Source organism: Rossellomorea sp. GQ25 (assembly GCF_059758515.1).
In genome coordinates this window covers 57,672-286,920 of the sequence record NZ_JCAXEQ010000001.1, presented here as the reverse complement: position 1 = coordinate 286,920, position 229,249 = coordinate 57,672, and the positions used below count along the sequence as shown (strand labels likewise).

At 39.6% G+C, this 229,249-nt stretch carries 247 protein-coding genes, 1 other RNA gene, 4 pseudogenes, 2 riboswitches and 3 other annotated features (2 of these 257 only partly in view); of the genes and pseudogenes, 76 read left to right on the top strand and 176 right to left on the bottom strand.

The features are described 5' to 3' along the window. Together msrA (AC6CIB_RS01570) and AC6CIB_RS01565 are read left to right on the top strand one after the other, a co-directional pair. Window positions 1-157: the 3' end of a peptide-methionine (S)-S-oxide reductase MsrA gene (gene msrA / locus AC6CIB_RS01570; protein ID WP_498277577.1), read on the top strand. It extends 383 nt beyond the left edge of the window; 157 of the gene's 540 nt are visible here — the last part of the coding sequence; its start codon lies off the left edge, out of view; the stop codon is at window positions 155-157. Window positions 158-237: 80 nt separating this feature from the next. Further along, window positions 238-390, top strand: a complete 153-nt coding sequence (locus AC6CIB_RS01565; RefSeq protein WP_498277576.1) for a hypothetical protein — start codon at window positions 238-240, stop codon at window positions 388-390. A gap of 58 nt (window positions 391-448) precedes the next feature. Here the strand turns inward: AC6CIB_RS01565 and AC6CIB_RS01560 are convergent. After that, window positions 449-724: pseudogene (locus AC6CIB_RS01560) on the bottom strand (phytoene desaturase family protein); the annotation flags it as partial. Window positions 725-1,031: 307 nt separating this feature from the next. Between AC6CIB_RS01560 and AC6CIB_RS01555 the strand changes: the two are divergent. Next, window positions 1,032-2,147: a glycosyltransferase family 2 protein gene (locus tag AC6CIB_RS01555; protein ID WP_498277575.1), complete on the top strand. Its 1,116-nt coding sequence runs from the start codon at window positions 1,032-1,034 to the stop codon at window positions 2,145-2,147. Between the two features lie 851 nt (window positions 2,148-2,998). Further along, a complete protein-coding gene (locus tag AC6CIB_RS01550; RefSeq protein ID WP_498277574.1) occupies window positions 2,999-4,219 on the top strand; it encodes an MFS transporter in 1,221 nt (406 codons plus the stop codon). 104 nt (window positions 4,220-4,323) lie between these two features. Here AC6CIB_RS01550 and AC6CIB_RS01545 read toward each other — a convergent pair whose 3' ends face one another. Continuing rightward, a complete protein-coding gene (locus tag AC6CIB_RS01545) occupies window positions 4,324-5,181 on the bottom strand; it encodes a CvfB family protein (RefSeq protein WP_148994017.1) in 858 nt (285 codons plus the stop codon). A gap of 215 nt (window positions 5,182-5,396) precedes the next feature. Beyond that, window positions 5,397-5,497: riboswitch (purine riboswitch) on the top strand. Window positions 5,498-5,571: 74 nt separating this feature from the next. On the opposite strand from AC6CIB_RS01545, the gene AC6CIB_RS01540 reads away from it, so the two are divergent. After that, on the top strand, window positions 5,572-6,864 hold the full coding sequence (locus AC6CIB_RS01540; RefSeq protein WP_498277573.1) for an NCS2 family permease: 1,293 nt from the start codon (window positions 5,572-5,574) through the stop codon (window positions 6,862-6,864). A 624-nt stretch (window positions 6,865-7,488) separates the two neighbouring features. Here the strand turns inward: AC6CIB_RS01540 and AC6CIB_RS01535 are convergent. Continuing rightward, window positions 7,489-8,709, bottom strand: a complete 1,221-nt coding sequence (locus AC6CIB_RS01535) for an MFS transporter (protein WP_498277572.1) — start codon at window positions 8,707-8,709, stop codon at window positions 7,489-7,491. 110 nt (window positions 8,710-8,819) lie between these two features. After that, window positions 8,820-9,353, bottom strand: coding sequence for a YhcN/YlaJ family sporulation lipoprotein (locus AC6CIB_RS01530; RefSeq protein ID WP_498277571.1), 534 nt, complete (start codon window positions 9,351-9,353; stop codon window positions 8,820-8,822). Between the two features lie 136 nt (window positions 9,354-9,489). Here AC6CIB_RS01530 and AC6CIB_RS01525 point away from each other — a divergent pair, with 136 nt between their 5' ends. After that, entirely contained in the window at window positions 9,490-10,218 is a 729-nt protein-coding gene (locus AC6CIB_RS01525) for a ZIP family metal transporter (protein WP_498277570.1), read from the top strand. Between the two features lie 70 nt (window positions 10,219-10,288). On the opposite strand, the gene AC6CIB_RS01520 is transcribed toward AC6CIB_RS01525, so the two are convergent. From AC6CIB_RS01520 to AC6CIB_RS01510, 3 genes are all read right to left on the bottom strand, one after another. Next, entirely contained in the window at window positions 10,289-12,223 is a 1,935-nt protein-coding gene (locus AC6CIB_RS01520; RefSeq protein WP_498277568.1) for an endonuclease MutS2, read from the bottom strand. 427 nt (window positions 12,224-12,650) lie between these two features. Next, window positions 12,651-13,076 carry a DUF4395 domain-containing protein gene (locus AC6CIB_RS01515; protein ID WP_498277567.1) on the bottom strand — a complete coding sequence of 142 codons (426 nt, stop codon included), beginning with the start codon at window positions 13,074-13,076 and terminating at the stop codon, window positions 12,651-12,653. A gap of 181 nt (window positions 13,077-13,257) precedes the next feature. Beyond that, complete coding sequence (locus tag AC6CIB_RS01510) at window positions 13,258-13,536, bottom strand: YkvA family protein (RefSeq protein WP_498277566.1); 279 nt, start codon at window positions 13,534-13,536, stop codon at window positions 13,258-13,260. A 436-nt stretch (window positions 13,537-13,972) separates the two neighbouring features. Here AC6CIB_RS01510 and AC6CIB_RS01505 point away from each other — a divergent pair, with 436 nt between their 5' ends. Then, complete coding sequence (locus tag AC6CIB_RS01505; RefSeq protein ID WP_498277565.1) at window positions 13,973-15,574, top strand: ABC-F family ATP-binding cassette domain-containing protein; 1,602 nt, start codon at window positions 13,973-13,975, stop codon at window positions 15,572-15,574. 63 nt (window positions 15,575-15,637) lie between these two features. Here AC6CIB_RS01505 and recQ read toward each other — a convergent pair whose 3' ends face one another. The 4 genes from recQ to AC6CIB_RS01485 all read right to left on the bottom strand — a co-directional run bounded on the left by recQ (window position 15,638) and on the right by AC6CIB_RS01485 (window position 18,780). Continuing rightward, a complete protein-coding gene (gene recQ, locus AC6CIB_RS01500; protein ID WP_498277564.1) occupies window positions 15,638-17,767 on the bottom strand; it encodes a DNA helicase RecQ in 2,130 nt (709 codons plus the stop codon). A gap of 139 nt (window positions 17,768-17,906) precedes the next feature. After that, a complete protein-coding gene (locus tag AC6CIB_RS01495) occupies window positions 17,907-18,038 on the bottom strand; it encodes a hypothetical protein (protein ID WP_498277563.1) in 132 nt (43 codons plus the stop codon). 156 nt (window positions 18,039-18,194) lie between these two features. Then, on the bottom strand, window positions 18,195-18,410 hold the full coding sequence (locus AC6CIB_RS01490) for a cold-inducible protein YdjO-related protein (protein WP_034758928.1): 216 nt from the start codon (window positions 18,408-18,410) through the stop codon (window positions 18,195-18,197). Window positions 18,411-18,648: 238 nt separating this feature from the next. After that, window positions 18,649-18,780, bottom strand: a complete 132-nt coding sequence (locus AC6CIB_RS01485; protein ID WP_374053978.1) for a YuzL family protein — start codon at window positions 18,778-18,780, stop codon at window positions 18,649-18,651. A gap of 743 nt (window positions 18,781-19,523) precedes the next feature. On the opposite strand from AC6CIB_RS01485, the gene AC6CIB_RS01480 reads away from it, so the two are divergent. From AC6CIB_RS01480 to AC6CIB_RS01470, 3 genes are read left to right on the top strand one after another with little or no spacing between them, the layout of a single operon-like run. Then, window positions 19,524-21,038 (top strand): spore germination protein, encoded by a 1,515-nt coding sequence (locus tag AC6CIB_RS01480; protein WP_498277562.1) that lies wholly within the window; start codon window positions 19,524-19,526, stop codon window positions 21,036-21,038. Between the two features lie 12 nt (window positions 21,039-21,050). Continuing rightward, window positions 21,051-22,163 carry a GerAB/ArcD/ProY family transporter gene (locus tag AC6CIB_RS01475; protein WP_498277561.1) on the top strand — a complete coding sequence of 371 codons (1,113 nt, stop codon included), beginning with the start codon at window positions 21,051-21,053 and terminating at the stop codon, window positions 22,161-22,163. Beyond that, window positions 22,160-23,296 carry a Ger(x)C family spore germination protein gene (locus AC6CIB_RS01470; RefSeq protein ID WP_498277560.1) on the top strand — a complete coding sequence of 379 codons (1,137 nt, stop codon included), beginning with the start codon at window positions 22,160-22,162 and terminating at the stop codon, window positions 23,294-23,296. The genes AC6CIB_RS01475 and AC6CIB_RS01470 overlap by 4 nt, the downstream gene beginning before the upstream one ends. Before the next feature lie 37 nt (window positions 23,297-23,333). Here the strand turns inward: AC6CIB_RS01470 and AC6CIB_RS01465 are convergent, their stop codons facing one another. Next, the gene (locus AC6CIB_RS01465) at window positions 23,334-23,684 is read right to left on the bottom strand and encodes a DUF1033 family protein (protein WP_498277558.1); all 351 of its coding nucleotides are present in this window, start codon (window positions 23,682-23,684) and stop codon (window positions 23,334-23,336) included. A 170-nt stretch (window positions 23,685-23,854) separates the two neighbouring features. On the opposite strand from AC6CIB_RS01465, the gene AC6CIB_RS01460 reads away from it, so the two are divergent. Further along, the gene (locus AC6CIB_RS01460; RefSeq protein WP_498277557.1) at window positions 23,855-24,310 is read left to right on the top strand and encodes a cupredoxin domain-containing protein; all 456 of its coding nucleotides are present in this window, start codon (window positions 23,855-23,857) and stop codon (window positions 24,308-24,310) included. 32 nt (window positions 24,311-24,342) lie between these two features. On the opposite strand, the gene AC6CIB_RS01455 is transcribed toward AC6CIB_RS01460, so the two are convergent. Continuing rightward, window positions 24,343-24,702, bottom strand: coding sequence for a fluoride efflux transporter FluC (locus AC6CIB_RS01455; RefSeq protein WP_498277556.1), 360 nt, complete (start codon window positions 24,700-24,702; stop codon window positions 24,343-24,345). Next, on the bottom strand, window positions 24,692-25,069 hold the full coding sequence (locus AC6CIB_RS01450; RefSeq protein ID WP_498277555.1) for a fluoride efflux transporter FluC: 378 nt from the start codon (window positions 25,067-25,069) through the stop codon (window positions 24,692-24,694). Before AC6CIB_RS01450 ends, AC6CIB_RS01455 begins: the two co-directional genes overlap by 11 nt. Window positions 25,070-25,574: 505 nt before the next feature. Between AC6CIB_RS01450 and yidC the strand changes: the two genes are divergently transcribed. Further along, on the top strand, window positions 25,575-26,315 hold the full coding sequence (gene yidC / locus AC6CIB_RS01445; protein ID WP_498278608.1) for a membrane protein insertase YidC: 741 nt from the start codon (window positions 25,575-25,577) through the stop codon (window positions 26,313-26,315). Window positions 26,316-26,367: 52 nt separating this feature from the next. On the opposite strand, the gene AC6CIB_RS01440 is transcribed toward yidC, so the two are convergent. Further along, window positions 26,368-27,546: a D-alanyl-D-alanine carboxypeptidase family protein gene (locus AC6CIB_RS01440; protein WP_498277554.1), complete on the bottom strand. Its 1,179-nt coding sequence runs from the start codon at window positions 27,544-27,546 to the stop codon at window positions 26,368-26,370. A gap of 257 nt (window positions 27,547-27,803) precedes the next feature. On the opposite strand from AC6CIB_RS01440, the gene AC6CIB_RS01435 reads away from it, so the two are divergent. Together AC6CIB_RS01435 and AC6CIB_RS01430 are read left to right on the top strand one after the other, a co-directional pair. Then, window positions 27,804-28,433 (top strand): 5-bromo-4-chloroindolyl phosphate hydrolysis family protein, encoded by a 630-nt coding sequence (locus AC6CIB_RS01435; protein WP_498277553.1) that lies wholly within the window; start codon window positions 27,804-27,806, stop codon window positions 28,431-28,433. Window positions 28,434-28,447: 14 nt separating this feature from the next. Further along, complete coding sequence (locus AC6CIB_RS01430) at window positions 28,448-29,584, top strand: toxic anion resistance protein (protein ID WP_498277552.1); 1,137 nt, start codon at window positions 28,448-28,450, stop codon at window positions 29,582-29,584. Between the two features lie 70 nt (window positions 29,585-29,654). Here AC6CIB_RS01430 and AC6CIB_RS01425 read toward each other — a convergent pair whose 3' ends face one another. The 5 genes from AC6CIB_RS01425 to AC6CIB_RS01405 form a co-directional block, all read right to left on the bottom strand. Continuing rightward, window positions 29,655-31,229: a cation:proton antiporter gene (locus AC6CIB_RS01425; RefSeq protein ID WP_498277551.1), complete on the bottom strand. Its 1,575-nt coding sequence runs from the start codon at window positions 31,227-31,229 to the stop codon at window positions 29,655-29,657. A gap of 199 nt (window positions 31,230-31,428) precedes the next feature. After that, entirely contained in the window at window positions 31,429-31,566 is a 138-nt protein-coding gene (locus AC6CIB_RS01420) for a hypothetical protein (RefSeq protein WP_498277550.1), read from the bottom strand. A gap of 167 nt (window positions 31,567-31,733) precedes the next feature. Continuing rightward, the gene (locus AC6CIB_RS01415) at window positions 31,734-33,653 is read right to left on the bottom strand and encodes a vWA domain-containing protein (protein WP_498277549.1); all 1,920 of its coding nucleotides are present in this window, start codon (window positions 33,651-33,653) and stop codon (window positions 31,734-31,736) included. Between the two features lie 10 nt (window positions 33,654-33,663). Next, entirely contained in the window at window positions 33,664-34,545 is an 882-nt protein-coding gene (locus AC6CIB_RS01410) for an ATP-binding protein (RefSeq protein ID WP_498277548.1), read from the bottom strand. A 392-nt stretch (window positions 34,546-34,937) separates the two neighbouring features. Continuing rightward, the gene (locus AC6CIB_RS01405; protein WP_498277546.1) at window positions 34,938-35,141 is read right to left on the bottom strand and encodes a DUF6501 family protein; all 204 of its coding nucleotides are present in this window, start codon (window positions 35,139-35,141) and stop codon (window positions 34,938-34,940) included. 306 nt (window positions 35,142-35,447) lie between these two features. Here AC6CIB_RS01405 and AC6CIB_RS01400 point away from each other — a divergent pair, with 306 nt between their 5' ends. Then, a complete protein-coding gene (locus AC6CIB_RS01400; protein WP_498277545.1) occupies window positions 35,448-35,780 on the top strand; it encodes a hypothetical protein in 333 nt (110 codons plus the stop codon). A gap of 37 nt (window positions 35,781-35,817) precedes the next feature. Here the strand turns inward: AC6CIB_RS01400 and AC6CIB_RS01395 are convergent, their stop codons facing one another. The 4 genes from AC6CIB_RS01395 to AC6CIB_RS01380 all read right to left on the bottom strand — a co-directional run bounded on the left by AC6CIB_RS01395 (window position 35,818) and on the right by AC6CIB_RS01380 (window position 40,039). Beyond that, entirely contained in the window at window positions 35,818-36,444 is a 627-nt protein-coding gene (locus AC6CIB_RS01395; RefSeq protein ID WP_498277544.1) for a DedA family protein, read from the bottom strand. A 29-nt stretch (window positions 36,445-36,473) separates the two neighbouring features. Then, window positions 36,474-37,304 (bottom strand): GNAT family N-acetyltransferase, encoded by an 831-nt coding sequence (locus AC6CIB_RS01390; protein WP_498277542.1) that lies wholly within the window; start codon window positions 37,302-37,304, stop codon window positions 36,474-36,476. Between the two features lie 30 nt (window positions 37,305-37,334). Then, window positions 37,335-38,213 (bottom strand): gamma-glutamylcyclotransferase family protein, encoded by an 879-nt coding sequence (locus AC6CIB_RS01385; protein WP_498277540.1) that lies wholly within the window; start codon window positions 38,211-38,213, stop codon window positions 37,335-37,337. Window positions 38,214-38,401: 188 nt separating this feature from the next. After that, entirely contained in the window at window positions 38,402-40,039 is a 1,638-nt protein-coding gene (locus AC6CIB_RS01380; RefSeq protein ID WP_498278606.1) for an AMP-binding protein, read from the bottom strand. 383 nt (window positions 40,040-40,422) lie between these two features. On the opposite strand from AC6CIB_RS01380, the gene sda reads away from it, so the two are divergent. Beyond that, a complete protein-coding gene (gene sda / locus AC6CIB_RS01375) occupies window positions 40,423-40,557 on the top strand; it encodes a sporulation histidine kinase inhibitor Sda (RefSeq protein ID WP_044336757.1) in 135 nt (44 codons plus the stop codon). A 961-nt stretch (window positions 40,558-41,518) separates the two neighbouring features. Here sda and AC6CIB_RS01370 read toward each other — a convergent pair. The 3 genes from AC6CIB_RS01370 to AC6CIB_RS01360 form a co-directional block, all read right to left on the bottom strand. After that, a complete protein-coding gene (locus AC6CIB_RS01370; RefSeq protein ID WP_498277539.1) occupies window positions 41,519-41,650 on the bottom strand; it encodes a hypothetical protein in 132 nt (43 codons plus the stop codon). 170 nt (window positions 41,651-41,820) lie between these two features. Continuing rightward, window positions 41,821-43,053 (bottom strand): 2-oxoglutarate dehydrogenase complex dihydrolipoyllysine-residue succinyltransferase, encoded by a 1,233-nt coding sequence (odhB, locus tag AC6CIB_RS01365; RefSeq protein WP_498277537.1) that lies wholly within the window; start codon window positions 43,051-43,053, stop codon window positions 41,821-41,823. A gap of 19 nt (window positions 43,054-43,072) precedes the next feature. Then, the gene (locus tag AC6CIB_RS01360) at window positions 43,073-45,919 is read right to left on the bottom strand and encodes a 2-oxoglutarate dehydrogenase E1 component (protein ID WP_498277536.1); all 2,847 of its coding nucleotides are present in this window, start codon (window positions 45,917-45,919) and stop codon (window positions 43,073-43,075) included. A 572-nt stretch (window positions 45,920-46,491) separates the two neighbouring features. Between AC6CIB_RS01360 and AC6CIB_RS01355 the strand changes: the two genes are divergently transcribed. Further along, window positions 46,492-47,004 (top strand): Hsp20/alpha crystallin family protein, encoded by a 513-nt coding sequence (locus tag AC6CIB_RS01355; RefSeq protein ID WP_498277535.1) that lies wholly within the window; start codon window positions 46,492-46,494, stop codon window positions 47,002-47,004. A 24-nt stretch (window positions 47,005-47,028) separates the two neighbouring features. Here AC6CIB_RS01355 and AC6CIB_RS01350 read toward each other — a convergent pair whose 3' ends face one another. Next, window positions 47,029-48,438 carry a HAMP domain-containing sensor histidine kinase gene (locus tag AC6CIB_RS01350; RefSeq protein ID WP_498277534.1) on the bottom strand — a complete coding sequence of 470 codons (1,410 nt, stop codon included), beginning with the start codon at window positions 48,436-48,438 and terminating at the stop codon, window positions 47,029-47,031. Next, window positions 48,435-49,115, bottom strand: coding sequence for a response regulator transcription factor (locus tag AC6CIB_RS01345; RefSeq protein ID WP_498277533.1), 681 nt, complete (start codon window positions 49,113-49,115; stop codon window positions 48,435-48,437). Before AC6CIB_RS01345 ends, AC6CIB_RS01350 begins: the two co-directional genes overlap by 4 nt. Before the next feature lie 285 nt (window positions 49,116-49,400). Here AC6CIB_RS01345 and AC6CIB_RS01340 point away from each other — a divergent pair, with 285 nt between their 5' ends. Together AC6CIB_RS01340 and AC6CIB_RS01335 are read left to right on the top strand one after the other, a co-directional pair. Further along, on the top strand, window positions 49,401-50,693 hold the full coding sequence (locus tag AC6CIB_RS01340; RefSeq protein WP_498278604.1) for an MFS transporter: 1,293 nt from the start codon (window positions 49,401-49,403) through the stop codon (window positions 50,691-50,693). A 180-nt stretch (window positions 50,694-50,873) separates the two neighbouring features. Continuing rightward, window positions 50,874-51,050 carry a hypothetical protein gene (locus tag AC6CIB_RS01335; RefSeq protein ID WP_498277532.1) on the top strand — a complete coding sequence of 59 codons (177 nt, stop codon included), beginning with the start codon at window positions 50,874-50,876 and terminating at the stop codon, window positions 51,048-51,050. A gap of 53 nt (window positions 51,051-51,103) precedes the next feature. Here the strand turns inward: AC6CIB_RS01335 and AC6CIB_RS01330 are convergent, their stop codons facing one another. Beyond that, window positions 51,104-51,568: an NUDIX hydrolase gene (locus tag AC6CIB_RS01330; protein ID WP_498277531.1), complete on the bottom strand. Its 465-nt coding sequence runs from the start codon at window positions 51,566-51,568 to the stop codon at window positions 51,104-51,106. 387 nt (window positions 51,569-51,955) lie between these two features. Between AC6CIB_RS01330 and AC6CIB_RS01325 the strand changes: the two genes are divergently transcribed. The 4 genes from AC6CIB_RS01325 (at window position 51,956) to AC6CIB_RS01310 (ending at window position 54,078) form a co-directional block, all read left to right on the top strand. Then, entirely contained in the window at window positions 51,956-52,681 is a 726-nt protein-coding gene (locus AC6CIB_RS01325; protein WP_498277529.1) for a LamB/YcsF family protein, read from the top strand. Between the two features lie 84 nt (window positions 52,682-52,765). Further along, window positions 52,766-53,059, top strand: a complete 294-nt coding sequence (locus AC6CIB_RS01320) for a hypothetical protein (protein WP_498277528.1) — start codon at window positions 52,766-52,768, stop codon at window positions 53,057-53,059. A 13-nt stretch (window positions 53,060-53,072) separates the two neighbouring features. Beyond that, window positions 53,073-53,615 carry a 2'-5' RNA ligase family protein gene (locus AC6CIB_RS01315; RefSeq protein WP_498277526.1) on the top strand — a complete coding sequence of 181 codons (543 nt, stop codon included), beginning with the start codon at window positions 53,073-53,075 and terminating at the stop codon, window positions 53,613-53,615. A 55-nt stretch (window positions 53,616-53,670) separates the two neighbouring features. Further along, the gene (locus AC6CIB_RS01310) at window positions 53,671-54,078 is read left to right on the top strand and encodes a secondary thiamine-phosphate synthase enzyme YjbQ (protein ID WP_498277525.1); all 408 of its coding nucleotides are present in this window, start codon (window positions 53,671-53,673) and stop codon (window positions 54,076-54,078) included. Window positions 54,079-54,115: 37 nt separating this feature from the next. Here AC6CIB_RS01310 and AC6CIB_RS01305 read toward each other — a convergent pair whose 3' ends face one another. Then, a complete protein-coding gene (locus AC6CIB_RS01305; protein WP_498277523.1) occupies window positions 54,116-54,505 on the bottom strand; it encodes a thiol-disulfide oxidoreductase DCC family protein in 390 nt (129 codons plus the stop codon). Window positions 54,506-54,590: 85 nt separating this feature from the next. Further along, a complete protein-coding gene (locus tag AC6CIB_RS01300) occupies window positions 54,591-55,175 on the bottom strand; it encodes a histidine phosphatase family protein (RefSeq protein ID WP_498277522.1) in 585 nt (194 codons plus the stop codon). A 167-nt stretch (window positions 55,176-55,342) separates the two neighbouring features. Between AC6CIB_RS01300 and AC6CIB_RS01295 the strand changes: the two genes are divergently transcribed. Next, window positions 55,343-56,185: an STAS domain-containing protein gene (locus AC6CIB_RS01295; RefSeq protein ID WP_498277521.1), complete on the top strand. Its 843-nt coding sequence runs from the start codon at window positions 55,343-55,345 to the stop codon at window positions 56,183-56,185. A gap of 227 nt (window positions 56,186-56,412) precedes the next feature. Here AC6CIB_RS01295 and AC6CIB_RS01290 read toward each other — a convergent pair whose 3' ends face one another. Both AC6CIB_RS01290 and AC6CIB_RS01285 read right to left on the bottom strand, forming a co-directional pair. Next, window positions 56,413-56,724, bottom strand: a complete 312-nt coding sequence (locus tag AC6CIB_RS01290) for a hypothetical protein (protein WP_498277520.1) — start codon at window positions 56,722-56,724, stop codon at window positions 56,413-56,415. A 90-nt stretch (window positions 56,725-56,814) separates the two neighbouring features. Next, window positions 56,815-57,126, bottom strand: a complete 312-nt coding sequence (locus AC6CIB_RS01285) for a hypothetical protein (RefSeq protein ID WP_498277518.1) — start codon at window positions 57,124-57,126, stop codon at window positions 56,815-56,817. 137 nt (window positions 57,127-57,263) lie between these two features. Between AC6CIB_RS01285 and AC6CIB_RS01280 the strand changes: the two genes are divergently transcribed. Next, window positions 57,264-57,461 carry a hypothetical protein gene (locus AC6CIB_RS01280; protein WP_498277517.1) on the top strand — a complete coding sequence of 66 codons (198 nt, stop codon included), beginning with the start codon at window positions 57,264-57,266 and terminating at the stop codon, window positions 57,459-57,461. Between the two features lie 614 nt (window positions 57,462-58,075). Beyond that, the gene (locus tag AC6CIB_RS01275; RefSeq protein ID WP_498277516.1) at window positions 58,076-58,267 is read left to right on the top strand and encodes a hypothetical protein; all 192 of its coding nucleotides are present in this window, start codon (window positions 58,076-58,078) and stop codon (window positions 58,265-58,267) included. A gap of 221 nt (window positions 58,268-58,488) precedes the next feature. On the opposite strand, the gene AC6CIB_RS01270 is transcribed toward AC6CIB_RS01275, so the two are convergent. The 4 genes from AC6CIB_RS01270 to AC6CIB_RS01255 form a co-directional block, all read right to left on the bottom strand. Further along, complete coding sequence (locus AC6CIB_RS01270; RefSeq protein WP_498277515.1) at window positions 58,489-58,968, bottom strand: NUDIX hydrolase; 480 nt, start codon at window positions 58,966-58,968, stop codon at window positions 58,489-58,491. A 49-nt stretch (window positions 58,969-59,017) separates the two neighbouring features. Further along, window positions 59,018-59,362 (bottom strand): VOC family protein, encoded by a 345-nt coding sequence (locus AC6CIB_RS01265; protein WP_498277513.1) that lies wholly within the window; start codon window positions 59,360-59,362, stop codon window positions 59,018-59,020. Window positions 59,363-59,384: 22 nt separating this feature from the next. Beyond that, a complete protein-coding gene (locus tag AC6CIB_RS01260) occupies window positions 59,385-59,750 on the bottom strand; it encodes an aminoacyl-tRNA hydrolase (RefSeq protein WP_498277512.1) in 366 nt (121 codons plus the stop codon). Between the two features lie 71 nt (window positions 59,751-59,821). Next, window positions 59,822-60,082 carry a hypothetical protein gene (locus AC6CIB_RS01255; protein WP_498277511.1) on the bottom strand — a complete coding sequence of 87 codons (261 nt, stop codon included), beginning with the start codon at window positions 60,080-60,082 and terminating at the stop codon, window positions 59,822-59,824. A 241-nt stretch (window positions 60,083-60,323) separates the two neighbouring features. Between AC6CIB_RS01255 and AC6CIB_RS01250 the strand changes: the two genes are divergently transcribed. The 3 genes from AC6CIB_RS01250 to AC6CIB_RS01240 are packed head-to-tail and all read left to right on the top strand — an operon-like array spanning window position 60,324 to window position 61,583. Next, a complete protein-coding gene (locus tag AC6CIB_RS01250) occupies window positions 60,324-60,920 on the top strand; it encodes a TetR/AcrR family transcriptional regulator (protein ID WP_498277510.1) in 597 nt (198 codons plus the stop codon). Window positions 60,921-60,924: 4 nt separating this feature from the next. Further along, on the top strand, window positions 60,925-61,269 hold the full coding sequence (locus tag AC6CIB_RS01245) for a DMT family transporter (RefSeq protein WP_498277509.1): 345 nt from the start codon (window positions 60,925-60,927) through the stop codon (window positions 61,267-61,269). Next, on the top strand, window positions 61,269-61,583 hold the full coding sequence (locus tag AC6CIB_RS01240) for a DMT family transporter (RefSeq protein ID WP_149156766.1): 315 nt from the start codon (window positions 61,269-61,271) through the stop codon (window positions 61,581-61,583). Before AC6CIB_RS01245 ends, AC6CIB_RS01240 begins: the two co-directional genes overlap by 1 nt. Before the next feature lie 117 nt (window positions 61,584-61,700). Here the strand turns inward: AC6CIB_RS01240 and AC6CIB_RS01235 are convergent, their stop codons facing one another. Then, entirely contained in the window at window positions 61,701-61,844 is a 144-nt protein-coding gene (locus AC6CIB_RS01235) for a spore germination protein (protein WP_498277507.1), read from the bottom strand. 48 nt (window positions 61,845-61,892) lie between these two features. Further along, window positions 61,893-62,681 carry a nucleotidyltransferase domain-containing protein gene (locus AC6CIB_RS01230; protein WP_498277506.1) on the bottom strand — a complete coding sequence of 263 codons (789 nt, stop codon included), beginning with the start codon at window positions 62,679-62,681 and terminating at the stop codon, window positions 61,893-61,895. A 98-nt stretch (window positions 62,682-62,779) separates the two neighbouring features. Here AC6CIB_RS01230 and AC6CIB_RS01225 point away from each other — a divergent pair, with 98 nt between their 5' ends. After that, window positions 62,780-63,871 carry an AI-2E family transporter gene (locus AC6CIB_RS01225; RefSeq protein WP_498277505.1) on the top strand — a complete coding sequence of 364 codons (1,092 nt, stop codon included), beginning with the start codon at window positions 62,780-62,782 and terminating at the stop codon, window positions 63,869-63,871. A gap of 123 nt (window positions 63,872-63,994) precedes the next feature. Here the strand turns inward: AC6CIB_RS01225 and AC6CIB_RS01220 are convergent, their stop codons facing one another. From AC6CIB_RS01220 to AC6CIB_RS01205, 4 genes are all read right to left on the bottom strand, one after another. Beyond that, a complete protein-coding gene (locus AC6CIB_RS01220) occupies window positions 63,995-64,432 on the bottom strand; it encodes a GNAT family N-acetyltransferase (protein WP_498277503.1) in 438 nt (145 codons plus the stop codon). Between the two features lie 112 nt (window positions 64,433-64,544). Further along, window positions 64,545-64,814 (bottom strand): hypothetical protein, encoded by a 270-nt coding sequence (locus AC6CIB_RS01215; RefSeq protein WP_498277502.1) that lies wholly within the window; start codon window positions 64,812-64,814, stop codon window positions 64,545-64,547. A gap of 72 nt (window positions 64,815-64,886) precedes the next feature. Further along, window positions 64,887-65,594 (bottom strand): Type 1 glutamine amidotransferase-like domain-containing protein, encoded by a 708-nt coding sequence (locus AC6CIB_RS01210; protein ID WP_498277501.1) that lies wholly within the window; start codon window positions 65,592-65,594, stop codon window positions 64,887-64,889. 175 nt (window positions 65,595-65,769) lie between these two features. Continuing rightward, a complete protein-coding gene (locus AC6CIB_RS01205; protein ID WP_498277500.1) occupies window positions 65,770-67,275 on the bottom strand; it encodes a glycine betaine uptake BCCT transporter in 1,506 nt (501 codons plus the stop codon). A gap of 256 nt (window positions 67,276-67,531) precedes the next feature. Between AC6CIB_RS01205 and AC6CIB_RS01200 the strand changes: the two genes are divergently transcribed. Next, on the top strand, window positions 67,532-67,669 hold the full coding sequence (locus tag AC6CIB_RS01200; protein ID WP_498277499.1) for a hypothetical protein: 138 nt from the start codon (window positions 67,532-67,534) through the stop codon (window positions 67,667-67,669). Window positions 67,670-68,370: 701 nt separating this feature from the next. Here AC6CIB_RS01200 and cspD (AC6CIB_RS01195) read toward each other — a convergent pair. The 3 genes from cspD (AC6CIB_RS01195) to mscL form a co-directional block, all read right to left on the bottom strand. After that, window positions 68,371-68,568, bottom strand: coding sequence for a cold-shock protein CspD (gene cspD / locus AC6CIB_RS01195; protein ID WP_032088076.1), 198 nt, complete (start codon window positions 68,566-68,568; stop codon window positions 68,371-68,373). 186 nt (window positions 68,569-68,754) lie between these two features. Then, entirely contained in the window at window positions 68,755-69,309 is a 555-nt protein-coding gene (locus tag AC6CIB_RS01190; RefSeq protein WP_498277498.1) for a DinB family protein, read from the bottom strand. 82 nt (window positions 69,310-69,391) lie between these two features. Continuing rightward, window positions 69,392-69,775: a large conductance mechanosensitive channel protein MscL gene (gene mscL / locus AC6CIB_RS01185; RefSeq protein ID WP_498277496.1), complete on the bottom strand. Its 384-nt coding sequence runs from the start codon at window positions 69,773-69,775 to the stop codon at window positions 69,392-69,394. Window positions 69,776-69,916: 141 nt separating this feature from the next. Here mscL and AC6CIB_RS01180 point away from each other — a divergent pair, with 141 nt between their 5' ends. Together AC6CIB_RS01180 and AC6CIB_RS01175 are read left to right on the top strand one after the other, a co-directional pair. Further along, window positions 69,917-70,381: an NUDIX domain-containing protein gene (locus AC6CIB_RS01180; RefSeq protein WP_498277495.1), complete on the top strand. Its 465-nt coding sequence runs from the start codon at window positions 69,917-69,919 to the stop codon at window positions 70,379-70,381. A gap of 156 nt (window positions 70,382-70,537) precedes the next feature. Further along, entirely contained in the window at window positions 70,538-70,786 is a 249-nt protein-coding gene (locus AC6CIB_RS01175) for a DUF2164 domain-containing protein (RefSeq protein ID WP_498277494.1), read from the top strand. A 33-nt stretch (window positions 70,787-70,819) separates the two neighbouring features. On the opposite strand, the gene AC6CIB_RS01170 is transcribed toward AC6CIB_RS01175, so the two are convergent. The 3 genes from AC6CIB_RS01170 to AC6CIB_RS01160 all read right to left on the bottom strand — a co-directional run bounded on the left by AC6CIB_RS01170 (window position 70,820) and on the right by AC6CIB_RS01160 (window position 74,411). After that, entirely contained in the window at window positions 70,820-71,269 is a 450-nt protein-coding gene (locus tag AC6CIB_RS01170) for a hypothetical protein (RefSeq protein ID WP_498277493.1), read from the bottom strand. 1,292 nt (window positions 71,270-72,561) lie between these two features. Continuing rightward, complete coding sequence (locus AC6CIB_RS01165) at window positions 72,562-73,179, bottom strand: NUDIX hydrolase (protein WP_498277492.1); 618 nt, start codon at window positions 73,177-73,179, stop codon at window positions 72,562-72,564. Window positions 73,180-73,430: 251 nt separating this feature from the next. Continuing rightward, complete coding sequence (locus AC6CIB_RS01160; protein WP_498277491.1) at window positions 73,431-74,411, bottom strand: cation diffusion facilitator family transporter; 981 nt, start codon at window positions 74,409-74,411, stop codon at window positions 73,431-73,433. Window positions 74,412-74,570: 159 nt separating this feature from the next. On the opposite strand from AC6CIB_RS01160, the gene AC6CIB_RS01155 reads away from it, so the two are divergent. Beyond that, entirely contained in the window at window positions 74,571-75,632 is a 1,062-nt protein-coding gene (locus AC6CIB_RS01155; protein ID WP_498277490.1) for a DUF3900 domain-containing protein, read from the top strand. A 617-nt stretch (window positions 75,633-76,249) separates the two neighbouring features. After that, window positions 76,250-77,074, top strand: a complete 825-nt coding sequence (locus tag AC6CIB_RS01150; protein WP_498277489.1) for a GNAT family N-acetyltransferase — start codon at window positions 76,250-76,252, stop codon at window positions 77,072-77,074. A gap of 51 nt (window positions 77,075-77,125) precedes the next feature. Here AC6CIB_RS01150 and AC6CIB_RS01145 read toward each other — a convergent pair whose 3' ends face one another. Beyond that, complete coding sequence (locus tag AC6CIB_RS01145; RefSeq protein ID WP_498277488.1) at window positions 77,126-77,614, bottom strand: metallophosphoesterase family protein; 489 nt, start codon at window positions 77,612-77,614, stop codon at window positions 77,126-77,128. Continuing rightward, window positions 77,611-79,290 carry a methionine--tRNA ligase gene (gene metG, locus AC6CIB_RS01140; protein WP_498278602.1) on the bottom strand — a complete coding sequence of 560 codons (1,680 nt, stop codon included), beginning with the start codon at window positions 79,288-79,290 and terminating at the stop codon, window positions 77,611-77,613. The genes AC6CIB_RS01145 and metG overlap by 4 nt, the downstream gene beginning before the upstream one ends. 41 nt (window positions 79,291-79,331) lie before the next feature. After that, window positions 79,332-79,596 (bottom strand) — a binding site (T-box leader). 136 nt (window positions 79,597-79,732) lie between these two features. On the opposite strand from metG, the gene AC6CIB_RS01135 reads away from it, so the two are divergent. Beyond that, on the top strand, window positions 79,733-80,329 hold the full coding sequence (locus AC6CIB_RS01135) for a class I SAM-dependent DNA methyltransferase (RefSeq protein ID WP_498277487.1): 597 nt from the start codon (window positions 79,733-79,735) through the stop codon (window positions 80,327-80,329). 861 nt (window positions 80,330-81,190) lie between these two features. Here AC6CIB_RS01135 and AC6CIB_RS01130 read toward each other — a convergent pair. The 13 genes from AC6CIB_RS01130 to AC6CIB_RS01070 all read right to left on the bottom strand — a co-directional run bounded on the left by AC6CIB_RS01130 (window position 81,191) and on the right by AC6CIB_RS01070 (window position 92,720). Next, complete coding sequence (locus AC6CIB_RS01130; RefSeq protein WP_498277486.1) at window positions 81,191-81,436, bottom strand: VOC family protein; 246 nt, start codon at window positions 81,434-81,436, stop codon at window positions 81,191-81,193. Window positions 81,437-81,448: 12 nt separating this feature from the next. Next, complete coding sequence (locus AC6CIB_RS01125; RefSeq protein ID WP_498277484.1) at window positions 81,449-82,453, bottom strand: S66 family peptidase; 1,005 nt, start codon at window positions 82,451-82,453, stop codon at window positions 81,449-81,451. A gap of 133 nt (window positions 82,454-82,586) precedes the next feature. Beyond that, entirely contained in the window at window positions 82,587-82,748 is a 162-nt protein-coding gene (locus AC6CIB_RS01120; RefSeq protein WP_498277482.1) for a hypothetical protein, read from the bottom strand. A gap of 150 nt (window positions 82,749-82,898) precedes the next feature. Beyond that, window positions 82,899-83,690, bottom strand: coding sequence for a tryptophan synthase subunit alpha (trpA, locus tag AC6CIB_RS01115; protein WP_498277481.1), 792 nt, complete (start codon window positions 83,688-83,690; stop codon window positions 82,899-82,901). Beyond that, window positions 83,683-84,885: a tryptophan synthase subunit beta gene (gene trpB / locus AC6CIB_RS01110; RefSeq protein ID WP_498277480.1), complete on the bottom strand. Its 1,203-nt coding sequence runs from the start codon at window positions 84,883-84,885 to the stop codon at window positions 83,683-83,685. Before trpB ends, trpA begins: the two co-directional genes overlap by 8 nt. 32 nt (window positions 84,886-84,917) lie before the next feature. Continuing rightward, window positions 84,918-85,523 carry a phosphoribosylanthranilate isomerase gene (locus AC6CIB_RS01105; RefSeq protein WP_498277479.1) on the bottom strand — a complete coding sequence of 202 codons (606 nt, stop codon included), beginning with the start codon at window positions 85,521-85,523 and terminating at the stop codon, window positions 84,918-84,920. Then, window positions 85,520-86,308, bottom strand: a complete 789-nt coding sequence (gene trpC / locus AC6CIB_RS01100) for an indole-3-glycerol phosphate synthase TrpC (RefSeq protein ID WP_498277478.1) — start codon at window positions 86,306-86,308, stop codon at window positions 85,520-85,522. Before trpC ends, AC6CIB_RS01105 begins: the two co-directional genes overlap by 4 nt. Next, window positions 86,309-87,334 carry an anthranilate phosphoribosyltransferase gene (gene trpD, locus AC6CIB_RS01095; RefSeq protein WP_498277477.1) on the bottom strand — a complete coding sequence of 342 codons (1,026 nt, stop codon included), beginning with the start codon at window positions 87,332-87,334 and terminating at the stop codon, window positions 86,309-86,311. Further along, window positions 87,306-87,917 (bottom strand): anthranilate synthase component II, encoded by a 612-nt coding sequence (locus tag AC6CIB_RS01090; RefSeq protein ID WP_498277476.1) that lies wholly within the window; start codon window positions 87,915-87,917, stop codon window positions 87,306-87,308. Before AC6CIB_RS01090 ends, trpD begins: the two co-directional genes overlap by 29 nt. Continuing rightward, a complete protein-coding gene (gene trpE / locus AC6CIB_RS01085) occupies window positions 87,914-89,311 on the bottom strand; it encodes an anthranilate synthase component I (RefSeq protein WP_498277475.1) in 1,398 nt (465 codons plus the stop codon). The genes AC6CIB_RS01090 and trpE overlap by 4 nt, the downstream gene beginning before the upstream one ends. 73 nt (window positions 89,312-89,384) lie before the next feature. Beyond that, window positions 89,385-89,636, bottom strand: a binding site (T-box leader). Window positions 89,637-89,682: 46 nt separating this feature from the next. Continuing rightward, window positions 89,683-89,928: a binding site (T-box leader), on the bottom strand. A 93-nt stretch (window positions 89,929-90,021) separates the two neighbouring features. Continuing rightward, window positions 90,022-90,879 carry a GNAT family N-acetyltransferase gene (locus AC6CIB_RS01080; RefSeq protein ID WP_498277473.1) on the bottom strand — a complete coding sequence of 286 codons (858 nt, stop codon included), beginning with the start codon at window positions 90,877-90,879 and terminating at the stop codon, window positions 90,022-90,024. A 130-nt stretch (window positions 90,880-91,009) separates the two neighbouring features. Beyond that, entirely contained in the window at window positions 91,010-92,452 is a 1,443-nt protein-coding gene (gene panF, locus AC6CIB_RS01075) for a sodium/pantothenate symporter (RefSeq protein ID WP_498277472.1), read from the bottom strand. Further along, window positions 92,445-92,720 carry a YhdT family protein gene (locus AC6CIB_RS01070; protein WP_498277471.1) on the bottom strand — a complete coding sequence of 92 codons (276 nt, stop codon included), beginning with the start codon at window positions 92,718-92,720 and terminating at the stop codon, window positions 92,445-92,447. Before AC6CIB_RS01070 ends, panF begins: the two co-directional genes overlap by 8 nt. Window positions 92,721-93,061: 341 nt before the next feature. On the opposite strand from AC6CIB_RS01070, the gene AC6CIB_RS01065 reads away from it, so the two are divergent. After that, complete coding sequence (locus AC6CIB_RS01065) at window positions 93,062-94,612, top strand: hypothetical protein (protein WP_498277469.1); 1,551 nt, start codon at window positions 93,062-93,064, stop codon at window positions 94,610-94,612. 52 nt (window positions 94,613-94,664) lie between these two features. Here the strand turns inward: AC6CIB_RS01065 and AC6CIB_RS01060 are convergent, their stop codons facing one another. Both AC6CIB_RS01060 and ku read right to left on the bottom strand, forming a co-directional pair. Further along, on the bottom strand, window positions 94,665-95,333 hold the full coding sequence (locus AC6CIB_RS01060; protein WP_498277467.1) for a phosphatase PAP2 family protein: 669 nt from the start codon (window positions 95,331-95,333) through the stop codon (window positions 94,665-94,667). A gap of 33 nt (window positions 95,334-95,366) precedes the next feature. Then, window positions 95,367-96,197 carry a non-homologous end joining protein Ku gene (gene ku, locus AC6CIB_RS01055; RefSeq protein ID WP_498277465.1) on the bottom strand — a complete coding sequence of 277 codons (831 nt, stop codon included), beginning with the start codon at window positions 96,195-96,197 and terminating at the stop codon, window positions 95,367-95,369. A gap of 137 nt (window positions 96,198-96,334) precedes the next feature. Between ku and AC6CIB_RS01050 the strand changes: the two genes are divergently transcribed. Next, the gene (locus tag AC6CIB_RS01050) at window positions 96,335-98,197 is read left to right on the top strand and encodes a DNA ligase D (RefSeq protein WP_498277463.1); all 1,863 of its coding nucleotides are present in this window, start codon (window positions 96,335-96,337) and stop codon (window positions 98,195-98,197) included. A 53-nt stretch (window positions 98,198-98,250) separates the two neighbouring features. On the opposite strand, the gene dapF is transcribed toward AC6CIB_RS01050, so the two are convergent. Continuing rightward, window positions 98,251-99,246 (bottom strand): diaminopimelate epimerase, encoded by a 996-nt coding sequence (dapF, locus tag AC6CIB_RS01045; RefSeq protein WP_498277461.1) that lies wholly within the window; start codon window positions 99,244-99,246, stop codon window positions 98,251-98,253. Between the two features lie 182 nt (window positions 99,247-99,428). Here dapF and AC6CIB_RS01040 point away from each other — a divergent pair, with 182 nt between their 5' ends. Continuing rightward, window positions 99,429-99,725: a hypothetical protein gene (locus AC6CIB_RS01040; RefSeq protein WP_498277460.1), complete on the top strand. Its 297-nt coding sequence runs from the start codon at window positions 99,429-99,431 to the stop codon at window positions 99,723-99,725. A gap of 57 nt (window positions 99,726-99,782) precedes the next feature. Here the strand turns inward: AC6CIB_RS01040 and AC6CIB_RS01035 are convergent, their stop codons facing one another. The 7 genes from AC6CIB_RS01035 to AC6CIB_RS01005 form a co-directional block, all read right to left on the bottom strand. Then, window positions 99,783-100,205 carry a hypothetical protein gene (locus AC6CIB_RS01035; RefSeq protein ID WP_498277458.1) on the bottom strand — a complete coding sequence of 141 codons (423 nt, stop codon included), beginning with the start codon at window positions 100,203-100,205 and terminating at the stop codon, window positions 99,783-99,785. A gap of 426 nt (window positions 100,206-100,631) precedes the next feature. Next, window positions 100,632-101,921 carry an NCS2 family permease gene (locus tag AC6CIB_RS01030; RefSeq protein ID WP_498277457.1) on the bottom strand — a complete coding sequence of 430 codons (1,290 nt, stop codon included), beginning with the start codon at window positions 101,919-101,921 and terminating at the stop codon, window positions 100,632-100,634. 375 nt (window positions 101,922-102,296) lie between these two features. Continuing rightward, window positions 102,297-102,767 carry a 6,7-dimethyl-8-ribityllumazine synthase gene (gene ribH, locus AC6CIB_RS01025; RefSeq protein WP_044336602.1) on the bottom strand — a complete coding sequence of 157 codons (471 nt, stop codon included), beginning with the start codon at window positions 102,765-102,767 and terminating at the stop codon, window positions 102,297-102,299. A 25-nt stretch (window positions 102,768-102,792) separates the two neighbouring features. Further along, window positions 102,793-103,986 (bottom strand): bifunctional 3,4-dihydroxy-2-butanone-4-phosphate synthase/GTP cyclohydrolase II, encoded by a 1,194-nt coding sequence (locus AC6CIB_RS01020; RefSeq protein WP_498277455.1) that lies wholly within the window; start codon window positions 103,984-103,986, stop codon window positions 102,793-102,795. Window positions 103,987-104,003: 17 nt separating this feature from the next. Next, window positions 104,004-104,660 carry a riboflavin synthase gene (gene ribE, locus AC6CIB_RS01015; protein WP_498277454.1) on the bottom strand — a complete coding sequence of 219 codons (657 nt, stop codon included), beginning with the start codon at window positions 104,658-104,660 and terminating at the stop codon, window positions 104,004-104,006. Window positions 104,661-104,684: 24 nt separating this feature from the next. Then, window positions 104,685-105,752, bottom strand: coding sequence for a bifunctional diaminohydroxyphosphoribosylaminopyrimidine deaminase/5-amino-6-(5-phosphoribosylamino)uracil reductase RibD (gene ribD / locus AC6CIB_RS01010; protein ID WP_498278600.1), 1,068 nt, complete (start codon window positions 105,750-105,752; stop codon window positions 104,685-104,687). A 192-nt stretch (window positions 105,753-105,944) separates the two neighbouring features. After that, window positions 105,945-106,088, bottom strand: a riboswitch (FMN riboswitch). Between the two features lie 523 nt (window positions 106,089-106,611). Beyond that, window positions 106,612-107,046 carry a terminase small subunit gene (locus AC6CIB_RS01005; protein ID WP_498277453.1) on the bottom strand — a complete coding sequence of 145 codons (435 nt, stop codon included), beginning with the start codon at window positions 107,044-107,046 and terminating at the stop codon, window positions 106,612-106,614. Window positions 107,047-107,415: 369 nt separating this feature from the next. On the opposite strand from AC6CIB_RS01005, the gene AC6CIB_RS01000 reads away from it, so the two are divergent. Then, a complete protein-coding gene (locus AC6CIB_RS01000) occupies window positions 107,416-107,850 on the top strand; it encodes a hypothetical protein (protein ID WP_498277452.1) in 435 nt (144 codons plus the stop codon). Window positions 107,851-107,894: 44 nt separating this feature from the next. Here the strand turns inward: AC6CIB_RS01000 and AC6CIB_RS00995 are convergent, their stop codons facing one another. After that, the gene (locus tag AC6CIB_RS00995; RefSeq protein WP_498277451.1) at window positions 107,895-108,383 is read right to left on the bottom strand and encodes a sigma factor-like helix-turn-helix DNA-binding protein; all 489 of its coding nucleotides are present in this window, start codon (window positions 108,381-108,383) and stop codon (window positions 107,895-107,897) included. Window positions 108,384-108,826: 443 nt separating this feature from the next. Between AC6CIB_RS00995 and AC6CIB_RS00990 the strand changes: the two genes are divergently transcribed. Further along, window positions 108,827-109,372, top strand: coding sequence for a CBO0543 family protein (locus AC6CIB_RS00990; RefSeq protein WP_498277450.1), 546 nt, complete (start codon window positions 108,827-108,829; stop codon window positions 109,370-109,372). Between the two features lie 98 nt (window positions 109,373-109,470). On the opposite strand, the gene AC6CIB_RS00985 is transcribed toward AC6CIB_RS00990, so the two are convergent. The 3 genes and pseudogenes from AC6CIB_RS00985 to AC6CIB_RS00975 form a co-directional block, all read right to left on the bottom strand. After that, entirely contained in the window at window positions 109,471-109,650 is a 180-nt protein-coding gene (locus AC6CIB_RS00985; RefSeq protein WP_498277449.1) for a DUF3954 domain-containing protein, read from the bottom strand. A 721-nt stretch (window positions 109,651-110,371) separates the two neighbouring features. Continuing rightward, complete coding sequence (locus tag AC6CIB_RS00980) at window positions 110,372-110,563, bottom strand: hypothetical protein (protein ID WP_498277448.1); 192 nt, start codon at window positions 110,561-110,563, stop codon at window positions 110,372-110,374. 176 nt (window positions 110,564-110,739) lie between these two features. Next, window positions 110,740-111,336 (bottom strand): annotated as a pseudogene (locus AC6CIB_RS00975) (hypothetical protein); the annotation flags it as partial. Window positions 111,337-111,405: 69 nt separating this feature from the next. On the opposite strand from AC6CIB_RS00975, the gene AC6CIB_RS00970 reads away from it, so the two are divergent. From AC6CIB_RS00970 to AC6CIB_RS00950, 5 genes are all read left to right on the top strand, one after another. Next, window positions 111,406-112,386, top strand: a complete 981-nt coding sequence (locus tag AC6CIB_RS00970) for a thermonuclease family protein (protein ID WP_498277446.1) — start codon at window positions 111,406-111,408, stop codon at window positions 112,384-112,386. Window positions 112,387-112,557: 171 nt separating this feature from the next. Continuing rightward, window positions 112,558-113,151 (top strand): ImmA/IrrE family metallo-endopeptidase, encoded by a 594-nt coding sequence (locus AC6CIB_RS00965; protein WP_498277444.1) that lies wholly within the window; start codon window positions 112,558-112,560, stop codon window positions 113,149-113,151. A gap of 2 nt (window positions 113,152-113,153) precedes the next feature. After that, entirely contained in the window at window positions 113,154-113,534 is a 381-nt protein-coding gene (locus AC6CIB_RS00960; RefSeq protein WP_498277443.1) for a hypothetical protein, read from the top strand. Between the two features lie 4 nt (window positions 113,535-113,538). Then, entirely contained in the window at window positions 113,539-114,168 is a 630-nt protein-coding gene (locus AC6CIB_RS00955) for a tyrosine-type recombinase/integrase (protein ID WP_498277442.1), read from the top strand. Window positions 114,169-114,177: 9 nt separating this feature from the next. Continuing rightward, window positions 114,178-114,756 carry a site-specific integrase gene (locus AC6CIB_RS00950; protein ID WP_498278598.1) on the top strand — a complete coding sequence of 193 codons (579 nt, stop codon included), beginning with the start codon at window positions 114,178-114,180 and terminating at the stop codon, window positions 114,754-114,756. A gap of 298 nt (window positions 114,757-115,054) precedes the next feature. Here AC6CIB_RS00950 and AC6CIB_RS00945 read toward each other — a convergent pair whose 3' ends face one another. From AC6CIB_RS00945 to AC6CIB_RS00905, 9 genes are all read right to left on the bottom strand, one after another. After that, on the bottom strand, window positions 115,055-115,375 hold the full coding sequence (locus tag AC6CIB_RS00945) for a four-helix bundle copper-binding protein (RefSeq protein WP_498277441.1): 321 nt from the start codon (window positions 115,373-115,375) through the stop codon (window positions 115,055-115,057). 53 nt (window positions 115,376-115,428) lie between these two features. Beyond that, window positions 115,429-116,127, bottom strand: coding sequence for a hypothetical protein (locus AC6CIB_RS00940; RefSeq protein WP_498277439.1), 699 nt, complete (start codon window positions 116,125-116,127; stop codon window positions 115,429-115,431). A 138-nt stretch (window positions 116,128-116,265) separates the two neighbouring features. Continuing rightward, entirely contained in the window at window positions 116,266-117,138 is an 873-nt protein-coding gene (locus AC6CIB_RS00935; protein ID WP_498278596.1) for a patatin-like phospholipase family protein, read from the bottom strand. A gap of 323 nt (window positions 117,139-117,461) precedes the next feature. After that, the gene (locus tag AC6CIB_RS00930) at window positions 117,462-117,944 is read right to left on the bottom strand and encodes a Clp protease N-terminal domain-containing protein (protein ID WP_498277437.1); all 483 of its coding nucleotides are present in this window, start codon (window positions 117,942-117,944) and stop codon (window positions 117,462-117,464) included. Window positions 117,945-118,042: 98 nt separating this feature from the next. Next, window positions 118,043-118,819, bottom strand: a complete 777-nt coding sequence (locus tag AC6CIB_RS00925; protein WP_498277435.1) for an ABC transporter permease — start codon at window positions 118,817-118,819, stop codon at window positions 118,043-118,045. Then, on the bottom strand, window positions 118,816-119,718 hold the full coding sequence (locus AC6CIB_RS00920; protein WP_498277433.1) for an ABC transporter ATP-binding protein: 903 nt from the start codon (window positions 119,716-119,718) through the stop codon (window positions 118,816-118,818). The genes AC6CIB_RS00925 and AC6CIB_RS00920 overlap by 4 nt, the downstream gene beginning before the upstream one ends. Beyond that, window positions 119,715-119,930 (bottom strand): PLD nuclease N-terminal domain-containing protein, encoded by a 216-nt coding sequence (locus AC6CIB_RS00915; RefSeq protein WP_498277432.1) that lies wholly within the window; start codon window positions 119,928-119,930, stop codon window positions 119,715-119,717. Before AC6CIB_RS00915 ends, AC6CIB_RS00920 begins: the two co-directional genes overlap by 4 nt. A 772-nt stretch (window positions 119,931-120,702) precedes the next feature. Then, window positions 120,703-121,695, bottom strand: a complete 993-nt coding sequence (locus AC6CIB_RS00910) for a helix-turn-helix transcriptional regulator (RefSeq protein WP_498277431.1) — start codon at window positions 121,693-121,695, stop codon at window positions 120,703-120,705. A 596-nt stretch (window positions 121,696-122,291) separates the two neighbouring features. Continuing rightward, a complete protein-coding gene (locus tag AC6CIB_RS00905; RefSeq protein ID WP_148969340.1) occupies window positions 122,292-122,615 on the bottom strand; it encodes a DUF4870 domain-containing protein in 324 nt (107 codons plus the stop codon). A 241-nt stretch (window positions 122,616-122,856) separates the two neighbouring features. On the opposite strand from AC6CIB_RS00905, the gene AC6CIB_RS00900 reads away from it, so the two are divergent. From AC6CIB_RS00900 to AC6CIB_RS00885, 4 genes are all read left to right on the top strand, one after another. Continuing rightward, window positions 122,857-123,636, top strand: a complete 780-nt coding sequence (locus AC6CIB_RS00900; RefSeq protein WP_498277430.1) for an undecaprenyl-diphosphate phosphatase — start codon at window positions 122,857-122,859, stop codon at window positions 123,634-123,636. 10 nt (window positions 123,637-123,646) lie between these two features. After that, window positions 123,647-124,246, top strand: a complete 600-nt coding sequence (gene uptA, locus AC6CIB_RS00895) for an undecaprenyl phosphate transporter UptA (RefSeq protein WP_498277429.1) — start codon at window positions 123,647-123,649, stop codon at window positions 124,244-124,246. Between the two features lie 63 nt (window positions 124,247-124,309). Beyond that, a complete protein-coding gene (locus tag AC6CIB_RS00890; protein ID WP_498277428.1) occupies window positions 124,310-125,440 on the top strand; it encodes an amidohydrolase in 1,131 nt (376 codons plus the stop codon). 285 nt (window positions 125,441-125,725) lie between these two features. Next, complete coding sequence (locus AC6CIB_RS00885; protein ID WP_498277427.1) at window positions 125,726-126,280, top strand: GNAT family N-acetyltransferase; 555 nt, start codon at window positions 125,726-125,728, stop codon at window positions 126,278-126,280. Between the two features lie 181 nt (window positions 126,281-126,461). Here the strand turns inward: AC6CIB_RS00885 and AC6CIB_RS00880 are convergent, their stop codons facing one another. From AC6CIB_RS00880 to AC6CIB_RS00870, 3 genes are all read right to left on the bottom strand, one after another. Next, window positions 126,462-126,611: a DUF2639 domain-containing protein gene (locus AC6CIB_RS00880; RefSeq protein WP_113970979.1), complete on the bottom strand. Its 150-nt coding sequence runs from the start codon at window positions 126,609-126,611 to the stop codon at window positions 126,462-126,464. Between the two features lie 60 nt (window positions 126,612-126,671). Next, window positions 126,672-127,742, bottom strand: coding sequence for an undecaprenyldiphospho-muramoylpentapeptide beta-N-acetylglucosaminyltransferase (gene murG, locus AC6CIB_RS00875; RefSeq protein WP_498277426.1), 1,071 nt, complete (start codon window positions 127,740-127,742; stop codon window positions 126,672-126,674). A 260-nt stretch (window positions 127,743-128,002) separates the two neighbouring features. Then, window positions 128,003-128,137, bottom strand: a complete 135-nt coding sequence (locus AC6CIB_RS00870; RefSeq protein WP_498277424.1) for a hypothetical protein — start codon at window positions 128,135-128,137, stop codon at window positions 128,003-128,005. Window positions 128,138-128,455: 318 nt separating this feature from the next. Between AC6CIB_RS00870 and AC6CIB_RS00865 the strand changes: the two genes are divergently transcribed. Beyond that, window positions 128,456-129,823 (top strand): MATE family efflux transporter, encoded by a 1,368-nt coding sequence (locus AC6CIB_RS00865; RefSeq protein WP_498277423.1) that lies wholly within the window; start codon window positions 128,456-128,458, stop codon window positions 129,821-129,823. Window positions 129,824-129,884: 61 nt separating this feature from the next. On the opposite strand, the gene AC6CIB_RS00860 is transcribed toward AC6CIB_RS00865, so the two are convergent. From AC6CIB_RS00860 to yoyC, 3 genes are all read right to left on the bottom strand, one after another. Then, window positions 129,885-130,658: an SDR family oxidoreductase gene (locus AC6CIB_RS00860; protein ID WP_498277421.1), complete on the bottom strand. Its 774-nt coding sequence runs from the start codon at window positions 130,656-130,658 to the stop codon at window positions 129,885-129,887. A gap of 262 nt (window positions 130,659-130,920) precedes the next feature. Beyond that, window positions 130,921-131,751, bottom strand: coding sequence for a CAP domain-containing protein (locus AC6CIB_RS00855; RefSeq protein ID WP_498277420.1), 831 nt, complete (start codon window positions 131,749-131,751; stop codon window positions 130,921-130,923). A 458-nt stretch (window positions 131,752-132,209) separates the two neighbouring features. Further along, a complete protein-coding gene (yoyC, locus tag AC6CIB_RS00850) occupies window positions 132,210-132,491 on the bottom strand; it encodes a protein YoyC (RefSeq protein ID WP_498277418.1) in 282 nt (93 codons plus the stop codon). A 71-nt stretch (window positions 132,492-132,562) separates the two neighbouring features. Here yoyC and AC6CIB_RS00845 point away from each other — a divergent pair, with 71 nt between their 5' ends. Continuing rightward, the gene (locus tag AC6CIB_RS00845; protein ID WP_498277417.1) at window positions 132,563-132,808 is read left to right on the top strand and encodes a DNA alkylation repair protein; all 246 of its coding nucleotides are present in this window, start codon (window positions 132,563-132,565) and stop codon (window positions 132,806-132,808) included. An 88-nt stretch (window positions 132,809-132,896) separates the two neighbouring features. On the opposite strand, the gene AC6CIB_RS00840 is transcribed toward AC6CIB_RS00845, so the two are convergent. The 4 genes from AC6CIB_RS00840 to AC6CIB_RS00825 all read right to left on the bottom strand — a co-directional run bounded on the left by AC6CIB_RS00840 (window position 132,897) and on the right by AC6CIB_RS00825 (window position 136,756). After that, window positions 132,897-134,516, bottom strand: a complete 1,620-nt coding sequence (locus tag AC6CIB_RS00840) for an MDR family MFS transporter (RefSeq protein ID WP_498277416.1) — start codon at window positions 134,514-134,516, stop codon at window positions 132,897-132,899. Window positions 134,517-134,629: 113 nt separating this feature from the next. After that, window positions 134,630-135,040, bottom strand: coding sequence for a MarR family winged helix-turn-helix transcriptional regulator (locus tag AC6CIB_RS00835; protein ID WP_498277415.1), 411 nt, complete (start codon window positions 135,038-135,040; stop codon window positions 134,630-134,632). A 104-nt stretch (window positions 135,041-135,144) separates the two neighbouring features. Then, complete coding sequence (locus AC6CIB_RS00830; protein WP_498278594.1) at window positions 135,145-135,480, bottom strand: DUF2085 domain-containing protein; 336 nt, start codon at window positions 135,478-135,480, stop codon at window positions 135,145-135,147. Between the two features lie 355 nt (window positions 135,481-135,835). Then, complete coding sequence (locus AC6CIB_RS00825; RefSeq protein ID WP_498277414.1) at window positions 135,836-136,756, bottom strand: CobW family GTP-binding protein; 921 nt, start codon at window positions 136,754-136,756, stop codon at window positions 135,836-135,838. A gap of 1,027 nt (window positions 136,757-137,783) precedes the next feature. Here AC6CIB_RS00825 and AC6CIB_RS00820 point away from each other — a divergent pair. Next, window positions 137,784-138,509 (top strand): AlbA family DNA-binding domain-containing protein, encoded by a 726-nt coding sequence (locus tag AC6CIB_RS00820; protein ID WP_498277412.1) that lies wholly within the window; start codon window positions 137,784-137,786, stop codon window positions 138,507-138,509. Between the two features lies 1 nt (window position 138,510). Here AC6CIB_RS00820 and AC6CIB_RS00815 read toward each other — a convergent pair whose 3' ends face one another. The 5 genes from AC6CIB_RS00815 to deoD all read right to left on the bottom strand — a co-directional run bounded on the left by AC6CIB_RS00815 (window position 138,511) and on the right by deoD (window position 143,607). Further along, window positions 138,511-139,446, bottom strand: a complete 936-nt coding sequence (locus AC6CIB_RS00815) for an LCP family protein (RefSeq protein WP_498277411.1) — start codon at window positions 139,444-139,446, stop codon at window positions 138,511-138,513. 111 nt (window positions 139,447-139,557) lie between these two features. Further along, window positions 139,558-141,018, bottom strand: a complete 1,461-nt coding sequence (locus AC6CIB_RS00810; protein ID WP_498277410.1) for a lmo1851 family serine protease — start codon at window positions 141,016-141,018, stop codon at window positions 139,558-139,560. A 118-nt stretch (window positions 141,019-141,136) separates the two neighbouring features. Further along, window positions 141,137-141,724 carry a YitT family protein gene (locus tag AC6CIB_RS00805; RefSeq protein ID WP_498277409.1) on the bottom strand — a complete coding sequence of 196 codons (588 nt, stop codon included), beginning with the start codon at window positions 141,722-141,724 and terminating at the stop codon, window positions 141,137-141,139. Window positions 141,725-141,896: 172 nt separating this feature from the next. Beyond that, on the bottom strand, window positions 141,897-142,754 hold the full coding sequence (locus AC6CIB_RS00800) for a M15 family metallopeptidase (protein ID WP_498277408.1): 858 nt from the start codon (window positions 142,752-142,754) through the stop codon (window positions 141,897-141,899). 148 nt (window positions 142,755-142,902) lie between these two features. Continuing rightward, window positions 142,903-143,607, bottom strand: coding sequence for a purine-nucleoside phosphorylase (gene deoD / locus AC6CIB_RS00795; RefSeq protein WP_498277407.1), 705 nt, complete (start codon window positions 143,605-143,607; stop codon window positions 142,903-142,905). A 130-nt stretch (window positions 143,608-143,737) separates the two neighbouring features. Between deoD and AC6CIB_RS00790 the strand changes: the two genes are divergently transcribed. Together AC6CIB_RS00790 and yoyE are read left to right on the top strand one after the other, a co-directional pair. Then, on the top strand, window positions 143,738-143,860 hold the full coding sequence (locus AC6CIB_RS00790; RefSeq protein WP_258549720.1) for a hypothetical protein: 123 nt from the start codon (window positions 143,738-143,740) through the stop codon (window positions 143,858-143,860). A 17-nt stretch (window positions 143,861-143,877) separates the two neighbouring features. Then, a complete protein-coding gene (yoyE, locus tag AC6CIB_RS00785) occupies window positions 143,878-144,021 on the top strand; it encodes a protein YoyE (RefSeq protein WP_498277405.1) in 144 nt (47 codons plus the stop codon). A 77-nt stretch (window positions 144,022-144,098) separates the two neighbouring features. Here yoyE and AC6CIB_RS00780 read toward each other — a convergent pair whose 3' ends face one another. The 3 genes from AC6CIB_RS00780 to AC6CIB_RS00770 form a co-directional block, all read right to left on the bottom strand. Beyond that, window positions 144,099-144,419, bottom strand: a complete 321-nt coding sequence (locus AC6CIB_RS00780; protein ID WP_482629358.1) for a hypothetical protein — start codon at window positions 144,417-144,419, stop codon at window positions 144,099-144,101. Between the two features lie 96 nt (window positions 144,420-144,515). Next, complete coding sequence (locus tag AC6CIB_RS00775; RefSeq protein WP_498277404.1) at window positions 144,516-145,286, bottom strand: sporulation protein; 771 nt, start codon at window positions 145,284-145,286, stop codon at window positions 144,516-144,518. A gap of 17 nt (window positions 145,287-145,303) precedes the next feature. Next, window positions 145,304-146,104: a serine/threonine protein kinase gene (locus tag AC6CIB_RS00770; RefSeq protein ID WP_498277403.1), complete on the bottom strand. Its 801-nt coding sequence runs from the start codon at window positions 146,102-146,104 to the stop codon at window positions 145,304-145,306. Between the two features lie 291 nt (window positions 146,105-146,395). On the opposite strand from AC6CIB_RS00770, the gene AC6CIB_RS00765 reads away from it, so the two are divergent. Then, window positions 146,396-147,487, top strand: a complete 1,092-nt coding sequence (locus tag AC6CIB_RS00765; RefSeq protein ID WP_498277402.1) for a DUF2515 family protein — start codon at window positions 146,396-146,398, stop codon at window positions 147,485-147,487. Window positions 147,488-147,613: 126 nt separating this feature from the next. Here the strand turns inward: AC6CIB_RS00765 and AC6CIB_RS00760 are convergent, their stop codons facing one another. Then, window positions 147,614-147,790 carry a YozD family protein gene (locus AC6CIB_RS00760; protein ID WP_148969368.1) on the bottom strand — a complete coding sequence of 59 codons (177 nt, stop codon included), beginning with the start codon at window positions 147,788-147,790 and terminating at the stop codon, window positions 147,614-147,616. Window positions 147,791-147,913: 123 nt separating this feature from the next. Here AC6CIB_RS00760 and AC6CIB_RS00755 point away from each other — a divergent pair, with 123 nt between their 5' ends. Beyond that, a complete protein-coding gene (locus tag AC6CIB_RS00755) occupies window positions 147,914-148,084 on the top strand; it encodes a hypothetical protein (RefSeq protein ID WP_498277400.1) in 171 nt (56 codons plus the stop codon). On the opposite strand, the gene yodN is transcribed toward AC6CIB_RS00755, so the two are convergent. The 9 genes from yodN to AC6CIB_RS00710 all read right to left on the bottom strand — a co-directional run bounded on the left by yodN (window position 148,068) and on the right by AC6CIB_RS00710 (window position 155,964). After that, window positions 148,068-148,727, bottom strand: a complete 660-nt coding sequence (gene yodN, locus AC6CIB_RS00750) for a germination protein YodN (protein ID WP_498277399.1) — start codon at window positions 148,725-148,727, stop codon at window positions 148,068-148,070. The two genes, AC6CIB_RS00755 and yodN, sit on opposite strands and share 17 nt — an antisense overlap. Before the next feature lie 137 nt (window positions 148,728-148,864). Beyond that, window positions 148,865-149,089 carry a YozE family protein gene (locus AC6CIB_RS00745; RefSeq protein ID WP_498277398.1) on the bottom strand — a complete coding sequence of 75 codons (225 nt, stop codon included), beginning with the start codon at window positions 149,087-149,089 and terminating at the stop codon, window positions 148,865-148,867. A gap of 105 nt (window positions 149,090-149,194) precedes the next feature. Continuing rightward, window positions 149,195-149,485 (bottom strand): YokU family protein, encoded by a 291-nt coding sequence (locus tag AC6CIB_RS00740; protein ID WP_498277397.1) that lies wholly within the window; start codon window positions 149,483-149,485, stop codon window positions 149,195-149,197. Then, window positions 149,478-150,905 carry a lysine 2,3-aminomutase gene (gene kamA, locus AC6CIB_RS00735; RefSeq protein ID WP_498277396.1) on the bottom strand — a complete coding sequence of 476 codons (1,428 nt, stop codon included), beginning with the start codon at window positions 150,903-150,905 and terminating at the stop codon, window positions 149,478-149,480. Before kamA ends, AC6CIB_RS00740 begins: the two co-directional genes overlap by 8 nt. Before the next feature lie 91 nt (window positions 150,906-150,996). After that, window positions 150,997-151,830, bottom strand: a complete 834-nt coding sequence (gene ablB, locus AC6CIB_RS00730; RefSeq protein ID WP_498277395.1) for a putative beta-lysine N-acetyltransferase — start codon at window positions 151,828-151,830, stop codon at window positions 150,997-150,999. A gap of 210 nt (window positions 151,831-152,040) precedes the next feature. Next, the gene (locus tag AC6CIB_RS00725) at window positions 152,041-153,303 is read right to left on the bottom strand and encodes a peptidase (protein ID WP_498277393.1); all 1,263 of its coding nucleotides are present in this window, start codon (window positions 153,301-153,303) and stop codon (window positions 152,041-152,043) included. An 11-nt stretch (window positions 153,304-153,314) separates the two neighbouring features. Continuing rightward, window positions 153,315-153,977, bottom strand: a complete 663-nt coding sequence (locus tag AC6CIB_RS00720) for a 3-oxoacid CoA-transferase subunit B (protein ID WP_498277392.1) — start codon at window positions 153,975-153,977, stop codon at window positions 153,315-153,317. Then, on the bottom strand, window positions 153,956-154,654 hold the full coding sequence (locus AC6CIB_RS00715; protein ID WP_498277391.1) for a 3-oxoacid CoA-transferase subunit A: 699 nt from the start codon (window positions 154,652-154,654) through the stop codon (window positions 153,956-153,958). The genes AC6CIB_RS00720 and AC6CIB_RS00715 overlap by 22 nt, the downstream gene beginning before the upstream one ends. Window positions 154,655-154,656: 2 nt before the next feature. After that, window positions 154,657-155,964: an aspartate aminotransferase family protein gene (locus tag AC6CIB_RS00710; RefSeq protein WP_498277389.1), complete on the bottom strand. Its 1,308-nt coding sequence runs from the start codon at window positions 155,962-155,964 to the stop codon at window positions 154,657-154,659. 626 nt (window positions 155,965-156,590) lie between these two features. On the opposite strand from AC6CIB_RS00710, the gene AC6CIB_RS00705 reads away from it, so the two are divergent. After that, window positions 156,591-156,749, top strand: coding sequence for a hypothetical protein (locus AC6CIB_RS00705; protein WP_498277387.1), 159 nt, complete (start codon window positions 156,591-156,593; stop codon window positions 156,747-156,749). A 212-nt stretch (window positions 156,750-156,961) separates the two neighbouring features. Continuing rightward, window positions 156,962-158,755 carry a methyl-accepting chemotaxis protein gene (locus AC6CIB_RS00700; RefSeq protein ID WP_498277386.1) on the top strand — a complete coding sequence of 598 codons (1,794 nt, stop codon included), beginning with the start codon at window positions 156,962-156,964 and terminating at the stop codon, window positions 158,753-158,755. 64 nt (window positions 158,756-158,819) lie between these two features. Here AC6CIB_RS00700 and AC6CIB_RS00695 read toward each other — a convergent pair whose 3' ends face one another. After that, window positions 158,820-158,960 (bottom strand): YjcZ family sporulation protein, encoded by a 141-nt coding sequence (locus AC6CIB_RS00695; protein ID WP_498277385.1) that lies wholly within the window; start codon window positions 158,958-158,960, stop codon window positions 158,820-158,822. Between the two features lie 164 nt (window positions 158,961-159,124). Between AC6CIB_RS00695 and AC6CIB_RS00690 the strand changes: the two genes are divergently transcribed. Beyond that, the gene (locus AC6CIB_RS00690) at window positions 159,125-159,706 is read left to right on the top strand and encodes a DUF502 domain-containing protein (protein WP_498277384.1); all 582 of its coding nucleotides are present in this window, start codon (window positions 159,125-159,127) and stop codon (window positions 159,704-159,706) included. A gap of 224 nt (window positions 159,707-159,930) precedes the next feature. On the opposite strand, the gene AC6CIB_RS00685 is transcribed toward AC6CIB_RS00690, so the two are convergent. The 4 genes from AC6CIB_RS00685 to rsgA form a co-directional block, all read right to left on the bottom strand. Further along, complete coding sequence (locus tag AC6CIB_RS00685; protein WP_498277383.1) at window positions 159,931-160,431, bottom strand: PTS sugar transporter subunit IIA; 501 nt, start codon at window positions 160,429-160,431, stop codon at window positions 159,931-159,933. Between the two features lie 108 nt (window positions 160,432-160,539). Next, entirely contained in the window at window positions 160,540-160,962 is a 423-nt protein-coding gene (gene msrB, locus AC6CIB_RS00680; RefSeq protein ID WP_498277382.1) for a peptide-methionine (R)-S-oxide reductase MsrB, read from the bottom strand. Then, on the bottom strand, window positions 160,959-161,501 hold the full coding sequence (gene msrA, locus AC6CIB_RS00675; protein WP_498277381.1) for a peptide-methionine (S)-S-oxide reductase MsrA: 543 nt from the start codon (window positions 161,499-161,501) through the stop codon (window positions 160,959-160,961). Before msrA (AC6CIB_RS00675) ends, msrB begins: the two co-directional genes overlap by 4 nt. A gap of 158 nt (window positions 161,502-161,659) precedes the next feature. Beyond that, window positions 161,660-162,685 carry a ribosome small subunit-dependent GTPase A gene (rsgA, locus tag AC6CIB_RS00670; protein ID WP_498277379.1) on the bottom strand — a complete coding sequence of 342 codons (1,026 nt, stop codon included), beginning with the start codon at window positions 162,683-162,685 and terminating at the stop codon, window positions 161,660-161,662. A gap of 328 nt (window positions 162,686-163,013) precedes the next feature. Here rsgA and AC6CIB_RS00665 point away from each other — a divergent pair, with 328 nt between their 5' ends. Then, window positions 163,014-163,754, top strand: a complete 741-nt coding sequence (locus AC6CIB_RS00665) for a DUF4397 domain-containing protein (protein WP_498277378.1) — start codon at window positions 163,014-163,016, stop codon at window positions 163,752-163,754. A 78-nt stretch (window positions 163,755-163,832) separates the two neighbouring features. Here AC6CIB_RS00665 and AC6CIB_RS00660 read toward each other — a convergent pair whose 3' ends face one another. The 3 genes from AC6CIB_RS00660 to AC6CIB_RS00650 form a co-directional block, all read right to left on the bottom strand. Further along, complete coding sequence (locus AC6CIB_RS00660) at window positions 163,833-164,417, bottom strand: YpmS family protein (protein WP_498277376.1); 585 nt, start codon at window positions 164,415-164,417, stop codon at window positions 163,833-163,835. Beyond that, entirely contained in the window at window positions 164,414-165,244 is an 831-nt protein-coding gene (locus tag AC6CIB_RS00655) for an SGNH/GDSL hydrolase family protein (RefSeq protein ID WP_498277374.1), read from the bottom strand. The genes AC6CIB_RS00660 and AC6CIB_RS00655 overlap by 4 nt, the downstream gene beginning before the upstream one ends. A gap of 120 nt (window positions 165,245-165,364) precedes the next feature. Then, window positions 165,365-166,342 (bottom strand): nucleoside hydrolase, encoded by a 978-nt coding sequence (locus AC6CIB_RS00650; protein ID WP_498277373.1) that lies wholly within the window; start codon window positions 166,340-166,342, stop codon window positions 165,365-165,367. A 222-nt stretch (window positions 166,343-166,564) separates the two neighbouring features. On the opposite strand from AC6CIB_RS00650, the gene AC6CIB_RS00645 reads away from it, so the two are divergent. Beyond that, the gene (locus AC6CIB_RS00645) at window positions 166,565-167,050 is read left to right on the top strand and encodes a PCYCGC motif-containing (lipo)protein (protein ID WP_498277371.1); all 486 of its coding nucleotides are present in this window, start codon (window positions 166,565-166,567) and stop codon (window positions 167,048-167,050) included. A 758-nt stretch (window positions 167,051-167,808) separates the two neighbouring features. Here AC6CIB_RS00645 and AC6CIB_RS00640 read toward each other — a convergent pair. The 3 genes from AC6CIB_RS00640 to AC6CIB_RS00630 all read right to left on the bottom strand — a co-directional run bounded on the left by AC6CIB_RS00640 (window position 167,809) and on the right by AC6CIB_RS00630 (window position 169,849). Next, window positions 167,809-168,651, bottom strand: coding sequence for a DegV family protein (locus AC6CIB_RS00640; RefSeq protein WP_498277369.1), 843 nt, complete (start codon window positions 168,649-168,651; stop codon window positions 167,809-167,811). A 187-nt stretch (window positions 168,652-168,838) separates the two neighbouring features. Next, a complete protein-coding gene (locus tag AC6CIB_RS00635; protein ID WP_498277368.1) occupies window positions 168,839-169,111 on the bottom strand; it encodes a DUF2535 family protein in 273 nt (90 codons plus the stop codon). An 84-nt stretch (window positions 169,112-169,195) separates the two neighbouring features. Continuing rightward, window positions 169,196-169,849 carry an SOS response-associated peptidase gene (locus AC6CIB_RS00630; RefSeq protein ID WP_498277367.1) on the bottom strand — a complete coding sequence of 218 codons (654 nt, stop codon included), beginning with the start codon at window positions 169,847-169,849 and terminating at the stop codon, window positions 169,196-169,198. A gap of 162 nt (window positions 169,850-170,011) precedes the next feature. Here AC6CIB_RS00630 and trhA point away from each other — a divergent pair, with 162 nt between their 5' ends. Then, the gene (trhA, locus tag AC6CIB_RS00625) at window positions 170,012-170,680 is read left to right on the top strand and encodes a PAQR family membrane homeostasis protein TrhA (protein ID WP_498277366.1); all 669 of its coding nucleotides are present in this window, start codon (window positions 170,012-170,014) and stop codon (window positions 170,678-170,680) included. Between the two features lie 72 nt (window positions 170,681-170,752). On the opposite strand, the gene AC6CIB_RS00620 is transcribed toward trhA, so the two are convergent. The 13 genes from AC6CIB_RS00620 to AC6CIB_RS00560 all read right to left on the bottom strand — a co-directional run bounded on the left by AC6CIB_RS00620 (window position 170,753) and on the right by AC6CIB_RS00560 (window position 183,066). Beyond that, window positions 170,753-171,238 carry a dihydrofolate reductase gene (locus AC6CIB_RS00620; RefSeq protein WP_498277364.1) on the bottom strand — a complete coding sequence of 162 codons (486 nt, stop codon included), beginning with the start codon at window positions 171,236-171,238 and terminating at the stop codon, window positions 170,753-170,755. After that, the gene (locus AC6CIB_RS00615) at window positions 171,235-172,029 is read right to left on the bottom strand and encodes a thymidylate synthase (protein ID WP_498277363.1); all 795 of its coding nucleotides are present in this window, start codon (window positions 172,027-172,029) and stop codon (window positions 171,235-171,237) included. The genes AC6CIB_RS00620 and AC6CIB_RS00615 overlap by 4 nt, the downstream gene beginning before the upstream one ends. A gap of 22 nt (window positions 172,030-172,051) precedes the next feature. Next, complete coding sequence (locus tag AC6CIB_RS00610) at window positions 172,052-172,741, bottom strand: anthrax toxin lethal factor-related metalloendopeptidase (RefSeq protein WP_498277362.1); 690 nt, start codon at window positions 172,739-172,741, stop codon at window positions 172,052-172,054. 180 nt (window positions 172,742-172,921) lie between these two features. Next, window positions 172,922-173,512 carry a YpjP family protein gene (locus AC6CIB_RS00605; RefSeq protein WP_498277361.1) on the bottom strand — a complete coding sequence of 197 codons (591 nt, stop codon included), beginning with the start codon at window positions 173,510-173,512 and terminating at the stop codon, window positions 172,922-172,924. 342 nt (window positions 173,513-173,854) lie between these two features. Then, complete coding sequence (locus AC6CIB_RS00600; RefSeq protein ID WP_498277360.1) at window positions 173,855-174,631, bottom strand: class I SAM-dependent methyltransferase; 777 nt, start codon at window positions 174,629-174,631, stop codon at window positions 173,855-173,857. 111 nt (window positions 174,632-174,742) lie between these two features. After that, entirely contained in the window at window positions 174,743-175,177 is a 435-nt protein-coding gene (locus AC6CIB_RS00595; protein WP_498277359.1) for a BrxA/BrxB family bacilliredoxin, read from the bottom strand. 23 nt (window positions 175,178-175,200) lie between these two features. Continuing rightward, window positions 175,201-176,328, bottom strand: a complete 1,128-nt coding sequence (locus tag AC6CIB_RS00590) for a conserved virulence factor C family protein (RefSeq protein ID WP_498277358.1) — start codon at window positions 176,326-176,328, stop codon at window positions 175,201-175,203. 78 nt (window positions 176,329-176,406) lie between these two features. After that, the gene (locus AC6CIB_RS00585) at window positions 176,407-178,293 is read right to left on the bottom strand and encodes an ABC-F family ATP-binding cassette domain-containing protein (protein WP_498277357.1); all 1,887 of its coding nucleotides are present in this window, start codon (window positions 178,291-178,293) and stop codon (window positions 176,407-176,409) included. Then, window positions 178,290-178,934 (bottom strand): HD domain-containing protein, encoded by a 645-nt coding sequence (locus AC6CIB_RS00580; RefSeq protein WP_498277356.1) that lies wholly within the window; start codon window positions 178,932-178,934, stop codon window positions 178,290-178,292. The genes AC6CIB_RS00585 and AC6CIB_RS00580 overlap by 4 nt, the downstream gene beginning before the upstream one ends. A gap of 91 nt (window positions 178,935-179,025) precedes the next feature. Beyond that, a complete protein-coding gene (locus AC6CIB_RS00575; RefSeq protein WP_498277355.1) occupies window positions 179,026-179,889 on the bottom strand; it encodes a DegV family protein in 864 nt (287 codons plus the stop codon). A gap of 44 nt (window positions 179,890-179,933) precedes the next feature. After that, the gene (locus AC6CIB_RS00570; protein ID WP_498277354.1) at window positions 179,934-180,431 is read right to left on the bottom strand and encodes a hypothetical protein; all 498 of its coding nucleotides are present in this window, start codon (window positions 180,429-180,431) and stop codon (window positions 179,934-179,936) included. Between the two features lie 27 nt (window positions 180,432-180,458). Beyond that, entirely contained in the window at window positions 180,459-182,150 is a 1,692-nt protein-coding gene (locus tag AC6CIB_RS00565) for a formate--tetrahydrofolate ligase (protein WP_498277352.1), read from the bottom strand. Between the two features lie 241 nt (window positions 182,151-182,391). Then, window positions 182,392-183,066 carry a class I SAM-dependent methyltransferase gene (locus AC6CIB_RS00560; RefSeq protein WP_498277350.1) on the bottom strand — a complete coding sequence of 225 codons (675 nt, stop codon included), beginning with the start codon at window positions 183,064-183,066 and terminating at the stop codon, window positions 182,392-182,394. Between the two features lie 215 nt (window positions 183,067-183,281). Between AC6CIB_RS00560 and AC6CIB_RS00555 the strand changes: the two genes are divergently transcribed. Further along, on the top strand, window positions 183,282-183,500 hold the full coding sequence (locus AC6CIB_RS00555; protein WP_148969402.1) for a DUF3892 domain-containing protein: 219 nt from the start codon (window positions 183,282-183,284) through the stop codon (window positions 183,498-183,500). Window positions 183,501-183,620: 120 nt separating this feature from the next. On the opposite strand, the gene mntR is transcribed toward AC6CIB_RS00555, so the two are convergent. The 5 genes from mntR to AC6CIB_RS00530 all read right to left on the bottom strand — a co-directional run bounded on the left by mntR (window position 183,621) and on the right by AC6CIB_RS00530 (window position 187,996). Continuing rightward, window positions 183,621-184,037: a transcriptional regulator MntR gene (gene mntR, locus AC6CIB_RS00550; RefSeq protein ID WP_498277348.1), complete on the bottom strand. Its 417-nt coding sequence runs from the start codon at window positions 184,035-184,037 to the stop codon at window positions 183,621-183,623. Window positions 184,038-184,116: 79 nt separating this feature from the next. Next, window positions 184,117-184,992 carry a metal ABC transporter permease gene (locus AC6CIB_RS00545; protein ID WP_498277346.1) on the bottom strand — a complete coding sequence of 292 codons (876 nt, stop codon included), beginning with the start codon at window positions 184,990-184,992 and terminating at the stop codon, window positions 184,117-184,119. After that, window positions 184,982-186,280 (bottom strand): metal ABC transporter permease, encoded by a 1,299-nt coding sequence (locus AC6CIB_RS00540; RefSeq protein WP_498277345.1) that lies wholly within the window; start codon window positions 186,278-186,280, stop codon window positions 184,982-184,984. Before AC6CIB_RS00540 ends, AC6CIB_RS00545 begins: the two co-directional genes overlap by 11 nt. Window positions 186,281-186,295: 15 nt before the next feature. After that, on the bottom strand, window positions 186,296-187,042 hold the full coding sequence (locus AC6CIB_RS00535; RefSeq protein ID WP_299737824.1) for a metal ABC transporter ATP-binding protein: 747 nt from the start codon (window positions 187,040-187,042) through the stop codon (window positions 186,296-186,298). A gap of 18 nt (window positions 187,043-187,060) precedes the next feature. Then, entirely contained in the window at window positions 187,061-187,996 is a 936-nt protein-coding gene (locus AC6CIB_RS00530; RefSeq protein ID WP_498277344.1) for a metal ABC transporter solute-binding protein, Zn/Mn family, read from the bottom strand. Window positions 187,997-188,360: 364 nt separating this feature from the next. Here AC6CIB_RS00530 and cspD (AC6CIB_RS00525) point away from each other — a divergent pair, with 364 nt between their 5' ends. Beyond that, the gene (cspD, locus tag AC6CIB_RS00525) at window positions 188,361-188,561 is read left to right on the top strand and encodes a cold-shock protein CspD (protein WP_324744262.1); all 201 of its coding nucleotides are present in this window, start codon (window positions 188,361-188,363) and stop codon (window positions 188,559-188,561) included. A gap of 72 nt (window positions 188,562-188,633) precedes the next feature. Here the strand turns inward: cspD (AC6CIB_RS00525) and AC6CIB_RS00520 are convergent, their stop codons facing one another. Next, window positions 188,634-188,810 carry a zinc-finger domain-containing protein gene (locus AC6CIB_RS00520; protein ID WP_113970772.1) on the bottom strand — a complete coding sequence of 59 codons (177 nt, stop codon included), beginning with the start codon at window positions 188,808-188,810 and terminating at the stop codon, window positions 188,634-188,636. 72 nt (window positions 188,811-188,882) lie between these two features. Further along, on the bottom strand, window positions 188,883-189,539 hold the full coding sequence (locus tag AC6CIB_RS00515) for a reverse transcriptase-like protein (RefSeq protein WP_498277342.1): 657 nt from the start codon (window positions 189,537-189,539) through the stop codon (window positions 188,883-188,885). Between the two features lie 100 nt (window positions 189,540-189,639). Here AC6CIB_RS00515 and AC6CIB_RS00510 point away from each other — a divergent pair, with 100 nt between their 5' ends. From AC6CIB_RS00510 to AC6CIB_RS00500, 3 genes are all read left to right on the top strand, one after another. Then, the gene (locus tag AC6CIB_RS00510; protein WP_498277341.1) at window positions 189,640-190,320 is read left to right on the top strand and encodes a queuosine precursor transporter; all 681 of its coding nucleotides are present in this window, start codon (window positions 189,640-189,642) and stop codon (window positions 190,318-190,320) included. Window positions 190,321-190,454: 134 nt separating this feature from the next. Continuing rightward, complete coding sequence (locus AC6CIB_RS00505; protein ID WP_498277340.1) at window positions 190,455-190,841, top strand: reverse transcriptase-like protein; 387 nt, start codon at window positions 190,455-190,457, stop codon at window positions 190,839-190,841. A gap of 12 nt (window positions 190,842-190,853) precedes the next feature. After that, window positions 190,854-191,765, top strand: a complete 912-nt coding sequence (locus AC6CIB_RS00500; RefSeq protein ID WP_498277339.1) for a DMT family transporter — start codon at window positions 190,854-190,856, stop codon at window positions 191,763-191,765. A 387-nt stretch (window positions 191,766-192,152) separates the two neighbouring features. Here the strand turns inward: AC6CIB_RS00500 and AC6CIB_RS00495 are convergent, their stop codons facing one another. Continuing rightward, window positions 192,153-192,419, bottom strand: a complete 267-nt coding sequence (locus AC6CIB_RS00495; RefSeq protein ID WP_324744267.1) for a DUF6123 family protein — start codon at window positions 192,417-192,419, stop codon at window positions 192,153-192,155. 53 nt (window positions 192,420-192,472) lie between these two features. Next, window positions 192,473-192,940, bottom strand: a complete 468-nt coding sequence (locus AC6CIB_RS00490) for a divergent PAP2 family protein (RefSeq protein WP_498277338.1) — start codon at window positions 192,938-192,940, stop codon at window positions 192,473-192,475. Between the two features lie 108 nt (window positions 192,941-193,048). On the opposite strand from AC6CIB_RS00490, the gene sspL reads away from it, so the two are divergent. After that, the gene (gene sspL, locus AC6CIB_RS00485; protein ID WP_324744270.1) at window positions 193,049-193,186 is read left to right on the top strand and encodes a small, acid-soluble spore protein L; all 138 of its coding nucleotides are present in this window, start codon (window positions 193,049-193,051) and stop codon (window positions 193,184-193,186) included. A 60-nt stretch (window positions 193,187-193,246) separates the two neighbouring features. On the opposite strand, the gene AC6CIB_RS00480 is transcribed toward sspL, so the two are convergent. From AC6CIB_RS00480 to AC6CIB_RS00455, 6 genes are all read right to left on the bottom strand, one after another. Next, a complete protein-coding gene (locus AC6CIB_RS00480; protein ID WP_498277336.1) occupies window positions 193,247-194,146 on the bottom strand; it encodes a 5'-3' exonuclease in 900 nt (299 codons plus the stop codon). 113 nt (window positions 194,147-194,259) lie between these two features. Further along, window positions 194,260-195,090, bottom strand: coding sequence for a sulfurtransferase (locus AC6CIB_RS00475; RefSeq protein WP_498277334.1), 831 nt, complete (start codon window positions 195,088-195,090; stop codon window positions 194,260-194,262). A gap of 199 nt (window positions 195,091-195,289) precedes the next feature. Continuing rightward, a complete protein-coding gene (locus AC6CIB_RS00470; RefSeq protein ID WP_498277332.1) occupies window positions 195,290-198,907 on the bottom strand; it encodes a dynamin family protein in 3,618 nt (1,205 codons plus the stop codon). A gap of 180 nt (window positions 198,908-199,087) precedes the next feature. Continuing rightward, the gene (locus AC6CIB_RS00465; RefSeq protein ID WP_498277331.1) at window positions 199,088-199,258 is read right to left on the bottom strand and encodes a hypothetical protein; all 171 of its coding nucleotides are present in this window, start codon (window positions 199,256-199,258) and stop codon (window positions 199,088-199,090) included. Window positions 199,259-199,352: 94 nt separating this feature from the next. Further along, a complete protein-coding gene (locus tag AC6CIB_RS00460; protein WP_498277329.1) occupies window positions 199,353-199,919 on the bottom strand; it encodes an isoprenylcysteine carboxyl methyltransferase family protein in 567 nt (188 codons plus the stop codon). Beyond that, complete coding sequence (locus tag AC6CIB_RS00455) at window positions 199,919-200,989, bottom strand: type III polyketide synthase (protein ID WP_498277328.1); 1,071 nt, start codon at window positions 200,987-200,989, stop codon at window positions 199,919-199,921. The genes AC6CIB_RS00460 and AC6CIB_RS00455 overlap by 1 nt, the downstream gene beginning before the upstream one ends. Window positions 200,990-201,191: 202 nt before the next feature. Between AC6CIB_RS00455 and AC6CIB_RS00450 the strand changes: the two genes are divergently transcribed. Beyond that, window positions 201,192-201,641: a chemotaxis protein CheX gene (locus tag AC6CIB_RS00450; protein WP_498277327.1), complete on the top strand. Its 450-nt coding sequence runs from the start codon at window positions 201,192-201,194 to the stop codon at window positions 201,639-201,641. A gap of 56 nt (window positions 201,642-201,697) precedes the next feature. On the opposite strand, the gene AC6CIB_RS00445 is transcribed toward AC6CIB_RS00450, so the two are convergent. Further along, window positions 201,698-202,468, bottom strand: a complete 771-nt coding sequence (locus tag AC6CIB_RS00445; RefSeq protein WP_498277325.1) for an SDR family NAD(P)-dependent oxidoreductase — start codon at window positions 202,466-202,468, stop codon at window positions 201,698-201,700. A 592-nt stretch (window positions 202,469-203,060) separates the two neighbouring features. Between AC6CIB_RS00445 and AC6CIB_RS00440 the strand changes: the two are divergent. After that, window positions 203,061-203,537, top strand: a pseudogene (locus AC6CIB_RS00440) (cupredoxin domain-containing protein). 1 nt (window position 203,538) lies between these two features. Then, window positions 203,539-205,185: pseudogene (locus AC6CIB_RS00435) on the top strand (b(o/a)3-type cytochrome-c oxidase subunit 1). Between the two features lie 87 nt (window positions 205,186-205,272). On the opposite strand, the gene AC6CIB_RS00430 reads toward AC6CIB_RS00435, so the two are convergent. The 11 genes from AC6CIB_RS00430 to AC6CIB_RS00380 form a co-directional block, all read right to left on the bottom strand. Beyond that, on the bottom strand, window positions 205,273-205,740 hold the full coding sequence (locus tag AC6CIB_RS00430) for a GyrI-like domain-containing protein (protein ID WP_498277324.1): 468 nt from the start codon (window positions 205,738-205,740) through the stop codon (window positions 205,273-205,275). Between the two features lie 22 nt (window positions 205,741-205,762). Beyond that, window positions 205,763-207,277, bottom strand: a complete 1,515-nt coding sequence (locus tag AC6CIB_RS00425; RefSeq protein ID WP_498277323.1) for a carboxypeptidase M32 — start codon at window positions 207,275-207,277, stop codon at window positions 205,763-205,765. 251 nt (window positions 207,278-207,528) lie between these two features. Then, complete coding sequence (locus tag AC6CIB_RS00420; RefSeq protein WP_498277322.1) at window positions 207,529-209,454, bottom strand: ATP-dependent DNA helicase; 1,926 nt, start codon at window positions 209,452-209,454, stop codon at window positions 207,529-207,531. 168 nt (window positions 209,455-209,622) lie between these two features. After that, the gene (locus AC6CIB_RS00415; protein WP_187443267.1) at window positions 209,623-209,796 is read right to left on the bottom strand and encodes a hypothetical protein; all 174 of its coding nucleotides are present in this window, start codon (window positions 209,794-209,796) and stop codon (window positions 209,623-209,625) included. A 96-nt stretch (window positions 209,797-209,892) separates the two neighbouring features. Next, window positions 209,893-211,032 (bottom strand): THUMP domain-containing class I SAM-dependent RNA methyltransferase, encoded by a 1,140-nt coding sequence (locus AC6CIB_RS00410; protein WP_498277320.1) that lies wholly within the window; start codon window positions 211,030-211,032, stop codon window positions 209,893-209,895. Between the two features lie 151 nt (window positions 211,033-211,183). Then, window positions 211,184-211,567, bottom strand: an RNA gene (gene rnpB, locus AC6CIB_RS00405) — RNase P RNA component class B. Window positions 211,568-211,627: 60 nt separating this feature from the next. Next, entirely contained in the window at window positions 211,628-211,936 is a 309-nt protein-coding gene (gene gpsB, locus AC6CIB_RS00400; protein WP_113970666.1) for a cell division regulator GpsB, read from the bottom strand. 117 nt (window positions 211,937-212,053) lie between these two features. Further along, the gene (locus tag AC6CIB_RS00395) at window positions 212,054-212,611 is read right to left on the bottom strand and encodes an SLOG family protein (RefSeq protein ID WP_498277319.1); all 558 of its coding nucleotides are present in this window, start codon (window positions 212,609-212,611) and stop codon (window positions 212,054-212,056) included. A 258-nt stretch (window positions 212,612-212,869) separates the two neighbouring features. Next, the gene (locus AC6CIB_RS00390; RefSeq protein ID WP_498277318.1) at window positions 212,870-213,193 is read right to left on the bottom strand and encodes a CotD family spore coat protein; all 324 of its coding nucleotides are present in this window, start codon (window positions 213,191-213,193) and stop codon (window positions 212,870-212,872) included. A gap of 335 nt (window positions 213,194-213,528) precedes the next feature. Then, on the bottom strand, window positions 213,529-214,812 hold the full coding sequence (locus AC6CIB_RS00385) for a ribonuclease H-like domain-containing protein (protein ID WP_498277316.1): 1,284 nt from the start codon (window positions 214,810-214,812) through the stop codon (window positions 213,529-213,531). A gap of 17 nt (window positions 214,813-214,829) precedes the next feature. Next, entirely contained in the window at window positions 214,830-217,067 is a 2,238-nt protein-coding gene (locus tag AC6CIB_RS00380; RefSeq protein ID WP_498278592.1) for a DEAD/DEAH box helicase, read from the bottom strand. 262 nt (window positions 217,068-217,329) lie between these two features. Here AC6CIB_RS00380 and AC6CIB_RS00375 point away from each other — a divergent pair, with 262 nt between their 5' ends. Then, window positions 217,330-217,773 carry an Hsp20/alpha crystallin family protein gene (locus tag AC6CIB_RS00375; RefSeq protein WP_498277315.1) on the top strand — a complete coding sequence of 148 codons (444 nt, stop codon included), beginning with the start codon at window positions 217,330-217,332 and terminating at the stop codon, window positions 217,771-217,773. 57 nt (window positions 217,774-217,830) lie between these two features. Here AC6CIB_RS00375 and AC6CIB_RS00370 read toward each other — a convergent pair whose 3' ends face one another. Further along, window positions 217,831-218,322: a YppG family protein gene (locus AC6CIB_RS00370; protein WP_498277314.1), complete on the bottom strand. Its 492-nt coding sequence runs from the start codon at window positions 218,320-218,322 to the stop codon at window positions 217,831-217,833. A gap of 200 nt (window positions 218,323-218,522) precedes the next feature. On the opposite strand from AC6CIB_RS00370, the gene yppF reads away from it, so the two are divergent. Beyond that, on the top strand, window positions 218,523-218,705 hold the full coding sequence (yppF, locus tag AC6CIB_RS00365; RefSeq protein ID WP_148969432.1) for a YppF family protein: 183 nt from the start codon (window positions 218,523-218,525) through the stop codon (window positions 218,703-218,705). Between the two features lie 28 nt (window positions 218,706-218,733). Here yppF and AC6CIB_RS00360 read toward each other — a convergent pair whose 3' ends face one another. The 3 genes from AC6CIB_RS00360 to AC6CIB_RS00350 form a co-directional block, all read right to left on the bottom strand. Then, on the bottom strand, window positions 218,734-219,090 hold the full coding sequence (locus tag AC6CIB_RS00360) for a YppE family protein (protein WP_498277313.1): 357 nt from the start codon (window positions 219,088-219,090) through the stop codon (window positions 218,734-218,736). Between the two features lie 69 nt (window positions 219,091-219,159). After that, window positions 219,160-219,414: a hypothetical protein gene (locus AC6CIB_RS00355; RefSeq protein WP_498277312.1), complete on the bottom strand. Its 255-nt coding sequence runs from the start codon at window positions 219,412-219,414 to the stop codon at window positions 219,160-219,162. A 741-nt stretch (window positions 219,415-220,155) separates the two neighbouring features. Then, window positions 220,156-221,193, bottom strand: a complete 1,038-nt coding sequence (locus tag AC6CIB_RS00350) for a DUF2515 family protein (RefSeq protein WP_498277311.1) — start codon at window positions 221,191-221,193, stop codon at window positions 220,156-220,158. Between the two features lie 115 nt (window positions 221,194-221,308). Here AC6CIB_RS00350 and recU point away from each other — a divergent pair, with 115 nt between their 5' ends. Together recU and AC6CIB_RS00340 are read left to right on the top strand one after the other, a co-directional pair. Continuing rightward, on the top strand, window positions 221,309-221,917 hold the full coding sequence (recU, locus tag AC6CIB_RS00345; protein ID WP_498277309.1) for a Holliday junction resolvase RecU: 609 nt from the start codon (window positions 221,309-221,311) through the stop codon (window positions 221,915-221,917). A 103-nt stretch (window positions 221,918-222,020) separates the two neighbouring features. Then, entirely contained in the window at window positions 222,021-224,744 is a 2,724-nt protein-coding gene (locus AC6CIB_RS00340) for a transglycosylase domain-containing protein (RefSeq protein WP_498277307.1), read from the top strand. A gap of 37 nt (window positions 224,745-224,781) precedes the next feature. Here AC6CIB_RS00340 and AC6CIB_RS00335 read toward each other — a convergent pair whose 3' ends face one another. The 5 genes from AC6CIB_RS00335 to AC6CIB_RS00315 form a co-directional block, all read right to left on the bottom strand. Continuing rightward, window positions 224,782-225,297: a YpoC family protein gene (locus AC6CIB_RS00335; RefSeq protein WP_498277306.1), complete on the bottom strand. Its 516-nt coding sequence runs from the start codon at window positions 225,295-225,297 to the stop codon at window positions 224,782-224,784. Continuing rightward, a complete protein-coding gene (gene nth, locus AC6CIB_RS00330; protein ID WP_498277305.1) occupies window positions 225,294-225,950 on the bottom strand; it encodes an endonuclease III in 657 nt (218 codons plus the stop codon). The genes AC6CIB_RS00335 and nth overlap by 4 nt, the downstream gene beginning before the upstream one ends. A gap of 101 nt (window positions 225,951-226,051) precedes the next feature. Beyond that, a complete protein-coding gene (locus tag AC6CIB_RS00325) occupies window positions 226,052-226,762 on the bottom strand; it encodes a DnaD domain-containing protein (RefSeq protein ID WP_498277304.1) in 711 nt (236 codons plus the stop codon). A gap of 839 nt (window positions 226,763-227,601) precedes the next feature. Then, window positions 227,602-228,894: an asparagine--tRNA ligase gene (gene asnS / locus AC6CIB_RS00320; protein ID WP_498277303.1), complete on the bottom strand. Its 1,293-nt coding sequence runs from the start codon at window positions 228,892-228,894 to the stop codon at window positions 227,602-227,604. Window positions 228,895-229,044: 150 nt separating this feature from the next. After that, window positions 229,045-229,249 carry the 3' portion of a pyridoxal phosphate-dependent aminotransferase gene (locus tag AC6CIB_RS00315; protein ID WP_498277302.1) on the bottom strand. It continues 983 nt past the right edge of the window, so the window shows 205 of its 1,188 coding nt (coding positions 984-1,188); the start codon falls outside the window, past its right edge — the gene reads right to left on this strand; it ends in the stop codon at window positions 229,045-229,047.

Below are 229,249 nucleotides of genomic sequence, written 5' to 3'. Positions count from 1 at the left end.
AATCGTCACACAGGTTCTCCCTGCCTCAACCTTCTACCCGGCAGAAGAATATCATCAAAAGTTCTACAAAAAGAATCCCGATGAATATAAACAAGACCGGGCGAAATCAGGTCGTGACGAATTTATTGAGAGTCATTGGGAAAACCCAAAAGCTTAAAGGCTTTAATAAAATTTATCCTACCGAGAGAATGAAAAAAACTCCTTTCGCCAAACTAATTGGCAGAAAGGAGTTTTTATATGAAGAAAAATGATCACGTTAAAGAACATAAAGTGCAAGTCGTTGGATATGAAGGTCCAGGGAAACTAGTGAACTTCTTTGATCCCTATCCAGCTGAAGACGAGGCGAAAGTGAATAATTCAGATACGGTAGATAATCATAGTTCAAAATGAAAGTGAAAATAAATAAGGTGATGGTTATCATGAATCAAAGCATTACCTTTCTTCTACTTTATCCAATAAAATGGTTTACCTTCATTTGTTCATCTAAGATCCATTCCGCCGTAAGTTGTCCAGAAAGCGTGACCGTTGGTACACCTCCACCTGGATGGGTTGAACCCCCCACAAAGTACATATTAGAGAGCACTCTGCTCTTATTCGGAATCTTGAACCCTCCGTTAAGCTTTCAGTCTGTGACAGTACCATAGATCGATCCACCATTTGCCCCATAAAGGGTTTGAAGGTCGTTTGGAGTGAAGGAATATTCGTATTCTATATGATCCCTTAAATTGGTTACGCCCTTTTTCGACAATCGTAAGTCATATCCTTCTGAGGCAAGACGGATCGCTGTTGACATACCTCCTAATCCTCCACCTCCTACTATTACTTTCTTATTCATTTCATTTCCTCCTCACGAGAAAGATCGTTTTCGACTGAACGCCTATTCAACTTTCCATTTGCCCATTTTGTATGACCCCAAAAAAATTTGACATGAATTAATACACACAAAACATCCAATCCTGATGAATAAGGGTATTACCTATAACGAAAATGGTTAAAATGTCGGTAAAATCAAAAGATTTGAGGGTGAAAAAATGTTTATTTGGTTATGGTCTGTTATTCTTACCGTTTTCCTTTTTACTAGAATCCCTACAGTCAAAAAGTCCATTCATGTAAGGAATAGTTTTCTCGTAAAAAAATGCTCCATCATCATTCCTGCCAGAAATGAAGAACTGACGATTGGAAATCTATTAACGAGTATTCAGAAGCAATTTATTCAGCCGTTTGAAGTGATCGTTGTAAATGATGGATCGAAGGATCGAACGAAGGCTATAGCTGAAGGGTTCGGAGCAACAGTCGTCGATACTCCTCCTCTTCCAAATGGATGGAACGGAAAATCTTGGGCTTGTTGGAATGGGGCGGAAGCATCAAAGGGTGAATTCTTACTGTTTGTTGACTCAGATACATGGTTCGAGCAAGCAGGACTTCTTAGAATATGCGAGACTTATCAACGACAACAATGTCAGGGAGTTCTGAGCATTCATCCCTATCATAAGATGAATAGTGGATATGAGACATTATCCATGATGTTTCATTTAATGGTATTCGCCGCAACAAGTGTCACCCATCTCCTTTCCGGATTGGTCAGACCTTCGGGTGGGTTTGGTCAGTGCTTCCTGTGTTCAAGAGATGTATATCAGCGAATCGGTGGGCACGAAGCAATCAAAGGAGATATGGTGGAGCATTTTGCATTAAGTCAACGTGCAAAAAAAGGTGGAGAATTAGTGGAAGCAGTCAGCGGAAGCAATGCCATATCCATGAGAATGTATGGGAACGGTTTGAGTGAGTTATTCCACGGGTGGTCGAAGAGTTTCGCTTCCGGGGCAAGATCGACAAACATCATCCTTTTGGGACTATCTTCTATGTGGATTATCTCTCTCACTTCTTTTGTCATACATTCGCCGGAAATGGTATGGACAGACCCATATATTTATATGATTCAGTACTTTTTTTTAAGTGTTTACTTGTATTTCATCCTTAGTAGGATTGGAAATTTCACCATTTTTGAGACGCTCTTATTTCCAGTCCATATTCTATTTTTCCTGATGACCTTTTCCCACTCGGTGTTTACAACATTTTTTACGAAAAACACAAAGTGGAAGGATCGATACGTCTATTTAGAGAAAGGGAAGGATGAAAAGATGAAATGATCATCCTTTTTAATATTTTTCGCATGGGTAAGTATTCATTTCGTTGTTTCCTTTTTGACATCCGGATTGACCCCCAAACAACTCCAAAGGTTGTCCCCCATCTTTCAGCCTCTTGAACTGAAAGCCGGGGGTGGCATGTTTCGGTTTTTGAAGATTAAAAAATGGAAGAAATAAATACCTGGTGCAGGGGGATGGTTTCGTGGTGGTGTCAATATGAATGAAATCGGTCTCTCTTCTCAACAGGGTCGGATCGCCTTCCTTCTCGAATTGAATTGTGCCGAATTATCCCACTGGTTGCAAATGATACCGACACCATTCTTTTTCATTCTAAATAATGGAGTCGAGTCCTGGGTAATGTTCCTATAAGGGAATTTTATTTAACCTACCCCTTATTCTCGTGCAGCCCTACAATCGAATAAGTATCGTAAAGATAATGGTTCAATATTCTCCGTCAAAATCTCGCCCATCAGGGAATCTAAGTCCCCACATTTCTAACCATTTTACAAATAGTGAATAAATTTTTAAAAATTAGACCATTTTAAATGATAAGAACCGAGGAAGTCCTCCACTTCAATAGCCATACATCACCCGATTTGCTCGGTTCCCTCTTCTAGTTCCCTCCTTCTTCCATATAACCCATATGTAGATAATTGTCGAACAAATAAGTCTCTTCTTTTTCTCATCATTATGCTAAACTAATTGCATCAATTATGAGGAGGAAATAACATGCAAAAAACGTTCAAAACACTTTCAACATTTCAAGGAGGAGTGAACGTTTAAGTTCCTTATACATGAAACGACGCTCCTTCTTCCGGGACAAATAGTACAACATTAGGAAGCAGGAGACATATATGGACAAACGAACGATTGCATCCTATAATATCCGGATGCTATTTTGGATTTCTTTTTTTGGTACGATCAGTTTTCTTCAACCAGTCTTGACTTTATTCTATTTTGAAAGAGGATTAACTTCTTCTCAAATTTTGATTCTACTCATGCTTTGGAGTGGAGCTGTTTTAATTGGAGAAGTTCCAACCGGAATGTTTGCTGATCGGTTTGGGGCAAAGTATTCCTTTTTATTTGGATCTGTGCTTAAAATCCTTAGTATTGTGTTTCTTTTATTTGCCTATGAGCCTTGGATGTTTTTCTTATACAGCTTTATAAATGGGTTTAGCGTGACTTTTTTTTCCGGGGCTGATGAGGCTCTTATCTATGACTCACTCAAAGAATCCAATGAAGAAAATCGCATGGAACATGCAATGGGCAAAATTCAATCTGCCACATTTATCAGTATGTTGATTGCGGTTATATTCGGTTCTTATTTAGCTAAAGATTTAGCTGACAGCCAATTTAATCTACTCATTATCTTAGGTTTAGCATTCCATTTAATAGAGGTATTCTTCGTCCTCAAGATTAAGCAGCCCTCTATGGACTCCTTCAATAGAGAGAATCCTTTTTCTCAAATTAAAAGTGGTTTGCGCGTGATTCGTCAAGCACCGGAGCTTTTGCTGATGTTTCTAAACGTAACATTGGTCTTCATTCCTGCAGGTGCTGTTTATCAATACTTTGATCAGCCCTTGATGAAGGAGGCAGGGTTGCCTGTTTATTTAATTGGTGTTTTTTATGCGATTTCGGCAGTCACGGGTTTTCTTGCTTCTAATTCCATTGGATGGATGACTGCAAAGGTTTCGAGGGTGAAGCTTATGAGTGTATCTGGTTTGTTAGCCGTAGCAGGTTTACTATTATCCGCTATGTTTGGTTCATCATTATGGATTGTTCTAGGATCTTTTTTCGTATTAAGACTCGTTCGAGCCATCCGTTATCCGATATACGCTCAATTAAGCAATGATTTGATTCCGTCCGGGATCAGGGCGACGACAATCTCCTTGCTATCCATTGTAGATTCTGGCCTGGACCTTGTCGTGTTCGGAGTGTTATCCACAATTGCAGTGACAGGATATTCCTCTGTATTGATCGGATGTGCTTTCATCGCATTACTCGGCACGCTCCTGCCTATTAAATCCGTAAGTATACAAGAAAGCCAACAAAATGTGAAACATATAGAAACATAATATATAAAAAGAGTGCTGACAGTTATGGTCAGCACTCTTTTATATATGTTCGAGAAAATCAGGGAGGGGCCACACTCTCTGGACAAGCCTCCCCGTTATTGTTTTTACTTTTTTAAGTAAGTCCAGCCTTCTTCTTGATAAACCCGGTCTTCCTTCATGAGTTTTCCAAGAGCTCGTTTGAAGGAAGCTTTGCTCATATTAAAGCGATCTTTGATGTCATCCGGCTGACTCTTATCCCAAAAAGGAATAGCTCCATTTCTTTCTGCAAGATACTCAAGAATGACCTCCGCATCATCCAGCATTTTGTCCTGCTTTAACGGTAAGAACGATACATTTAAGTTCCCGTCATCCTTAACGTCGATGACTCTCCCTTCAACCAGCTCTCCCAGTCTTGGCTCCGCTTTGCGTTCATTCTCGTGAACGAAGCAACGATATCCTTGTTCGGATAAGAAGAAGGTTCCTACCCTCAGTAGTCGATATACTCGTCCTTGCACTTTTGCGTTCATCATTTCTGTAGATGCTCTTCTAGACACCTGTTCAATGATATTTTCAGTGGCTAGTCGTCCGTATAAGCGGTCCTGCTTATCACGATTCAGTGTTAAAAACAACTGATCACCCGGGTTTGGCCAAAGTTCCAGGAATTTAGGAAGATCATCTGCTGAGACTAAAATATCCTTAGGAAGTCCAATGTTAACGAAAACGCCCAAATCCTCCCGTTTATCCACTACCTCAGCCCATCCGTAAGCACCGACTTGTACTTTAGGGATACGCATTGTGGCTGTAAGGCGAACATCCTTATCATGATAAAGAAACACCTTCACAGTATCTCCTTCTTGAATTTCTTCTGTTATTTCAGAATGGTGCAGTAACACACGATCTATTTCATTCGTTAGAAAGAATCCATAAGGTACTTCATGATCAACGAATAAATCCACTACCGTACCTGGTTTTAAAGAAGACATTATTCTATTTCCTCCTATTTCAATTAAGTATTAACTTAGTCATCTCTCTACTCAACGTTTATATTCACTAAATATAGCTTTTTTAACTGATTATGTATAGTACATGAGGCGATTTTTATAATAAACCATCAATTTAGAAAATAATGAATTCACGAACATTTAGTGGTTCCATTGACCCGATGAAAGTGACTTGATATGATGCTTCTAATTCAATTATAACAAAATCTCATACACCTTGTATAAGTTCAAGAATACGGCTTGAACGTTTCTACCAGCTACCTTAAATGGCTTGTCTACAAGATAAAGTAACACGATTATTTTATCCTATGGATATGACTCTGGTTGATTTGGGACCAGAGTTTTTTTATTTTTCTACTTGGAGGGTTATTTATGAAAACATTCTTTCAATTTGCTGAAAGAGGGACAACTTATAGAAAAGAAACGTTAGCAGGGGTAACGACCTTCCTTTCAATGGCCTATATTCTTGTCGTCAATCCAATCATTCTTAGTCAGGCGGGAATGGATAAAGGCGCATTATTTACGGCTACTGCCCTGTCGGCGATTGTAGGGTCCCTTCTAATTGGGATACTTGCAAACTTCCCGATAGGTATTGCTCCCAGCATGGGACTTAACTCTTTCTTCACCTTTTCTGTATGTATCGGAATGGGCGTTCCATGGGAAATTGCACTGACCGGAGTATTTGTGGCCGGCATCATATTTATGATTTTAAGTGTCATGAAAATACGCGAGAAAATCATCAATGTCATTCCACAGGATTTAAAATACGCGATTGCAGGTGGAATTGGTTTTTTCGTAGCGTTTATTGGATTTAAAAATGCAGGACTTGTGGTTGCCAATCCAGAAACCTTTGTCTCGATCGGAAATCTTTCTTCTCCTACTACACTCCTTGCAGTCTTCGGATTCGTTATTACATTGATGATGTTAGTTAGAGGCATTCGGGGCGGTATATTTTACGGAATGGTCGCAACCACCGTCCTGGGTATGATTACCGGGAAGATTGGGGTGCCTCACTCCATTATTGGTAAGGTTCCTAGCTTAGAGCCTACATTTGGAGTTGTTTTTACTCATTTAGGTGACATTTTCACCCTTGAAATTATGGCGGTGATCTTCACATTCCTATTTGTAGCATTCTTTGACACTGCAGGGGCATTGATTGCTGTTGCCAGTCAAGCGGGTATAATGAAAGATAATAAGATCCCGAATGCAGGTAGAGCTCTTTTAGCTGATTCCGCTTCCGGAGTTGCAGGAGCGATGTTTGGGACTTCAACGACAGCCTCCTTTGTAGAATCCTCTGCAGGAGTAGCCGTTGGAGGCAGAACGGGATTTAGTTCTATTGTGATTGCTTTCTGTTTCTCTATTGCTCTCTTCTTTTCTCCAATATTATCTGTTATTACTCCTGAGGTGACAGCACCCGCATTGATTATTGTCGGTGCTTTAATGGCTACCGAAGTAAGGCATATTAACTGGAGTCGCTTGGAAATCGTTATTCCAACATTTGTAACCATCATTATGATGCCCTTAACCTTCAGTGTTGCAACCGGGATTGCCTTAGGGTTTGTCCTTTATCCATTAGCGATGATCTCGTTGAAAAAATGGAAAGACGTTCATCCGATCATGTATATTCTTTGTGCATTATTCATGGTTTACTTTGCTTTTTCTTAAAACGAAGATAGTGAGTGCGATGGCATTCACTATCTTTTTCTTTGGCGTTTTCGCAAAGTTTGTCTGATAAGGGGAACCGCTCTGCTTGAAGCTAGCGTACGGCCGAGCCTCCTCAGTTAGCCGATCAGGTCTCGGCACGCCCGTTTTTCCGCAGGAGTCTACGCAGTTCCCCTCACCATCTATAAGAAATTTTTCGTGAAAGAGCTTAAAAGGGACAAAAAATAATCTAAAGACAAGATGAAATCGACCTCTGCTTTCTTTAAAAGAGGTTGTTTTCTAAAAGTAGATTTATAATAAAATCATGCTTAGAAAGTTGTTTCTCGCTGCAGGTGCTCGACTCCTGCGGGAGAAGCGGGACAGTTCTAAAAGTGGAGGGGCTTTGCCCAGGGGCGACAAGCATAAGACGAGTCTGCCAAAAAGGCGCTCTTTGCCTTTTTGGCAGAGTTGGCGGCTTATGACCTCGAGCCCCTAAGCACCGGAGCTAGACAGGTGAGACCCCGCAGGCGCACAGCGACGAGAAGGCTCACCGCCCGCCCCGCGGAAAGCGAGCATCCTGCAGCGGAAATCAACTACTACTTTCTTCTCTAAAATAGCAACATACTTTACGAAGAAAGCCATTTCTTTTTATAGATTTTTATGGAACCCCTGTACCGTTTCGTCGGTAGGAAGCAGGAATGTCATCATCCCTAGTAGTGGGAGAAAACTGCAAAGGATCATGACGAAACGAATGGTGAATAGATCGGCCAATCCCCCGAAGATGACTGCACCTACAGCTCCCATTCCAAAGGCAAGTCCAACCGTTAGTCCTGACACCATTCCAATTTTTTGCGGCAAAAGCTCTTGTGCATACACCACGATTACACTAAAGCTTGAAGACAAAATAAACCCGATGCAAAAGATAAATGGATAGACAATACTTAAAGATAAGTAAGGTAAAGCAAGGGTTAACGGGGCAGCACCTAACATTGAAAAGAAAATGATATTCCTTTTTCCAAAACGGTCTGAAAGCGGCCCTCCCAAAAAGGTTCCCAGTACTCCCGCAAACATAAATACAAAAATGTATGCTTGCGCTTCTTTAATTGAAAGACCGTAATCTTCAATTAAATAAAACTGGTAGTAATTGGATAAACCAGCTCCATACCACGAACGGGCAAACACTAAAAACACTACTAATACCATTGCCCATTTAATTCTTCTATGAATCGGTTTTTTCTTCACGTTTGTCTTGTTATGACGGATCATCTTTTCATTAGAACGTAATTGTTCAGAGTACCAATTGGATACATGAACTAAAACAATGACCCCTAAGATTGCTACTATGGAAAACCACAATGCCCCTTTTTGACCAAATGGAACAAATATAAATGCCGTAATCAATGGGGCAAGTGACTGCCCGGTATTCCCACCTACCTGATAAATCGATTGAGCCAGGCCCCTGCGGTTTCCGGCTGCCATATATGCTACCCTGGAACCTTCGGGATGAAAGATGGCAGAGCCGAATCCGATGAATAACACCGATAAAATTATCCATAAAAAATGACCGGATAATGCAAATCCCACCAAACCAATTAAGCTTGATAGCATTCCTAATGGAAGTAAATAAGGTTTTGAACGTATATCCGCATAATAACCGAATACAGGCTGCAACAATGAAGATGTCATATTGAGTGCAAATGCAATCCAACCAATTTGGGTATAATTCAGTTGCAAGGATTTCTCAATGATTGGAAACATAGCCGGAACAACTGCCTGTAACGTATCATTTATAAAATGACCAGAGCTAATGGCTAATAGAATACCGTAAATAGTAGGATTCTTAAGGGGTTTCACAGCTGCCTGGGCCAAATTTTGTCACTCCTTCCTTTTATTTCGTTACTCTAAATAGTATACTGAATTCCCTGTCCATTTCCTACAGGCAAATAAAAAAAGCCGAAGTAAAGTTCGGCTTTTTTATATTACCCTCTGTTCGGAAAAACGCGTCTCAGCATTTCTGCAATCTCTTCACCTAGTCCCTCAATAGGTTTTCCATTCTCTGCTTTGTCTGCATAATCTCTCATTTGATCAGTAAAATCAGGATTGGTTGAAATATAAACATTATTTATATTTCCGTTTTGACTTTTCACTTGGTCTGAAATCTTTTTCTCCAAGTCTTTTGAAACTTTTTCATTCATATTATCTTCAAGTACCACTGCTACATACGCGTTTTGGTCTGTTGTCATCACATTAGCGCTTTTAACCTCATCAAGACTAGCCACTTTATCTGCCTCTTTCTTGGCAAGTGAATAATCCTCTCTCATTGTTCCGTCATTTACATACTCACGATTATTTACATAATCACGATTAGCCTGATCGTTTTTGTAGTTCACTTTTTCCAAATTCCGGTTATTCATTTCTTGTCCTTCTTCATTCATGTCATTCCCCATACCGCAACCAGTTGCAATGCTCATGAACATTAATCCCAAAAGGGACATCAATAGATATTTTTTCAAATTGACTACCTCCTAAATATTATTCACCCTTACTATCTCCACAGTCCTTTAAAACTATTCAAAAACTGATTTAGCGTTTAATTCAACACACATTAAGGGAAAACTCCTTATGTAGAATGTTTTCGGAGGTGGAGAAATGTTCCAGGCTGCTTTATGGGGAGGGATTGCCAGTATATCCTTACTAATCGGAGCTGTTATGGGGATTTATTTGCACATATCAAAACGAATTGTCGCTTATATTATGGCATTAGGAACGGGGTTGATCATAGGGTCTGCCACCTTTGATTTACTAAGTGAGGCAGAAGGTAAAGCAAACCTGCTCCATCTCACATCTATGTTCTTACTAGGGGCGCTCTTATTCACTCTCTTCGAAATCTTCATTTCTAAAAAGGGGGGAAGTGAAAGAAAGAGGGCAAAGGAGAATCCCCATGGTCATTCAGGATTAGCTATATATGTAGGAACCATAATGGATGCAATACCCGAATCCATCATTATTGGAGTCAGCTTTATAGGAGACCAACCAATACAATGGGTGTTTATCATCGCCATTTTCATCAGTAACTTACCTGAATCATTATCAAGCAGTATCGGTTTCAAGCTTGATCATTATAGTACAAGTAAAATTCTTACCCTCTGGGGAAGCGTAGTCGTTCTCTCATCCCTTAGCTCCTTGCTCGGGTATACACTCTTACAGGATGCGTCGGAAAGCATATCTTACATAATCGGAGCGTTCGGGGCAGGCGGATTATTAGCCATGGTATCCTCTACGATGCTGCCAGAGGCGTTTGAAGAAGGAGGGCCCATTGTCGGATTTCTATCTTCATTAGGAATCATACTTTCTTATATACTGACAAACTTGTCGTAAACCATTTCCGTTTAATCCCTTTGGTAACGTAAAAACGTCCTTAAGCATTTGCTTAAGGACGTTTTTACGTTTATTCGTCATGGTCTATCGTTAAACCTTCAACAAATCGTTTTCCCATCAACTTATCTTTTTTCCTGTTTTCTTTACTGTTAAAGATAATATCAAAATCATAACCATCGGGGTATAGCTCTTTCACCGAAACATAAAGATCCAGACGTTTATGATTAATTATTCTTTTTTCACCTTTAATTTGTACCGTGTAATCTCCTTTATCATCTGGTCCTTCATATACAATCCCGAATTCTCCACTCAATGAAATCTTAACATTATCACCTTTCCTAAATAATTGACCTCCACTCTCCCCCTTTGATGAAGATTTACTACGGTTCCTTTTTTTATATTTGTTTACGATAACCTGTTTTTCCATTTCCTTTTTCGCATGATAATTGATTTCTCCCAGGTCATAGCATTTCTTTTCTCTATACGTAATTTCATGAGCTTTTTCAATGATTTCAGGGTGCATTCCCAGCTTTAGTGCAATGGCAAACGCTTGACTCTCGCCTCCCTTACCCACTATGAGCTTATAAGTTGGTTGTAATGTATCAATATTGAATTCCATACTCCCGTTCACGAAGCCTTCATGCTCTTCTGCGAAATGCTTTATTTCACTGTAATGGGTAGTTGCGAGTATCGTGGCTCCCTTTTCATATAATTGATCCAGGATGGCTGTGGCCAGCCCCATTCCTTCAAGGGGATCCGTACCGGAACCTAGCTCATCTAACAGAACCAAGGTTCGATCATTTGTATCCTTTAATATATCGATAATATTTTTTATATGGGAGCTGAATGTGCTTAAATTTTGCTGAAGGCTTTGACCATCCCCTATATCTAAAAGAATATCTTGATAAATACTGATTTCACTACCCTTTGCTGCCGGGATATGAAGGCCGCATTGGGTCATGAGGGTGAGAAGGCCCACCGTTTTAATGGCGACTGTCTTACCTCCAGTATTAGGCCCTGTTATGACTAACGCATTAAAATCCTCCCCCATCTGAATGGATAATGGTACTGCCTGTTTTCCAAGGAGGGGATGAACCGCATTTTTTAAATGTATTTGGTGATTTTCATTTACTATGGAGCTCACCCCATCAATGGAGCGGCTATATTTCGCCTTTGCAAATAGGACATCGTAATGCACCATCGTTTCAATCGCCAGTTTTAATTGTGGTTCGTACGTTTGAACCAACCCTGTTAGCATCCAAAGGATGTTCTCAACTTCACGGTCTTCTTCAAGTTTATAATATAATAGCTGATCTTGCTGAATGCTTAATTCCTCAGGCTCAATATAGAGAGTCGATCCTGAAGCAGATGAATCTAATACGGCTCCTTTCATTTTTCCTTTGTATTCTTTCTTGATGGGGAGAACATACCTGCCATTTCTCTGACTAACAATCGATTCTTGTAGGAATGATTTATATTTAGCTGACTTTACAATCGCTTGAATTTTATCCTTTAACCGATCCTCTTGAATCCCCATTTGTTTTCTAATCCTTAACAACTCTTTACTGGCGTGATCGTCCACTCTTCCATTACGGATGCATCGATTGATTTCTTCCCCAATCTCAGGGATATCTTCAATCGAATAAACATATGAAGATACCCTTGGAGCCACCCATTGTTTATCCTCCATGAATTTTTTTATTTTTTTACATGCATCTAGAAAATAGTAGAGGCTTGTAAATTGATCTGGTTTCAAAGGCACCCCTTTATTCAGGTTTGCTACAATGTTTTCAACGCCATCCAAAGCATGAATCGGTATACTTGCACTTTTTTCCAGGATACTTACGGCTTCCGTTACTTCACCTAAACGCATTTCAATTTGGCGTTTGTTGATTGATGGCATTATGTTCACTAATTCCTTTTTCCCCTCTACTGTAAGGGCATGCCGTGTCAAGTCTTCCTTCACTTTGTTAAATTCTAGTGTTTGAAACGTCTTTTCATTCATGTTTTCTCCTCCATATAAAAAAATAGACCACAACGAACAATGTCCATTGTGGTCTTACTCACTCGTATACTGACTTGCCAATAATAATCGCATGTGTCTACGTAAATCGTGAATCGTTTATAACTAGAAGTTAGAAACGACTACACAGATTTCCTGATTCATGTACACAAAAAGAGCTGTGCACAAAGACACAGCTCTCCTATTAAAGGGTTGAGTATGCTATGACCATTGTTCTTAACTACACTTTGAAGGCAAGGTTAAATAAGCTTATTCAATAACCTGTTTTTAAGGCTATTGCCTACAAAATGTCCGTATTCATTTCACGGTTAGTTAAGAACGACACCTAACATAGAACATACTCCCTTTGTATACAATATTTTAATTCATAAATAGTTTACGATGTCTGGGATTCATTGTCAATAGGCTACTATACAGACCTTTTATATTGGAACCTTTTCCATTGAAAACGGATAAAACAACCGACACAGAATCCCCCAAGTGCGATGGACGCTGCGAGGAATACCATTCCTGAGAAAATGTAGAATCCTGTGCTCCATCCAGCCAGAGCACTCATAATCGCTGTTCCTAAGCAAATCACGGCAATCATGTTGTTAAATTGCTGCTGATCAGCGTCTTCAGGAGGATACGATGAAAGCTCTTTCTTTAAGAAATTCCTCCCTGCCTTTATGACGGGATTGAACTTAAATATCATAGCTGATGACCCCACCATAAATGGAAGCAATAAGAAGAATTCTATTTGAAACATCCATGAAATGGCTACAGTTGTAACGATGAACCACTGGTTTAATTGAACTAAAGGTTTCGGTATTGAATTTAGTGAAGGTGATGCCATTTTAATTCATACCTTTCTGATTGGAATTAAAGTAATTATATTGTAGTGGATTCCTCAGAAAAAATCAAAAGAAAAAACCGAAATCAGCCGCCTATTTTTTGGCTGATTCCGGTTCTCATTATGATTGCTAGTTTGGCTGTATCATTTTGGGAAAGCTCTGCAGTTGTGTAACGTAATTCGATCATTTCTTGTATTCATAACGATTCTTTAATTCCTCAGGAGCCATCTTCACGATAAGCTGAAGCACAAATGTAAATACAGCGATATCATCTACAATTCCAAATAAAACAAAAACATCGGGAATCAAATCAAAAGGCAGCCAGAAATAAACAGCAACAATCCCTATTGACAATACCTTCTTAAAAACCGAAACCTCTTTCGATCGAAAGAAATCAACCAAAAACGGAACCGATTTCCGAATATTAAAAAGAAACCTCACCCGCTTCATAAACCTCATCATTCGTCTCTCATCACCAATCTTTCTTTATAACGTTAGCATAGCAAACTAAATTAGGGAAGATTTCGTATCTATTAGCATCTGCTAATAGATAGCATCGATTTTGGCTCATTCGAGGGAAACGGATGTTTCCCTCGCCTTTCAGCAAAGCTGAAAGGTCGACCAGTGGTAAAGACCCCCCGGCCCATATGTATTTGGGCCGGGGGTCTTTACCACTGGTCGGAAATGAGCCAAAAATCATCTCATACAGAATAATCTATTGCTTCTCCCTATAACCAGTGCTACCACCCCAACCTCAACACCCTTCTCTCCATTCCAAATCCTTCATCCGCTTATGAAATAGCCGGTAAATTTCTCACTGTTCCGGCTAACACTCTATCTTTTTAGCATACTCGCGTGTTATAATCTTTTAGATTGAGTATTAGGAGGTATATCACACATGATTCAAGTATCAGATGTAAGCTTACGTTTTGGTGATAGAAAGCTATTCGAAGACGTGAATATAAAGTTTAATCCAGGGAATTGCTACGGACTTATCGGAGCAAACGGTGCTGGTAAATCAACATTTTTAAAGATTCTTTCAGGAGAAATCGAAGCGCAGACTGGCCACGTATCAATGGGTTCAGGAGAGCGGCTTGCTGTATTAAAGCAGGATCACTTCGAATATGAAGAATATGAAGTGCTGAAAGTTGTCATTATGGGGCATACCCGTTTATATGAAGTTATGCAGGAAAAAGATGCCATCTACATGAAAGAAGATTTCTCTGATGAAGATGGCATGAGAGCTGCAGAATTAGAAGGTGAATTCGCCGAGCTTAACGGTTGGGAAGCTGAATCAGAAGCTGCAATCCTACTAAAAGGCTTAGGAATCAACGAAGATCTTCACACGAAACAGATGTCCGAACTTACAGGTGGAGAAAAAGTAAAAGTATTATTAGCACAAGCACTATTCGGCAAGCCGGATGTTCTTTTACTGGATGAGCCTACCAACCACTTGGACATTCAAGCGATTCAGTGGTTAGAAGACTTTTTAATTCATTTTGAGAACACAGTCATCGTCGTATCACATGACCGTCACTTCTTAAACAAAGTATGTACTCATATTGCTGACCTTGACTTTGGAAAGATCCAAGTTTATGTCGGGAACTATGATTTCTGGTATGAGTCCAGTCAATTAGCACTTAAAATGGCTCAAGACCAGAATAAGAAGAAGGAAGAAAAAATCAAAGAGCTTCAGGCATTCGTTGCCCGATTTAGTGCAAATGCATCTAAATCGAAACAAGCTACTTCACGTAAAAAATCATTGGAAAAAATCTCATTGGACGATATCAAGCCAAGCTCACGTCGTTATCCTTATGTACAATTCAAGCCTGAGCGTGAAATCGGAAACGATGTTCTACGTGTAGAAGGTCTTACAAAAACGATCGATGGAGTAAAGGTCTTAAACAATGTTACCTTTATCCTGAATAAAGAAGACAAGATCGCACTTGTGGGAGCAAACGAAATTGCCAAAACGACTCTTTTCAAAATCCTTGCAGGTGAAATGGAACCGGACAGCGGCACATTCAAGTGGGGAGTGACGACATCTCAAGCTTACTTCCCGAATGAAAACTCCAAGTACTTTGAAGGAAATGAACCTTCCCTTGTGGACTGGTTACGTCAATACTCACCGGAAGATGAGAGTGAAACATTCCTTCGCGGATTCTTGGGTCGCATGCTTTTCTCAGGGGAAGAAGTATTGAAGAAGCCAAGTGTCCTTTCAGGGGGAGAAAAAGTTCGCTGTATGTTATCCAAGATGATGTTAAGTGGATCAAATGTTCTGTTATTAGATGAACCAACAAACCATTTAGATTTAGAATCTATTACTGCATTGAATAATGGATTGATTAACTTCAAAGGTGCGATGATCTTCGCTTCTCATGACCACCAGTTCATTCAAACCATTGCGAATCGCATCATTGAAATCACCGAAGATGGTGTCATTGATAAAGAAACGACTTATGACGAATTTCTTGAGATGAAAGCTTCTATGAAAGCTTAATGTGAACCAGAAAAAGCAGGTAGCCTGATGGCACCTGCTTTTTTTCATTCTCTCGCTACACGGTCATTCATATTGACCATGTTTAACCAAGTATCCTTTAATCTGAAAATAGCCTATTTTTTTCGGTAATTCTTCTTTAATGGGCTTTAAGAGGTGCGTCCCTACTTTCTGGACAGCGTCTTCAATAAGTGTTTCTTCTTCTTCTGTAAAGAGGATGGTCCAGTCATTCGTGATGCCTTCCTGATAGGCACGGATAATGTGATTTTCAATCGTTGCTGTACTCATTCCCCGTTCTTTCGCAATGACTTTAATATCCTTGTTATCCTTGAATAACTCATAGCTGATCAAATAAGAAGCCATGTCAGATTTACTTGTCTTGCGTGGTGGTGCAGTTTTGATCACTTCGACTTCATGCTCTGGATTTTCATCTATAAAGGAAGAGATTTCCTTGATGAAAATTTCTCCATAACGAATCAGCTTGTTTTCCCCCACCCCGCTCACTTGGAGGAATTCATCAGGTGTTTTCGGCATATTCACACACATATCCTGTAAAGACTTATCTGAGAAAATAACGAATGGTGGGACCCCTTCTGAATCTGCAATTGACTTACGAAGAATCCGAAGAGCTTGGAACAAGCCATCTTCTTTATGGATGATAGCAGAAACCGTTGGTTGAACCTTCCTGGCAACTTTTCTATCTCCCATTAACACTTCTTTCCCTTTTGAGGAAACCTTTAACACAGGAAAGCTCCCACCTTCAACTTGTATGATACCTTCAGAAATCAAGTAATCGATAAACAACCCAACTTCCTTCTGGGACTGATTCTTCATTAAGCCATACGTGGATAACCGGTCAAACCCCCACTCCAATATTTTCTTTCCTTTCGAACCGGTGAGTACACCACTAATAAGTGAAGTTCCGAATCTCTCATTCATTCTCATCATACAGGACAATACCATTTGAGCCGCTGTCGTTACATCTTCTGATTCTCTTTCATCTAAGCAATTGCTGCAATGACCGCAAGCATGATCAACCTGTTCTCCAAAGTACGATAAAATATAGTTCTGTAAGCATGCTTCTGTATGGACAAAGTCAATCATATCACGCAGTTTCTGCATTTCATTATCATGCAGTTCTTGATTCACTATATTTTGGTCGATAATGTAACGCTGGGTCTGGATATCTTGAGGTGAGAATAAAAGAACACATTCACTTTCAATTCCGTCACGACCAGCTCTTCCTGCTTCTTGATAATATCCTTCCATATTTTTAGGAATTTGATAATGAATCACATAACGTACATTTGATTTGTTTATTCCCATGCCAAATGCATTGGTGGCAATCATAATCGCTATCGAATCATTCAGAAAAGCTTCTTGTTGTTCTTGTCTCAATGTATCAGATAGTCCTCCATGATATTTGCCAATAGACATTCCTTTTTTCTGAAGATGCAGATAAAGATTTTCCACTTCCTTTCGAGTTGCACAATAAATAATGCCCGAGTGCTGTTGATTTTTTTGAACATACTTCTCTACCCAACGCTTACGATCTTCACCTTTTACAACTTGGAAGAACAAATTCGTCCGTTGAAAACCAGTTAATACCTTATATTGATCTGGAATATGCAAATGATGAAGGATATCAGCTTGTACTTGTGGAGTTGCAGTCGCGGTCAGAGCAAGAATGGTGGGATTTGATTGTAGTTGATTAACAGCGTTATAAATCCCTAAATAGCTTGGTCTGAAATCATGACCCCATTGGGATAAACAATGGGCTTCGTCTACAGCTACAAGGGGGATCGGTAAGGTATTGAGGAATCGAATAAACCCAAATGATTCCAACCTTTCAGGAGCAATATAAACGAGTTTGTATTCACCTAAAGAAATCTCTTGCATCCTGGTGTCTACTTCACTATTCGATAGCGTACTATTAATATAGGTTGCTGGAATCCCTTGATGTATTAACGAATCCACCTGGTCTTTCATTAAAGATATGAGTGGAGAGATTACGAGTGTAACCCCATCAAGCATTAGAGCGGGAATCTGGTAACAGAGCGATTTACCTCCTCCTGTCGGCATGATTCCTACTGTGTTTTTTCCATCAAGTATGTATTCGATAATGCTCGCTTGTCCTTCTCTAAATTCGTCATATCCAAAGTACTGCTTTAATACTTGTTTTGCTTCTACGATCACATTTTCCCCTCCCAATAAATCATTCCTATCCCTTTATTGTATTCCAGAACGGGGAACGTGCCAATAGGGGGCTCCCATTTTTTAAACAAAAGGCTGTACATTCGTATTCATACACGTAATGTACAACCTTATCATTAACTTAAAACCACTTGACTGTTTTTTCTTCTTTATTTACTTCAACTGGCTTTGACGGCTTCCAAAAGCTATCCCATACAGTTTCTCTACTCTCATTTGAAGAACTTTTAACTTCTTTCTCTTTCTTGTTAGACATGGTGCTCCCTCCTTTAATACATAAATACATTACATCCTATTCAAATGTAAAAAAAGAGTTTAATAATTTTTCAAAAAATCACTAAGAAGATGAGGCTTGTTTGGCCTCGACAAAAAAAAGAACCAATCAAATGATTGATTGGTTCTTTACGATCCATTAGGATGATTTCATTGTTGGATGTGGATTGTCTACAACTTGTAATACCTTAGTAGATGTCACCATATCTTCTTTACAAAGCGGACACTTAGGTGTATCTTCACTTTTGAAGTTATCTCTCATCCAGCCTTTACAATCTTCAGCGGAACAAGCCCAAATCTTTGTTTCCTCTGTTTTAATTTCTTCCTCAACTTGATTTCTACGACCAAAAGCCATTGAACGTCCTCCTTTAAGGTAAGTAGGATTTCCTTGCTATGCTTTCTAACAGGAAAATAATGATTGTGGTAATTTATGCTGCAGATAGTATGTGGTCAGTTATGTGAAGCTAGTGAAATCGAACAATTTCTGCGATTGTTTCCATTATACCATACTTGACTCCAATTTAATATATGAACTCCTTAGTAAAGGTAACAAACGCACCATATGTAATGAAGGAAGAAAAAAAAATCCTTCATCATTTTTTCTTTCTGTTTCTTGAAGAAGGAGCCTTTACTCCACCTGATAATTCCTGGTTGGTCGTACCTTGTCCTTCCACTTGAGAAGAACCAAGCACAGCTTTTGATGGATCTTTTTTCTTGTTGCTCATCTGCTTCACCTCCACTCCTACCTTGCCCAAATCCATTCCAATATATGTATGGATCTGTCCATTAGTTTGTGCTGGATGGTGAGGGAACTGCTCCGCTTGCAGCTAGCGTTCGGCCGATCCTCCTCAGCTTAGCCGAACGGGGTCTCGGCACGACCAAAACCCGCCGGAGTCTACGTAGTTCCCCTCACCATCTTTAAGAGATTTTTCGTGACAGATCTAAAAGGTGTGCGAAAAACAATCTAATTTGACAACAGCATAAATTTTCTTCAAAAGGATGTCACTCTCTACTCACTTTTAAAAATGTTATTTGCTAAAAGTTTTTGTTTTTATTTATTTCTTTTTAAAGAAACATGCTCAGAAAGTTGATTGGAGCGGAAGGATGCTCGACTCCTGCGGGAATAGCTGGACAGTACGAAAAGCGGAGGGGCTTTGCCCAGGGGCGACAAGCATAGACGAGTCTGCCGAAAAGGCGCTCTTTGCCTTTTTGGCAGACTTGGCTTATGACCTCGAGCCCCTAAGCCCCGTAGCTTGGACAGGTGAGACCCCGGAGGCGTGCCGAGGAGGCTCACCGCCAGCCCCGCGGAAAGCGAGCATCCTGTAGCGGAAATCAACTACTTCTTTCTTCCTTAAGATAGCCACAAACTTTGTGAAAAGAGACTTAATGAAAAGATAACACCTTGTGATTAAGATAAGGAATCATGGGAAGTCTAATCTATAAATTAAGGTTTAGGGTGTTGAATTCTGTGTTTAGACGTAGAGAAGTGAAAAAAGATATTGAAAACGGGTCCCCCCATAGCTTTGATATAGATACATTTCATAAAGAAATCCTTTCACTGGTGAGCAATAGTGAAGATTTGGTATGCAGAATCATTACAATAGGTGAACAGAAGCTTGCAGTAATATATTTTGATGACTTAATCAATACTACCTTGATGCAGGACAGCATCATCAGGCCTCTTGAGGAATCCACAGGTGACCTGAATTATCAAATCATCCAGGATACGATTAATATTGGGAAACTTACACAGACGAATCAAATTGATGACGTTGTAGATAACATCGTCAATGGAACGGCTTATATTTTCAAGCAGGGTGATACACATGGGATATTAGCGGACGTTGCTGATAAAGGCACAAGGGGATTGGAGAAAGCTGAAACAGAATCCCTTGTGTTTGGTCCTAAAATTTCTTTCACAGAATCCATCACGAAGAATTTAAATTTAATTCGTTCTAATATTAACGATCCAAAACTATGCGTTGAAACATTCATGATTGGATCAAGGGCGAAGAAAAAAGTTCAAATGGTTTACATAAAAGACATTGCTGAAGAAGAGAATGTAAATACGTTTAGGCAGCGTATTACGGAGATTGAAGTCGATAGTATAGTTGATTCCACAGTACTCGCTCAGATGATTGAAGATAATTCATTTACATTCTTTCCGCAGCTTATCACCACTGAGCTCCCTGACCGCTGTACCATCTCACTCCTCCATGGAAAGATCTGTTTACTTGTCGATCGCAGTCCTACAGCGATCATCGGACCATCTACGTTTATGAATTTCTTTGAATCGACAGAAGACATTTATATGAGATGGAATATGGGGACATTCCTAAGACTAATCCGTTTTGTCGCAATCTTTTTCTCTATCCTTTTAACACCTGCTTATGTGGCGGTCTTGACATTTCATTATGAGGTCATTCCCTCTGCTCTCCTTGTTTCTCTGGGACAGTCAAGATCTAACGTTCCATTCCCTCCCGTGTTCGAGGCGATTTTATTGGAATTCATCATTGAGCTACTAAGAGAGGCGGGAGCAAGATTACCAACAAAGGTTGGGCAAACCATGGGGATCGTAGGTGGTATAGTCATAGGGCAAGCGTCAGTTCAAGCTGGGTTCACCAGTAACATTTTAATTATTATCATCGCCATCTCTGCCTTGGGTTCCTTTACTGCTCCAAGCTATGCAATTGGAACAGCCGTAAGAATCATCCGTTTCCCAATCATCATCATGGCCGGGTTATACGGGGGTGTGGGAATCATGTTTTGCCTCTGTTTCATTCTCATTCATTTACTGAAAGTGACAACATTGGGAAGACCTTATCTATCGCCTATTTACCCATTTAGGTTTGCAGATTTCAAATACAGTCTATTCCGCTTACCCTATCAGTATTTAGTCCAACGTCCAATTTCCAATCACCCCATAGATCAGGGACGAATCCCTGAGAAGAAAGCAAAAGAGAAGAAAGACGTTGATGAGTAAAGGATGAAATGTATGAATATTAATGTGAATCCAAAGGAAGGGTTAATGTTTAATGCCTTTTTGATTATGTTTATCTTACACACAGCCCAAACCGGAGTCGGGATTGCAGGGCTGCCAAGAATCATTTACATAGAGGCCAACAGGGACGCATGGATTTCTGTCATATTAGCTGGAATTCTCGTTTCGATTGTACTATTTCTCATGGTAAAAATGCTTGAAACATACGATAGTACCGATCTGTACGGTATTCACTTGGACATTTATGGGAAGTGGTTCAGCAAAGGATTTAACGTCCTTTATATTGGATATTATCTCAGTGTCACCTACGTGATCTTAATGAACTATATTGAGATGGTCCAGGCGTGGATATTCCCTGAAATGCCCACATGGCTCTTGATGGGGTTATTGATTTTTTTAATGGTTTATTGTGTGTTGGGGGGAGTCCGGGTCGTGGTCGGTATTGCTTTTTTAGGTCTCATCCTTGCCTTCTGGTTAGCATTTATGATCTATACCCCCATCAAATATATGGACTTCAATCACCTACAACCTGTCCTAACTTCTTCCCCGAAGGAGATTATGATGGGGATTTACAAAACGAGCTTTACTCTCATTGGCTTTGAATTAATGCTATTTGTGTACCCTTACATCAAGGATAAGAAAAAAGCACTTAAATATGGACTGATCGGTGCAGGATATTCATGCTTTCTCTTTACGGTTGTGACCGTAGTCAGTATCGGTTTTTTCTCAGAAGATGCGCTTTTAAAGACCATCTGGCCAGTCCTGTCCATGTTCAAGATATTGAGGATCCCAAACTTGGAACGATTTGAATTCATTGCCGTTTCTTTCTGGATGCTGGTCATCCTTCCAAATATCTGTCTCTATTTCTGGGCAGCTTCAAGAGGAATGAAAAGAGTATTTAATGTTTCTCAAAAAAAATCCATTTACCTCTTCGCCATCCTGCTCTGGATATTGTCCCTCTGCGTGCAGGATCGTATCATGATGAATACCATTACAGACAAAGTTGGGACGTCCAGTTTTATTCTTTCGTTCGTTTATCCCTGCTTCCTCTTCATACTGGTTAAATTGAAATACTTTGTTAAGAAGGATAAGGGTGTAGATGTATGAAGAGAACCATCATGCTTCTTCTTTGTCTTTGTACATGTTTCTTAAGCAGCTGCGTGGAGACGAAATATTTAGAAAAGCTTGGATTGATTACAGCGGTCGGTTATGATCAGGCTGAAGACGAAAAAATAACAGGCACAATGGTCCTCTATCAGTTTAACCCAGCCATGCAGGATGTTGAAAAGGTACTTATAAGTAAGTCAAAGACCAGTAAAGGAATTCGTCTGTCACAAAATTTAGAAACCGATCATAAGCTTGTTTCCGGTCAGTTAAGGATTACTGTTTACGGAAGGGAGCTTGCAGAAAAAGGGATTTCTCATTTGGTTGATACGTTGGAACGGGATTCTTCCATTGGGAATATGGTGTACTTAACCATAGCTGATACGACTGCAGAACAAATCCTGAATTATCAAATGAAGGAAAGACCTTCGAATATTGGGACGTACTTATATAATTTGGTCAGGCAAAATGTTGAATCGGAGATGATTGTTTCTCCAACACTACAAGAATTCATCACCGATTACGGAAGTGTTGGCAAAGACCCGATCCTGCCATTGCTAAAGGCATCAGACGGGAAGGTTGGAGTGGATGGGTTCGCATTGTTTACAAAGGATAAATTCATTAAAGAAATTAAAAAAGACAAGATTTTTTATATTCAATCTCTTATGGAAGATTACAATGCCGGCAGCCTCGAAGTGGAACTACCATTAGAAAAGTTCAAACCTTATTTATCAAGTCCACACATTGGTCAAGAAAACGATAAGGTTTATATTATGATAGATAGTATCAAATCATCTCATAAGATAAAAACAAAGAAAAAAGCAACACCATCCTTTGATGTGAAATTGAAGATCGAATCACGTATACTTGAAATGTCTGAAGAAATGAAATTGTCAGATCCGAAAGCGTTAAGCTTACTTGAGGATGAGATTGGGGGTTATATTGAAAAGAACATTAAAGAAATTATCTTGATGCTTCAAGACGAAGGCACGGATCCAATTGGATTTGGCATGGAGTATAAAAGTATAAGGGGACACGAAGACTTATCGAGGGAAAAGTGGGATAAACTGTACAAAGATGCTTCTTTTCATGTGAAAGTAGAGAATAAAATCATACGGACAGGAGTAATCGATTAATAACCAACGGGTCCATCCAATCAAGATGGACCTATTTTTATTCCTTTGGAACTCGTTTTGTGATTTCATTGATGATTGACTTATTCTTAATTTCCAACGGTCGATCATCTTCAAAAATAATCAATCCGTGATAAACCTGTAGATCATCGTCACACGCCTCGCAAAAAAACACTTCACCTGGATCCCAAAAAGCAATTGAGTGCAACCTCTTACTTTTTGACTTCCGATAGCTTTCACTCAGTCGTCTGATTTCTTCAAGAAACATATCGATTGCTTCATCCCTGTTATTAAATGTCCACTCCTGAACAATATCTTTTTCCCAGCCTTCAAAAAACCACCAAGGCTCTGCATCACTTTTTGTAGTCATGACTCTCCATGTTTTATTCAATGCTTCACCCTCCTTTTTTCCATGTCCAAATTGTACATAAAATACGAACGAAAGAAAAATATTTAAATTGTGCTACTCTAAATTATTGACAAGTTCCCCCCTGTACAAGCATAGGTTTATTAGAAAAGGCCAATGTTAATCAAAGCTAATAATTAAAGGGGGAAAAACATTTGAATTTTATTGTTTTGAAGAAAGGCTCCATCATCGCCATATTAGTTACCATTATGATCATTACTGTCGGGACGATATGGGCACTATCCTCTAAAAATTCCTATCCTACCGTTTCATTATTAAATAAAACGGGTGAGAAACAAGTCATCCAGCTGGTCACTGGGGAATTCAAGTCTGAAACAGCCTCAGGAAAAAAGATTGAGGCCTATCGATGGGACCCTGGAACGATTGTAGTAGAAAAAGAGGTTCCTTTGGAATTACGGATCTACGGAGTCAACGGCGCGGAACATCCATTTTATATTGAGGGAACGGACATTAAAGGTACAGTAAAAAAAGGGGAAGAAACCGTTGTAAATGTGTCGTTTTCAAAAGAGGGAACGTATAGACTGATTTGCGAAACACATGAAACCATTGATCGGAACGGCCCAATGATTGCGTATATAGTGGTTGATTAATGTATGAAGTGTGGGGTGGGTATGGCATCATGTTAAAATGCCATGCCCATTGCATACCCAGCCACTCCAAAAATGATTCCAACGAAATAACTTCCGAAAAAATAAAATAGACCCATTTTTACATTTCCCTGGAGAAGCCTCAATACCTCCCAGTTTAAGGTTGAGAAGGTAGTAAATGCTCCACACACTCCGATCCCGAAAAAAAACATAGCATTCTCCTCAGCGCCACTTCCAACCAGAAGCCCCAAAAGTAAAGAGCCTAATACATTGACTAATAGGGTCGCTTTCGGAAAACGCGAACTACTGCAACGCTTAACGACGTTTGCAACTAAATACCGTCCGATTGCCCCAACACTCCCCCCCAATGCTATCAACAATATGTTAACTCCCATGACTGATCACCCTCCCTTTTCTTCCTGAGACAGAGCCCATCCATGCAAAAAGGACCCCACCAAAAGAAGTAATGGTAATATATACGAAAAACATGTCCCATTGCTTCTGCAATAAAAAGGTGATCAACTCGATACTAAGTGTCGAAAAAGTTGTAAAAGAGCCCAAGAACCCTGTTGCAATAATTAAATAAGATTTTTCATATTTAGAAGACCATCGACTATAGAAATAGGCTAATAGAAAGCTTCCTAAGAAATTCGCCGTTAGTGTCGCGAACGGTAACCCATTTTGAATGGTCCAGTGATAACTAATTACCCACCTGCACAAACTTCCTAACGCTCCACCAATCCCGACTAATAAATATTTCATTCTGTGTAACATCCCTATTTTATAAATTATTTTTTTGTGAATCCTTTTGTTCACTTATTCGTATGTACAATTACCATAGTTTCTTATTCCATTTAGCAGTATACTTTAACTGGAATAGAGTTTATGCTTTAAACAATTAATTTTATCAGAAAATTGAAGGAGTCTTCTCCATTGACATTTATCATTATACAAGACTTATTAGACTTTTACTTAAGTCCATTACATTTTAGTATCGTATTACTATTTATCATCGCTTTGATTTGGGATCACTTCCCTGGCACCTTTCATCTTTACGTACGACCCTATGATAAGAGGGTTGAAGGACCAAATATCATTGCAAAATGCGTTGCAGCTAATGATATTCTACCTATCGGGATCAGGTTCATTACATGCATGAAATTTCAATTTTATCATACTGATAATGACGAAGAATCCTCTTCTGTTTGTTTTTTAACCAACAAACATTTATACAGAGGAGGAATAATCATTGAAAAAAATTTTGTTCATGTTCTTGGGACTATTCACTCTAACAGGCTGTCAAAGTGCAACAACTGAAGGAGCGTTCTTTCACGACTATCTTGTTAACCCATTTTCGTTTCTCATCCATGAAATAGGTACCTTCCTAGGTGGAAACTTTGGTCTTGCGATCATTATCATTACTCTACTTATTCGTCTCGTTCTTCTTCCTTTTATGCTTAAAACGTATAAAAATCAACAGGATATGAAAGGGAAAATGGCTTTAATCAAGCCGGAGATGACGCAAATTCAAAAAAAGATAAAAGAAGCGAAAGATAAAGATGAACAGAAAAAACTACAGCAAGAAATGATGATACTTTACCAAAAACATGGAGTGAATCCTCTTAATATGGGATGTTTACCCTTGTTAATTCAAACACCCATATTGATTGGGTTATACTATGCGATTCGGTCATCATCTGAAATCGCAAGCCACTCCTTTCTATGGTTTAATTTGGGACAGCCGGACTATATAATGGCCATTATCGCTGGAATGGTGTATTTAGCCCAAGCTCAGGTATCTTTGATGAATATGCCTGCAGAACAGCTGGCCCAAATGAAAATAATGAGCTATCTTTCGCCCATTATGATCTTTATTTTTTCATTCAATGCTCCAGCTGCCTTACCCCTATATTGGACAATAGGAGGGGCATTTCTTATCTTACAAACGCTGATTGGTAAGATTCTTTATCATCATCAACCATCTTTAGAAAAAAAAGAAAGTCAATGATAAAAGGGAGCCCTTAAGCTCCCTTTTTTACATCTAAAACTTATTTATAAGATTATTTTTTGACAGATCCTATTCTGAAAATGGATATTCCCACAATGAAAAGCAGGATCATGTAAATAAAAAATGGATAAAATAGAATTTCTTGACGTAATTCATCTCTGTAAAACACTTCTGTACTTTCACTTGAGGCAACTGCGCTTTTGTGTTTTATAGAAGTGTTCATCACAGGACTCAGCTTGGTTGAAATCATTTTTTCTTGATTTTCGTTATAAAGGGTTAAAACGCCATTACGATCCAGGACCTCAGTGAACTTTCCATTCATAGGCTGAGTATATTGGAAATCCTGTTTAAGCTCAAAGGAAGTATCCTCATATTGAAAGACCGTATCCTTTGGAATATGGCTTCTAGTGAAACCATTTAACCCATAATCAAGTAGTTTTCGGGTATCTGAGTAGATAGCTCTCTTCGACTGAGCCTTCATCGTAACAATGACCAGAGAAAGACCTTTATTTTCAGCAGAAGTCACAAGCGTATGTTTGGATTCATCAATAAACCCATTCTTCCCTCCGGTCACTTCCGGATAAGGAAGTTCCCCTTTCACCATTTTATGATGATTATAAAGAGTAGTATTCCACCCCTCAGTCGACCAATCAATTGATTTCAAACTAAAAAGCTCTTGAAATTGTTTGTTCTTTAACGCATAGCTAGTAATCACTGCCATATCATAGGCCGTTGTATAGTGATTCCTACCGTACAGTCCATGAGGGTTTTCAAAATTAGTTTTCTCTACACCAATTTCTTTTTGTAGATAAACGTTTAATTTTTCAATAAACTGCTGTACGGATCCCTCGGTGTGTTCAGCAATGGCAACCGCTGCATCATTACCGGAGTTGACCATCAGCCCTTGTAGCAACTGCTCCAAAGAAACCCTTTCTCCGGCTTCCAAATAAACGGTGGAGCCTTCTGTATTACTTGCTTTCTCACTTATTACCACGTTGTCATCCAGGTTGGCATGCTCGATCGCATAAATAGCTGTGGCAATTTTTGTAATACTTGCAGGGCTCATTCGTTTAGCCGAATTTTTTGAATACAATATACTCTTTGTTTTAGAATCTATAATGATAGCCGAATCACTAATTATATTTTTAGGTTTTTTCACATTATTTTCTTGAGCTGATACGATAGAGGCAGAAAAGCAAAATAAAATCAGAACAATGAACCATTTTTTCATATATCCACACACCTGTCTTGTCAATGTACTAACCCATTCTATCAAAAATGTATTTTTTTTAATCATGAATTTGAGAAATGTTAAGAAATTGAAAGAATGGTGTCAAATCCTGACAACCATTTCTATCTTGTATAATGAATATGATGACAATATTTCCATTTCTGCTTCATTTACACTAAAATAAAAGTGTGCATATGAAACCTTTTTGCACACTAAATCGTATTTAACGTAAGCATCTTTATTAAGGGGTAGATGAAATGAATACATTTCTTCAATTTTTAGTACGAACGGTCATCTCATTCAGTATAGGGACTAGTAGTTTTATCGCCTACTTACTCCTATTTGACTTAGGATTTCCTCTTACATTCTTATCAAGTCTGGGTACAGGGATTCTCATTTTCTTAATTGTGAAGGGGCTGCAAAAGAGATGGTGGCTAAATAAAAATGGACTTTCCTCACAGGAATTTCGATATATTAACAAGAATTTAAAAGAGGCGAAAGAAAAAGTTAAACGCCTTCAAAAACAACAATTAAGGGTAAGGTCACTTGGTGCCTTTAAGCAAATCCTCGAATTGAATAGATTGAGCAGAAGGATTTATCAACTCGTAAAGAAAGAGCCTAAAAGATTCTTTTCTGCAGAATCATTTTTCTTCTACCATCTGGATTCCGTTGTTGAAATCACTGAAAAATATACGTTTCTTGCTGCCCAACCCGGCAAAAACAAAGAAGCATTCTTATCACTTCAACAAACCAGGACGACACTTGATGATCTGACAGAGTCATTGGAAAAAGACCTAGAAAACGTATTGGCTAATGATATGGATACACTACAGTTTGAACTAAACTTTGCCAATCAACATTTATCTCATAAAAAAGACTTAAAATAGATATCGGAGGTTTTATGATGGAGCAACGAAATGAACAATCTGAACTGGATTTGCTGCTTTCGAACCCGTTTGGGGAGGAAGTACCTGCCGTCAAAGAGCAATCCCCGTTGTTACTTGACCGCTTACCTATAGAACAACAGGAAAAAGCAAAGCAACTGGCAGCTCAGATCGACTATAAAGACTATGAAGCCATTCTAAAATACGGAACAGCCGCTCAATCACAGCTATCGAGTTTTTCTCACTCTATGCTTGATCATGTCCAAAAACGGGATATCGGTCCGATTGGGGATGTCTTAGGTGATTTAATGAAGAAGCTTGAGCAAATGAATCCTGATGAGCTGAACACTAAACAAAAAGGTGTGTTTAAGAAACTATTTCGTAAGGTTTCTTCTTCTCTACAGGAGGTTCTTTCTAAGTATCAAAAGATTGGATCCCAAATTGATCGTATCTCGGTCAGACTTGAGCACTCCAAGAAAACCTTACTCGATGATAACCGGTTGTTGGAAACTCTGTATGAAAAAAATAAAGACTATTTCCAAGCCCTGAATATGTACATTGCTGCAGCTGAAATTAAACGTGAAGAGATTCAACATACACTGCTTCCTTCATTACGCAAGAAAGCCGAAGAAACGGATGACGAGTTAATGTATCAGGAAGTCAATGATACGATGCAATTTCTAGATCGATTAGATAAGCGTATTCATGATTTAAAGCTAAGTAGACAAATGACCATTCAGTCTGCCCCTCAAATACGCTTAATTCAAAATACGAATCAGGCACTGGCAGAAAAAATACAGGCATCAGTACTCACAGCCATTCCTCTTTGGAAGAATCAAATTGCCATAGCCCTGACTCTCCTGAATCAGCAAAAGGCTGTAGCCGCTCAGAAACAGGTTTCACGTACGACCAATGAACTCCTACTAAAAAACTCAGAGATGCTTAAAACGAATAGCATTGAAACAGCGAAAGAAAATGAACGAGGAATCATAGATATTGAAACGTTGAAGAAAACACAAGAAAACCTTATTTCCACCATTGAAGAAACTTTGGCTATCCAAGCAGAAGGACGCCAGAAACGTCAGCAGGCAGAACAGGAAATGGTCACGATGGAAAACGACTTAAAACAAAAATTAATTGAAATCAGAAAGTAAAAGAGGAGCCGATTTGGCCCCTCTTTTACCTTTTTATTTATTCTGAGCTAAAAATCAACTTAATCTTCTGTTATTTCTCCTCATTGTGAACAATGCTATCCGTTATGGCATCATACTCCTTTTCCGCGATGGAACTTGTGATGATATCTTCCTTTTCCAATTTCGCAACGGCCTCATATTCTGCGTATAGTGCGTGTTTTCTCAGTGTAGTTAGCTGATCTTCTTTTATTACTGGATTTTTTTTGAATAAATCATCCAATTGAGCTTTTAACATGTCAATTCTTTTTGTATACATATCGACAAGCTCATTTGATACAGGATCTGTAATATAAAGTTTTTGTTTTACGCGATGGATTTCACCAATGGCTGTTTCATATCTGTGGAGTTGACTGAGCAATTTTTCAAATTCCACATGTCCTTCTTCTTTTGGTTTAATCCCTAATACATTGATCAATGGTTTGATTGTTAATCCTTGGATGACAAGGCTGAATAATACCACACTAAACCCAAGAATTAAAACGTCTTCTCTTCCTGGAAAATCTCTCGGAAGGCTGAGGACCAAGGCGATTGATAACGATCCTTTCAAGCCTCCCCAGTTCAAAATATGCTTCCATTTATGTGGGAAGTTCCCGATGAGAGATAAACTTGTATAGACTGCAATACTTCGTGCCAGCAGTACTAAGACAATGGCTGCGAAAATATATGGCCATTTTTCAATAAGGTCTATCCTCGTTATTTCAAGGCCGACCATTAAGAAAACGAGAGAATTGGCAAGTAACGCGGCTACGTCCCAAAAACTATTAATGTTCAATTTTGTTGTTGGGCTCATACCGATCTTCCCACCATAATTACCGAATATAAGAGCTGCAATTACTACTGCGATAACACCTGAAGCATGGAGGCTCTCTGCAAGGAGGAATGAACCATAAAACAATATTACACTAAATATAATTTCCAACGGATAGTCATCGAAGTACTTCGTTAAAACGGAAAACGCATAACCGAGGGAACTTCCAATAATGACACCCAAGGATACTACCCGGATGAACTCCCAGATACCACTCCCAAGCCCGGCCCAGCCTGCATCAATATAGGATAGTAAATAATAAGCTGATATATTGAACAATACAACGGCTAAACCGTCATTGAATAAACTTTCCCCTTCAATGACAACCGCCAACCTCTTCTTTACTCCTACACTTTTGAAAATGGATAGTACACTGACAGGGTCTGTCGCACTCATCAATGCACCAAAAACAAATGCTGCCGGAATGGGAAAGTCAAAAAGGTAATACGCTGAAAAGCCGATAATTAAGAATGAAATGAGTGTTCCTCCAAAAGCCAAGGCAATAATCGGCTCCTTGTTAGCACGCAAATGGGTGAAAGGCAGTTTCAAAGCTGCTTCACCCAAAAGCGCTGGTAAAAATAATGTGATAATGACAAAATTAAATACTTCTCCTTCTGTTATAAAATCCTTGAGGGGCTCTAGTACTGGTATATTGAATAACCCGATAAGGGCACCTACAATAACCAGGGCAATTGGATATGGCTGTTTGAATTTCTTGGCAATCGCCGTTATGCCTGCTGCGATCATCACTAAAATAAGTCCCAGTTCAAAAATATGGTGCATATCTAACTCATGCATAATCACCGTGACCTCCCTTTCTTTATAAGTTTTTTCCTCATCTCTTTATTAATTAACCTTCCCATCGTCACAAATACGACTCGCATTATATGATTTTTCACCATACAAAAAAGAATGACCTTCTACGATAAAGTAAGAATAGTCATTCTTCCATTATACATTTTTTTCCTCTTTTTTTTGTAATTAACGAATTTTTCATTTACAGATTCTTACCAAACCATGGAGAGAAATATTGATTTTTAGTGATTTTTTCTTGCCCCCACCCTTTTAGATTCAAGATGTGATTCATCCTGTGATATTCGTGAATCGCGGCATTCATATCAGAAATATTGTTCATCCTATCCATCCCCTTTGATTTAATTACTTTCAGTATATTGCAGGTAAAGGGAACCCGAATGAGATGGATGATTGATTTTGTTTCAGCCTAAGGACTGATTTGAATTCCTCCTCCCGCCCAAAAAAAGACGACTACATGTTTTCCATGTAATCGTCTTGGCTCTTCAACTATATACTTTTGTACAGTAGCTTCCGTAATAAAGGAAACAACACCTCAGGGAGTTCTTCTACATCTGAAACAAGAATACTATAATTCCCATAAATGTTCTGAATGGTTTTTCTTTGCCCTTCATCTATCTCTCCATTCGCTAAAAAGACGTTGATGACTTCTATCCCTTGTTTTCTTGCGTCTAATACAGCCTCATGAGTATCAACGATCCCGTTTTGCTCATAATCCATTGCTGCAGGCTCACCATCTGAAAAGACAAGAAGAAATTTTTGTTTTTCGTTCCGTTTAAGAATCCGTTCTGTCATTAACCGTATGGCAAAGCCATCCCGATTATCCTCTTCGGGCTGGAGCTGCATGATTTCTGAACCACTGTTAGACTTTAAGGAAGAATAGAAATCCAGTACAGGATTCATATAATTTGGTTGACTGGTCTTAGTGGCCTTGTTGGTATCTTCCCAGAAGCCGATAACCTCATGCGGGACGCGAACGGACTTTAACGATTCATGGAATAAAGTAATGCCCAACTTCGTTTGATCCATTTTGTCATACATCGAACCGGAACAGTCCACCAATAATGAGAACACCGCATCTATTTCAGAGGAAGGATTCTGTTTTTTATAGAATAGTCTGGGATTATCGTCAGTGATAAACCGCAATAACTTTTTGTTCAACCTACCAAAATGCAAATCACTTCTAGGCTGGATTCGCTTATGCTCCAACGTTTTCTCGATCATTTTTTGAAGCTTCTTTTGGTAAGGAGCGATTAATCCTTTGTAAACGTTATACGAATGCTTCTCTTCTGATGTTGGTATGGAAGGAGTGAGAAAATGGGGTACGGCAAAGCGGTTGTCCTTTCCAAGCTCACTTTCGCCTCCTCCAAGATCATCCCTCTCCTGTTCCTGGGCTTTCACATTTTGGTACTGCTCCTGCTCCGTCTCTTGAGCCGAACCTTGTACCATCGCCATTGCCTGGTCCCCATCATCCCCTTCACGGACTCCTTCTCCCATCAGATCAGATTGAGACCCTTGATCTAAATCAAATTGCAGAAAGGATTCCCCTTTGTCACTCGTTTCCCGGTGCCAAGTACTGAATTCTTCATCTATCACTTCTTCTTCCCCTGTGCTCTCTTCTTCCAACACATCCTGATTAGCAAGGGGATCTTTTCTCTTTAAATCGTCAAATGTTTCAGTTAATATGTCCTCCATGTTATACACATCTTCAGGTAAATGGAAGTATTCATTTAACATATCTTTTCTAACAATTTCATCTACTACTTCTACCATTTCCAAGCAAATGTTTACCACATCTTTTGTGTTACGGGTTTCAAAGAAGCGGGTGATTTGCCGATGCAAAAAGGGCATTGCTAAATCAATATCCTCATTTATCCGAACAGATTCTTCTAAAGGAGATTGTGCATGGAGAAGAAGGAATATTGAATTAAATAGAGCATCTGTAAAAACACTTTTCGTTAAGTTTACTTTAAGCTGTGCTTCGAAGTGTTGGCGATATAATTTTCTTCTCATTTCAAATGACTTCTTTGTTCCGGTACGCTTGGATTTACAAATTTCCTCTAAGCGAGCTTCTTCACCAATGACAAATAGCTGCTTGGCAAATCGGGGAACTGACGTTGCTTTCACCTTGTCAATATAATCGATAACTTCATCGTTCATGGTTTCATGAAGATTACCGATTGTCCTTAAATATATATCACTTTTCAACCCATGTACTTCTTCTTCTTTTTTTCGATGATCCCAAAAATGACTGACATAAACCGTTCCTTCCTTATAATCGAGATAAGAAAACGGTCCGTATTTCAAGTTCATATCCGCATTTTTGGAAAGTGTTTTCGTCAAATCAGCCATTTCCATCACTAAAAAAGAGTCTATGGTTTCATCATTAAATTGAATAAATCGATGCATTACAAGTCCCTCATTCAAATAAGGTTTCAGCTATATTCTGAATAGCCGCTTTTTCTCGTTCATCTTCCAGTTTATCAACGATTCCACGTTGTATAGCCCTTTTTGCCGGCAAGTACACGGCTAAATCACAGGCATCCAATAGGGCACGTATAGAAGCAGCTTCCTCTGAGATTTGGCCGTTTTTCACTTGAACCAACAAATCAGAAGACAGGGCTACAAATTGAGTAATAAGCTTAGAGTCAGACAACTTGCTTTGACTCTCAATCACGCTCTTTAACGTTTCCCCTTCAATGTAAGGTACATCAATGACGACAAAGCGATTTTTCAGTGCTTCATTTAACGGGACCGTGCCTACGTATCCTTCATTGATCGCAGCTATAACACCGAATGAAGGGGCAGCTTTCACGATTTCCCCTGTGAATGGATTTGTTATACTTCTGCGATAATCCAATACACCATTTAAGATCGGCAGCGTTTCAGGCTTGGCCATATTGATTTCATCTATATAAAGGAGATGCCCATTTTTCATCGCTTGAATAACTGGTCCCTCGATGAATTCTATGGTGTTTTTTCCGTCTCTTTCGCTGATTGTTTTATAACCCAGTAATGCTTCTGCATCTAAGTCAACCGAGCAATTTATACTATGCATCGGTTGAGAAAAGATGGATGACAAGGTATCAGATAACTTCGTTTTCCCTGAACCAGTGGGTCCCTTAAGAAGAAGATTTTTTCCTAATGATAGTGAGATGATACTATCTTCAATAATATAGTCTTCACTAGCCGTATATCCGCCTTCTCCAACTAATGAAGAAGGCTCAGTAGAAGAGAATAATTGTTTTCTCTCGTTTATTATATGAGTAACCGATTCAGGTAATAAACGTTCAACATTCATTTAATGACATCCTTTCCATTTCACATACTAGACATTCTACATGTAATAACGCTTACACTGCAAAGGCTCTGCCTAACTTTATTTTCAAAGCTTCTATTTTAATTTTGCTTCAGCAACCAATTAATACATCAGAATGTAAAAAAAAACACCCTCATTCGGGTGTTGATCAGCTTTTCAATTTCTAGATCGGGCTTCACTTGTTTGAGTCTCTATATATACTTCCGTTTCATAACTCTTGAATAGGTTAATTTGAGATGCTTGGTCCTCCATAAAAATGATTCGCTTACTAAATGAGTGTTTCATTCTCTTCTCCCCATTTGCACCACATTTTAGTAGCCATTAAAAAAAGCCGGTTTCTCCACGTGAGAAGAAACCAGCCAGAAAGGAGTGGCTTACACCTCTTCAAAGTACTCTTTGTAGAAGCCTCCCATTTTCCCACTTTCATCGATGACGAAGTAATACTCTTCAGATTCGTTTTTCACCTCGTATTCTTTTCCAATGGTTAAAACATTTTCAACTGTATATTTCTTCGCATCCGTATGTACACATTTTATCTTTTTTCCGGTATTGTCTTCAGTCCAAGTTTGGTGAATCAATTCAATAACCTCCTTTATGAATGTACTATGCTAATAGTATATTCTTACAGAGCTATAAGTTCAACTACTATCTCAATGACAGGAATACTTGAAACTTACTTCCTTCATATTAAGCATATAGGTCGTTCAATCGTCACAAATGAGGTTTAAATCTTCGTGCAGTGCAATGCTAAAATAAACCCACTAAGTCCCAACCTTTTTAGCCAAAACCATTCTGATTTTTGGCAGTTTTTTGTGAATCCTATCACTTTCAACATAAATATATGGTATATTATAGGAGGAATTTGCAGGAGAGGTTCGATTATAGTGAAAAACGGATTTAAAAGAATAGGTATGTTCACTTTTGTTTTGATGGTATTTTACATGAGCACCCACCGGCCTAATGAAGAACAATTTTATTTATGGCTTTTAGATGAATACAATATTGAATGTCATGAATCTATAACATGTACGAAGAAACTTGAAGGAAATTCTTATTCAACCCTGATTGAAACAGGCTCAAATGTTAAAAACGGTTACTTGCTATTTAACACAACCGGTAAAATATATGAGGATGAAAATGGCTCAAGAACTACAATTAAAGCATTGGGTGCATTCGGGAAGTATTTTACTATTATTAAGGATGAACAAGATAGATAGACTGATTAAAGGAGAAGGCATCTTTGATCAGTCTTTTCTATTTTCGATAACGTACCTTTTTCCATTTCGAGGTGTTAGGGGTTTTCTTCAAGGTAAAGACAATACTGTACACGATAACCCCGATGAATAAAATGAAAAAAATTATTCCTGCCTTCAAGCTCACTTCTTCCAGTAATCCTTGAAAACTTTTTGGAAAATACCTTCCAATCTGAAAATACACAAATCCCCAAACGAAAGCAGACGGAAGAGCATATAAGAGAAACTTCATAAAAGAAATCCCTTTTGAAGTTCCTGCAATATAAGGCATGAATAATCGGATGCCTGGTATAAAATAACTAAAAGAAATGGCAAATGGACCATACTTATTTATCCATTTTTCACCATTGTCAATGAGTTTTCTTGATTTATCTCCCTTCATAAATCGAGAAATTAATTTTGTTCCGAAATATCGGCCATTTAAAAAAGCGAAAATTCCATAAGAGATTAATCCACTATACATAAAGAAAAAGGAGGTATAGGGGTTGAAATTTCTCCATTCAGATAAATATCCCGATAGTGCAGCAGCCAGTTCGTTAGGTACCGGTAATCCTAAAAAAACAATCCAGCTAAAAAGAAACATGGCGATATATCCAAATTGATCGACCAATTGCAATAAAACCTCCATCCAGTACCACCCCACTTCACACAATGAGACTATTTTTTCGTGCTTATCAAACCTGCCTGCGTTTCTCTATTCACTACCCAATATTGATAGCTTGAAAACGCTTGGAAGCCCAACCTCTTGAGAATGGGGGCAGAGTGGCCGACTCTTGCCTGACAGGTTACAAACCGACATTGCACTCGTTTTGCCATTTCCAATCGATGGGCCACTAATGAAGAATATACACCTTTATACCGTTCTGCTGGCAGCACCCCGCTTCCATTCAGGTAAAGAACGCAATTATCACTGCTGTATCTATAGTTTCCATATCCGACGGGATCCCCTTCTTCATTGTAGGCTAACGTAAAACCTCCATCCGTTCCCAATTTACTTAGTAACTCTTTTCTTTGTTTGAAAATGACCGGTTTTTCTTCTTCGCCATATCCCCAGATAGCGGAACTGAGATTAACCAGATCATGGATGTGATGGTCATCTACAACTGTAATAACCCTATGAACAGGTGAGAGTAGGGTGTTGTTCTGGTTAAGATCAAGAAACAATCCGTCATAATAATCTTCTTTTTTACCCTTATGTAAGTGGAGGAATTCCTCTACTTGATCTAACAGAGGCTCTCTTATCCACATACTAAAGGAGTCTTCTTCAAAAAAGCCCACAATTTTCTCCCATTTTTCATGGAAATCATTTAAATTCTCCACGACGAATTTCGGTACTTTATTGGAAAATACATTCTTTAACTGATTATTTTTTATCGCTACGATTCCATCACTGTGTATACTATCCACTTCACTCGGTATCAATCGCTCTGGATAGTCCCAGTGATGTGACTCTATAGCAGTAAATAATATATCATCACTTACCTGCATGACTTCACCTCCCGGAACTCATTCGTACATCTATTCTTCTTCGTTAAGAAGATCCTGCACCTGATTTTCTGTCATCCCTATTCCAAGTAATTGTTGCTGTAACTTTTCATGATAGGACTTGCTTACATGTGGCCGACTACCACGTAGAATCTCTTTTGCATAATGATCTGGTGGACAGGTTTCCTGACACTTACCTTTCACAATAAAGGTTAATACGTCCTTGTAAAGCTTCCCACCAATATGTATGTCGATGAAAGCTGCTCTATACCACCCAGGAGCAACCCCTTCTCTCGTGAACAAGTATTCTACTGCTTGTTGAGGGAGATCATATACTACCCCTTCCATTGTACCTCCATCCTCAATGATGTCTCCCCGGCCACCATCATGTACTTTAAAGAGATACTTCATAGAATATCCTTCTAGAACTCCTGCACCAAGACAGTTTTTAAAATGGTGATCAACTTGCGCTAATTTAAAACGCTCATCATCCATGCACGATCCATACGCAAAATAAAGTATTCTAGCAGGCTTTTCATTTAGAAACTGATGTACTTTCCAATCTCCTGAAAAAATTTCTTCCTGGAACAATTCTTCGTTTCTAGAATAATACACAAAAGCTTCCTGCGGTCCATTATCTGTGTGGACCAGTTTAAGCTTTCGTATATAAAGGTTGTCTTCACGTTCTTCGATGAAATCCTCCAACTCATCTAAAGGTGATAATATACTGGAGTTGATTTTATATAATTCGCCATAAGTGGTCCCATTGCCTTCTTTTAGCGCGGGATATCCTCTTTTTGTATCGTAAAGAACACCTTCCAGCCAAGCTTGTTCCCTCATCAATATAGCTTCTTTTAATAAAAAATGATTTCTTTCGTGTTTTCTTAACGTCCCATAAACAAAAACGTACACAGATGACCCCTCCTATTGTTTACATAATTTAATTATAGTTAATTAATTAATGAAGCTTTCCTATATTTTATCAAATAGTCTCTGAAATTTCAGTTATCTAATACTCCTATTATACTTTTATATCAGTATGAAAAGGACATTCCCGATGAATCGGGAATGTCCTTTTTCAAGGAAGCGTTTTCAATTTGTTAATTACTTTTGGGAAGTGCTGCTTCTTTCGCCTGCTCTCTTAAACGAAACTTTTGAATTTTCCCTGAAGCTGTCATTGGGTAGGAATCCGTAAACTCGATATACCTTGGAATTTTATGACGGGATATCTTCCCGGTACAATATTCTTTAATCTCCACTGGTGTTGCAGTTTGACCTTCCTTCAAAATAATCCAGGCCATAACTTCTTCACCATAGACTTCATCAGGAATTCCAATGACTTGAACATCTAATACCTTTGGATGGGAATAAAGAAATTCTTCAATTTCTCTCGGATAAATATTCTCACCGCCTCGAATGATCATGTCTTTTAATCTTCCTGTAATTCTACAATAGCCGTGTTCATCCATGACCGCTAAATCTCCAGTATGCAGCCAACCTTCATGGTCTATGGCTAACCTGGTAGCCTCTTCATTCTTGTAGTACCCTTTCATAACGTGATACCCACGAGTACACAACTCTCCCTGTACCCCATAGGGAACTTCCCGGTTCGATCCCGGCTTCACTATCTTTACTTCTACATTTGGCAAGGCTTTTCCAACCGTCTCTACCTTTAATTCAATTGGGTCATGGGTACGTGTCTGAGTAATAACAGGGGAAGATTCTGTCTGACCATAGGCAATGGTTATCTCATCAGCCCCCATTTTGTCCATGACACCCTTCATCACTTCGATCGGACAGTTGCTTCCGGCCATAATTCCAGTACGCAATTGGGAGAGATCGTATTGATCAAAGTCTGGAAGGTTTAACTCGGAAATAAACATTGTTGGCACCCCATGAAGGCCTGTGCATTTTTCATCCTGCACCGTTTGGAGAACCTGTTTCGGATCGAATTCCTGTAATGGAACCATAGTAGCCCCAACAGATACACATGCAAGTGTACCCAATACACACCCGAAACAATGGAAGAATGGAACAGGGATACATAAACGGTCTTCGTTCGTCAATCTCATGCATTGAGCAATATTATAACCATTGTTTACGATATTAGAGTGAGTAAGCATGACTCCTTTAGGAAATCCTGTCGTTCCTGACGTGTATTGCATGTTGATGGCATCATGGGGGGATAGGCTCGAAAGTCTTTCATCCAACTCACCTTCCTCAACCTCATCCCCTCTATCTATAATATCCTGCCAGCTATATGTACCTGGATATGCTTTCTCCCCTAAGACAATTACATTTTTTAAATAAGGGAGTTTTGAACTCTCCAATTCTCCGGGCTTAGACGTTTTCAATTCAGGACATACTTCATACAACATATCTATATAGGAAGCCCCTCTGAACTCTTCCATCAAAATAATCGTTTTACTCTCAGATTGCTTTAATAAATATTCTAATTCAGCAGTTCGATAATTTGTATTTACGGTTACCAGTACTGCTCCCATTTTGCCCGTTGAAAACTGACTTACTAACCACTCAGGTGTGTTAGAAGCCCATATCGCGATATGATCTCCTTTATTGACCCCAAGACCCATCAATCCTTTTGCAGCTTGCCTGCACTGTTGGTTAAATTCATAATAAGACCATCTTAATCCTCTGTCTGCGTAGACGACCGCTTCAACCTCAGGCTGGATTCGAGCTTTTTCTTCGAGTAATTCCCCTACAGTTGCATGTAAAATCTCCGACAAATGAATATCCCCCTTTATCTGTATTCATGTTCAGCCTGGAACCTTTCAGTATATGTAGTCAAAGAAGTTAAATATTCAGTTCCTTATGCGTGTAATATTATCACAAAAATTAAAATTTTCAAACTAATTAATCAGGTTATTCTTTTGTCTTTTATTACGCTAAGATAAATGACAAAATTCTACATCACCTCAATGAATCCAACTATTTTATATAGACAAAAAACGTCTCCTCTAAACTTTATTCTACATAATAACTAAAAATACATCTTTAGACGTAATTTATGAAAAAACCCTTTTCAAATGAGTGATTTCTATGTAGAATATATAGAAAATATAGAAAATTCTATATTTTATACATTCCTGGGAGGTTGGTCATGAAAATCTTAAGTAATGAACAGTTGGTGGCAGCTTATCGTGATGCTGAGAAACAAGGGAATGATCAAGACTGGATTTTGCTTCTTAAGAAAGAAATTCGTAACCGAGGATTGAAGCCTTTTAGGAAATCTTGACAATGAAAATTAAAAAAGAATACTAGCTTATATCTCACCCCCTGAGATGCGATTTTAACGACAGACTCATTTTCACTTGAGTCTGTCTTTTTCCATTTTGGCTCTTTTCGCAAAGATTGTTGTTCTTTAACTTAAGACCTTCTTGGGCTCTGTCAATTATTTGTGCTGGATGGTGAGGGGAACTGCTCCGCTTTCCGGGGTCTCGGCACGACCGTACTTCCGCAGGAATCTGCGGAGTTACCCTCACCATCTATAAGAAAAATTCGTGACAGAGCTTAAAAGCTTGAAGAATGATTGTGTCTAATGCATTTATTCTTCTACTTAGTTGAGAACCACTGTTCTTTTGATTCCAATCTCATTCATAATATCCTGGTTTACGTGCATCTGGGTGTCGAATTAAGGATACGATTCCCAATTATCAAATTGAGCCCTCACAAAAACCTTGACTTACTGTTCAATCAAAATCTTTTTATAATTGCAATTTAAAAGAGGACAAGCTAAAGCCTCGGTGGGTATTGACGATAAACATTAACTGATTTCGAGCTATCATAATGAGGTTAATTTTGTGCTCCTATTGTATTTGTCTATCCATATTATTAGGCAGGAAAAATGTAGAAGCACAGAGTGGATTGTAACGGTAGGCACTTGACTCCTGCGGGAGATTGAGGAAAGGTTCGAGACCCCACAGACGGAACGTCGAGGAGGCTAGACTTCCTCCCCGGGGAATCTTGTGCCTGGAGTGGAAAGGAACGGACCATGTTTTGTTCACACTATCACTCCTCTAAAAAATAAACTTTTTTTGGAAGTTATGCAAAGCTAGTGGGTGAGAACGCAGGCGTGCAGAGGAGGCTCACCGCTCGCCCTGTGGAACCTAGCTTCCTGTAGCGGAAATCAACTACTACTCTCTTCTCTAAGATAGCAACAAACTTTACGAAAAGAGCTTTCATTTTTGAAACATACATTAACTATGCTTCTTACACTTGGAGCCATGGTATTCCTCAATCTGTTTGAATTGCTCATTATCCAATAATCCCATTTTATGAAATAGATACGAATACTGAATCACCTTTTTTGAATTGAAGTTCTTCATCATTACACCTGCCCTCCTTATTCATTTCTTAGAGTTTCCTTTGGTAAACTTTATTTTAGTTATCCATATTTTATTCTCTTAGTAAAAAAACGTGAAAAAAAGCTGATCCATAATCCACTATTGGATGTATGAATCAGCCAAATATTCATCTATTCTTATTCAATCAGGACTACTTAGCCTTCAAGTAGTAAGTCTTCTGGATTCTCAAGTAAATCTTTCACCATTGCCAGGAATCCAACTGCTTCTTTCCCATCAATGATTCTATGATCATACGATAAAGCAATGTACATCATAGGGCGATTTTCCATTGTATCTTTATCAATGGCCACTGGGCGAAGCTGAATTTTATGCATTCCTAAAATCCCAACTTGCGGTCCGTTTAAGATTGGAGTAGATAGTAATGAACCAAATACCCCACCATTTGTAATCGTGAATGAACCACCTTGCAGATCCCCAAGAGATAATTTGTTGTTTCTAGCCTTAGTGGCCAGTTCCATAATTCCCCCTTCGATTTCTGCAAAGTTCTTGCGCTCACAATCGCGTACGACAGGAACAACCAATCCATCATCCGTAGACACGGCTACGCCGACATCATAGAATTTCTTAAGAACGATTTCATCCCCATCAATTTCAGCGTTCACGTATGGGAATTTCTTAAGGGCTGCTACGACTGCTTTTGTAAAGAAACTCATGAAACCAAGTCTTACATCGTGGTCATCAAAGAATTTATCCTTTTTACGTTTACGTAGCTCCATTACTTTACTCATATCAATCTCATTAAACGTTGTAAGCATGGCAGCTGTTTGCTGAACCTCTACTAAGCGTTTCGCAATCGTTTGACGACGGCGTGACATCTTTTCACGAACTACCGGCTTTCCATCATCTTTTTTCGCAGGTGCCTTCTTCTCTTGAGCAGAAGGTTTAGATGGAGCTTCTGCTGGCTTATTGCTATAGGCTTCAATGTCCTGCTTACGAACACGGCCTAGTGGATCTGTTGGCACTTCGGAAAGATCGATGCCTTTTTCACGTGCCAACTTACGAGCCGCAGGAGAAGCGATTGGACGGTTCTTTTTATCCTCTTTCGCAGGTGCTTCTTCAGTTGCCTCTTCTTTCTTCTCTTCCTGCTTAGGGGCAGGTGCTTCTTCTTTTGTTCCAGAAGATTGAGTTTCTCCACCTGCACCAACAATGGCAATAACTTGACCGACTTCAACCGTATCGCCTTCATCAGCTTTAAGTTCTTGAATCGTACCTGCTTCTTCTGAAATGACTTCAACATTTACTTTATCTGTTTCCAGCTCAACGATGTACTCGCCCTTTTCCACATAATCCCCTGGCTGTTTCAACCATTGGGCGATTGTACCTTCTGTAATTGATTCTGCTAATTCTGGAACTTTAATTTCTGCCACTATGATGTCCTCCTCTTTCTTATCGAGTTAACGCTTCGTTAATAATTCGTGATTGTTCTTTTTTGTGTACTGTTGGTTCACCTTCTGATGGACTGGAACGTCTTCGACGACCAACATAATGAACCTCAACACCCTCAGGTGCAATGTCACGGAGTCGTGATTCGGCAAATGTCCATGCTCCCATATTCTTAGGTTCTTCTTGAATCCATACAATTTCTTTAAGGTTTGAATATCTTTCCAGAATGGCTGATATATCACCTTTAGGGAAAGGATAAATTTCTTCAACTCTAAGAATGTGTAACCAATCTTTATCATCGATATTTTGAAGCTTTTCTTCTAAATCAATCGCAATTTTTCCACTGCATAATACAACCCGTTCAACAGCATCCTGGTTCTCACCAAGACCCTTTTGCTCCAGAACTGAATGGAATTTTCCATGGGCTAATTCCTCAGCTGTGACAGCTGCAAATTGATTTCGGAGCAAGCTTTTCGGCGTCATGATTACAAGTGGTCTTACTTCTTCTTTTTGTAAAATGGCAGCTTGACGTCTAAGAATATGGAAGTATTGACCAGCTGTAGAACAGTTGGCAACCGTCCAGTTATATTCTCCACCCAGTTGCAGGAATCGTTCTAAGCGGGCACTTGAGTGTTCTGGCCCTTGACCTTCGTATCCATGCGGCAACAGCATAACCAGGCCGGTTTTTTGACCCCATTTTGCACGGCCAGCTGAAATAAATTGATCGAACATCACCTGTGCCATATTGGAGAAATCACCAAATTGCGCCTCCCAAAGAACCAACGTCTCAGGTGCAAATACATTGTACCCATACTCATATCCAACAACGGCTGTTTCAGTAAGAGGACTATTAAGAACAACAAACGAAGCATGACTGTCCTGTAGATTGTGTAAAGGAATGTATTCTTCACCAGATTTTTCATCATGAAGAACTAGGTGGCGTTGAGCAAATGTACCACGCTCTGAATCCTGTCCCGTTAATCGAATCGGCGTACCATCCTTCAAGATAGAAGCAAACGCCAATGTCTCAGCATGGGCCCAGTCTATTTTCCCTTTACCTTCAAATACCTGGCTACGTCGCTTTAAAATGCGCTCCAATTTCTTGAACACATTAAAGCCATCCGGCCATTGAAGCAGTTCATTGTTTAAACCTTCAAGCTTATTAAAATCAACACTCGTATTAATTTCCGGTAAGCCATTTGCTACGTACTCAGGTGGGGCAAGAACGGTATCGGGATCATCGTCTTTAGCCGGTACTTTATCGTAAGCCGCTTTTAATTCTGCTTCAATGTCGGTATCTAATTTGTCTACATCTGTTTCTGTGACGATTCCTTCTGAAATTAATTTTTCAGCATATAGTTTCTTAACATTTGGATGGTTTTGAATAACAGAGTACATTAATGGATTCGTCACCATCGGTTCATCCATTTCGTTATGACCAAAACGGCGGTAGCCGATCAAATCAATGACAAAGTCTTTTCCAAAGGTTTTACGATATTCATAGGCGAGCACCGCTGCAGCAAGACAAGCTTCAGGATCATCTGCATTGACATGGACAATCGGAACTTCAAAGCCTTTGGCAGTATCAGATGCATATTTCGTAGAGCGTGAATCACGGCTTTCAGTCGTGAAACCGATCATATTGTTCGCAATCAGATGAATGGATCCACCCGTGTTATATCCACGTAATTGACTCATATTTAATGTTTCAGCTACAACACCTTGTCCAGGGAAGGCAGCATCTCCGTGAATCATGATAGCGTAGGAAGTTTCCGGTGATTGCTCTGGATAACCCCTATCTTCACGAACTTCTTGTGCAGCACGTGTATAACCAGCCACAATCGGGCTCACAACCTCTAAGTGACTTGGGTTATTCGCCAGAGTAACACGTGCTCTCGCTGTTGACGACTGTAGAGGTGAGATTTCGCGATCAGCACCTAAATGATACTTAACATCACCTGTCCATCCATAAGTAATCCCTATTGATCCTTCTGAAGGTATCAGATCCTTGCTTGGGGCATGTTGGAATTCAGCAAAAATCATTTCATACGGTTTACCAATAACATGGGCCAACACGTTTAAGCGACCTCGGTGTGCCATGCCGATATTGACTGTTTTAGCACCTGATTCAACTGAATAACGAACCATTTCGTCCAATAAAGGCACCATAGAATCCAGTCCTTCAATGGAGAAACGCTTCTGACCAACAAATGTACGGTGAATATATTTTTCAAATCCATCCACTTCGGCAAGCCGTTTTAATAACGCCAGTTTCTTTTCCTTAGAAAGAGGAGTGAAATAGGATTTTGATTCAATTTTTTCTCTTAACCAATTCTTTTCTTCAAGTTCATGAACATGAGCATATTCAAATGCCAATTTTTTAGTGTAGACCTGTCTTAAATGATTGATTGCCTGCAAACCATCCCTTATGTAAGAAGGTGCATTTGGGCATAAGAAATCAACAGGAATCTGCGTTAAATCTTCCTCAGTTAAATTAAACTCAGATAGTTCAATTCTTCTTGTGTCTTTGTTTCGGTCATTAAGGGGATTAATATCCGCAGCTAAATGACCATATGTACGAATATTATCTGCTAATTTGACTGCTGCTACCATTTTACTTAACGCAGTCGGTTGTGCCGGCAACGTGAATGATGCATCCCCATGCTGAGCACTTGCGATTACTTGTACGTCTTCAGCTGTAGGAGGGCCCCATTGTTCGAATAATTCTTTCAATTCAGGATCTACGTCTGTTGGATCCTCCAGGAATTGTTCATAAACCTCCATCACATAGCCTAGGTTAGGTCCGTAAAACGATTGCCACGGTTCCCCTTTTGCCGATTGCTTTTTCATTGTGAAAAACCTCCAACTATTTTGCCAGTTAGTATAATTTGGGTATCATGTATTCTTACAATTTCAAAGCCATATTTCATTATGCAAGAATAGTAATTTTAAACACATTAAAACGCTTACAAGGACATTTTATCACTGTGCAGTAGTAAGATAAAGTCTTTAAGACAAATTTCTCAAAATTTTGTTTTCCACATTATGCATATGGATATTACTTATATTCCCATAATAAATTGCAAGAAAACCTTTTTTGTATATCGACTATTCTGAAATAATATTTTATTAAGCGCTTTCTCTTTCACCTTCTTGTATCCCTGATATAAGGGTACTTTTTTCATAAACCATCTTACTACTGTTACTAAAAAAAACCAAATATTTTTTGTTATTTTTCATAAATTTTTATAGATTATAAGTTTTTCAGAATGTTAGATAAACCTTATGTGTTTAAATTTCAACGCTGGCCCTATATTACTTTTTCATTTCTTCCCTCTTGCAATGAACTCATCGCCCATGCATTGCATACAATATAACAATCATGGCAGTTGGCCTATACAGATTAAAGTGAGGTGGTTCACATGTTCCCATGGAGTTTATTCCCTTTCAATAAAGACATGAAAGATCAAATGAATCAGATGAATCCGAAAGAAATGGATTCCTATATACAAGGAATGATGAAAAAAATGTTCCCGGGCGGATGGGACGGTATGATGAATCCGAATGATATGATGAGCGGGGCGCAATCCTTTATGAATCCGAAGGGCAATCAGGGGCAGAAATCTCAGCGGGGGCAATCTTCTCCTTCTTCTACTTCAATACCTGCAAATGTCTTTGAATCTTTTGAGGATATTTACATCCGTTTGCAGGTTCCAAGTGAAGAGTGGATGAAGCAATTGAAAATTTTCCACACATCGAATCAGGCTATTATCGAGAACATCCCTGAAAATGGGGAACGACAGGTCATCACACTCCCTTGTCTAGTGAAAAAAAAAGGCGCAGTGGCTCAATACAAGGACGGCATATTAGAGCTGAAAATACCTAAAAGCATCGACATGCAATATACAGAAATAGACGTCTCAGATAAATATTGAGACGTCATTTATCGTAGAATACATTTAATGAGCATACTTAAGAAAGATGCGTATATTGGTACCTGCGGGTTCGTTTCTTAAGGCTATGATGGCACCGTTGTAATTTTGAATGAGCTTTGCTGCAATGGCTAACCCCAAACCATACCCGCCTTTTTCACGACTTCTGGCCTTATCCACACGGTAGAACCGGTCAAAGATTTTTGGAAGATCTTCTTCTGGAATTCCGATTCCTTCGTCTTTTACTTCGATCATCACATCTTCTTCACGATTCACTAGCTTTATTTCAATGTTTGAATGCTTATCAGAGTATTTAACAGCATTATCTAACAGGATGATCATAATTTGTTCCAGATGCCTTGGCATAATAGTCACCATCGCTTCGTGATCCAACTCATCCAAGCACGAGAAAGTGCGTTCTTGATGTAGAAATTTAAAGTCTCTAATAACCTTATCAACCACTTTATGTGGATTGGTACGAGCGTTTTGAAGGTTAAATTTCTCACGATCCGCCCTGGAAAGTTCTAACAATTCACCTATAAGTCTTTTCACTCTTTCAAGTTCTTCCAATGATACCTGTAAAGATTCTTCCAGTATCGTCGGATCTTTTTTTCCCCACCTGTTCAAAAGTGCCAAGTGTCCTTCTAATACCTGTATGGGCGTTCTTAATTCATGTGATGCATCTTCAACAAATTGTTGCTGCTGCTGAAATGATTTCTCAATTTCGCTCATCATCTTATTGAAAATTTGCGATAGATCACTGATTTCATCATGGGCCTTCACAATCTCAACTCTTTCGTGAAATCCTTTTCTTTCAATGGATCTCATTGTTTCAGAAAGCTTATTTAATGGACGCACAAAACTTCTAGCCATGAAATAGCCGATAATTGCACTGATCAAGAGCGCTAATACCCCCGTGATGGTCATCATCCAGAACAGGTTCTTCATGATCTTTTCATATCGATTTAAAGGCTGGATAATTTCAACATATCCATTGAATTGACTCGATCGTATAGGAGATCTCCCAATAAGCATTTGTTTTTCCTCAGATTCAATGAGTGTAACCGAGTTCTCTCTAACGGGTTGAAAAGGTACGTAAAAAGCCGATTCATTTTCACCTCTTATTTCCAATACTTGATTCCCCTGATGATCTAAAATACGTATAGTCTGGTCCTTTTCAGCTATTTGTTTCATCAAATCCCGGCTATCATAAATGTCCTGGAGCTGTATATTTGGCCCTCTTTGTTTGAAGAACACCGTAATTTCATCCAGTACACGACCAAAATTATTTTCTTCTTCAGCCACCATCCACTTACTGATTGCATGATATTGAAAAAAACTAAATAAGAAAAAGGCTAGGAATATGGCTGAACCAGCGGCTAATGCCCACTTTACTTTAAGAGAAGAGGGCTTAAAACGATCCAGGAGTGTATTCATGTCCTCATCACATACCCAGTACCGCGTACAGTTTGGATGTAGCTATCTTCGTCAGGCGAATCAATTTTATTACGTAAGTATCTTACATAAACATCCACTACGTTCGTTTCAACCTCGGTATCATAGCCCCACACTTTATTGAGAAGGACTTCACGGGTCAAAACAATATTCTTATTTTCCAAAAAGGCTAGTAATAGGTCGTACTCCCTTTTTGTAACCTCGATTTCATGTTCAAGCTTAAATACTTGCCGGGATTCCTTTTGAACGGTGATATCACGGTAATGATAAGTTGTTTGAGTCGAAGCTGCTGCTTCATTTCCGGCTCGTCTAAATACGGCCCTCAATCTCGCTAACAGTTCTTCAATGGCAAAAGGCTTAACGATATAATCATCTGCACCGCTGTCCAATCCTGATACACGGTCCATTACACTATCCCTTGCCGTGATCATGAGGATTGGAATAGCTTTCACTTGCCGGATTCTTCTGCAAACCTCAAGTCCGTTTAAATTAGGGAGCATAAGATCCAATAAGATAATGTCCCAATCCTCGTTTAAAGCTTTCTCTAACCCCCCTCTTCCATCATAGGCAAGACTTACTTCATATCCTTCATATTTAAGTTCCAGTTCAATGAACCGGGAGAGATTTTTTTCATCTTCAATGACTAAAATTCTTTTCACATAAATCACCTGCTCTAAATGCTTAATACGTCTTATTTTATTTTACTTTTGCTGAAAATAAAATCATTAAGCGCTTGAAAGATTTCAATGCCTTGATACGTCATTAATGTAATGGCAGTAAAACTGAAAAATAAAATAGGAATTATTCGAATCCACATGGTCCATACCTCCCTTTTATCATTACCGTCATTTTCCTCCACTTTCATTAAAATTCAATGAGAAAAGGGTAAGTTTTCAGTTAGAGAAAATGGAACTATTTTGTTTACATAATACTATTACAATGAAATAAATAAGTGGTATGAAAACGCCCCTCTTGAAGAAAATAAACAGTGTATAAATAAGAATGAGGTGCACGAAATGGAAAGTAAGAAAAAATTAGATTTACTGGCGTTATCCTCTATACCTTTAGTTATGACACTCGGAAATTCGATGTTGATCCCTGTTCTGCCCCAATTAGAAAAGGAGCTTAACATTACGGGATTTCAATCAAGCTTGATTATCACCGTTTACTCCATCATAGCCATACTCTGCATTCCAATTGCCGGTTACTTATCCGATCGTTTCGGAAGGAAAATGATTTTAATACCCAGTTTAGTCATTGCAGGAATCGGTGGCCTCATTTGTGGATTTGCTTCCATATATGGTTCCAACGCCTATATTTTTGTTATTGTAGGAAGGGTTGTTCAAGGAATTGGAGCAGCCGGTGCCTTCCCGGTCGTCATCCCTACCGTCGGTGATCTGTATGAGGATGATGAACAAATCACCAAGGGATTGGGCTTAATCGAGACATCTAATACATTCGGCAAAGTTCTAAGCCCGATACTTGGTGCATTATTTGCTGCATGGATTTGGTTTATTCCCTTCTTTTCCATTCCAGTATTTTCACTTTTATCCATTTTACTGATTTGGGTATTTGTAAAAGTCCCAGCTAAAAAAGGAGAAGAAGCGAAACAAACCATTAAGGAATTTGTTCATGAGGTGGGAACCGTCCTTAGGAAGGAAAAGAAATGGATCTTCGGAATATTTGTTATCGGAATCATTTCCATGTTTACTTTATTTGGATTTTTATATTATTTATCAACCCGCTTAGAGCAGGCTTATGGAATTAACGGAGTAATGAAGGGACTATACTTAGCAGTCCCACTCCTTTTTTTATGCCTTACCTCCTATATAACCGGAAAAGTTATGGGAAAGAGCAAAGTCAAGATGAAGTGGGTCATCGTATTTGGATCCCTAATGAGTTCGGTGGCTTTCTTTCCATTAATTTTCTCTGAAGGAAAATGGGTAACCTTGAGTATATTTTCCATTGCTGGTATCGGAATGGGCGCAGCCCTTCCCTGTTTGGATGCATTGATTACAGAAGGAATTGAGAAAGAACACCGTGGCACCATTACCTCCATTTACAGTTCGATGAGGTTTACAGGTGTCGCTTTAGGTCCTCCTATAGTAGCGTTGATTGAACCTTTGAGTACCTTTATCATTTTCATAGTCCTATGCCTATTTTCCAGCCTGGTCGGAATGCTTTTCATTAAGGTTCCGGAAACTCCACCGCAAACTGTCTCAACTAAAAAGACTTAAGGATTCATTCCATGATGAAAAAACGGAGCTGAATGCAGGCTTCGTTTTTCAATTTGCACACCCACTTTGCTGAGTAGAATAAAGAAAGCTCGTTCTTTACGATTCCAACATGTTTATTTCGATTCATAATGTGGTAGATATATCCATAAACATGATAGGGATAGTAAGGGAGGAATATATATGACTTGGATAATCGTGATTGTTTCTCTTTTTGTTCTTCTCATTCTGGCTGAAGAAGTCATTAATTATTTTCTACGTACAAAAGTAATGGATCATCACCCCAAGGCGAATAGAAGCGAAGGAAAGATGAAATCTTTGATTCAAAAAGTAAAGCTGAAACTGACTCATTCACAGTAAGTAGTACTACATAGACTAAAAGGTGGAGAAGTTCTTCTCTTCCTTCCCCTTAATCACTTCTTTGACACAATATGCAGTGTTTCATTTGGTTGATGTGATAACATATCGTTAACCTCTTGAGGATATAATTGTACTTTTGAAAGTTCTTCAATTGGAATCCACTTGTATAATAAACGATCCCCTTCCATTCCATGAAAGGCGTCCTTTTGAATAATCACCCTGTCTGATGCTTTGACTTTAAAGTAAAATCCAATTTCATGGAAATCCCATTCTTTATATGGAAAGAAATTTTCGTTCACCATGATCAATTGTTCTACATGAATTTCAATTCCTAATTCCTCTCGCATTTCTCTCTTTAAGCTTTCCTGTGATGCTTCTCCCATTACGACTCTTCCACCGGGCAACGACCAGTAACTGTCTTCCACTTGTTTATGTAATAAAATATGGTCCTGTTCTATCCAGACGGCCACTACCCTGTAATTAAAAACGTTTTGGTTTTGTTTAAACACAAGATCCATTTGACCCCTCCTTCCCCTTCATTCTAACCCATAAAAAACCAATATTGTCTAAAAATACACAAAAAGAAGACAAAAGCTTCAGCAAAACTTTTGTCTCCAAAGGAAAGAAATTAGAATGGGTCTTACAAAATAAAGATTTAAACAAAAAGAAAGCTACCCCACTTTCTTTTTGTTTAGGGAGTGATAAATCCTTATTCATAAGCAAGATTCATTGTAACGGGTGAAAAAGTGAACTCTATTAGAACAAGATTAAAATTTGATGAGAAAATCATTTTCTCCCTTAATTCTCCACTACTCTATCAGAAAAGCATCCAGATTAAATTTATGATATGATAAATAAGAATTCAGAATGTTACAATTCATTCTAGTGGATGAAAGGATGGAAAAATGAAAATCGATTTAAACTGTGATTTAGGAGAAAGTTTTGGTACATATACAATTGGACAAGATGATGAAATGATGAAATTCGTTTCCTCCGTCAATGTCGCTTGCGGATTCCATGCAGGAGATCCTCTCGTAATGAAACAAACAGTCACAAATGCATTAAGTCACAATCTAAAGATCGGTGCTCACCCTGGATTGCCTGACCTTCAAGGGTTTGGAAGAAGAGTGATCCATGTCACCCCTGAAGAAGTATATGCCCTTGTACAATATCAAATTGGCGCCTTACTCGCATTTATTAAGGCACAGGGAGGCAAGTTGTCACATGTAAAGCCTCATGGTGCCCTCTATAATATGGCTGCGAGGGATTCCGAACTCGCTGCATCGATTGCTAAAGCAGTATACGACCTTGACCCTGGATTAACATTGTTCGGCCTTTCTCAAAGTGAGCTGACAAAAGCAGGAGAAGAACTCGGGTTGCGTGTTGCTCATGAAGTATTTGCCGATCGATCCTATCAATCTGATGGTTCACTAACTCCCCGTTCCCTTCCCAATGCCGTACTTCATGATGAAAACGAAGTCGAAAAGCAAGTCTTACGAATGGTGGAGAAACAAGAAGTAGTTTCAACAGATGGTGAGGTATTATCAATTAAAGCGGATACCATTTGTCTTCATGGAGATAACACGGCTGCTTTAAACCTTGCTAAAAGATTATTTGAAAAGTTAAGTTGAATTATATAAGGGCTATACTAAAGCCCTTATTCTATGGAGAATGTATAGGATTGTCTATTGTATAGAAGATAGGAGCAGTCTCTAATGAATAAGACTTTACTACTCGAAGGTTTCCGCTGGATGTTCATATTACTTGTTGCTTGCGTTATTATTCTATATGGCTATCAACGGTTCCTTTTGCACTCTGGCATTAAAACATCTCTACAAACCGTATCTCCCGACTCAATCATCATTGGAATCATTCAAACTCATACCACTGATAATAAAGAAAAAGTGTATGAAGCTCTATACAAGACAAAAGACGGAAAGTGCTACAGGGCTTCATTCGAGCGTAAGAGGCACACATTCATAGGAAATCAGGAGACATCTTGTGAATAGAAGGTGTAGACCGATGAAACGAGCCATTCATATCTTTCCTCGATTTGAATCAGCAGAAGAAATTTATAAAATCAGAAAAATCCATGATCCATTATGGGATAAAATCCCTCCCCACATTACACTCGTTTTCCCTTTTACTGCGAGCATACCAACTAGTGAAATCATTTCACATGTGCATAACGTAGCTAGTCAGATGCATCCATTTCACCTGATGTTAAAGGAGATTACAGGTGCATCTGGTGAATATTTATATCTTAATGTAAAAAAAGGGAATGATTCCGTCATTCATTTACACGATGAACTGTATAAAGGATTGCTAACTCCTTTCCGGAACCCCTACTATACCTACACCCCTCATATCACATTGGGGCGGATTAAATTAAAAGAAGAATTCCATCGAGTTGTAAAAGAGTTTGTAGGTTGGAATGAATGCTTCCACACTGTAGTAAATGAAATCGTAGTAGAGGAAATGGATGAACAGGATGTATCCAATGTAATCCGTGTAATACCACTTAATAGCCAGCACCATATTGATAAAGAGTATGGCTGGTTTTAAGCAAGCCATTTAGTGGAATTAGAGGAATAAGACATACATAGAAAGGGTCATTGCTATGATAAAAACTCTTACAATCGATACAAAAAAACGCGATCAGATGATTGATATCACCACTTATGTCCAAGACATCATCATCAATGCAAAAATGAAGGAAGGTATTGTTGTGGTTCAATCCTTACACACAACAGCCGGAATCACGGTGAATGAAAATGCGGATCCCGATGTAAAAACAGATTTTCTACGTCGATTAGACGAGGTATACCCTTGGGAACATACTCTCGACCTTCATGGAGAAGGAAACACAGCTGCTCATTTAAAGACAAGTACGGTCGGACACTCTCAAACAATCATTGTTACTAATGGAGAACTTCTATTGGGAACTTGGCAAGGCATCTACCTCTGTGAGTTTGATGGTCCACGTTCAAGAAGAAGGGTTTCGGTTAAAACGATTAAAACTGAATAACGAACGAAATGACTCGGGGGCATTTCCTCGAGTCTTTCTATTCTATAAAACGTTCTCTTATGTTTTGCGAAGGCAGCACACAAGTCTCTTGTTTCCCAAACCATTTGTATCTATTCACGGCAATCCATCTGTATACCCTATCTCTTAGGGGCTTAGGAACGATTATGCATGCAGTAAAGAGCTTCCATGGCCATGTCAAATGAGAGCAAACCTTTAAAGCAGCGGTTGATTCCACATACGCTTTATGATCTTCAATTAATACAAAGCTATCTGTAGTATGAGGAATGTTATGCTTCTTCAATAATTGTCGACCAATATCGCTTTGTAAGGAAGCAAACTGGTAGATTCCTTCAGGATCACGTTCGATAATAAATCGCACACTACGATTGCAAAAATTACATATGCCATCAAACAAAATTATTGCCAATGAAATCACACCGTTTCATGAATATCCCATAATCCCTTCTAATTATAATAGAATTCAAAACATCTTTCCAGGAAGTTACCTGCTCTCAACTTTTTGAATGCTCCGATAGGTGACCTACTTCATTATATGAATGAACTGCCCATCGTTCATTTTTAAATTGGAGATTGGTCAGGCAGCCGTTAAATAGCTTCACATGCCCCAGTACTGCCTCTTCTTCATGAAACTCCCGTAAAACTGCACTGATGACAGCTCCGTGAGCAACTAAAAGTACCTTCTTGTCGGGAAACCGAATATGAATCTCTTCCAGCCCGTCCTGCACCCTCTCGATCAACTCTTCGTACGATTCCATATTCGGAAAGATAAAGTCAGGATATCGCTCTTCCCTTTCTTCACGGGGCAGTCCCTCTCCCTTACCAAAATGGCGTTCCTTGAAATGATCCATTTCAACTATTGGCAGTTCCAATGATTCATTGATAATATCCGCTGTTTTTTTGGCTCTCATCAAAGAAGTGGTTATGAGAACATCCCATTGTGATTTCTTCAAAAATTCTCTGCATTCTTCTGCTTGAAGCTCTCCAGTTTCATTTAATGGTATATCTGTTTGACCTTGTAATTTCCCCAAAAGATTCCATTCTGTTTGACCATGTCTTACTAAACATATATGAGTCATTTCATTTACTCCTTCTATTAAAGTTGCTGTTTCTAATGTCCGTACATTATCCATGCTTTAAGAAAGTTATAATTCTGCTAGATTTTATGATATACTATATTACCATTAAAAGAGATTATTTCGAAAGTGTTCAATAAATGAGCAGTATAAGGAGTTGGCTGAAAAGAATGAGAGATGAATTATTATATCTGGGTCAAGAGATCGTTTCACATAAATCTGAAATTGCTAAAGGTGTAATCGACTATCAGGAACAACGTTACTCTGAACAACTTAAGTTTTCAGGTGTGAAAATGGAGAAGATCACAGAGTGGAGAATTGAATTAATACAAATACTGGGTGAATCTTTATATGAAGATCAAAAGGATTCTCTCATTAAAATAAAAGAGTGGACTCAGAAAGTTGGGAAAATAGCCATCGAAAAAGGTATCTCCCTAAACGAATCTTTAAAAACTCTATCCACATTCCGTATGGCCATTTGGGATATTTTCACTGAACAGATCATCGACAAACAAATTTCAGCCTCCATTATGCTGCAATCAAACAAAAAGATAAATCCCTTGCTCGATGAAATTGCTTATCTTTTCAATGAGTTATTTATAAAGCAGCAAAAAGATCAGTTGGCCCTTGTTCATACTGCTATGGATGAACTTTCAGCACCGATTGTGCCGATAGCTGACAAAATTGCGATTCTTCCTCTTATCGGTGAAATTGATACTCATAGAGCCAGCTCTGTTTTGGAAACGGCACTTAAGAAAAGCTCTGAATTGCAATTAGACTATTTATTTATTGACATATCCGGTGTAGCAATCATGGACACGATGGTTTCGCATAATATCTATCAAATTGTAAATGCTTTAAAAATGATGGGTGTCCAATCGGTATTAACAGGTATCCGTCCTGAAGTTGCCCATACTTTAGGGAATTTGGGTATAACCTTCAAGGATTTAAAAACAAGCTCAAGCTTAAAACAGGCTCTCGAAGACATCGGATTCAATCAATATAATGTATAACCAGAAGCCATTTGCAACATGGCTTCTGGTTTTTTTGGTTATTTCCAAACACTAGTCACTCTTTTTTATTTTATGATGAAATAATAGTTGAATGCTTTGAACGGCCAGATATATGGGAATTGACCAATACATTTCATACCCTTTATCGAAATGGAATATGCCGATTTTGACCGCGAACCATTCCATCAAGAGAGAAAAAGCTGTCCAAATCAATAAATAAACAAGATTCATAACCCTCTTATCTTTAGCTTTCTATATATGTATATGAAGAAATAACTATAAGGGCCATACATGATGTAACTTATAAAGTCAATTGCCTGGTAAGCGGAACTGTCATTGACATCATAAAAATCCCATGGAGGAATACTAATCGTATGATCATAGAACATTCCTATTGATATGCCATAAATATAATAACTTACCCCTTCCAGGAATGAAAATATTTTTGGAGTGATCCAGATCAATAAAAGGAGAGCGATGAGACTAATGATGATAAACCACTCGTTTAAGTCAAATGACCTCTCATAGATTCTGTCCACTATCTCTCTCCTCCTTTTTCTGCAAAAAATAAAGCCCTAGTCCTATCCAAATACAAATCAATAAATATGTTCCATTAATGATAATTGTATTTAAAAGGCTTCAGATACAAATAATAAAAATCGATGAGTTTTATTTCCGTAATTCAAGTAACCATTTACCATGACAATCCCGACTAATGGCAAAATGCATTCCCGGTTTATCAATAAGCTAATAAATTGAGTAACGTCCTCTGATGCCCTCAACCACTCCAGCTTATTGGTCATAATCGTAATGTAATTCGTTGAAATGATCGATAACACCATGAACTGTATGGAGTTTGAAGTGAATGAAAGTTTTTTTCGCATAAAAATGACAATATAAATCAGTATGATCAATATGGAAATGAAGAAAGGAAGAGACATTGACTTCTCCTTAGATTTTTCTTACTATCTATGCCTCAATCGACTCATTACATAACCAAAATTGTGACAAGAGAGTTTGGATGTTTGTATTATTTTGCAAAGGGAAAAGAGTAAAGGAGAATGAAGGAGGTAATTTGATGAGAAATGAATCTTTCAACCCCAAATATGCAAGAGATGAAATAAAAGAAGTCTTTGTTGATGGTTTGCAGCGAGACTTATCACCTGAAGAAGAAGGACTTATCTCAGGATGGACTCAAACCCTTAACAAAAGCGAACGTGCCACCATCATTAATCTGCTAAAAGAATTACTAAACAAGCATAAAAGACATGACTAAACCAAAAGCGGAGGCGGCTTGCCAGAGGCGACAAGCATATGTGTCGGGACTACCGGAAAGGCGCTCTTTGCCTTTTTGATAGTCCTGGCTTATGACCTCGAGCCTCTAGCCGCCGGAGCTGGATGAAACCAAAAGCGGAGGCGGCTTGGTCAGCCCCGACAAGCATAAGCAATCTGTTATTAATGCGAGCATAAAGAAAAGGCAAGCCCTAATCCAGGCTTGCCTTTTCTCATTTATAGTAATGTTCCTCTTACATATCACTTGTCAAATCCAGAAGTTTATCAATGTCAATGCGATAGATTGGGCGATTTATATCCTCTTGTCCAAGTTCTACGGTATCTTCTAGTACATCATCAATGTTCATACTTTTAAATACCTCCCAAGTTGTGTGTTCGCTCTGCATGGCTACAAACCTTTTGCATTCTTACCAAAGAATACGAAAGAAGGATTCCATTCATGGGGGTACTTTTTAAAATATTTTTTCAAAATGAATTGCAGGTAATAATTTGAAATTTGAATCAAATGGTTCACTAGGTTAAGGTTAAACGACTATTGATTCTACTTAATTAATAATAAATGGGTAGAATAGCTTTCTCCTTAAAGGAGGCATTTCTATGAAACGATTTTCCATGCTTCACGTTCCTCAGAATTATAGGCATAGATGGCGTCCAGCTGTTACCATTCACGTTCTACCTGTTCATAAAGAATACTTCGCGATAGGTAAATCATTAAAAGGGAACCGTCGGGCTGCAAACAACAACGAAAAACTAGCCGCATATTATGCGTATCTAGATACTTTAAAATAAACTCTTATCTCTATAGAATAAATCACTATAAAAGCTGATCAGAACCTTGTCTGATCAAATCTTTTGGAATCAACGTCATAGTGTACAAATAGGGGCTTGAGTTACCCTGTGGAATTTCACAAGGGAGAGATATCCTTTTAGTTGACCGGTAGATGCGTACTTAATAGAAACCTCTCTTACTTCTATACGAGACCCTCCCTCTCGTGTGCTATATTTTCTTCTTAGCAACGCGGCTCACCCTTGGCTATGTTTTCATGTTGTTTATAATCATCTAACATACACTGGTGGCTTTTCACCATAGTGCCAGGTAATTCTTCTAGATTACAAAACTTTAGTTGAATGGATTCAGAGTGTTCTGCTTTCATTTCTCCATCGTAATCATTTGTAAAGTAGGCTGTGGTGACTACATAAAACTCATCTCCATTTTCAGCTTCAATGTATTGATCAGCACCGGAATACACGTTTAACAAGTTCAACTTACCTAATGCCAGATTCGTTTCTTCCTTCACTTCTCTTCTCGCGTTCTCTTCCGTTGATTCTCCCAATTCCATTAATCCCCCAGGCAGTCCCCATGAACCATTAGGAAATCTCCGTTGTTGGAGAAGCACTTCCTTTTTCTCATTCAAAATAATGACGACCGATCCAACTAAAATAAGGGGACGCGTTCCAACAATTTCTCTTAATTCTTCTATGTAACCCATTGATCAATCTCCTCACTGAATCTGCTAATGTAATGAAACACAGACCGAATTAAAACGTTATATACTGACAAGCCTCATAGCCATTTCCATCTAAATCCCAGAAATCAAAAAATGTAACCCCCCCATCCTCTTCTATCTCTCCAACCTTTACGTCCTTCTCCACAAGCTTTAACCGGGTCTCTTCCAGTGCATCAGAAAAGAGAATCGGCTTGACGGATGAGGGACGGACCTCTCCCTCTTGAACCGTTAGAGTAGAGTCTCCTTGACCTATTTGAAACACAACATACTTTCCCGAATCAAATACTTGCTCAAACTCCAACACCTCTTCATACCATTGAGTAGACTTTTTTAAATCATTTACACATATATGTACTGTATCCACTTTAGAAAACAATGAAATACCTCCTTCTTCATCTCTAGTTTTTTAAAAGTGTTAAGTGCCCGACAATCTCTTTTGCTTCAAACTTTTCCATGGGCGGAAGGGCCACTACTGTTAAAGATCCCTCTTTAATTTCAGTTAACCCGCTATCGTGAATACTGAAATATCCTTCCTTCTCTAATTTCTCCAGCTCACCGGCTTTTCCCTTTAGAACAATTTTTTTCATTCCTGATTGTACCCACTCTATAAAGTCAGATTGCCTGTGTTGAAAAGCTGAATCCGTTGCCATCAGCGACAGTGTGCTAAGAGTAGCAGCATGTGCCACTTGCGCCGCCGTTTTCCCTTTTGACATATTCAGTTCCTTATTAACAATAAAATATTGAACGAGATCACGCATGTTCATTCACTAATCATTCCTTTTTACATTTACTACCTGTTATTTTACCATGAGAATGGAATATACCTCAGTATTATTTACTTCCTTCTTAGTTTCACATAATTATTCTTAACTGAAACTATTTTGACCTTCTCTCCTATTTTAAAATCTAAATATTGATCACAATCCAGCTGATAGGTGTGCCCGTTATCAAATTTCATAGAGCATGACGGATCGCTGATGTTTTCATTTATAACCTCACCTGATTTAATTCCTTCTGCACCTTTTTTATCATTCGCCGGAAAATACTTTTCCTCAATCATTACCCAATCTTCATTGCTTATAACCACCAGTTTCATAATATATAGCCCCATCAGAAGAACAAGTAACATACTAAGTATCACAAATTTGGTCCGTAAGCCCATCATGTGTATCCCTTTCCTTCCATATAAAATCAACAAATGATTATATGTGTGAAATCTGAAATACATTCGATTATTTTGAATAGTGGATTATTTTTTCCCCTCTTGCATAAATTCTCAAATGGATTTAGAATAAAACTAACGACCGTTAGTTAGTTAATGAGGAAGGTGAATAAACATGAAAAATGACAACAAACAACTCATCAAAGAGGTCGCATTGGATTTATTCGGCCAAAAAGGGTACGAGGATACCTCATTAACGGAAATTGCAACCGCGGTGGGTATTAAGAAGCCATCCATCTACAACCATTTCCGAAGCAAAGAGGATTTATTTATGGAAGTAATGGAGGATTTAAGTGTGTCTGAAGTAACGTCCTATAAGATCGCAGAGGAAAAAATGAATCCTCAAGAACCGCTAACGAATATAAGAACACTCTTTGACTTATTTTGTCAACGATTAGTGACAACAAAAGAAGCACTACTATGGAAAAGAGTCACATTCTTTCCTCCAGAAGTGTTTAAAGATCTTATTCAAAAACAATTCATTCATTTTGAACAGGTTACAACAGCAATTTTGGTATCAATTTACCAAGAAGGTCTAAAACAAAAACTGTTTAGTGAAATCAAGGAGGACGAATTTATTGCCTCCTTTTTATGTTTAGTTGATGGTGTCTTTTTAGAACATCACTATTACACAGAGGAAGTTTTCCGGCAACGAATTGAATCGGCTTGGAAGGTTTATGAATTAGGTATATCAAGTCGTAAAGGAGAGTAGCATCATGGGTTGGATATATGTTATTATAGGTGGAATTTTGGAGATTGGCTGGGCAACTGGGTTATCCCTTTCAGAGGGGTTTACAAAACCTGTCCCAAGTATTGTCACTGCAGTTCTCATCTTGATAAGTTTTTATTTTTTCTCTAATTCTATGAGATTATTGCCAATCGGAACAGCATATGCTGTCTTCACCGGTATTGGAGCCGCAGGCACTGCTGTTGTAGGAATGGTATTTCTACATGATGGGATTAGCGTGTTAAAAGTTGCTTTTATAACACTACTGATTTTCGGGGTGATCGGCCTCAAAATGAGTGATAAAGAGGAACAAGATACAAGGAGGTCCTATTAATGGCGTGGATATTTCTTATTTTTGCCGGGTTCTCTGAAGTTGTGATGGTAACATTTATGAAGCTTTCTGAAGGATACAAGAAGCTGGCCCCTTCCATCGTTAGCTTCGCAGCAGGAGGAATAAGCTTTTATTTATTATCCCTTTCTCTACTTGATATCCCAGTAAGTACGGGATATGGAATCTGGACCGGGATCGGTTCTGCAGGAGCTGTAATCATCGGGATGATCTTTTTCAGGGAAACAAAGGATCTAAAAAGATTATTCTTTATAAGTTGCATTATAGGGAGTATCATTGGCTTAAAGATTGTTTCATGACTACTATAAAAGTGTTCAGCCCCCTGAGAAATGAGGTTCTCAGGGGGCTGGACTCTTTTTGATTATTATTGAAAAATACATATTAATTAATAATCCCGTGACCTACAATATCCACTTTTATAGATGGGACCAATGGTTTGAGCGATAGGGTTCGGTAATCGTATCGCTGCTACTCATTTCATTTGATGGAATAACGAAAGAGGATATAGCTGTAATCGCAACTACAATGACCATCGTATTTAAAACCAACAGCCGTTCCAATAACAAGTGCCCCCACTACTGTGCTATTATGCATTCCTAAGGCTCGTGTTAACGTTCCTTTCTGTCTAAATGCACACCCCATACATCTTCTAAAATGTTTAAGAACGTTTCGTTTATTTCTCCCCATTGAAAAGAGTCATCGCTATGAAGATCCTCCAGAGTCCCGTCCATTTTCAGTAAATCTTCTCTTATGTACTTTTCCACATACATTAAACAGGGGAAAGGAACCTCCTTTCCATTAACTCTTGATAGCAGCATAAAGGAGATGGTATCTTTCATTTCTTCATTCATCTTAATATGGTCAACCATTTCGTTCATCCCGTTTGGAGGAAACGTTTGATACTCTCTAATCCACTTATAAGCAAGCCACGGTCTGATAAGCGTCATCATTTTCTTCAAATCTTTGAGCTCCTCTTTCAAATATTTTTCCATATTGCGTTTACCCATTTGATAATAATGAATCAAACAGCGGGTTGGAGAAAAAGTCAGGTCTCGCAGTTTTCTGACTTTCTCTATGTCCGGGTGCTCAATATACACGTTTTCATTTGTTAACCACTCCATTAGAGAGGGGTTTGATTTACGAAGAAGTTTGAGTGCTTTACTAAGGTCCCATCCGCTGAATTCAATGGAATCGTGTGTAGACTTTACAATAACGTCCTTGGTCTCTTGAAGATTTAAATATGCGGGAACCTCCCGTATATATATAAACCGGACATCATAATCGCTCTCATCTGTATGATACCCCCATGCCCGACTTCCGGCTTCGACGGCATACAGAATCCTTACTCTCTCTTCTCTTTCGATATTTTTCAACTTATCTAGAATGATTTTTCTCACAAAATAATCTCCTTATCCTATATATATTAGTAGGGTTTTCCTTTCAGTATTTGATATACTTAATCACACAAACAAGTTGATAGATAGAGGTGAATAGCTTGACCAAGAAAAAGATGTACTCATGGAGCCTTCAGATTCTCATTATTCTTACCATTATTTATATTTCAACAAAGATTTCATTTTTATTTGAACCGATTGTCGTATTCGCTTCAACATTATTTTTCCCGATCATCATTTCAGGATTTCTGTATTTTTTATTAAACCCATTAGTCAATCTCCTGGAAAAAGCAAGATTGCCGAGAACCATTGCCATAATCGTGCTATATGCTGCTATTATTGGTGTGATGGTGTTAATCATAGGGAATATCGCGCCTATTCTCTCGAAGCAGATAACAGGGTTGTTCAATGAACTTCCGGAGTATGCAAGACAAACGAGGAATTTTATCGAATATTTATCTGAGACTCAACAATTCAAATGGATGATGAGTCAAGATTATGTGTCACTTAAAGATGTGGAAAATCAGTTAATGGAGTTTGCCAATACTTTACCAGATAATATTACAACTGCTCTTAAAGGATTAGTGAGTGTTCTGACCAGTATTACGATACTGATTGTAACCGTCCCTTTTCTATTATTCTTTATGTTTAAAGACGGCCATAAATTTCCTAAGGCAATTTCAAAATTCCTCCCTCCTGCCTACCGGGAAGAAGGAATCAACACTTTAAAGGATACGAGTGATACACTTGCCGCATACATACAAGGACAATTAACGGTAGCTTCCTTTGTAGGGACTCTGACTTTTATCGGATATTTGATCATTGGACTTCCCTACGCATTGGTTATGGCGTTAATAGGGGCGGTAACGAATATCATTCCATTTATCGGTCCTTTTATTGGCGCTGCACCTGCCATCATCGTGGCCCTGTTTGATTCACCGACGAAAGCCATTCTCGTCATCGTGGTTGTCACGATTGCACAGCAAATAGAAGGGAACCTCCTTTCACCCCTAATTTTAGGAAAGCGCCTGGATACTCATCCAGCGACAATAATCATTTTATTGCTGGTGGCAGGAAACTTAGCAGGTATTCTTGGAATGATCCTAGCCGTCCCTTTTTATGCTGTAACAAAAACCATTGTGTTAAATTTAGTGAAGTTTATAAAATTGAGAAGATCTGCTATTCAAGAATGATAATGGAGAGACAACCGGGCTTGCCCGGTTGTTTCTTTTTGATGTGACAAAAACGTGGTAGTTGTATCGAAAGGAGGTTAAGGATTATATATGTCATTTTCCATTTTGCCTCCACCCCAACAATCATATCTGTTTATACATAATTACATGAGGCCCGATTGGTTCTATTTCAAATACGTCCCCCAACTGAGTTAAACCCAATTTCTCATAATATGGACCAGCCGAAATTCTGGCATTGCACCACCACAATTCACACCCTTTTTCTTTTAAAAGCTTTTCACTGTATTCGATGAGCTCCTTTCCAATGCCATTCCCCCTGTAATCCTTAAGGGTGGCCATTCCCCTTAACCGGTAAGGCAGACATCCATTTAAACCCGGTTGTACCTCCTGATAAAAGGAACCAATACTGATCAGCACCTCTCCTTCAAAAACGCCAATGTGAAAGGAACTGTCGTCGAAATCTCCTTCGTAATGACATTCCTCTAACGATTGCGTCGGTCTTAAGATTTGTTGTCTAATGGCATATGTATCGGTAGCTGTAATAAAACGAATGTGAATCATTTTCACCCTCCATTTTGAAGCCGAATTTTTCATCTCTATTTTATCATAATTTTTGATGTGTATAACAAAAGAAGCAATCCACCATTCATAGGAAATTGCTTCTCTCGTTAACTCATTTCTTTTTAAATAACTTATTAGATGCACCCTTGACTGCCTTGCTTGCCGTGTCTACTGTTTTCCCGACCATTTTGTTCCCTGTATCGCTTACATTTTTCACAAAATCTGCCGATGTATCTGACACTTTCCCTACAAGTCCGCCTTTACCGCTTACACTTTTGATTATTTCGTTAGCTGTATCCGCCGTTTTATTCACTAGTCCGCTGGCTTGCTTTGACGTCTTCTTTACTAAGTCACTTGGAGTATTTCGTTTGTCTTCAGCCATGATGTTCTCCTCCTTAGAAATTCTCATCACTATCCCTATGTCATCGAATTTGAAAGTATGCTGAATCAGGAACTATCTTTTTACCTTTTTTAGATATTCTGTCGATAGAACCGTTTCTTGCATATCACCATCTCTCTTCTCGACCCAATAGGCGGAAGCATGAACTCTTGAACTCACTACTTTATAAAGACTTTCATCAATGAAATGTAAAGCAGCACCATCATCCGCCCCATAGCCTGCTTGAAGTTTCCCTTTACCGATAAATGAATGAAAAAGAGGACGCCGATCTTCTTCGCCGTCATAATGAGGGGAGTGGCTTCCTTTTAAGAATCCCAAACCTTTAATCGTTTCTAATTCTTCACCATACGAATCAGTAATTCCTTCTTCAAACCAACAGATCGAGCCTGCACTCAAACCTGTAAGAATCGTCCCTGATTCCCAAGCTTTCTTGAGGATAGAATCTACCTTCCACTCTCTCCATAGGGCGAGCATACTCTTTGTATTGCCCCCACCCACATAGATGATATCCTTTTCAAGTAGGAATTCCTCTAAATCTTTGGTTGGCAATTTGAATAGTGATAAATGTGAAGGCTCACACGAAAGAGAGGTGAACGTTTTGTAAAAACGCTCAACATACCCTTCTGCATCTCCACTGGCCGTAGGCAAAAAACAAATCTTTGGCTTTGATTCCCCGGCCTGATTTAAAATATATTGATCTAAGAGCAGGTTCTCAGGCTCCATCGAAAATCCGCCCCCACCCATTGCGATAATTTGTTTCATTGAATCAACACTCTCCCTCTATTCAAAATTTTCCAATAAGTATCTTAATCCTATCAAAATCATTGGAGTTGGCGTACATTTTTTTAATTCAAGAAAAAAATCCAATAGAAAAACCCTCTATACGAAATAGAGGGTTTTTCACTTATTTGAATTCATCTCCTGTTAAGTAAGTAAATCACTTACGAGCAACAGACGTTCTATTCTTTTTTATCTTCATTTCTTTTTGGAATGAAAGAATTAATCCATATGTCATGATAAATAAGATGATGCCTAATGGTAAGGCTGTGATGATGGTGGCGGCTTGCAATCCGCTGATACCGCCAGTCCCCATCAAAACCGCCGCAATGGCAGCCAATATAATCCCCCAGCTGAACTTCACGAAGAATGGAGGGTTCAAACTTCCATTAGACGTTTGCATCCCCAGCACAAATGTTGCCGAGTCGGCCGACGTCACAAAGAAAGTGATAATCAAGATTAGGGAAATAATTGAAAGGACACCACTTAGAGGCATTTGATCGTATACATAAAATAGTGCCGTCTCCAAACTTTGACCCGCTATATCTACACCTTGAACAAAGTCGTAATACAATCCTGTTCCTCCGAATACTCCAAACCATAGTGCGCATACGATTGTAGGCACAATGATGACGGCGATGATAAACTCCCTGACAGTCCTCCCTTTTGAAACCCTTGCAATAAAAGTTCCCACAAACGGTGTCCATGAGATCCACCATGCCCAATAAAAAATCGTCCAATCCTTTACCCACTGATTGTTCTCCACATTAAATGGTGAAAAGCGTAACCCCATACTAGGAAGGTTTTGAACATAGCTCCCAAAAGTGGTCAAAAACAATTCCAGGACAAATTGCGTTGGACCTGCGATGAGAAAGACAATGAATAACAAGACCGCCAATACCATATTGGCATTGCTCAAATATTTAATTCCTTTTGATAAACCAGTAGCAGCAGAAGTAATAAATAGAACCGTTGCAACTCCCATGATGATAAGCTGAACTTTAAAGTCAATCGGGGTTCCCATCAGGTAATTTAGTCCACTGTTAATTTGTTGTGCACCAATTCCAAGTGAAATCGCCACACCGAAAATCGTAGCAAACACAGCGACAATATCAACAATATACCCTATCGGACCTTTCACTCTATCTCCAATGACGGGATATAACGTGGCACTCATAAGTCCTGGCAAGTCCTTCCTGAATTTATAATAGGCAAGGGCCAATGCAACGACCGCATAAATGGCCCAGGCATGGAATCCCCAATGAAGATATGTATAGCGTAATCCGATTTTAGCTGATTCAATGGTCCCACCTTCCCCATAGGGTGGAGTGGTATAATGAGAAACAGGTTCGGAGACCCCATAGAAAAGGAGTCCGATTCCCATTCCTGCACTAAAAAGCATGGCAAACCATGTCAATGTGGAATATTCAGGTCTATCAGTATCCTTTCCTAATCGAATCTTGCCATATTTACTAAATGCGAAGAAGATGGCGATGATGAAAAAGAAAGAAGCTGAAAATTGATAAAACCAGCCAAATTTGTCTAGAAGAACCCCTTGAGCATTGGACATGATATCGATCAATACCTGAGGAAAAATAACCCCCCAAGCCACAAAAATGATGCCGATTGTAATCGCAATCCAAAACATTGATGTGAAATTTTTCAAATGACTTCCCCCTTCATTCGTTGATGTAGCTCTAACATGTAGAAATAGGTATGTATAGAAAATAAATGCACGAACTTATTAATACCCCCCTTTACCAAGTGCTAAACTAGTAAGTAACTGGAAAGTGAGGGACGGACCTTTTCAAGGTCCGTCCCTCACTCTAGATTTGCATATGTTAAATTCCCACTTTTAAATTGATTTTTCATGTATCTTTTTTTCATTTCGGGGCAAATTATAGTAGACGGAGGTGATAAACATGACTAATAACAACAACAAACCAAATCAACAAAAAAATGAAGCAGAATTTGCTCAAGAACAAAACGCTGCTGAGAGAGCTAGAAAAGCTGCTAAACAACAAAATCAACAAAACCAACAAAACCAACAAAATCAATAATAACATAGTGACACAATTGAATACTTACTAAGAGACTAGTCAACTGACTAGTCTCTTTCTATGAAGCCAGCCCCTCTAAGTGGAGGAATTTTTTGAACCATAAACTCTTATGAGTTGGATAGATTTCCTTATGATAATGAACATCTCCCTCATACATCTTTAACAAAGAAAAACCTCCCCGGATTGTTCCGGAAAGGTTAGTGTGATTAGCTTATTCTTATTGGCATTAAGTGTGCACATATACAGAAATAAGAATAATTCATTATTCATTATATGAAGGGGAGATTGAACTCCCAACGATTTCCCCTGCCAGGTTAAGCCTGTGTTTTCTTTTTTAACGGTTTGTACGCAACAAAAATTGCAAGTACTGCGGCTGCGACATTGATTAAGGTCCCAATTAAGGGAGACCCTTTAAATCCATTGCTATGATACAAATTTGTTAAAATCAGACCAGCAATAATACTTAGTATGATGTTACTCCCTATGAAAACTCCAATAAAAATAAAAAATTTCTTAGCATTTTCCCACAAATTCAGCACTCCAGTAAATAAAGTATCGTTAACAGTACAGTAACAGAATTATTTAGGAAAAACCAGCATAGAGGCGTACTGAAAAGAGTCGAGTATCCACTGGACGTGGGAAGACACAAAAAAAACAGAGTACGTCAGCAGACGTACTCTGTTTGGAGTTTTACGATTGAATTACTTTTGAACGTTAGCTGCTTGTGGTCCACGAGCACCTTCAACGATTTCAAATGTAACGTCTTGACCTTCTTCTAATGATTTGTATCCTTCACCTTGGATAGCAGAGAAGTGAACAAAAACATCGTCTTGACCTTCTACTTCGATGAAACCGAAACCTTTTTCAGCGTTAAACCATTTAACTTTACCTTGTAACATAAAACAAGTACCTCCTAGTGCAGTTGCACATAAAAATATTTATATTCCTGCTCTGATTAAGATTCAAGACGAATGTTCTTCAATCATGCATATTAACCGAACAAAAATAACTATCCTTACTATAACAGAATCTCGTGCAAAACTCAAGAAAATGAATGGGTCTTTTTGTAAAATGCGAACGAGGATTTAGTCCACGATTGAAATATTGTGTTCTTTAGCATAGAGTTTTTTGATCATTCGTATTTGTCCCCTATGATTGATTTCATCTTCAAATACATGAAACCATTTAAAGAAGTTATTTCCTTTTTCACCATACCACCAGTCCGTTTCTTCATATAGCCAAGCTTCTTCCAATTGTTTGAACCGTTCCACCGTTTGGTTCCTAGTCATCTGCAAGTTATCAAGGTAAAACTCGACTTTATTTCCTTTAATCAATTCGGCTGCCTTACTGCCTAAGCTTAAGGCAGGTTCCAACATCGTTGCATATTCCTCCATTTCATCATCACTCAAATTTTCAAAGGTCAGGACCTGATAAATCTTTTCAACTGCATCAAAATGAGCAAGAAGCATCCCGATTGAATTTGCTTCATCGTGACATCGGTAGTCAAGCATTTCCACCGGTAAGTTCTCCACTTCGTTAATAGAAGTGAACCGTGCATAGTCCATCATTGAAAGGAGTAAAGAAAAGTCTTTCTTCATTCCATTTTTTTCTTTAATTAAATATAATGAGTTGTTTTCCATTGATTCTCCCCCTCTTGTACTTCTCTTACTATATATTGGATAAATAATGGGAATCTCCTTGTTTAATTTGTCGATTATTCATTTATTTAGGAATGTGCTGGGGATTTTTCAATAAATCACGTATCTCTTTTAGCAACTCTTCCTTCTGATCGACCTTCACTTCCGCTTTGACCTCTTCTTGGCGTTCCATTTTCTTATATAGGCGTATAATAAAGAATATGACGAGGGCTATGAGGAAGAAATCCACTACGTTATGCAGGAACACTCCATATGTAATGACAGCGTCTCCAACCATAACTTTTAAGTTCGTAAAGCTGATGCCACCAAGCAATATACCTAGAAGTGGCATAATGATATCATCCACCAGGGATTTGACGATTTTACCAAAAGCAGCACCTATAATGACCGCCACTGCAAGATCTATGACATTTCCTTTCACAGCAAACCTTTTAAACTCCTGCCACATTCGCATTCTCCTTTTATTTATGATGTCCAGGCACTTTGCCTGTCAGGATTAGTTTGCCACAATTATACAAATATATATGGTAGGATGACTTTCTTTCTGCTAGACTAGTCTTTCAGTATTACAAGGCAAAAGGAGAGATGTATGTTGTATCCTATCAGAATTCGGGCAGGCGCTATTATTGTGGAAGAAAAGCACATTTTACTTGCAGAGTTTAAAGATGAAAACGGCCTTCATTACAACCTTCCAGCGGGAGGCGTTGAAGAGGGGGAATCGATTAAAGAGGCGGTAATAAGAGAAGCTTTTGAAGAAACAGGAGCTCAGATAGAGGTAGGATCTTTAGCGTTCACTTATGAGTATGCACCTCACCTAAACAATCACCTTTATGGACCAACACATACCCTTTCATTGTTTTTTTCATGTAGACGAACCTCCAGGACAAGCCTATCCCCCAGTCAGCCAGACCCTTCACAGACAGGCGTAAGATGGATCCCTTTATCAGAGCTTCACTCGATCGTTCTTTACCCTAAGATACACGACAGAATTCTTCAGCACGTTCGACAAAGTAGTCAGGAAGTTTTTATCGAAGAGAGTGAAATCATCAAGTAATAAATCTGTGTGATGACAATTGATTTCTTGTTCTTATTTGTCTTTCATTCTATGTAATGAGGAATACCTATCACGCATAAGAGCTGGCTTGGATTCATACCTGTAATCGGGCTGTTATGTTACGATGGAAGAAAGTCGATGGGAGGAATATCTATCATGTTTACGAAGATACCAAAAGAACAGAAAGACACAATGATTGAACGAATTCAGACATTTTATTATGAGCAGACCGGTGACGAAATGGGAGATTTAGGTGCTGAAAATTGGTTTGATTTCTTTATGAAAGAGATTGGTCCATACCTCTATAACCAGGGAGTGATGGATTCTAAAGATGTATTGATGGATAAGATGCTTCTTCTCGAAGATGATTTGTATGCCTTAAAAAGACCGGTCAATACTAGATGATCAATACATACAAAGGAGCAGGACATTGCAGTCCTACTCCTTTGTTACGTTATGAAGAACTCGATCATCAATTCGACCGTTATCATTAACAAGTTCAATCGTGACGGCTTCTTTATCTTTGTTCTTTATTTCACTCATCAACTTGTCAATCTCTTCCGGTTTTTTAATGTCTACTGTTTTCTTGACCTCAAACTCTTGTGGTGATTCTCCCTGTTTACGGCTCTTTAACTCCTCATCTGTATAAATCAGATCGGTTCCCAGGGCGTTTTTAATCGTGGTTCCTTGCAGGAAGAAACGGGTTTGAAACGGAGTATCCGGTTCAAGTGCTTTGTCTGTGAGCACTCCTGAGAATGTAATCGTATTGGCCTTTTCATTTATTATCACTTGACCATTCACGACCATTTCAGCAGCATTCCGGTTACATGCACTTAATAGAACGGCGATAAGTATTCCGGCGATGATTACTACTTTTGATCCTTTCACTAAGGTGTCCCCCTTATATGTATGTGCTATATTATTTTACCAAATGTTAAATGAAAAGTGCCAGAAACATTTGTTCTCGGCGCTTTTCGTCCTGATTTTTCATGCATGATAAGTGGAATTTGATGAAAGGGGATTTTTATGAAAAATTTATTATTGAGATAGAAGTCAGGGGACTTATTGAGTTGAGGTGTGTATTTTTTTGATGAAATTGAAGGCTGGTGGTGAAAGGACTTAGCATCCTATTTTTTCGTTTCATAACAATACGAAAAATCACTTGGTGGCCCGATCAATGTAGCCATGTTCACTCTTGTCTTTAGTACACAGAGTGCGTACCGATTTTCGATATAGCTTTTTTGATTCTTCATTATTTCGGTTTGATCATACCACCAATCGATGACATCCAATAAATCAACCCGACGATTTTTAAGATATCGATAGATTAATCATTTCCAATAGAAAAGCAAAGGAACCTTAGATGAACGGTATAGGAATATCGTTTTATATATCGGCCTGATGTCTTCATGAACATGAGGGAAATTTAAGTTTTTCTAAAGAGCATAAAAAGAATTCCTATTCATTACTTTCTGAGATGCTTATTACATACAGCTTTAAGGATAAACATTTTTTCCTGTACACTTAACATTCTCCAGCATTTAGCACGAATAATCATAGTGATTTCCCCTCTCCTTATTTTCATCATCTATTACTTACTTCTCTTTACCTCCATCAAAACTATTACAAACACTTCAATTTGCTACATATTTACAAACAAAAATACTTTCTCCGACATGTTGCCCTATCGAAAAAAGTATTAATTGAAAACGAATGTCAATAAGTATAGGTAATTGTAGAATTTCTTTTTAAAAAGATTTTGTTTAAATTTGAAATCATGTTTAAAAATGTTTAATACTAATAGTTGTTCTCGTGGAATTGATTGGGATAACAATATTTACAGAGAAAGTAGTAGTTGATTTCCGCTACAGGACGCTCGCTTTCCTTGTGGCGGGCGGTGAGCCTCCTCTTTGCTGTGCTCCTGCGGGGTCTCACCTGTCCAGCTCCGGCGACTAGCCCCTCGAGGTCATAAGCTAAATGGTCCAAGAAGGCAAAGAACGCCTTCTTAGGCCCATTCATCTTATGCTTGTCGGGGCTGAGCAAGCCGCTTCCGCTTTTCGGACTGTCCAGCTAATCCCGCAGGAGTCGAGCACCTGCAGCGAGAATCAACTTTCTCAGCATGATTTTTTTCTAAAACTACTTTTAGAAAGTTTTAGAATACAGCTTATTAAAAGGACCATTTACGAAAGGAGTTTCACAAAATGGTGAAGGACCCTGGCTGTTAGCCCCCATATGACCTTGTCTTCATAGTAGTAAAAATGTTCTTTCATAGTTCTCGCTTGCCAGTTGTAATTTTCTCCACCCGGGATTTGTTTGAACGGAAAGCTCTCTTCTGGCTCCATCTTGAACTTGATGTTATACAAGTCCGGTTCCCTTTCCTGTAGATAGGTTAAAGGTGTAGTAAAGATTTCTTCCACCTCAGCTTGATTCGGTTTTAATTCTTTTAAGGATACATTTATCTTGCCTACGTATGGATAAATGATTGTCCCAAAAGGAGACACGATATAATCGAGTGGATACACATCTGAAATGGTGTCGGTATGAATTCCCAGTTCTTCTGATGTCTCACGAATAGCTGCTGCTTTCTCATCTGAATCACTTCGATCTATCCTCCCTCCAGGAAAACAAATTTCCCCTGGTTGTCTTCTCATATTTAAGGAACGAACTTCAAATAAAACATGCGTTTGGCCGTTGACCTCAATCAAAGGAAGTAGAATAGCATATTCAGAAAATGTTTCACTTCCAAGTACTCCGGGTGTTCTCTCTTTGAATAGCTTCAGTATCTCATTCACATCCATTCTATTCCCCCCTTTTCACCTAATCTATTCTATGATTTTCTTTATTATAGTATGAACAAGAAGCAAGACCAAACTATACGTTTCCCCACCATCCTATTCCATTCTATCTATAACTCTATTGTGTACTGAAGTAATCTTAGAAGACCATTTTTCCAATTGGAGCTGATCTGTCTGGCCCGACCTTCATTTATTGCTTTTAATCACAAACGAATAAACATCCTGCTGAACTTCTCGGCAGGATGCTTTGTTTCTTATTGTGGTTCCGGTTTATTTCCTTTCCATTCCTGAATTCCATCATCCTCGATGATCCCCAATGTTACGTCCGCAATATCCGGGTCGCTCATTAATTTATCCTGTATGGCGAATTTAATATCATCTGCTTCAGAAAGTGGTAATCCTCTTTTCAGTTCAAGATACGATTCAACATGATAGTATCGTCCTTCCTGAGTGACTCTTAGTTTAAAGATATCGATTACTGCTTCGTGCTCAAAGATCGCACTTGCGATTCGGTCCTCGACTTCCTTCGGGGCAGCAACTCCTATCAGACCGACCATGTTGTCATATCCGACCCTGAAGGCCACTCCTACCATGAGGAATCCAATGACAATGGTGACGATTCCATCCAAAAGCTGATAGGCAGAGAAGTAGGACACCAATACTGCAATCAGGGCTAAGATAGCCCCTGAAACAGCGACCAAATCCTCATAAAATACGAGCCTTGTCGGTGGTGACGCACGCTTTACGTTTTTAAACGCTCCTGAGAAAATTCCCAAACCCGTGCTTTCAGCTCTTGCTTCCTGTCCGATTTCCTTCATTACTTTATAGAGAATGGCACCATCGATAAGGATATTTAGTAGTAATACAGACACATTCAGCCATATGCCCTTCACCTCAGCGGGATGTTTTAGTAAATGAATCCCTTCCCGTATGGTTTCATAAGCCATAATGGAAACAACGATAACCGCAACCATACAAAAAAGATTGATGACTCTTCCGAATCCTGTCGGAAATTTCTCCGTCGGTTGTTTCTCAGAAAGAACACTTCCAATAAATACAAAACCTTGATTCACTGCGTCAGCTAATGAATGCATTGACGAGGCAAACATTGCTCCACTTCCACTAACGAAGTAGGCTATTCCTTTTGCAATCGCCAGAACCCCGTTCCCCACCATAGCGAAAAACGATGACTTGTTTCCCTTCTTCACCAATAAAAAAAAGGATTGATTCCCCACATAGCACACCACCTATACTTAATTCTTAACAAGTAGTATCTCACCAGAATGAACTTTCATAAGTCAATTGACGAACCTTTTCAGCTTTTCTATACTGTAACAATGAATGTATAGATGATTACATGTAAAACGAATTTATTTAGGTCAGGAGAACAAAACATGGATTTTACTATTCAGAACCTTTCCTTCTATTTAATACAAGTAGAGGGCAAAGGCGAAGAAGCCGATAAGCGGCATAAACATTTTCAGACGTTAACTGGAACCGAGTATGAAGAAAGTCCATTAAAAAGCTTTTTAGATGGAGAACTAACCAAAATTGTGAAGCGGAAAGTAGACCGACATTCAAAGTCAGAGTCTGCCCCAACAAAAATTGGACGATTTGTAGTGGAACCTGGTCATGAGCTGACTTCCAATCCGAATTATAATTTATTTCACCGCACCCGATATGCCGAAAACAAAGAGGACTTTCGCGAAGCCTGTGATCAAATCGTTCAAATGTACATAGAAGCGAGCGCTATCCGCGGTGGAGCATTCCTCGTTGCGACTGCAAAGCTGACGAAATTTTTTGATGATCCGTTTGTGTTCATTATGAAATGTGATTTCGAACCTAAGGTTGCCACCATAACCGATGAAGCGACTCTGATTCACAATGTCGAAATGGCGATTACGACGAAAAACATGAAATCCATCCAATATCCCTATATGCCTGAGGAAGGCATGATGGACTCTGCCGAAATCAAAATCCATCAAGCATCACACGCCAGATACTTTGAAGATTTCTTGAAATGGGTAGAGTATGAAAAGTCCATGCCCGAAATCGTGAAATCCCAAGTTTACGGGATGGTGAAGGAACATATTTCAGAAACCTATGCTGAAGAGAGTGATGAACGTGTTGAATTTGAAGAAGCGGTGGAAGAATGGGCAATCAGTCCAAAGCGGGAGCTTCAGGAGAGGTTCACAACTGAACAAGTGGTAGAAGCCACCTCCCAAATCGTCGAGCAATCACCTGAAGTCGAACTTAAGGTGAAACTTGATCATGTCTCTGTTAAAGCTCTTCTTTCCGACTTTGGTGACAGCATTCATCTGGCGAAAGTGAACGGTCGATATGTATTGATGATCGAGAGCGATTCCGTCATGTTTGAAAAAGGCTTCTCCCCTCTTGAATTTTTAAAGCCGGATGAGCTGCATGAAGTGATTCAGCGAATACAAGAAAAAGAATAAGTTGGGCCATGTGAAATACATGGTTCTTATTTTGTTTTTTATAACATAAGTTCTTCCAGGGGCTCTGTCAATCAGTGTGTGTGCTAGATAAAGACAGACACCAATCGTGACAAAAAAACAATCTATTACAAAGCAGAATTTCTAGTACACAAGCAGATTTCTAACACTGATCTCTTTCAAAAAGTTGTATTCTATAAGTTGATTGTTTTCAATTTAGATTTTATTAAAAAACTCATGCTGAGAAAGTTGATTCTCGCTGCAGGCCCTCGACTCCTGCGGGAATAGCGGGACAGTCCGAAAAGCGGAGGCGGCTTGCTCAGCCCCGACAAGCATAAGATGAATGGGCCTAAGAAGGCGTTCTTTGCCTTCTTGGACCATTTAGCTTATGACCTCGAGGGGCTAGTCGCCGGAGCGGGACAGGTGAGACCCCACAGGCGAAGCCGAGGAGGCTCACCACCCGCCCCGCGGAAAGCAACTACTACTTTCTATGTAAAATAGCAACAAAGTTTAGGAATAGAACTTTACAAAAAAATTCAAAAAACTCTTGTCTAGGTGAAGGATTTCCCATAAAATTTAGTAAGAAAATTCTTTACATTTTGAATAATTGGGGATGAAACATGCTTACTTCAAAACAGCTTCAAGACATTAAAAACCTGCAGAGCGTCTGCGAAAAACACGAAGATATAAATTTAAAACTAAACTGGGATATGCTTAAAAACCGTACAAACAGCCTGGATGATTTTCTTCTTTACAAAGAGGATCAACTGATTGGATTTTTAGGTTTGTACGGCTTTGGTGAAATATATGAATTATGTGGGATGATTCACCCGGATTACCGTAAACAGCAACTATTTCAAGAACTATTCCAGGAAGCCATCCAGTCACTAAGATCACGATCTGTTCAAAAGCTCTTACTAAATTCTCCCGGCTCATCAGCTTCCGGAAAGGAATTTATTGAGAGAATAAAAGCCTCTTATGATTTTACAGAATATGAAATGAAGTGGAATAAAAAAAGCTTGTCCTTAAACAACTCTGATCTTCAATTAAGGAAAGCTTCTGAAAAGGATATAGAAACGATCATTGACCTTGATGAAAAATGCTTTCACGTTGTAAGGTCTGATGCTGAATCCCATACCAAGAGATTGCTTGAAGAATCAGGGGAAGGCAACTTAATGATTGTATATAATGGAACAAGCGTAGGGAAGATTAGAATCCAACGAGTGGACAATCGTAGCTTTATTTATGGCTTCGCTATCCTTCCCTCCCATCAGGGAAAAGGCATCGGTAGAAATGCCCTTTCTCAAGTCGTGATGAAGGAATCCGAGTGGACCAGGGATATTTACCTGGATGTAGCTGCTACGAACAGAAATGCACTTAAGCTTTATGAATCAAGTGGATTTCAAACCTTCTATAGTCAGGATTACTACCAGTTTCCTTTATAAGATTGAATCACATTATAGAGTAAAGCACAGAGGTATAGACCCTGTGCTTTTTTAACGGTAAAATTTATGTTCTATTTTCCACGTGTCGTCAATGGTCAAAACACCATGCGAGAAGTAAGGGAGTTTACGCTTATCAGTGGGAGATCCGGGATTAAACAAAAGTCTCCCTTTCATATAGCGGGAATATGGGATATGTGAGTGACCAAAGACGATCAAGTCTACCTCATCAGAGACGAACGCTTCCAGAGCTCTTTTTTCCGTTGTTTTTCCCTTCCCGTCTCCGTGCACCACACCAATTTTCAGTCCTTTTTTCATGATGATTCTTTTTTGGGGAAGAAACGCCTGAAGATCTGCATTATCTACATTTCCGACAACGGCAATCAGTTCTCCGTACTCTATAAACTCTTTATAAACATCAAGGGTTTGAAAGTCTCCGGCGTGAATGATTAAATCACTTTTCCTGAGATCTTCCACCAGAATTTCCGGAAGCCCTCTCCTTTTTTTAGGCATATGGGTATCGGACACGACTATAATCTTCATCTCATGCTCCTTTTGGTTTCACTGTGCTTTCTCTTTAATTGTTTCCGTTCTATTTCAATTTGGTTAAGGTCAATTCGGTTAAACAATGGTGTTGTTGCTTCAATTCTGATCTCTAACGGCAAAGATACCGGCGCCCACACGGATTGCCCGATCATCCCCAGCTGATCAGCCAATTTTGAAGAAGTAAAGGGTAAAAACGGCTGAATGAGATTCCTTAAATTACATAATACGTACAGGAATTCCTCTAGTACCTTTCTCCCTTCCACCCTATCCTCTTTTAATACATTCCACGGTTTCATTTCATCAAAACGCTTATTCGACCATCGAATAAATTCGAATGCTTTTTCAATTCCCTGTCGAGTGTTCCCTTCTTCAATCGATTGGCCAACCGAATAAAATGTTTCGTCTATTTTATCCTTAACAACATTAGGTACAATAGAGAGCATAAGGTTATGACCAAATTCTTTCCCATAAAATTTTAGCGTGCGTTGAACCAGATTCCCCAGAGCTCCCAGCAGTTCACTGTTATGACTATAAATAAATTCTCTCCAGGAGAAATCTGCATCTCTCTTTTCCGGTGCATTAATGGTGAGGAAATACCGAATGGAATCTGGATGATAGTCATTGAGAAGATCCTTCACCCAAACAGCCCAATTGCCGCTCGTAGATATTTTCCTTTTCTCAAGCGTCAAGTATTCATTTGAAACCATATAGTCAGGAAGATTCCTTTCGCCAATTCCTATGAGAATGGCCGGCCAAATAATACTATGAAAAGGGATATTATCTTTTCCATGAACATAATAGGAAGTGGTTGCCTCCTGCCAAAAGTCTTTCCACTCTCGCTGATGCTCCCTCGCCCAGTTTTTTGAAGCACTTAAATATCCGCTCACTGCTTCTATCCATACATAAATTTTCTTATCTTGAAAACCTTGAATCGGGACCTTCACCCCATTTTCTAAATCCCTTGTCACCGGTCGGTCATGCAAGCCCTCTTTTAAATAGCGTCTCGTGAGCTGAAGAGCATTATCTCTCCATCTGGTACCGTTATCCTTCAGTAATTGTTGAAGAGGTTCCTGCAATTTAGAAAGAGAGAAATATAAATGCTTTGTGGTTTTAAGCACCGGTTCTCGACCACAGAGCTTACAGTTTTTATCGATTAAATCAGTCGGGTCTAGAACCGTCGAGCATTTATCACATTGGTCACCTCTTGCCTTCGAGCCGCAAACGGGACAGGTTCCTTCCACAAACCGATCCGGCAAAAATTGATGATCATGCTCACAATAGGTTTGCTCCACTTCTTTTTCATAAAGCCAGCCCCGTTGATAAAGGGTGTTAAAGATGTTTTGGACTTCTTTATGATGATGTGAGTGATCTGTTCTTGTGTACTCATCAAAATTAAAGCCTAAAGCGTGGAAACACTCCAGGAACTCGTTGTGAAATCGATTAGCGACCTCTTCAATACTTGTTCCTTCCTGTCTAGCCCGAATACCAATGGGGGTTCCATTACAGTCACTTCCTGACACATAGAGAATATCCTCCCCCTTTAAGCGGTAATATCGGGCAATAATGTCCCCTGGTAATAGTGCTGCGATATGCCCTAAATGTAATGAGCCATTTGCGTATGGCCAGGCGCCACCAATAAATATAGTCATGACCTTTTCCTCCTCCTGAACAATATAAAAAACAAAAACCCCTCGTCCTTAGATATCAATCGACATCTAAGGACGAGGGGTTGAACTCGTGGTACCACCTTAGTTTATAGCTTGCTTACACAAGACTATCTCAGCAAGTACGGAGCAAAAAAAAGCCCTTATACCGTGACATTGATAACGGATGCCCACTCCCGTTCTACTCTACACCAAAGCGGTTCGAATAGAATGCTCCGAGACCATTTTCCATAACGAGTTACCCTGCTTCTTTTCAGCTTCCGAAGCTCTCTGATAAGGGACTCATCTACGTACTCTTCTCTTCAACGCAAACATGATTTTATTATATTATGCCACTTTTTCAAAAAATTGCAACATCGCTTTCAAGGTTTTATTTGTGTGTATTAGTGGAAAGGTGAACAGACGATCCTATTTTATAAGAACAGATTTCAACAAAAGAGGTGATGCCCTGTTGTTTTCATTGCAAAAGCAATTCAAGCGTCCGAAAGGATTACTCGGCTGGCTTGTCGGAAAAGTAATGGAATTCGATAATCGAAAAATTAATAATTGGTCCATTAAGCAATTGTCCATTAAAGATGGTGATCATATTCTGGAAGTAGGCTATGGGACGGGATATTGTATCCATCGTATTTCCACTCGTTTTCCTAAATCGCTTGTAGATGGGGTTGATATCTCTGAGACAATGAAGAATGCTGCACGGAATAAGAATGAAAAATCCATTGAGAATGGAAGAGTTCGCTTATTTGTTCATGATATTAGTCAATTTGAATTGAACAACGTTGAGTACGATCGGATCTTTTCCGTCAATAACTATCCCCTATGGAAGGACCAGAAAAAATCCCTTTCACATTTATATAATATGCTAAAAAAAGGTGGCATCCTTCTTATCACCGTCCAGCCACGTGGGGATGAAGAAAGGGATAGCAGGGCGAAACACTATGGCGAAAGTATTTCTGAAGCCTTGCATGAAGCTGGCTTTAAAGATATCACTCTTTCTTATAAGAATGTTAAACCCGCTTTAACGGTATGTGTGAAGTGTGTGAAGTAAAATTGCAAAAATAAGAAACCTTCTGAAGAACACATTTCTTCAGGAGGTTTCTTTGCTTTATTGTTTACATGTTATTTAATGGCTCTTTTCGCAAAGTTTGTGGCTATCTTAGAGAAGATAGTAGGAGTTGATTTCCGCTACAGGATGCTCGCTTTCCGCGGGGCTGGCGGTGAGCCTCCTCGGCTTTGCCTCCGGGGTCTCACCTGTCCAGCTACGGGGCTTAGGGGCTCGAGGTCATAAGCCGAGTCTGCCAAAAAGGCAAAGAGCGCCTTTCCGGCAGACTCGTCTATGCTTGTCGCCCCTGGGCAAAGCCCCGTAGCTTTTCGTACTGTCCAGCTATTCCCACAGGAGTCGAGCATCCTTCCGCTCCAATCAACTTTCTGAGCATGTTTCTTTAAAAGAAATAATAAAAACAATAGCTTTTAACAAACAACCTCTTATAAGGTGAGTAGAGGTTAATATGGTATTGAAGAAGAATTCTGTTCTCTATTTAGAATGTTTTTTGACACCTTCTAGATCTGTCACGAAAAACCTCTTAAAGATGGTGAGGGGAACTGCGTAGACTCCTGCGGATGTAAGATCGTGCCGAGACCCCGTTCGGCTAAGCTGAGGAGGCTCGGCCGAACGCTAGCTGCAAGCGAAGCAGTTCCCCTCACCATCCAGCACATACTAATTGACAGAGCCCAAGCATACCATTTGAAAGAAAAAACAATCTTTGCGAAAAGAGCATATTTAATCGACTTTAACCCGTACAAATCATTAATAAATTCCCGTTGATATCTCTAAAGTTAAAATAAGAAAAGTCGGGAAACGTGATGATCCCAGATTCAATTGTGACTTCCTTTTCATGAAAGTCTTCTCTTATTTTTCCATTTGAGGGGTATGGAAATTACAGATTGGAACATTTGAAGAAGGTGGAGTGAATCCTTTATCCTCTTCAAGAGTTAGTGATGTTTCCCCCATTTGAAAAGTATATACGGGAAGCTCCTCAATCTCTTTATACTGCATAGGATCGATTTCGAAACCTAGTACTTTTTCGTACCAATCCACAGACTCCTTTAGATTAGCCACGGGAATAAACACTGTATTCAGTTTTCTTTGAATCATATAAACTCCTCCTTATGTAGCCGGCTTTTCCACCAGGCGAAAATCAATTTGATTTCCGTGAACTTTAAGCTGGGCTCGGATTCCGTTTGGAAGGATAAACATAGGGTCAGTATGACCGAAATCAAGATCCGTAACGACTGGGATTTCATACCCCTCTGTAACACGGGATAAAATGCCGGCTAGTTGATTTTCTTTAAAGCTAACGTGATCATGAAAGCGTCCAACGACAAGACCATTAATTTTAGAATATACACCTATGTGTCTGAGTTGTGTTAAGTATCGATCAATTGACGACGGGGTTTCCTCTGGATCATCTTCAATACATAATATGGCACCATCGAGATCTGGAAAGTACTCTGTACCTGCGAGAAGGAGCATGGTTCCCATATTGGCTGCAATGATTTTAGCTTCTGCTCTCCCTTCTTTGACTACACGAGGTCCCTTATTTTCAATTTGTTCTCTTAATTGATTGTCTTCTTCGTCCCACCACAAATGTTCCATTACATAGGAAGTAGAGGCGGAGTAATCTACTCTTTCGCTTTGTACAAGTGATTGGAAGAAATGTTCCTTTGTATATGAATGGACTCCTCCATATTCTCCAAACTGAGGCAGAACGGCAGGTCCAAGATATGTAGTGAGGCCGGTCTTTTGATAAATCGCCATGTGGAGTGCGGTTATGTCACTGTAGCCGAGGAAAACCTTTGGATTTTTTTGGATTAAAGAGAAATCAAGATGATCCAGAAGTTGATGAGAACAGGTTCCTCCTATGGTGGTGATGATGGCTTTTACATCATGATCCCCGAAGAGATGATGTAGGTCCTCCACTCTTTCCTCGACGGTACCAGCCATATATTCTTCTATTTTCAACGTGTTTGGCGCTACTTTTACGTTAAAGCCTAACCTCTTAAGCTCTTCAATTCCCCTATTCAATCTCTTTGGGCAATGAGCAGCGACTGGAGAAGATGGGGAACAAATCCCAATCGTATCCCCTATTTTTAATCGATTTGGAATCGTCATCCTTTTGACCTCTCTATCGAATATGTCTTATATTGTCAGATTAATAGAAATAGTTGTTTAATTCAACCTTAATCTCAGGTTTTCTAATCCAAATATAAAACAGTCAGCCCTTATAGGACTGACTGTTACCATTTTACTCTTCAGTGTTGCCTTCTTCAGTATTACTTTCTTCTTCCATGTTCTCTTCGGTTTCAGTGCCTGTGTCTTCCTCTGTGTCACTGCTGCATCCGGCTGCAAATGTTACTACTGATAGAGCTGTCATTAACATTAATAACCACTTTTTCATACTTTTCATTTTCATAGCCTCCTATTATGATGCTTTGTTCAACTACATCTCTATCATACTGATTTCAGGAGGAAAAAGAAGGATATTTACCTTTATTTAACATACATTTAGAATCTGTTAATCTATGCTGTCATTTATTTACGAAGAATTCAGTAATCTTTACAAATTTAATGCATTAGCCTTTGAAGCACTGATTAATTCTTTTATTTCATCAAACGATTCATGCTGAATCAGATCAATTACTTTGCTTCCAACGACTACTCCATCACAATACTTACTCATGGCTCGCACATGTTCAGGAGTGGATATTCCAAACCCGGCGAGTACGGGGACCGGACAGTTTTCTTTCAATTTATTTAGGTGATCTGAGATATAGTTGCCAAATCCTTCTCTCGTTCCAGTAATACCATTAATCGTAATAGCATAAAGGAACCCTTCAGTAACGGAAGCCAATTCCTGAATTCTCTCTAACGGACTCGTAAGCGATGCTAATTGAATAATGGCTATTCCATATTCTTGAGATGGTGCCCGAACTAAGTCATGATGTTCAAGTGGCAGATCAGGAATGATTACCCCGTCCACCCCTGCACTCTCACAATCCCGAAAGAATCGATCCACTCCATATTTGTAAATGGGGTTAATATACGTCATAAAGACTAACGGAATGCCAACTTCCTTCCTGCTTTCCTCTAACACTTCAAAAACCTTTTGCAGTGTCGTCCCATTCTCCAGTGCCCGCTTCCCTGCCTCTTGGATGGTAGGACCGTCGGCAACGGGATCCGAGAAAGGGATCCCGACTTCAATGGCCGTCGCCCCACTCTCTTCCAGTATTTTCAAGGTTGAAATCAAGGTCTCAAGACCCCCATCCCCTGCCATCACATAAGGTATGAACAGTTTATTTCCTTTATCCAGATCAGTTTGAAGCGTGTTTTCAAGAAATGATTTACCCATGTTGACTACCTCCCAGTAACTCTTTCACTTGTTCCACATCTTTATCCCCTCTGCCTGATAAACAAATCACTACTGACTCTTCTTTCTTCATTTTTTCAGCTAATTTTACCGCATAGGCTACTGCATGTGAGCTTTCCAGTGCCGGTATAATTCCTTCTGTCTGGGACAACTGCTTGAATGCATCTAACGCTTCCACGTCTGAAATGGACGTATATTCCACTCTATCAATGTCTTTCAAGTAGCTATGCTCCGGCCCGACACCAGGGTAATCAAGTCCTGCTGAAACAGAATGGGCTTCTTGAATTTGCCCTTCATCATTTTGCAGCAGGTACATCATGCTTCCATGAAGGATCCCGACAGACCCCTTTGTTAATGTGGCTGCATGTTTGTCGGTTTCAACCCCACTTCCAGCCGCTTCCACACCGTATAAGTCAACTTCCCTATCTTCAATGAACGGGTGGAACATTCCGATGGCATTGCTGCCACCTCCAACACAAGCGACGATGGCCTTTGGCAGGCATTTTTCCTTTTCGAAGAATTGTCGCTTTGTTTCTTTCCCGATCACACTTTGAAAATCCCGGACCATTTTAGGAAATGGGTGTGGCCCTAACACGGAACCGATGATATAGTGTGTGTCCTCTACATTTACGACCCAGTAGCGCAAGGCTTCATTGACTGCATCTTTTAATGTGGCACTTCCCTGGTTGACACTCACCACTTTCGCTCCCAGTAACTCCATTCTGAATACGTTGAGCTTCTGTCTGCGTATATCTTCCTCCCCCATAAAAATGACGCAATCCAGGTTTAATAGAGCGCATACGGTTGCCGTTGCTACACCGTGTTGTCCTGCTCCTGTTTCCGCCACGATTTTTCTCTTGCCCATCCGTTCAGCGAGCAGGGCCTGACCGATTGTATTATTGATTTTGTGAGCACCCGTATGATTGAGATCCTCACGTTTTAAATAGATTTTCGCTCCCCCGACCTGTTTGCTTAGATTTTCAGCAAAGTAGAGTGGATTTTCTCTTCCTACATAATCCTTTAAGTAGCTTTGAAATTTCTCTTGGAATTTTTCATCCTTAGAGGCTTCATCATAAGCCTTTTCCAATTCTTGAACAGCCTTCATCAATGATTCTGGAACGAACCTTCCACCGAATTGCCCGAATAACCCTTTTTGATCTGGATGCGCGTATATCATCTCAATTCCTCCTTCATTGGTTAAAAAAATCGTTACACCGACTTTGCCTCTCGAATAAATGACTCTATCTTTCCTCTATCCTTCTTCCCTTCCGTCTCTACACCACTGGAAACATCCACCATATAGGGACGGACCTTGGTGATCGCCTCCCGAACATTATCCCGATTCAATCCACCGGCAAGAATCAAGTGTTGAGGGATGTTTAGTGCATGGACATAATCCCAATTAAACGTCGTCCCATTCCCTCCACGATGAGGCCCCGTTCCACTATCCACCAAAATCATCTCTCCACCAAAGTGTTCGATCCCATCTATATCTTCTTTTTCCTTTATCGAAATCGCCTTGATAAATGGATGATTGAGACTATCACAAAATTGAACTGATTCATCTCCATGAAGTTGTACGTAATCTAGATTTACTGTTTGGAATATTTCTTCCATCTTCTCTTTAGCCTCATTTACAAACACACCAATTTTCAATATATGCGAAGGTAGTGAGGCACTTATAAATGCCGCTGATTCCACGTCAATTTTTCTTTTACTATCAGCGAACACAAATCCTATTGCATCAGCTCCTGCTTCAATTGCCCAGAGAGCCTCTTCTTGCCTTTTAATTCCACACACCTTTACTTTGGTCATTTCACCACGCCTTTTCTCACTTGTAAGGAGGCAAGCTTAGTTGCAGGGTCATCACTTCTCATTAACGTCTCTCCGACCAGGACCCCATCCGCACCTGCGTTTACGACTCGTTGACTGTCTTCTTCATTTCTTATTCCACTTTCACTTATGAACACGATATCTGTTCCATTTACCATGGAGCCGAGAGTTTCTGTGATCAGGAGATTTACTTCAAAAGTTTTCAGGTTACGATTATTCACACCAATTATAGTTGCACCTAATTCCATTGCGACATTCATTTCTTCTTCATTATGAACTTCTACCAGAACTTCCAGGCCAAGCTTCGTAGCATAAGAATATAATTCTTGTAATCTGTTTACATCCAGGGCAGCTACGATAAGAAGGATGACATTTGCCCCGGCGTCTTTTGCACGATCTATCTGGATTTCATCGATAATAAAGTCTTTACAAAGAATAGGGAGGGAGACTGCATTACGTACATTCGCCAGATCTTCCATACTTCCTTTAAAGAAAGGAGTATCGGTTAATACCGATATGGCACAGGCTCCCGCTTCTTCATACTTCTTTGCTTGAATCACCGGATTCACTTCTGTTCGGATATCTCCTTTTGATGGAGATGCCCGCTTAATTTCAGCAATCACCTGTAATCTAGAAGCTGATTTTAATGCTTCATATAAGGAATTACTGGGAGCCCCCTTATAATAATAGGATTCATACCCTGCATTCTTTAACTCTTTAACTTCTTCTTTCTTTTTTTCAAGAATGGTTTGTAGAATGGTAGACACTTAAATCACCTGCTTTCGACGTTGTTGACTATAGCGAACCAATGAGTGGAGCTTTTCTTTTGCACGACCGCTTTCTATACTTTCTCTGGCAAGCTTTACACCTTCTGCAAAGGTGGCCGCTTTGCCATGAGCGTACAGACCGATTCCTGCATTGAATAAGACCGTATCAGTGTAAGCCCCTTCCTTCCCATTTAACACTTCTTCTAAAATAAGGGCATTGTCTCCCGCGTTCCCTCCACGGATTTCTTCGAGGGAATAATAAGGAAGGCCGACATCTTCTCCTGTTAAAGTGAGTGAAGTAGTTTCCCCTTGATCCAGCAGAACGAGATGATTTTCTCCTGCTAATGAGGCTTCATCCATGTAATCAGCTCCATTAAGCACTATCGCGCGTTTTCTGCCTAATTCACGTAAAACATGGGCCATCGTTTCTAATTTATCTCTTCTATATACCCCAAGGAGTTGAGTTTCCAGGTGAACCGGATTCGTTAATGGTCCAATGAGATTAAAGATGGTAGGAATCTTTAATTCTTTCCGGACCTTCATTACCTTTTTTAAACCTGAGTGAATATGGGGTGCAAATAGAAAAGCAATATTGGTTTCATCCAGTAAACTTTCCACCTCATGAGAATGAAAATCAAGTGCTACCCCTAAATGTTCTAACACATCAGCACTACCGGTTTTACTGGAAATACTTCTGTTACCGTGTTTCGCAACCTTCACCCCAGCCCCGGCAAGTACAAATGCACTCGTTGTACTAATATTAAAGCTTTGGGATCCGTCTCCACCTGTTCCGCAGTTATCCAATATTCCTGGTAATGTGCTTTTAATCGGCATCGCTTTCTCCCTTAAAACTTCAACAAGAGCGGTAATTTCATCTACAGTTTCCCCATTCATTTTTAATAGGGTCAGGAAACATGCGATTTGACTATCCGTTGTTTCTTCAATGAACAATTTTTCAACTGCCCTTCTCATCTCTTCTCTCTCTAATGAATGACCGTTAGATAGCTTCTGTAGATAGGTTTTCACGGTTATTCTCCTTTCTCATCTGAACTAAAAAGTTTTGAATGATTTTCTTTCCTGTTTTCGTACCGATGGATTCCGGATGAAATTGAACCCCGTACATTGGATACTTCATATGCTTTATCGCCATGATTTCTCTATCATCCATGGACAAAGCGACAGTCTCTAATTGTGTCGGCAGTGTCCCACTCTTAATCACCAGGGAATGATATCTCATCACCTCTAATGGTTGTGGCAGATATTCGAATACTCCACCGCCATTGTGTTTAATGAGGGATATTTTTCCGTGCATGACTTTCTCAGCCACTTCGATGGTTGCCCCGAATGCTGCCCCTATTGCCTGATGCCCTAAACAAACACCTAAAATTGGCACGCTAGCATGAAGATTCTGTATAATCGAGATGCAAATCCCCGCATTTTCCGGCTTCCCTGGACCAGGTGAGAGAATAATACCAGCAGGATTCAATTTCTTAATTTCTTCTAATGAAATAGCATCATTCCGTTTTACGATTACTTCTTCACCCAGCTCTTCTATATATTGATACAGGTTATACGTAAAGGAATCATAGTTATCAATAAGAAGGATCATCCTGTCACCTCCAATAATGATTTAGCTTTATTCATTGTTTCTTCATATTCACTGGCTGGGTCAGAATCGTAAACAATCCCTGCGCCGGCTTGAACATAAGCTGTTTTATCTTTAAGAACCATCGTCCGTATGGCAAGGGCAAAATCCACATTCCCGTTCACCCCGATATACCCGACGGCACCTGAGTACACGCCGCGCTTTGTGGTTTCAAGTTCATTGATGATTTGCATCGCCCTGATTTTCGGTGCTCCGCTGACGGTACCTGCCGGTAAGCAGCTTGTTAATGCTTCAAGTGGTGTTACTTCTTCTTTTAATTCACCCTTTACTTCCGAAACGATGTGCATGACATATTTATATCTCTCAATCGTTAAGTACTTTGAAAGGTAAATCGAGCCGATCTCACAAACTCTGCCTAAATCATTTCTTCCTAAGTCAACCAGCATTCGATGTTCAGCGATTTCTTTTTCATCTGTAAGTAATTCCTTCTCGAGCTCCCTGTCCACATCATGTGTTTCTCCCCTTCTTCGTGTTCCTGCAATTGGATTCGTGGTGATTTCCCTCCCTTGAACTTTCAGCAAGCTTTCCGGTGATGCACCCAATACGACATAGTCCTCGAAATCAATGAAGAACATGTAAGGGGACGGGTTAGATTTCCTCAAGTTTCTATAGAATGAAAATGGATCACCTGAAAAGGACGCCTTAAGTCTTTGAGAGAGCACGACTTGAAATATCTCACCTTCTCCTATGGATTGCTTTGCCCTCTCCACCTTTTCCATGAATTCACCTTTTGAGGTTTGAGCATGGAAGGAAAGGCGATCTAGTTTCTTTTTATGAGTTTTCAAATACACATTGGTCAGCTCAGCCTCGACTTCCTTCACCTTTTTATCCAGGTCTACTTTTTGATCCTCTATCCACTCATTCATGACGACAATAAATACCTTGTGCTCCAGATGATCAAACACAATGACTTTTTCATAAAACATGAGATGAATATCCGGCATCTCCAATTCATCTTGAGGAGTTACACCGATTTCTTCGTAAAGTCGAATAACGTCATATCCTAGGTATCCAATCCCCCCACCAGTAAAAGGAAAAGGCGCATCCTTTAGTTCGTGGGAAGGAATAAGGTTTTGAATGATTTCGATGGGATTCCCCACTATTTCCTCTATTTCATTTGCAGATGATTTTTTTAACTGTACGGTATTTCCGTAAGCTTTACATTCTAAAAATGGATCACTCCCTACAAATGAATACCGACCGGATTGTTCATGCTTCAATGAGCTCTCTAATAAAAATTTCTTCTTACCTTTTAACGATTGAAAAAGTGAAATGGGTGTAAATATGTCTCCGTTTAATTCTTTCACCACATAATCCAATGCTTGCTGTTTCATCATTTCATGCCTCCAATTCAGTATTTCCACTTATAAATCAATAAAAAAAGTCCCCTATGAACAGAAAGATCTGTTCATAGAGGACGATGCTGACCGCGGTGCCACCTCTGATTGGGATACTTTGACGTATCCCCTCTTGATTCAAGTACAGGGCATTACTTAACCCGATACTCTATCCTTTTAACGGTGGAATTCCGTACGATCCTACTTTCAATTCGGATCATCTCTCATAAGTCCATTCCAGACAAGCTATCATGCTAAGGTCTCACCGTCCTTAACTCTCTGTAATGCATCACTTGAATGTACTCCTCTTACTCAAACGATTTATCATTATTCAGTTATAAAAAAAGGGCATCCCTATCCATTTACATCATGTAAAGGACGAGATACCCGTGGTGCCACCTTTGTTGACTGCCTGAACAGTCCACTCAATCGTATCGAAGCGGTTTGCTTGAATACGCGTCTTTTGTAACGATAAGACATTCGCCAAAGCCTACTTCCTAAAGTTTCGGTTTGGAGGCTCGGAAGTCCATTCCCAAAGATCGTCCACACTGGTTCTCACCAACCACCAGTTCTCTTCAGTGTCGATCAGAGGTACTCCTCTTCGTCAAAGCCATTCGCTCATTTAATTAATTGTTTATTATGATAATAGGTTTCTCCCTGAATGTCAACTATCAATATACAAAATAGTCTTCAGCCCAGATCTAACTTGTTCACACAACGGTGATCATCATCGAATCACAAACTGGTTTATAACCGATTTCCATATAAATCTTATTAGATGTCGGATTATCTAAATCCGTATAGAGTGAACAGAATGAATGATTTTTCAATAGCAACCGGCTCAGTTCGGCTACGACAGAAGAAGCATACCCCATTTTCCTATATTCTTTCGGTGTATACACAAAATTTATGGTTATGCCATGATCCGTTCTTCTCGCTCCTCTTGCCATGGAAACGGGCTTTCCATCTACTTCCCACAAATACACATACATTTCGTTTTCAATCATATCCCTTGAACGCAGGATAGCCTCTTTATCAGTTAGGGGATTTTCTCCTGTATCCTTTACAAATCCTATTAACCATTCGGCAAGAAGGGCTTTGTGTTCTTTGCTTACTGGAACCATTTTCCCATCACTCAGTGGAATATCATTCACCTTATTCAATTGGTACACACGCTGGTTCATACGCACATGGAAGCTCGATTCCGTTTCTTTACACCAGGCGTGGGTTAATTGAAGGGCAGTTTCTTTCTCAGCAATGAAGCCAGGAAAGGTAATATGGGAATCCTCACAAAACATTTTGAGTTGTTCAACTATTTGAGGCATGTCTTTCTTCTCTATCTTTAGCGTACTTACCAGGTAATGCGGCGGTGTCATGATGAATGATCCAACCACGGATCCCTTCCCATTCTCCACTAATAGAAGCAAAGGATCCTTATATTTGTGACTAATTTTCATAGTGTTCAGTAAACCTAATGGTAAGTTATTCGCTGCCTCATCTTCTATTAGAAAAGAATGAACCCTTTCGTAATAATGAGCTGTGTTTATATACTGTGTCAGCTTATACATATTATCACCCCATTATAAAATTCGATTTGCATGATAGGAATCCCTTCTTTATTTTCGTGAACTCCTACCTGTAATGGAATGAAAAACCACAAACTTTACGAAAAAAGAGCCCTAAAAAAAGATGGGCGGGCTAAACCCATCCATCTTGCTTATACTTAGATTGAGTAAACAGGGAAACGAGTACATACATGAAAAAGGAAATGATAATTGGAAAAATCACCGTGTGCATATCCAGATAGTTAGGTGCGAAACTGTGAAATAAGATGTACGCTACCAGTCCTGATAGCATTGAAGCAATGGCACCTTGGGCATTTCCTTTTTTCCAATATAAACCTAAAACAATCGGCCAAATAAAAACAGCTTCAAGGCCTCCAAATGAAAATAAATTAAGCCATATAATCAACTCAGGAGGACTCAACGCCATAAGAAAAACGAGAATTCCCGTTATACTTGTCACCCAAAAGCTAATCCTTTTGACTTGTTTTTCCTTTGCATCCTTATTGATGAAATTCATATACACATCTTTCACAATAGCCGAGGATACAATCAATAATAACGAATCCACTGTCGACATGATAGCCGCCATCGGAGCAGCCAGGACAATCCCGGCAAGCCATGGTGGAAGAACTTCTAAAGCAAGAAGAGGCATGACTTTATCAGCCACTTCTATTCCAGGGACCACGACCCTTGCAAGCACACCAATTAAGTGCATACCGAGCATAATGGAACCGACGACAATGGTTCCGATTATGATCGCTCTGTGTAAGGACCTGGAATTCTTATAGCTCATGGCTCTAACTGCCACCTGAGGCAATCCGACAACACCAACGCCCACTAAAATCCAGAAAGAAGAAATATAGCGGGCACTTAATTCTCCATCATGACCATGAGGACTTAATAAGTTAGGGTTTTCCGCTTTCAATCCCATCATGATGTTCTCCATGCCTCCTCCAGCGATGATGGTGGCAATCAATAGAATAATGGTCCCTCCAAGCATTACCACCCCTTGAATTGCATCCGTGATGGCAACCGCACGAAAGCCCCCAATAATAACGTAAACAAGGACCGATACGGCAAACAGGAAAAGAGCACTCTCGTAGGTTAACCCGGTTAATGATTCAATGAGCCGTGCTCCCCCTACCCATTGAGCAATCATGGCTGAGAATAAAAATACGATGATACTAAAGGCAGATAGAATTGTAATCTTATTGCTGCCATATCTGCCTTGTAGATAATCGATCAATGTAACGGCCTGGTATTTCCGGGCCATAATCGCAAACTTTTTCCCGAGTATAAGGAGAACAAAATAGCCTGTTGCAACCTGTGACATGGCTAAAAGAACCCATGATAAACCATATGTATATGCTGCGCCGGGTCCTCCGATGAAACTACTGGCACTTCCATAGGTCGCAATCATGGTCATTGCCAAAATAAATCCGCCAAGCTGACGGCTTCCCAAGAAGTATTCCTGAACGAAGGAATCTGCTCTACTCACATTTCTAGCCGTATAAATACCCACAACAAAAATCAAGATTAAAAAAGCAAATAAGGGAATCAATGCCATACTATTCATGATCATCCTCCTCATCGTCAAAAGGAATGTCAGTAAGCAGGTACTTTACGACGATGATCACTAGCAATATCATAAGGAAAAAGCCAACGATGCAACTGTAAAAAAACCACTCTGGCATACCGAGGATCCAATCGTAATCTGAAACCGGTTGAACACCTAATCCGAATGCAAAACCATACCACCATAAGAAATTTATCAGAACAAGTGCTATTCCTATCAGTGCCTCGTAACCAGCAACCCTGAACCGTTTATCTTCTTTATGATTCACTTACTCTTATCCCTCCTTAAAATACAACATCCTTTAACAATTTACGACAGGAAGAAATGAAATGCAATATAAAAAGACAGACCCGAAGCAGATGCTACGGGCCTGTCTTTTTATATCTAATAAAGGGGGTTTTTCATGAACCATTCTCTCAATTGAAAGAGGGGGAAACTCTTTTGTTCAAATGAGAATGATTTTCAATATCATTGTAATCCCTCTAATAATAAATGTCAACATAAAACTTTTATTTATAGAAGGAAATATTTGGTGTCTTGAAATGTGAATTATGGTAAAATTCTAAATTAAGCTCATATTATAGAGATAGAGAATCGAGGGGGATATGTTTGAAAGAGAAATTCAAATCATTTGGAATACCTTTAGTGTTAATGGTTCTGTTTATAGGGGCACTATTTCTCCACCAGCTTTTACAAGTCAAACAACAACCACAGCCTGATTGGAGTAGATCCATCCCATTAAACTACACTTCTGAAGAACGCCCTGTTATCTTTAATGGAGATGAAGGACTCTTCTTTGCCAGTAACGGGAAAATTACAGGGTTAACTATGGAAGGATCATTTGATTCAACCAAAAAAACAACGCTAGACACCAGCGTTACCCGGGGCCATCCTTTTTGGACAGACGGTACGAAGGCCATTCAGATCAAGGATGACAAGTTAATCTCTACAGAGAGTAATGTAGTAACGACGATTGCAGAGGAAGCAACAGGGATCAGCACTGCAATGAAATCTGTGTACTTCTGGAATAAAGAGAACCTTTTTTCTCTTAACCCTGCTGATTTGTCAGTGAAAGAGGTTTTCAGCTTTTCTAATGAAATCCTAGAAGTCTATATTGGAAATAATGGCAGTGCCGTATTACAGGTTAGACAAGATGACGGTCACTCTCACCTGTACTACATGAATGATACGTTACAAGTAGTGAATGAGCCATTAGCAATTGTAAACACAGCAACGAATCATCATATTAATGGATTAACCTTTACTACAGAAAACAATCAATTAACTCTTCTTTATAATGAAGAGATGCGAGCCCAGGGAACTTTGTCATATAAGATTTTCAAGTTGCATACACCGATAGATGAAATAGGATCTTCTATTTTGAAGCCCACAAAAATTGATTTTACGAACAAAATGTCAGGGGGCAAACTTCAAAGTCCAAGAAACGCACAACTACTTTCCATTAATGGAGAAAAATCCATTCTTTTCACATCTGAAGGTCATCGGGTTGGGGATGAAAATGCGATTAGTCTATATGTAGCACCTTTCAGTGACTCTAACCAATTAACAGCGGCTCCAGTCAGTACAACAAACCATTTTACGTATTTTCCACTTCAACTCACTAATAAGAGCATTGCCTGGTTGGATTATGATGGAGATACGTATGAATTATTTGGCGCTTCACAGGATGCACAAGTTATCGCCAATAGCACTGAATGGTCGAAACGAAGTGTCAAAGAAGCCGTTAACAATTCCGTACTTATGATATTCAGCAGCTTAATCACGATTATGGTTTCATTCTATTGGGTATTGCCTTCCCTATTTCTTTTAATTCTGCTTTATATTTTTAAACCAAATATATTTGAGAAAGAAGAGATCAACTGGGTTGAATATGCCTCTATCATTATGTTTTTAGTAATGCCGATAACATTCATCACTAAAGCGATGGGGGATTACTTCTACTTTGCTGCTCCCGAATACCTTATGTTTTCAGGAAGTGAGTATATAGTATTACTCCTTATCAGCGCCATTACTTCACTACTATGGAAATTGGGGAGAGATCCTGACTGGGGTACTTTTGGTGGAGTATTCTATTTCATGGGTATTTACATTCTTCTTTATGCCACTTCAATTGGGCCGTATATTTTTAATTTATTTTAATGATAATGGATCAAAGCGCTCAGAAGAATTTCTGAGCGCTTTTTGTTTCCATTTAATTCTCCCTTTCTTTCCAATGTTTTCGTTTATGGAAGTAAGCATAAATGACGATACAAATCGTCAACCATGCACCTCCCGCAGTGAATCCTCCAAGAATGTCACTTGGATAATGTACTCCTAAATACACTCTGCTAAGTCCTATCAGTAGTACCAGAAAGCTGATCACAATGACACTAGACCACTTATACCATTTATGATCTAATGCTCGAAACAATATGAATGCAAGGGTCCCGTAAAAAATAAAGGAACTCATGGAATGACCACTGGGAAAGCTATAACCGCCTTGCTCGATCAGTGCTTCAATATCAGGTCTTTCACGTTTGAAAATCCATTTTAGCAGCCAGTTAAACCCTGCCCCTGTTGTGATCGTAATCGCTACAAAAAGAGCGAGTGGATACTTTTTTAAAAACAGTAAGATGACAACCACACTGATGGCAATGATACTGATTCCTTTAATTCCACCTAAGAAAGTGATGAAAGTCATAAAGGTCGTTAACTTCGGTGAGATAAATCCTCTTACTATCTCAAAGACACCATTGTCAAATTGTGCAATTTCATTTTCTTTCCACTCTTCGACAATCGTGACGAATCCCCATGTAAATGCAATCAAACAAATGACCGATAGTGCAACCAATACTCCTTGTTTTATATGCTTCTCCTCCAAAACTTGTCCCTCTCTTCACTCACGACTTACGTTCTATTGAGCTTTTTTCTTTGAAGTCGTTTTCTTTTTCGTTTGCTTCTTCGTCTTTTTCGGTTTGGATGAATCAATGGAGGCTTGAAGTGCCGCCATTAAATCTGTCACATTTTCTCTTGGCTCTTTTTCTTTCGCTGTTACGATCTTTTCCCCGGTTTGCTTCGATTCAATCAATTGACTTAAGCGTTCACGGTACTGATCTTTATAGTTCTCCGGTTGAAATTCAGTGGTTAATTGATCAATCAGCATCGTCGCTGTTTCTAATTCTTTATTCGTTATTTCATCTTCTTCTGGAACATTCGGTACATCACCGGTACCTCTTACTTCATCTGGATAATGAATGGTTTCCATTACGAGAGTATTTTCATACACCCGAACAATGGAGAGTTGTTCTTTCGACCTCATCGTGATTTTTGCGATACCTACTTTTCCTGATTCCAGAAGAGCTTTTCGTAATAATGAATAAGCTTTTTTCCCTCCATCATTAGGTGAAACGAAATAACTTCGATCAAAGAATATCGGGTCGATTTCCTCCATTTTGATAAAGTCTACTATTTCCACAGCTTTATCCCCGTTTGCTTCCTTCAATTCCTTCAATTCCTCTTCTTCAAGAACGACAAATTTCCCTTTCGTTACTTCATAGCCTTTAACGATGTCATCATGGTCGATTTCTTTTTCACAAGCTGGACATACTTTTTCATATTTAATCGGTGTATGACACTCTTTATGAAGTGAACGAAGCTTTATATCACGATCTTCTGTAGCAGAATGAAGTTTAATGGGGATGTTCACCAGTCCAAAACTGATTGAGCCTTTCCAAATCGTATGCATATATTAATACCCTCCTTCACATAAACTAATCCCTTACCATTATCATTTAGTTGTCCGATACTCTTCATTCCCTTAAACATTTGGAAATAAATAAACACTCATTGGTCACACTAATACTAAAAATCAGGTGAATAGATATGAAACCGATGCTTCCTACCTTATATGATGAACTCCCTGAAAATGAGGACTGGCTTTATGAAGTGAAATATGATGGATTTCGCGGAATTCTCTACGTTCATTCTAAGAATCAGATAAGCCTTCAAAGTCGAAACGGGAAGGAATTGCTTCCACACTTCCCGGAAATTGCAGAACAGATCAAAACTTTACTCAGTGAAATAGACTTACCTACCCCTTTCATTTTGGATGGGGAGGTTGCCCTATTACGCTCTTCCTGCAGCAGTGAATTCTTTGAATTGCAGGTAAGGGGCAGAATGCGCAATAAACAGAAAATTAATCATGCCGCAGCCGAGAGACCCGTTAAATTTCTGGCATTCGATTTACTTGAGTATGGTAAGAAATCATTTGCCCCCGAACCTTACCTTATAAGAAAAGAAAAATTGAAAGAGGTTTTTACTTTTCTTCAATTGCCATTAGAACCTACCCCTTCTCTCCCATCTTCCCTTCAAATGGTTCCCTATTTCAAGGATCGTCGAGAAATATGGGAACTTGTGGAAAAAGAGGAAGGTGAGGGTGTTGTCGCTAAGAGGAAGAATAGTAAGTGGGAAGCGGGTAAACGAAGTACGAGTTGGGTAAAAACCAAGAATTGGAAACGCTGTCACTGTTTCATCACTGCGCTGGATGAAACGAACGATTACTTTCACATTAGCGTTTTCGATAACGAAAAGATTATGCCTATTGGCTTATTTCACTTTGGTCTTTCTCCTGACGAGAAAAAAACATTAAAAGCAATGATTAAAAAGAATAGTACGAAGAATAAGAATTCCCTTTATTACATAGACCCGGCTATAACTGTAGAAATTTCATATTTGAATTGGTATGAGGGTCAACTGAGAGAACCACATTTTCATCGATTTCTATTCTCCATTGCTCCAGAAACCTGTACAATGGAGCAATTCAAGCTGGACGAAGCATCCCTTCCACTTGGGGTTGAAATCACACATCCAGATAAGGAATTGTTTCAGAAAGTCTCAATGACAAAGCTTGATTACGTTCGGTACCTTCGGAAGATGTCCGTCGCTATTTTGCCTTTCTTGCAGGATAGGCCATTGACTTGTATTCGTTTCCCACACGGGATCTTTGGTGAATCATTTTATCAAAAAAATACGCCTGATTATGCCCCTTCATTTATTGAAACGTACAAGGAGGACAACATCGACTATACGGTATGCAATAACCTGGAGACATTGATTTGGCTTGGAAATCAGCTTGCATTAGAATTTCACGTGCCTTTCCAAAGGACGAAGGATACATCTGTCAACGAAGTGGTCTTTGACTTAGATCCACCCAGCAGGAATCAATTCTCCCTGGCGGTTAAAGCGGCTTCCATTATGAAAGAACTATTCGACCGACTAAACCTGCATAGTTTTGTGAAAACGTCAGGAAATAAGGGACTGCAAGTGTATATTCCCATACCACCGGGATACACATGGAAGGACACCGGCATGTTTACTGAATTCATTGCACACTACCTTGTTACCAATTATCCTGAGGATTTTACGATCGAGCGTTTAAAAAAGAACCGAAATGGCAAGTTATACGTGGACTACATTCAGCATGGGGAAGGAAAAACCATCATTGCGCCTTATTCCTTAAGGGGGAATGAAGATGCTTTAGTCGCGACTCCCCTCTGGTGGTATGAAGTAAATGAGGACCTTCATCCAGAACACTTTACAATAGATGTTGTTTTGCAGAGGTTCCAGCAGATGGGTTGTCCCTTTACTAAATTCGAATGGGTAAAAGACCTCCAGCCATTTGATAACGTGATTCAGTTTTTGAAACAGCAATCCAACGACAAAAAAAAGAGTGTCCCAAAAGCTTAGCTTTTTGGGACACTCTCGGCCTGAGCTTACACAAGCTCAGGCTTTTTATTCGTTTAGGCACTCCTAAATACTTTACTATCAACAATTGATTTGGCATGATGTTGAAGCAGTTCGTACGTTCCTTCTTCAGTGAAATCCTGTCTGGAAGTCTCACGATAATCTTCAGGATGTGTGATAGACAATTCAATTTGGGCCTGGTAGAGATATGTTGCATTCCCGATCAATTCCATATTGTATCGCCCTTCACCTAATTGGTTCACCACGACACGTACTTTTCCACCATTATTATATACATCTATTTCCTTGCCAAACTCATTCTGATTGAGCAAACATGTAACAAGACTAGAAGCAGACATAGCCGTTCCACAGGCATTTGTAAAGCCTACTCCTCTTTCAAAGGTACGAACATAAATCGCACCTTTTTCTAATGGATGAACAAAACTTACGTTGACTCCATCAGGAAAGAGATTATTGGGACCATTTACTGTTTCAGCAATCGTCTTCTGTTCATTCGAAAGAATATGTTCTGTGCTTACAACACTAATTAGATGAGGATTGGGGACCGCTAGTGCAGTAAACGATAATCGATCTGAAATTTCAGGAATATTCTCGTCCACTAACCCCTCACGATCCATATTCATCGGCAATTTATCCAATTCAAATAATACAGGTGAAATTTCAACATTATACGTCGGTATATTTTCATATATAGCCTCTTGAGCTGAAACACGCAGATCCGCTTTCATCGTCTGAATCACAATCGTCGTTTTGTCGAGAAGCTCACACACATAGCGACCTACACAACGAAGACCATTCCCGCACATGGATGCTTCAGATCCATCTGCATTGAATACCCTCATTTGTGCATCGCAATGTTCACTTGAAAGCACAAATAGAATTCCATCCGCTCCAATACCCGACTTTCGATCACATAGTGCAAGGGCAAGATTTTGCCTTGCTTCTTCAGTAAATTCGTATCCATTCGTCATTTCATCAATAAGTAAAAAGTCATTTCCAGAGCCATGACATTTAATTAGATTCAAGTTCATCGTGAATCCCTCCACGGTAATTTACTAGTAAACTATTCTTAATAGTCTTAGCTTGCCACAAACAAGCTCTTTTCGCAATCATCTCAACTATATTATTTAAAGTAATCCTCATCGTGTGACTTGTAGAAACTTAAAAGTTGAATTTCTTCGGCCATTTAGAGACAATGGGATGGGTGATGATCATGAAAGATGAGTATACATTTCGGTTTCAAGTTCAAAAGGTAGAAGAAGCGTGTGACGAATTCCATTCCCGGGATGTAACTGTATTGGCCCAAGTTCTGAATGACAAAAAAGACCTTGTACATGAAGGTCTCTTTCGTGTGCGTTTCAATCAAATCGGCATCTATCCTTTTCCTAGAGATGTAGCCCGACAAATAGCTTCTAAGCATCTCCAGCGATTACTTCTGATTGAATTGAAGAGATATATAAAACCCCAAAGAAAATATCTGACTCCAGGGGAATATAAACCTGTTTGGTAACTAACTAATCTCTGCAATTTCATGATGTAAGAAGTCTCGTGTCCATTTACATGATGTTTAATAGCATTCCATAACATCTCCTTTGTTTAACTTCAGTTCGGCCATTTTTATTTCGATCGCTGCCCAGTCAGCTTTTTCAAGCAAAATAACCAGCTCCAGAATGTCTTTGAACTCGTTTGAGGCACCGGTTAGTGCATTGTAGATTTCATCATTCAATGGTAATTCATTCAGGATTACTTCAATTGGCATAGATAATATAGTTTCCATTAATGAAAACAACCCCGTAAGGAAATAGCTCGACTTCATTGAACCACGATTGTGCTTCTCTGCCAGCAACTCACACTTTTTTGCCCTCGTTAAAGATAATGTAATAACTTCGTTTTCCAATATACTCCTTTCACCAACTTGTTCCCTCACAGCTAAAACATAAATCCATCGTTTAATTTCCAGAACCTCCACGACAATTTCCTTGGGATTCAAGTAGGTAGGGACTCTCTTTAAAAGATTTTCTGTGAAATTGATGAAGCATGGCTTACCTGCGGACTAGCTTTCAAGACCAATATTTAAATAGCTGTTAATAATGAAATCTGCCGTGGCCTGGTCTCCATCTATATTCGGACATATTCATTTCATTGTTTCGGTAAAGTAGCTCATAAGCTGCGGTTTCTCCATTCCGATCAAAAACTCGCTACAAACACTTCCACTATACTCACCCCTGCTGATTTCCTGATATATGTATAAAAATAGTTCGAAAGTTTCATTAATTTCTATAATAATCCCAAGAAATATGTGGAAAGTCCACGGAATTCGGTAGTAGTTGTAAGGACAAAAAAACTCAAGCAGACATGTCATCAACTACGATTTCAATCGTAATGATGAGCAACTCCACTTGAGTTCTTTACCGCTTTAATGAATCGAATGAACAAAGAAGTTCATAAGGAACAATGCAGCAATGATATATAGAGGAATAGATACTTCTCTCGCTTTACCTGTAGCCAATTTTAAAATTGGATAAAGAATAAAACCGATGGCAATCCCATCTGCGATACTGTACGTAAATGGAATCATCGCAATGATGAAAATGGCAGGAAATGCCTCTGTTAAATCGCGAAGATCCATATGTCGTATATTTTGAATCATTAAGCCGCCAATGATAATGAGGATTGGAGCAATAGCATGATCTGGAATCCACTTTAAATACGGAATAAACAACACAGATCCCAAGAATAATACTCCAGTAGTCAAACTCGTTAATCCCGTACGACCACCTGCTGTCATGGCTGCAGCACTTTCTACAGTAGAAACCGTCGGACTCGTTCCAAAGAATCCTGATGTAAAGGCAGAAAACGCATTCGCCTGGAAGGCTTTAGAGTATTTATGAGGTTGATCGATCATATCCGTATGTCCATGAACGAGACCGATGTTTTCAAATACCAGCACCATCGTGACAGAAAAAACCGCAATCCAAAACGGAATCTCCAAAATGGCACTAAAGGATATTTGACCGAAAACCTGACTGTATTCACTTAATTGAAAGGAACTGGACTGAATCGATGGTTCGATCCCAAAGATGAACCCCAGCATGGTTCCAAAAGCAATACTCCATAAAAATTGACCTTTCACATTTCGAACAAACAAAAATATCGTCACCAGGAAAGTCAGCACCGTAGCTAACACCTTTAATTCCCCAAAATCACCAATCATGATGATGGCACTCTCTCCTCTTTGGATAAGACCGCCTTTTTCTAGACCGATAAACATTAGAAACATCCCTAATCCTACAGTGATGGCTTCCTTTAATGTTTTGGGTATGGCTTCCGATAATACTTTTGAAAGCTTTGTAAATGCAATGATCATAAAGAGTATTCCTGAAATCACTACTACAGCTAGAGCTTCCTGCCACGTTAAACCGGATGATTTTACGAGAGTAAACGTAAACATCGCATTAATGCCCATTCCTGGAACCAGAAGAATTGGTGCATTTGCCCAAAAGGCCATCACCAAACACCCAACGAAGGAGGCAAGAATAGTTGCCATAACCGCTCCTTCAAATGGAATTCCAGCTTCAGAAAGAATTAATGCATTCACAGCGATGATGTACACAATCGTGAAATAACCGATTGCTCCAGCCATTATCTCCTGCTTCATCGTGGTACCGTGATTCTTTAACTGAAAAATACCTCCACGTGCTTTCATATAATCTTCCTATAAAACTGCCCTCTCCCTACCCGCTCCTCCCTAAATAAGGGGAGCCACAAAATACTATTCTAGCAAAAGGTCTGACGTTTGCCAATATGTATTTTGTTGGGTACAGGCAGCAGGATTTTTGTTTGCCCATGAGGAATCCGGCCGAAAAGTGAAAAAATCCAGCCGTTATCGAGAATTATCCACCCAGCCGAAATCACCAGAAATCCAGCCGTTTTGGAGAATAATCAAGCCGATTTACAAATAACCCCACATACTCTACTCCCCCGCCATGACCACTCCCGCTAAAAAAGCACCCCCGATAGGTCCTTCCCTCAAAAAAAAAAAAAACAAGCCTCCTACACAGGAGGCTTGGAAATCCCTATTTTACTTATCAATCTCACGAATCAGATTAGCCATTTCGATGGCTGATACTGCTGCTTCCCATCCTTTGTTTCCTGCTTTTGTGCCGGCTCTTTCGATTGCCTGTTCGATTGTGTCGGTTGTTAAGACTCCAAAGATGACGGGTACATCTTCCTGCAGGCTAAGATTGGCCACTCCTTTTGCAACCTCTCCGCTTACGTATTCAAAATGAGCGGTTGCTCCGCGGATGACCGTTCCAAGTGTAACAACAGCATCATATTTCCCTGAACGGGCAAGTTTTTTAGCGATCATAGGAATTTCAAATGCCCCTGGAACCCAAGTGACAGATACATTTCCTTCTTCTACACCATGGCGCTTTAATGCATCTTCCGCCCCACCTAAAAGCTTGGACGTAATGAATTCGTTAAAACGGGAAACGACAATCGCAACCCTTAATCCTGATCCGACTAAATTACCTTCATAAATTGTTTTCATTGTATATTCCTCCTACTAGTTGTGATTAAAATTTCAGCAAGTGACCCAGCTTAGCATGCTTTGTTTTCATATACTTTTCGTTTTCAAATTTGGCTGGCAATTGAATCGGTACACGATCTACAATCTCTAATCCATATCCTTTAATGCCGGCAATTTTCCTGGGGTTATTGGTAAGTAAACGAATTCTTTTGATGCTGAGATCTCTTAGTATCTGGGCTCCGATTCCATACTCCCGTAAGTCAGCCCCAAAGCCCAATTTGTAATTGGCTTCAACCGTATCGTAGCCCTGTTCCTGAAGCTTATAAGCTTTCAATTTGTTGATCAGGCCAATTCCACGGCCTTCCTGCCTCATATAGAGAAGTACACCTTTTCCTTCTTCTTCAATTTGAGTCAGTGCTGTGGCAAGCTGCGGTCCACAGTCACAGCGATTGGAACCGAAAACATCTCCCGTCAGGCATTCAGAGTGAACGCGAACGAGCACATCTTCATCCTCGGACCATTGCCCTTTCACAAGTGCGATATGTTCTTTTCCTGTAAGGTTTTCTGTGTAGGCAACTGCCTTGAAGTTTCCGAATTCGGTTGGAAGTTCAATTTCCACTTCCCTCGTTACAAGCTTTTCTTTTTTGCGTCTGTATCGAATCAGATCTTCAATGGAGATGATCTTAAGATCCCATTTATCTGCTAGTTTCATCAATTCAGGTACTCTTGCCATCGTGCCGTCTTCATTCATGATTTCACAAATGACGCCTGATGGATGTGCACCTGACAGAACAGCCAAATCGATGGCAGCTTCTGTGTGTCCTGCGCGTTTTAGTACTCCACCTTTTTTGGCGACAAGTGGAAATACGTGACCAGGTCTTTTAAAGTCCTCGGGCATTGAGACCGGGTTCAATAATTCCTGTATGGTGGTCGATCTCTCAAATGCACTAATTCCAGTAGTTGCGGATTTATGATCGACAGAAATGGTAAAGGCCGTTCCATGAGGATCCGTATTTGACATCGTCATCGGTGCAAGCTTTAGTTTTTGTGCAATCTCCTCTGTTATCGGGGCACAAATTAATCCTCTTCCTTCTTTAGCCATAAAATTAATGACTTCAGGAGTCGCTTTATCCGCAAGGGCAATAAAGTCTCCCTCATTCTCACGGTTTTCATCATCTACTACGATGACGACTTTACCTGCGTGTAAATCTTCCAGAGCTTCTTCAATCTTATTAAACATGGGGCAACCCCTCCCTATTAGTCAGCAAAACCATTTTGACTTAAAAATTCATAGTTGATACGGCTTGAAGTACTCTTAGACTGTTCCTTTGCTTCATAGAAGCGATGAAAATATTTCGCCATTACATCACATTCAATGTTAACACGGTCCCCTACTTTTTTCTCGCCAAGAACCGTGTCCCCTCTCGTTTGTGGGATCAACGAAATCGTAATCGCATTACTTTTCACACCAAAAACAGTAAGGGAAGTGCCGTCTATTGCGACAGAACCCTTCATGATAAACAAGTGGCTCTGATTTTCCGGTATGGAAATGTCCATATACCAGGCATTTTCAACTTTCTCTATTCTAACGATCGTCCCTACTCCATCGACATGCCCATTAACGAAATGCCCGCCGAAACGACCGTTTGCAGCCATTGCCCTCTCCAGGTTCACTTTAGAACCATGGGATAGGTTTCGCAGCGTTGTCCCTTCAAAGGTTTCAGGCATTACATCCACTTGAAATTGCCTGGAGCTGAATGAAGTGACGGTTAAACAGACACCATTCACACTGATGCTATCTCCAATGTGAACGTCTTCCAGAACGCGGTCCGCTGTTATTGTCAGTTCCATAGATGAGGAGGATTTTTTCATGCGTTCAATTGAGCCAATTTCTTCAATGATTCCAGTAAACATCCTTTCTCCTCCTTTCAAAAAAGGTTAACACTTAGGCAAAGCAACAATTTTAATGTCCTTGCCTACTCGTTCAAGGCTGCTAATCTCCATTTCAAGACCTTCTGCAATGGTCGGGAATCCCTCCCCTCCAAAACTGGTGAAGGCAGAGCTTCCCCCTACAAGCTTAGGAGACATATACATAATCAATTCCTGAAAGGCTTTTTCCTTTAAAAAGGAGGAGTGAATAGTAGATCCACCTTCTACATAAAGGGATCCGATATTCCGTGCACCCAGTTCTTTTAATACTGTGTGAATGTCTATCCTTTCCTCTGAAAGGGTGATGATTTCACAGCCTGATTCCAAAAAGGGCTGCTTCTGTTCTTCATTGACAGAATTGCCCGTGAAGATGAGCGTCCTACTTTCCAAGTCTTCCACTACATGAGAGTGGAGGGGTGTTCGTAAAAAGGTATCTAAAATAACTCGAATGGGGTTTTTTCCACCTTGGGGCAAACGGGTGGTAAGGTGTGGGTTGTCTTGAATAACGGTATTGACTCCTACTAATATCGCGTCATGCCGGTGACGATCATAGTGGACATCTGTGCGTGAAGCTTCTGACGTAATCCACTTGCTATTTCCTGAAGATGAAGCTGTTTTCCCGTCTAATGTAACAGCTGTCTTAAGGGTTACATAAGGCGTGCCGTATTGAATGAAATGGAAGAAGTGCTTGTTTAACTCGAGTGCTTCTTCTTCAAGCTCTCCGACCATTACTTTTATGCCTGCATCCTTCAACTGTTGGATTCCTCTTCCCGCGACAAGGGGATTTGGATCTGTGCTGGCAATGTAGACTCGCCTCACTCCGCTTGAAATCAGCAGCTGTGAACAGGGAGGTGTTTTCCCGTAATGAGAACAAGGTTCCAGCGTGACATAGACGTCACTTCCCTTCGCTTTGTCTCCTGCCATCTTAATGGCATGGACCTCTGCGTGACCTTCTCCTGCTTTAAGGTGCGCACCCATCCCAACGACTTCTCCATTTTTCACCACAACAGCTCCAACAGCAGGATTGGGTGATGTTTGACCTCGGGTTGCGTTTGCCATTGAGAGGGCAAGATTCATATATGGTGAATGGTTCAAACACTTTACCTCCCTTCTTTTTTCACTATTATTCAAAAATAAATAAACCCCAAGTAAGTTTTTACTTGGGGGAAGTTGGCATGACTGAATAAAGTATTCACATGATTTCTTTTTTTGGAAACATAATCCCCATAAAAAAGGTAGACTTCTCGCGTCTGCATCAAGTAAATACTGCCGTTCCTTCTCCCATCCAGACTATCACTGTCGGCTTTGGAGTTACACCAAATCCACCGTCTAATTTTCATTAGCCGGGTCACGGACTAAGAGCATGCGCTCATCACCGCCGGTAGGGAATTTCACCCTGCCCCGAAGGATTACCTATTCGACTATTTTAGATTATCCTTGTTTTAACCCTGTTCTGTCAAGCATTCTGCTGAACACTTTCGGTTACTATCAGTTTAAATTTGTTCATTGTTGACCGATTCCGTCAACAATTCGTCAACAGTCATTACATAGTTTTCCCCGCTTGCTTTAAAACATTAAAATAAGTGTGGATTTGTGTAAGGAACATAACTTAGAGAACAATAGCTTGTATAGAGTATGAAATTCTTAATATTATTAGTACGTAATCAAATCAATTCAATATTAAGATATATAAAATTATGCATAGTGTTTGGCATATTTTAACCAAGCCTTTGATAAGTTACCACCTCTTCCGGGATATTCTTGGGTCTTAAAACATGACGGTAGCTTTTTTCTTAGCCCCTCCAAAATATAAGATCGGAGCACCTTGAAAATTACAAAATTTCAGGCAATATCTCCTTGTATTTCTCCACTTTTCTTTTTATTAATGGAAATGCCCCTTCCACCTATCTTCTGTTTGATGGAGATTCGTTGCTGCTTAGTCTTCATTAGGCACATCCTCAACAAAAACAGGAGTAACAGTCTCAACCTGCTGCTTGTCGGTCCACATGACATATCGCTTTCCTAAGAGTTCTGCTGCTTTAACACGCTCTTTCAGGAAAGTGTCCTTGTCCTCCAGCTGCTGGGCACCTTCCCCTATACCTACTGGAATCTGTTCGGTATGCTCTCCCCTCATTACAGATGTCAGGAATTGAAGGATTTCATCTTGTTCAGCTATCGACTCTTTTTTCAACTGTTCTAAACGTTCATCAATATAAGATTTCACGTTAGCTTTTGTTAGCAGCCTGCTTCCGGAGGCTCTTGCTGCTGAATCTTTCTTTACATTCGGGTAAGCCAACCGATATGACTCTGATATATTACCAGTTCTCACATATTCATCAGCAAAGCGTCTCTGTTTCTCTGTTAGTTTCATTGCACCTCACCTGCCACCTCCAGGTATTTATATCTGTTTTGCAAATAAGATAAACATCAATAATGCACATTAATATTAAACTTTTATTTTTCTTATGGTATATAAGAAATATTAATAAATTTTTCTTATCATTAATACATGATTCGTACCACAAAATACATATTTTTTATAAATAGACATACGCACAAGAACAAATGTATTAATTGAATATATTAATATTGTTCTAGCATCTAAGTATGTACCCATCATACTTTCAACCTACATGTAATAAACATGTAGGTTGTTTTTTTCTTTTATAATCAAGTAGCACAGTCCTTTTATTCTACTTCGCATAAAATATATAAGTTTTAGAATAGAGGAGGTGAGATTATGGGAATTTTTCTAGACGGTAGAACAAGTCAAAATGCTAGTTTAGCTAACAGTATGGCCACGCCAATCCTTGTAGGTACCGATTCTTTATTTGGTGTAGTTGGATTAGATGTTACACAAGCAGTTGGACAAATAAGAGTCGAGTTTAATGGAACTGTCGCTGTACAGTTACCAGTAGCCCCAATTGCAACTAGTGTAACTATTACTATTGTTAGAGGAACACAACAAACAGGATTAGTAACTGTATACACTGCAGAACAACAATTAAGTCTTGAAATCGCTGGTCCTCAATTAATAACATTTTCAGGTGCAAACTTTAACCCCCCCAAGCCAATAAGTGGACCATTAGTATATACCGCATTTATAAGTGCATCAGCACTAGGAGCAACCAGAGTAGGTCCAGAAAGCTTTAGCGCAATTGCAACTGCAGGATAATTCATATGGGACAAGCATGCCCCCCATTTTTTGGTGGGGCATTTTTAAGAGATTAAAAACAGACTACTATTTTTTCTAATTTCAATTTTCTTCTTTGCACGTTCCACATGATTCTGAAGAGTTGTCTTTTTAATTCCCATTAATTCTGCAGCACATTTATAAGACAACCCTTCAACCTTCACCATGAAATAAGCATCCTTCTCTCTTTTGGTCAAATCACAAATAGCATCTTCTATCATTCCTCTTTCATCTTCCGTTAGCTCTCTAAATTCATTATCAAACTTCTGTATTTTGATTCTGTCGAGAGTTTGAGGATTAATAGAGTAAATACCTTTCTTATCATTCCCGCGTCTTAAATCTGGATTTCTGCCCGTTTCTAGCCACTTAATAACAAACTCTAAATCTGTAATCATGGAAGAAATGATTGCTTTATCGATTTTTTCTTGTGTAGATAGATCATCGCAATCTAATTTAGTATGCATTTTTCTAGCATCCCTTAACGCCATTTTATATTCGTAGATCATCTTCAACATAGTTCATCCTCCTTTTATTTATAAACTCCACCTCGACCCCGTCTAAGAATTTTCATGTTACTTCCCATTAGAAAAGCCATATCTCGATCAGAAATCTTTTTGGATTGCTTTTTAACTGGTTTACGTTTTGTCGGCTTACTTTTACGAATCTTGTTTATCATCCATATGGTCCTTTTTCCATAGTTACAATTGTCCTTTGAAATCCTCATGACTCCATCCCCTTTCAGTTGCCGAATCTTAATTTCCGGGTAAATCAGTTGCAGAGAGTAAATCAATAAAAAAGGACACCAAACAAACGCTTATCGCGCTCATTCAGTGTCCCTGGTTGTTCCAGTAGACTTATTGCGTTATTGTTTCGTACTACGCCACAATAGACATCATAAATTGTATAAACTTTTTGTTCTTGGTTATGCTATTAACATAAAATTTAAGCGGTGATACATATGAACGAACTAGGAAAAAAAATTGATAAAGTTTCAAACCAGTTAACCGACTTAAGATGGGAGATTTGGACAAAGCATACATTATTCACATGGCAATGGTGGATGCTAGTAGCTATTTGCATATTGTTCCTCACATTATTATTTTTCCTTGTAAAGAGAGAGAAAGCTCTATCTACCATAGGGTATCTTGGAATTATATATATATTAAATAAAAATTTGGATGATGTAGCTACAGCAATGGATTGGTATGATTATAGAATACAACTAGAACCAATTATCCCTACAATGTTACCCGCAAATTTGTTTATAATTCCTATAGGGCTTAGTGTCTTATACCAACGATATGAGCGATGGAAGTCATTTTTAATCTCAATAAGTATTTTTGCAGGTATTGTCTCATATGTTGCACTTCCTTTTATGAAGTTTGTAAATATTTACATAGAAAAGGCTTGGAATGCAAACTGGTCATTTTTTAGTCTTGTTTTAATGTCTATAATTTCTAAAGTAATCATTGATCGTTTAAAGTTCAATTACAGATCAACTTAACTCAATTAATACATTAGCCAATTCCTTAAATAAAGTACATCTTGCGACTCCTCCAAAACAGGAGTCTTTTTTAGATATAGTTAATGCGCATTTTGTGTCTATAATTTATTTGAATAATTCAATTCGTAATGTGTCGGCTTATCAGACTGCCAAGAAATCTCTTGCTTTCCATAACCTTTAGGCGGGGTTTCGACTAATATAAGTTGGCCATCTTTTACGATATAGGTTGCATTTTTCATCAGATCAATTTCTACCTTCATTTTATCTGTATCTACCACTAGGACTCCCCCTCATGTTAAAATATGAGTGGGTGAGCTGAGGAGAAATCCTTGGCTTTTTTATTTTATATTCCAAAGCGTCTGTTTTAGAGTGAATATCTCTCCTTCACTACAAATGAGTCTTTACTTCATTGCAAAACTGGTTTATCATCATATTTGAGAGTTTTCAGAGCCACAACTGGGATAACCCCAGCGCTTTGGATCTCTCTTTTTATTTTTCACTCCATCTTTGTAAATGCACAATCACTTGAAATTCTTATGCATATATATAATATTGGGAAATGTCACAAAACCCTCTTTAGGGTAAAGGAGTCAACCTGGTCCGTTGATTCCTTTTTAATTTGTCAAAAAACCAGAACTTTTGTCGCAATACTTTCCAACCACACCCATATTCAGGCATAATGTTACATGAGGTGATTAATTTGGTGGAAGAGTTCGAACTTTTTTTGTTTATAAAACACTTAGGCGAATTGTTTGAAGAATATATTTTATGTCAATCACCTGACTTAAGAGATATCATCTTAGATGAAATTCAGTTTTTTGGTGAAATAATTAATACTTGAATCTGTTTTATTTTCTGTTCAAAGGAAGAAGATAACTCTTGCATAATATGAGTTATATCCGCAAACACCCAATTTTTTTCCGCACCTTACACACCGATTAGAGTAATAGCTTACTTTATGCCTTCCTTTAACTTTGCAAATTAAGCGACTAATGAGCTTCATACATTCCCTCCAAATAGTTGACCAATTATCACTCCGGCCATAATTACTGTGACAAGCTTCCAAAAAAGCTTCGCAATTTTTTCTGCTTCGTATTTTTCTTTGTAAGAGTCTCGTTGGTACCTGGCTTGCTTAAGTTTTTCAGTTAGAAAAACATTTGATTGCTCTTGATAGTTATTGACCTTGCTCACGAACGATCACCCCTATCTCATTCTGACCTTTGGAATCACATCGCCACCATGCTTCTTACACTCAAGTCCACATCGAGTCTGACAATGTTTGAATAGAGAGCAGCGCATACACGCTGCCACCCTATCCTCTTTTTTCATCCAAGACTTACGATCATCAGCAATGATGACCTGTGCCATTATGCGATGATTACTAGTTTCTTAGATTCAAACTCTTCTTCAAGGGCTGCTAATAGGTAATCCTTAATATTTTTCATAGCCTGCACCTTCCAGGCTCCGCCGTCTGCTTCAAACAACGCGCATCGAGGGCCGTTTTGCATCCGGAAGATGAAATTACTTTCTGGTTGTTCCACCTCTACAAACGTTCTGAATGGCATCAGGGCAACTGGGTTTGGCACTTCGACTTGTCCCACTGTGGCAACCCCCACTTTAGCAGTTACCGATTGGCTGACGCCGTTATCTCCTACCGTGCGGACATCTTCTTCCTTGATGTTTCCGACTACCTTCAGCATGATATCTCGGTCCTCATTTTGAACGAATACAGATTGTAACTTGATATTAAATTCTTCAGCCTCGTACCAACGTTCGAAGGTGTAACTAGGAATCATCGCATCTGCCTGGATCAAAGCTTTTCGGTTAAAGTCTCTGTTAAAGGAGCTGAATATTGAAACGCGAGTCGGTGATTCGACGTGGATCATCAGCTGTTCTTGACCGTCAAATTCTGACTGCAGGTATTCCACAAGACCCGAAAGGTTTCTCACTTCGATTGTAGTGGCATTTTAACTGAAGAAGAATTCAAAAAAGAAAAAGAGAAAATATTAAATTCTTAGTTTAGGAGTGAAATGATGTCAGAAGTAAAAAAACAAGTTTATGAGGCTATTATTATAGTAATATTAATTATTCTTGGCCTTATAGCAACCATTTCTTCAATCATATTTCCTAAGAGCATTATTGGGTGGTTAATATTCTCCCTTGGTACATATCAATTCATTCAAAAAAAACGTGGGAAGAAAACATTTAAAAGACCTATGTTGATTGTTTCTACTGGTCTGATCTTGTCGTTTGCAGGTTGTGTGATGACACCGAATGAAGATAAAGATACTACTACCAGAGTAGCTTCTGAGTCTGAAACTAAAGAAGAAACTACTCAATCAAAAAAAGAAGTAGAAAATGAACTGGTAGCAGCCAAAGCTGAAGAAGAAAAAAAGGAAAAAGAAGAGGAAGAAAAAGCAAAAGCCCAAGAAAAGAAAAAAGCTGAAGAGGCTAAAAAAGTACAGCAATTCGGTGTTCTTTCAAAAGTAACTCGTGTTGTAGACGGCGATACTATTGAAGTGAATTACAAAGGAACTGAAGAAGAAGTAAGGTTACTTTTGGTGGACACTCCTGAAACAGTACACCCTAGTAAGCCAGTCCAGCCTTTTAGGAAGGATGCATCGGACTTTGTTAAAGAAACACTATCCGGAAAAGAAGTTCGAATTAAAGTGGGAACTGAAGAAAGAGATAAATATGGACGATTACTTGCTTATGTATTTTTAGGAGAAGAAACAATACAGGAGCTATTACTTCGAAATGGTTTAGCTAAAACCGCCTATTTGTATAACGATCTTACAATGTTAGATGAGTTCCATAAAGAACAAGATATCGCAAGGAATAAAGGAATCGGTGTTTGGTCAATTGAAGGTGATGCTCATGTAGATGACGATGATGGATTTCACCATGAGGAAGAAGTTGTTGTTGCTGCTGAACCAGAACCTCAGCCTGAGCCCCAATCACCAAGTATAAACACAAATGTACCTGATAAAGACTGTGGAGACTTCTCAACCTAATCTGAGGCACAGGCATTTATGGAAGCTTCAGGTCCGAGTGACCCTCATCGATTAGATGGAAATGATAATGATGGATTAGCTTGTGAAAGTTTAGCAGGATAAAGCCCTAAAGAATATGGGCTTTTCTTTCGAAATAAAAACAGAACATACATTCGATAAGTGGCGTTTCTAATGCAATATCAAACATCCTTGTTAGAGGATTGGATCCAAGATTTTTATCCTCATCTTGGTATATACCATCCTCGTCAACTTGATTTTATGGAGATAGCAGCAAGACTGGGAATTTATGTACATTTTCAAAGGTTCGGCAGCCGTATATACGACGGTGAAATAATAATAGACGAACGACTCACTGATCAGGAACAATGGCAAGAATTTGCTCATGAACTATGCCACTTATACTTACAGTATGGAAACCAAATAGCAATGAACAAGGAGTTCTTATCATTGCAGGAAGCACAAGCAGAAAACTTCGCTTTGCACTTTTGCATCCCTACCTTCATGCTTCTAAGATATGAGATTAGCAACTTCTTAGATGTCGAAGCTGGAGTACCGTTTATTGCAAAGGAATTTGGAGTCACTGAAGAATTTGCACGTGAGAGACTAAGAAAATTCAAGCGTAAGATCCTCCAAGCAAAATCGGACGAACAGCATCGAAAATATATGGACTCCATGTATCCAAAAGCTGGACCCTATTCCGAGGAAACCAATGCGACTTTGGACAAGCTACAACAGATTATTAATAAAAGAACAGGAGTGTCTTAATTATGCCGCAACAAAGACTATATAAAGAATATATAAATGGAAACCTTGTCCCCTACTGGGACGTTCTTACCTTGCAACCAGGTGAAATTAATTGGGATGATGACTATTTTTTCTTTGAGCCAATTGCCCCATTTGAACATCTTAAAAGGTGTGAATTTGATGATTCAATTATAAGTACGTCAATATATATGAGGGATTTTATAAGGCGATCGGACTCCCCTCACTTATTGGGAATCAATTTAATTAGAGTGAAAGAACGGATTCAACTATTGGGTATTGATCCTTTTTTAGTGCAACAGTTTATTGTTTGTTCTGAGGATTTAAATGAGGTGCTGCAGCTGCTTCCGAATGAAAGAACAAAATCATTTATGTTGATGAGGTGATAACGTGGCAAGTGTTCAAAAAAGAGGCGATAATTCATTTTTGTTAGTTGTTGAAAGTGGGTATGATTCAAAGGGTCGTCGACTTAGAAAGACAAAGACGATACGAATCCAGGACCAGGCTTTATTGAAAACCACTAAAAGGTTGAATGACTATCTTCAGTCTGAATTGATTAAGTTTAAATTGGAAGTAGAATCAGGTGCCTATATCTCTCCAGATAAGATGAAATTAGAACAATTTATCGAAGAATGGGAAACTAAATTTGCTATTAAAAACTTGGGAGAAAAAACCCTATATGAACAAGTATCTTTAGCAAGAAATCATTTAATCCCCTCAATTGGCCATTTGAGATTAGATCAAATAAAGACTATCCATATAATTAATTACTTGGATAATTTAACATCAGAAAATAGCAGAAAAGATGGTAAAACTGGTGGTCTTTCAGATTCAACTATTTATCAAATTGATAAAGTATTAAGAAGTATCTTCAATCGAGCAGAAGAATGGCAACTTATAAAAGAAAGTCCAATGAAAAAAATTAAAAGACCTCGACCTCGCATAAAGAAGAAAGAAATGAATTATCTTGATGAACAAGAATCAATTAGACTAATTGACTCACTACAAAAGATAAATTAGACTTGGAGGATATATTTTTTAACGGCCATGATTGGAGGATTGCGCCGTGGCGAAATCATTTCATTAGAATGGCCGGATTTGGACTTTGAGAATAACCTCATTCACGTTAATAAAAATATACCTATGTTCAAGAACAAGCAGCCAGTTATAAAAGATACAAAATCGGGGTCTGCAAGATTCGTCTCAATGCCATCCTGGTATATGGCTGATCTAAAAGAGTATCATCATGAATGGAAAAAAGATAAGCTTGCTATGGGTGAATTGTGGGAAGGTGGAGAAAGACAATTTATCTTTCATGGTGGAGTAGGTATTCCCTTCTACCCTCAAACTGCTACAGGTGAATGGCAGAAGTTCAAAAAGAAATTTGGGTTTGAAGGTATTCGATTACACGACCTTCGTCACACCATGATTACGCTTCTCATTGAGGAAGGAGTAAACATAAAAGCGATCCAAGAACGAGCTGGTCATTCGAGTTCACGAATTACTACGGACGTCTATGGACACATCACAAAAAAGGTACGTGATATGACTGCTGAGAAGTTTGAAAAATTCAAACCGTCAACAATTCGTCAACAAGCTGAAAAATAGCATTCCTCCCCTTCTCCGAAATCCTTTATATATCAAGGTTTTATAAGCAATATATAAAGGGGCAAGGTGTTTTCTTTTCACCCTGCCCCGAAGGAAACCTATTCGATTATCATTATTCTATCATAGTTTCCTAAATAAAATCATGTATGGAGCTCTAAATTTATTTTTGCACTAATTTTTTTAATATAATATTTGAGACGATTCTCTGGTCCGACTGCAACCATTAAGCAGATTTCCAAGCTGGAAGAGTGACAAGGGTAAAAAAATGCCTCTACTTAATAGAAGCATCCTTCAAATACTATGCTAATTGCTTTCTGCATTCTTCCGCACATTCAAAACAGGCTTTAGCGCAGTCCTTACAATGCTGCTGGTCATGAGAATTACATTCTGTTCCACACGCCTCACAGATTTCTGCGCAAAGAACCAGAATTTGTTGAACAAATTTACTGCTTCGCTGCATGGCATTAATGGCATAGGAACAAATATCAGCACATTCCCTGTCCAGCTCTATGCACACCATCATCGCTTTTTCTTCCTTAAGGGATGCATGATAGCATACATTACATGCTTCCAGACATCGTTTCAAAGCCGTTAAACATGGTTTGTAATCAGCATTCATCATCTCACCTCCACAAATGTTCCTTTTTAGCGTACCCAAATGGGGAAAAAGGATTACGATGCGGTAAGAAAATAATCACTGTCTACATACCATAAGAAAATAAGTAACCAATCCAGTTCTTCGCTATATGTTTCATAAAATGAAACATAACTATGATGATAGTCGAAGAGGTTTTGAACACTTTGGGGAAGATATCCTTTTTGTAAGGATAAATAATTTTTTTTATTATAATTCAAGATCCATCGTTTGTTTCCTTTATAAATGATAATCGTGTCACCCTCGTCACTTCGCCATTCGATAGCAGTAGAGCTCTGATATTTCAAGTGAAAGACCCTTCCCGCCCCACACTGATCGATTTTCATGGATCTGCTCCATTTAAAAACTGCCATCGGGTGTTTATTTTTCCGGTGAAGCATGTAATGTTTTGGGTTATTGATCAAGGACGTTCTTTGAATGAAGTATTCTGACCATCCATTTGTTTTTAAGTAATAGAAACCTTCTTTCGTCTGAACCCCGATTAATGCATGCCGGGAAACAGGGATCTCCTCATAAAATAGTCGATTCGCTTTCTTTAGTTCCTTCTTCATACTAAAGCTGAGATATAGATTTGAAAAAGCAGGTATAAAGATTAACAGGGGAAAATAATATAATTGTTGAGTCACCATCAGCATTCCTACACCTATAAGAAAATACATGATACTGCGATAAAGCAACGTATATTGTTCACTTTTGTAGATTTGATAGAGGTTCATGAAATGCTCGTCCTTTCAAGGAATCTCTATCATATGTATGTGAAAAACCCTTAAAAAGACCAATTTTAAGAGAAAAGCCCAAGAATGACAGGACCTTCTCATTCAAGAGGAGACATTTTGTCATTCGTTGGCTTTATGTTATGAGTGAACAGGAGTGTTTGATTGATTCCATTCCATTATTTTTTTGGCTTTGGCTTCTGCGTCATGATAGCCCTGCCAGTATAATTCGTCCAGCTTTTGTGGATTTTTTTCAATCCGGCCTACTTTTAATGGGTGTTGTGGTTGAATGATCAAGACGTCCCCGATCTTTTCACGTTCTTCTAATTCTTTGATTGTTTGGTTGTACCGCAAGTACCGGTTCATCATCGTTTTATGTAATTCCGGATATTGAGAATACTTCCTTTTCACAAGGAAGGAAAATCGCGAAGGCTTTTTATAATAGCCCCTGTTTCTAGTTAGAATGACTACATTTTTCTTAAACCCGTCCTGCTCAGCTTTTTCGATGGGAACAGGGTCACTTATTCCCCCATCGAGAAGATGACGGGATTTAAATTCAACGATCGGAGCGACGAATGGCAGGGAACTTGAAGCACGGATAATCGCAAGAAGCTCCTCCCCATAGTCTCTTCTTGAGAAATACGACGGTTTTCCTGTATGACAATCTGTGGTGCCGACAATAAATTCCGTTGAATTAGAGTGAAAAGCTTCATAATCGAAAGGGACCAGCTTATTTGGAATTTCATCAAACACATAATCCATTCCAAATAACTCTCCTGTTTTCCAATAGTTTCGCCAAGATAAATATTTCGGATCACGGATAAAGTCTACATTCACCTTTTTATTGCGTCCATTTTGCTTAGATAAATAGGATGCTGCATTACATGCACCTGCAGATACTCCGATAACATAAGGAAATTCAATGCCTCTTTCCAGGAAGTATTCCAATGCCCCCGCCGTGTATATCCCTCTCATTCCTCCACCTTCGAGAACGAGGCCTGTGTTTTCAATCATCATCTTCTTGTCTACCTCCCTAATGATGCAAGAAATAATATTTTACTTCTTAAGGATATAAGTCGATATCTCCAAGTTCCCTTAGAAAGATCCAACATGGGATGTTGGCCCCTATATTACAAGTATTCATTTTCGTCACCGGTATCGAATAAACCACTATATTTTCCCACAAAACAGTAAGAATGTGTACGAACTTGCTTACTGAAAAGCTACTTATTGGTTTCAATCTTGTGATTCCGACTCGGTCTCTCATTCATCATTCTCCAAAGGAATAAGCTTAGCGTTACACTTTTTTTCATAGAATTCGATGGGTCCAGCTTCTTTTAATACGGCGCACATATATCCTTTCTCTTGCATGCACTGTAATGCATTGCTGTAGTAACAGATCGGATAATCCTTTCATGAGGGATAGCATTAAGTTCTTTTTGCAGTTGAGGGTGTTCTGGAAGATGGGCGTAAAATGCTTTAATAATATGATTTTCGTTTAATAACGTTTGATTGTATCTCTTCATGACTCCAATCGATGTGTTCCAAACCTTTCTTGCATGTGTTGATAATGGAATGGAAAAGTGATCCATTCGTTCTGTATCAGAAGGCTCTGAAGGAATGATATTAGATATGTTTTCTATCTGTTCCATATTGGGTTCCATAAGGTGATACATCTCCCTTAGAGTACCTTCTTTTACGTGAGCTGCTCCTAAATATAGAGCCATGCTTTGAATACTTGTATGATGATTCCTTTTGGCAATCATATGAGCGTTTTGAATCAATTTGTTTACTTTATGTGTGTATTGAAGTTCTATCATGCAGCCCCCTCCCTTCTATTACCATTATTCGACATAAAATAAGGTAATCCTTTCACTTTTATTAAGGTCCGTCCCTCATAAAAAGAGAGCTGGCTTGATCAGATCAAATCTTTTTTCTTAAATAGAGGTGGTGCTATGAGCAGGATGGCCAGGCAAAGGATGGTAGTGAGGATAATGGTCCCTGTCAGGTGATCCGGCCACGTGCTATGAAGGACGATTTCATTTACATAGTTGGATAGCTGCCCTGGAGACCACTTTAAGGTCCTGGTCATGTATCCTGACACAATGGTTAATAATATGGCGATCCCGATCGTATAGAATGCTACCAGGCCCGACACTTTTACTAAACTACTAAAGAAGACGACCAGTGTTAAGATAAAGGTAAGCCACAAGCCATAAACGAGCAATCCCTGTACGAATACTGTAAAATCAATTCCTTTAAATAATACATGAATATAATACCAGCTGGATATCATCCCCAGGCCATAGGAGACCCACACCAGAACAAATGCGGCCATCCATTTGGAATAAATATAAGCTGCGTATGAGACGGGCTTCACCAATACCATAACAGCATTTCCGCTATTTCTCTCTCCTGCAATCATTCCCATGAATCCTAATACGATGATGAGGACGCCAAAGGTACTGAACTTGCTGATAGTCGATAATAACACTTCTTCAGATGATGGTGTTGGGACGCTGATGACCGTTCCTTCCGGCAGATCTCCTACTGAATTAATAATGTCTGGTAAATAAAATGCCGTTAATGGTTCCGTTAACCCAAATAAGATGAATACGATGGGCATCCAAATCATTTTATAATTTCGTGTTAGTTCCTGCATTTCTTTTCTGAATAAAACCCAGACTGTTTTCATTTTTTAATCACCTCCATGAATAGTTCTTCAAGGCTCTGTTCACTTGTTTCAAATCTAATTACCCCCCACTGATGTTCTGAAATCATAGAAAAGACTCTCGCTCTATCCCTTTCCAGTTCACTTACTTCGAAGGATAGTCGATTTCCGTCTGAGATAAGATGTTGAACCCACTCTTTTTTCATTAAATATGGTTTATAAATCTCGCTTTCTTCGTTAAAATACAGATTTAATCTCGGTGTTTGATGTCTTGCCTTTATCTCCTCCAGAGGTCCTTTTTCGATCAGGACTCCTTCGTGCAAAAACAGCACATCCTCGCATACCTGTTCTGCGTCATTCAAAATATGTGTAGAAAACAGAATCGTCGTTTCCTTCTTAAGCTTCTGTAATAGCTCCAGCACTTCTCTTCTACCGAAAGGATCTAAGGCAGATACCGGTTCGTCAAGGATAACAAGCTTCGGATGGTGAATAAGAGCTTGAGCTATCCCTAATCGCTGCTTCATGCCACCCGAATACTGACCAATTCTTCGATTCTTTCCTTCCAGCAAACCGACTAACTCTAAAAGTTCTTCACTTCGGTTTTGAGATGTTTTCCTCGTTAATCCTGCGATTTCACCGGAAAAGGTGAGAAATTCTTTTCCTGACATCCATTCAAAAAAGGAAGGATATTGTGGCAGGTAGCCTATCAATTGCCGTATATCTTTAGAGGAACCACTTGTTGAAATTGATCCATTCGTAGGTGTAATTAACCCTGCAAGCATATTTAAAGTAGTGGTTTTCCCTGCACCATTAGGACCCAGCAGAGCTGTACAACGACCTTGTTTTAATTGAAAGGAAAGGTTCTTTACGGCAAGCTTTTCCCTATACTTTTTTTCTAAAGAAGATACTTCTAATACGTTCATCCATCATGTCTCCTTCCAAAAATGAAATACACAACAGGCCCAATAATATTGATAAACAAGATAATGAGAACCCATAGCCATTTAGGCCCATTCGTTGCTTTAATCCGGATCAAATCAATCACTACGACCACCATGAGTATGAATTGAATAAGGATGACAGGAGCAATAAGCCCCCAATTTATTGACTGAAACGCTTCTTGTAATTCGTTCATCCCCGATTCCTCCTTTTGTTTTCAAATATAAGACGGAGGAAAATGAAAATCGTTCATTTTTCTTTTTAATATGCTCTTTTCGCAATGATTGTTGTTTTGTACCATAAAATCTTCCAGGAGCTCTTTCAACAAGCATGTGCTGGATGGTGAGGGGAACCGCTCCGCTTGCAGCAGGCGTTTCGCCGAGCCTCCTCAGCTTAGCCGAACGGTGTCTCGGCACTCCCGTTCTTCCGCAGGAGTCTACGCAGTTCCCCTCACCATCTATGAGAAAATTTCGTGCCAGAGCTTAATAGTGACAAAAAAATCTAAAGAAAACAGAATTTCTAGAAGAAATCGACCAATGCTTTCTTTAAAAGAGGTTGTTTTCTAAAAGTTTGTTGTTTGATTTTTTTAGAAACTTATGCTGAGAAAGTTGATTCTCGTTGCAGGTGCTCGACTCCTGCGGGAGAAGCGGGACAGTCCGAAAAGTGGAGGCGTCTTGTTCAGCCCCGACAAGCATAAGGTGAATGGGCCGGGAAGGCGCCTTTTGCCTTCTTGGCCCATTCACCTTATGACCTGGAGGGGCTAGCCGGCGGAGCTAGACAGGTGAGACCCCCGCAGGAGCGACGAGGAGGCTCACCGGCCTCCCCGCGGAAAGCGAGCATCCTGTAGCGGAAATCAACTACTACTACTTTCTATTGTTATAGCCACAATATTTACGAAAAGAGCCTTTTAATAAATATCTGAAACAACAAAAAGCACTGAGCCCCATGCAATGAGGTTCAGCGCTTCATTACTGATGATATAAGGAATACAGCTTAGTCACTTCCGTTTTAACGGTATCCACTAGAGAAGGAGGAGATAGGACTCTCGCCTGGCTGCCAAAATTTAAGATCCAGTTCACTAGTCCACTACTGACAAGGGCTTTTGTTGTAAGAATAAAATGATTCTCACCGTCTCTTTGTATGTCTACATCCTTTCCGAACTTATCGATAATCACATTGATAAGGTGGTTTTGAAACGAAACTTTGATCCATTCTTCATCACCTGCAAACATATGAAAGGTGGATTGTACATACTTAGATACATCAAATGGTTCGTATGGAAAGGTTTCTGAAAGCGGTTCTACATTCCTTAATCGATCAACCCGGTAGTGGCGAATTTCGTCTGCTTCAAAATAATAGGCGATGAGATAGTAGAAATCATTTGCCCATGCAAGGGCATAGGGCTTCACTTTATATAGCTTTCCTTCATGGCTCAAGTTAAACTGTTTCTTCACATCGAACCGACCATATTGGAACGTAATCATTCTACGTTCTGCTATTGCTTCATGAATATCATGGATAGCGAGACGAATATAGGGACTTTCACTTTTAATGGAGGAATCGATTTCAATTTCATTATGCAGCTTTTTCCCTTGATGAAGACTGGTCAGCTTTTTTATTTTTCCAGTCAGCTGTCTCGTTTCCTTTTTTGAAATAAATTTGGCCGAAACGACTGCATCGATGAGCATGCGAAGTTCATATAGCTCGAATAGGCGATACTGATGGCTATAATATTTAGGCAGCCCTTCTTTTTCCTGGTTTATGGTGACATCGAAATTATTTCTGATAAGATGCTCAAGGTCATCTTTTAATGAATGCTTGTTCAATTTCACTTCAGGCCCAAACATCTGCTTAAAACGAAGAATAATATCATCCAAACTCAACTCATGATCCTCATCCGTTTCTTCACTCAAAATACTCATCAACCTAAGCACTCTCTCTTTATTATCTACCCTCGTCATTTTGATAAGCTCCTTTCAGGGACAGACCGATTCTCTGTCCTTTAAAACGGTAAGATATTTTTATAAAACTATCAATATTCCGATATTTTTGTCAATACTTTATTTCTAAAATGTTCTTTAATGAAGGCTCATTTCTTTTCGCAAAGATTGTTACTTATTATCATAGGGTCTGCTTAGGCTCTGTCCATTAGTGTGTGCTGGATGGTGAGGGGAACCGCTCCGCTTTCCGCGGACGTACGGCCAAGCCTCCTCAGCTTCGCTTCCGGGGTCTCGGCACGCCCGTTCTTCCGCAGGAGTCTACGCAGTTCCCCTCCCCATCTATAAGAGGTTTTTCGTGACAGAGCTAAAAGGTGACAAAAAACAATATAATAGAAATCAGAATTTCTATTACACACAAGAGGAAATCTACCAATAAAGAGGTAATTTGCTAAAGGTTTGTTGATTTTATTTAGATTTTATTAAAAAAACATGCTGAGAAAGTTGATTGGAGCGGAAATCAACCACTACTCGCTTTTTTAAGAGCAACAAAGTTTATGAAAAGAGCCTTAATGGAACAGAAAAAAAGAACCCATGAATGCTCATGAGTTCCCAACTGCTTATTTAAGTAAACGAAAGACCGTTGGAATTCTATAATGCTCTCCCTCATAGGCTCTGATCGCTCCCAATATGGTAAAGATCAAGGCCAGGACCCCCACGACAGGAGCCAGAACAAATCCAATCAGCACCACCATTAGAATGGTGCTTACCAAACCATAAACGGCATATGAAATGAGAAAGTTGAAGTATTCCTTTCCATGAAAGTCCACAAATTCTGATTCATCCTTTTTGATAAGCCAGATGATCAATGGTCCAATGAATGCTGTGAAGAAGCTTAATATATAAATAAGAGCTGCCATCATTCTTTCATCTTTTGTAGGCATATTGAAATTCCTCCTTTTCACCGCTCACCCTAAATTAGAGTAAACAGACAGTTTGATTCTATCCTCCTCTATATTTACGTGCATTCAGTCAGAAAGTTTCATCTAAACACGTATTTTTTTGAAACCCTTGAAGAGAAATTCATCAAACTTAAGGACAGTCCTCATGAAACGTGAAAGGATGGAATATATGTTAAAAAGAGGAGTTTGTCCTTAGTGGACTTGCAGAAAGGTAGTGGTGGATTTGAATAAATTTGAAGCCTTTATTCTGGGAATCATACAAGGTTTAACAGAGTTCCTTCCAATCTCAAGCACAGGTCACCTTTATCTCGGTAGGCTTAGCTTTGGATTGGAGGAAGCTGGACTTTTCTTGGATACAATGCTTCATATCGGAACATTGATCGCTGTTCTCGTTGTATATCAAAAGGAACTTCTCTACATGCTGAGGCACCCCTTTAGTAAATTATCGTGGATTCTCATTATTGGGACGATCCCGGCTGTAATCGTTGGTTTTTTGTTCGAAGATTTCTTCGACTCAATCTCAAAGACGGGTTCCACCATCGGATGGGAGTTTCTTGCAACGGGATGTATTATGTATTTTGCAGATGGAGTGAAAAATGGCTATAAAAAACTGGATGATCTTTCTTACACAGATGCAGTGGTGATCGGAAGCTTTCAAGCAGCAGCCATATTTCCGGCATTATCAAGGTCAGGCTTAACCATTGCGGCAGGTTTATTCAGGAAGCTGGACAGGGAAACGGCGGCTTATTTTTCCTTTCTTCTCTCTACCCCTGCCATACTTGGAGGAATCGTGCTACAAGGAAAGGAAATGGTAGGAGGAACTGTTGAAGCGATTTCTTTTTCAAGTTTAGCCATCGGAACTGTAAGTGCTGCGGTTTTCGGTTACTTCGCCATCCTTACGATGGTAAATTTCTTGAAAAAGCACTCGCTAAAAATTTTCTCCTACTATGTTTGGACTTTGGGGCTCTTGATACTCTTTCTTCAATACTCAGGGATCATGTAGGAGGAAAATGATGAACCATGAATCGATTGTACACATCCTGACACAATTAACAGATTGGGGTTACGCTGGAATCGCACTTGCTCTCATGATCGAAGTGATTCCAAGTGAGCTTGTATTAAGCTATGCAGGCTTTATGGTGAATGCCGGAAAGATGTCCTTCATTGGAGCGTTCCTTAGCGGGGTCATCGGGGGCACAATTGCACAACTACTTCTCTATTGGCTTGGCTATTATGGAGGCCGCCCTTTCTTCGAAAAATATGGAAAGTATCTTCTTATTCAGCAAAAGCATCTGACTGCTGCTGAGAATTGGTTTGATAAGCATGGTACCATCGTCATTTTCACCGCTCGATTTATTCCGATTGTCCGTCACGCCATCAGTATTCCAGCGGGCATCACCCGCATGCCCCTTTCTACTTTTAGTCTTTATACCTTTGCAGCCATGCTACCCTGGACATTATTGTTTATGGTCATCGGCATGGAGCTGGGTACTCATTGGGAGCACATAGAAGTAATCGGAGTACGTTATATTAAGCCATTGAGTTTCATTGCGGTGTTAGGAACATTTCTCTATCTGTTTTTTTCCATTTGGAAAAACAAAAGGAAGGAATAACTTCTTTTTTCCCATGAAATTGTTTAAAATAAGAAGGAAACAAGACCCACGAAAGGATTAACTATGAATTCCATACTATTAAAGAACGCAACCATAAACCCCATCACATCACAGCCCATTCAAAACGGCTCTGTACTCATAAAAGACGGAAAAATCAAACAGATATACTCACATAGCGTAGAGTCATCACGCGAAGCTTTAGTGTATGATTGCCAGGGGAAATTTCTTTTTCCCGGCTTCATCGATTCCCATACCCACCTAGGGTTATATGACGAAGGCACAGGGTGGGCAGGTAATGATGCCAATGAAACCATCGAGCCCATGACGCCTCATATCCGGGCTTTTGATGGCGTGTATCCATTAGATCCCGGTTTTAAAGATGCTCTGAAGTACGGTGTCACAACGGTTAATGTCATGCCGGGGAGCGCAAATGTCATCGGTGGTACGACTTCTGTGATCAAAACCTATGGCTCAACGATTCGTTCTATGCTCATTAAAGAAACCTCCGGATTGAAAATTGCACTTGGGGAGAACCCTAAGCGGATTCATAGTACGGGCAATAATGATTCCATTACAAGAATGGGCATTATGGGAATGCTTAGAGAAGCATTTTTCTCAGCTAAATATTGCGATCAACCAGAAGAGCTCAGGGTTGCACCTTTAGTATCCGCTTTAAAACGTGAAATTCCGGTTCGGATACATGCGCATCGTGCAGATGATATCCTATCTGCGGTCCGGTTTGCCGACGAATTCAATTTGGATTTACGTATCGAACATTGTACAGAAGGTCATCTCATCTCTGAGGAATTTCACGGTAAGAATTTAATGGTTTCAGTAGGTCCAACCTTCACGAGAAGATCGAAAGTAGAGCTGAAAAACAAAAGCTGGATCACGTATCAAAAACTGACGGAAGCTGGTGTCGAAGTATCCATTACGACAGATCACCCGTACACTCCCATTCAATACTTAAATATGTGTGCGGCTATCGCTGTACGTGAAGGATTGGAAGAACATAAAGCTCTTGAAGGCATCACCATTATCCCCGCCAGAAACCTTGGTGTATCTGACCGTATCGGTAGTATCGAGATAAACAAGGATGCCGATTTAGTCCTTTGGAGTCACCATCCATTTCATTTTATGGCGAAGCCTATCCTGACGATGGTGAATGGAGAAATCGCATATCAAAACGTGTAGAAATTTGTTAAAAATTTTCATCAAAATTTAGCATTTTACCTATTTCCTTTTTGAGATATTTCGTATATGATACAAATGGAAAATATATTTCCGATTACATTGTTCTAAAAACGCGATTTATTATTTTATAGAGTGATTGTAATGAAGGGAAGGCAAAAGGTGCGCCACCAGTTTCTTGACTGGTCTTAGTGGGTTCGATTCCCACCCCGAAATTTTTTAGTTAACTTTTAAAAATTTCGAGGGTGGGATCGTACGCAAGTAGACTGCCCTCAAGGAGGGTCTACTATGATCAAGAAACGTGAATTACATGAGTGTCATGAGCTCTATGACCTGATGGTGCACCCGGATGTCTTCCCTTTTGTGCGTCAAAAAGCTCATTCCTATGAGGAGCTCCTATTCTTAACGAAACAAACGATTGAAGCTGAGGAACGTGGAGAACTCATTTCACGAACCATTTTGGACGAATGGGGCAACCCTATCGGAACGATAAATTTATTTGATATTCAAGAAAATGCTGGATTCCTGGGAACCTGGCTCGGCAAACCATATCATGGAAAAGGATACAATCAACCAGCCAAAGACACATTCTTCGCTGAGCTTTTCTTTGAACTGGGTATGGAAACCATATTCATGAGAATCCGTAAAGTGAATACCCGCTCCCAAAAAGCAGCAGAAAAACTTCCATATGTAATTAGAGCGAATGAAACAAGAAAATCTCTTTACGAACAATTAAATGCTCAAGAAGAAGTATATGATTTATATGAAATCCCTAAAGACTTGTACACACTTTATCTATATCAGCATCAACAATCCCAAGAAGAGCAAGCTTTGGAAGCTTAAGATATAAACCGATTTCCCTATGAGGAAATCGGTTTTTCGTTTAAAAAACAATGCAAATACGATCCTCTCTCTTCCTTCATGCATAGATTAAAATTATAGCTCACAAAAAAAGGAGTTACTGATAGTTGACGTCTTATCTCTCTTTCAAAAGATAAGCACAAACTACATGCAACTCCTTTTTTTATTTTTTTTTCGCTACTTTCTCAAAATACAAATTTCTTACGACATAGGTTTTATAATTCTCCAATTTTCTTTTTTCTAGCGGATGATAATGGATTCCCGCCTTTTTAAGCTCTTGAAGGTACCACCCTTTTGAAAATTGATAAGCCATTGTACCTCTCCCCTTCAACCATTTATATACTATATGCTTAAAGGAGATGACAATGACTTTTTATCGGGACATAGATGAAAGTTCCACATACATGTCTTGTATGGTATAAGCTTTTTGACCCTTTTCCATGTTGTGGATATAGGTATCTCGATTTTCCTTTAACTCCTTGACTTTCATGAGGAAGCTCGCTTCTGTAAGCTCTTCCTCTTCCAGCTTTAATGCATATCCATGCTTTACGAAGCTGTTTGCGTTAAGAATCTGATCTCCTCGACTAGCTTCCCTTGATAAGGGGATCAGTAACATTGGTTTTTTCAACGCAAGAAATTCAAAGATCGAATTTGATCCCGCACGTGAAATCACATAATCTGTCATCGCTAAATAGTGAGGAAGCTCACCTTTTATGAATTCATATTGTCGATACCCTTGTTGGGTATAAGTTTCATCGACATTCCCTTTACCACATATGTGTATGATTTGAAAATCGGCTATCAGGTCATCCAGGTTCCCTCTTACCGCTTCGTTAATTTTTCTGGCACCAAGACTTCCACCCATAATCATCAATACAGGCTTATCTTCATAATACCCGGTTAATCGTTTTCCTTCCCTTGCATCTCCTGTAAACAACTCTTCACGTATTATCGCTCCTGCGCATAATGATTTATCACTTGGAAGTGATTGAACCGTTTCAGGAAAAGTGGTGAAGATTTTGGTGGCGAATGGAACCGCTAATTTGTTTGCGAGTCCCGGTGTTACATCTGATTCATGAATCGCTACTGGAATCTTTGCAATCTTGGCAGCCATGACGACGGGAACTGAAACAAATCCCCCTTTTGAAAAGATGATGTCTGGTTTCGTCTTTCGAATGACGGCTAACGCCTCGAACACACCCTTCATCACCCGGAATGGATCCGAAAAGTTTTTCCATGAAAAATATCGTCTGAGCTTTCCGCTTGAAATACTTTCGTACGGAATATGAGGAAACTGTTCTGTTATGATTTCCTTTTCGATTCCGTCATCCGATCCAATATACGTAATCTCCCAGCCTTCTTTTTCAAAGTGTGGGATCAGTGCCGTGTTTACCGTAACGTGACCTGCTGATCCACCGCCTGTAAATAAAATACGTTTACTCATATGTATAAACTCCTAACTCGATTTTCTAATATTTTTCTTATTCATCATTATACACTTTACCAAAAATGCAGGTGGGATAGAACTACGAAAATTTGACAAAAGAAGAGGGTCCGTAAACCGGAACCCTTTCAATCTCTGTCATAATCGTGTTAAACGTTTTAAGAAGAAACTTATCATCGCATAGCTGTCTACTTTTACAACATAATGATTTAAGTAAAACACCATTAACCGGTCCCACCAGCTCGAGTGATTCGCGAGTATCAAGTGTCCAGACGGTGATTTCCATGCCTCCCTCTGATATCGATCCATACACGATAAAAATGCTTTTTCAGCTGATAAGTAAGGTAGTTGGCCAAGATACGTTGAAATCCCGGACTTTTCTTCGGTTCGATCATATTACCTTCTCCAATCGTTTTCTAAGTAAGAGGGACAAACCGTAAAATGCCAACGTAACCCAAACAGCTAGCCACAGGCCTTCTACGACCGCTATCACGATAAACATAAAGTTCACGAGGAAATACAACCGACTCATCCACGAGCTCCAATGTGAAGAAACACCCTCGTGTTTTATCCAATAGTACACTTTTCAACACCGTTTATATAAGAGTGATCCGTTAAAATGCATATTTGACTCTCTATCACTTGAAAATATGATACAGTATGATAGTGAATTTATCATATGGTCAAGGACGTTATGCAAAGGAGTTCATTCTATGAGAGAAACACACACTATTAAAGATAAAATCAAACAATTGTCCTTTATACTCATTCCCATTCTGGTCACGCAGCTTGGAATGTTTGCGATGAATTTCTTTGACACCATCATGTCAGGGAAGTATTCTCCCATCGACCTGGCAGGTGTCGCCATAGGTTCCTCCCTTTGGGTCCCGGTATTTACGGGCTTAAGTGGCATCCTTCTCGCGGTTACCCCAATAGTCGCTCAATTAATCGGAGGAGGAGATAAGAAAGATGTTCCTAACACTGTGCTTCAAGGCGTATATGCTGCCATTGCTCTATCTCTTTTCGTGATGATTGTCGGTGCATTCGTTCTTAATCCTATTCTGAATGGAATGAATATAGAAACACAGGTCCGTACTGTAGCCAAGGATTACCTTATTGGACTTTCATTTGGGATGATTCCATTGTTCATCTATAATGTGCTGAGATCGTTTATTGATGCTTTAGGAATGACAAGGGTCACCATGTTTATTACATTGCTTTCTCTTCCGATCAATGTGGTATTTAATTATTTACTGATTTTCGGAAAGCTCGGTTTTCCTGCATTAGGAGGAGTAGGTGCGGGTTATGCATCAGCCATCACCTATTGGGTCATTACTCTCATTGCCTTTTGGGTCGTGCATACGAAAAGTCCTTTTAACCAATTCTATGTCTTTAAAACCCTTCATAAGCCAAACCTTCTTAAGTGGAAAGAGCTCTTTCAAATCGGGGTACCCATCGGTTTATCGATTTTCTTTGAAGTAAGCATTTTTTCTGCCGTTACTTTGTTAATGAGCAACTATGACACGGTTGTTATCGCAGCTCATCAAGCAGCGATCAATTTTGCATCATTTCTCTATATGATCCCTCTTAGTATATCCATGGCATTAACCATTGTTGTAGGGTTTGAGGTAGGGGCGAAAAGGCTCCGGGATGCAAAAATCTACAGCTGGATGGGAGTAAGCTTTGCATTACTATTGGCAGTCATATATGGTGTGATCTTGCTCGTGTTCCGTTCAGAAATCTCTTACCTTTATTCAGATGATGCATATGTATTGGAATTAACGGCTCATTTCTTATTGTATGCCGTATTCTTTCAGCTATCAGATGCCATTCAGGCGCCGGTACAAGGGGCACTCAGAGGATACAAGGATGTTAATATCACTTTTATGATGGCACTTATATCCTATTGGGTGATTGGATTACCGCTGGGTTATGTCCTGGCAAACTACACTGACTTTGGTCCATACGGATTTTGGCTCGGTCTGACATCAGGATTAACGGCAGGTGCCATTACGTTGTCAGCCAGGCTATTATTCATACAAAAAAAGTATCGAAAACAATATAGCCTTAAAAGTGAATAAACCCATAAATGAAATCAATAGACACGGCAGATTCTTTTTTCTGCCGTGTCTATTCTGTCATTCACTGACGAGATACCTTACCCAGCACATCCTTGCCCCCTGTAACGGGAATGATGGAGCCGGTAATAAAATCAGATTCTTCTTTACAAAGAAAAGAAATGATCCTCGAAAGGTCTTCCCCTGTTCCTGGTCGCCCGACCGGTGTGCCTGGATCACGGTATTCTTTTGCTTTATGGATCTCTTCTTCTTTCCATTCGCCTACGATATCTCCAGGGCAGATCATATTGGCCGTTATCCCATTACGAGCTTCTTCTATTGATATCGTTTTCGTAAAGGAGGCAAGTCCCGCTTTTGCTGCAGCAAACGCGGAACGATAGATCCAGCCTGGTGCTGTTTCAACCCGATCATATCCAAACGTAATGATTCTTCCCCAATTCTTTTCTCGCATTTTAGGAATGATCAGCCTGGATAAATAAAAAACGCTATTTAAATTTCCATTTACTATGTAATTCCATTCTTCCGGGGAATAATCAGCAAATGACTTTCGCTCTTTCACGTAAGGACCTGCATTATGAATTAAGATATCGATACTTTCCACTTCATTCCATATCTCCGTTACCATTCGTTCACATTCTTCGGGTACAGAAATATCACCTTTGATCGCTATTACTTTATTGTTAAATTTCTCCTTCAAGTGGGAAACAAGATTCTTAACAAATTGATCGTTTTGCCTGTAGTTAATAATAACGGTATAGCCTTGTTTCGAGAATTCCTCTACCGTTCGCCGGCCGATCCCCTTTGACCCTCCCGTTATAAGTACAACTTTTTCTTTCATCAAGCTCACTCCACGTACTCGTTATACTTCAATAGTAAGAATGATTAGGCTGAATTGCAAATGTGAGCTCTTAATTCGTGTGTTCATGAACTTACACGCACTATTCTTTGTATACCTTTCCTAGTTGAGTGAAAACCTAATCTCAAACCTTCTTTGCTAAGCTTTGTTGTACCAAATTGTGAACACCACTTTACTTTTAAAGAGGATAAACACAAAAAAACAACCTCTCCAGAAGAGAGGCTGCTTTCATGGTTGCGTTATATTATTTACCAATGAACTGTTGAGTCCAATAGTTACCGTTTTCTACATGTCCTACACCGATGTGAGTGTAGTTTGAGCTTAAGATATTTTTACGGTGACCATCACTGTCCATCCATGCTTGTACTACTTCTTCCGGAGTAGGTTGACCCATAGCGATGTTTTCACCGGCAGAGCTGTATTCAATGCCGAACTGCTTCATCATGTCGAATGGTGAACCGTACGTCGGGCTATCATGGGAGAAGTAGTTATTCGCTTGCATATCACGAGACTTTTCTCGTGCAACTTTGCTTAGCTCAGTATCTACTTTAAGAGCTGGAAGACCTTGCTTTGCACGCTCTTGATTTGTTAATTCCACTACTTTTTGCTCATATTGGCTTAATTGACCTGCTTCTTCACTAGCCTGTTGTTCCGGTTGTTGTTGCTGTTCATTTGCTACAGGAGCAGGTGCTTCTGCTTTTGGTGCTTTTGGAGCTGGTGCAGGTGCTTCTGCTTTTGGAGCTGGTGCTGGCGCTTCTGCTTTTGGTGCTTCTGCTTTTGGTGCTTCTGCTTTTGGTGCTTCCTTAGCAGGCGCTGGTGCTGCCTGAGCTTTAGGAGCTTGTCCATTTAACAGCTCTTGTACATTAATATCCTTACCATTGATTTGGTATTTTGCTAGAGTATCTTGTACAAATTTATTTAAATCTTCTTGACTACCACTATATTTGAATGCGTTCACTTGTTGTGCAACCTTATCTGTTGGACATGGTGTTGCAGCGTCAGCTTTACCTGCCGCAAATGGTGCTGCTAATAAAGTGAATGCTGTTGCAGTTGAAATCATCATTTTCTTGTTCATAAAAATGAATTCCTCCTTAGTGAATGTGTTTTTCCTTGCTGCACATTCATCATACCACCCTGTTTTTGTTACATTTACGGGAGAACTTGGTAACTAGGAATCAATTGTTCTATTTTGAAAGACAATTACTCTATAGTACTATAGTAATCACTGATTCTAGTAGGGAGAAATGTATTTCAGAAATGATTTACTTACATTTCCAATGATTGTATTATTTAGTCTTGAAGACTAATAATTACCTGAATATCAATATTGACAGCTTTTTAAAGGTCCTATCATTGTAACGGATGTTACAGTAACATTTCACACAACATACGATCCAACCCTAAATATTGGTATTTATTTCATTTTTTGTCAGATTCAATAATAATGTATGATTTGTTTATTTTCTGATAATCCCTCATGATTGGATACAAAATGTCTGCCCTCAGTTATGCATGTTAAACATTTAAATGTCTTTATGTATCTCCGTTCAATTGAGAGACCATTTCAAGGTGTACCTTTATTAATGAAACTTTCTCTTCACTTGTCAGGTCCGATTCGATGATTCTCTTCGTAGCTGAGTGATACTTTTCTTCTTTTGATTTACGCACTCTTGGATGACTATTGCCGTCCAAGAGTTCACGTTTAATGGTCTCCTTCAGGATCTTTTCTGAAGAAGTACCCTCACTTATTAATAATCTGTTTTTCCATATCTGCCTGTAGGCCTCTAATAATGCATCGAATGATTCTAATCTCATGTTCCAACAACCCTTACATAAAAAGTTTATTTATAAAGCATACTAGAAAAAAACAAGGAAAGGTGATGTACATGACTACACCCTATCGCTGTCCCAGCTGTAAAACGAATCGCACTCGGTTTAATATTATACAACAAGTATCTCAGAGTGTGAAACTCGATCCTGCCTCTGGAGAAGTCGTTCAAAGTTATGAAGAAGGGCTGCTCGAACCTTTTCATCTAGCATACAATGGACCGGAATTAAAAGTACAATGTGCCGCTTGCGGTTTAGTAGAGGATGAGATGACGTTTAAGAAATTTGGAGAAAGCACGATGTAATTCATTTTAAAAAGGGTAACTGGTTGGCTCTGTGTTTTTAGTACAGATCCACCCGGTTACCCCTTTTCTTATTTAGAACTGGAGCCAATCAATGATTGGATGCTTCTTTAAGCTTTGTTTCTTTCTCTTCTTCAGTTACATCTTTATTCGACATACGTAAAGGGATTTCGTTCATAAAGAACGTTAGTACAAAACCAACAAGAAGAATGATAGCACCAATAAAGAAGACATTCGTTAAAGCGAAACTTAAAGACTCTCTCACTCCTTCGAGAATGGTTGCGTAAATCCCTTGGAATTCTGGTGGTAATGTTGATTGTAATTCTTTTAATTTCTCACCATTCATAATGTTTTGAGGATCCTGAAGCTGCTTCATCACTCCTGATGTTTCAGGATTCGTAAGTACAGGTGAGTCTTTCACTTCAGTCATTTTCTCCGTCATCTTTGAAGACATGGAAGTATTCATCACAGTACCCATGATGGCTACCCCGATCGTACCGCCGATTTGTCTGAATAATTGAGTTGCAGCGGTAGCCACACCAAGGAACTTATGCTGAACAGCGTTTTGAACCGTTAAAGTGAACACAGGGAAGCTCAGTCCAAGACCTGTTCCTACTATAATAATATTGATTAGAGCCGTTGTATTGTTTGTGTTCGTATCCATAAAGGATAAAAGAATCATTCCTGCACTCATTACGAACAAACCGATAAGGGCTAGAAATTTATATCTGCCTGTCTTAGTGATGATCTGTCCACCAACTGTACTTGCGATCACCATACTTAATGTCATCGGCATCATCACCAAGCCCGACTTAGTGGCAGATGTCCCCATGACTCCTTGGATAAAGAACGGCATATACATGATGGCTCCAAACATCCCGGCACCCAGGATAAATCCAATGATATTGGATAACGTGAAGATTTTATTCTTGAACAATTGAAGTGGAAGAACGGGATTACTTGCTTTCTTTTCCGTAATGATAAATAAGACAAAAAATAACACCGTTGCTGACAGTAACCCTATTATCGGAAGGGAAACCCATTCATAGTCATTCCCACCCCATGTAAAGGCCAATAGTAATGGAATAATCGTTAGAGTAAGCATAACGGAGCCTAAATAGTCCACTTTCAACCCTCTATTTGGTTTCTGTGAAGGAAACATTTTATAAATCATTCCAAAGGCGACGAAACCTACTGGAAGGAAGACCCAGAATACCCAGTGCCAATCTGCATTATCAACGATCCAGCCTCCTAATGTAGGTCCGAACACACTTGCAAGACCAAATACACTACTCATTAAACCTTGCCACTTCCCTCTTTCCCGAGGCGAAAATAAGTCTCCTACAGCCGTAAACGCAGTAGACATGATCATCCCGGCTCCAAAGCCCTGAATCCCCCTGAAGATGATTAATTGAAGGATTGAGGAAGAAAGTCCATTCAAGAATGACCCGATCATAAAGACACCGATACCAAGGAGGATGAATGGCTTTCTTCCATACATATCCGATAATTTCCCTACTAATATGGCTGTTACCGAACTGGTTAACATAAAGATTGTAAATACCCAGCTATAATAGTCAATCCCGCCGATTTCGGAAATAATTCGTGGTAAAGCGGTTCCCACTATCGTTTGATTCAATGCTGCGAATAACATGGCTGACATGATGGCTATCATGATCATTACTTTTTTTCGATGTTCTAAGTGCTCCATTTTTAAGTCTCCCTTAATATTTATAATTAGAATAATTCACTTACTTAAGTAATTAAGCATAATAGAAGGGATGACCCATTCCGGTCAACCCTTGCTCTGTTTTCTTACACTTATTACTTGCGATTTGATGCTAATAGTTTTTCAAACAGTTCAATCAGGTGGTTTATCTCTTCTTTATCAAATTTCACAAATAATTCCTGAAAGTATTGAGTCTTTTTTTCTTCACATTGAGCCAGCATATCAACGCCCTGAGGTGTCAAAGCTAACTCTACTACTCTACGATCTTCGTTAGAACGCATTCTTGTGATATACCCTTTTTCTACTAATGTATCTGTAATGGAAGTAATGTGACTTGCCGATACTTCCATACGTTTGGATATTTCAGAGGATTTCAATGCCCCATTCTCCCTAATGAGCTGAAGTACCCGAAATTCTCCATTGGAAATGAACTCACCAAAGATGGTTCGAATATCTGATTTCATCATTCTAAAAACGGATCTAAATAATCCCTCTAACTCGAACATTTCTTTTCCCACTAAAAATCGACCTTTCTCACTGCTTACACTAACTAAATAGTTCACTAAGTTAACTATTATAGTTTAAACATTTTCTTCTGATCTGTCAATGGTTATGAACCGGTCAAGACCATGACAGTTCTGACTCCCACCTTGGAGCAAAGAATGATACTAATCGATAGTCCGATCCCACATAGGAGTCCGGTCAGCAACCGTAACGAATTAGTACTAGTTCTCCACTTCCACTTCTGGGTGTATCCATCTGCCAGTAGAGGGATGATGAGCATTCCCACATAAAGCAAATGAACGAATGTTACCAAAGGAAAATACACCCAAACGAACGGGATCCCGATTAGGATTCCCACGAGAATTCCCATACAGCGGAAACATAATGGGAATTGTTTCCCCCTGACGATGAGTGAACGTTCTCGTATTCTATGACAGGGCATAAAAGATAATGTAAGGAAGTCTTTCACTCTATCCCCTCCTATGGACTACAGTCCGGAGTACAATCACAGTCCGGGGAATCACAGTCAAATTTCTTTCCCCGTGGAAAAGGAAGACAGTCCGGTGAATAAAATGCACAGTCCCAACAATCATTGGTCCTTTCCCTTTTATGTTTTTTTCGCTGATAATACACGATCGTTGATATAAACATGATGACACTAAGTACGATGAGGCTGGTAAAGATGATGAACTGCAGTGTTGTCTCATGTATACTCAACCCGTATAGTCCACCGATAAATATGATCAGTTCTACACTAAACAATAGAAACACCATGAATTGTTTCCCCACTCCTTAGGTTATTCGGTTATATCTATCTCCTGCAATGAACGTATTACTTCTGATTTATGTAAATCATCTCCAATTATGACGAAATTGGTAGGATATTTCATATCTCCCGGCATAAATAAAGGCATACCATATGAATATTGAAACAAGGTTGGATTTTTTCGCCCCTGTAAAGGAACATACCCCTTCATTCTATAAATGCTGTCAGGTTGATTTTTCACCCATTCTTCAAACGCTTCTCCTTTGACTGATCCATTGAATGTATACACGATTGCTTGTAGGGTTAAATGCTCGCCGATGGATGCTTTCTCATAGGAACCGTTTCGGTTATCCGCTTTTAAAGAAAATAGATCTGTCATGGAGACCTTTGAATAGTTGGTTAAGTACACTTTAGCAATAGGGTTGATTTGCTGAAGCTCATACGAGAATGTTCCCTGCTCCATCTCTGAAAGCAAATCCATTTTATTCGCCACAATATATTGAGCATGGCGAATTTGTTCTCTCATCAAATGTAAGACGGCCGGACTGAATTCACCTCTATTTCGCCACTGTAGTCCATCCACAACAGTAACAATCCCTCTAAATTCGAACTGATTTGCAAACAGCGGGGATAAGATGGAATCAACAACCTCAACGGGGTGTGCTGCTCCTGTGGTTTCAATAACCAGTACATCGAAATTTTCGTTAAGCAGTAATTCCTGAAGCTGAGATTCCAGCTTTTCTGATATGGTGCAGCATATACATCCATCAAGCAACTCCCGTAAAGCCGTATCTTTTTCAACTTCATCACTATCGATGGATACACTTCCTAATTCATTCATTAATACGGCCGGTTTTTTATTCTGGTCCTTTAAGGCTTGAAGCAAATCTTTTAATAACGTTGTTTTTCCACTTCCAAGGAATCCGGATAGTATATAAACATCTTTCTTCATTTAATCTTCCTCTCTATAGATCCTATACATATTCTATTAGAAAGCGCTTATGAACACAATGAAGGCATTCTCGTAATGGTCTTTTCGCAAAGTTTGTGGCCATCTTAGAGAATAAAGTTGTAGTTGATTTCCGCTACAGGATGCTCGCTTTCCGTGGGGCTGTGGTGAGCCTCCGTGGTCTCACCCACTGGCTTTGCATAACTTCCAAGAAAAAGTGAATATATCATGAGTGGTAGTGTAAAAACAGGGATCGTTCCTTTCCGCTCCAGGCACAAGATTCCCCGGGGAGGAAGTCGAGCCTCCTTTCGACGTTCCGTCTGTGGGGTCTCGACCTTCCCTCTATCTCCCGCAGGAGTCAAGTGCCTTCCGCTACAATCCACTCTGTGCTTCTACATTTTGACTTCCTAATGACGGATATTCAAATACAAAAAAAGCTTCTATTGTAGATATGTTGAGCGTTTGTTCCCAAAAAACAAACTATCTAAACATATGAGCACAAAATCAACCTCTTAATGCTAGCTCAAAAATCAGTTATTAATCAGTGTTTTTGTGACGGCTCAATTGAATACTTCTTTTAAAGTGAGTAGAGGTTAATGTCTTATTGAAGATGAATTCTGTTTTCTAATTAGATTGGATTTGACACCTTTTAGATCTGTCACGAAAAATCTCTTAAAGATGGTGAGGGGAACTGCGCAGACTCTTGCGGAAGAACCGGCGTGACTAGACCCCGGAAGCAAAGCCGAGGAGGCTCGGCCGTACGCTAGCTACAAGCTGAGCTGTTCCCCTCACCATCCAGCTCACACTAATGAACAGAGCCCAAGCAGACATTCAAAAACTACAAACTTTTAGAAAAGAGCCATTGTAAAATGCGTTTTATAATCTTTACACGCATAGAATGAAATAGACAGGAATTAAGTCACCTAAGATAGTCTATGGATGTTATTTATTTCTTCAATTTATCACTATAAAAGACCGTTCCATTTCGGCAGAATCAATACATGTGAGTACTAAAAAGGTGGGGTTGTCATTGTACTATGAGAAGATTGTTCCGCTTAAGTTAAGGGACTTTTTGAAGAATCCTTCTCATGAAACATTGAAGGATCTGTTGCTTCATAATACGGGGGAAACGGATTACGTGGATTTCAAATCAGATTGGATTGAATTCACAAAAATGGCGAAGCATATTCTGGCTATCTCCAATACAGGAGGCGGATGCATAATTATAGGAGTGATGCAATATGATGATGGATCGTTAGATTTAAAGGGATTGTCAGATGAGGAGTTTTTAGATAAAGCGGATGTTGATAATAAACTACAGCATCTACTTCCAAAATATTTACGTTATCGAACCGAGGATTTCATCTTCCCTAAAGAGATTCACCCTTTGTTGAACTTAAAACGATTCCAGGTTCTCATCATTGATTATGATCCACGATACGTTCCCTATACCTCTATTGTGACAAGAGGTGAATTAAGGTATGGGGCCATTTATGCTAGACAAGGAACGAAGACAATCGAAGCTAGCCACGAAAAATTGGTGGACGTCATTCTCCGCAAGGTCCAGTCAGGTGGATCGGACAGTGATGAGCGTACATTAAGAGAACATCTGGAACATCTTAAAATTCTGCATTTGGAACATGATCAAGCTGAAGACCTGAAGTACAAAAAATATCTACATGATTTGATTGTAAGAAAGATGAAAAAGATAGAAACTTTCCTGGACCTGGATTCATCCGAGTTTCATTCTTGGTAAATCACTCAACTGTTTTCAGAAACTCACTGATGGCTTCTTGATTTTTCTGTTCATCCATGTCTAAGACCTGTCCTGCATTCACTGTAGAAAGATCCGTAAAGCTCCCTTCTATCGGTACTCGAAGTGTGTCCACCCGGTTTACGGGATTTAGCATTAATGACATTCCATACTTTATCACTTCACTCATTGGTGTAGAGGTTTCCACGTTTTTTAAACCTTCTCTCATAATAGAAACGACGGTGGTAATTCCTTCGCCAGACTGCATTTGCTCCATTAGACTGTTTTCTGCTAACTCCATGATTTCCTGCTGTCTCTCCACTCGTCCAAAATCGCTATTTATGTCTCCCCTAAACCTTATATATTGTAAGATTTCTTCTCCTTTTAAAACTTGATTCCCGGGACTCTTTGACCATTTCCAATACTTGATCATCGGCTCTGACACTGTAACCCCGACCCCTTTTGGAAAAACGAGATCCATCATGTTTATGAAACCCTTAAAATCTACTTTCAGGGTATGGTGAACATCTATGTTGAAATTTTTTTTTATCGTTTCAGCCAGGAGCTCTTCTCCACCCCACGTATACGCATGATTAATTTTGCTCTTTTCATATCCAGGGATGTTGACAAATGTATCTCTCATGATAGAAACAATCTTCATGGATGTGGATTGTGGAGTATATTGAGCAACCATTAAAACATCTGCACGGGCAGGTTCGTTATTTCGTTGATCTGAACCGATTAGAAGTACATTAACAGGAGATTTTTTATCCTGAAGGACTAAAGGAAAAATCGATTCATCCTTTTCATTTAAGAAATGCTTTTGCGATTGAACTTCTTCTTTGGGTGCCGGTTGTTCTCTCTCACCCCAGAAAGGCGAACAACTTACAACAATGAATACAGAAAATAATAAAGTCAGCAGTAACGCTGGTTTTTTCATAAGATCACCTCATATATACTCTCATTGTTGGTAAAGCACATATATTCTATACGAGTAAGAAGAAACCAATAGAAAAAAAGATCTCAGGTACTTTCACCTGAGATCTTCCACTTAATTATTTTTGTTTAATTCTTCGATCGCTTTTTTCACTTGCGGATCGTTTTCTTTTAGTTTTTCTCGAAGATTGGACATAAGCTTAGCCGTCGTCTCAGCATTTAACGTTCCTGTTACCTCTAGTTCATTCTTTTCCTGGAACTGCTTAACCGCTTTTGTTGTATCTTCATCATAATATCCATCAACGTTTCCTGGATTCAAGTCCAGTGCCTTGAGCATTTGCTCTGCTGTTTTCACCTGATCAGATAAGTCTGATTCCTTCAGTTCCTTTTCAGGATTGATATATGGAAGCTGTGCATATTCCGGCATCTTCACTTCAATATCAGGAGTGATCCCCTTTTCATGAATCCAATTGCCATCTGGCGTTAACCATTTAGCCGTTGTAAACTTCATGTTTGATCCATCTTGGAATGTTTCGGCTGTTTGGACAGTTCCCTTACCAAAGGTTTTCGTTCCAACAAGGGGAATATCGTTTGACTCACTTACAGCTGCTGCTAAGATTTCGGCAGCACTTGCGCTTCCACCATCAACAAGAACAGCTGTTGGCACATCTACCTTCTGCCCTGATTCTGAAACATACTTTTCCACTTTACCGTTGCTGTCTTCTACTTGGAATAAAACTTCACCTTCAGGAACAAACAAGTTAGAGATTTTCACAGCTTGATCCAGTAATCCACCTGGATTTTGTCTTAAATCAAGTACAAGTTTTTTCATGCCTTTATCGTTCATTTCATTTAAAGCTTCCGTTAATTCTTTATACGTATCCTCTGAAAAGCTCGTAATTTGAATTTCAGCTACACCATTTTCTTTCATTTCTGCATAAACCGTTTCAATTGGAATTTCATCCCTTGTAATGGTTACTTGCATTGGCTTATCTTGTCCTGGTCGCTGAATGGTCAGTGTAACCTTTGTCCCTTTTTCACCCCGAATGAGGAGAACCGCATCGGTGACAGACATTCCTTGAATACTTTTGTCATCCACTTTTGTGATTGTATCGTTCGGCTGTAATCCGGCTTTCTCTGCCGGAGAACCTTTTATGGGAGAAACGATGGAAATGTATCCTTCTTTCTCCTGTATTTCTGCACCGATTCCTTCGAAAGAAGAAGAGATGCTTTCCTGGAACTTTTCAGCTTCTTCTACATTCATATAATCAGAATAAGGATCTCCCACACTATCAAGCATTCCATTAATAGCACCGTTTACTAAGGTGTCCTGATCAAGGTCTTTAAAGTAATTTTCATTTAACTTATCATACGCTTCATATAGTTTTTGAAACTCTGATCGTTCGGTTACTCCTACATTTACTGCCTTCTCGTCTCCAAACGCCAGGGCAAATGTTGTAATTCCTGCAGTTGCAAATACAAGGAAAAACAAGAGCATAACAAATTTAAACTTTTTCATTTTTATAAAACTTGAATGGGTTTCTTGTTGTGACTGATCTGTCTTATCTTGTTCCAAAGCTTCCACCACTTTCGTTGCTATGTATCTTGTGTGAATTTACCGACTACACTATCACGAAACAGCTATAGGAGCAATCTTGAGCTCATAGCTTCTTTATTCTATCAGCTTTTCAATATTAACGAAAGGAAAATCCATTGTCATGATTATGATGTGTCAAAATCGTTGTAAAAAACCCTACTGTACTGACAGCAAATAAAGAATATAAGAAAGACTCCGTACCGATGATCGGCCAGCCAACCACCAGCACGATGCTATCAAAAGCAAAGATTAATTTCCCTACATTCAAGTGAAAACTTTTTCCAATCAATTGAGCCAATAAATCAGATCCTCCCGTGGCGGAGTTTCCTTTTAACATAAGGCCGATTCCAATCCCAACAAATGTCCCACCTAAGAAGGCGCTCATAAGCGGGGGAAGAGTGAGAATATTCTTCCACTGATGAAAAAAGTCTATCATTAACGAGGATAACCATAGACCGTGAATACTATTATAGAAAAGTTTTCTGTCCACAAAAAAAGCCAGCATATATAACGGCACACTCAGTAAGATAATCGTGAGCCCCGGCTTAAAACCAAACCAGTAATGGGCAATAAGGCCAATCCCAATCATACCCCCGTCCAGGAAATGATGGGGCACGAAAAAAAGATTGATACCGATCCCTACAAACACACTTCCTATGATAAGAATGCTAAAAGTCCTCAACATACGTTTCACCCGCTCACCTCAAACTTGGACGGCCCCTATTATTGTTGTATGTAAACTCTTGAGAAAACAGAACAACCCCAGAGCGGAATGATTTTAATAAGAGACTCTAATATCAATCACAAGTGACAAGAAAAGGGTCAGAAGCTAAAGCCCCTAACCCTTGAAAAACCCATTATATTTTTTTCACATTATTAAAATATTCCTCTAAAGACCAATCGTTTTCATGAATGACTTTAGCTGCATCCTTACCAACATACCTAAAATGCCAGGGCTCATATTGATATTGGGTAATTGAAACCTTATCTTCAGGATAACGAAGGATGAACCCATATTTATAAGCGTTTTCAGCAAGCCATTTTCCTTCCTTCGTATCAGCAAATTCAATGTTTACCTGGAAGTTATTACTTTGACTTGAAATATCCATGGCTAAACCGGATTGATGCTCACTTTGTCCTGGAGGTGCCACGGCCATTACGGCTTTTTCTTCTCCAAATTGAGCAATTTCTCTTTCCAACAGCATTTTTTGATATTCATATGAACGATAACCTGAAATAGCCGTTAGTAAAATCCCTTGTGATTTGGCGTCAGCGAACATTTTCTCCAGCTGTACTGCCGCTTCTTTACGAAGATACGCCTTTTCAAGTTCTTGATTACCAAATACGAACGGAACATTTGGGCGAACCAAATCAGTTGGTTTGTATTCATCTAATGCGTATTCCTTATTTACAAGCGCTAAAAGATTGGAGGGATTTTGAATCACTTGTTTTCCATCCACTACTTTCACATCATTAAAGTATTGAGCCTCTAATTGTAGTTCAGGAGGAACGGCTTCTTCCTCTGAAGTGGGAGATTGTTCCTGTTCCGGTTGTTCATCCTGCTCCGGTTGATCTCCCGGAGTTTGCTGCTTAGGTTCCTCTTCTTTTGTTTCTTGTTGTTTCTGGCCAAATAAATTCTCTGACCAATCTTGTACTTGCGAACATCCCGATAGCATAATCAAGGAAGCAGCCGTTACGAAGATGATCTTTTTCATACTTTCACCTAGTTTCTCTAAAATGGTTCCATCCAACATCTTATCATGTTATTAGATTTCTGTAAGCAGGATATCCTTCACAAAATGAAAAACTGCCTATAAACCCAGAAGTGGGAATGTAAGCAGTTTCTTTTGATCGTAAATGGACCTACTCTTGAATAGCAGCTTCCAATGCAACTTCAATCATTTCATTAAATGTTGTTTGACGCTCATCTGCTGTCGTTTCTTCACCTGTTAATATATGATCACTGACTGTAAGTACAGATAATGCATTGCGTCCATACTTTGAAGCTAATGTATATAGAGCTGACGTTTCCATTTCAATTGCCAGAATGCCGTATTGAGCCCATTTTTCGTGCTCTGCATTGTCATTGTAGAACATGTCGGCAGTAAATACATTTCCAACCTTCAAGTTAAGGCCTTTTTCCACGCCGGCATCATAAGCACGTTTAAGAAGATCAAAGTTAGCTGTCGGTGCATAGTCAATCCCGTTAAATGTCAATCGGTTCATTTGAGAATCAGTTGATGAGGTCATAACCAGAATAACGTCACGAACTTTAACATCCTTTTGGATAGCACCACATGTACCGACACGGATCAGGTTTTGAACGTTATAGCTTTGCATCAATTCGTTGATATAAATGGAAATGGAAGGTACACCCATGCCTGTCCCTTGAACCGAAATTCTTTTCCCTTTATATGTCCCTGTGTATCCAAACATATTGCGAACCTCATTGTAACAGGTTGGATTTTCCAGAAAGGTTTCTGCAATATACTTTGCTCTAAGTGGATCTCCTGGTAATAAAACCGTTTCTGCTATTTCATTTTCTTTTGCATTAATATGTATACTCAATTTACGTTTCCTCCTAACAAGTCTGCTGAAACACCATTGTAATCCTTTTTTATTTCTTATGCAACGCTTGAAAATGGAAGGATAGAAAGCAGAGTATGGGGTCAAACTAACGACAGAAGGAGGGATTCACATGGCTAAAGAAAAAATGAGTAAGAAATTGAAGCAAGCAGTTCAACATGCAAATGAAACAAACCCTTCTACCCGTTCCGGGACACAACCTAACTCTTCAAGAACTGAAAGACTTAAATCATAACGAGGAGGATAATTGGTATGGGTAAAAAACACCGAAACAGAATCAATGCTCCTAAGAAAAATAACCATATCCCAAAAGAAGTCCTGGATGCAGAGCACAATGCGCATGCTAAGGAAAATTCAGCTCAGAACCGGAAAAACGGTCCGGGTAATCACATATAAGTATTGCCAATAAAACAAAGGAAAGAATCTTACCTTGAGAGGAAGATTCTTTCCTTTTACTTTTCGTTGTTCCATATTTAATGAATCAAGATCCGGTTTACTCTTTTCCATCCATTTGGCTGAAGGCGATAATAATAATGACCTCTCCGTCCCTCGTCAATAAAGATAATATCACGTGTAGCAATGTATCTGCCCTGATAATCTTTAGGAACCAGATCTGGTACGTTAAATGTTCTGAACGTTTTATACAGGGCTTCTTCATGATTATTTGCTTCAACCGAGATTCGATACACCTTTTCATAGCCTTTATCCTCTCCATACTTTGGAGTTTGGAAAATGGTCATGTCATAGGTAGATCTCAATAGCTTAGGACGAATGATTTTTTCAAGTAAAGGCATGAGCACCCCTCCGTCATTATGTTGTACTCATACTATTACACATAGATCTTGTCGAATCCTTCATGGAAACATAGGAATCTTTGTCGAATCGATCCTTTAAGCGAATTTATTTATCTCATCCTGCAGTTTAGATGAGAGATGAGGGATATCTGACGTTCTAATTGTTAGTCTGACCATGGATTCGTCCATTTCAAGAGCTTCTGCTAAAAATCCACCTAACCCTCTTGCCCGTCGATCCACTTCCAGAAGCAAATCCACTTGTTCTAGAGATTGATTTAGGAACATTACTTCCAGTTCATCTAATTTTCGTTGATATGGACCATTGACCGGTACGAATTCGAATTCTTGTATGAATGGATAGCGGCCTCTGTAGCGGCGTGGTGCTTGCTCACATTCAACCTTACGAATCCTGAAGCCCAGTTCCTGAACAGATGTGAGCACCGCATTCGTCAATTCATTCGGTATAATTTCAATATAATCTTTGTCTTTAGGGTCAACTGCATTTTTAATATCTAAGCCAGTGGCTACCCACACTCTTGTATTTCCATACGTGATTGGGGTTTCAAATGGTAAGGTAAAAGTAAAAGGAAACTCTTTCTTTTCATTTTCGCCGATGTTAAAGGGCTCGGATATTTGCACTTTTTGAATGGGAGCATAATCAGTATACTTTTTGTCATCTGATTCACGAATATATGTAGTAAAAAGAGTTAAATAGATAGAATCGATATTTTGATCTGCACTCCCTCCTGTAATTTCTACTATACCCTTTGCTGTTTCCCCTGCTTGATAGCTTGATTTTTCTAATTTTGTATCTACTGTAGCAGCTCCGATTCCTATTGAAGCAAACACTTTGTTGAAAAAAGACATATGATATTCCTCCTCGATTATCGTTCTTGTAATGTGTCAATCACTTGGTATAATTCCTCCAGGATCTCCGCAGCATCCCTAAATCCTGAATCAATCTGCAGAAGTCTTCTGATCACCATCCTGGTATCATGATGAATGGCAAGTTCTTCTTCCCAGCTTCTCTCCTTTTTCGTCGTCGGTTCATAAGAAGAATACAATAAAAATAACAGAAAATGCCCGATTGCGTAGAAATCACTGTTCTTCGATTTATCCCGCATAAAATCCTTATGTTTCCCTGGGATAATCTCTGATGTTGCATTCATTACACAAGCAAGGCCAAAGTCTATTATTTGAAGCGTTCCATGATCCAGTAAAATATTAGGGATCCTCAAGTCTCTGTGAACGTACCCATTTTCATGGATCCATTGAACCAGGATAACCAATTGTACACCTAACTTTAGTGATTCTCCCTCTGAGTAAGTTTTTCCTTCCTTAAAAATTAACTCCTCGAATGTTTGACCGTGCATTTTTTCCATAACGAAATAAGGAGTCTTCCTATACTCACCTGCTGTATAAACGGACGGAAACTGAGGATGAGGTAAAGTTTGTAGTGCATTCATTTCATTTTGAACATATTGGACGTGATTAGAAAATAACTTTTTGTAAGGGCGAATTCTTTTTAATATGGCTTCTTTTCCATTCGAGTGGTCCATGACCGAATAAGTTGTACCATAGCTTCCTTTTCCAACTAATCGGATGATATGGAAGCCATTGATGTTTTCTCCAGGTTTCCACGTCTGTTCAAAGCCATCGATCAGTCTACGGAAAAGAGTGTGCATATCCCATTTCCTCTCATTCCATCAACTGCTAAAAAAGCTGGAAAAAAAGCTTTTGCTCTTATGCTTCTTATAATGCTGATGTCCAAAATGTTTATGTTTAGGTGATTTATGCTTTCTCCACGCATCACTGGAGCTGTATCGATGATGTTTCGAATTTAACAGACTTTTGATTATTTTTCTTAACATAAGTAATCCTCCCAAGAATGTTTCTTTTCCACTTGTATTACTATATACGTTTCATTTTGAAATTAGTTTCAAACATAAAAAAATATCTTAGTGGAGCGTGATCCCTTGACCTCTTCACCGTTTCAGAAGTTTTTAAACATAATCAAGACGGGGAACAAAGACTATACGAGGCCGCTTCTTAAAGAGGAATCTATTTGCGAACTTTATAATAAAGCAATCCATGAGCCTACTCCGATTGTTTATTTCCCTCAGGATCTTGAACTGTATGAACGTATTGTGATGAAAGTAAGGGATGCTAATCTCAATAACTTAACAAGAACTGCATGTTACATTGATTTTTTCAAGAATCACCCTGAAATCCACTGGTCGTTTCTTGCTCATATGGTATCCAGGAATGCTGGCTATCATATGACTGACATTAAAAATAATCTGCTTTCACACGTCTTATCCAAAAAAGATCAAAATGCGTTTTTCTCATTTCTCGAGCTATGTAACGCAGCCATATTTCAAGATGCGTATCCACAATTATTACTTTATGAACAGTGGAAAAGAACGGGGCATTCTTCTTTTCACCTTCTAAAAAAATTCAAGGTTTCCATTTTCATGAAAAGTATATGGAATGACTTTCTTACAACGGGTAATAAACAAGTTTTAACCACAGGGCTCATCATGAATGAACAACAAATGATTCAAAAGAGAATATTAGCAGATATTAAAAAACCAATCGGAGTGGAAGAATGGCTTTTCCTGTTGCAGGACCGTTTAGAATTCACTTCTATTCTCTTCCCATATGGAAAACAATCTCCCTACTCTCTTGCAGGCCTTTCTGTATCTCACTTTGAACAGGTTAAGCGCAGAATTATGTTAGGCAAGAGGTTATACGGAATTTTATTTCATCACTCTGTCTTTCCGACTGCATTCTCATTTGCGATTCACCATTCCCACAGCGGATCGAGAGCAGATTACTGGCCACACATTTATTCGAAAAAAAATATAAAAACTCGTCTATATAGTCCCACTTTGTGTTCTGTTTGGGATAACATGCCTTTTTTCACACTCTCTCCGTCTGACTGGTTTACAGACCAGCCGATCGAAGTTATGGCACCTCTTCTGACGATGATGGTACCAGAGCATTTTTCTATGACAAAAAAGTGGAAAGCGTTGACCTCATTTCTGGTGAATCTAAAGAGGGATTAACTCAAAATAAGTGCCTCCATGTTTTTCTGCAACCCGAAAAACATGACAGACACTTAAGAGTTAATCCCCATTATGTGAAAGGACATTCCTTACGATGTGATTTCCATTTCGATGGTTGAAAAGATCCTATACATCTTCTTCCCATTCTTCATCAATGATACATTTGGCAATCAGATACTCGAATGTGATATCCGCTATTTCTTCCAGCTCATCTTCTGACGGTACATATCCTCTTTGAACGAGTTCTTTCATGAAGAACTCAGCAATTTCCTCGGTGTCGATAAAGACTTCTATCTCCCGCATGTGATCGCCCCCTTTGATTCTCAATTTATGACAGCACTCTTCCAGTTATGCTATGAGAAAAAAGTTTTCATAAGACTTAAAAGACAAGCATAGACTTTATCATCAAAGATAAGGAGCGATTCGATGTTAAGCACATTTACTCAGAAAACGAAAACGATGTTAAAAGATTTAGAAAGTGGTGAGGGAATGATTGTTTCAGGAATGCAGTGGATTCTTCGGGTTGTATTGCTATCATTTTTAATCATAAGCGTTCCAGTTTTTCTGTATATCATGTGGCTTATTCCTTCTCTTTAACAATAGATTGTGAGTTTATATGAGTTTTCAATTGTTCTAACACATAGTCCATCTTATTCTTATATTTAGTATCTTTAAAGAGAAGATACAGGGTTTTGTAATCATTATAATGGTCCAGAAGCTGATCAATCCAACTTGGCTTTGGGTGAGCAGTTGAATGAAGCGATTTTATTTTGCCTTCTTTTTTCTGCGGAAATACGAATCCGTATTTCTTAATAAACGCCTCTGCTTGCTCTTCATCTGCAACTAAGGTGATTTCATCTTCGTCTGCTTCTAACCACTCTCCATCTGTAATTCTCATTAACTCATAAATAACGTCTTCCCAGGCATCGTCCTTATAACGCCATATTTCCGTCCTGAATCCTACCACCTTAAAGAGATCCTCTTCATACCCCTTGACAATAACAAGATCTCCGAATAGAAATTTATATTCAATATCGATCTGTTCCTGTTCAAAAATGTATCCATCATAAGAATCAAGCAATTCTAATGCTTTCTCCTTGAAAAGTCCTTCACTTTCGTTTACCTCATATAAAAACTCACCATCGAGTTTTTTAATGTCGGTGATTTTCCCGACAGTACCATAGATTGTTACGACTACCGTTTCTCCAACTCTGAATCTAGGCTCTTTTCGTTTCTTCATTCTCCCCTCACCCTTAATCGCCTTTTTTATATGATATGCAACAACAATCATATCGGTATACACGAAAAGCCTTTTTAAAAAAGGACCGACATTTGTCTAGAACAAATGTCAGTCCATTGGCTTCAAGGATTATTAGGTTAAACTTTTTCTTCTAATAAATAGGCGTCCCATGCCATATCGAAAATGGACATACTTTCAAGATAATGACCATTCATTTCTAGGTAAGAACTAATCTCATGGTATTGTTGTGATTGTTTAGGAAAGCTATGATCATCATAAGCTGAATTTGCGAAATGAGTTAATTCATCCTTGGCAGAAGGCTGCCTATATTTCATTAAATAATGATAAAAGGATTTTCTCATCTGTTCCACCTACCCTTGTTGTTTCTTTTTTAAAAGGATAGCGGAAGAAGATGAATTCGTAAAGTGTTTGCTTTATGTGAGTACTTTTCCCGGAATGATCCAAGGTTAAAATCGAAAGTAATTTTTCTTTAGTAAACGGGGAAGTTTCATTAATTCTGTGTAAGTGATCACTTTATCGATTAAATTGGTGTCGATTAACATAAGCTGGTCTTCTATTTCATTGATGACCGCTTCTTCCTGATACTCCATTCCACAATGACTGCAGCTCATGCTGGGGACAATCGAGATTTGAATCGCTCTTGTACCATCAGGGAGCTCCCAATACACGTTCGATTGATCCTCATGAGCTGTCTCAGCTTCACACCATTCGCATATTTTTACATTATTTTTATCCATTGACGGTTTCTTCCTTATCATCATTTTTATCTTGTTCCATTTTCGATAGCATAGCTTTATGCTTCTTTTCTTTAAGCTGATCTCTCTTTCCTCTAAAGTCCTTAAGGGAATTGTGATCCGGATTTTCCTGATATTTCTTTCGACGTTCCAAACGCTTAAGTCCACTCGGGGTGAGGGAAGAATGGGTTTGATTCATCAAGCCGGCAATTCCAATGGTAGGTTCTTTAATCTCTTCATCGTGATACACTTCTTTAAAATAATCATCTGCTCTGCCTGCTACATATTCTTCCGGTTCCGGATAAGTGGAGATGACTCCTTCAAAATTACGGACGACCACTTTAGAAGCACTTTGAGAAATAAGGTAATTCGGTTGCAGGGAAATTTTCCCTCCACCACCAGGGGCATCTAACACAAAGGTCGGTACGGCATAGCCGGATGTATGTCCCCTTAAGCCTTCGATAATCTCCAGTCCTTTGGATACAGGTGCGCGGAAGTGGCCGATTCCTTCTGATAAGTCGCATTGATAAATATAGTATGGACGTACACGAATCTTAACAAGATCGTGCATAAGCTTTTTCATAATAGGCACACTGTCGTTTATACCTGCGAGAATAACCGCTTGATTCCCTACAGGAACCCCTGCATTTACGAGCATCTCACACGCTTTCTTGGACTCTTCCGTAATTTCGATCGATGTATTAAAGTGAGTATTCAACCACACTGGATGATATTTCTTCAAGATATTACATAGGTTCTCGGTAATCCGCTGTGGAAACACTACGGGTGCCCTCGTTCCAATCCGGATGATCTCGACATGCGGAATCTCTCTTAAATTCTTTAAGATGTATTCAAGAATCTGGTCATTAATCAGTAGACCATCCCCTCCCGATAGCAGTACGTCTCTTACACTAGGAGTCTCCCGGATATATTCAATGGCCGCATCAAGTTGCTTCTTTGGTACGCCCATTCCAATTTGTCCCGAAAACCTTCTTCTCGTACAGTAACGGCAGTACATGGAGCATTGATTGGTTACGAGAAATAACACTCTGTCAGGATATCTGTGCGTCAATCCAGGAACAGGGGAATCTTCATCTTCATGTAAAGGATCTTCCAGGTCATACTTCGTTTTATGAATTTCCTGACCAATCGGAACGGATTGCATCCGGATAGGGCAGCGCGCGTCATCTTCATTCATTAACCATGCATAATAAGGAGTAATGTTAAGCGGGATTGTTTTAGTCGAAATCTTTACACCTTCCTCTTCATCCGGTGTCAGGTTTACCACTTTCTTTAAGTCATCAAGGGTCCTGATGGTGTTCGTCAGCTGCCATAACCAATTATTCCATTGTTCATCCGTTACGTCTTTCCAAAGCTCAATATCCTTCCAATCCCTTTTTGGTTTATAGAGATTCATTTTCATCTACTCCACCAACTTTCCAAAAGTATCTTTCCCCTAAGAACAAAACTATACATTAGCCTATGAATTAGAACCCCATTCGGTTTTCATCATTTTACATTACACTCAAATCTTTTTCCCAAATGTTCATATCTTCCATTTTGTCGAAGATGATGCAATTGTTCGCCAGTCTACCGCCATATCGATATCCGAGCTGATGGAATACCGCATTCATACCAAATGAAAGTGCCCTGGCAATCGTATAGGCACAGAAAATGTCGCGGTTAAGCAGTTCTCCTTCTAATTTTTGGATCAGATGCTTCATATACCCGCCTTTGCGATAGGAAGAGCGTGTAGCACAATCCGTCAATTCGGCGTTCTTACAGGTTGAAGACACATCGGCGGAAGCAGCACTGATGATTCTTCCTTCCTCCTCGATATGAACAAAGATTGTCCCACTTTTCATTGACTCTCTCACATAGTCGGGATTGTGTAATGGTACAGGATATAGCTTAAATACTTCTTGATAAAGGTCGGCCAGCTGCGCTGCATGCTCTTCGGTCGCGACGGAAATCGCTTTAGAACCTGCGCTTTCGTGTCTACCGAGCTCCTGGACGGATTGAAGAATGTCATCCTCATCCCTCCAGTAAGAGCTATTTCTTCTTTCATCTGTTAAAAACTTACTCATAAAAAAAGCTTTATCCCCATTAAAGTAAGCGTTTACTCCCCCCTCCAAGATGAAACCTTTTTCGAAAAAAAAGAGAGATTGATCCCGTCTTGCTTTCACAATTACCTTTTCATAAAGATTGGACTGAGTTTCTTTCTTCACATACTCCCACAATAATACCGGGTTCCCTCTAAACTCATCCACCCGCAGTCTTCTGTTATAGCCATCTTTATAAATGGCAGCTTCTATCTTCGGCTTTTTAATATATTCGTATGTTTGCATTCTCATAAGCCCCTTTTTTACCAACATATGAAGTGATAAGGTAAGTTATGAAACAAACCATTATAAAAAGGAACAACCTATGTCTTTAATCAAGAGAGTTGTTCCTTCTGTGGTTGATATGAAGTTTATAAGATTACATTGAAGCTGACCAACGGTTTGTGAAAGGGTTAAATATCATTTATTACTCTATACCCATAAAGAGGAAAATTATCACTCTTTATTACACCAATCCAAAATAAATAGGGAAAGAATTTCAGCAGTTTGGTAGATTTTATTCAATTCGATGTATTCGTTTGCGTCATGAGCCACTTCAGTTGTTCCAGGACCAAATACGACGACCGGAATATTCCCTCCCTTAGATAGGATTCCACCATCCGTTCCCCAGGGAGAGGCTTCAATGATTGGAGTGGTTTGCAATACTTCATTGGCATGATAGCAAAGCTTTTCCACTAATTCATGGTCACAGGAAAGGTCACCCGGCTGCCACCTTCCACCAAACCATTCGATTTCCACAGGTTGATGATCAAACCATGAATCAACCTTATTCATCTTCGAGAGGACATCTTCCACCTCTTTTTCTACTTGTTGTAAGGACTCCCATGGTCCAACCCCCACCCTTCCCTCAATGATAGCAAGATCAGGAACGGAGGATGGCCACTTCCCGCTTTCAATTCTTCCAATGTTAATGGGTAATGGAATGGGAATATTTCTATATAAAGGATCGTCCACCTTCTTGTTTCTGGATAATTCCAATTCTTGAAGAGTTTGAATGACGGTATAGGCTTTATCAATGGCGTTTACCCCTTCATACCTGGTGCCCCCATGTGCCGATTTCCCTTTTACTTTCAGGCGGAACCACATGGATCCCTGTTGCTTCGGAAAAATCTTCATGTTGGTAGGTTCGGGAATAATGGCAGCATCTGCTTTGTATCCTCTCAATAATGCGGCAAGGGTCCCGGTCCCGCCACTTTCCTCCTCTATCACACTTTGAAAGAGGATATCACCTTTCAGTGGGATGTTTAACTCCTTCACAATTTCCAATGCAAGGAGTAGAGCAACAGATCCCCCCTTCATATCGGTTGACCCTCTTCCGTAAAGCTTTCCATCTTCAATCACACCGCCGTAAGGGTCATATATCCAATTCTTCCTGTCACCTTCTGGTACGACATCGATGTGTCCATTTAAGAGGAGACTCCTGCCTCCACCTGTTCCTTTTAACACACCCACTACATTTGGGTTGCCTTCGAAGTTCTCACGATCACAGCGATAAAAAGGATGATCCAACACATCCGATTCTTTCACTTCCCAAATGTCCAACTCCAAGCCAAGCTTCCTGCATTTCTCGATGACAATCGCCTGTGCCTTAGATTCATTGCCCCTTACACTATCTTCCTGGACTAACCTTTGCAGGAGCTTGATTGTACTTTTCTTTTTTTCTTCTATTATTTCCTTGATGAGACGGTGAGTTTTCAAATCGGTTCCTCCTAGTCTATATACTTGATAGCAGGGCTCAGGGTATATTGAGCTTCTGTTGTCTCTTCAATATCCTGAAGTGTGTATGGATTAAATAGTTCTTTTAATATCAATCGACCATCCTCAATTGTAAATACAGCCCTGTCTGTTATGATCATTGAAACACTTGATCTCGTCGTTAATGGAAGCGTGCATTCCCGAACGATTTTGCTTCCACCTTTTTTATCTAAATGGGTCATGACCACTATGACTCTCTTTGCCTTCGAGGCAAGTTCGGTTGCACCTCCCATACCCGGTACTTTTTTGCCTGGTATGATCCAATTGGCAAGATCGCCTTTTTCACTAACTTGCAGGGAGCCCAGAATCGTTAAATCGATTTTGCCCCGGCGAATCATGGCAAATGCGATGGAGCTATCTGTATAACAGCCTCCATTCATTATTGAAACAGGGTATCCCCCCGCATTACACAAGTTTTCGTCCTCTTGCCCTTCCCCTGGTGCAGGTCCTATTCCAATAATTCCGTTCTCCGATTGAAAAACAACAGGAAACCCCTGGGGAAGATGATTTGGAACGAGTGACGGTATTCCGATCCCTAAATTTACAATCATATGCTCTTTCACTTCCAAAGCCGCACGTTTAGCTAACTTATTCTTCAATTCGTTTCCCAGGCCCATATCCAGTCGACTCCTTTAGATAAAACAATATGATCTACAAAAACACCCGAAGTGACAATTTCCTCAGGATCCAACTCGCCGACATTCACAATTTCTTCTGCCTCTACAATCGTGATATCTGCTGCCATAGCCACAAGTGGATTTGTATTTCTGGCACTTTTATCATAAATAAGGTTCCCATATGTGTCGGCCTTTTTGGCATATACTATCCCAACTTCAGCAACCAGGGCTGTTTCATATAAGTAACGGTTCCCATCTATCTCCAGTATCTCTTTTCCTTTATTTAAATAAGGATCATCCACACCTATTTCGGTTACGATACCCTTCAACCCCACTCCACCAGCCCGGATTCTTTCAGCCAATATCCCTTGTGGAGAGAATTCAACTTCAAGCTTCCCTTCACTCATTAATTGACCTGCTACCGGGTTAGACCCGATATGGGAGGCGATTACCTTCTTTACTCTGATTTGTGCAACCAGTTGTCCGATTCCAATATGAGGAAAACCTGTATCATTTCCAATAATCGTGATATCCTTCGTTCCCCAATCCAATAAGTGCGTACATATAGTAGGAGGAGAACCCACCCCTCCAAATCCTCCAAACATCAAAGTCATTCCATCATTAAAAAAATGTTTTATATTTTCATAGTCGCTTCTTTTATTATGAAGACGGGACATATTTAGATCTCCTTCCAATTCTCTTTTACTAGTTGAAAGGTTCTTCTGAGTCTTTTAACCATTTCCTCGAGCTCCCTTTTTGAACTGTTCAATGGAGGAGCAACCATGATGGCGGAGCCCTTCCTCCCATCTATCCCCGCCGCTGCGGGATATAATAAAATCCCACATTCAACCCCGGCTTGAACAATATAAGAAGTAAATGGAGCTCCAAGGGAATTCAGCTCTATTCCCAGCATCAGTCCTCTTCCTCTCACATCTTGCACAAAGGAAAATTCGGTTTTTAATTTTTCTATAAGATTTTTCAAGTATGTTCCTCTATGATCGACACCTTCAATCATCTTTTCTGAATCAATCAGTTTTAGAACAGCAAGTGCTGCTGTTGCAGACATTGGATTTCCACTAAACGTATGACCGCTCATAATGACTCTCGACCCATTCAATATCGGCTCCATAATGTTATCGGAAATGAGCGTGGCAGCAATAGGGGCATATCCAGCACTTAGCCCTTTCCCTATCGCTACAATATCGGCTTTTACTTGCCACTGCTCTAAAGCTAAAAAAGTTCCAGTCCGACCACAGCCTGTCATCACTTCATCTGAAATAAACAAAATATCATGTCTCTCACAGATTGATTTTATCCGTTTATAATAACCTTTTGGAGGAGTAATCGCCCCACCTGCCGCACCGATGATCGGTTCTGCCATAAATGCAGCAATATTATCGGCTCCTATTCTGCTAATCATCGTTTCTAATTGAGAAGCACAGACAAGGTCACATGAAGGATGCGTTTTTCCAAAAGGACAGTGAGCACAATAAGGCGGCTCAATGGTCGGCCAGTCACCTAAAAAGGAGTCAAATCGTTCTCTTCTGGATGAATGTCCAGATGCGGATAATGCACCGAAAGTGATACCATGGTAACTCAGCCATCGGGATAAAATCTTTCTTTTCATCGGTTTCCCTTGTTCCTGCCAATGCTGGATGGCAATTTTGATCGCCGTCTCAACAGCCTCAGAACCACTATTCACGAAGAAACTCCATGGATAGCCTGTCTTATCGTGAAGAAAGGCCGCTAAATCCTCAGCAGGCTGATTACTGAATTGAGAGCGATACACAAATGCCACTTTATTTCCTTGATTCACAATGGATTGAAGAATTTCTTCCATGCCATGTCCTACATTTGCCGTAACTGCTCCAGAACAAGCATCTATATACTCCCGGCCATCAGTATCGTACAAATACACACCTTTTCCATAATCAATTGTCGGATAGTGTTCACCAATCAACGGCTTTATTAAATGCGAATGAGGCATAATCCCCCTCCTGAAAGAATCAGATTCGTACTCTCTTTCGATTCGCTCATCTGGTTGCATAAAAAGATTTCCCTACCATTATTCATATGTATGAAAAACGGAATCTTTCTTTTCTTTAGACTCTTTTCGTAAATTTTGTTGCTATCTTAGAGAAGAAAGTAGTAGTTGATTTCCGCTGCAGGATGCTCGCTTTCTGCGGGGCTGGCGGTGAGGCTCCTCGGCTTTGCCTCCGGGGTCTCACCTGTCTAGCTCTGGCGGCTAGCCCCTCGAGGTCATAAAATAAATGGTCCAGGAAGGCAAAGAACGCCTCCCCGGCCCATTCATCTTATGCTTGTCGGGGCTGAGCAAGCCACCTCCGCTTTTCGGACTGTCCAGCTCTTCCCGCAGGAGTCGAGCACCTGCAGCGAGAATCAACTTTCTGAGGATGTTTTTTTATAATGTATAAATGAAAACAACAAACTTTTGGCAAACAAATTCTTTTTAAGCTGAGTAGAGGTTGATTTCCTTTTGAAGATGAAGAATTCAGTTTTTTAGTAAGATAGTTGTTTGACACCTTTTAGCTCTGTCACGAAAAATCTCTTAAAGATGGTGAGGGAAACTGCTTAGACTCCTGCGGAGGTACGGGCGTGCCGAGACCCCGTTCGGCTAAGCTGAGGAGGATCGGCCGAACGCTAGCTGCAAGCGAAACAGTTCCCCTCACCATCCAGCACACACTGATTGACACAGCCCAGACAGATCTTAAACAATCTTTGCGAAAAGAGCCTTTCTATAAGAAAAAAGAATAGTACATATGTATTTTTATTAAAGCTCAAAGACCTCGTCAAAAATGACACTTTTTTTCTTTCAACAAGAGTTTATTTATTGAAATATACTAAGATTCTTAAAAATTCGACAAAAAGTTTACAAAGTGACTAGATAAATTAGGTCGATATGTATAAAATAATGGTAAGTTCATCCTATAATGCTACTTTTTACTTATCTTCAGGAGGGGGAAATGGTGAAAAAGACAAGAGAAAAACATCTAAAAAAAGCACCAAAAATGAAGAAAAATAAGAAAGAAAAACAGAAAAATACCTTGGGAGCCTTCTCATATTTCCGGACTATCCGGGGAAAAGTGGTTCTGTCATTCGGGTTATTGACCATTGTCCTTTTAGTCCTTGCCTCTACTTCTTACTTCAATATGCTGAAGCTGGAAAAAGAGATCAACACGTTGATTACATACGATATGAAGGTTGATACAAAGGTGAAGGATTTATCAAAGGTATTAAATGAGATTGAAATAGGAGAACAAGGTTTTGTCATTACAGGGGCAACGGGATTTCTGGCACCCTATCAAAATGGTAAAGGTCAGGTAGAAAGTCACATCGAAGACTTGAATACTCTATTACAGGACGATCAGGAGCAGCTTGATAAATTAGATAAGATCGAAGCTCAATATGGATTTTGGATTCAATTCGTTGATCGGGTAATCGAGACAAGGAAGGATAAAGGGCTTGAGCAAGCAGCAACCCTCGTTGAATCGGGTACGGGTAAGAAGTATCTGGACGGAATCCGCTCATATGTAGATATGATCGTAGTCGACCAACAGAAGGATCTGAATAATCGTATTGATTCTCTAAATCAACAAGTTTTCCTGTCCAAAGGCGTTACCATTGGCTTATCAGCATTTGCGGTTTTATTGGCTATCTTCTTCGGAATCATTTTATCTCATACAATTAAGACGAACACCAGGAAAATCAGTCGCTCTATATTAGAAATAGCAAACGCAGGCGGAGACTTAACAAAACGAATTCATGTAAAATCCAAGGATGAGCTAGCTGACCTGGCATCTGATACAAATCAGCTTATTGCCGGAATTGCCATCCTGGTGAAGCAGGTTTCTGAGATGGCAGAGAACGTTTCAGCCAGCAGTCAGGAGCTTCTTGCTTCGGCCGAAGAAACGTCAAGGACGATTACTTCCATTGCAGAAACATCTACTGAAATTGCAGCTGGAAGCGATCAAACAACAAGTCGAATGTCTACTTCATTAGATAAAATGAATAGCTTGGAAGAAGCCGCCCGTTTCTTATTCAATCAAGCAGAACAAGTAAGAGAAACCGCTCGTGATATGAGGGTAGTTGCTGAACGAGGCGGCAGAACCGTTCAAGCCTCTTCTTCTAAAATGTTGAACATTGAAGAAACCATGTCCAATACAAGTGAAACCGTCGAAGCGTTAGGACAGCGTTCATCACAAATTACGACGATTATCGGTACCATTACTGACATTGCAGAGCAAACCAACCTTCTTGCTTTGAATGCTGCCATTGAAGCGGCACGTGCAGGGGAGCATGGAAGAGGCTTTGCCGTTGTGGCAGATGAAGTCAGGAAACTGGCGGAACAATCCCGACAAGCGGCAAAAGGTGTAACCGAAATCGTACACAGTATTCAAGAAGAAGTGAATGTCATTATTAAGCAAAACTCTGATGGAGTAAAAGAGGTTATCGCAGGGGTTGAAATCACAAATGAAACAAACGCCTCCCTTGAAGATATTCTAAGCCAAACCACTAAAACAACGGTTGTAGTGGATGAGATGGTTGGTCATATTCAGGAAACCCTTAATCTCAGTCACGATGTAGCCGCTTCATTTGCCCTAGTCAATGAAATTGCTGAAGCTACGGCTTCGAACACAGAAACCACTGCTGCTGCATCCGAGGAAGGGTCTGCTGCGATGGAACAAGTAACAGCAAGCGCTTCAGAGCTTTCACAACAAGCGGAAAAATTGAAAGAACTTATTTCAAGTTTTAAAATTTAAGACTAAAAAAGAGCCGTCGAGTGACGGCTCTTTTTCATTTCTCATTTAACAACTAAATCTGGAATCACTTCCCGCAGAAGCAAACGGCTCCAATAATTATTAACAGGATGAATAACACAACAATCAACGCAAAATTATTGACACCGGCAACTGGATAAGCATATCCACCTTGATAACATGGATCACAACCATAACCATAGTTCATACCTATCACTCCTCAAAGAATATTTATTTACAATACACTGTATGTCATTCACCTAGAAATGGTTTGTGTATTTGCCTAATTTATTTAAGGTTACTCCTTTTCTGTACCGTAGCCCTCCTATATAATAGGAATAGGTTTTAAGAGAAGACAGGAGAAATGACAGTATGAAATGGTTTATAAAATCGTTTATTAACGGTGTTCTAACAATTGTTCCGATTGGATTGGTCGCTTATGTAGTATATAAAATGTTTCTATTCCTCGATGGTTTATTAGGAAATATTTTAAAACCATATCTTGATGAAAACTATATTCCCGGTATTGGACTTCTCGCAACCATCGTGCTATTGACCGTCCTCGGTTCGCTTTCTACAAAGTTTTTTACGGGTACGATCATTCGTATAGTTGACATCCTTTTACAAAAAATCCCCTTTGTTAAAACGATTTACTCGGTCATCAAGGATACCATTCACTCTTTCTTAGGAGAAAAGAAGTCCTTTTCCAAAGTGGCACTCGTCAAAATGCCTGGGACAACAATGAAATGCCTGGGATTTATTACGACAGAGAACCTTGCAGATTTGCATAATGACCTGCAAGATCACGTAGCAGTATACGTACCCCAAACGTTTCAAGTAGCAGGAGTCACCTTTTTGATTCCCAAAAGTGATATTGAAATACTGGATATTAAATCTGAAGAAGCGATGAAGTTTATATTGTCTGGTGGAATGACGACGAAGAAGGAGAAATAGATGATAAGCTGATTAGACAAAAACAATGCGGTGATTTGCTTGGGGTTAGATAAGAATATACGCTTCAGAAGGAGAGACCAGAGGACGGATTATGTCTTTTGGTTTATTTTTTATGTTAAAAAAATAGGAATCCATGGACAAACCTTATTCATCACCCGCTTCCCGTCCCGATGGCCACCCTTCAAAAAAAAGACCGGCAATCAAGCCAGTCCCTTCCTACTATATTATTTAGATGAAATTTCCAATACCTCATCTTGGCCTGCTGTCACAGACGTCAACTCTTTTTTCACAAGCTCAGCCATGTCATCACCGTTAGTTAAGATGATTGGCGTGATGGTACTTTTTGCTTTTTCTTTCACAAGGTCTAAGTCATACGTAATTAATGGATCTCCCATATTCACTTTGGACCCTTCTGAAACATGTGCTTCAAAGCCTTCACCGTTCATTGATACTGTTTCAAGACCGATGTGGATAAGTATTTCAGCTCCGTTTTTCGCTTTGATCCCAACTGCGTGCTTTGTTGGGAAAAGCTGCATGATTTCGCCGTCTACAGGTGAAACGACTTTGCCTACTGTAGGATCAATCGCAATCCCATCTCCCATCATCTTCTGAGAAAATACTGGATCCGGAACCTCTTCAAGTGATTTTAATGTACCCGTTAAAGGCGCAACTGCATGAACGGTTTTAGGTGCCTCTTCTTTTTTACCGAAAAGCTTTTTTAACATAATCATTCACCTTCCTATATATATTTTATATACACATATGTAGCGCAATGTAAACATCAGAAGTCTATTCTAGCACATATGTGAAGAGTTTCACAACACTTCATTATATTAGAATAATTTTGTATATTTACCGTATCCTTCTTCGTCAAGCTTCTCAGCCGGGATAAATCGCAAAGCGGCTGAATTAATACAGTATCGAAGCTTCGTTGGTCCCGGCCCATCATTAAATACGTGACCCAGGTGAGAATCTGCTTCTTTACTCCTCACTTCGGTTCTGACCATAAAATGACTGCGGTCTTCCTTTTCTGTGACTTCCTCTTCGTCGATCGGCTTTGTAAAACTTGGCCAACCACAGCCGGCATCATATTTATCTTTAGAGCTAAAGAGAGGTTTACCTGAGACGATATCTACATAGATTCCCTCTTCAAACGTATTCCAATACTCATTTCTAAAAGGAGGTTCAGTGCCACTCTTTTGTGTGACATCATATTGTTCAGGAGTTAACGTTTTCTTTAAATCTTCTTTACTCATTTCTCTTCCCCCCAATGATTTTCAATAAATGCTATTCTTCCAGACCCTCGGCTGTATCGATTATAATGACCAGGGTTCTTTTTGTAATAACCCTGATGATACCCCTCTGCAGGATAAAATTCCTTCGCAGCCAGAATTTGAGTAGCAATCGGCTTTTGAAACTTGCCTGTCTGCCCAAGTTTCTTTTTAGATTCTTCCGCCAGCTTTTTTTGCTCTTCATTATGGTAGAAAATAACCGTTTTATACGAATGTCCACGGTCAAAGAATTGCCCGCCTGGATCGGTTGGATCGATTTGCTGCCAATATACTTCCAGTAATTTCTCGTAAGGAAACACTGATGGATCGTATTCAATTTGAACGGCCTCATAATGACCAGTCGTTTCTGAGCATACTTCTTTATAAGTTGGATTCGGAACGGTTCCTCCCGTGTAACCTGAAATCACACTGCCAATCCCTGGCTGTTCATCAAACGGTTTCACCATGCACCAAAAGCAACCTCCGGCAAATGTAGCTTTTTCATAATGCGAAGCTTCCGACATGCTCATCATCCTTTCCATTTCATTCTCTTTCACTATTCCCTTTGTAAGAGATTTTAACGCATTCACGTTAAAAGGGAAAATATTAAGCTTGTTGAATTGGTTTACAGGTAACAATGTAAAATAGACCCTGGAGTTATCCAGGGTCCATCTTACTTCTATTATTTCAGCTTTCTCTGCTTACCGATATTCTTCCATTTTTTTCGTTCTAACGACTCCAGTCGCTTATTCCCTTTTCTCTCCATGTAGGCAATTTCTCTTTGCAATTTCTGATAATGCCCGAATCGTTCCTCTGACAGAGTACCCTCTTGTATCGCTGTTCTAACCTTACAACCAGGTTCATCCTCATGACGGCAATCGGTGAATCTGCATTGATGTGCCAACTCTTCAATATCGTTATACTGGGTTGATAGTCCTTCTTGTCCCTGCCATAGTTGAATCTCCCTCATACCGGGCGTATCAATGATGGATGCACCACTATCCAATAAGAATAACTCTCTGTGTGTTGTGGTATGGCGCCCTTTATCATCTGATTCCCTAATTTGTTTGGTCTTCTGAACGTCATTTCCTATAAGAAGATTGGTCAGGGTCGATTTTCCCACACCAGAAGAACCGACAAGCGCTACGGTTTTGCCCTTTTCCAGATAGGGATGCAGTTCCTCAATTCCCTCATGATTTATAGCGCTTATAGTAATCACTTTAACCCCGAGCAATGCGCTTTCAACTTCTCTCATTTTCTCCTTAATATCCTCACATGTATCGGATTTTGTAAGAACGATAACGGGATTTGCTCCACTTTCCCAGCAGAGAAGTGCATACCGCTCCATCCTTTTACAGTTTAAGTCGTCATTTAAAGAAGATAGAATGAATACGGTGTCTATATTTGTAGCAATGATTTGCTCTTCTGCTTCTTCCCCTGCCTTCTTTCTTGAAAACTTACTCGTTCGGGGCAACACCTTTTCTATGATTGCTCCTTCCTCGCTGAGGAGAATCCAATCACCTACTGCAGGAAGGTCTTCACGCTTTACCGTTTGGAATCTGAGTTTCCCGGAGATTTTACTTAATCGATCTTCTGTTTTAGTCATGACCATGAAGGCACCCTTTTGCTCAGTCATAACTCTTCCTAACATGTATCCTTCTTCTTCAAGGTGTTCCATCATTTCAAATACATTTTCTCTGTTATTCAATTTAGTTCCTCCCAAAAATTAAAAAATCCGTTACGTGATTCAACACGTCAACGGATTTTCAAGTTTGAAAGAATTAAAAAATCAGATTATCCCGTTAAAAGTGAGTTGACGTGCAGAACCATTATGAAGCGTATTTAGTTTACTTGTATAACAAATCAATAATAAGTTCATATGTCATCACCCACTCTCTCAATTAGTAATTTTATTATCCAGTATTTTCTTCTAAATTGCAAGTGATTTTCCTGATTTTTCCAAAAGATAGGTTCTTTCACCATTTTTTCTCCTCCGCATAATCTATTGTGTTAATAAACAAAAGGGAGAGATACGGATGAGCCAACACGATTATTTGAATAAAGCAGCGATGTATGACTTATTATCCAGTTATTTTAAATACACAGATCCATCCATGCATATTCATTACTATCAAAAACATTTAAAATACATGAGGCTGGCTTTGCAAGCACAGCGCGCTGATATGACTACATCCACCCAACCTTCTTACGTTCGCGTTTTACATGCTGTACCCGATGCACCAAATGTGGATGTTTATGTGAATGGAAACCGTGTTTTAAGGGATGTGGCCTTTAAGGATGTAAGTGATTATTTAACTTTACCGGCTGGGAAATATCATATTGATGTTTATCCTGCTGGTACAAGTGTGACGACTATTATAAGCAAAAAAGTAAAAATTGACCCAGGCAAAATTTATACTCTCGCCGCTGTAGGTACTCTAAATAAACTACAACTCCTTCCGTTCATTGATGACCCGACGGTTCCTAGCGGAGAATCAAAGGTTAAATTTATTCATCTTTCCCCTGACGCCCCTGCAGTGGATATCGCAGTAAAAGGTGGAGACGTCATATTTCCGAATGTATCCTTCAAGCAAGCTACCGAATATCTTGGATTAACTCCAATGACAGTCAACCTAGAGGCAAGAGTGGCAGGAAGTAAAAATACGGTCCTGAGTGTTCCGAATGTTAAATTAAGCCCTAATCAAGCTTACACCATCGTAGCTGTTGGGTTAGCCAACGGAACCCCTGAATTAGAAGCCATTCTACTAAAAGGGTAATCTCGACTGTCTCCCGGTTTGTGACTACTTACGCACGTATACGAAAAAGGTGGCTTCCATCAGAAGGCCACCTTTTTCCTATTGAGCACGATCTACTGGTACTAATAACCGGAAAGAAATATTATCTTCCTTTAAATTAAATTCGGTCGCTCTTACTTTAATATCACTCTTCAACTTCATGTCCTGTAATGAAACGTAGATTAATTCATCGTTGGGTTGTATCTTCACCCAGTCCGGAAAGTTATATGAATCTCTTATTACCTTCAATACGTATGAAACTGGCAGATTCAATTGTCCTACGGATATGGATTTCTGTTTCAGGAGGATATCTCCATTCTCCAGTGCTTTTGGTTCAAAATCCAACTTAAAGTCTAAGTTGGATGTAAATACCGGAACAGACCCCATTAATTCCACGTCGTCTTTTAACTGAACCTCATAATCAACAGGTCCCTTCATTCCTTCTTCTTCAATATAATGTTCAATAATCTGATTTAAGTCCTTTTTGTTTGTTTCTACGTTAAATCCTACTTGATTGGTGTTTTTGCTGTTTTTAGGCAGTGCATCATCCTTAATCGGCATAAAAATCATTGAAACAATGATGGCTAATCCAATTAATACCACTCCTAAAAGAACAAAAAAACCTACCTTCCATTTGTTCTTCATGACGGCTGCTCCTCTTCCTCAACAGGTTTCGTTCTATCTGTCAATGTAGCTAATGTTTCCCCGTTTGTCAGGTTTATAAACATGCGATCTGCTATCATTTTATAGCCTTCATCATTTGGGTGAAAGTAGTCTTCAAATAATAAAGTATCTCCTGCATCAATAAATAAGTCCTCTATCTTAACGAATAGGGTTTTATCATAATCTGAAAGAATCTCCCGGCTGGCATCATTCCAATCATGGATCACCTGGTTTACTTCTTCAATATCAGAAAACCATGTATTGAATGGATTATATAACCCTACAAGAACGATTCCTGCATTTGGGTTATAGCTCCTGATCGTTTCGATGATTTCTTGTAACCGCAACTGGTATTGTCGTTTCTCTTCTTGAAACACTTCTAACTTCAAGTGTGACAGATTTTCACGAAAAATTTTCATAACGTCGTTTCCGCCAATCGTGATCATGACTAAATCTGATTGTTCGATCGATGTTTTCACATCTTCTTTTTTCAATCTTTTTAATAATTGGTCGGTACGGTTCCCTCTTACCCCATAGTTATGAAATTGGACGTCTTTTACTCCATCCAATGATTCCAGATGTTTCTCTAAGTAAGGGACATATCCACCTTTTTTCGTACTGTCACCCACACCTTGAGTTAATGAATCTCCCACTGAAACAACTTTTAAGTTCTTCGGAATGAAGGTTTCGTTCGGATTATCTTTATCCCACATTGATACTTCTCTTGTAATGTGCTCAGCAGCATCTTCTAACGAACACCCTGACAGAAAAAAAACAAAAGCGAGCATGATAATCGGTAGTTTTTTCATATGCGTCACCTCGCTTGCACTTTGCTATTATTATATCACGCTTGTTTCTTCATGAAACCTTTGTAAACAAATCATTAAGAACATGTAAATTTATGTGACTTTGTCACTTTCGTTCATTAACTATCGGCTGGGACCAGATTTCAATGTCGCGAACACCTCTGTGATAAACTGCCTATAGTTGAACTGCTTTGCGATCTTATGGACCTGCCAATTTTCTTTTTCCTTTGACTGCCTAAAATCTCCTATGCTCTGACCAAAAGTCCAGCCTGTATTGGTGGCAACCCGGATAGGAACTTCTTCAAACATCATTTTATCGCCATCCGCAAGAGTCCACATTGCCAATAAGTCGTGCAGGGGACTTCCCGAAATATCAGGGTACGTTTTCTTATAGAACTTATAGTAATAATCCACTATCGGCTTAATGATCTGCCCGACTTTGTCATTTGAATTCACATAAAATTCATGGAGATGATCAATCATAGCAGGTGTTACAAGAGCATACATGGTTACATCTAAGGGGATGAGATGAATTTTTTTGGGGGCGAGTTGAATCAAGATATTGGCAGCATAAGGATCGCCATAGAAATTTGCTTCTGCCGTCGGGGTCACATTCCCCGGTACATGAAACGCACCTCCCATCACATAAAATTCTTTCACCTTTTTCATTGTTTCCGGGTATAGCACAAAGGCAGTTGCCAAGGAAGTCAATCGACCAGCAGAGTATATATATAACTCACCGCCATACTTATCAATTATTGCATTGATTTCATAAAAGTTTTCGGTTATTTCTGAGTTCTCGAGTTCTATATCATCAAGGGTTATCGGTCCCAAGCCTTCCATCCCGTGTACATCTGGATAGAATTGGGGTTGTAAGCCCGTTAAAGCAGAGACCGCTCCCCCAATAACAGGTATATCGGTGATTCCGGTAATACTTTGAAGATATTTGACGTTTTTCAACGCACCCGCTTTAGAGACATTTCCATAATCAGAAACAATTCCTACAATTTCAATCGTATCACTATAGTAAGCATATAATACTGCGACAATATCATCGATCCCAAAGTCTGAAATCACCAATACTTTTTTCTTATCAGCCAAGTCCGGTCACTTCCTTTCATTTGATTTCTAAATAATAAGAAAGAATCATTTTTTTATCTATTGGAGAGATCAGACCAAACTTCTTACCTATTATACTTCTATGATATGATTTAATTGGTTATGAGGACGCAATAAGATTCATAAAATCATCAAGAAAAAGTACAATCCTGCTTTTTTAAAAGTGGTACAATACATATATAATCGCATAGGAAAGGGGAACGTATGAAGAAAAATCTCTTATTATATTTCACTGTTGTTATTGGTTTATTAGGCATTCTTGCGGGTTGTTCAAGCAATCAGGAGGAGGAAGCTCATCATGATCATAAAGCCGCCAATGGGGATCTTCAGGAGGAAACCGCTTCCGTTGATACACTTCCCTCTTTTCTCGATGATAAGGACGACAATATGAAGCTTATCTATTCTTCAGCTGCTAAAAACCCTGAGCTGTTACAATATATCCCTTGTTATTGCGGGTGCGGTGATTCTGCCGGACACGAAAGCAATCTGAATTGCTTTGTTTACGAAATAAAAGGGGAAAAAGTGGTATGGGATGATCATGGTACCAGATGTCAGGTGTGTTTGGAAATTGCGGCCGAATCCATTGTGAAGTACAAGAATGGTGAATCCATCAAGCAAATTAGAAACTTTATTGATGAACAATATAATGAAGGGTACGCTAAGCCTACCCCAACGCCTATGCCTTCATAATTAATAAAGACAGCAGATGATTCTGCTGTCTTTTTAAGAAGCACTTCTTGTAAACATTGTTGCTATTTACACAGAGAAAGTACGGCCGGTGAGCATCCTCGTCGCTCCTTTGGGGTTCTCCCACTGATTATGCGCATATTCCAAAAAAAAGAAAATTTATTTTTTGAATGAGTGGTAATGTGAAAACATGACCGTTCCTTTCCGCTCCAGGCACAAGATTCCCCGGGGAGGAAGTCGAGCCTCCTCGACGTTCGGTCTGTGGGGTCTCGACTTTTCCTCTATGTCCCGCAGGAGTTAAGTGCCTTCCGCTACAATCCACTCTGTGCTACTACATTCTTACTGCCTATATGTATAGATAGACAAACACAAAGGAGTAAAAAAATTTTTATGTAAACTCATAAATCGGTGGATCATTGAACTATCTTTCAAATGAATTAAACAATGCTCCAACGTAAATAACCTCTTGTAAAGAGAGCAGTGGTCCGTTTTCAATAGATTGTTTTTGTCACTTTTAAGCTCTGTTACGAAATTTTCTTATAGATGGTGAGGGAACTGCGTAGACTCCGGCGGATTTTGGTCGTGCCAAGACCTCGTTCGGCTAAGCTGAGGAGGCTCGGCCGAACGCTAGCTGCAAGCTGAGCCGTTCCCTCATCATCCAGCACACACTGATTGACAGAGCCCGGGCAGATCCAAATCTTTGCTAAAAGAGCTTAAATAGAAAAAAGCGAAAGGAACATTCCCTTTCGCCTTTGGTTAGATCAATCCGTGTAATACATAAATCCTATCGCACCAATTCCGGTATGCGTACTGATGATTGGTGTTGTCGGGACAATATCGATTTGGTCGTAACCTGTTTTCTCGATAATCTTAGCCTTTAGATTTTGAGCCAGCTCCAGACCATCTGCATGAACAAGCCCTACACCACGAATTGTCTTCCCTTTTACATCGTCTAAAAATTGCGTTGTTAAATATTTTACAACCTGTGAATGGCTTCGAACCTTTACAACTGGAGTGTATTCGCCTCCTTCTAATGAAGCGATTGGTTTAATATTTAGCAAGGAACCGATCATTGCACGTCCCTTTCCGATTCTACCGCCTTTTGCAAGATTCTCAAGTGTATCTACCACAACGAACAAGTTTGTATTTTGACGGATCGTTTCAACTGCTTTCAGAATTTCTTCCAATGGTTTGCCTTCTTTAGCAAGCTTGGCAGCTTCAATTACCTGAAAGGACAGTCCTTTAGAAATAAAGCGTGAATCTACAACCGCCACATCTGTTGAAGACATTTCTGCAGCAGACTCGGCTGAGCGTACTGTCCCACTCATCCCACCTGTCATATGTATGGATAAAACTTTCGAACCATCTTTTCCTAATTCATCATAAAGTTTTACAAATGTTCCTGCCGGTGGCTGCGAACTTTTTGGTAATTCCTTAGAAACTTTCATTTTCTCCAGAAAGCTAAGTGGTGAAAGATCTACTCTATCTAAGTATGTCTCTCCATCGATTGAAATGGACAGAGGAACTACATGAATATCGAGTTCCTTTACGACCTCATCGGATAAATCTACTGTTGAGTCTGTTACAATCTTAATTTTGGTCAATTTTGCCACATCCTATCTCCCATATCATTAGTATTATATCGTTAAATGCCAAGGAATTAAATAGATACGAATATTTCCACAACCGGTTGTCAAATTGATATATATTTTGTCATAATGTAGAGATATTTTCATATAAAAAGGAGTGGTCCCACGTAAAAATACGCTAAAAGACCAGCTCCCAAGAGAATTATGCATTATTCTTTAACTCTTCTGATTGATAAATTTCTTCATACTCTGACCATTTCGTCGTTCTCTTTAAATGTTCTCTAAAGCTGTACATGGTCTTAGGCCCATTCTGATTGACAACCCTCGAAATGAATTGATGAAGCCTGAGGTTTACCCTTAGATAGAGCGGGCTATCTTCCTTCATGACAGGAACTTCCAAGATTTTGACCTTCCGTCCATCCTTTGATTTGAACTCAATGGTTTTTGTCAGCAAAGTATCAATCCTCTTTTTCACCCGTTTATACTCTTATTATACCCCATTTAAAGGCGCATAAAATGTCTAATCGTGCAAAAATACTAATATTTTTTTCTCAAATCGTTATGAAACAGGAACAATACATTCCGGGGAATCATATTTGGGTGAATTGACGATATCGGATACCTGGTACCCTTTCATTTGGTCTTTTTGAAGCGGCGTTAAAACGGAAGATGCTTCTTCAAAAGAGTAATCTTCTGTGTTTAACCATTTCTCAATCGCTTCCAGATTTGTGAGCATAACAGGCATTCGTTCATGTACTGGTTGTACAATGGAATTTGCCCCTGTCGTAAGGATCGTGGAGGTTGTGAATTCTCCATTGCGATCCCACAATCCGGCAAACACAAATGGCTCTTCTTCTTTTAATTGAAATCTAACAGGAATCTTTTGGTTTTTCTCCTTCTTCCATTCATAAAATCCATCGGCAAAAATCACCATTCTTTTCGAATGGACGAGGGAATTAAAGCTCGGTTTCTGCAATAAGGTTTCACTGCGGGCATTGATCAGCGGTTTCCACTTCTTCCGATCGGCCCAATGAGGAACGAGTCCCCACGTTATCTCTCCCGCTCTGCGCTTGCCCTTATGTGAAATAAGGGACAAGACTTTTTGAGATGGGGCAATATTGTATCGCGGCTGCCATTCTTCAAGGAATTCATCAATTAAGTATTGTCTCACTAATTCTTCTAATGGAGTAGTTAAGGAAAATCTACCGCACACCACTGTCACCTCATTTGTTTTCTTTACTTAGGAATATACATCATTATGAGGAGAATTTCTAATCCAAAAGACGCACTTTAACCCTTTACTATGTTAGTGATTGCACAATGACGATAAGAGGATTATCATAAATATATACAATATTGACTCATTGAGCGTTCAATGAGGGATAATAGAAAGGATGAGACTTCTTTGACATATGATTTTGACTTTTCCAATTGGAAAGAAGAAGTTGCGAACGCCATTACCCACGGAATCGGATTCATATTGAGCATACCCGCTTTAGTAATGTTAATCATTTTTGCCGTTCACGAAGGCTCTGCCTGGCACGTTGTCAGCTTCTCTATCTTCGGTGCTTCTATGATACTTCTATACTTATTTTCAACCCTGTTACACAGCTTTAAGCCTTCGAAGGTAAAGAATCTATTTGCCATTTTAGATCATTCGGCGATATATATCCTGATTGCGGGAACGTATACACCGTTTATGCTAGTCAGTGTGAGGGGCGCATTAGGCTGGACATTGTTTGGAATTGTCTGGGGACTCGCCATTGTAGGGATTGTTTTTAAATGTTATTTTGTTCAACGTTTCCAAGTCGTTTCCACCCTCTTTTACCTGGTGATGGGCTGGCTCGTTATCATTGCCATTAAACCATTGTACGCAAGTCTTACCGGTGCGGGATTCGGACTATTGCTTGCAGGTGGAATCATGTATTCCATCGGAGCCATTTTCTATGTGTGGAACAAATTGCCTTACAATCACGCCATCTGGCATCTCTTCGTCTTGGCAGGAAGCAGCTTTATGTATTTCTGTATTTTGTTTTACGTTTAAATATGATTAGTTTTTTTCAATAAAAGGGTACTGACGGAATATCCCGGCAGTACCCTTTTATTATCTTCTCATCTATTTACGGACATAAACCTTAAATTCATAGTCGTAAGGGTTTTTCTCATCCTTCAATCCTTTAACAGAGGAGATACAAGTGAAATCCTCCCACGGGATGGAAGGCATAGTCGTGTCCCCTTCAAATTCATGATGAATCTCTGTTACATACAACTTATCTACATGAGGGATGAACTGCTTGTACACTTCTCTCCCACCCATAATAAAGGTTTCTGATTCTCTTCCTTCCGCCCATTCCAGGATATCCTCCACAGAATGCAGGACAAGACAGCCTTCCGGTTGAAAGCTTGTATTTCTTGTAAGAATGACATTCTCCCGTTTTGGTAACGGCTTACCGATGGAATCAAATGTTTTTCTTCCCATGACGATTCCATGTCCATCCGTCGTTTTCTTAAAAAATTTCAGGTCTTCAGGAAGCCTCCATGGCAATCCATTGTCTTTCCCAATCAAACGATTCTGATCCATTGCCCATATAAAAGAGATCATACACTCACAACTCCTTTAATATGTGGATGCGGATCATATTCTTCAAGGTTGAAATCTTCAAACTTAAACCCGAAAATATCTTTCACTTCTGGATTGATAGATAATGTTGGTAATGATCTAGGATCTCTGGAAAGCTGTAAGTTCACTTGATCAAGGTGATTCTGATAGATATGGACATCACCAAAAGTATGAACGAACTCTCCAGCTTCCAGATCACATACCTGGGCTACCATCATCGTTAATAGAGCGTACGAGGCTATATTAAAAGGAACGCCGAGGAATACATCAGCGGAACGTTGGTACAGCTGACAGGATAATTTGCCATCGGCTACATAGAACTGGAATAAGCAGTGGCAAGGAGGCAAAGCCATATGATCTACATCCGCAACATTCCACGCACTTACAATCATTCTTCTGGAATCAGGATTGTTTTTAATCGTATCAATGAGGTTCGTAATTTGGTCAATCGTTTCCCCGTTTGCTCCAGACCATGATCTCCATTGGTGACCGTATACAGGGCCTAACTCTCCATTTTCATCGGCCCATTCATTCCAAATCCGGACACCGTTTTCTTGAAGATATTCAATGTTCGTATCTCCATTTAAAAACCAAAGGAGTTCATGGATAATGGATTTTACATGCAGTTTTTTCGTTGTAAGTAGAGGGAAACCTTCTTTAAGATCAAAACGCATTTGATAACCGAACGTGCTTATCGTGCCTGTACCTGTACGATCTTCTTTCTTGGTGCCTTTTTCAAGGATATGTTTGCACAAGTCTAGATATTGTTTCACATTGACCACACCTTTTATAAGTTTATAGTTCTTTAAAGAATTGATATGTTGCTGGTGCCTTCTTCTTTAGGAGATTTCTAGTTTCCGAGTTTAAATAATACATAGCAAATGTTTCAGCAAAATACTCTTCTTTGTATTGATGAAAATAGGGGTCATTCGGAAATACCCGTGGAGCTTCCCTCTTCCAAAGAGGCAAAAATTCCAGCTCGTAATAAAGGTCCGTTAAGACGTACCGATCAATACTGTGAGCGAGTTCATGTAATTCCAGATTAGTCGAATTATGACCCTTCCCTTTCTCACTATGACCGATTTTCACTAATACAAGCTTCGATCCACCAATTCCAGGAACGTCATCCCATGTAATACTTTTATTAGTGTACCCTCTTGGGGTTACTCCTTTCAAGTGACTTGTGGTAGAAAAATCGGTTAATTTTTTTTCAAACAGCCTTATTTTGATTTCCTGTGAATTCGTAGACTCTAAGAGTGAGGTTGGAATATGATCTAATCTTTCAATCATTTCCATAGCAGCTGTTTTATCATAAGCAGCTTGTGGCAACAGAACCATATTTTCTAATTGTTTACTGGATTGAAGTTGTAATTGTGTTTTAAGAGGAGAATGCTTTAAGAGGGTCCCATTGTAGTTTGCTTTTGAGTGAGTCCACAGAATGACTAGAGTAACCGAAATAGTGAGGAAAATAAAGATGCGCTTCACTTATTTTCCCTCCTTTCTTCTATAGATAGTTATTACTATTTTAACATAATGATAGAGTCGTTTTTAGGAGAGATTGTTTCCAATAGGGCATTAGTATGAGACTTTTCAGGTTCGAAAACACAAAAAAAGCAAGCACGCAGGATTCACGCACTTGCCTTTATTCTTATATGGACGTTAAAATCAGGAGACACTCCTCCATTGTGGCGGAGTGTTTTTATCCCAATAAATGCTTCCTAAATCATGGTGTGCTTGAAATTGATCATGCACTGTATGATAGTGAAAGTTGAAGTAATAGCCATCTTTCGGCGGATGATCTTTTCTTACATGAAATCGTATGACATCTTCTCCAGAGCGTTCATCATAAATATGAAACATCTTTTCTGTTTTTGCATATTGAGGCACTTCTGAAATAGTAAGTGACGTTAAGTCTTCTTCTGGAAATTGAACAGCTGTATCAGCTATCGCCTTTTCGATCTTAGGAAGGATTAAAGACTTGAATTCGTCTTCAATGACAGGCTTGATCTTAGTACCGAATTTTTCATAAGCGTTTTTCTCTGCTTGGACCATCATATTTCCTATGAAATCCTCATGGGAAATGGAAGACTCCTCTTCCAGTACTTCCTCTGGAACAGATTCAACCGACGAAGGCTTTCCATTGCCTTTTGCCATGGTGTGATTTTGTTCATTTAGAAAGGCTTGTGAAGGGGAAACAAGTCCAAATGTTAGAATGGATAGCAGGATAAAAAACGACTTTTTGAGCCAGATTGACATAGATAACGTCCTTTCCTATGTATTACGTCTATTATTATACTATTTCTTACGGATAAAAAGTGAAAAAGGTTTCATTTTTTTGTAGGATATAAAAATATTTATGTGGTAGTATATTAAAGAGGATACTTTGTAAGGAGGATAACTAGATGGATACAGGACTTATGATCAATATCGGATACTTACTTCTATTAGGTTATTTCGTTGTACTAGGATTTACCGATTAATACTTAGATGATTAGACAGGCTTAATTTGCCTGTCTATTTTATTGTATTTGTTAAAATAACGCTGTTGATTGCCTTTTACCTAACATAAAAACAAAGCCTATTATTTAAACAAATTCTTTATACCCGAACAATTCCAAAGTGAAATTTGGCTGATGGTCTTTTCATGACGTCAAATCCCAGTTCTTCGAATAATGAGGACTGATAGTGTTCTTTTAATACTACCCTCTTTTTGGCCACCCTTTTTGCTTCTTCTACCCCTTCTTTTGTTAAGCCTGTATAGCTTGCCCATTGGCGGATCGGGTTAATTCCATGAGAATCTTTTAAGGCTTCTTCAAACATGGGATCAAGGTAAACGACATCAAATGCATCATCCGGTATTTTCTTTAATTCTTCCTGAAAATGTCCATTGATGACACTGATTCGATTCATGGCTCTATTCAGATCATGAAGGGGAGATACCCAGTCCTGAAGTCCGTGATGAAGGATATGCGAGATATACTTATTCGCTTCGATTCCCACTACTTTTCCCTTTTCACCGACGATATGGCTGGCGATAATACTATCTGAAGCAAGCCCTAGTGTACAGTCCAGGAAACTCATGCCCTCTTTAAGGTCAGCAGCTTCTAGGAGTGGATCGGTCTCTCCGCGAATGATTCTTTTGATTCGGAAGGAAGCGGAGTTAGGGTGAAAAAAAAACGGTTCGCTTTTTTCATCTCTAGTATGAAGTTCTAATCTCTCTTTTCCGATCACTAAACAGTCTTGTTCGTGCAGATTCATATGGTGTAAAATCGATCTCTTTTTTCTGGGGATATAGGGAATATCGAGTATCTCTGCTGTTTTATGTGCTTTTTCTATAACTTCCTGGTTCGCTCTCCCGCATGTTGTGACAAACACGATAAACATTCTCCTTTAATGGTACCATTTTGCTTGTACGTTTTTTCTAACGTTTATTTATCCTACCATAAAAAGAAACGGATGACAGAGTCACCCGTTTCTTTTTGGTCTTTAGCAATTTTCGTTATAAGCTGTGGATAAATTAGAAATAATCGATGAAATATCATGATCTTCAATTTCTTCCCTTGGGATGAAGTGAACGACTTTATTTCCTTTAAGTAAAGCCATTGATGGGGAGGAAGGTTCGTACCCTTCGAAATACTCTCTCATTTTGGCTGTTGCTTCTTTGTCTTGTCCAGCAAAGACAGTAACGAGGTGATCCGGTGTTTTTTCATTATTCATGACTGACTGCGTTGCAGCGGGTCTTGCAAGTCCCGCTGCACACCCACATACAGAGTTAACAACAACCAAGGTTGTTCCATCTGCATTTTCCATATAATTCACTACTTCTTCTTCTGTACCCAACTCTTTGAAGCCTGCTTGTGTAAGTTCTTGTCTCATCGGCTTAACTAACTGTCTCATATACTCTTCGTATGCCATTGACATCTATAATCAACCCTTTCCCACTTTTATTGGTGACGTGATTCGGTCATCTGTTTCCAAACAGATCCTTTTGCTTCTTCGCCGCCTTCTATTCGTTCGATGGCCATTTTCACTTGAAGCTTCACTTCGAATTCAGGGTCATTTTCCGCTTCCCGTAAGCCAGGCAGTGCAGATTCATCCCCTACTTCATAAAGGAACATGGCAGCACGCCATCTGACAAGTTTACTCTTATCCTTTAAGGCCTGAATCATTTCCGGAGTGGCTTTTGCAAAACCTAAGTCCGAAAGGCAATCCCCAGCAGTTCTCCTAACTGTGACTGATTTATCACGTAAACCCTTGTACAGCAAAGGAAGTACTTTTTCATCTTCAATCATTCCCAAATAGACAATAGCCAATCGGCGAATGGCTACTTTCTCGTCCTCCAGGGCTTTCTCCAAGAGAGGTAAATCATCTAACGTCGGATCCTCCATCGCATCCAGCTTCTGATACCTTGTTTGCCAGTCCGGGGCTTCAAAGTCCGAGACACTCACCTTTTGCTTTTTCTTGTAAATGAGAGGTCCCTTGGAATCGGTTGTTTCCTGTGCTTCTTCGACAAGTGCTCCCAGCCTTTCAGAAGGATAGGCTGCAACTAGTTCTTCCGTCACATTGTTACCAATCTCATCTAAGCCTCCGTACCGGATACCGTAATCTTTCCACTTTCTGAGAAGGACAACATTATCCCCATCTTTTTGAGCCTGACCGATCGCCGCCAGGAATGGGGCGGGAAGGGAAAATCGCTTCTCTTGTTCCCCGTCTGTCACCTTTACTTGCATCGGAATTCCCTTGAACATCTGCACGCTCACATTCACTTCACCAAAATGTTCTTCCATGGGAGATTCACTTTCCTGGTCTAGAGTATCTTCACCGAATGCTTTTCTAACCTGTGGCAAAAGCTCTTGCCAATCGAATTTCGCATTTCGTTCAACGGCTAAGAAGTCGGCAACATGATAGACCCCTTTAATGCCGTCAATGGCAAGGATATCTTTAATGACGGGAGGAGCCCCGTCCGCTTCATCTTTTTTATAATTATTGCTCTTCCCGGCTTTCATTTCCTGATCAAGAAGAACTTTCATCGTATTAGGACTTGGAGTAGGTTCAATCGATACTATCCTCAAGCTTGTTACCCCTTTCTATAAACAGTTCGTATACCATCCATTCTAACACAGTATCCATGATGCCTTAAACGAAGAGACTTATTCAGCAAATTCGGAAAGGTATGTCCATCTTTCAATGAGCTCTTCCAATTGCTCGTTGAGTTTTTCACTTTCGTTCATTAACTGTTGTGCTTTTTCAAAATCACTGCCGACCTTTTGCAGCTCAGCATCTGCTTCTTCTATCCTCTTCTCAATGTCTGCCATCTTTTCTTCGATTTCGTCCCATTCCCTCTTTTCCATGTAAGAAAGCCTCTTTTTCTCTTTTTCCTTCTCTTCTTTCACGGGAGCAGATTCTTGCTTCTTGACCGGATCCTGCTTCTTACTTTTAGCTTCGTTCTTTTCCAGGTACTCAGTATATTCCCCAAAGTAAAAGTCGATTTGTCCATCGCCATTAAAGACCAGTAATTGCTCAGCTGTTTTATCTAAAAAGTAGCGGTCATGGGAAACGGTTATGACAACACCTGAAAATTCATTTATATAATCTTCCAGAACGGTGAGGGTTTCTGTATCCAAATCGTTCGTCGGCTCATCAAGCAAAAGGACATTCGGTTTTGACATCAATAGCTTAAGCAAGAAGAGTCTTCGTTTTTCTCCACCGGAAAGCTTCTGGATCAATGTACCATGCGTGCTCATGGGAAAGAGGAATCTTTCCAACATGGATGTAACAGAGATTTGCTCTCCTTTATCCGTCGTTATATATTCTCCTGCTTCTCTTATATATTCGATCATACGCATATTCTCATCAAGTTCTTCATGACCTTGGGTATAGTAAGCGACTTTTACGGTTTGGCCTTTAAGTAATTCACCACTTGTAAGCGCATCGGTTCCGGCAAGGAGGTTAAGAAAAGTTGATTTTCCGCTCCCGTTTTTACCTACGATTCCGATTCGGTCTTTAGGCTTAATGAGGAAAGAAAACTCCTCTAAAATCCGCTTGTCTTCAAACATTTTTGAAGCATTCTTGAACTCAAATACTTGTTTACCCAGACGGTTTCCTCCGATTGCCATTTCAACCTGTCCGCCTGAGGGACCTGAAGACATTGTATCCTCTAAATTTTCGAATCGTTGAATTCGAGCCTTTTGTTTAGTGGTTCTGGCTTTTGCTCCCCTTCTCATCCAGGCAAGCTCTCTTCGATAAAGATTTTGCTGTTTTTCGGATAATTGGCGTTCCACCTCTTCCCTGGAAGCCTTCGCCTCAATAAATGAAGCATAATTTCCTTTGTAGGAGTAAAGGTTTCCTCCATCCAATTCAAAGATTTTGTTCGTTACCTTATCGAGGAAGTAACGGTCATGGGTCACGAGTAACACAGATCCGTTATACTTTCCTAAATAATCTTCCAGCCATTTGATGGACTGGTAGTCTAAATGGTTGGTCGGTTCGTCCAGGATTAATAAGTCCGGAGTTTCAATCAGGACGCCTGCCAGCGCCACTCTCTTTTTTTGTCCACCTGATAGCTCGCTCATTTTCTTTGAAAAGTCGTGAATTCCCAGTTTTGTTAAAATGGATTTCGCATTTGCACTTGCGTCCCAGGCGTGAAGGATATCCATCTGCTTTTGAGCTTCAAATAAATCCTCTTGTATTCGAGGATTTTCTGAGTTGTTCTCCATTTCCATAAGGGCTATTTCATAATTCCGCATAGCTTGAATGATTTTTGCTTCACCACGAAACACTTGTTGTATCACGGTTAAATTCCCATCAAAAGCAGGCTCCTGTTGAAGGTAGGCAATATGATAATCGCCCGGCTTCGTCAACTCACCTGTATCATATTCTTCCATCCCGGCAATGAGTTTCAACAGGCTTGATTTACCCGTTCCATTCACCCCGATCAGTCCGACTCTTTCTTTCTCAGTAATCGAAAACGATATATCTTTAAACAGAGTTTTCTCTCCATACGTTTTAGAAAGATTCTCAGCTGTTAACATTCTCATTCTTGACCAGTCCATTCTTTATTAAATTGCTCTAAAAACCGCAACATGAAAGTATGACGTTCCACTGCCAGTTTCCTTCCCGTTTCCGTACACATTAAGTCTTTCAGCTTTAATAACTTTTCATGAAAATGATGGACACTGGAACTATCCCCATTTCTGTACTCCTCTACGGTCATCTCCGTCCTTACTTGAAATTCAGGGTTATACAGCGGTCGACCTTTCTTTCCTCCATATGCAAACGTTCTGGCAATCCCGATGGCACCAATGGCGTCAAGGCGATCGGCATCGCGCACGATTTTCGCTTCTATGGATGTTAATACTGCTTCATGACCACCTTTATAAGATATGGAATAAATAATCGATTTCAGTAATTTCGTTTCAGTTTCCGTAAGAGAGAGGGTGGATAGGATGTGATCCAGCCTTTTCTTCCCCTTTTCTTCTTCCACGAACTTATCATCCGGAACATCATGTAGCAATGCAGCCAGCTCGATGATATATGTATGGGGTACATTTTCTCTCCTGGCAATGATAAGCGCCTGTTTTCGTACACGATCCAAATGATACCAATCATGTCCTGTAGACTCACCCAGGTACTCATGTTTTAAATAGTCGATTATACCGTCCAGCTTTTTCCGTTCCATAGTCACCTTCTCCTCTATTGTACCAAATAATATCCTCTAATCAGAATAAAAAGGAGTGGATGTATGATTCTACACATCCCTCCTTTCGCTACTAATTCTCTTCGTTATCTCCAAACCAGCTTATTCCGATCGTATTAGCTCCTGCATGCACTCCAATTACAGCCCCCAAAGGATACGCCCCAAATTCGATCTCCGGGTACGTTTTTTTCAATTGTCCAATCCATTCTATGGCATCTTCCCGGTTTAACCCGTGTAATACGGATACTTTCGTTATTTTTTTCACAGATAGAGCTTGATCTAAGCGATCGCTCATCCTCGTCAATCCTTTTTTAATACTTCTTACCTTGTCCTTCACTTCAAGTTTTCCATTCTCTATCGCAAGCATAGGCTTTACATTAAGAACACTCCCCAAGAAGAACGAAAGCCCACTCATTCGTCCACTTTTATGTAGTTGCTCTAAGCTGCCCACCATTACATAGGTTTCACAAGAAGCGATTCTTTTTTCAATTGCTACTTTTGTTTGTAGTGGGTCTTTCCCTTCATGCAGTAATCTTTGACCGAAAAGGATCAATTCTGTCAATGGATTGGAAATGACCTTCGAATCTATACAGATAATGTTCGGTGCTGTATCCTTTAACAGTTCTGCAGCTTGATGGGCAGATGAATATGTGCCGCTGAAATGAGAAGAAACATGGATTGAAAAGATATAATCATAGTCCTTGGATAATTTTTCATACAACGCTTTAAACGTCCCGATTGAAGGTTGTGAGGTTTTCACTTCTACCTTTTCTTCCTTTAATTTCAAGAACAACTCTTCCGGAGATAAGTCTACACCGTCTTGATACTCCCGCTCCCCAAAAAGTATATTCATTGGAACGATATAGATGTGATTTTCTTTACTACTTGAATGAATTGGAACAAATGCTGTGCTATCTGTTACCCAGGCTATTCTCATTGTAAAATCCCCTTTTTCTATATAATGATGAACTCCTTGTAGTGCTAGAAGTCTTTTCGATCAAGCTGTTGTAATGTATCAACCGAAAATGAGATCATTTGAAGAACATCATCCACCATTTCTTCTGTAATGACTCTATTAAAAGTCAGAACCCCCTCGTAGGCAGTCGGTTGAAGAGAAGATGTAACTTCTTTCCATTCCCAATTTTTATCCTTACTCCATGTTTCTTCAAGAAACGACCGGCAATGATGCAACTTCTCATCGCCTTTATAGACGATGAGGATGTCAGCTCCTGCCGTATTCATTTCTGTCATCATCTTTCTCTCTGCCAGAAAATGACCCATATCAGCTTTCAAATGAAATTCTATCGAAATGGATTTCTTGTAAGGTAAAGAATAGTGAATTTGATAACAACGTTCATAGTGGGCAAAGTCAAATAAATCCTTCCGGTCAAGGATTTGGATTTCACCTGTCAAATCAAGATCATAGACAGCTCCCTCAAAGACTACCTTTAAGTTATCAAATGCTGTTGGATCAAACATACTCTCCTCTCCTTCAATCCTCAATGACTAAAATAACCCTACAGCCCTGCCGTCATCATCCACATTCATTCCGAATGCTGCCGGTTTTTTTGGCAGGCCTGGCATGGTCATTACTTCTCCTGTTAATGCAACAATAAATCCGGCTCCAATTTTCGGCTTAAGCTCTCTGATTGTGATCGTAAAATCTTCAGGCCGCCCGAGTTTAGATGGATCATCGGATAAGGAATATTGAGTCTTAGCCATACAAACAGGCAGGATCCCCCACCCTTGATCTTCAAATTGCTGGAGCTGCTTTCGTGCTTTTACCGTGTAATCTATTTCTTTCGCTCCATAAACCTTTTTCGCAATCGTTTCAATTTTAGATTGGAGTGAATCAGAAAGTTCATATAGACGAGAAAATTCTTTTGTGTTCCCTTCGATCTCATGCAATACCTTTTCGGCTAAGTCTCTTCCACCCTCTCCACCTTTAGCCCATACATCGGTTAGTGAAACTTGCACTCCCAGGTTTTCGCACCACTTGATAAGGGTCTGGATTTCGTCATCACTATCCGTCACAAATCGATTAACGGCAATCACATAAGGTACGTTGAAATGATCTAACGTTTCCATGTGCTTCTTCAGATTAGTTAATCCTTTTTGCAGAGCCTGAAGGTTTTCAGCTTGAAGATTACTTTTCCCTTGACCTCCATGCATTTTCAGAGCACGGATGGTGGCTACAAGCACGATGGCATCCGGGACTAAGTCTGCAGCTCGAGATTTGATATTCAGAAACTTCTCGGCTCCTAAATCAGCACCAAATCCAGATTCCGTCACAACATAATCAGCCAGCTTAAGGGCTGTTTTGGTCGCCATGACACTATTACACCCATGGGCGATGTTTGCGAATGGTCCGCCATGAATAAGGGCAGGAGAATGTTCGATCGTTTGAACGAGATTAGGCTTTAGGGCATCCTTTAACAATAATGTCAGCGCACCTTCAACTCCTAAATCTTCGACGGTAATCGGTTGTTTTGAAAAGTTGTATGCGACAACCATCCTTCCAAGCCTTCTTCTTAATTCCTCAAGATTTTGAGATAAACAAAGAACAGCCATAATCTCAGACGCCACTGTAATATCAAATCCGTCTTCACGGGGAACACCTTGTACCGGTCCACCTAAACCAACGATGATTTGTCTAAGCGCACGGTCATTCATATCCAGAGCCCGTTTCCATACGACCCTTCTTTGATCAATATTCAATTCATTTCCCTGATGGATATGATTATCTACCAATGCGGCTAAAGCGTTATTCGCAGTCGAAATAGCGTGGATATCCCCTGTGAAATGAAGGTTGATATCCTCCATGGGCAGGACTTGGGAATACCCTCCTCCTGTTGCTCCGCCTTTGATTCCCATCGTTGGACCAAGTGATGGTTCCCTCATGGCAATGATGGTGTTTTTACCTAACTGATTTAACGCATCCCCCAGTCCTACTGTAACCGTTGATTTCCCCTCGCCTGCCGGAGTCGGGTTAATCGACGTTACAAGGATTAATTTCCCATTGGAATGGTCCTTGAGTGTATGTATCGCTTCATAGGATAATTTCCCTTTATATTTACCATAAAGCTCTAGATCATCTTCTGTGAGACCGATTTTTTTCGCAATATCCAGTATCGGTTGCATAGTAGATTGTTGAGCAATTTCAATATCTGATTTTACTTTTTTCTTCGTTGTCGTCACTTGAACTCACCTTCTAGTTTCATATTTACAGTTAAGCAGCATGTCCTTTTATTTCAATCAATCTTTAAGAAAAAGCATGCTTTTTCTTAAACTTCATTTACAAACGGTTTGTACTCTGTAGTATTTCTTTATTTTACACTATAAATCAACCTTATCTCTTTTGAATTTATATCTTCACCATTATGATCTTTCCTAATAAAAACATGATCGGTCCTCACACTAGAGAATCGATCATGTTTTATTATTTTTGGAACATGAACAAGGTCATAAAGGTTAAAGCCTGTTTTAATTCATTTGTGAGATTCTCTGTTAAGGACGACTTCACACCCTTTTTATAGACCCAGTCTTCATCGACCTTCTTCCACCCTTTTTCACTAGCCAGTTTCTCTAATTCCCATGGCATCATCGTATTACATATAACTTCCTTTCCTTGTAGACGTGGAAAGGCATTATCTCTGGGGTGAGCAGTAGGGCCTAATAAAGCAATACATATGTACCCATTCGGAGTCACAACCCGTTCGATTTCGTTCAGAGTATGTAAGGGATTTTCAGTCCATTCAACTGAATTTATCGCCATGACGGCATGAAATTGTTCATCTTGAAATGGAAGGGATCGCAAATCACCTTGGAAAAATGATAGTTTGTCCTTTTCTTGCTTTTTAGCTATTTCAACCATTTTCTCAGAGAAATCCATCCCTGTGACCACATATCCCTTTTTATATAATAAGTAGGAACCATACCCGTCACCACATCCTAAATCAGCTACACACTTCCCAGAATCAATATGTTTAGTAAAGAATGGGATGATCGCTTTCCTGCTTCCACTCGTCCACATTTCAACACTTCGTTCGTGCCAGTGATCTGCATTGTCTTCCCAGCGGGTTTTCGCACTTGTATGCCATTCTGAATTCTTCATATGTACACCTCAATAATATTTTCTCTTTTTTTCTCTTTTGTTCTATATTCTCATTCGATAAGCGAAAATCCTTCTTTCCAAGAGTGAAGACTTGGACAACGCTGAATAAATAATAATATTATGTAAACTTAATAGTCGCATTGGCAAGTCGATTATGTTTTCCATCCTTTTTGTCCATACTATTTTTATAATCAGAACAAGAAAGGTGATGTTGTATGGAAGAGATTTCTAAAGTTCAACGGAACTACCATGGAGACATTATCAGTTTCCAAACTTCTTCTGGCCGTATAATCTCCTATCGAAAAGCTGTATTGGAAGCTTCAGAGGGATTACTTCAAGGAGTGACCTTGAATGAGAATGAATGGGGAGAAACAGAATTATCAAGTATGTCCGTTGATGACGGAAGCTTCAATGACTATCCTTCAATTTTTTAATCGGGAACCTATTCCTGACATGTGCACTGAGAATTAAACAGTACCTAAATACAACAAAAAGGACTTTCATGCCATGCTGCATGAAGTCCTTTTGTCTTTGTTCGGAGTTGTCATGATTTTTTATTCACTACGATTTTGAATTGTTCGAAGTTCTTTTACCCGGTCCTTCTCTTCATCGAAGAATTGGACGAGATCTCCAATACGATCAATGGAATCCCAGCTTAGGTGGTGTTCGATTCCTTCCACGTCTTCATAAATATGCTCTTCTTTCACTCCAATTACACGAAGGAATTGCTCTAACAGTTCATGTCTATATACTAAACGCTTCCCTACTTTGTTTCCTTTTGGAGTCAGAACAAGCCCGCGATATTTCTCGTAAATGAGATAATCGTCCTTATCTAACTTCTGCACCATTTTGGTAACTGAGGAGGGGTGAACAGATAAAGCTTCTGCTATATCTGATACTCTTGCATAACCTTTGTTCTCAATTAACATATAAATCTGTTCTATATAATCTTCCATACTTGGTGTAGGCATTCTGTACCCTCCAAATTCCCATAAATATCATTAAAAGTTTACTATAAGTACAGAATGAATACAACCCAAGCACTTTAAATTACTCCTCTGTCAATCGCTGATTTAAGAACCTTGAAATCAACCCGTATTTTGGTGATAACATCCATACGATGAAGAATACAAGTCCGGCGGCCACTGCCATTGCACCGGAAATGGACACATCGAACAGCTTTGCCCCGTAATATCCGATGATGCTGTCACAGACTCCAATTACCCCGCTTAAAAGAAGCATCACTTTATATCGGTCAGTAAGTAAATATGCTGTAGCACCAGGGGCAATGAGCATCGCTACCACAAGAATCGCACCAACGCTATCAAATGCGGATACAGTCGTAACGGATACCAGACCCATTAATATATAATGAACCGCAAGTACCGGGATTCCAATTGCCGCTGCCATACTTGGATCAAAAGAGGTTAATTTAAACTCTTTGAACAGAAGGAAAATGATGAGGATATCCACTAGCAATACAGATCCCAGCATCACAACTGATTTAGGAATGTCCCCGAGTATCGGCAATGACAAGGTATTCCAAGGGACGAATGCAATTTCACCCATTAAGGCATGTTCCACATCCAAATGAACATTCTTAGCAAACAATGAAATGAGGATGACTCCTACAGCAAACAGGGAAGTAAACACTACACCTATTGCAGCATCTTCCTGGATCCCGCTGGAATTCAATAACTGAACCATAAAGGTAGTCAACAATCCAGCCACTGCTGCACCGATCAACATATAAAATCCATTCATACTTTGACTGACAATGAATGCCATAACCAATCCGAGGAGCACGGTATGACTGATTGCATCTGCTAACATCGACATCTTTCTCAGGATTAAGAAACATCCTACGATGCCACAGGATAAACCAACTAAACTACCAGTCAGAAGAATCCATAATTCATAACTCATACCCTTGCCCCCCTCTTCTACTTGACATTTTTACATTTAAGAAAGGATATTGGATATAAATGTCGGACATTTTCATTTGCAGCTTTGTGAGTTGCTCTTTTGATAACGTCTCTTTTTCTTCCTTTTCAATCCAATGAATATCAAGTGACCCCAACTCACTAGGGTACATCTCTTTCAGTTCCATGATTTCATCAACAAAGCTGAATTGCTCCGCTTTCATTAGCCCTGATTTAGTAATCGTCAATATTCCATCCTCTTGATCCAGGTAACCTTTTTTCATTAGATGCTTCAATACCCGGTTAAATTTTAATTTAGAAATATTACTTTGTTGAAATAAATGATCTACACGTATCGTTTGTTTACCTGATTCATACATCTTTTTCAATATAAAGCGCATAGCCAGTCGATCATCATTTTTCAACCTTTTCAATATAACCGAGATTAATCCGCGCTTCGGAGAGAACAGCATGGATACGATAAAAATAACTGTAGCCGTCAATACGATGAAAGGACCGGTCGATAACCCTTTACCAAGGGTACTGATCAGCGTTCCGACTGCCCCTGATAAGCCTCCGATAATTCCTGAAATAAAGACCATTGTCCGCAATGAATCCGTCCAGTATCTTGCTGATATGGCAGGAGTGATCAGCATAGCTGCCATCAGGATGACACCTACTGCTTGAATACCGATGACAACCGTAATAACTAGTAAGGAAACAAAAAGAAAATTCAAAAAACCTACAGGAAGCCCGATTCCCCTCGCGAATTGAGGATCAAAGGTACTCACCTTAAATTCTTTGAATAAAAGTGACGTAATAATAATTAAAGACGCTGCCGTAAAGCCCATAAGCTGAACATCTCTCCCCACCAGGGAAGCTGCCTGCCCAAAGATGAAATCATCCAAACCGCTTTGGTTACCAGTAGGCATTTGAGCGACTTTTGTTAAAAGGACGATACCTAATCCAAAGAATACAGACAATACCAAACAAATAGCCGTGTCTTCCTTTATTCTCGTTGTGTTCGTAATGAGTTGTATCGTGTAAGCAGCAAGGAGACCAGTGGCGGCAGCACCAATCAATAGTACAAAGAAATTTTTCTCACCAATGAACATAAATGCAAAACAGATTCCCGGCAATGCTGCATGGGCGACCGCATCCCCTATTAAGCTTTGTTTCCTTAGTAAAGCAAAGCTGCCTAAAACTCCGCTCGCAATCCCCAGTAATAAGGTACTCAGCAATACCCATTGTGTATTTCCGTCCGTTAAAATCGATTGCCATAAATGATTCATCTTATGCACCTCTTTCTAAGGATGAATTAACATTTGATCCTTTTCCAGGAAAGATAATTTCCCTCCATAGGTTAGTTGTAGATTCTCTACGCTAAACACATCTTTCGTTGGACCATAGGCGATAGTTTTTCTATTCAGTAACAGCGTCCAATCAAAATACTCTGTAACAGTCTGTAAATCATGATGAACAACCAATACGGTCTTGCCTTGTTCCTTTAATTCATTTAATAAAGAAATGATTGCTTTTTCCGTTGCAGCGTCCACACCAACAAATGGTTCATCCATGAAATAGACTTCCGCTTCCTGAGCCAGTGCCCTTGCAAGGAAAACCCTTTGCTGCTGTCCTCCTGATAGCTGACTTATTTGTCTTGATGCAAATTGAGTCATTCCTACTTTATCGAGACACTCCATTGCAAATTGAACATCTTTTTTTGATGGCCTCTTAAACCAGCCTAAATGACCATATCTCCCCATTAATACGACATCCAATGCATTTGTAGGGAAATCCCAATCTACAGATCCACGCTGAGGGACGTACCCAACTAATTTGCTTTTAGGGGAATAGGCTTTTTCAAAGATTTTGATATCACCGGACGAGCGGGGAATCAAACCCAGAATGGCTTTAATTAATGTAGATTTTCCTGCACCATTAGGGCCGACAATTCCGATCAATCTCCCTTTTGGAACAGAAAATTCTACGTCCATCAAAACCGGTTTTCTATGATAGGCAACGGTTAATCCCTTTATATCAACTGAATTCATGGTATCGCCTCCTAAGACTTACTTTAGTTCCTCTACAATCGTATCAACGTTATGCTTATACATACCGATGTACGTTCCTTCTTCTGTTCCTTCTTTCCCCATAGCATCAGAGAATAATTCCCCGCCTTTTTCGACTTCATGGCCTTTATCTTTTGCCCCTGCTATAACGGCGTTGATCGATTTTTCAGAGATACTTGATTCTACAAACACCGCTTTGATGTTTCTGTCTACCAATGTATTTACAAGAGACTGCACGTCTGCTAATCCATATTCAGCATCTGTACTCAGACCTTGTAATCCCATAACTTGAAGATCGTATTTTGCTCCGAAGTAATTAAATGCATCGTGAGCTGTAACGAGAACTCTTTGTTCTTCTGGAATCTTTGACATTTCTTCCGTAGCATATGCTTTCAGTTCATCTAATTCCGCAAAGTACTTTTCAGTATTTCGAATGTAGTCTTCTTTGTTCTCGGGATCTTTCTCGATCAATCCGTCGCGCACTTGCTCCAATGCAATTTTCCATAAATCAATATCGAACCACACATGTGGGTCTGTTGCCGTATTATCTGCCTGATCTTTACGCAGCTTATCTTTAGGTATACTATCAGCGATTGCATAAGTCGGTTTTTCCTTGTTCATTTTTTCGAAGATCTCAAGCATTTTCCCTTCTAAATGGAGACCGCTATAGAAAATAATATCTGCTTCCTGAAGTTTACCAATATCCGACTGTTTAGCTTTGTAAAGGTGAGGATCCACACCAGGTCCCATTAAACTTTGAACTTCTACATGCTCTCCTCCAATATTTTTAACTGCATCCCCTATTTGCCCTATTGTTGTCTTAACGATTATTTTATCGTTTTTAGTACCAGTGGTAGTTGCTCCACAGCCTGATAGGATAAGTCCTGCCGCTAAAATAAGGATCATCCCGACAAGAGCCATTAATCTTATTTTCATGTTTAATCTCCTCTCCAACCCATATGTTTTTTTGATATCTACTACATCTACCTTATTCATGAAACTTATATTTGTTCACTTTTTTTTACACAAGTAATTTCTTTTTTATAAGACTACAAAAGTTTCCTTAGTGCAAATTTTATTTCCTAACTCAATATTTGTCAATACATAATCACCAAATTGTTTAAACATTTCCGCAAAAACAGGAGGGAATGTTGACTCGAAAATCGTCATATTGTATAGTAAAGACATCATTGAAGTGTACGATTTTTATGCTTATTTCTAACGTATGAGAGTCAATCATTTCGTGAAAACTATTTTCCAGAGGCACAAACGTGCCTGAACGATTTAGGAGGATTTGAAAATGCAGAATGGTAAAGTAAAATGGTTCAACAATGAAAAAGGATTTGGATTCATCGAAGTTGAAGGTGGAGACGATGTGTTCGTTCACTTCTCAGCGATTCAAGGTGAAGGATTCAAAGCATTAGAAGAAGGTCAAGAAGTTTCTTTCGACGTTGTTGAAGGAAATCGCGGACCTCAAGCAGCAAACGTAGTTAAATTATAATCGTTCGAACAATATAGCATACCAAAGGGCAGCAATTCTTAGGTTCAACTAAGAATTGCTGCCCTTTATTTTTCAATTCAATTTTTGTCCGTAATTTCGAATTTGTTCTCCTATGGTGCATTTTTCTATACAAAAGCGGTGAGCATAGGTCTTTCCATACTCTTTGCGAAAGTGTGCTTTAAGTAAGCAGTCGTTACAGTAGGTGTCTATGAGCTCATCCACTTTATCCACCACTTCTTTTCTATTCATGTGATCACTCCTAAGCTTGTTCAAGGACTTACTGTGTATTGTTATTTATAGAGTACATAATAGGGAACGAAATTATTCTATTCGTTTGTTACTGTGGACTTTTGTGCCTTGTAAGGCTTGATTCGCCAACTTATCCGCTTCTTTATTATCTTTTCTATTCAGCACGACCCAATTGATTTTCAATCGAAGCTTTTTAATCAGGGCTTCCATACGATCGAGCCACCGACTCAAGCCCTCTTCATAACAAGGCCATTCCCCTTCCAACTGTTTTATTACCACCTGGGAATCTCCATTAATCGTACAAGGCGCATTTTTCACGCCGATTTCATCAAGCAATCCAAGGGCAATATGTAAAGCTGCGTACTCTGCTTCATTATTATTTTCAATTTCCTCGAGAAGTTCATTTTTTCTGATTCTAAATGATTCTCCTCCTTTGTCGTAATAAATGACAATCCCTGCACCGGCAATGAGCGATTCCTTATCAAACCCTCCGTCGAAATACACAACGATGTTTTCTGGTTCCTTGTCTAATTCCTGATTCAGTTTGATAAATTCCTTTCTTGACCACGAATTCCCCATTTCATCTATGATTTCAAGATCATGGACTCTTCCGGTTTTCATCAGATCATCGATATGAATCATTGTTTCTTTTCTTGGGAAGTAGTTCGATTCAAACCATATACTCGACGCTGATTTACTTGCATATTTAAATTTTAGTTTCATTTCCATAATCATTCGCTCCTTTTTCTTCATATAATTGTTCATTTTTGCTTTTATTTGTATAATGAGGACTATTGTTTCATTTACATGTTCATTAGGAGGACTTTATATGTTTAATATATGGTTTGGATTAGTCTTCGTTCTCATTACATTCTCTTTACTTCTGATTATGTATCGAATGTTTGGACGAACTGGACTGTTTGTATGGATAGGGGTATCCACGATACTTGCTAACTTACAGGTCGTTAAAACGATAGAAATTTTCGGGTTGACCGCTACTTTAGGGAATGCCATGTACGGAACCGCTTTTTTAGTAACGGACATCCTTAACGAAAAATATGGAAAAAAAGAAGCCCAGAAAGCGGTGTGGTTAGGGTTCTTCACTTTAATCGTTATGACTATTATTATGCAGCTCGTGTTAGTATTTCAACCACATCCTGAAGATTTCGCCCAAGAATCTTTGGCAACAATCTTTGGGATCATTCCTAGAATTGTTCTTGGAAGCTTAGTCGCTTACCTCGTAAGTCAATTAACAGACGTGTATATCTTCACGTATTTAAAGAGGAAATTCCCTTCAGATTCACAGTTTTGGATTCGTAATAACGGAAGTACGATGGTGAGTCAGCTTTTAGATACTCTTGTATTCACAAGCATTGCTTTCCTGGGAGAGTATCCGATGGATGTCTGGTTTGAAATATTCATTACTACCTATCTCCTCAAATGGGTCATATCCATTATTGATACCCCATTTGGTTATGCGGCAAAACGATTCCCTAAAGATGTGGAATAGTGGTTGAAGCCGGGTGAACTGGTTTTCCCCCGGCTTTTTTATTGGAGGTATGGATTAAGGATTCGTTCTCCCTACCGTCACTTTTATATGCTACTATAATATTATTCTTACGATGTACCTTGAGGTGAACGCATATGATGGAAATAAATATTGATGGAGCAAGTGCAGGTAACCCCGGGCCAAGTGGAGCCGGTATATTTATTAAAAACAACGGAAAAGTGGAAAAACATTCCATCCCTTTAGGGGTCATGGATAATCATGAAGCTGAATTCATTGCATGTAAGAAAGCTCTAGAGATCTGTTTAGAAAAACATGCTGATACCGTGTGGCTGAAGAGTGATTCTCAAGCTGTCGTTCATGCGATTGAGAAAAAATTTGTACGGAATGCTCAATATAAGCAGTTGCTCGATGATATATTGGACATGACGAAGCAAATAGACCTTTTTTTCGTAAAGTGGATACCCAGCAAGGATAATAAAGCTGCAGATGAGCTGGCCCGAAAAGCCATTCATCTGAACTAGAGGAGGGTTCGTTTGGCTCGAATTGCTGATATTGCCTTGGTCGGTGTGGCTTTCATATGGGGAGCTACTTTCTTGGTTGTTCAATCGGCCATTGAATTCCTTCCCCCATTCATGTTTAATGGGATTCGTTTTCTAATGGCTGCTATCCCTTTAGTTGTGGCCCTGTTTATCAAAAGCACTCCGATTGTTAAGAGATCCATTTTGCACGGCATTTTTTTAGGGATATTTTTATTTATCGGGTATGCCTTTCAAACACTCGGCCTGTTATTTACAACCCCATCAAAAGCAGGGTTTGTTACAGGATTAAGCGTGGTCATGGTCCCTTTATTTTCATTTGTTTTCTTTAAACGCTCTCCTTCTAAAGGAGCCATAATGGGATCCATCTTAGCTGCAATAGGACTATACCTCCTTATGTCAGGTCATTCTCAGGCCTTCAATATAGGAGATGCCCTCGTATTCATTTGTGCCTTTGGGTTTGCTCTACATATTATTTACACTGATGTTTTCACAAAAAAAACATCCCTGCTCCTATTAACATCGGTGCAGTTATGTACAGTTGGAATCCTTTCAATGGGGTGTGCGCTTATTTTTGAAAATCCCCATGCTGTGCTGATGAATGGCGGATTGGGTAATAAGGAAGTAATGACCGCATTACTGATCACTTCACTATTGGCTACCTTATTGGCATTTATCACACAGACATACGCTCAAAGATACACAACTCCATCAAGGGTGGCGATCATTTTTACGTTGGAACCTGTATTTGCAGCCATCTGTTCCTATTTGTGGATCGGAGAACGATTGGGCTCTTTGGCTATTGCAGGAAGCGGATTAATCGTTCTTGGGATGCTCTTTTCTGAAATACCAATTCTTGCATGGATTTTGAAAAAAACGAACAGAAATCATTCTGTTGAAGTGAAATAGGAGGCCGATTGTCGGCTCTCCTATTTTTTTATGGGGTGAGATTGGGGTTGGAATTGGTTTGCTTTGTTTTATCAACCGTTATCTGGATTTATCGACCGTTACTCAGATTTATCAACCGTATTTTCAATATACCGACCGTTCTACAAATTTCGACAGAGTGGGCTTACTCCAACAAAGCAAAGACCACCAAAAAGGAAGAATTCCCTTTCTGGTGGTCTCGTGTCTTATGCTTGTCGCCCCTAACCAAGCCGCCTCCGCTTTTCTATTGTCCAGCTACGGCGGCTAGGGGCTCGAGGTCATAAGCCATGGCTACCAAAAAGGCAAAAATCGCCTTTCCGGTACCCCCGTCTTATGCTTGTCGCCCCTAACCAAGCCGCCTCCGCTTTTCTAGGCCAATCCCTGATTCACCATCCATCTCAATGCTTCTTTTCGGGATGCGATGTTTTGGGAATGAAGTCTTTCTAATATGGACATGTAAAAACTGCTATCGAATTGTTTTTGAGCTTTTAATGTGATTTCAATGGCGCTATTGACCAGTTCATCCGGGGCATCTGTGTATTTTTTGCCAAAATAGATGAAGCCAATTGCGTCTTCTTGAAATTTGAAGCCTTTGTTTTCAAGATCTATGAGAAATTCTTCTGTTGTCTTTTTCACGTTTCTCCTCACCTTACGCACTTTGTCTTCTCTTATCTTACAGAAAATTTTTTCTATTGCCTATCCTTTTTCGAAAACAGGAAGGCAATGTAGCCCAAAAATAAACCGAGTAATGCTCCTCCTACTACTTCTTGAGGTTGATGTCCCAGCATTTCTTTCAGTCGTTTTGGCTTTTTCTCTTCGAATTCTACCGCTTCTTTATCATGAGCTTTGCGAACGAGCTCATCTAAACTATTCACTTTAAGGGTCAGTTCGCCTGTTTGTCTTCGAATTCCTTGTGCATCGTACATGACGATTAGACCAAAGATAAATGAAAGAGCAAAGTCAATGGTTCTGACACCCCTCTTTAAAGCTATAAATGTCGTTAACGAAGCAACCCCTGCACTATGAGAACTTGGCATTCCCCCTGTTTGGAAAAACAGCTCAGGTTTCCATTCCTTCTTTTTTAAAAAGTGCAATGGAATCTTCAGACCCTGTGCGAGAGCTATACTAATAAGTGCTGTAACAATCCCTTTATTCACCCTTACACCTCCCTATCTTTAGTTTGTCCTAAAATTCTCTACCCATAGGATAATTATTATGAACATAGCCAAAATAATAATGATTACAGTAAAGGAGGAGTTTCGGTTATGACAAAAGGAAATAACAAAAACAAAGGTAAAAATGCCAAAAGTGTGAATCCACAAGGAATATCCCAGGATGCAGAATTTTCCATGGAGCCGAAGAGCCAATTGGAAAATGCCGCTAAGAAATCGAATACAAAGTAAGGATTTCCAAATAAAAAAGTGTCAGGGGCCAACCGGATCCCTGACACTCCTATAAATTGGCTAGCTTGTAGCAACCATCACATTAGAACCTACTAAATATCTTCTAAGCACCTTCAACTCTAAGTCATCCACAAGGGAAAGCGTTTCATGGGCAACGTTATTCCAACGAGCTTCCTCTACCGAAACGGATAAGGGCACACCGCAGTGAATCTCAGCTAACTTTCTTGAAACATGAAGCATGTCCAGGTCGGCTTCAATCTTTTTCCGTTGAGATGGGGTTAACTCGTGCAGGTTATCGAGAATACCTGAGATATCCTTATATTGTTGAATCAATTTTAGTGCCGTTTTCTCTCCGATCCCTTTTACCCCGGGATATCCATCACTTGTATCACCCATTAATGCTTTCACATCAATAAACTGCTGAGGAGTAATTCCTCTCTCTTCCACAAATATCTCTTTCGTATAGGTTTGATAGTTACCAAAACCTTTTTTCAGGAGCATAATATCAATATTGTCGTCCAAAAGCTGCAGGAGATCCTGGTCACCGCTCAGAACGGATACTTTGCGATCGGTTTGATGAATTCTGGCAAGAGTCCCAATACAGTCATCTGCTTCATAACCAACTACTCCGACATTCGAAAGATTGAATCCTTCTGCCACCTCTTTTGCAAGATCAAATTGTGGAATCAGTTCAACAGGTGGTGCATTTCGATTCGATTTGTAGTCATTGAATACTTCATTACGGAATGTCTGACTCCCCATATCCCAGCATACTATGATATGTGTCGGCTTTACATGATCCGCTGCCATCAGTAAATGCTTCATAAACCCCTGAACTCCATTAGTGGGAAGTCCTTTTGAGTTCATCATGAATTGACCCGTTACAGCAGTTGCAAAAAAAGATCGAAATAATAGCGCCATACCATCTATAAGTAATAAATGCTCATTTTTATTATTCAATTCATACACTCCTCATCGCTCATTCTCGTTTTAGTCACTTTATAAAGTATAACATATACGAATAAATAGCTAATTGGAAAAGTGATGAACCTTTTCCAATTAGCTATTCGCCATTATTCCTTCTCCACCTTGTGATTCTCATAGGACACCCAATCACTGTAGCTTCCAACATAAAGTTTCACATGATTGAATCCTGCTTCCTTAAGAGCAATGAAATTCGGAGTCGCTGTAACACCGGAACCGCAATAGACAATCACTGGTTCATCTTTATTAAGATGAGCGAATCGATCATCCCGTTCTTCTCCTTGAATAAAATATCCCTCCTTCACACCATCTGTCCATGGAAAGTTGGTGGCACTTGGAATATGACCTGGAATGCGGTCTATCGGTTCTTCTTGGCCTAAGTATCTTTCTCTGCTACGGGAATCGATTAAAGGGATGTCTCGATCCCCATTTGCAATACTCTTCACCTCATCCAGAGAAGCCACAATCGTTTCATTAAAGTTTGGACGATAGCTTTTTATAGGATACACAGGTACGGTCGATTCTGTTTTCCCTCCTGCCTTCTTCCAAGCTGCAAAGCCACCATTTAAGATATATACCTTTTCATGTCCGATGTATTGGAACAACCACCAGCATCGGCCAGCGAAGGCACCTTCCTTTTCATCATAAATGACAACCGTTGTATCATTATCAATACCGACGTCCTCAACCTTGCGCAAAAAGTTCTTCATATTCGGAAGGGGATGGCGTCCCCCATGCTTTTTTACATATCCTGATAAATCCTTTTCCAAATCGAAAAATACGGCTCCTGGAATATGACTCTCTTTGTACCTCTCCCGCCCCTCTGCCGGGTTTTCCAGAGAAAAACGACAATCAATGATTCTTAGATTCTCATCATGAATATGCTCACTTAGCCAATCCGTATCGATCATTGTCTTCATGATATTATCCCCCTCTTCTTCATTAATGTCAGTACTTCCTCCTTAGGTTCCCAGCAAGAGAATTGATAAGTGGTTTTGGTTTCATAGCCCAGTCGGGAACAGAAATAGGAGGTCTTCTGATCCACTTTGACTCCTCGAATGTGAATACATGTAGCACAGCAATGATAAGGATTCGCCACGATTGCCCTCCTTCTTTTCTTTAAGCTTGCATTTGTTCGAGTTGCTCCAAATCATACATTAGCTTGTTCAGGTCCTGAACGGTCTCTAATGCCTCTATATTGGAATTGATCTGCTCCATCACCTGAATCAACATTTCTTCTTTAAGCGTGTCAAACTCTCTATCTAAATACGAAGCACCCCAATTTTCCAGCCGTTTCTGTTCCTGTTCTAAATAGCTGTCTGCAGGCTCTTGAAGTAATGCTTCCAATTTTTCCTGAACAATCTTTTTTCCGCCTTGTTCAAAGAAATGCTTTGGATTCTTAAATGAAGAAAAGGCTTCTTCGAATAGTTGCAGCTCTGTTTGTTTAAATGCGTTCTCAAATTCAATGGTGCTTTCGTTTTTGTAGTCATGTGGAGATATTACAAGGTCTTTCTCCACCTGTTGAATCAATTCTTCAAGGATCATCCATTGCTCACAGAGTTGTTTTTGAATGAATTGTTGTATGCGAAGAGAGGTGGCCCTCATTTCCTGAGCTAGATCAAATCCTGTACTCAACAGAAATTCCTTTAACCCTTCCCTTATCGCATGGGATTGGTTGGAGTATTGCAGAAATAATCCTGAGTGAAAGGCTTCTTTATAAAAATCGGATACCCGGAAAAACACCCTTTGCTTCACATAATAGACAAGTTCCTTCGATTCTTGCTGCATTTCGACTTCAAGTGGGTGTACGGATTTGGTATTGATAAGTGAGCGAACCTCTCCCTTCGCATCATTCAGCTCCTTCTTGCGTACTTCCTTAAACGCTTTATCACTTGAGGCCGTAAGAATATATTGGTTAAACCGTTGCAGGCCTCTACCCCACTCACTGAGAGCGGACTCAATACTCATGCTCACTAATTCATTCTGTATAAATGTTTTGAATTCCTTCTTAAATAGGTCCATTCCTGACTTATCAGAATCTGATTCTCTAAGAGCTTGGAGAGAAGATACCCCAAAGATCCTCGGAAAACGGATTCCATATTGAATCAGCTGGGTCTCCACATAGTCGATCACTTCATTTTTTTCTTCCTCGTCTCTTGCAAGATCGATGGCGTTGACGACAAAGAACATTTTATCTAATTCAAACGTGTCCTTCACCCGGCCCAATTGAATGAGGAATTCACGGTCTGCCTTGGCAAATGCATGGTTGTAATAGGTCACAAATAGTATCGCATCGGCATTTTTAATATATTCAAATGCTACTCCCGTATGTCGTGCGTTAATCGAATCTGCTCCTGGTGTATCGACGAGTGTAATTCCCTGCCTTGTAATATCACAATCGAAATAGAGATCGATGGACTCCACAAAACAAGCTTGAGCTTCATCCGCTACAAATCCTCTATACTCTTCAAGATTGGCCTTTTTTGTCTTTCCAAGACTTCCTTTAAAGGCAGAATAACCATTATAAAAAGCCTGCAGGAATGAAAGGTGTACATTTTCCTTACCGCTGCCTTCACTCGTTAAAGCAGGGACAACCTCCATTGCTTCATCAAGTGTTGAAACACTGCGATTGAAATAGGATAGAGAATGAACAATGTCTTGAAATAGCTGGTCGTACGTCTTGATTTGGACATGAGCGGTCTCATGCTCACCACTTTCTGATACCGGATTGATTCGATTGATGGAGGCCGTTGTCGGATTCGGACTCACCGGGAGTATTTTCTTCCCTAATAGTGCATTGGCAAATGATGATTTTCCCGCACTAAACGCACCGAATAATGCGATTGTAAAGGATTGATTGGACAGTCGCTCTTTCTTTCCTTCTAATAAATCTGCCGTCCTTCTGAACCCTTTGTATCTCCTGAACACACTGGTCATCGTTTCTAAACGTTCGATAACCTCTTCAATAGAAGCTTGTTGTTCTTGGCGTGGCTTCGGCGAAATCTCTTCCCTGGCTCGTATTGTTTTCTCTTTCTGAGCCAACTCCATGTCAGGAGCAGTAATATACTCTTCCGCTATTGCTTTCCATTTCACTATCCATTGTTGGATAACAGAATCAGCCTGTCTTTGATCGACCTCTATACTCATTAATTTTCCGAGTTGAGTAATCTTCTCTTCATGTAATGTGTTCCATTGATAGATGAATGCTGTTTTCTTTTGGAGTTCTTTAAGATTTTCCTCTAAAGCTGAATTCTCTTCAGCAGAGGCGCTTTCCATTTCATTCAACGTTTCTGCAATCAAATCATTTGTATAGGTCCTAGCTATCCTCTTTAATTCCTCAGAAAGATCCTCACAGTATTGGAGAACGTAATCACTCGTTATACCTGCCCCCGTTTTGATCATATCGATGAGGAATTGTTCATCCACTTTAAGAGATAATTGATCCCACTTCAAGCGTTGGTCTGATGAAGGACTGTATTCTTTCACCATGTTTTTTCCCAGTGTCTTCAGATGCCATTCTAATTGAGATTCGATCCGGGTATTAATATCGTCTTTAAACTTCTGGATTCTGATCGCTTTTTCGTCTTCTGTTTTTTGTTTTGAAAATAAAAATCCTACTTTAAAGTCTGATTGTCTGCTTTCCAGAAAATCTTTCGCTAATTCTCTCGTTTCAAAGGGCATTAAATACGCATTTTTTAGGATTTCCCTTCTTTCTTCCTCAAAATGCTCTTTTATCGCTTTTACGTTCCCTTTGGCTAAAGTATCAATCAATCTTCTTTCAGTTTGCAGAAGGGAGTCTTTGTCATTCCATTCTTCAGGTGTCAGGATGTTTCTTCCTTTTTCCTCGATTTTCCCAAGCTCTTCCTCATACCACTTTTCATGCTCAGACCGCAATTGGGACATGGCCGATTCTGCAGAAGCTTCTATCAGTTCACTTTTCTTCTTCACCTGCTCTTCAATCAATGACTCTAATTTTTCCAGATCATTATGAGGATGATGTGGAGCTTTTAAACTTGTAAAAAACATTCCATTGGGTACGACACCCCAAGATGCAAACGAATTCTCTACACTTTCTTTAAAGTCGCTGAATGCCAATTCTTCTTCCTGGTGCTTATCAATCTGATTTACAATGAGATACAGCTTGACTCCATGACGGATCATTTCCTTTGTGAACTCGAAGTTCACCTGAGATTGAACATGGTTATAATCCATCACATAAAAGACGGCGTCAGCAAGATGAATGGCCGATTCCGTTGACAGTCTGTGGGCATCATCCGTACTGTCTACACCCGGGGTATCTAATATCGATACACCCTCCGGCATCTCACTTTTGCTTCGACCTATTTCTACAGAATATACTTCCTCACCGTTTTTACAGAAGTCCTTAATGGTGGAGAACTCATACGGTGCCTGAAAGTATAGGGGCTGGGAATGATGATAATGAATTTTTGCGAAATCCGTTGGTGCATGGTGCACCTTTACTAAATTTGCACTGGTAGGGATTGGACTAGACGGGAGGATTTCTTCTCCCATTAAGTGATTGATCATCGTTGACTTTCCTGCAGAGAAATGGCCGCAAAAGGCTAGAATCAATTCATGGTTGTGTAATTTCTCTGCTAACCTTTCTACCTTTGCAGCCCGCTCGTCGTCTCCGTTTTGAAGGAATCGATCGTGATAGGCTGTAAGTTGTTGCAGTGTATTATGTAATTGTGAATTTTTATGCTTTATCGGACTCATTGTACTAGTTCCTTTCTGTTTTCAGAAAAATGGTAACGATTTTATTTTATCGTATTTATCTCAATTTCTCTATGAAATCATATCAAGCAAAGGAAATAATGATAACGGTATCAGTATATGCAGATGGTTTATTGCGTGAAAAAACAAAAAAGCCCTCTTCCGGAGAAGAAGGCTATGTATCTATCGAGTTGTTTCGGTTGCAATCAGGTTTGAATGAACAAAAGTTTTTGAGTTTTTCTGGTATGAAGATATTTTCTTTTCTTGTGCTGAATCCTTCATCACATTTGATAAAACATACTTCATCATGAAACCATACACGATTACAGTAAACACGATCAGAAACCATACCATATCTGTCCCCACCCTTTTGTTAAGAAAACTTGAGAATAATTTTCATCTTCAATTAGAATCTTATCAAAAACGATAATCATTTTCAATAAGAAAATTATTTTTCTTTTTTGATTAATGGAATCCAGCCTTTTGTATGAAGGTGAATCCTATCATAATCGGTTTCAATTCGAAGGGCATTTTCCTCTTGGGGGATGCGGATAGAGAGAATGAATTGATTCAATAGTGCAAAGATAAAAAGGGTCCAATAAGCATTAAAGAGCAATGGCACAATGAAGAATTCCAATGTAACGATAAAATAATTAGGATGTTTCAAATATTTATAAGGACCTCTCGCGACCACTTCAGCGTTCGGAAGCACAATGATCTTTGTATTCCAATACTTCCCAAGGGAAGATATCACCCATATTCTTCCCAGCTGAGTTAGGATAAAACCAGTCAAAAGAAGCGGCCAATAGGTATTAACCCCTGTATGAAAGATCCCTCCTTCTATTAATAGGGAAACAAAAAACGATATATGGATAGCGACCATCATTTTATAATGGGACTGTCCATATTCTTTAGCTCCCTGTTCCTTCATCCACTTTTCATTTGATCTGGCGATGTACAATTCCACAAATCTCTGAATCAAGAGTACGAAAAAAAACAGGATAAAATAAAGCATCATTCCCACCTCATTAAAAGCTGTTCTGAACTGAATCCCGGACCTAAAGCTGTTCCTAATCCTATATCTCCCCGATCACAGCCTTTATTCATAAATTCCCTTAGGACATACAAGATGGTTACAGATGACATGTTCCCATATTCCTTCAACACCTTCATAGATTCAGATGTCATACTTTCATCCATCCCTAAAGCTTCTTGGTAGGCTTCAATGACTTTCCTGCCGCCTGGATGAGCTACGAAATGTTTAATGTCTTCAAGCCTGAGATCATTATCGTTGATGAATTCCTCCACATTCGGACGAAGCCAGTTCTTTACAAGTGTTGGAATATCCTTTGAAAACACCACATACAGACCATTATTCTTTACTTCCCATCCCATCACATCAAGGGTATTCCGGAGCAGTGTCGACCGAGTGGCAAATATGGTTGGCAGTGGATGTGTAATGTCTTTGAGCACTAAACTATCATCACCACATATAACGGCACAAGCCACCCCATCGGCAAATAAAGAGGTACCAATCAGGTTGCTCTTTGACCGATCTCCATGCTGAAAGGTGAGAGAACAAAGTTCAATGGAAAGTACGAGAACATTCGACTTAGGAAAAGCTAAACAGTACTCATAGGCACGGGACAATCCACTCGCTCCACCTGCACACCCCAATCCCCAAATTGGTATTCGTTTTACATGAGATGAGAATGGCAGATGATTCATAATTCTCGCTTCGAGACTTGGTGTCGCTATCCCTGAGGTTGATATCGTAATGATCGCATCAATATCTTCTAATGTAAGTTGATGTCGGGATAAGCTCTTCATCACAACTTTGCTGCCTAATTCAACTGCATGATGAATGAATTCATCATTCTTTTCTTGAAAGGTATGCTCCTTGGAGAACCAGTTGATGTCTTTTACGAAATACCGGCTGTCTATTTCACCATTTTCAAACACGGAGAGAAGACGTCCGATATCTTTGAAATTTTTGGAAAACAAGTGTTTCGCAAATTCCGCCGCTTCTTTTTGCGTAATTTTCACAGGGGGAATCTCGGTTTCGACTGAGAGAATTTTAGGCAAAAACTAATCACTCCTTACACTTCCATGTAAGGGTAGCTTTTCCATTCATCCACAAATCATGTATTGGTCCCGCTTACCATACCAACAGAGCGAATATTACCGATCCAAAAAGTTCATTATAATGAAAATAATACTAAAAATCATGCCTTTAGAACCAGGTATTATGGTATGATTACAGTGACAGAATAGTGGAGGAAACGACATGATTTTAACGAGAAGTGTCACAGATATTTTAAATAGTTCAATTGAAGCGATTAAAGGGGTGATTCCCCTATACATTGACGTTTTACAGCCCTCGTTATTGACTGAGCCCTTTAGTCAGCATAAAATCGGTGTACTCATTGGGATTACCGGAGATGTAAGGGGCAGAATGATTATAGATGGTGAAGAAGAGAGCTTTCAATCCCTGGGGGCTTCAATGTTCGGTATGCCATTAGAAGGAGGAATGCTTGAATCTTTTGCAGGTGAATTAGGAAATATGATTGCAGGCAACCTCGCTACTCTATTAGCTCAAGCCGGCCATACCCTGGACATCACTCCCCCTACCGTCATTGTTGGTCAATCAAAAATGTTCGGGTTCGAAAAAGCCCTCAAGCTGCCTATAATCATTGAGAATGTGGGAGATTTCTTAGTGATTCTTATGATTGAATAATTGCCCTGAAATAGATAAAAGGCTAACCTCAATTAAATTGGTTAGCCTTTTAGTGTTTAGAAACCTTGAATCGTCATTCCGCCGTCTACGAAAATGGTTTGACCAGTAAGATAATTCGAAGCATCCGAGGATAGGAAAACAGCCGGTCCCACAAGTTCTTCCAGTTCACCGATTCTTTTTAAAGGTGTTACGGCCAAAATATCGTTTACATATTCTTCATTTTGCAATAATTCTGCCGTTAATGGTGTTTTAAAATACCAAGGTCCGATACTATTTACATTGATATTGTATCTTCCCCATTCCATGGCTAAAACCTTCGTCATTTGAATCATGGCTGCTTTCGTTGAAGCGTACACAACACCCGTTCGTAAGGCAACATGGCCAGCGACAGACGCTATGTTAATGATCTTTCCCTGATTCTTATCCTTCATATGTTTACCGGCTTCCTGACTCATCATAAAAGCAGATTTTAAATTTGTATCCATGATGGTTTGCCATTCTTGATCCGTAACCTCAAGGGCAGTAGAACGGATATTCATTCCTGCGTTATTAATCAAAATATCAATGGAGCGATTTTGATCTTCTATGTAAGCAATCACTTTTCGAATTTCCTCCCGTGATGTTACATCTGTCGGGATGATATACGCCCTTCTCCCCAGCTTTTCTATTTCACTTGCTGTATCTTCTAAATCATTCCTCGTTCTTGATAGCAGGACAACATCGGCACCTGCTTCTGCTAAACCAATACTGAGAGCTCGTCCAATTCCACGGCCTGCCCCGGTGACGACAGCCAATTTATCACTTAATGAAAATGAAGGTAAATACATCCTCACACCACCCTACCCATTATTTGAATCTTCTATATATTAACACAGTCCCGTTGACTGCTAAAGGTATAGGCTTTAACGATGTTTCTTCTTGTTCTCCTGGTTTTGTATATGAATGTGGATTTTCGAATCTACATGTAGTTGACATTGAGGACAAACCGTTTTCTCGGAATAGATCTGACAGCAATGCTTACAATAATATTTTTCCACGAAATATCCTTCCCCTCTTTAATTTCATTCCTACAATCTATGCCTATCGTTCCGACAATTGAACCGGTTGAAAGACCTATTTCTTCCTGACTTCACATTTATTTCACAATATGTCAAGTAACCTGTGACATTTATCACAGATTCATAACGGTTTACACCTTTATGATAGTGATATCAAAATCAATCATCCAATAGATGGAAGGAATGAGATATATGTTGAAACCGGAATTGCATCAAAAAACAGAGGTTAAGGTCGAAGAGTCTACTTTATTAAAAGGTACATTTACTTCGGTTCTATTTTTAGGCGGGTTTTTAGTGCTTACATGGCTAGGGGTATTCATACTATTTTTAAATCGTTTTTAATATTGAAGGAGTGGTTTACATGCACATGCATCGTTATGAAAAATGGTGGTTAATGTTAGGAACAGGGTCTCTTATTTTATTTTTAATTATTTTAGGAATCAGTGCTTTTCACCAAGGACATCAACCTGCAAGCGCGAAAGCATACGTCAATCCCGAGCAAGTGGATCAGATAACGCCTTTTAACGAGCCTGGATTAAAGAAAGTGGAAGGAAAAGCTTGGAATTACGAGTTAGTGTTTGTGGCATCTGCGTTTCTCTAAACGCCTGGGGAAATTGAAATACCTAAAGGATCTACACTGAAAATCATTGCCACAACAAAAGATGTTGTCCACGGTTTTGAAGTCGCAGGGACAAATATTAATATGATGCTTGAACCCGGGTTCGTTAGTGAATATACAACAACCCTGGATAAAACAGGGGAATTTCTCGTTGTCTGCAATGAATATTGTGGTGTAGGCCATCACACAATGAAATCTATGATTAAGGTGGTGGACTAAAATGAAACGATTTGTAAGGATTGATAAAAAAGATGCTACATTGGCGTTGGCACATATTTATGTAGGTTTTATTGCTTTGGCTCTAGGTGGATTGGCAGGATTATTATAAGTGTTGGTAAGGTCAGGGAAGTTCATATTGCCTGCAAGGATCGGCTATTACCAGGTGTTAACAGTTCACGGTGTATTACTGGGATTGGTATTAACCACTTTCTTTATCCTGGGATTCCAGCATGCTGCCATTTCCCGAACATCCGGTACCTATTCCAGGAAATCCCGATTGTTTGGCTGGTTAGGATTCTGGGTCATGCTTATCGGCACAATCATGGCTGCTGTTATGATTCTATTAAATGAAGCCACTGTACTTTATACTTTCTATGCTCCATTACAGGCACACTGGATATTTTACTTAGGGTTGACCTTCGTCGTTGTTGGAAGCTGGTTAGGTGGGGCCGGCATGATCATCAAATATGTAAGCTGGCGAAAAGAAACCCCCGGTCAACCAAGCCCTCTGTTAACATTCATGGCCATCATCAATATCGTCTTATGGATTGTCGCCACCATTGGTGTGGCAGGAACGGTTTTATTCCAGCTCCTTCCCTGGTCTCTTGGTCTCGTTGATCGGGTAGATGTACTCGTTAGCAGAACATTATTCTGGTATTTCGGTCATCCCCTTGTATATTTTTGGCTGCTCCCTGCCTATATGGCATGGTATGTCATTATCCCAAAAATCATTGGCGGAAAAATCTTTTCCGATTCATTAGCCAGACTTTCCTTTATATTGTTCCTCCTATTCTCTATTCCTGTAGGTTTTCATCACCAATTAGTGGAACCGGGAATTGACGCGTATTGGAAGTTTTTACAGGTTGTTCTTACTTTTATGGTTGTCATACCTTCCTTGATGACTGCATTTTCTCTGTTCGCAAGTTTTGAAATGTACGGCAGATCCAAAGGAGCTACCGGATTGTTTGGATGGTTTAAGAAGTTACCATGGGGAGATGCACGCTTTACAGTGCCATTTATCGGCATGGTTGCCTTTATCCCAGCCGGAGCAGGTGGGTTAATCAATGCATCGAACCAGATGCACCAGGTTGTTCATAACACCATCTGGGTTACCGGTCACTTTCACTTAACCTTGGCCACTTCTGTTGTCTTGACGTTCTTCGGTATATCCTATCGGCTCGTGCCTCATTTAACAGGACGCGTCTTGACGAAAGCAATGAACAAACTGGCGATCGTTCAAGCCATTGTGTGGTCTGTAGGAATGGGTATCATGTCAGGTGCCATGCATGCAGTCGGCTTACTCGGCGCTCCAAGAAGATCCTCTTTTTCAACTTATGGGGACGCACCGCAAGCCCTTGAATGGATTCCGTATCAAGTCGCACAGGCCATCGGGGGAACCATCCTCTTTATCGGGATCATTCTGGTTCTATACATCTTTATCAATCTGGCATTCTTCGCACCTAAAGGAGACGAAGAGTTCCCAATCGGTGAAAAAGCCGAAGCAGCTGAGAAAACACCTATGGCTCTTGAAAACTGGAGGATTTGGTTAACCATCTTAGCAACTCTCATTCTTGTTGCCTACACCGTTCCGTTCATCGACATGATTCAAAACACGCCACCTGCCTCTAAAGGATATCGTTTGTGGTGATAAGAAAAGCGGAGGCGGCTTGATCAGGCCCGGCTCATCACTATAATCATATCCATAGAAAAGAGGCTGCCCCAAGCAGCCTCTTTTCTATTTCTCTTTAATTGGAACAAACAACTCCAATTTCCGCTTGTCATCCGTTTCGTTGATTTCCCTGTCCTGCGATAAAAATTTCTCGACACTCAGTCTGGAGTAGTCTTTTTCATAGCCATTTTCCTTAATCCAGTTAAAGATCGAAAAGTAGGCTTGCTCTACTTCCGTTGACAGCCCTTCATAAAGAGCGTGAGCATAATCGCCGGCAGGGAGAGACAGTTCCACTAACCCCGGTGGAAGTTTTTCCACGCGATCAACCTCAACGGTACAATAATACGTAAAATCAGTCGCTCTGTCATGGAAAGGTGCGTATATGCATTCATCTCCATTGAAGTGGTGAATGGATGGGATCATCTGTTGAAACTTTGTGAATAGTCTCGGGATCTCAGACCCTCTTCCATACGGGCCTGTCCAGCCTATTCCAACAAGCAATTTATCCTCTAGTGATGCAACGTTAATTTCCATGATTTTGCCTCCAATGTATTGGTTAATTCAAGGAATATACCTTTGAATACTTCTCCGTTAAATACTCGGCCAAGTATTGGGCATTAAGCCCTTCTCCAGTCACTTCCCGGATGATTTCCAGCGGTTTTTTCATCTTGCCCCACTGATGAACGTTCGTCGTTAGCCATTCTCTGATGGGAGCAAGATTCCCCTCTTCTAACAGCTCTTCATAATGAGGAAGATCTTTTAACATGGCACGTTTAAACTGTGCAGCATACATATATCCTAATGCATATGACGGAAAGTAACCGAAGCTCCCACCAGCCCAATGAACATCTTGAAGAACACCTTCACCGTTATGAGAAGGGCGGATACCCAAGTACTCTTCATATTTCTGATTCCAGATTTCAGGAAGATCCTTCACGTCAATCTCATCATTAAATAATCCCTTTTCAATTTCATACCGAATGATGATATGTAACGCGTACGTTAATTCATCTGCTTCGATTCGGATTAACGACGGCTTCGATTCATTGATTGCCCGGTAAAAATCGTCCAGTTCAACGGAATCAAACTGTCCTGAAGAGTAATCCTTCAGTAATGAATAATTCTGCTTCCAGAAAGAATGATCTCTTCCTACAAAGTTTTCATAGAACAGAGATTGAGATTCATGGATCCCCATTGACGTTCCCGTACATAGTGGCGTACCAATCAAATTCTTAGAAATGTTCTGCTCATACAGAGCATGTCCACCTTCATGGATTGTCCCGAACACTGCCGTTCTCCAATCCTTCTCGTCATATTTAGTTGTTACCCTTACATCACCGGGGTTTAAACCAATCGCAAATGGATGGACCGTCTCATCCAATCTGCCGGAGTTAAAATCATACCCCATTTGCTCAAGGATCTTTAAGCTGAAATCCTTTTGCTTATCCTTTGGAAAGTGTTCAAAGAGGAAATCTGTATGTGGCTTATGTTCCGATTCGGAAATCTTATGTACAAGCGGGATAATTTGATCTCGAAGATCGCCAAATACCTTATCTAACACTTCAACCGTTACACCTGGCTCATACATATCCAGTAACGTATTATATTTATTATCTTCGTAGCCCCAATATTCAATAAAGCGTTTTGTGATGGCCACCAGCTTTTCTAAATAAGGGTGAAACATAGTGAAATCCGCTTTTTCTTTCGCTTCTTCCCATACTCCCTCAGCTTTCGATTGTAACACCACGTATTCCCTATACTCAGAAGCGGGAATTTTTTTATTCCGATCATACTCTTTTTGACACTCTTCTAAAAGATTTTGTGTCATGTTATCCAAATTGTCCATTTCTGGAGACAGTTTTGCTAGGTATGCAGCCATTTCATTGGAGGTCGACATTTCAAAAAGCTCAGATGAAAGCATTCCGATGACTTCAGATCGTTGTTCAACGCCATTTTTCGGAGCACCTGTCCGTAAATCCCAGAACATCAAACCAAGCGCTTCGTTGTACGCAGACATTTTCTTTACATAATCATGGAAACGATCTTTTGTTTCTATTACTGATTCTTTCATTCTAAAAAAGCCCCCTTTTTTTAACATTCAATCTATTTTATCATATTTTTCTGGCAACTTGGGTTAGAATGATTGATAGCGAGCTCTTTGGAGACGTCATAGTAGTCGAAGTGGAGATCTAGAAGGTTTTAGAATATGAATGGTGGCTATCTTCTGCCTTTTACGTGTCAAGAGGGCCATTTATTATCGACTATTTCTCCACCTACAAACCCACAAAAAAACCGCCCAATTCAGGCGGCTTTTACAACACTTTATGAATTCAATACTTCAATTCCTACTGGTAATACAGATTCTACCAACTGTTTATAAGCTGCTTCATGACCATTCACCAAGACATGAATGCTTCCTTTGTCCTCGCTCGTTCTAATGAGACGGCCAATTCCCTGTCTAAGTCGAAGGAGCATGTAGGGAATATCCACTTCTTCCACTGAGTTTTCAGCATGATTTCGTTTCGCATCAAACACAGGATCCTTAGGAGGGAATGGGAGTGAGAAGATAATGACTTGGGAAAGTGACTCCCCAGGCACGTCCAATCCTTCCCATAAATGATAGGAGCAAAGAACTGTAAAGGTTTCCTGCTGGAACTGCTGTACCGTTTCACTAATCTCTCTGTCTCCTTCATAAATCACGTTCCAGTCCTGTTTTCCCTGCTGCTGTTGAAATTGTCTAAAAACATTCATTTCTTCCTTAGTGGAGAAGAGAATCAACGACTTCCCTTGATTTTTCTTCAACATGTCAAAAGCATACTGATTTTTAGAATCCCTACCTTCTTCTAATGAAGGAAGAAAAGCTTTCATCATGTCTTCGTATTCATAAGGAGACTCTACCGAGAACTTTTCATATTTTTCAATCCCCAGCGAGTGAGAAACATAAGAGAAGTCTCCATTATAGGAAAGGGTGGCAGAAGAAAAAATAAATGGGATATTTTGAGAAAAAACTTGATCTCTCAAAATTTCTTCCACCAATCTTGGCATCACAACAAAGGTATGCTCTTCTTCTGACGTTTCCAACCAATAGATTCCTTTTTCATCGTCTATGAATAGTTTCAAAGAAAACTGGATCTGCTCAAGATACTCTTCCACTACCTTTAGTAAATAATCATCCATGACATACATTTCAGATTCAAAGACGAGCTCATTTAAAAGATTTTCAATTTTCTCCGTTAGTGCTCTTCCTTGCTGTAATATTGCTTCAGAACGGGAAATGTATTGTCTCTCAGAACCAGTCTCTCCTTTGGATTCTTTCTCCAGGAGCTCGAACCACTTTTCATTATCCAACATAATATCTTCAATGACATACAAAGTTTCTTCCCTCATATCAGACGCTGAAAGTTTCTCCAGTAAGCTTTCAAGGGTCTCCATTCTCATGCGGTAAGTCATCGCTTTTTGAGAAGCAAATTCCAATAAGTGACCTTCGTCAAATACAACGGAGCTCGCTTCCGGCAGAAGTGGCAGTTGCCCTTCCCGTTTGCGGGAGTCTTTCGTCCAAATATGTTCCATATAAAAATCATGGGAACAAATGATTAAGTCTGCTGCCCCCCGGTAATGTTCACGATGAAGTGTAAGACCACAGCGATGGCGATAAGTACAAGACATACAGTCCTGAAGAGAATCCCAGCCGACTTGATTCCATTCTTCATCAGATAGATGAGCATATTCTTTTCTATCCCCATAATGACTAAAGCTTCTCATGGAAGAATTGTCGTGTACAAAACCCGGTAATTCCTCCCATATGTCCTGGTAACCCTCGTTTTGGGGAATATTTTCTTCAAGTTTTTTTATACATAGATATTGTTCTCTGGACTTTGCCAATCGAACATCTATATCAAGATCCAGTGCCTTCTCAAGCTTCTGGATGTCCCCTTCTTTTTTCACAATCTGCTCGATGAGCGTTTCATCCGCACACGCAATGATTGCCGGTTTGCCAGTGTATCTGGCATACGATAACGCATATAAAAGGTACACAAGGGTTTTTCCCGTACCGACACCTGCTTCTGCAAACATAACCTGCTTATTTTTATAGGCTTGATTCAGCTGAAAGGCCATAAATACCTGTTCATCCCGTAAATCAAATCCCTTTTCAGGCAATAGATCATAAAACACGTCACCGACCCAATCGGATAATGCTTCATAAAATGATTGCTCCTTGGTTAATTCAAATGGTAATTTTCTTCTCATGAGGACCTCCTGCGTTACACAATATTTCTAATTTACTAGAATTCTTTCTTATTGAAAAGGGATAACCGTAATTTATTTAATTGATGGCTTTAACAAAAGAAAAGAGACGCTCCATACAAGGGTAGATCTACCACTTGTATGGATGTCCCTAGTCTCCTGAGAATGCACTCAGTCGTATATTCTCTTTTTCCTTAACAATTCATATTGAAAAGCCTGATCAAGGTTTTTCGTTGCTTCATCCAAGCCTGCTTGGATGGCTGCTCCTTCTTCTCCTGATATGGAAGAAATAGAGCTTTGTAATGCCTGATAGATTTTGTGGTAATCGATGAAGGAATGGTCCATCCTCTTTCACTCCTCTAAAAATGATAGATCTATTATACGCAGGAAGTGAAAGGGATATTCTGAACTTCTTTTCTTTTTTTCATGAACTTGAAATGATTACCCTTTTCTCGGAGGACGTGGGCCAAAGTATTGATAATAATCTGTTCGAATAAATCCGTTAAACAATTTACGTTTTTTTGTAGCTTGTTTACCGTAGCATTGTTCAAAGTTTTCATGTGAAGTCATTATGTAAACAGACCAAGTATCCAGCTTTTCGAAAGCTTTCCCCATTTCCTGGTACATTCTCTCCACTTCTTTTCTTTCTCCTAAACGCTCACCATAAGGAGGGTTACCGACTATGATGCCATATTCCAGATCTGAAGTGAAGTCTCTTACTTGCATTTGTTTAAATTTCACCAAGTCTCCTAGACCTGCTTCCATTGCATTCTCTTTGGAGACTTCAATCATTCGGTGATCGATGTCCGTTCCCAGTATTTCAAGAGGCTGATCGTAGTTAGCCAAATCTTCTGCTTCCATACGCGTTTTCTCCCAGACCTCAGCAGGCATCATTGGCCAGTTCTCTGACAAAAACTCACGATTGAATCCTGGTGCAATATTTTGACCGATCAAGGCCGCTTCAATCGGAATGGTACCAGAGCCGCAAAACGGATCTACAAAAGGACGGTCAGGATTCCATGTCGTTAATTGGATCAGGGCCGCTGCAAGGGTTTCCTTTAAAGGAGCCTCACCTTGTCCAATTCGATATCCCCTCTTATGAAGGCCTTGTCCACTGGTATCCAGGGTAATGCTTGCAACATCTTTATGGATCGCCACCTCAATTTTAAACAAGGGACCTGTTTCGTCAAGCCACGATGTACGTTTGTATGCGGTACGTAACCGTTCAACGATTGCTTTTTTTACAATCGCCTGGCAATCAGGTACACTGTATAACTTTGATTTGACGGATTTCCCCTGAACAGGAAATTCTGCGTCTACAGGAAGGAAGTTTTCCCACGGGAGTTTCTTTGTATTTTCAAATAGTTCATCAAAGGAGTACGCTTTAAAGTCTCCAACGAGTATCTTAATCCTGTCAGCGGTTCTTAGCCACATGTTGGCTCGCGCAATAGCCGTTTCATCCCCTTTGAAGATGACTTTCCCGTTATCCACCTGACACTCGTAGCCCAATTCTTTCACTTCTTTTGCAACAATAGCTTCTAAGCCCATCGCTGCCGTTGCAATTAATGTATATGTACTCATATTGTCACCCCGTTAATAAGTATCTTTATATCAATAGTATAGTCTTGTTTCCTTAAATATAAAAAGGACTGATACAAAAGAGCAGTGTACTACCTGCATGTATCAGTCACTTGCATGATTTAATCCTTATTGCTCTTATCCCGTAATAGTGTTCTGTAAGCCATGTTTTGTTCCGTTGTACTACAAACGACTCTTCGTCTCGTACTCGGGTGGTAATCATCTATCTACAAAGGAAGCTCCTTTGTCCCTCTCTTCGTTCGTTTCCTCTGAGAGGATTCCCCTACCTAATTTTGGGTTTCTCGCTCGTGGGGTTTACCTCGTTCCACTCCTGCCATTTCTAACAGGACTTCGTCACTGTGGCACTTTCAAGGTAGTCACACCATATCCAAAGGACTTAGGTGTTTTCCCTGCCGTCAACTCAAATTGAGCTGCCCTAGCTTATGAATTGGCTAGGCACGATCACTACGTGCATCTCAGCACCGTGCGAGCATGGACTTTCCTCTACAACTTAACGTTGCAGCGATTACCCGAACACCATTAAGGATCAGCAATAACTAATTATACTGTAGTTCTTCCAAGTATTCAACTGGAAATATTAGTCATACAATTTGTTTCCAAATACGTGTTTCTCTAAATTGGACAAGCGCTTAAGAATATCGAAATTCGTTGTGCCTGTCTGTTGAGCTGGAGCAGCGGAGCGTTGCTTACTTGCTCCCTCTACTTGTTTCTTCAATCGCAGGTTCTCTTGTTGCAGATCTTCTATTTCTTGATGGAAGGTTTCATAATCTTTAATTATTAAATCTAAAAATTTATCTACGTCTTCTGGTTTATATCCCCGCATGCCACTTTTGAATTCTTTTTCCAGGATATCCTTGGCGGTTAATTTCACTTTATCTGAGATCATTATTTTCACCTCTATATTTATCACTATCATTTTTTCAAATAACCATCAGTTTGTCAATTATAATTGTTATTCGGGACTATACAATTCCCGAAAGGTTAATGAGTGATATAACATCCTCTACTCATTTTTCCACTGCTCTTCTTCGACGACCCATTGCAGATCATGGAAGGTGATCGCCCTTATCTCAAAGGCAGGATCAGCATCTTTCTTCTTCTTCGCTTCATGATAGAAGTACTTGGGTGAGCCTTCTTTTTCTTCATCATACAGTATCACTAACGCTTGGCTTTTTTGCAAGAATAATTGATTTTTGTTTCGAAATTGCTGTGGACTCTTGTAAGGTTCTTTTGAGATTGACTCAACAAAATCCGCTTGAGAAAGAATGAGTTCATAGTACTCTTTATTTAGGTCGTTCCAATTTTCTTCTTGAGAGAGAAAAGGAGTTAATATAGCCAGTTTAAGATCAGGATAATCTTCCTGAAGCTCAAACACAACTTCTGCACCCCAAAGTTCAACCCCAAGCTGCCCACTAATGAGTACCCATTCTAACTCTGCATCCAAAAGAGAAACTAATTCTTTCTTTAGAGCCTGCTTTATGTAGTAAATTGCTTTGTCATCTTGCTTAAAAACTCCTAGTTCAAAGGATTTATATCCGGTTATGCACGCAACATTACTCAAATGCAAAACTCCTTCATTAAACTTTCAGGACAGACAAGTTCTCTTTAAAGCTTAGTTTGCCCAAATCCTTTACACTCTATTGTAACATATTTTAGGGATTACGAGGTCAATATTCCATTACATCATATAATATTTACCATCCTAAAGAAGAGATGACTCTAATAGGCCTTAGTCACTTTAGCAGAGCGATACAGTGTATCACTCCGCAAATGAAACTAACCTCTTAGAGGCATCCCTCTGAAGTCTTCACTCAGAATATTATCGTCCCATACCAAAAGGTCCGAAAGGTGGTCTCGGACGCGGTCCGAATCCTGGGCCAAACCCCGGGCCTCCTGGGCCTCCTGGCCCACCTGGTCCACCTGGTCCACCGCCACAGTTAAAATGTTGGTGTGAAACACTGTCTACTTGTGATTGTGTTTGTGGGAAATAATGTTTATGTTGATACATAACATTATTTACATTGGTCGTGTGAGCAGGGTGAATGTGTGGCACCTCATAGGTGTTGCATGTCTGATTCACACAACATTTCGTCGGGTGCATGACTGCAGGAAGTACTTGATTAGGTCTTGGTCTTTTATACATAGAAACGCTCTCCTTTCATCTCTTAGTTGTTACACTAATAGCCTATGAAACGAAGAGGGTACATGTACTAATGCAAATACCTATTTTTAGGAAAACATTTTGCAGGCTTACATAAAGCTATATAAACTTTCCGGATAATTGGTAAAAACAAAAACTGTTAAACCAATGACGACAAAGAACAAAATTAAGATCGCTCGGTTCATTTTCATCATCCTATCTAAATATTAAATATTTTCAACACAATTAACTATTTTACATCTACTTTTGAAAATTCTCAATATAAAAATAAGGAGTTTGAACCACTTTTTTAGTATAATTTCTTAAATTTTGTGTATTTAGGATGAATGGTCTGTATTCTTATTCATTTTTCTTGTTAACCGGCCCATTCGATGATGGAGTTTCCCTAAAAAAACCACGTGCTTTTGACTGTTTGCTTCCTTTGTTTCATACAGCAATGATTCGAGTTGCTCACATCTTTCTAATGCTAACTGGAAATTCTTCGTTTTGTGCTCATACAATTTAGCCAGTTCCAACAATATGAGTTTTCTAATGGAAATAGGGGCTTCTTTCCACATTCGTTCCCATAACTCTATCGCCTTCCACTCTTCTTTCCCTTTCTTGTATTGAAGAGCGAGGAGGTGCATCGCCTCATAATTTGTCCTGTCATTCTCTCTAATAATCTCTTGGTAACGTTCTTTTGCAATCTCTTTGTTACCCGTATATTCAAGCCATCTCCCGACCTCGAACCGCTCTTGGTCAGTTGTTTGCTTATGGACATTCAATAGTTGAAAGGTTAAATGCGTATAGAGAGTGATCAATGACAATATATCCAGCTCATTATGGGTCATTACCTTGAATATACCTTCCGGATCCTTGCGCTCGATATAATCAAAATAAATCATAGGGGCTAAATATCCTGGAACATCGTCTACTCTATTAAATCCAAGAATCTTGCGCTCTACGTTTATTAATTTTACAGACTCTAACTTGTGCTTGAAGAGTCTTCGAGATCCGTGATAAAGGTCAAAATGTCCAAATGCGGGCAATTTGGGAACATGATCTTTAATGAGTGTATGCCTTGTCTTAACTTGAGGCCAATCAAACGCTTTTCCGTTATATGTCACGAGTGTGTTATAATCCACATGGCTTAAAAAACTGTGATAGAGAGGTATTTCACTTCCTGGTTGAGGCAAAAAGTGCTGGGTCACAATCACCTCTGTTTCTGTCACCCTCCCATGCCCTAATAAGAAGATTGTATTTCCAACCCCCCCACCTAAACCGGTCGTTTCCGTATCAAAGAAAAACATTTGTTCATGATTAAGCCCTTTAGAAGACAAGGGATGAACACCTGCAAAGTCTTGCCAAGCATCCACTGCGCTAATAAAATCTTTAAACGTGTAGTCCCCATGCCGATGATCGATTGGATATCGCTTCTCTCTCACCAGACAAAAATCACCGTCAATACCGTACACAGTGGAATCATTTTGTTTCCATAAATCAAGGAATGGCAAATCTGCCGTTTCCTGCTCTAAAATTGGAGGCTGACTTTTCTTCTCTTCAGCGACGTCTTCTCTAATAAGATGTTTTTTCATTCTAGATAATTTATTTTTAAGTGACATTTTGATTCCCTCCTTCGTTATTGAAGGAAAAGATGAAGAAGCTTTAATGTATCCACTTTGGCTGTGTCCAGTGAATGATCCGTTCCAATACAGGATGGACACCCAGCTTTACACGGACATCGCTCTATCATAGCAGATGTTTCAAGGAGTATTTTCTCCATCTGTTCATACACCTTTTCACTTAACCCGATTCCACCAGGGTACCGATCATAGATAAAGATCGTAGGCTGTTCATTGTGTGCAGCTTTTATTTGTGGCACCACGAAAATATCACTGGGGTCGCACATCACAAATAAAGGAATAATCGATTTCAAGCTTTGTGCCGCCCCAATGAGGCCTTCTTCCAAACGCTCCTGACTAAATGAAGCAGCGTCTCTTAAAGAAATCCAGCTGGAGCTCGTATGCAGCTCCTCTTCAGGAAGATGGATGGGTCCTGACCCAATATTTTCGTGGGTATCAAATTTAATTTTCTTGAAAATCGTTGCCATTGCTTGAACAGTTACGTCCCCATAAGCTACGTCATACATTTCCTCAGTGCGAATCTTGTCTGTTTCGAGTACTCTTAATTGTACAGCCAGATTGGCATCTGTGAAATAATCCACGTCCACTTCCCTTACATACGCTTTCTTTTCTTCCCAATCCAGTTCCTCTACTTGAAATTGAACTCCTTGATGTAAATATATCGCTTCATCATGCAATAAGGTCATAGCTGAGAAACGATCCATTTCCCCTATTACTTTCACGGCTGAGATATCGGTTTGATCAATAATAATGACATTCTCCTGGGATGCTGAGCGAAGGCTGATGTTATGTGCAGGAAACACATCATTCATCCAATACCATTTTTCACCGTTCTTATGAACAACCCGCTCTTCTACTAAAAATTCTAAAATATCATCAATGTCGTGCCTGCCAAATTGTTCACCTTCCTTAAAGGGAAGCTCATAGGCAGCACACTTAATATGATCAATGAGAATAATCAAATTATCAGGGTTGATTCTCGCCGTTTCAGGCGTTTGCTCAAAGAAGTAATCCGGATGCTCAATAATGAACTGATCTAATGGGCTTGAGCTTGCTACCATGATCACCAGAGATTCCCCATGTCTTCTGCCGGCTCTTCCAGCTTGCTGCCAAGCACTTGCGATCGTCCCGGGATAGCCGGTCATGATGCACACTTGTAATTGACCGATATCTACCCCTAATTCAAGGGCGTTCGTACTGACAACTCCGTAGATTTCACCAGATCGCAAGCCTTTTTCAATCTCCCGGCGTTGAGTCGGAAGATATCCTCCCCGGTACCCTCTGATTGATTTCGCTCCTAATTGACTCTTCACTAATTCTTGTAGGTAAGTAAGAATAATTTCCACTCTCACCCTGCTTCTGGCGAATATGATGGTTTGCACCTTATTCTTCAATAGCTCACCAGCAATTCTCCTTACCTCCAGGGTCGCACTCCTGCGTATGTTCAACGGTTTATTTACAATGGGAGGGTTATAGAATACGAAATGCTTTTTGGCACTGGGTGCCCCGTTATTATCAATCAAATTCATTTCTGTACCGGTTAAGTTCTCTGCCAGCTCTTTAGGATTTGCAATCGTTGCCGAAGTACAGATGAATATGGGAGAAGCTCCATAAAACTCGCAAATTCGTTTCAATCTCCTGACCACATTGCTTACATGGGAACCAAAAACCCCCCTATATATATGTAGTTCATCAATTATTACGTATTTAAGATTCTCAAAAAGAGATACCCACTTTGTATGATGAGGAAGGATGGCTGAGTGGAGCATATCAGGATTCGTTATGACAATATGCCCAGCTTTCCTTACTTTTTGCCGGATATTGGCTGAGGTATCTCCGTCATATGTATAGCTATTAATAGAAGCTTCTGCTTCTGAAATGATTTCGTTCAACTCACTTTTCTGATCTTGTGCAAGTGCTTTAGTAGGAAAGATATATAGCGCTCTCGAATCAGGGTTGTCCATGATCGTTTGTAATACGGGAAGATTATAACAAAGAGTCTTTCCCGAGGCTGTAGGAGTTACCGCGGTAAAGCTCTTTCCTTCCATTGCCAGCTGAAAAGCGGAGTGTTGATGGATATAAAGCTTTTCAATGCCTCTTTGTTGCAGCGCATTTTTTATTTTTTCATTTATCTCCAGTGGCAAATCTACCAATTGAGCGGGTTTTTCTTCTATGGTATGCCAGTGAACAATCTGTTTATTAAAATCATCGTCTTTTTTAAAATGTTCAATCAACTGTTGAAGATTGTTTTTCTTAAACACAGGTATCACCTCTTCTATTTATTTTACCGAATCTATGTTCGAAACTAAAGAAAAAAAAGCCAGGATATCTCTTCCACACTTATCCAATTTAAATGTAAAGGAGCCTAAATGGGGAAGACGTGAATTCTGTGAGCTTATTCGTGAACCGGTTTATATGGAGGTATAGGACAAATGCACATATTCAGCAAGCATTCATACACTAGTATGAATACCTTTGCGTGAAAGGAGCATACCTATGTCAAACGAGAAAAAAGGTTTTGGTGACCTGATGCATTCCATGAACGAGTTTTTTCATGAAAGACCTATGAAAGGAATGCTTCAAAGCATTGATGGATTTTTCACATCATCATCTAACCCATTTGGTTCTTTCCCCGTCGAATTAACTGAAACAGACAATTATTATATCGTGACTGCACAACTTCCAGGTATTAAGAAAGAGCAAATTCAACTTGATGTGTTCCCTCAGTACATTACGATTTCTGTAACCAATAAAGAAGAATTCTCCGAGGAAAATGATCAAAATCAAATGATAAGAAGGAAGCAATCCATGAAAAAAAGCAGCAGGACCATTCCATTTCCAAGGGTGGTTAATGAAAAGAATGTGAAAGCTTCACATAAAGATGGATTGCTGACTGTCAAGGTAGACAAAGAATCCGGTAAACGAATACCTATAGAATAAGTTTCCTATTACCATTTGAAAAAGGAGCTGCCGAGTCGGCAGCCCCTTTTTGTCATTCTATAGTTTAAATATCCCACCCAAGCCTTTTACCAAAGAGGAAACTTGATTAATTGCCCCCATCATTTGTCCTGTAGTATTCATCATTTTATTAAAATCTAAAGATCCATCCTGTGACTTGAATGAATTCATGATCGAACTTACTCCTCCAGACTGAGGTTTAGCCATGAACGAGGCTTTCGGATATGGATTAGCATAAGCCTGTTGCTCCATTGCTTTCATTTGGTACGGATTGTATTCTTTCTCCTGTAGAGGATTTTCAAAATATGGATTCATTTGCTGCTGGTTCATCTGTTGATATTGGTTGATTTGAAACCCCGGACCAGGATATTGGACTTCTGGTTGAGGATAATAATTAGGTTGGAAAGATGCATATTCTGGAGGTCGCATACCCTCTACTTGATAGTTCATCAATGGTCCCATATACGTTGATTGCGAATGATAACTTGGATGATAGTTACGCATCTGTCTCGAATGAAGGAAAGAATTCATACTTAGCCCCCTTACTTTATAATGGTTACTATACTTTATGTTTTAACTGGTTAAATGGTGAAAAAACCCATAAAGATATTTCGACAATACGAGAAGAATGTCGGAAGTTACACTATTCTTACAACTTAAAGAAAGGGTTTTCTATGATAGGATAAATGTAGATGCAACGCAATGAAATATAAGTATTGGGAGGAATTATGATGAACCTGAGTGAACTGCTGAAGAGATACGAAAGTAGTAAACATTATCAAGCAACGGATCAACAAGAACTTCTTACTATGGCCAAAAAACTTTATATTTCTAATGAGATTTCACTGCATCATTATAAAGAGCTGTCGAAGCAAATCAATACAATAGAAGAAAAAGCAATTTCAACTCCATAATTTAAAGAGGCTGCCGATCGGCAGCCTCTTATTTTTCATTCAATTCATCCAACTGGGTTTGCAGTACATATGAGACAGATTGATAATGACTGATAAACCGGTTGTAACTGGACTCTGGAAAGAAACAGTGAACCGATAGCATTTCAATATTATCGAACGTGTTTATAATTTGAGGGAGATGAAGGTGTTTTGGCCTTTGTTCCTTGATCCAAATCAAGGACAGCTCTTTCCACGCATCATTCTCTGCTTTTACTTTATCGGCAAAAGGTTTCACTTCTGTGTAGAAGTCTCCTTTTTCACCTGACTCACGCCTGCCTTTATATTCTTTCATCATCTGCTCAACAAGGGTGATCAGTTCCCCCGTTACTTGCTTCAACTCTTTCAAAAAAAGCCCTCCGTAAAAATGTAGACAAAAATAAAAAGTAGCACAACGCTACTTTCTTATAAATTCAGTTTAAGACGTCTTATAGGATAATTCAAGTTTTTGTAAGACAAAGGACTTTTCTCTATTTTTCATAAGAACGGTTTTAGATTCCGCTTTTCTCTCCACTGAGCTTAATTTACTGTCGATTTTCTGTATCTGGTTCGTTAACGAATTCATTCCTTCTTGCTCTTCAACTGAGATTCGATCATGCAGACTTTGCTCTAATTGATTCAAACTTTCTTCAATTTCAGCTAATTTCAACATAATATCTTGTTTTGGAAGCATTGTGAATCCTCCCACCTTTTTTTTGGATTAGTACTGTAATTCTCTCTTTATGACCCGTTCCCTTCCCCCCTGACAAAACTAGAAGCGTTTCGCCAAAGAAAGTGTAAAATGGACATTCCGTTAATTATGTTTCGACACTTACTGAATAAAAGAAGCGGAAACTAGAAAATAATATAGGTGGAGGTGTTACCCAATGAAAAATCAAAAAAACAAACAAAATAAACAGCAAACTACAAATTCAGCCCAGACCAAAGCCTCAAAAGGCAACCCTAAACTAGAAGGCGAAAACCGTCCAGCGACATAAGAAAGCGGAAGGGCTTTGCCCAGAGGCGACAAGCATAAGACGAGAACACCGGAAAGACGTTCTTTGCCTTTTTGGTGTTCTTGACTTATGACCTCGAGCCTCTAAGCCCTGTAGCTGGACTAATCAGAAAGCGGAGGCGGCTCGTTCAGACCCGACAAGCATAAGGCGAACCACCCGGAAAGGCGCTCTTTGCCTTTTTGGGTGGTTTGACTTATGACCTCGAGGGTCTAGCCGCCGGAGCTGGACTAAGAAGAAAGCGGAAGGGCTTTGCCCAGAGGCGACAAGCATAAGGCGAGAACACCGGAAAGGCGTTCTTTGCCTTTTTGGTGTTCTTGACTTATGACCTCGAGCCTCTAAGCCCTGTAGCTGGACTAATCAGGAAGCGGAAGGGCTTTGCCCAGAGGCGACAAGCATGACAAGAAGAGACCAACACTATTTTAAAGCGTTGGTCTCTTCTTCTTTCCCCTCCACTTCCAAATCTTTGTGAATACCCCTCTTACGTTTGCCGCTTTCTCAAGCTGTCTTTGCTTATGAAAAAACCATTTTGTTAATTCGATTCCAGGAGGGAGTTCTTGCTCTTTGTACCAATCCTTATCAATGTTCTTTTTAATCGACCAGTCCGTATGAGCGTTCCATTGATGTGGAACATCTTCATAAGCTTGATGGAGCATTGGTGTATTTGTTTTGGGGACTCCTTTACAAAACTGTTCGTAGTCGCTTCTAGATCCTGTATGCTCTACTTGTAAAGCAAATTTCAAAAAGGAGGAATGATAATCAGGATGAAATAAAATCGCAAATAATCGATTTCCTAACAGGATTCTGTTTTCGGTTTTTCTAAAGCCATGGACACTCGCACCTAAAAGCTCACCCTCTAATGTTGGAAATAGAACAGAGCTGAAATGAAGATGATCTTCTATGAAAAATAGAGAGGAGCCAAACACCCTCTTCTTATAAACCTCATGTTCAATGACTGGTTCTTGAATGAGGTGTTGCTCATTTATTATTAGAGAATGAACTAATCTGTGGTCATCTTTCTCCTCCCAGTAACAATTCCACTCCTCTTCCATGAAGCTTGAAATATGAAATTCTTTAAACAAATGAAACATTTTCTTCTTATACCTCGTCGAATAATGATAGAGAAGGAGTTGGGGAAAGGCATCCTGAAAAATACTCCAGTTCGCTCTTTCGTACGTCATAAATAAATCATCACGGGTCGCGGGTTGTAAAAGGCGCGGGAAGATATCACCCTTTAAATCCGTCATATTCCAGCCGGCATTCCTTGACACCATCGATGCCAGAAACGACCATTTTATTTCAGGGTGAAGAAGAAAAAAGTTTTGATAAGCGATTGTTCTTGATATATTATCTTGATTATGTAAATTCACTAGCTGATTTACTTCGTTAATCCACTCATTTGTACGTTTAGGTTCAGGTATATAGGGTAAAAAGCGAAAAGTATCGTTGATTTCATCCATCCTTTTTATCCCCCTTTCTCCTTTAGCCATAGATTGAGGAGATTTGTAAACAATTATTCACACAAATTGGAGTGGTTTCTGTTATGATATAGATTAGTCTGCGAGGTGAATTACCATGAAATTCCATTATCCTAATGGTAAGAAATATGTGGAAGCGTCATTACCCTCAAAAAAAGCGAAGGCAAAACCGAAACAACTATCCTATAGCAACAGAGGGATGACCCTTGAAGAAGACATAAATGAAACGAACCAATATTATTTAACGTTTCATAAAGCAGTCATTCACAAAAAACCGACTCCCGTTCAAATAGTGGATGTCCATTACCCATCGAGAAGTGCTGCCGTCATTAAGGAAGCATACTTTAAGCAGCCCTCCACGACGGATTATAATGGTGTGTACAACGGAAGATATATCGACTTTGAAGCGAAAGAAACAAAGAATAAAACGTCCTTTCCACTTCAAAATTTTCACGAGCATCAAATTCAGCATATGGAAAACGTCCATAATCAAGACGGCATTACCTTTGTACTAGTAAGGTTTTCTGCTTCCGAAGAAGTGTTTCTACTCCCCTACAAAGCTCTAAGGATTTATTGGGACCGCATGACAAATGGAGGAAGAAAATCAATCAAACGGGAAGAGCTTGAGGAAAAAGGAGTCATCATTCCTTTAGGACTACACCCCAGGGTCGATTATTTAAAAATAGTTCATCAGTTATATTTTTAGTTTACGAAAAATGAGTTAATCTATATTTTATCTCAATATCAGTAGTATATTTTAAATCTTAGACAATACTAAAAACACAGAAGATTGAAAGTGAGGAAACAATATGGCTGGTCAATATAAGTCAAGGGAAGAAAAGCGTCTGGCCCAACAAAAGTCAAAATCCACAAAGAGCAAGAAAAAGGGCTCTATGGTTAAACGCGTCATTATATCATTATTTATCATCGGTATTATTGGAATGCTGGCTGGCGCTGGATTATTTGCTTACTATGCGTCCAGTGCACCTAAGCTTGATGAAAAATTACTCAAGGATCCGATTGCATCAGAAATTTATGATATGAACGGGGAATTGATCACGACCGTTGGTAAAGAAAATCGGGAGTATGCAAACTTCGATGACATCCCAAAGGTAATGCAGGAAGCGGTCCTCGCCACAGAAGACAATCGATTCTATAAGCATAACGGAATTGACTTGATTCGATTAGGGGGCGCTGTCATTGCCAATGTAACAGGTGGTTTCGGTTCAGAAGGTGCTTCGACGATTACCCAGCAAGTGATCAAGGGATCTTTTTTAAGTCCTGAGAAAACGTTAAAAAGAAAAGCTCAAGAAGCATGGCTGGCTATCAAGCTTGAGCAGGAATATACAAAAGAAGAAATCTTTGAAATGTATTTCAATAAAGTATATATGTCCGCCGGAATTAACGGAATGGCTACTGCTGCAGACTATTATTACGGTAAAGACATTAAAGACATTGAGCTTCATGAAGCAGCCCTGATTGCCGGACTGCCTCAAAGTCCAAACAACTATAACCCTTTTAAATATCCTGAAAAAGCGGAAAAGCGACGAAATATCGTTCTTTCTTTAATGGAACAGCACGGTAAAATCACTGAAGAGAAAAAGAAGAAAGCACAGGCCATACCGATCACTGAAGGATTGGTATCAGCTGAAGAAATCGAAAAGAAAAACGGAAACAAATATCCTGCGTTTGTGGATGCAGTTATTGATGAAGTACAAAAAATGGGTGACTATAACCTATTTTCAGATGGTTTAAAGGTTTATACAACCGTTGATCCGAATGCTCAAAAACGTTTGGAAGAAATTTTAGCAGGTGAAAATACCAGCTTCAGTTATCCAGAGAATCCTGAAGAGCCCATGCAGGCGGGGGTAACCCTGATGGATACGAAAACTGGAGAAATCAGAGCGATTGGTGGCGGAAGAGAACAGGATCCAAACGTTCAGCGTGGATTTAACTTTGCAATCGATACAAAACGTCAGCCTGGATCTACGATTAAGCCATTAATAGACTATGCACCTGCCATTGAGCATTTAAAATGGTCGACGTATCATATTTTAAAGGATGAGCCTTATAAATATTCTGATGGAACTGAACTCAATAACTATGATGGTCAATTTAAGGGGCCAATCACGATACGTGAGGGTCTTTGGGATTCCCGAAATATTACTGCTCTAAAAGCTTTTCAGGAAGTCGGTCCAGAGAAAGCAGAGAAATTTGTGAATGGTCTCGGATTAAAGTTCGATCATTATTATGAATCTGCTTCAATCGGTGGTGTGTCTCCTGGAGTAAACTCCGTACAAATGGCCGGTGCTTATGCCGCATTTGGTAATGAAGGCATTTACAACAAGCCACATACGGTTACAAAAGTAGTATTACGCGATGGTGAAACAGAGATTGAGAATGATAATAAACCAAAGCCTGCAATGAAAGAATATACAGCTTATATGATTTCTGATATGCTGCAGAGCGTCATTGATCATCCAAGAGGAACAGGCCTTTATGCCAAGGTGCCAGGGTTACCGATGGCCGGGAAATCAGGTACGACGAACTATACTCAAGAAGAACGCGAGAAATACGGAATTGCTAAAACAGGCGCACCTGATTCATGGTTTGTAGGCTATACCACAAACTACACAGCGGCGGTTTGGACTGGGTATAAGACTCGTTCCATACCACTATCCCCTACGGACAGAAGGGTTTCACAGTACATCGTCAGTGACCTGATGAGCTATGTTCATGATGGCGTTGACACACCAGATTTTAATAAACCAGACAGCGTGGTTGAATCCAAGGTTGAATTAGGAAGCAACCCGGCTAGACTACCAAGTGAATATACTCCAGATGACAGAGTGATTACTGAACTATTTGTCCGTGGAACGGAACCTTCCAAGGTTTCAAAAGAATTCGACAAGATTGATGCACCTTCAAATCTTAAAGGTAAATTCAATAAGAAAGATCAAACCATCACTCTTGCCTGGGATTATGGTAAAGAGAAGGATGTTCAGTTTGAAGTGGCGGTTTCGATAAATGGTGAAGCGAAACAAGTATTAACGACAACAGATAAGAAAGGATTAAATGTTGAAAACATTCAATCCCAAGGAACGTTCACCTTTGAGGTTGTAGCAATATCAGGAGATCAGCGCAGTAATCCTGCAACGGTTAATGTTGATGTCAAGGCTACTGATGGTGAAGATGAAGAAAACCAAGATGAAAATAACGATGAAAATCAAGATAACAATGGTAATGGTAATAATAATGGAAATAACAATGGTCAAGGAAATGGTCAAGGAGATGGGAATGAAGAAGATTCAGGTGATGATGGTGAAGACACAGGTAACGATGATGGCACTACTCCTCCGCCTGAAGGAGACGGGACTGGTGACGGAGGTACAGATGACGGCACTGGTGATGGCACTGGAACCGGAGATGGCACTGGAACCGGAGATGGGACTGGCGACGGCTCAGGTACTGGAGATGGCGCCACGAATGGTGCACCTGCTACCCAATCAGACTCCCGAAGAGAACAAGAATAAGGTAAAAAGGCAACGAGAAAATTTTCTCGTTGCCTTTTTAATTTTCTCTATCTCGTTTTAGAGCCAGAGATTTAGCATATTGTTTATGTTGTTCCTCGAATAGCTGAGATAACTGTATGAAGGAATGGAAAAGGGTTGGATTGCTTCTGATAAATGACATTCTCTCCCCTGCGTTGGCAGGTTTAATGGAAAGGTTATCAATGGGAGTAATGTCAGAATTTAATATTACTGGCATTGAATTACTCCAGTATAAAAGCATATAAGCTTGCGCAATACTCTTTTTCATCAGAGGTAATGTATCCTTAGAACGTTTTTTAAATAACGTTTTAAGACACTCCTCCCCCTCTCTCCAGCTCTTAAGTATGATACCTATGAATAATTCATGATCCTCCCAGGGAAGCGAACCTGGAGCTTCCTCATTGAAATAGAGAATTTCATAAGCAAAAAATGGTTCATCGGGTATGATATGAGAAGCATCCACTCTCACCTTTGACTCAAAAAAGAAAAAAGGATCATATAATTGTATCGGAATGCTCAAGGTCAGTTCTTTCATATGTTACCTTTTTTCTTTAGTCTCTTCTGACCTTCTCTGCATAAATCGACCAGCGGGCATACATCACATTGGGGTGATTGGGCTTTACAATGGTACCTTCCAAAAAAAATCAACCGGTGATGAGTTTCGGACCATTCTTCTCTCGGGATTTTTTTCATTAACGTTTTCTCTACTTCTAATACGCTATCTTTCCATCGGCAGATCCCTAATCTCTTACTTACACGTTCGACATGGGTATCTACTGCCAGAGCGGGCACTCCAAATGCAACCGATACTACTACATTTGCTGTTTTCCTTCCTACGCCCGGCAGTTTCACTAATTCTTCATGACTTTCAGGCACATTTCCTCCATGTTCAGTCAGAATGATTTCACATAGTTTACGAATGTTTTTCGCTTTGTTTCGGTACAACCCGATGGAGCGTATATCCTGTTGCAGTTCTTCCAAAGATACATTCAGATAATCTTCAGGTTGCTTATATTTTTCAAATAAGCCTTTGGTGACTTTATTCACTAAGGCGTCAGTACATTGAGCCGATAGAAGGACCGCAATGACAAGCTCAAATGGATTTTCATGACGCAGCTCACAATGAGCGTCTGGAAACATCTCTCTCATTTCATCTAAGCAAATTTGTATTTGTTTTTTATTTAGCATGTATCCTAATACCTCCACTTTATCCTAAAAATCAAAAAGGATTATCCAAATTAAAAATAGACCAACCCTCAAGCATTTGAGAGTCAGCCCCTTTTATCGTCCTATTGCTCAAGCCAATTATAAAATGGTACTGATTTTCGTTTAGGAGAAGCAGCTGAATCATTGGAAGCTGCGGGGTTTTGATGAGAACGGAAGCGTTGGCTTTGGTTACGCGCATCTTCAATGGTTTTCACACCGTTTTTCTTCCATTCAAATAGAATCCGATCGATATATCTAAAATTCAGCTTACCGGATATGACAGCTTCTCTCAATGCTGCTTTAATAATAATAGCATTATGATCATCCTGATCCAACCACATGGCCAGGGTTTCACATTCTAAAGGAGAAAGCGGACGACCAAATTCCTGTTCGAATGTCGTGTAAATGTCCGCTTCTTCTTCCATGGATTTCTCCATCTGCTTCATTTTAGAATCCTGTATTACGAACTCAGCCATCTTTTCCCATAAAGGATTGAGAGAATACTTTTCAAACAGGATTCCATCAGGTGAAGATCCCTCTTCGATCGATAGAAACTGTTGTTGCATTAACTTTCTTAAAATAGTTGAACAGTGTTCAGTAGAAATACTCATAGGTTCCGAGAGCTCTTCCGGTGTCGGAAAATAGTTTCCCTTTTCCAGATGACCGTAAATTTGCAATAACAGCACAAACTCTGACTCATTCAAGCCTAGTGTATTGTAATTTGATAGTAATAATTGCGGAATGTTAAGTGTTCCCTCTTCGATCCAGGACACCATTAAACGTTTATAATCCATATTCGGCACACCTCACTTACTAGTATATCATGGTTCAGTATATGTGGACATGGTTATGAATTAGAAGAAAGATGGAAATAAGAAATGAAGAGTCGACTTTTTAGTCCCAACAAACCTTTAGGTAACAGAAGGTGCGACTGGACAAAAAGAAAGGCTCTTTTAGCAAAGATTGTTGTTTACTTGGGCTCTGTCCATTAGTGTGTGCTAGATGGTGAGGGGAACTGCTTCGATTGCAGCTAGCGTTCGGCCGAGCCTCCTCAGCTTAGCCGAACGGGGTCTCGGCACGACCGTACTTCCGCAGGAGTCTACACAGTTCCCCTCACCATCTATAAGAAAATTTCATGACAGAGCTTAAAAGTGGAAATACAATCTAATAGAAATTATTTTGTGCTACTTTGTAGATCGTTTGTTTTTGGAAATAAACGACCTACATATCTACAAAAAGTGCTTTTTTGTGTTTGTCTATCCGTCATAATTTAGTAAAAATATGGATGCACAGAGTGGATTATAGCGGTAGGCACTTGACTCCTGCTCGGTGATAGAGGAAAGGTCGAGACCCCACAGACGGAACGTCGAGGAGGCTCGACTTCATCCCCGGGGAATCTTGTGCCTGGAGCGAAAAGGAACGGTCCCTGTTTTCACACTACCACTCATAATAAATTCACTTTTTTGGAGGTTAATCACCGCACACCCCGCGGAAAGCGAGCATCCTGTAGCGGAAATCAACTCCTACTTTCTTCTGTAAAATAGTAAAAATGTTTACAAAAAGAGCCCAAACAAAAGAACCGGCCGGTATTGCCCTTAAAGCAATCCAGCCAGCTCCTTGTTTGATATTTGTATTATGGGTACAAACGGTTTAGTAAACGCGGGAATGGAATGGTTTCCCTCACGTGTTCCACTCCACTTATCCAAGCCACTGTTCTTTCAAGTCCAAGACCGAACCCTGAATGAGGAACAGATCCATATTCTCTTAGTTCCAAGTACCACTTGTAAGCATCTGTAGCAAGTTCGTGCTCTTCAATGCGACGTTTCATGAGTTCCGCATCGTGGATACGCTCTGAGCCACCGATAATCTCTCCATACCCTTCTGGTGCGATCAGGTCTGCACATAAAACGACATCATCGCGGTCTGGATCAGGTTGCATATAGAAAGGTTTTAACGAAGTCGGGTAATGCGTGATAAATACCGGCTTGTCGTAGCTTTCAGCTATGGCTGTTTCATGTGGAGCTCCGAAATCGTCTCCCCACTCGATATCATCGAAACCTTTTTCATGCAATAACTTAAGTGCATCATCATAAGTGATTCGCGGGAAAGGAGCTTTGATCTGCTCTAGTTTAGATGTATCTCTTCCTAATCGGTCTAATTCAAGCTTACAGTTTTCCAGAACCGATTGAACGATATAAGAAACATATTGCTCCTGCACTTCCAGGTTATCTTTAAAATCATAGAATGCCATTTCAGGCTCGATCATCCAGAATTCGATTAAATGACGACGGGTTTTCGATTTCTCCGCTCTGAAAGTCGGTCCGAAAGAGAATACTTTCCCTAATGCCATGGCTGCTGCTTCCATGTACAGCTGACCACTCTGAGAAAGATAGGCATCTTCTTCAAAATATTTAGTGGCAAATAACTCGGTCGTTCCTTCCGGAGCACTGCCAGTCAGAATTGGGGGATCTACCTTTACAAATCCTTCTTGATTAAAGAACTCATATGTTGCACGAATGATTTCGTTACGTACTTTCATCACTGCATGCTGTTTACGGGAACGAAGCCAAAGGTGACGATGATCCATCAGGAATTCGGTTCCGTGTTCCTTAGGTGTAATTGGATAATCCACTGCTTCATGAATCACTTCTACGTTTTTCACTTGCAGTTCGTATCCAAACGGTGAACGGGAATCTTCTGAAACTGTTCCTGTAACATATAGAGATGTCTCTTGAGTTAATGATTTTGCTTTTTGAAAGATTTCTTCTTCCACTTCACTTTTTACGACAACACCTTGAATGAATCCAGTTCCGTCACGAAGCTGAAGAAAGGCAATCTTTCCACTTGAACGTTTGTTGGCAAGCCAAGCACCAATGGTTACTTCTTCTCCTACAAACTTACTTACTTGAGATATAGTAGTTTTCACGATTTTTTTCCCTCCAAAAAAACTTAAGACGCTTATGTATCGTTATTTATTATACATTTACCGTTATCTCGCCGCAATAGATTGAGCAAAACGGGATGATTTTAAGGAAAAAGCAGACCGAAACGAACACGGTCTGCAAACCTTGTTTTATTAACTCTTCCTAACAACAAATTCATGCATTCTCTCAATTGCTTTTTCGAGTGCATCAAGACTTGTAGCATAAGAAAGACGGATATTGTTGTCCGATCCGAAACCTGATCCAGGAATAACTGCTACCTTTGCCTCTTCCAGCAGAGCTTTTGTAAATTCGTCGACATTGTTGTAGCCTGTTTTCTTGGCCGCTTCTGACACATTC

Excerpts from the sequence above, each read along its gene's own strand:
- ablB (WP_498277395.1), bottom strand. The coding sequence starts at position 151,830 with ATGCAAACATACGAATATATTAAAAAGCCGAAGATAGAAGCTGCCATT.
- AC6CIB_RS00845 (WP_498277417.1), top strand. The coding sequence starts at position 132,563 with ATGACTACACCCTATCGCTGTCCCAGCTGTAAAACGAATCGCACTCGG.
- AC6CIB_RS00745 (WP_498277398.1), bottom strand. The coding sequence starts at position 149,089 with ATGAGAAAATCCTTTTATCATTATTTAATGAAATATAGGCAGCCTTCT.
- AC6CIB_RS01470 (WP_498277560.1), top strand. The coding sequence starts at position 22,160 with ATGAAGAGAACCATCATGCTTCTTCTTTGTCTTTGTACATGTTTCTTA.
- AC6CIB_RS00385 (WP_498277316.1), bottom strand. The coding sequence starts at position 214,812 with ATGTCACTTAAAAATAAATTATCTAGAATGAAAAAACATCTTATTAGA.
- trhA (WP_498277366.1), top strand. The coding sequence starts at position 170,012 with ATGAGGGATAATAGAAAGGATGAGACTTCTTTGACATATGATTTTGAC.
- ku (WP_498277465.1), bottom strand. The coding sequence starts at position 96,197 with ATGCATACGATTTGGAAAGGCTCAATCAGTTTTGGACTGGTGAACATC.
- msrB (WP_498277382.1), bottom strand. The coding sequence starts at position 160,962 with ATGAGTAAAGAAGATTTAAAGAAAACGTTAACTCCTGAACAATATGAT.
- dapF (WP_498277461.1), bottom strand. The coding sequence starts at position 99,246 with ATGAACTTGAATCTAATTAAATGTCATGGCTCTGGAAATGACTTTTTA.
- gpsB (WP_113970666.1), bottom strand. The coding sequence starts at position 211,936 with ATGATCTCAGATAAAGTGAAATTAACCGCCAAGGATATCCTGGAAAAA.
- AC6CIB_RS01505 (WP_498277565.1), top strand. The coding sequence starts at position 13,973 with ATGATTCAAGTATCAGATGTAAGCTTACGTTTTGGTGATAGAAAGCTA.
- AC6CIB_RS01175 (WP_498277494.1), top strand. The coding sequence starts at position 70,538 with ATGTTTACGAAGATACCAAAAGAACAGAAAGACACAATGATTGAACGA.
- ribH (WP_044336602.1), bottom strand. The coding sequence starts at position 102,767 with ATGAAAACAATTTATGAAGGTAATTTAGTCGGATCAGGATTAAGGGTT.
- AC6CIB_RS00605 (WP_498277361.1), bottom strand. The coding sequence starts at position 173,512 with ATGTCAATCTGGCTCAAAAAGTCGTTTTTTATCCTGCTATCCATTCTA.
- AC6CIB_RS00355 (WP_498277312.1), bottom strand. The coding sequence starts at position 219,414 with ATGCTTCCAAAACAAGATATTATGTTGAAATTAGCTGAAATTGAAGAA.
- trpA (WP_498277481.1), bottom strand. The coding sequence starts at position 83,690 with ATGGGTAAATCATTTCTTGAAAACACGCTTCAAACTGATCTGGATAAA.
- AC6CIB_RS00470 (WP_498277332.1), bottom strand. The coding sequence starts at position 198,907 with ATGAGTCCGATAAAGCATAAAAATTCACAATTACATAATACACTGCAA.
- AC6CIB_RS00800 (WP_498277408.1), bottom strand. The coding sequence starts at position 142,754 with ATGAAAAAGATCATCTTCGTAACGGCTGCTTCCTTGATTATGCTATCG.
- AC6CIB_RS00925 (WP_498277435.1), bottom strand. The coding sequence starts at position 118,819 with ATGAAAACAGTCTGGGTTTTATTCAGAAAAGAAATGCAGGAACTAACA.
- AC6CIB_RS01440 (WP_498277554.1), bottom strand. The coding sequence starts at position 27,546 with ATGAAAAAATGGTTCATTGTTCTGATTTTATTTTGCTTTTCTGCCTCT.
- AC6CIB_RS01240 (WP_149156766.1), top strand. The coding sequence starts at position 61,269 with ATGGCGTGGATATTTCTTATTTTTGCCGGGTTCTCTGAAGTTGTGATG.
- AC6CIB_RS01090 (WP_498277476.1), bottom strand. The coding sequence starts at position 87,917 with ATGATCCTTCTTATTGATAACTATGATTCCTTTACGTATAACCTGTAT.
- uptA (WP_498277429.1), top strand. The coding sequence starts at position 123,647 with ATGAACCATGAATCGATTGTACACATCCTGACACAATTAACAGATTGG.
- AC6CIB_RS01520 (WP_498277568.1), bottom strand. The coding sequence starts at position 12,223 with ATGAATGAAAAGACGTTTCAAACACTAGAATTTAACAAAGTGAAGGAA.
- AC6CIB_RS01355 (WP_498277535.1), top strand. The coding sequence starts at position 46,492 with ATGTTCCCATGGAGTTTATTCCCTTTCAATAAAGACATGAAAGATCAA.
- AC6CIB_RS01390 (WP_498277542.1), bottom strand. The coding sequence starts at position 37,304 with ATGCAGGTAAGTGATGATATATTATTTACTGCTATAGAGTCACATCAC.
- AC6CIB_RS01040 (WP_498277460.1), top strand. The coding sequence starts at position 99,429 with ATGAAAGATGAGTATACATTTCGGTTTCAAGTTCAAAAGGTAGAAGAA.
- AC6CIB_RS00885 (WP_498277427.1), top strand. The coding sequence starts at position 125,726 with ATGATCAAGAAACGTGAATTACATGAGTGTCATGAGCTCTATGACCTG.
- AC6CIB_RS01515 (WP_498277567.1), bottom strand. The coding sequence starts at position 13,076 with ATGGCATCACCTTCACTAAATTCAATACCGAAACCTTTAGTTCAATTA.
- trpE (WP_498277475.1), bottom strand. The coding sequence starts at position 89,311 with ATGATGAAACAGCAAGCATTGGATTATGTGGTGAAAGAATTAAACGGA.
- AC6CIB_RS00570 (WP_498277354.1), bottom strand. The coding sequence starts at position 180,431 with ATGTTTGATCCAACAGCATTTGATAACTTAAAGGTAGTCTTTGAGGGA.
- AC6CIB_RS00835 (WP_498277415.1), bottom strand. The coding sequence starts at position 135,040 with ATGTTCGAGTTAGAGGGATTATTTAGATCCGTTTTTAGAATGATGAAA.
- AC6CIB_RS00860 (WP_498277421.1), bottom strand. The coding sequence starts at position 130,658 with ATGAAAGAAAAAGTTGTACTTATAACGGGAGGGTCAAAGGGGATCGGC.
- AC6CIB_RS00945 (WP_498277441.1), bottom strand. The coding sequence starts at position 115,375 with ATGAATGCTGATTACAAACCATGTTTAACGGCTTTGAAACGATGTCTG.
- AC6CIB_RS00865 (WP_498277423.1), top strand. The coding sequence starts at position 128,456 with ATGAGAGAAACACACACTATTAAAGATAAAATCAAACAATTGTCCTTT.
- AC6CIB_RS00930 (WP_498277437.1), bottom strand. The coding sequence starts at position 117,944 with ATGATAGAACTTCAATACACACATAAAGTAAACAAATTGATTCAAAAC.
- AC6CIB_RS01005 (WP_498277453.1), bottom strand. The coding sequence starts at position 107,046 with ATGAAACTAACAGAGAAACAGAGACGCTTTGCTGATGAATATGTGAGA.
- AC6CIB_RS00790 (WP_258549720.1), top strand. The coding sequence starts at position 143,738 with ATGGCTAAAGAAAAAATGAGTAAGAAATTGAAGCAAGCAGTTCAACAT.
- yppF (WP_148969432.1), top strand. The coding sequence starts at position 218,523 with ATGAACCTGAGTGAACTGCTGAAGAGATACGAAAGTAGTAAACATTAT.
- AC6CIB_RS01030 (WP_498277457.1), bottom strand. The coding sequence starts at position 101,921 with ATGAAAGCACGTGGAGGTATTTTTCAGTTAAAGAATCACGGTACCACG.
- AC6CIB_RS01020 (WP_498277455.1), bottom strand. The coding sequence starts at position 103,986 with ATGTTTAATAAGATTGAAGAAGCTCTGGAAGATTTACACGCAGGTAAA.
- AC6CIB_RS01120 (WP_498277482.1), bottom strand. The coding sequence starts at position 82,748 with ATGAAAAGTATGAAAAAGTGGTTATTAATGTTAATGACAGCTCTATCA.
- AC6CIB_RS01495 (WP_498277563.1), bottom strand. The coding sequence starts at position 18,038 with ATGTCTAACAAGAAAGAGAAAGAAGTTAAAAGTTCTTCAAATGAGAGT.
- AC6CIB_RS00690 (WP_498277384.1), top strand. The coding sequence starts at position 159,125 with ATGAAATGGTTTATAAAATCGTTTATTAACGGTGTTCTAACAATTGTT.
- AC6CIB_RS01300 (WP_498277522.1), bottom strand. The coding sequence starts at position 55,175 with ATGACTCATATATGTTTAGTAAGACATGGTCAAACAGAATGGAATCTT.
- AC6CIB_RS00855 (WP_498277420.1), bottom strand. The coding sequence starts at position 131,751 with ATGAACAAGAAAATGATGATTTCAACTGCAACAGCATTCACTTTATTA.
- yidC (WP_498278608.1), top strand. The coding sequence starts at position 25,575 with ATGTTCTTGGGACTATTCACTCTAACAGGCTGTCAAAGTGCAACAACT.
- AC6CIB_RS01410 (WP_498277548.1), bottom strand. The coding sequence starts at position 34,545 with ATGAATGTTGAACGTTTATTACCTGAATCGGTTACTCATATAATAAAC.
- AC6CIB_RS01430 (WP_498277552.1), top strand. The coding sequence starts at position 28,448 with ATGATGGAGCAACGAAATGAACAATCTGAACTGGATTTGCTGCTTTCG.
- AC6CIB_RS01190 (WP_498277498.1), bottom strand. The coding sequence starts at position 69,309 with ATGGAAAACAACTCATTATATTTAATTAAAGAAAAAAATGGAATGAAG.
- AC6CIB_RS00325 (WP_498277304.1), bottom strand. The coding sequence starts at position 226,762 with ATGGATTATAAACGTTTAATGGTGTCCTGGATCGAAGAGGGAACACTT.
- AC6CIB_RS00760 (WP_148969368.1), bottom strand. The coding sequence starts at position 147,790 with ATGCGGGAGATAGAAGTCTTTATCGACACCGAGGAAATTGCTGAGTTC.
- AC6CIB_RS00555 (WP_148969402.1), top strand. The coding sequence starts at position 183,282 with ATGGAAGAGATTTCTAAAGTTCAACGGAACTACCATGGAGACATTATC.
- AC6CIB_RS00815 (WP_498277411.1), bottom strand. The coding sequence starts at position 139,446 with ATGAAAAAACCAGCGTTACTGCTGACTTTATTATTTTCTGTATTCATT.
- trpB (WP_498277480.1), bottom strand. The coding sequence starts at position 84,885 with ATGATATACGCGCATCCAGATCAAAAAGGGTTATTCGGGCAATTCGGT.
- AC6CIB_RS00460 (WP_498277329.1), bottom strand. The coding sequence starts at position 199,919 with ATGCTTTATTTTATCCTGTTTTTTTTCGTACTCTTGATTCAGAGATTT.
- AC6CIB_RS00905 (WP_148969340.1), bottom strand. The coding sequence starts at position 122,615 with ATGCCTACAAAAGATGAAAGAATGATGGCAGCTCTTATTTATATATTA.
- AC6CIB_RS00540 (WP_498277345.1), bottom strand. The coding sequence starts at position 186,280 with ATGAATCATTTATGGCAATCGATTTTAACGGACGGAAATACACAATGG.
- AC6CIB_RS01275 (WP_498277516.1), top strand. The coding sequence starts at position 58,076 with ATGAAACGATTTTCCATGCTTCACGTTCCTCAGAATTATAGGCATAGA.
- panF (WP_498277472.1), bottom strand. The coding sequence starts at position 92,452 with ATGAATAGTATGGCATTGATTCCCTTATTTGCTTTTTTAATCTTGATT.
- AC6CIB_RS01200 (WP_498277499.1), top strand. The coding sequence starts at position 67,532 with ATGACTAATAACAACAACAAACCAAATCAACAAAAAAATGAAGCAGAA.
- AC6CIB_RS01550 (WP_498277574.1), top strand. The coding sequence starts at position 2,999 with ATGGACAAACGAACGATTGCATCCTATAATATCCGGATGCTATTTTGG.
- AC6CIB_RS00475 (WP_498277334.1), bottom strand. The coding sequence starts at position 195,090 with ATGAAGACAATGATCGATACGGATTGGCTAAGTGAGCATATTCATGAT.
- AC6CIB_RS01050 (WP_498277463.1), top strand. The coding sequence starts at position 96,335 with ATGAAACCGATGCTTCCTACCTTATATGATGAACTCCCTGAAAATGAG.
- AC6CIB_RS00990 (WP_498277450.1), top strand. The coding sequence starts at position 108,827 with ATGAACGAACTAGGAAAAAAAATTGATAAAGTTTCAAACCAGTTAACC.
- AC6CIB_RS00890 (WP_498277428.1), top strand. The coding sequence starts at position 124,310 with ATGAATTCCATACTATTAAAGAACGCAACCATAAACCCCATCACATCA.
- AC6CIB_RS00350 (WP_498277311.1), bottom strand. The coding sequence starts at position 221,193 with ATGGATGAAATCAACGATACTTTTCGCTTTTTACCCTATATACCTGAA.
- AC6CIB_RS01450 (WP_498277555.1), bottom strand. The coding sequence starts at position 25,069 with ATGAAATATTTATTAGTCGGGATTGGTGGAGCGTTAGGAAGTTTGTGC.
- AC6CIB_RS01335 (WP_498277532.1), top strand. The coding sequence starts at position 50,874 with ATGACTTGGATAATCGTGATTGTTTCTCTTTTTGTTCTTCTCATTCTG.
- AC6CIB_RS00660 (WP_498277376.1), bottom strand. The coding sequence starts at position 164,417 with ATGAAGAACAAATGGAAGGTAGGTTTTTTTGTTCTTTTAGGAGTGGTA.
- AC6CIB_RS01295 (WP_498277521.1), top strand. The coding sequence starts at position 55,343 with ATGAGAGATGAATTATTATATCTGGGTCAAGAGATCGTTTCACATAAA.
- yoyC (WP_498277418.1), bottom strand. The coding sequence starts at position 132,491 with ATGAGATTAGAATCATTCGATGCATTATTAGAGGCCTACAGGCAGATA.
- AC6CIB_RS01145 (WP_498277488.1), bottom strand. The coding sequence starts at position 77,614 with ATGAAGATTATAGTCGTGTCCGATACCCATATGCCTAAAAAAAGGAGA.
- AC6CIB_RS01565 (WP_498277576.1), top strand. The coding sequence starts at position 238 with ATGAAGAAAAATGATCACGTTAAAGAACATAAAGTGCAAGTCGTTGGA.
- AC6CIB_RS00595 (WP_498277359.1), bottom strand. The coding sequence starts at position 175,177 with ATGTCAATGGCATACGAAGAGTATATGAGACAGTTAGTTAAGCCGATG.
- AC6CIB_RS01105 (WP_498277479.1), bottom strand. The coding sequence starts at position 85,523 with ATGACCAAAGTAAAGGTGTGTGGAATTAAAAGGCAAGAAGAGGCTCTC.
- AC6CIB_RS01210 (WP_498277501.1), bottom strand. The coding sequence starts at position 65,594 with ATGAAACAAATTATCGCAATGGGTGGGGGCGGATTTTCGATGGAGCCT.
- AC6CIB_RS01320 (WP_498277528.1), top strand. The coding sequence starts at position 52,766 with ATGAATAAGACTTTACTACTCGAAGGTTTCCGCTGGATGTTCATATTA.
- AC6CIB_RS00410 (WP_498277320.1), bottom strand. The coding sequence starts at position 211,032 with ATGAGTACATATACATTAATTGCAACGGCAGCGATGGGCTTAGAAGCT.
- sspL (WP_324744270.1), top strand. The coding sequence starts at position 193,049 with ATGACAAAAGGAAATAACAAAAACAAAGGTAAAAATGCCAAAAGTGTG.
- yodN (WP_498277399.1), bottom strand. The coding sequence starts at position 148,727 with ATGAAGAAACGAAAAGAGCCTAGATTCAGAGTTGGAGAAACGGTAGTC.
- AC6CIB_RS01475 (WP_498277561.1), top strand. The coding sequence starts at position 21,051 with ATGAATATTAATGTGAATCCAAAGGAAGGGTTAATGTTTAATGCCTTT.
- AC6CIB_RS00755 (WP_498277400.1), top strand. The coding sequence starts at position 147,914 with ATGTTAAGCACATTTACTCAGAAAACGAAAACGATGTTAAAAGATTTA.
- AC6CIB_RS00715 (WP_498277391.1), bottom strand. The coding sequence starts at position 154,654 with ATGTCCCGTCTTCATAATAAAAGAAGCGACTATGAAAATATAAAACAT.
- AC6CIB_RS00915 (WP_498277432.1), bottom strand. The coding sequence starts at position 119,930 with ATGAACGAATTACAAGAAGCGTTTCAGTCAATAAATTGGGGGCTTATT.
- AC6CIB_RS01245 (WP_498277509.1), top strand. The coding sequence starts at position 60,925 with ATGGGTTGGATATATGTTATTATAGGTGGAATTTTGGAGATTGGCTGG.
- ribE (WP_498277454.1), bottom strand. The coding sequence starts at position 104,660 with ATGTTTACTGGAATCATTGAAGAAATTGGCTCAATTGAACGCATGAAA.
- AC6CIB_RS01315 (WP_498277526.1), top strand. The coding sequence starts at position 53,073 with ATGAAACGAGCCATTCATATCTTTCCTCGATTTGAATCAGCAGAAGAA.
- cspD (WP_032088076.1), bottom strand. The coding sequence starts at position 68,568 with ATGTTACAAGGTAAAGTTAAATGGTTTAACGCTGAAAAAGGTTTCGGT.
- AC6CIB_RS00520 (WP_113970772.1), bottom strand. The coding sequence starts at position 188,810 with ATGAATAGAAAAGAAGTGGTGGATAAAGTGGATGAGCTCATAGACACC.
- AC6CIB_RS01000 (WP_498277452.1), top strand. The coding sequence starts at position 107,416 with ATGGGAATTTTTCTAGACGGTAGAACAAGTCAAAATGCTAGTTTAGCT.
- AC6CIB_RS00720 (WP_498277392.1), bottom strand. The coding sequence starts at position 153,977 with ATGGGCCTGGGAAACGAATTGAAGAATAAGTTAGCTAAACGTGCGGCT.
- nth (WP_498277305.1), bottom strand. The coding sequence starts at position 225,950 with ATGCTAAATAAAAAACAAATACAAATTTGCTTAGATGAAATGAGAGAG.
- AC6CIB_RS00970 (WP_498277446.1), top strand. The coding sequence starts at position 111,406 with ATGTCAGAAGTAAAAAAACAAGTTTATGAGGCTATTATTATAGTAATA.
- AC6CIB_RS01270 (WP_498277515.1), bottom strand. The coding sequence starts at position 58,968 with ATGGGTTACATAGAAGAATTAAGAGAAATTGTTGGAACGCGTCCCCTT.
- AC6CIB_RS00770 (WP_498277403.1), bottom strand. The coding sequence starts at position 146,104 with ATGCACACTCTTTTCCGTAGACTGATCGATGGCTTTGAACAGACGTGG.
- AC6CIB_RS01215 (WP_498277502.1), bottom strand. The coding sequence starts at position 64,814 with ATGGCTGAAGACAAACGAAATACTCCAAGTGACTTAGTAAAGAAGACG.
- AC6CIB_RS00685 (WP_498277383.1), bottom strand. The coding sequence starts at position 160,431 with ATGTTAAAAAAGCTTTTCGGTAAAAAAGAAGAGGCACCTAAAACCGTT.
- AC6CIB_RS00340 (WP_498277307.1), top strand. The coding sequence starts at position 222,021 with ATGGCTGGTCAATATAAGTCAAGGGAAGAAAAGCGTCTGGCCCAACAA.
- AC6CIB_RS01425 (WP_498277551.1), bottom strand. The coding sequence starts at position 31,229 with ATGCATGAGTTAGATATGCACCATATTTTTGAACTGGGACTTATTTTA.
- AC6CIB_RS01260 (WP_498277512.1), bottom strand. The coding sequence starts at position 59,750 with ATGAACATGCGTGATCTCGTTCAATATTTTATTGTTAATAAGGAACTG.
- AC6CIB_RS00940 (WP_498277439.1), bottom strand. The coding sequence starts at position 116,127 with ATGAACCTCTATCAAATCTACAAAAGTGAACAATATACGTTGCTTTAT.
- AC6CIB_RS01220 (WP_498277503.1), bottom strand. The coding sequence starts at position 64,432 with ATGATTCACATTCGTTTTATTACAGCTACCGATACATATGCCATTAGA.
- AC6CIB_RS01525 (WP_498277570.1), top strand. The coding sequence starts at position 9,490 with ATGTTCCAGGCTGCTTTATGGGGAGGGATTGCCAGTATATCCTTACTA.
- AC6CIB_RS00870 (WP_498277424.1), bottom strand. The coding sequence starts at position 128,137 with ATGATCGAACCGAAGAAAAGTCCGGGATTTCAACGTATCTTGGCCAAC.
- AC6CIB_RS00840 (WP_498277416.1), bottom strand. The coding sequence starts at position 134,516 with ATGGAGCACTTAGAACATCGAAAAAAAGTAATGATCATGATAGCCATC.
- kamA (WP_498277396.1), bottom strand. The coding sequence starts at position 150,905 with ATGAAAATGAATCTCTATAAACCAAAAAGGGATTGGAAGGATATTGAG.
- AC6CIB_RS01555 (WP_498277575.1), top strand. The coding sequence starts at position 1,032 with ATGTTTATTTGGTTATGGTCTGTTATTCTTACCGTTTTCCTTTTTACT.
- AC6CIB_RS01080 (WP_498277473.1), bottom strand. The coding sequence starts at position 90,879 with ATGTATAAGCTGACACAGTATATAAACACAGCTCATTATTACGAAAGG.
- AC6CIB_RS01180 (WP_498277495.1), top strand. The coding sequence starts at position 69,917 with ATGTTGTATCCTATCAGAATTCGGGCAGGCGCTATTATTGTGGAAGAA.
- AC6CIB_RS00560 (WP_498277350.1), bottom strand. The coding sequence starts at position 183,066 with ATGAAGAATTCAGAATGGCATACAAGTGCGAAAACCCGCTGGGAAGAC.
- AC6CIB_RS00370 (WP_498277314.1), bottom strand. The coding sequence starts at position 218,322 with ATGAATTCTTTCCTTCATTCGAGACAGATGCGTAACTATCATCCAAGT.
- AC6CIB_RS00465 (WP_498277331.1), bottom strand. The coding sequence starts at position 199,258 with ATGGTATGGTTTCTGATCGTGTTTACTGTAATCGTGTATGGTTTCATG.
- AC6CIB_RS00530 (WP_498277344.1), bottom strand. The coding sequence starts at position 187,996 with ATGAAAATAAGATTAATGGCTCTTGTCGGGATGATCCTTATTTTAGCG.
- AC6CIB_RS00335 (WP_498277306.1), bottom strand. The coding sequence starts at position 225,297 with ATGAAAGAACTGACCTTGAGCATTCCGATACAATTATATGATCCTTTT.
- AC6CIB_RS00960 (WP_498277443.1), top strand. The coding sequence starts at position 113,154 with ATGCCGCAACAAAGACTATATAAAGAATATATAAATGGAAACCTTGTC.
- ribD (WP_498278600.1), bottom strand. The coding sequence starts at position 105,752 with ATGAATCTTGCCCTCTCAATGGCAAACGCAACCCGAGGTCAAACATCA.
- AC6CIB_RS00515 (WP_498277342.1), bottom strand. The coding sequence starts at position 189,539 with ATGGAAATGAAACTAAAATTTAAATATGCAAGTAAATCAGCGTCGAGT.
- AC6CIB_RS00375 (WP_498277315.1), top strand. The coding sequence starts at position 217,330 with ATGTCAAACGAGAAAAAAGGTTTTGGTGACCTGATGCATTCCATGAAC.
- AC6CIB_RS01165 (WP_498277492.1), bottom strand. The coding sequence starts at position 73,179 with ATGGATGTGAATGAGATACTGAAGCTATTCAAAGAGAGAACACCCGGA.
- AC6CIB_RS01455 (WP_498277556.1), bottom strand. The coding sequence starts at position 24,702 with ATGGGAGTTAACATATTGTTGATAGCATTGGGGGGGAGTGTTGGGGCA.
- AC6CIB_RS00585 (WP_498277357.1), bottom strand. The coding sequence starts at position 178,293 with ATGAGAATGTTAACAGCTGAGAATCTTTCTAAAACGTATGGAGAGAAA.
- AC6CIB_RS01510 (WP_498277566.1), bottom strand. The coding sequence starts at position 13,536 with ATGATGAGGTTTATGAAGCGGGTGAGGTTTCTTTTTAATATTCGGAAA.
- AC6CIB_RS00390 (WP_498277318.1), bottom strand. The coding sequence starts at position 213,193 with ATGTATAAAAGACCAAGACCTAATCAAGTACTTCCTGCAGTCATGCAC.
- AC6CIB_RS00710 (WP_498277389.1), bottom strand. The coding sequence starts at position 155,964 with ATGCCTCATTCGCATTTAATAAAGCCGTTGATTGGTGAACACTATCCG.
- AC6CIB_RS01395 (WP_498277544.1), bottom strand. The coding sequence starts at position 36,444 with ATGGAGGTTTTATTGCAATTGGTCGATCAATTTGGATATATCGCCATG.
- AC6CIB_RS01280 (WP_498277517.1), top strand. The coding sequence starts at position 57,264 with ATGAGAAATGAATCTTTCAACCCCAAATATGCAAGAGATGAAATAAAA.
- AC6CIB_RS00450 (WP_498277327.1), top strand. The coding sequence starts at position 201,192 with ATGATTTTAACGAGAAGTGTCACAGATATTTTAAATAGTTCAATTGAA.
- cspD (WP_324744262.1), top strand. The coding sequence starts at position 188,361 with ATGCAGAATGGTAAAGTAAAATGGTTCAACAATGAAAAAGGATTTGGA.
- AC6CIB_RS01250 (WP_498277510.1), top strand. The coding sequence starts at position 60,324 with ATGAAAAATGACAACAAACAACTCATCAAAGAGGTCGCATTGGATTTA.
- AC6CIB_RS00920 (WP_498277433.1), bottom strand. The coding sequence starts at position 119,718 with ATGAACGTATTAGAAGTATCTTCTTTAGAAAAAAAGTATAGGGAAAAG.
- AC6CIB_RS01420 (WP_498277550.1), bottom strand. The coding sequence starts at position 31,566 with ATGAACAATATTTCTGATATGAATGCCGCGATTCACGAATATCACAGG.
- AC6CIB_RS00775 (WP_498277404.1), bottom strand. The coding sequence starts at position 145,286 with ATGTCTTTTTTCAACAAAGTGTTTGCTTCAATAGGAATCGGAGCTGCT.
- AC6CIB_RS01150 (WP_498277489.1), top strand. The coding sequence starts at position 76,250 with ATGCTTACTTCAAAACAGCTTCAAGACATTAAAAACCTGCAGAGCGTC.
- AC6CIB_RS00445 (WP_498277325.1), bottom strand. The coding sequence starts at position 202,468 with ATGTATTTACCTTCATTTTCATTAAGTGATAAATTGGCTGTCGTCACC.
- mscL (WP_498277496.1), bottom strand. The coding sequence starts at position 69,775 with ATGTGGCAGGAGTTTAAAAGGTTTGCTGTGAAAGGAAATGTCATAGAT.
- AC6CIB_RS01325 (WP_498277529.1), top strand. The coding sequence starts at position 51,956 with ATGAAAATCGATTTAAACTGTGATTTAGGAGAAAGTTTTGGTACATAT.
- AC6CIB_RS00580 (WP_498277356.1), bottom strand. The coding sequence starts at position 178,934 with ATGGAACGGAAAAAGCTGGACGGTATAATCGACTATTTAAAACATGAG.
- AC6CIB_RS00965 (WP_498277444.1), top strand. The coding sequence starts at position 112,558 with ATGCAATATCAAACATCCTTGTTAGAGGATTGGATCCAAGATTTTTAT.
- AC6CIB_RS00830 (WP_498278594.1), bottom strand. The coding sequence starts at position 135,480 with ATGCCCTGTCATAGAATACGAGAACGTTCACTCATCGTCAGGGGGAAA.
- AC6CIB_RS01415 (WP_498277549.1), bottom strand. The coding sequence starts at position 33,653 with ATGCATCGATTTATTCAATTTAATGATGAAACCATAGACTCTTTTTTA.
- yoyE (WP_498277405.1), top strand. The coding sequence starts at position 143,878 with ATGGGTAAAAAACACCGAAACAGAATCAATGCTCCTAAGAAAAATAAC.
- AC6CIB_RS00415 (WP_187443267.1), bottom strand. The coding sequence starts at position 209,796 with ATGGACCATTCCTTCATCGATTACCACAAAATCTATCAGGCATTACAA.
- AC6CIB_RS00505 (WP_498277340.1), top strand. The coding sequence starts at position 190,455 with ATGATGGAAATAAATATTGATGGAGCAAGTGCAGGTAACCCCGGGCCA.
- AC6CIB_RS00575 (WP_498277355.1), bottom strand. The coding sequence starts at position 179,889 with ATGAGAATAGCCTGGGTAACAGATAGCACAGCATTTGTTCCAATTCAT.
- AC6CIB_RS00780 (WP_482629358.1), bottom strand. The coding sequence starts at position 144,419 with ATGCCTTTACTTGAAAAAATCATTCGTCCTAAGCTATTGAGATCTACC.
- AC6CIB_RS01350 (WP_498277534.1), bottom strand. The coding sequence starts at position 48,438 with ATGAATACACTCCTGGATCGTTTTAAGCCCTCTTCTCTTAAAGTAAAG.
- AC6CIB_RS01155 (WP_498277490.1), top strand. The coding sequence starts at position 74,571 with ATGGATTTTACTATTCAGAACCTTTCCTTCTATTTAATACAAGTAGAG.
- AC6CIB_RS00420 (WP_498277322.1), bottom strand. The coding sequence starts at position 209,454 with ATGAGAAGAAAATTACCATTTGAATTAACCAAGGAGCAATCATTTTAT.
- murG (WP_498277426.1), bottom strand. The coding sequence starts at position 127,742 with ATGAGTAAACGTATTTTATTTACAGGCGGTGGATCAGCAGGTCACGTT.
- msrA (WP_498277381.1), bottom strand. The coding sequence starts at position 161,501 with ATGTCGGAAGCTTCGCATTATGAAAAAGCTACATTTGCCGGAGGTTGC.
- AC6CIB_RS00805 (WP_498277409.1), bottom strand. The coding sequence starts at position 141,724 with ATGTTGAGGACTTTTAGCATTCTTATCATAGGAAGTGTGTTTGTAGGG.
- AC6CIB_RS01490 (WP_034758928.1), bottom strand. The coding sequence starts at position 18,410 with ATGGCTTTTGGTCGTAGAAATCAAGTTGAGGAAGAAATTAAAACAGAG.
- AC6CIB_RS00935 (WP_498278596.1), bottom strand. The coding sequence starts at position 117,138 with ATGATTGAAAACACAGGCCTCGTTCTCGAAGGTGGAGGAATGAGAGGG.
- recU (WP_498277309.1), top strand. The coding sequence starts at position 221,309 with ATGAAATTCCATTATCCTAATGGTAAGAAATATGTGGAAGCGTCATTA.
- AC6CIB_RS01310 (WP_498277525.1), top strand. The coding sequence starts at position 53,671 with ATGATAAAAACTCTTACAATCGATACAAAAAAACGCGATCAGATGATT.
- AC6CIB_RS00995 (WP_498277451.1), bottom strand. The coding sequence starts at position 108,383 with ATGTTGAAGATGATCTACGAATATAAAATGGCGTTAAGGGATGCTAGA.
- AC6CIB_RS01545 (WP_148994017.1), bottom strand. The coding sequence starts at position 5,181 with ATGTCTTCTTTAAAACCAGGTACGGTAGTGGATTTATTCGTTGATCAT.
- AC6CIB_RS00620 (WP_498277364.1), bottom strand. The coding sequence starts at position 171,238 with ATGATCTCTTTTATATGGGCAATGGATCAGAATCGTTTGATTGGGAAA.
- AC6CIB_RS01125 (WP_498277484.1), bottom strand. The coding sequence starts at position 82,453 with ATGACGATTCCAAATCGATTAAAAATAGGGGATACGATTGGGATTTGT.
- AC6CIB_RS00645 (WP_498277371.1), top strand. The coding sequence starts at position 166,565 with ATGAAGAAAAATCTCTTATTATATTTCACTGTTGTTATTGGTTTATTA.
- AC6CIB_RS01360 (WP_498277536.1), bottom strand. The coding sequence starts at position 45,919 with ATGAAAAAGCAATCGGCAAAAGGGGAACCGTGGCAATCGTTTTACGGA.
- AC6CIB_RS01370 (WP_498277539.1), bottom strand. The coding sequence starts at position 41,650 with ATGATGAAGAACTTCAATTCAAAAAAGGTGATTCAGTATTCGTATCTA.
- AC6CIB_RS00910 (WP_498277431.1), bottom strand. The coding sequence starts at position 121,695 with ATGACGAGGGTAGATAATAAAGAGAGAGTGCTTAGGTTGATGAGTATT.
- AC6CIB_RS00545 (WP_498277346.1), bottom strand. The coding sequence starts at position 184,992 with ATGAGTTATGAATTATGGATTCTTCTGACTGGTAGTTTAGTTGGTTTA.
- AC6CIB_RS01540 (WP_498277573.1), top strand. The coding sequence starts at position 5,572 with ATGAAAACATTCTTTCAATTTGCTGAAAGAGGGACAACTTATAGAAAA.
- AC6CIB_RS01330 (WP_498277531.1), bottom strand. The coding sequence starts at position 51,568 with ATGGATCTTGTGTTTAAACAAAACCAAAACGTTTTTAATTACAGGGTA.
- AC6CIB_RS00655 (WP_498277374.1), bottom strand. The coding sequence starts at position 165,244 with ATGAAAAAACTACCGATTATCATGCTCGCTTTTGTTTTTTTTCTGTCA.
- AC6CIB_RS01285 (WP_498277518.1), bottom strand. The coding sequence starts at position 57,126 with ATGTCTCTTCCTTTCTTCATTTCCATATTGATCATACTGATTTATATT.
- AC6CIB_RS00740 (WP_498277397.1), bottom strand. The coding sequence starts at position 149,485 with ATGGATAAAAATAATGTAAAAATATGCGAATGGTGTGAAGCTGAGACA.
- AC6CIB_RS00880 (WP_113970979.1), bottom strand. The coding sequence starts at position 126,611 with ATGGCTTATCAATTTTCAAAAGGGTGGTACCTTCAAGAGCTTAAAAAG.
- AC6CIB_RS00430 (WP_498277324.1), bottom strand. The coding sequence starts at position 205,740 with ATGGAAATTAACGTTGCATCACTAGAGGATAAATTGCTTGTTGGAATA.
- AC6CIB_RS00825 (WP_498277414.1), bottom strand. The coding sequence starts at position 136,756 with ATGAAGAAAGATGTTTATATACTATCCGGATTCCTTGGAAGTGGAAAA.
- AC6CIB_RS00665 (WP_498277378.1), top strand. The coding sequence starts at position 163,014 with ATGAGCCAACACGATTATTTGAATAAAGCAGCGATGTATGACTTATTA.
- AC6CIB_RS00695 (WP_498277385.1), bottom strand. The coding sequence starts at position 158,960 with ATGAACTATGGTTATGGTTGTGATCCATGTTATCAAGGTGGATATGCT.
- AC6CIB_RS00510 (WP_498277341.1), top strand. The coding sequence starts at position 189,640 with ATGTTTAATATATGGTTTGGATTAGTCTTCGTTCTCATTACATTCTCT.
- mntR (WP_498277348.1), bottom strand. The coding sequence starts at position 184,037 with ATGCCTACACCAAGTATGGAAGATTATATAGAACAGATTTATATGTTA.
- AC6CIB_RS00535 (WP_299737824.1), bottom strand. The coding sequence starts at position 187,042 with ATGAATTCAGTTGATATAAAGGGATTAACCGTTGCCTATCATAGAAAA.
- sda (WP_044336757.1), top strand. The coding sequence starts at position 40,423 with ATGAAAATCTTAAGTAATGAACAGTTGGTGGCAGCTTATCGTGATGCT.
- AC6CIB_RS01130 (WP_498277486.1), bottom strand. The coding sequence starts at position 81,436 with ATGATTCAAAGAAAACTGAATACAGTGTTTATTCCCGTGGCTAATCTA.
- AC6CIB_RS01435 (WP_498277553.1), top strand. The coding sequence starts at position 27,804 with ATGAATACATTTCTTCAATTTTTAGTACGAACGGTCATCTCATTCAGT.
- AC6CIB_RS01485 (WP_374053978.1), bottom strand. The coding sequence starts at position 18,780 with ATGAGCAACAAGAAAAAAGATCCATCAAAAGCTGTGCTTGGTTCTTCT.
- AC6CIB_RS00425 (WP_498277323.1), bottom strand. The coding sequence starts at position 207,277 with ATGAAAGAATCAGTAATAGAAACAAAAGATCGTTTCCATGATTATGTA.
- AC6CIB_RS01255 (WP_498277511.1), bottom strand. The coding sequence starts at position 60,082 with ATGAAACTGGTGGTTATAAGCAATGAAGATTGGGTAATGATTGAGGAA.